Source organism: Paraburkholderia sp. NPDC080076 (assembly GCF_050281145.1).
Classification (GTDB): domain Bacteria; phylum Pseudomonadota; class Gammaproteobacteria; order Burkholderiales; family Burkholderiaceae; genus Paraburkholderia.
In genome coordinates, this window is the sequence record NZ_JBNNWQ010000015.1 from 1 (window position 1) to 180,178 (window position 180,178).

Sequence of the window (180,178 nt, forward strand, 5' to 3'; positions counted from 1 at the left end):
CGCGCGGTGAAGCGCGCGGCGTTCAACGGGTTCTCGACGATTTCCTCGCACGCGAACGCGACGCCAGGCGAGTACGCCAGCGCGAGGTCGCGCTGGTTGATCATCTGCTTGGTCGGGGCGATCGCGATCTTCCCCGGGGTGGGGAACTCGTGGTAATCGAGGGCGGCTTCGCGGAGTTTGCTATTGACGGGAGTCGACATAAGGCGGGCTTCGAAGGGCGGATTAGAATAGACGTTCGACGGCATTGTAGCCCCAATTGGCGGCCCAATTCCTTCAATACGGGTACAACTGCCGCGACAGAAACATAGCGAAAGGCTGACGTGGCATGCTGTGGCCGCAACGCGACCCGAATCGGAGTTGCCGGGCGATCGAATGTTTACCCGATGACCACTCCATACAATGCGCGCCGTTAGCCGCAATTCGCAACAATTAATCGTTCACCCTTCGCCACCATGCTCTCCGAGTTTTCGCTGATCGATCGTTTCTTTGCCCGCCGCGCCGCTGCCCGGCCCGCCGACGCCGCGAGCGGCACGCTCGGCATCGGCGACGACTGCGCGCTGCTCGCCCCGCGCGCGGGCGAAATGCTGGCGATATCGACGGACATGCTGGTGGAAGGCCGCCACTTTTTCGCCGATGTCGATCCCGAGGCGCTGGGTCACAAAGCCCTCGCCGTGAACTTGTCGGACCTCGCCGCGATGGGCGCGCAACCGCAGGCGTTCACGCTGGCGTTCTCCTTGCCGAAGGCCGAAGAAGCCTGGCTTGCCGCGTTCAGCGAAGGGCTTTTCGCGCTGGCCGAACGCTACGGGTGCGAGCTGATCGGCGGCGACACGACCGGCGGTCCGCTGAATCTGTGCATCACGGTATTCGGCAGCGTACCGCCGCGCGCGGCGCTGCGCCGCGACGCCGCGCAACCGGGCGATGACATCTGGATTTCCGGCACGCTCGGCGACGCGCGCGCCGGCCTCGGCGTGCGGCGCGGCGAATGGTCTGCCGATGCCAGCGACACTGCGACGTTTAGTCGCGCCCTCGACCGCCCGGAGCCGCGCGTCGCGCTCGGGCTCGCGCTGCGCGGCATCGCCCACGCGGCGCTCGACCTCTCGGACGGTCTCGCGGGCGATCTGCTGCACATTCTGGAACGCTCGAACTTGCGAGCCACGGTCGACGTCGACGCCGTGCCCCGTTCCGCCGCGCTGCGCCGCCTCGCGCCGGAGATCCAGCGACGCTGCACGCTCGCCGGCGGCGACGACTACGAGCTGTGCTTCACCGCGCCGCCCGCGGCGCGTGCCGCCGTCGAAAAGGCCGGCCAGGAGGTGGGCATTCAGCTCACCCGCATCGGTACAATAAGCGCTCTCGAATCGGCGGCCGACCGCCCGGCGATCGGCTGGCGCGATGCCGCCGGCGCGCCGCTTACTCTGACGTTGCAAGGCTTCGACCACTTTCATGCAGACTGATCCCCCGCTCGGCCCGGCCGACAAACTCATCAGCGTCGAGCCGCCGCAGGCGCCGCGCGCGCCCGATCCGCGCCCGCCCGGCCGTCAGCCGCGCCGCGCCACCGCGCGCTTCATGCTGTCGCATCCGCTGCACATTCTGTCGCTGGGGTTCGGCAGTGGCCTGTCGCCGGTCGCGCCGGGCACGATCGGCACGCTGTTCGCGTGGGCGTCGTTCGCCGTTCTGAGCCGTTATCTGACCGTAATCGAGTGGGGCCTGCTGATCGTCGCCGGCTTCTTCGGCGGCATTGCGATTTGCGGATTCACCGCGAAGAAGCTCGGCATCGACGATCCTTCGCCGGTCGTGTGGGACGAAATCATCGCGTTCTGGCTGGTGCTGCTAATGGTCACACCGGTCACGCTGACCGGGCAGTTGTGGGCGTTCCTCGTGTTCCGCTTCTTCGACATGGTGAAGCCGCCACCCATCGGCTATTTCGATCGTCGTCTGAAAGGTGGCTTTGGCATCATGTTCGATGACCTGGTCGCCGCGTTTTTCACGCTGCTCGTGATTGCACTCTGGCGCATGTCCGTTTGACTGCTGCCCGGCGGCTGCCGCGCCGCCGGGCATTCACCGCCAGCCCCCGTTTTTCCGGATTGACGCCATGCCTACCGATTCCGTCGTTCACCAGCTCGCCATTCGCGTGAGCAACCGTCTGCGCGACGAGCGCCTCATGCTCGTCACGGCCGAGTCCTGCACGGGCGGCATGGTAGCGACCGCGATCACCGACATTTCCGGCAGCAGCGGCTGGTTCGAGCGCGGCTTCGTCACGTATTCGAATCAGGCGAAGAGCGAGATGATCGGCGTGCCCGCCGAGCTGATCGACAAGCACGGCGCGGTCAGCGAGCAGGTGGCACGCGCCATGGCCGAAGGCGCGCTGCGCAATAGCCGCGCGCAGGTCTCGCTGTCGATTACCGGCGTCGCCGGACCGGGCGGCGGCACCGAAACCAAACCGGTCGGCATGGTCTCGTTCGGTTGGAGCAACCGGCTGCATACGTCGGTGGAAACGAAGATCTTCAAAGGCGACCGCGAGAAGATCCGCGTGCAGGCTGCCGCGCATGCATTGCGCGGCGTCCTCGCCTTGCTCGACGAACGCGAGCACTAACCTTTGTTCGAAGCGGAGAGCCGATGCCTGATTCGCACGCAGTCAAAGACGAACTGATCCGCCGCCTCGATCTCAAGCCGCATCCCGAAGGCGGATTTTTCAGCGAGACGTACCGCTCGGCGGAGCGCGTGATCCGCGACAGCGACCACAGCGCAGCGGAAACGCGCTCTGCGTCCACGGCGATCTATTACCTGCTCTGCGACGGCGCGCATTCGGCGTGGCACCGGATCAAGTCCGACGAGGTTTGGCATTTCTATGCGGGCGAACCATTGACCGTCCATGTGCTCGACGAGACGGGCGCATTGGTGACACATAAGCTCGGCGACGCGCTGACGCACGCGGATGCCGTGTTTCAGGCCGTGGTGCCTGCAGGTCTGTGGTTCGCGGCGGAATGCGCCGATCCGGCGACCTCCGCGCTGGTGGGTTGCACGGTGGCGCCGGGTTTTGAATTCAGCGAATTCGAACTGGCGAATGTCGGCACGTTGAAAGCGCGGCATCCGCAGCATGCGGCGTTGATCGAGCGGCTGGGGCCAAACTGAACTCTACGCGCGCCGAACAACGACAGCCTGCGATTACCGGAAGGCGTTGATCCGGTCCCGCATTTCCATCGCGGCCTTCGCCGCGGCTTCGGCGAAATCGTCGCCCTTGCCCGCGTAGATGATCGCCCGCGACGAGTTGATCAGCATGCCCGTGCCGTTCGCGGTGCGGCCGGCGTTGACCGTCGCTTCCACATCGCCGCCTTGCGCGCCGATGCCCGGAATCAGCAGCGGCATATCGCCGACGATCCCCCGCACCACTTCAATCTCTTTCGGGAAAGTCGCGCCGACCACCAGACTCAGCTGGCCGCTCGCATTCCATTTCTCCGCCGCCAGTTTTGCGACAACCTGATACAGCGGACGGCCGCCCGTCTCCAGGAATTGCAGGTCGGAGCCGCCCGGGTTCGACGTGCGGCACAGCACGATCACGCCTTTGCCTGCATGCTCCAGATACGGCTGGATCGAGTCGAAACCCATGTAGGGATTCACCGTCACGGCGTCCGCCTGATAACGCTCGAACGCCTCGCGCGCATATTGCTCGGCGGTGCTGCCGATGTCGCCGCGCTTCGCGTCCAGAATCACCGGCAGGCCCGGATGGTTCGCATGAATGTGGGCGATCAGCTGCTCAAGCTGGTTTTCCGCGCGATGCGCCGCGAAGTAGGCAATCTGCGGTTTGAAAGACGACGCATACGGCGCGGTTGCGTCGACGATCGTGCGGCAGAAGTCGAAGATCGCCTCGGGACGGCCCGCGAGCGCGCCCGGGAATTTGCTCGGCTCGGGATCGAGGCCGACGCACAGCAGCGAGTTGGTGCGCCGCCAGGCGTCGTTGAGTGTCTGGATGAAATTGGACATGGTGGGTCTCGCGGCGAGCTGGGAACGAAAGAGGCGCGTATTTTACCCGTCCTGCGCGGCGGGCCGCGCCACCTTCGCCCGCTACTGCCGCCGCTTCGAGCCGCGCGCGCCCGGCATTGACCGCAAACCCGTGCGTTCGACCGTGAAGCGGAACGTGCGTGTCAGTCGCTCGCCGCGTCCTAGCAAGGTCATGCCGTTTTCACTCGCGCCGCCGGCCAGGTTCATCGCGTTGATCGGATGATCCACCGGTTCGAAGCAGAAAAAGTCTTCGCCGGGCGGCGTGTACAGCACGTAGTAGTCGGTATCGGCGGCAATGTTCAGCGACAGGCGGCGCTTCGGCCACACTACCGCCGCTTGCCCACTCCAGCCGGTAAAGGCGTGATTGACGATGGTTTCCGGCAGCGGATACGCCACGCCGAATTGCCAGGCAGGCGGCGCCTGCACATGCCGCACCGGCAACCAGTCGTCGCCGGAGAGCCACAGGCCGCCGGCCGCGGCGGACAACTCGGTGTCCGCGTCGCGCACGAAGAAGGGATGCACGCCCAGCCCGAAAGGCAGCGCCTCGCGGCCGGTATTTTCGATTTCGAGCGTGACGACCAGCGTCGGGCCGTCCAGCGTATAGGTTTGCGTCGCGCGGTACGTGTACGGCTTGCCGTCGCGGCGATCGAGCGTGAGGCGGACATTTTCGCGATCCGACTCCGCGACCTGCCAGGCCGATTGCCAACCGTCGCCGTGAATCGGCAAGGGTTCGTCGGCGCGATTGCGCGGCACCTCGACGCGCCGTCCCGCCACATTGAATTCCCCGCCGCCGATGCGATTTGAATACGGCAGGAGCGGATAACAGGACAACTGGTTCGGTTGCGTATCGGCGCCGACGTGGCGGCAGCGGCGGAAGATCGGCGTGAGCGCGCCGTCGTTGCGCCAGTCGAAACGGGTGACGCCGCCGCCGAGCGTCGGCGCGACGTCGAGACGCAAATGCGCGTTGGCGAGCGTGATGCACGCGACATCGCCGGCGCTGGCTTCGCCGACGGCCACCGCCGACGTGCTGGGACCCGGCAACACCGGATTGGCCGCCGCGGCGAGTCGCGAGCGTCGACTCTGTGAGGTCTGAGGGGAGGAAGAAACAAGATTCGCAACAGTCATATCTGGCTCCATCGAGAGGCTTGGGACGTTGCCGTCATTGCTGACGGATGCTGTTGGGCGATTTTCTTAAACTGGTCGCCTCTGGGTCCGAACTGCATGCTGCCGATTTGCTGCCACTGGGATTGCACCATCAACTTGCGATTCACTTTCAGATTCACTGCCCGACCGCGCTTTATCGTTTCATTATTCATTGCTGCCTCGAGAACGAGGCAGCGTCATTCTGCGCTAAGCTGGCGCGCCTTGGAACACCGGCTCCGGCAAACCTTGCCGTCCGGGCGTGGCGACGAACACGCCGCCGGCGTGCGTATCGTCCGCAAGCGCCGCTGCATCGAGGTCACAGCGTGCGCTCGTGACATACAGCGTGCCGAGTTGCGCGCCGCCCAGCGCGACGCAGCTGGGCTGCGCGGTCGGCACGTCGACACGCTCCGTTTCCACGCCGTCCGGGCCGTAGCGCACCACTCGTCGGCCGCCCCATTGCGCGTTCCACAAGCCGCCGTCGCGGTCGACGGTCGAGCCGTCGGGTTCGCCGGTGGCGTCGGTGAGCTGGGTGAACAGGCGGTCGTTGGCGATGCCGCCGTCAGCGCGGTAGTCGCACGCGCGGATTTCGCGCGTGGGCGAATCGCAGTAGTACATCGTCGTGCCGTCGGGACTGAACGCGATGCTGTTCGAGATCGCGGGCGCGGGCAACGGCAAACGCTCGAGCGAAAGATCGTGATCGAGCCGGTAGAAGCCGCCGATTGCCTGCAGCGGCGCGCCTTCATCTTTGGTGCCGAACACGAAGCGCCCCTGACGGTCGCAGCGGCCGTCGTTCACGCGCGTATTCAAGCCGGGTTCGACGTCGATGATCCGCCGCGTCTCGCCGGTGGCCAGCTCGAAAAAGGCGAGATGCGTGGCCAGGCCGAGCAGCAGGTAACGCGGATCCGCGCACAGCGCGAACGTGGCGAGGCGCTCGGGCATACGCCAGGACATGGTGCTACCGTCCCTCGGGTCATAGCGCCACAGGCGCGCGCCTTCGATATCCGTCCAGTAGAAACGGCCGCTTTGCGCGCACCATGTCGCGCCTTCGCCGAGCGTGCATTTCGTATCGAGCAGCAGCGCGGCCGTGCCGGATGAACCGCTCGCACTCACGCCCAGCCTCCGTCGACGATGATGTCCTGCGCGGTGATCATCCGGCTGTCGTCGGCGGCGAGGAAGAGCGCCATGCGCGCGAGGTCGGCCGGTTCCAGTTCGGCGTCGATGCACTGCCCTTCCTTGATCGAACGACGGCCCGCGTCGTCGAGCCACAAGCGCTTCTGCTTCTCGGTCATCACCCAGCCCGGCGCCAGCGTATTGACGCGGATATTGAAGTGGCCGAGATCGCGCGCAAGACCGCGCGTCAAACCCTGCACCGCGGATTTCGACATCACATAGACCGGATAGCCGCCGTTCTTCAGCATCCAGCTGATCGAACCGAGATTGATGATCGAGCCGCTGTTGGCGGCTTTCATGTCCTCCATCACCGCTTGCGCAGCAAAGAACTGGTGCCGAATGTTCACCGCGATGCCCGCGTCGAACGACTCGCGCGTGACTTCGCCGATTGTGTGGCGCTTGTCGTTCGCGGCGTTGTTCACCAGCACCTGGATCGGGCCGAGCGCGGTCTTCACGTCGGCGATCGCTTTTTGCAGCGCGTCGATGTCGGTCAGATCGCACGGCAGGAACAGCGGTTTGTGCTTCGAATCGCCGAGCTCGTCGGCGAGCGCTTCGCCGGCGCTCACGTCGATGTCGAAGAACGCGACGCGAGCGCCTTGCGCCGCGAAGTGCTCGACGAAGGATGCGCCGATGCCGGTCGCGCCACCCGTGATCAACACCGTGCGGTCGACGAGGCTCGGATAGCGCGCGAAGACGTTGTCCGCGAGACGGACGTTTGCATTGGCCGGAGACGACATCGTTCGATTCCTTTTAGAGCAAGTGGGTTAGTCCCGCGATCCGCGGTTCTTCAACTGGTCGAGCAGCACGGCGGCGAGCAGGATCGCGCCACGCACAAGGTACTGGTAGAACGCGTCGATGTTCATCAGGTTCATCACGTTCTCGACCGTGCCCATGATCAGCACGCCGATCACGACGCCGGAAATCGTCGCGCGGCCGCCGAGCAGCGAGACGCCGCCCAACACGCACGCCGAGATCACGTTCAGTTCGAAGCCTTCCGCGGCATTCGGCTGACCGGACGTGATACGCGAGGCCAGAATCACACCGGCCAGCGCGGTCACCGCGCCCTGAATCAGGAAGATGTAGACGCGCGTGCGTTCCACATTGATACCGGCCAGACGCGAGGCTTCCGGATTGCCGCCGATCGCGAGCGTATTGCGGCCGTACACGGTCTGGTTGAGCATCACGCCGAACACGATGAAGCACAGCAGCGTGACCCAGATCGGCAGCGATACGCCGAAGAAGCTCAAACCGCCGAGCGCGATAAACGTATCCGACGACACGCCCACCGCCTGACCGTGCGAGACGATAAAGCCGAGGCCGCGGACGATTTCCATCGTGGCGAGCGTCGTGATCAGCGCGTTGATGCGCAGATACGCGATCACAGCGCCGTTGACGAAGCCGATCACGCCGCCCGCCGCCACCGCCGCGATGATCGCGATGAAGGTATTACCGGTGGCGTTGAGCACCATCGCGCACAAGACGCCCGCGAACGCGACGGTCGAACCGACCGACAAGTCGAAGTCGCGCGAGGCGAGACAGAACATCATCGTGCACGAGACCATGCCGATCTGCGAGATCGACAGCGCGAGGCCGAGCATGTTCTCGATCGAGAAGAAGTGATCGACGGTCAGCGACATCGTGACGAACATCACGATGAAGATCACGATCAGGCTGTACTCGGTGATCTGTTGCCACCATTTCGCCTTGTCGTTGGACTGCGGAATCAGCGCTTCGGCGGCGCTCTTGGCGGCCTGTTGCGCGAGGTTTTCTCTGGCTTGCATGTTGAAGACTCCTCCCGTTCCCCACGGGTTGCCGGACTTTCGTCCGAATGATGTTCAGGCTGCCTGTTGGGCAGCCGATGCGGTTCCGGTGCCGGTTCCAGGTAAGGCGGTCGAGCTTTGCGGCAAGGCGAGGCTCAAGACCGATTGTTCCGTTGCATCCTGGCGCGCCAGCTCGCCGGAAATCCGGCCCTGACGCATCACGACGATCCGGTCGGACACGCCGAGCACTTCCGGCAGTTCGGACGAAATCATCACGATCGCGCAGCCGCGTTCGGCAAGCTGATAGATCACGTTGTAGATTTCGTGCTTCGCGCCGACGTCGATACCGCGAGTCGGCTCGTCGAGAATCACGACTTTCAGATCGGGCTCAGCCAACCAGCGCGACAGAATCGCCTTCTGCTGATTGCCGCCCGACAGGAAACGAATCTTCTGGCGGCGGCTCGGCGTCTTGATCTTGAGCAGCTTGATGAAACGGTCCGCGGTTTCCGCTTCCTTCTTGCGATCGAGGAACATCCCCGCGCGCAGGTAGTGACGGCGGCAACTAATATTGATGTTCTCCGACACCGTCGCCATCGCGACGATGCCCTCTTCCTTGCGGTCTTCCGGGCACAGCACGATGCCGTGCCTGATCGCTTCACCCGCGCTGCGCACCTTGATCGGCTTGCCGTCGAGCATCAACTCGCCGCCCTTCTTGTGATCGGCGCCGTACACCAGATGCATCAGTTCGCTACGGCCCGCGCCCACCAGCCCGAAAAAGCCGACGATCTCGCCGCGCCGCACTTCGAAGCTGGCCGGTTGCGCGAGCGCGTGGCCCTCGATCGCTTTTGCCGCGAAGCGCACTTCGCCGAGCGGCCGCGCCGAGTAGTTATAGATGTCCGAAATTTCCCGCCCCACCATTTCGCTGACGATGGTGTCGCGCGATACGCCTTCGAGCGTCGGATGCGAGGCGATCTTGCGGCCGTCGCGGAAGATCGTGCAGGCGTCGCACAGTTCGTAGATCTCGTCCATGCGGTGCGAGATGTAGATCATCGCGCGGTTGTCGGCACGCAGATCGCGCACCAGCTTGAACAGCACCTCGGTCTCACGATGCGACAGCGAGCTGGTCGGCTCATCCAATGCGATCACGCGCGCGTTACGCAGCAGCGCCTTGCAGATTTCCACCATCTGGCGCTGCGCGATCGAGAGCTTGCGCAGCTTCGCGTTCGGGTCGAGCGCCACGCCCATCGCTTCGAGGCGTTCGCGCACGAAGCGTTTGGCTTCGCGCTTGTTGACCCATCCGAGCGAGTTCGGCAACTGGCCGAGCAGCAGGTTTTCCGCGACCGTCAGATCGGGCACGTATTGCAGTTCCTGGTGAATCACCGCGATGCCCGCCGCGATCGACGACGCCGCGCTGGAGAAGCGCACCTCGTTGCCGTCGATCATCACACGGCCCGAGTCGGGCTGATATTCACCGCCGAGAATCTTCAGCAGGGTCGATTTCCCTGCGCCGTTTTCGCCCATCAGGCCGTGCACCTGGCCGACGTTGACGTCGAAGGACACACCGTCGAGCGCGCGCACGCCTGGAAAGACTTTGCCGATATTGTCAAAACGTAGCGTCGCTGACACTTCGCCTCCTAATGCTTCGTGTGAACCTTTGCTTTGTGGCGCCTGCGTGATTACGTCATGGGCAGGTGCAAAGCAGAGCATGTCTCAACTACTCATCTTGTATTGCTGCTGCCGGCGCGTGCCCTCTTTCGCGAAAGAGAAACACGCGCCGGCAGTTCACTTCATGTCACCACTTGCTGAATCAAACCGCTCAATTTGCCGCGAGGCCCATCTTCTGGCGCACATCGGCGACGTTGTCACGCGTGGCCAGCATCCCGGTCGTCAGGGTCAGCGCCGGCGGTGCCTTGCCTTGCGTGATCCAGTCGTACATCAGCGTCGAGGTTTCTTCGCCGTGGCGCTTCGGGCTGATGATGACCGTGCCGTAGAAGCCGGTCGGCGACGGCTTCTTGAACTCGTTGAGTGCCGAGTCCGATCCGCCGATGCCGATACCGATCATGTTGTCCGCCTTGAAGCCGCGGCCTTCCGCTGCACGCACGGCGCCGAGCACGGCTTCGTCGTTCAGGCCGTAAGCGACCCAGTGCTTGAAGTTCGGATTCTTCGTCAGCGCGATGTTGGCGGCGTTGAACGCGTTTTCCGTGTCGGTCTTCGCTTGCGGCGCGGCGATGATGTTCGCCTTCGGGAAGCCGGCGGCGATCAGTGCATCGGTTGCGCCGCTGGTGCGGTCATGCGCGGTCGGCAGTTGTTCGTAGGTCACGTCGATCGCGCCCACGTCCTTCATGTCCCAGCCGCGTTTCTTGATTTCCGCGGCCAGACCGTCGCCGACCTGCTTGCCGATGTTGTACGCCGAGATGCCCATATGCGGCACCGATGCGATCGGCTTGCCCGAGCCGTCGACCAGACGATCGTCCACCGTCATCATCTTCAGGCCGTCGGCCTTCGCCTTCGCGACGATGCCCGGTCCGAGCTTGACGTCAGGCGTGCAGATCACGAAGCCTTGCGCCTTTTGCGCCGACAGGTTGTCGATTGCGCTCATCACCTTCTCGCCCGACGGCGCGCCGATCTTCACCAGCGTGAAGCCCTTTTCCTTGGCGGCGATTTCGGCGAACTTCCACTCGTCCTGGAACCACGGTTCTTCCGGCTGCTTCACGAGGAAGCCGATCTTCACCGGATCGGCAGCTTGCGCGACCGGTGCGTTGAAGAGCACACCCGTCGCCGCTGCTGCCAGCGTGAGGAAAATTCTACGTTTCATGATGCGTGTCTCCTGACTAATTGATAACGAGAAGGTATCGGCCGCGTCTTCTTGTACCGGTTGTGACACACGCGGCCAGCGCGTCGTCCGGTGTACTCCATGCGCCCCTGCGCAATTCGGGTCCTGCAAAAATCAGTCGTGATACAGCGCCGAGCGGCCACCATCCACGGTGATGCAGGTGGCGTTGATGAACGGCGCTTCGTCCGAGGCGAGAAACACCGCGGTCATCGCCACTTCTTCCGGGCGGCCAATGCGTTTCATCGGCTGCAGAGCGAGCGTCGCCTGCTGCGCGGCGGCCGGATCGGCCTGCTCGTTCCACCAGTCATGCGTCAATTGCGTTTCGATGTAACCCGGCGCGATCGCGTTGACCCGCACATTGCGCGGCGCGTATTCGATGCCGAGCGCGCGCGTCAGGCCGATCACACCGTGCTTCGCCACCGGGTACGGAAAGCAGCCCGGAATGATCTTGAACGAATGCGTCGAGGCGATATTCACGATGCTGCCCGCGCCGCGTTCGACCATGCCCGGCAACGCCGCGCGGCAACCGTTCCACACGCCGTCGAGATCGACCGCGAAGCAGCGGCGCCAGTCGTCGTCTGTCATGGTGAGCGGGTCGCAGAACACGTTGATGCCGGCGTTGTTCACCAGCACGTCGAGCGCGCCGAATGCGCGTTCGGCTTCGCTCACCGCGTGCTGAACCGACGCGGATTGCGTCACGTCCGTATGCACCGCGAGCACGCGCGCGCCGGTCTGCGCCTTGATGTGCTCCGCCGTCTGCTGCGCGGTGTCGATATCCAGTTCGGCCAGCACGACCGCCGCGCCCTCGCGTGCGAACGCGTGCGCGATCGCCGCGCCGATGCCGCGACCGGCGCCGGTGACGAGAGCGACTTTACCGGCGAGCCGTTTCATTTCTTCGCACCCGCACGGGCGATGCGCAAACCGTTGATGAACGCCTTCGCGTGCGATGCCGTCACGGCCGCGCTCTGACCCGGCTTGTACAGCGCCGAGCCGAGACCGAAGCCGTTCGCGCCCGCGCTGAGGAACGGGCCCATGTTGTCAGGCGTGATGCCGCCGACCGGGACCAGCGGCACTTCCGCCGCGATCACCGCGCGCCATGCTTTCACGACCTGACAGCCGAGCTGTTCGGCGGGGAACATCTTCAGCACGTCCGCGCCGTTCTTCAGCGCGATGAACGCTTCGTTCGGTGTCGCGACGCCTGGCGCGCAGGCCATGCCTTGCGCCTTCGCGGCACTGACGACTTCCGGATCGCTATGCGGCATGACGATCAGTTCGCCGCCCGCCGACTTCACGTCGTTGACGAAACTCGGATGCAGCACCGTGCCCGCGCCGACGATCGCGTCGGCCGGCAACACCTTGCGGATCGCGGCGATGCTGTCGAACGGTTGCGGCGAATTCAGCGGCACTTCGACGATCCGGAAGCCGGCTTCATACAGCGCCTGACCGTGCTCGGCGGCATCGGCGGGCGTCACGCCGCGCATGATCGCGATCAGCGGACACGCCTCGAACGCTGCGATCAAACCCGCGTGCGGCATGTACGGAGCGGGCAGATTGATGTGAGATTGCATGTCGATTCCTTGTTTCGTGGGCGGCGGCGCTGCCGGTCAGGCGCGCGCCGTCTTGGCGGCCGGTTGGACGAGCCCCGCCTGCGACGCGACGCGCCACAGGCCGCGCTCGGTAGCGTGCTTGACCAGTTCCGCCTGGGTACAGCCGAATTGCGCCAGCGCGAGCCGATAGCGCTCGCACAGCGCTTCGTTGCCGATCAGGCGCAGGCTCTGCCCGGCAAGCGCGCTTTGTTGTTGCGCGAGCACGGCATCGAGGCCGGCCAGTTCATGCCCGATCAGCAATCCCGACAGATAGTCGGGTTGCTGTTCGCGCGAAAGTTGTCCGGTGAGGCCGAGCGTGCGCGAACTGAATACGGTCGCGAGCACACCCGCCTGGCCTTTTTCCCGGGCGATGTTCACGCCATGCAGGAACGCGCCGGTGTCCGGAAGATCCGGCGTGAGCATCGTGCGGCCGAGAATCGTGTGTTCGCGCAATGCCGCGAACACTTCGCCGGTCATGAAAGTGTGAAAACGTTCGATGCGGTCCGCCTGCACCACCGCCCATTTCGCGTGCGTGCCGGGCAGGCCGATCAGGGCACGCTTGCCGCTGTCGGCGGTGTTCGTTTCCTCGCCGAGTGCGCCGAAGATTTGCGTTTCTTCGCCGCGCATCACGTTGGGCAGTTCGCCGCGTTGCAGGACGCCCGGCACGATGTGCAGCGTCACGCCGCACGCCGCCTTGACGCGGACGATGCCGGCCACCAGCGCATCGGCGCTCGCCGGCGTGTCCACATACGGCGCTTCCAGCCAGCCTTGCGCGCTGCCGACCATGCCGGCCGCGATCACCGGCGGGGCGGGCGCGTGTTCCAGCCAGGCGCCGCAGGCGTCGTCGAAGGCCGCGTCGAAGCCGCCCTGCTCGGCGCTGCGCGGCAGATTCATGATCCCCGCCGTCGATGCGCGCGTCGCCAGCACGTTGCCGGACGCGTCGTACAGGTAGGCGCGCAGCGAGGTCGTGCCCCAGTCGAGCGCGATCAGCGCGGCATCCGCGTGGCTGGCGTCCACCGCAACTGCTGCGGCGTGGCTGACTGCCTGGGTGGGAGAACCCGCTCGCTTCATCGCTTGATCCTGCGGGTTGCCGGTTGCGGGGCGCGCCAGCCGAGTTCTTCCGAGATCGCGCGCGCTTCGCGCTGCACGACCGGAATCAGTTCGTCCATGCGTTCGAGCGACATGTACGGGATCGTGCTCGCCACGGAAAGAGCCGCCACCACCGCGCCCGACGCGTCGCGCACCGGAGCCGCGACGCAACGGATCGACGCTTCGTTTTCTTCGAGGTCGAAGGTGTAGCCGCCGGCCGCGTAGTTGGTCATGCGCTGCATGAAGGTCTGCGCATCAGGGCGGTTATCGGGCTTGAAGCTGACGCCGGCGAGCGCGCGGCGCGATGCGTCGAACAGCGATTGCCAGACGTCGGGCGTGAGGTCGAGCATCATGGCTTTGCCGATCCCCGTCGACGCCAGCGGCATGCGATGGCCGACGCGTGAGCGCATTTCGAGGCCACGGGTGCCGGGGATTTTGTCGATGTACAGGACGTCGTCGCCGTCGCGCACGCCGAGGTGGATCGTGTCGAGGGTCTGTTCCGCGAGCGATTCCAGATGCTGGCGTGCGACCGCGGTGAGCGGCATCTGTTCGAGTGCGATGGTGCCGAGTTCGATCAGCTTTGGGCCGAGCAGGTAGCCGCCTTGCACCTGGCGCAGGTAGCGCGCTTGCACGAGGCTGCTCACCAGACGATGCGTGGTGCTGCGGGTCGTGCCGAGCGCGGCGCCGAAGGTGCGCAGGTCGCGGACGCCGGCTGCTGCCGCTTCGAGGATCGCCAGGCCGCGCAGGAGGGTTTGCGTGCCGGCTTGCTGCGGGGTGATGTCGAGCAGCGTGCTGGGCAGCGCGATTCCGTCTACCGGGGCTGGGTGGATGCTGGGGCGGGGCGGTTTCGTGGCCGTGGCCGCCGCCGGGCGCGGGATGGCGCTGGGCACGTGATCGGCTGATGGCGACAGATCGGCGTCGGACTCGCTCGCGGCGTGAGTAGGCATCGCTTTGTTCATGGCGATTCGCTTTTCGGTGGTTTTTTTGCGCTTACAGCGCGGGGCCGGAGATTTGGCCTGGGTTGCTCGCGGTGTCGCGGGCGTGGTGGTGCTGCCTTTGCGTTTTAGGCATGGTTGGGTTTTGTCTCCGGTTTTTTTGCTGTTGCTTTTGGCGCTGCGCAGGGTTGGCTTTGTTTGCCTTTCGCTGCGGCGCTTTGCGTGTTGGGTTGGATTGTAGGGCGGTTTTTGTGAAAGCTCCAATATGTGAGTGTTGGATTCAGATAATGGGATTTGGCGTTGTTAGGGTTTTTTGGTTGTGTTCTGTAGGGTGTTGGCCTTTCCTTGAATTCATGTCGGTCTGTTGGCGTCGCCCCTGTGCGGGGCGGCACCTACTTTCTTTGCCGCGGCAAAGAAAGTAGGCAAAGAAAGCCGCTTCACACCGCAAATTCTTAAGTGAGTTCCCCGGCTCGGAGGGGGTAGTGGTGCATCTGGAATCCGTCACCTCGCACATTCAGCGCTCGTGACACAGCAGTCATACTTCCCGCCTCGCGCTACGCGCTCGCCGGAAGGGGCTGCTTGAAACCGATGGGTTTCTCGTGCGCAGCGGGGGCCGTCGGCTTCGCCTCGGCGTGGCGCCGAAATGCGGGCGTTGAAATGGGCAGCGTCTAGAAAAATCTTGCTGCGGCATAACGCGGCCAATTCGGATGAAGTACCGCCGCGCTGTTCCTGAAGAAACTGCTCAGTGTCGTAGCGGCGAAATCCGAATGAGTCGCTGCGAATTTTCGAGAATGATGACGGCGCGCGCGGTTTGGCTTGGGCGGGAGACCACTTCTCGGTAGATAGGAGCCCGGCTGTGCGCGAGAAATCGGCGCGACAGCGATGTTGCAGAACAGACAGATCCGCTTCAGAACAGATGCGCGACCAACTGCAACGGCACATTGACAGGCTTCGCGGAACTTGGCCGACTCGCAGAAAGCGGCGGCGGTAAACCTACGACACGCTGAAAGAGGCTGCGGAAACTCAGTGACACACTGACTGACTGTGCTTTGCAGAACCGCGGCGACACACTGAAAGAGGCTTGCGATAACGCGTCGCAACCGCGTTAAAGGCGCAACCCGTGCGCCTTTGTTGCGAGGAGGGAAGTGCGGCACGACTCGACGCGCGGACCGCCTACGCCCCCGTGAGCGCCCTTTTGAACGCCACCGCTTTCCGCATTTCCGCACTAAGGCGCTCTAGAGACCAAAGGCCTGAGGGCACCTCGCCGAGGCGAAGCCGACGGCCCCCGCTGCGCACGAGAAACCCATCGTTTCAAGCAGCCCCTTCCGGCGAGCGCGTAGCGCGAGGCGGGAAGTATGACTGCTGTGTCACGAGCGCTGAATGTGCGAGGTGACAGATTCCAGATGCACCACTACCCCCTCCGAGCCGGGGGACTCACTTAAGAATTTGCGGTGTGAAGCGGCTTTCTTTGCCTACTTTCTTTGCCGCGGCAAAGAAAGTAGGTGCCGCCCCGCACAGGGGCGACGCTAATAAACCGACATGAACTCAAGGAAAGGCCAACGCCATAAAAAAAAACACAGACCCAGCGCCGAACACGCAAAGACCCCATTAATCAGGCAACTCAGCCGCCCCCATCCTCCTGGCAATAACCCGCGAGCGCTGAGCCAAATACTGCGACCCTCGATGCTCATCAAAATACTTAGGCTGCGGCAGCATAACGGCCAATCGAGCCGACTGCGCAGCAGTCAACTTACTCGCCGAAGTCTTGTAGTAGTAATGAGCCGCCGCCTCAGCCCCATAAACCCCATTCCCCCACTCAACGGAGTTGAGATAAATCTCAAAGATCCGCTCCTTATCCATCAAGGTCTCGAGCATCCAGGTAATGATGAGTTCCTGCCCCTTCCGGATATAGCTTTTCTCCCGAGACAAAAACAGATTCCGCGCCAACTGCTGAGTAATGGTCGACCCACCGCGAACAATCTTGCCCTTAGCCTTATTCCGCTCCCAGGCCTGCAAGATAGCGTCGGTCTCATACCCATTGTTGTTAACAAAATTCGCATCCTCAGAAGCAATAATCGCCCGCTTCAGATTGCGCGAAATCTGGTCATACGACACCCACGTATGCTGCACCGAAAGATCCGGCCGATCCTGTGACAACCGCCACGCGTCCGACCGCATAAACGCGGTACTGCGCGGATTTACGTAATTCCAAACCGCGATCTGCGCGAAGTAAAACGCCTGCGTCGCGAGCCACGCAATCGCCACCACGGCGCACAGATAGAACACCCATCGCGCCGGACCTGGCCGGCTCACGCGCCGCGTTGCTGTCATCGTGCTCTCAATCCTCGTGCGGGAAAGTGCCTTAACCTGATACGCCAGCGTTAAGCGTGCGACGGCGCCGTCAACAGCGCACGCAATTCGGCCAGCACCGGCGCACCGTCAGGCCGCACGCCGCGCCACACGAAAAACGATTCGGCCGCCTGCTCGACCAGCATCCCGAGACCATCCGCGCCGCGCGCGCCCAGCTTCCGCGCGTGCTCCATGAACACGGTCGGATGAGCGCCGTACATCATGTCGTAGGCGAGTGTGCCGCTGCCGAACGCGCGGTCGTCGCACTCGGGCAGTGACGCGTCGAGACTTCCCGCCGTCGCGTTGACGATCACGTCGTAAGCGCCCGCTTCGATCGCCCGCGCGCTGCCGCCGCTCAGATGACATGCCGCATCACGCGCGGCCTGCGCGAACTGGCCGACCAGCGCCTCGGCTTTCTCCGCCGTGCGATTGACGATGGTCACCGTATGCGGCGCGCGGTCCAGCATCGGCAGCACCACGCCGCGCGCGGCACCGCCCGCGCCCAGCAGCAGAATGCGCGCGCCCTTCAGCGACACGCCGAGATTCACCTCGATGTCGCGCACGAGACCGAAACCATCGGTGTTGTCGCCGTAGATACCATTCGCGTCGATACGCAACGTGTTCACCGCCCCCGCCGCCGCCGCACGCGGCGACAACGTGTCAGCGAACGCATGCGCGTCGAGTTTGAACGGCACGGTCACGTTCAACCCGCGCCCGCCTGCGTCGATGAAGGCCCGCACGTGCGGCACGAACGCATCCACCGGCGCGAGCAGGTGGCCATATTCCACAGGCTCGCCGGTCTGCGCGGCAAACCGTCCATGAATGAACGGCGACTTGCTATGACCGACCGGGTTGCCGATGACCGCATAGCGGTCGCGTGAATCCTGAGTGCTCATCGTCCCGGCTCCGCAATGTGCTGATGGGTAGCGGCACCGTCCGCGCGATCGCTGCTCTCGGCGTCGTCCTTCACAGCAGCCGCGTCGTTGCCGTTGAGTTCGGCTTCGGCCTGCGCCTCGGCTTCGCCTTCGGCGCTCTCGTCCGGGGCGTCGATGATTTCCTCTTCGCCCTCGTCCGCTTCTTCAGCCTCGCTACCGCTCGTCACGGTGGGCGCGTCGAGCACATGCAGAAGACGCACGGAGGCTTCCACGGTCAACTCATCGATCGACATCACTTCCATCTGCAAACGCGTGCCGCGCGCGTGCACGCCGAGGCCCGGCACATGCAGCAGCAGCGGAATCTCTTCGAGGCGAACCAGATCGCCCTTCACCACCGACGCCACCACCTGCTTCCTGTTCTCCTGCTTCAGCCAGCGCAGGCACCAGAAGTACTCCATGCGACGCTGATGATCGGCGTACGCGGTGTACGTGTCGTCGAAACCTTGCACGACGGCGAACAGATCGGCATCTTTCGGCTTGAACGGCGCGGCCAGTTTCGCGGTCACGCCATGCTGCACGCAGGCGATCAACTGCCACTGGTTCACCAGGTCGACGTAACGGCGCAGCGGCGATGTACTCCACGCGTACTGCGTGACACCGAGGCCTTCGTGCGGCGCGGCGTTGGTCTGCATGCGCGTGCGCTTGGGACCGGTCGGCGCGCCAAAAGCGCGCTGCGTGCGATAGATGCCCGGCACGCCGTGGTCGTGCAGGAACGCGCCCCACGACGAGTTCGCGAGAATCGCCAGTTCGGCGACGATCGTGTCGAGCGGCGAACCGCGCCGGCGCGGCGTGATCGTGATGTGCTCGCCTTCCACGTAGAAGTTGAAGTCGGTATTGCGCTGCACTTCGCGACGCAGACCGTAACCGGCGCGCGCGGCCTGGCGCTTTTCGAATAGCGCCTGCGCAAACGGCCACAGCACGGCGATGTCGTCCTTGTGCGGATAGTCGCCGGTGCCGGCGGCGAGCGCCTCTTCGGTGACGAGTTCGTCGAGCGTGTTGTGGCGCAGGTTGTTCTTCACGAACACGCGCTCGGCGCGCGTTTCGCTCGCGACGATCTCCTGCGTCTCGCGATTGACGATCACATACAGCGAAAGCGCCGGACGCAAGCCGCCTTCGGCCAGCGTGAACGCTTCGACGACGCTGTCGGGCAGCATGGTGATCTTGTCGCCGGGCATGTACACGGTCGACAAACGCGTGCGCGCGATCGCATCGACCTCGTCGCCACGCTGAATGCCGAGCGCCGGCGCGGCGATATGCACGCCGATCCGCACGCGGCCGTCCGCCAGGTGCTCGACGGAGAAGGCATCGTCGATTTCAGTGGTGGTGATGTCGTCGATCGAGAACGCCTGCACGTCCGCTTCCGGCAGATCTTCCGGCAAGGTGCCGACGGTAACCGGCGGAAAGCCGGTGCCATGCGGGAAGAACTCGGAGAGGAATTTCGCTTCGTGCAACGCGCGCGCCGACGGAATGGCGCCGTTTTCCAGCATCAGACGCGCCTGCGAAATACCGCGCGCCGCCGCGGCGCCTTCTAGCGCCTTGTACTCGATCGTGTTCTTGTCCGGCTTGGTCAACAGCCCCAGCGCCTTGCTGCCCGTGAAGGCTTCCGGCAGACGGCCGGCTTTCAGTTCATCTTCGTAGCCGGCCTGCACCAGCGCCTGCTGACGCTTGCGCTCGAGCCCGGCGAGCGCCATCTTCAGTTGCTCCTGCGGCGCGCGTTGGTACATGCCGCGGCCCTTGCGGCGGAAGTACACCGGCGAGCCATGCATGCGCAGCACCAGCGCGGCGCGCTCGATCGACCCGAAGCGGTCGCCGAAATACTCTGCGCCGAGCGTGGCGAACGGGAATTCGTCGTCAGGCGCGCATTCCCACAGGAAGTCCAGATCGATTTCCTGCGCTGTGGCGTCGGCTTGCTGCATCAGTTCGGCCGCACTCGGCTTTTCGAATTCGATCAGCACATCTTTCGCGCGCACCTTGGCGCGCCGGCCACCCGGCAACTCGACCTGAAAAGCATCGCCCTGGCGCGACAGCACGCTGCCCGCCTTGAAACTGCCCGATTCCTCGAAGAAAACGTTCACTCAATACTCTCGTTCTGTCTTGCATCTGCCGGCGCGCCCGATCCTGCTTTGCGATCGGTCACTGCGTGCGCGGCACGGCAACGTGTTCGTGGTAGTGGATCCGCGGCGCGATACGCGCGCGCCGGCGGCATGAATCATGATGCGCGGCAATCGCCCCGCTGCTGGAACGCCCGGCTTGACGCGACTTTACGCGGCTTCGCGCGGCGCCGGCGGCTCGACGTCTTCCGCGTCGCAGAAGGCCAGCACGTCGTCGACGTATTGCGCGAACTCGCTGATCGCGTGGTCACTCCCTTCGATCAGCGTAGTGCGTGCGCCGGGATAGTGCGCGAGCATTTCGCGGTAGTCGAGCACTTCGTCGCCGGTGGCGGCCATCAAATAATAGCGTTCGGGCCGCGTGATCGACGCGACGCCGAGCGCGCGCAACTCATCCAGATGATGCGGCTCGACGACGATGCTGCCGCCGCCGTGCCACAACGGCTGCTCGCCGAGGTAGGCGCTCAGATCGCGCTGCGGCACGACCGCCGGATTCAGCAGCACCGCCGGCCAGCCGTGCTTCTCCGCCAGATAGGTGGCGAAATAGCCGCCGAGCGAACTACCGATCAGCGTGACGGTTTGCGGCTGGGCGGCGGCCACCAGCGATTCAGCGAGCGCCACGGTCTCGAACGGCGAAACCGGCAACATTGGGCAGCACCATTCGTCACTACGGCCGAGTTCGACGAGCCGCGCCGCCAGCAGGCGCGCCTTGAACGAATTGGGCGACGAGCGGAAACCGTGCAGATAAAGGATCACGAAGCGCCTCGCGCGGAAAGGGCGTCGAGCAGTTTCTGATGCACGCCGCCGAAGCCGCCGTTGCTCATCACCAGAATCTGATCGCCGGGGCGCGCTGCGTGGACTACTGCTTTGACCAGCGCGTCGAGATTGTCGAAAGCCTGCGCTTTGCCGCCGAGCGGCGCGAGCGCCTCGCCGAGATTCCAGCCGAGCGCGTCGCGGCCGGTCGGCGCGCCGTAGCCGAACACCAGATCGGCGTCGGCGAGACTGGCCGGCAATTGCGCCTTCATCACGCCGAGCTTCATGGTGTTCGAGCGCGGTTCCAGCACGGCGAGAATCCGCGTGTTGTCACGGCCCACACGGGCGCGCAGCCCGGCCACGGTCGTGTCGATGGCGGTCGGATGATGCGCGAAGTCGTCGTAGACGGTCACGCCGTCGACGCTGCCGCGCACTTCCATGCGCCGCTTGACGTTGCGAAAGCCAGCCAGCGAGCGGGCGGCCTGCGCCGGCGGCACGCCGACATGGCGCGCGGCGGCGATCGCGGCCAGCGCGTTCATGCGGTTGTGCTCGCCTTGCACCTGCCACTCGACCACCCCGACACGCTCACTGTTGTGATAGACGGCGAAACGCTCGTCGACCGGCACGCCGTCTTCCGCCGGCAGGGTTTGCCAGCCGCCCTGCACGCCGAAACGCTCCACTTCGCTCCAGCAACCGCGCGTCAGCACGCGTTCGAGCGCGTCTTCGCGGCCGTTCGTGACCACGCGGCCGATGCCCGGCACGGTGCGGATCAAATGATGGAACTGCGTTTCGATCGCGGCCAGATCCGGGAAAATGTCGGCGTGATCGAATTCGAGGTTGTTCAGCACCGCGGTCTTGGGACGGTAATGGACGAATTTCGAACGCTTGTCGAAGAAGGCCGTGTCGTACTCGTCGGCTTCGATCACGAAGAAGCTGGAATCGGTCAGCCGGGCGGACACGCCGAAATTCAGCGGCACGCCGCCGATCAGGAAGCCCGGATTGAGGCCGGCGTCTTCGAGCAGCCAGGTCAGCATCGAGCTGGTGGTCGTTTTGCCGTGCGTGCCGGCCACCGCCAGCACCCATTTGCCGTTCAGCACATGCTCGCCGAGCCATTGCGGGCCGGAGGTATACGGCAGGCCGCGGTCGAGAATGGCTTCCATCAGCGGGTTGCCGCGCGAGACCACGTTGCCGATCACGAATAGATCCGCGTTCAGGCCGTTCAACTGGTCCGCGTCGTAACCTTCTATCAGGCCAATGCCTTGCGCCTCGAGCTGCGTGCTCATGGGGGGATAGACACCGGCGTCGCAACCCGTCACGGTGTGGCCCGCGCCGCGCGCGAGGACCGCGAGACCGCCCATGAACGTGCCGCAGATACCGAGGATGTGGATGTGCATAAGCCTGTCGTGCCGCGCGGGCGTTTTTCCTGGAAGGGCCCCCTAACCTGTCGCCTCGCGCCAGGCCCCCAGAGGGGGCAAGAAAACCGGGCGCGGCCCGGCGTTTTCCTGAGAGGGATGGGAGCGCAGAAGAGCGGCCGAAACGACCGCCTGCAAAGGACGCTATTGTAACCGACGCCTTTCGATCACCCTATGCGCGCTCGCCTGCGCCGCCTCGGCCGGCGCGCGGTGCGACCCGCCAGGAAAGGCCGTCGTCAATCTCTAGTATGATCGAGGGATGGTCCGCAAATCTCATTTCGATCCGCAGCGCGTGCGCGAGGAAATCGCCATCGCGGCTGCCCGCATGATCGCCGAAGACGGTCTGGATTACGCCACGGCGAAGCGCAAAGCCGCCCGGCAAGTGGTCGGCGAGAGCCGTGTTGCCGGCGAATGGCTGCCGGATAACGACCAGATTGAAGAAGAAATCCGCGAATATCAGTCGCTGTTCCAGGGCGACAGCCAGCCCGTGTTGCTGCGGCGGCTGCGCCGCATCGCGGTCGAATGGATGGAGCGGCTCGCGCCGTTCAATCCTTATCTGACCGGGGCGGTGCTCGGCGGCACCGCCGGCGAACACTCGGATATCCACCTTCAGGTGTTCTGCGACAACCCGAAGGAAGTCGCCATCTACTTTCTGAACGCCAACATTCAGTACGACGTCTCGGAAACGCGGCATTTCGCCGGCCGCGGCTATGTCGAAACGCTCAGCTTTCTGTGGCGCCCCACGAATGAAGGGCGCGAGGCTGAACCGGTCGGCCTGCACGTGGCGCTCTACGAAACCGACGATCTGCGTGGCGCAGTGCGCGCCGACGCGCGCGGGCGCACGGCACGCGCGAATTTGCAGGCCGTTCAGACGCTACTTGACGGCAGCGACGTCGCTCCTTCAACCAACTAGACTGACCAAGATGAATACGAGACGGATTCTGGCGGGCGTACTTGTCGCCGCTGTCGCCGCGGGCGGCGGCGTTCTGGCGAACCACTTGCTGAACGGCGGCGTCGAAGAAGTCGCGCATGCCGCGCAGCCGGCCTCTCCGCAAAACGCGGTCGCGCAGCTCTGGACCGCGCCGGTGACGACAGTCGACGGCAAGCCGCAAACGCTAAGTTTGCTTAAAGGCCACCCAATCGTCGTCAACTTCTGGGCCTCGTGGTGCGGCCCCTGCGTCGAAGAAATGCCCGCTTTGTCGCAACTTCAGCGCGATTACGCGAAAAAAGGCATACAGTTCGTCGGACTTGGCGTGGATTCGGAAAAAAACGTTCAGACGTTCCTGCAGAAAGTGAAAGTGGCGTACCCGGTCTACGTGACCGGCTTCGGCGGCGCAGACCTCGCGCGCGCCTTCGGCAATACTGCGGGCGCACTGCCGTTTACCGTCGTAATTGACGCAAAAGGCAACATTCGCTCGACAAAATTAGGACAAATCGACCCGCAGGCGCTGAAACAGACGCTCGACGCCCTTTAAATTTCACATTCTTTTGGCGCTCGATTACCCGCGGAAGGCGCGAAAATAGGCGCAAATCAGACGGATTTGAGGGAAGATGGGCGCCCGGCGCAGCGGCGAAATACCGCCGCCATCAATCCGTACGCGCGCGAAACTAGACAAGTTTCTCTAATCAGCGCTAAAGTGCGCCCAATTCCACGGAAAAAGAAGCGACCATGACGCGACTGCTGGTACTGCACGGACCCAACCTCAACCTTCTCGGCACCCGGGAACCCGAGGTCTACGGTCACGTGACCTTGCCGCAGATCGATCAGGCGCTGGCGGACCGCGCAGCGGACGCAGGCGTCGAACTCGCGTCGTTCCAGAGCAATCACGAAGGCGCTCTGGTGGACCGCATCCAATCCGCGCGGACTGAAAAAACCGATTTCATACTGATCAATCCCGCCGCGTACACGCACACCAGCGTGGCCATTCGGGACGCACTGGCGGGGGTCGGCATCCCGTTCGTCGAGATTCATCTGTCGAACGTGCATCGTCGCGAACCGTTCCGGCATCACTCGTATTTCTCCGACCAGGCTGAGGGCGTGATTTGCGGCCTCGGCTGGAAGGGATATCTGTACGCGCTCGAATTCGCGCTCGACCGGCTGTCCGCCGGCTCGTCGCGCGGCTGATTCCAAACACGTCTAATTTGCGCCGGCTGCGTACGCGCCGGCACTTTACGCATTAAAGGGGCTGCCTGATGGACCTACGTAAACTGAAAACACTGATCGACCTCGTCTCGGAGTCCGGTATTTCCGAACTCGAAGTGACCGAGGGCGAAGGCAAGGTCCGCATCGTCAAGAATGCGCCGCCGGTTTACGTGCAACCGTCCGCGTCGTACGCGCCGCAATACGCGCAGCCGGCACCGGCACTCGGTGGCGAAGCGCCGGCGGCGGCTGCAGCAGCCGCACCGGCTACGCCGGCGGCCGCCGCGCCGCAAGGCCATGTGGTGACCTCGCCGATGGTCGGCACCTTCTACCGCGCGCCGTCCCCGGGCGCCGATCCGTTCGTCCAGGTGGGCGACACGGTCAAGGAAGGCCAGACGATCTGCATCATCGAAGCGATGAAGCTGCTCAACGAAATCGAGTCGGACAAGTCCGGCGTGGTGAAGGAAATCCTCGTCGAAAACGGTCAGGCGGTCGAGTACGGCCAACCGCTGTTCGTGGTCGGCTGACGCGGCACGCTTTGCGCATGCCGCCCGCGCGCCGTTGCTCCCAGGCGCGCGACCGATCCTCTGAGGCAGCCGGTGTTGTGATCAACCCGGCGCCCATTGATGAGTCGAAAACCCGCTATGTTTGAAAAAATCCTCATTGCCAATCGCGGCGAGATCGCGCTTCGTATCCAGCGCGCCTGCCGCGAACTCGGCGTCAAGACGGTCGTCGTTTATTCCGAAGCCGACAAGGAAGCCAAATACGTGAAGCTCGCCGACGAGGCCGTCTGTATCGGCCCGGCGCCTTCGAATCTGAGCTACCTGAACATGCCCGCGCTGATCAGCGCGGCGGAAGTCACCGACGCCGAAGCGATTCACCCCGGCTATGGCTTCCTCTCGGAAAACGCCGACTTTGCCGAACGTGTCGAACAGTCCGGCTTCACCTTCATCGGCCCGCGCCCGGAAACGATCCGGATGATGGGCGACAAGGTCACGGCCAAGCAGACCATGATCAAGACCGGCGTGCCTTGCGTGCCGGGTTCGGAAGGCGCGTTGCCGGAAGATCCGAAAGAGATCGTGAAGATTGCCCGCCAGGTCGGCTATCCGGTCATCATCAAGGCCGCCGGCGGCGGCGGCGGCCGCGGCATGCGCGTGGTCCACACGGAAGCGGCGCTGGTCAACGCGGTCAACATGACGCGCGAAGAAGCCGGCCGTGCGTTCGGCAACCCGCAGGTCTACATGGAGAAATTCCTGGAGAACCCGCGGCACATCGAAATTCAGGTGCTGGCCGATTCGTTCAAGAACGCCGTCTGGCTGGGCGAGCGTGATTGCTCGATGCAGCGCCGTCACCAGAAAGTGATCGAGGAAGCGCCGGCGCCGGGTATCGCGCGCCGCCTGATCGACCGCATCGGCGATCGTTGCGCGGACGCCTGCAAGAAGATGGGCTATCTCGGCGCGGGCACCTTCGAGTTCCTCTACGAAAACGGCGAGTTCTACTTCATCGAAATGAACACGCGCGTACAGGTCGAGCATCCGGTGACGGAGCTGATCACGGGCGTCGACATCGTGCAGGAACAGATCCGCATTGCGGCCGGCGAAAAGCTCGCCTTCCGTCAGCGTGACATCGTGTTCAAGGGTCACGCGATCGAATGCCGGATCAACGCGGAAGATCCGTTCAAGTTCATTCCGTCGCCGGGACGCCTGACGTCGTGGCACATGCCGGGCGGCCCCGGCATCCGCGTCGACTCGCATGCCTACAATGGCTATTTCGTGCCGCCGAACTATGATTCGATGATCGGCAAGCTGATCGCTTACGGCGCGACGCGTGAACAGGCGATCAAGCGCATGCGCATTGCGTTGTCGGAGATGGTGGTGGAAGGCATTCAGACCAACATCCCGCTGCACCGCGAGCTGATGCTGGACGCGAAATTCGTCGAAGGCGGCACCAGCATTCACTACCTCGAAAACCGCCTGGCCGCGAAGCTGCAGGCCGCGCCGGAAGAAGCGTAACTCATGAGCTACCGGGAACTGATCGCCGAGCTGGCACGCGAGCACGCGGAGGAATTCTCCGACGCGCTGCTCGAGTTGGGCGCGTTGTCCGTGTCGGTCGAAGATGCGGACGCCGACACGCCCGACGAGCAGCCGCTGTTCGGCGAGCCCGGTCTCACGCCGGATCGCACGGCGTGGCAGCGTTCGCGCGTGATCGCGCTGCTCGCGCCGGAACACGAGCCGGCGGTGTTGCTCACCGCCGCAGCCAACGAAATCGGGTTGGCGGCGGCGCCGTCGTTCACCGTGCGTGAAGTCGAAGATCAGGATTGGGTGCGGCTCACGCAGTCGCAGTTCGATCCGATCAAGATCGGCGAGCGCATCTGGGTCGTGCCGTCGTGGCACGACGCGCCGGACCCCGAAGCACTGGTGCTGGAACTGGATCCGGGGCTCGCCTTCGGCACCGGCAGCCATCCCACTACGCGGCTTTGCATGGAATGGCTGGAGCAGTCGGTCGAACCCGAGCAATCGGTTCTCGACTACGGCTGCGGCTCCGGCATTCTCGCGATCCTCGCGAAAAAGTGCGGCGCCAATCCCGTGTACGGCATCGACATCGATCCGCAAGCGGTCGAGTCCGCGCGGCACAACAGCGAGCGCAATCGTGCGGAAGTCACGTACGGTTTGCCCGACGAATGCCCTACCGGCGAGTTCGATATCGTGGTCGCCAATATCCTGTCCAACCCGCTCAAGCTGATGGCCTCGATGCTCTCGTCGAAGGTCAAACCGGGCGGCAAGATCGCGCTGTCCGGCATTCTGGCGCGGCAAGCGGACGAGGTCGCACAGGTCTACTCACGGTGGATCGACATCAGCGTATGGCGCGAACACGAAGGTTGGGTATGTCTGGCGGGAACGCGTCGCGAAAGCCATTAGAATAAGGCGTATTGTCCAACCAACGGCCTTCCGGCTTATCGGCTCAATATGCTCCTGGCAACACGTTGCCCCTTCTGCGAAACCGTCTTCCGCCTGCAAACGGAACAACTTGCGCTGCGCCGCGGCCTGGTGCGCTGCGGGCATTGCCAGGAAGTATTCGACGCGTCGAGCAGCCTGTTCGACATCAGCGAAGGCGGTGACTTCTCGACCGCCAAACCGGTTGCCGCAGCCGCGGCGATCGAAGCGCTCTCGGGCGTGCGTCCCAAGGGTCCCGACTTCAGCGCCGAAGCATGGGATCCGTGGGCGCCGTCACCCGACGCCGCCATCGACAACCGTCTGCGTCACAACGCCAGCAATGTGCCGCTCTCACCGGTTTCCACCGGCGCAGGCGTCGCGGTCACACCGCGCCACGCTGCGGAACCCGAGCTCCCGCCCGGCGCATCCTCCGCACCGGTTCCGCCCGACGAGGAACCACTGATCGCGGACGCGCCGCTCGACCCCTTCGCTTATCACCTCGATCCACCCGAGGAAGCAGCGCCGCGCGTCTGGCACAAGACCGAGCGCGCTTCCGACGCACCGCTGGACGAGCCGCTCGAAGAGCCGGTTCTGGACGAGCCGGCTACCTTGTATGGCATTCCTGACAATGAGCCGCGTTTCGGTGCGACCGGCGTAGGTGCGGCCGGCGTAGGTGCGGCTGCGGGCGCAGGCGCAGCCGGCTTTGCTGCCGCCGGCCCGGCCGCCGCCACTGGCCCGGTCTCCCCCAGCGGTGAGCCCTTCTCCGTGCAGCCCGTCAACGACGGCGCCGATCCCTTCCCCGTGGTGCGCGAAACCCGCCCGGCTGAACCGCGGCGCATGGGCTGGATCATCGCCGGCTCGGTGGTGGCGGCGCTATTGATCATCGCGCTGCTCGCGCAGCTCGCCTGGTGGCAACGCGAAACGGTGATGGTGTATTTCCCGCGCTCGCAGACGCTCTACGCGAAGGCCTGCTTGACGCTCGGCTGCCAGGTCACGCCGCCGCACGACATTGACGGTTTGCAGGTCGAGCCGTCCGATCTGCGGCAAATCGACGGCCCGCACAAGCTCGAACTGAAGATGCCGCTGCGCAACCGCTTCAATATTGCGCTCGCGTATCCGGCCATCGAACTCACGCTGCTCGACGACCAGAACAACGTCGCAGTACGCCGCGTGCTGTGGCCGCAAGACTACGTCCCGCCCGGCACGCAGATCGCGGCCGGCCTGCCCGCGCATACGACTCAGACCATGATCGTGCATCTCGACACGGGCAATGCGGTCGCTTCCAATTTCCGCGTACAGATTTTTTATCCGTAACGCATCCTCGCGCGCCTGGCGCTGACCGGGCGCGTTCACCGTCAATCCTGACGATTTTTCGGAGCACGACAACATGAGTCAAGTCACGCTGGGTGGCAACCCGATCGAAGTAGCCGGCACGTTCCCGTCGGTAGGCCAGGCCGCTCCCGCTTTCTCGCTGGTCGGCAAGGATCTGAAGACGCTGTCGCTCGCCGATTTCGCCGGCAAGCGCAAAGTGCTGAACATTGTCCCGAGCCTCGACACGCCGACTTGCGCCACCTCGACCCGCAAGTTCAACGAAGCCGCGGCCAAGCTGACCAACACGGCTGTGATCGTCGTGTCGGGCGACCTGCCGTTCGCCGCGTCGCGCTTCTGCACGACCGAAGGCATCGAGAACGTCGTCACGGCGTCCACCTTCCGCGGCCATGAGTTCGCGCAAGCCTACGGTGTCGACGTGACGAGCGGCCCGCTGACCGGCCTGACGGCACGCGCCGTGGTGGTGGTCGACGAGAACGACAAGGTCGTTCACGCTGAACTGGTCGGCGAAATCAAGAACGAACCGAACTACGACGCAGCCCTCGCCGCGCTGAAGTAACACCTTCGCGCATGAACCCGGCGCCGCGCTTCATGCGCGGCGCTGTCACGTCGTCGCGCCCATTCTCTTTATCGTTTTTACAGGAACGCTCGCCTTGGCTACGCTGATTTGCGGCTCGCTCGCCTACGACAACATCATGACCTTCGAAGGCCGGTTCCGGGAGCACATCCTGCCGGAGCAGGTCCACATCCTGAACGTCAGCTTTCTCGTGCCGACCATGCGCCGCGAGTTCGGCGGCTGCGCGGGCAACATCGCCTACTCGCTGCATCTGCTGGGCGGCGACGCGCGCATCATGGGCACGCTCGGCTCGGTCGACGCGCAGCTCTATATGGACCGGTTCAGGCAGCTCGGCCTGTCGACGGAAAGCGTGCTGGTCGTGCCGGACGCCTATACGGCGCAGGCAATGATCACCACGGATCTGGAAAACAATCAGATCACCGCGTTCCACCCGGGCGCGATGATGCAGTCGCATCTGAATCGCGCCGACGAGGCCAAGGGCATCACGCTCGGCATCGTCGGGCCGGACGGTTACGACGGCATGATCCAGCACGCCGAGCATCTGGCGGCCGCGGGTGTGCCGTTCATCTTCGATCCGGGCCAGGGCTTGCCGCTCTTCGACGGCGCGTCGCTGCGGCGCATGATTGAACTCGCTACCTATGTAGCGGTCAATGATTACGAAGCCAAACTGGTGAGCAATAAAACGGGTTGGTCGATCGAAGAGATCGCCGGCAAGGTGGACGCGCTGATCGTCACGCTCGGCGAGCAAGGCGCGCAGATCCATCATGCGGGTGGCATCGAAGAGATTCCGGCGGTCAAGGCACAGCAAGTGCTCGATCCGACAGGTTGCGGCGACGCGTTCCGCGGCGGCTTGCTGTACGGCATCGAGAACAAGCTCGGCTGGGCCACCACCGGCCGTCTGGCGAGCCTGATGGGCGCGCTGAAGATCGAACATCAGGGCCCGCAAAACTATGCGCCCGGCCGGGCCGAGATCAACGAGCGGTTCAAGCAGGCGTTCGGGTACGACCTGCCGTAATACCGAGAGCTATTGGAGTTCAGGGAATGAGAACAACGAGTCGCCTGGTCGTGGCCGCCTTGATTGCCGGTTCGCTGGCCATGTCGGGGTGCGCGTACAACAGCAGTTCTGCGGACGTGTACACGGCGTCGCAGGCACAGCGTGAAGAAACGGTTCGCATGGGCACGGTCGACAGCGTGCGCGCAGTGAAGATCAGTTCGAACAACGGCCAGCCGAGCGGAATCGGCGCGATCGGCGGCGGCGCCTTGGGCGCGGTAGCCGGCAGCACGATTGGCGGTGGCACCGGCTCGATCATCACGGGCATCATCGGCGGTCTGGCGGGTGCGGTGGCCGGCAACTCGATCGAAAACGGCGTCGCCGTGCGCGACGGTCTCGAGGTCACCGTGCGGCTCGATAACGGCGACATGCGCGCCATCACGCAAAGCGCCACCGGCGAGATCTTCAGGGCCGGCGAGCGCGTGCGGCTACTCTCCAGCGGCGGCGTCACGCGCGTCACGCACTAAGTTTCCCCTCTCGCGCGGCGAGGCTTTCTGCCGCCGCGACGACCTCACACGCATGCCCTCCCCTGTGCATGCGTTTTTTTCGCCTGCAAGTTTCTCGCCGGGCAAAAAAAATCCCGTCGCCGGAAACTGGCAACGGGACCCTGACCGAGTAGCGCTCGCCACGCTACTCAAGCGCTACTCGATCATCAGACACATCATGCGACGTGCCGAAGTGCTTCTACCGCTTGTCGTCCAGCTTACGGACGGCTGCCCGTCGGGAACGGCCATGCCGCTGCCGGGTTCAGCGCGGTCTTCACCGTCGCCGCCGGTGCGCTCGAGACGGAAGTCGCTGCGGGTGCGGGAGCCGCCTTCTTGGCGACAGCCTTCTTCGCAGGGGCAGCCTTCTTGGCAGGAGCAGCGGCCTTCTTCGCGGCAGCCTTCTTGGCAGGCGCAGCCTTTTTAGCGGCAGCCTTCTTCGCGGGCGCAGCCTTTTTCGCAGCAGCCTTTTTCGCAGGCGCAGCCTTCTTGGCAGCAGCCTTCTTAGCCGGCGCAGCCTTCTTCGCTGCAGCCTTCTTGGCCGGTGCTGCCTTCTTTGCTGCAACCTTCTTCACAGCGGCTTTCTTAGCCGGTGCTGCCTTCTTCGCCGCAACCTTCTTCACTGCGACTTTCTTGGCTGCAACCTTCTTGGCCGGAGCAGCTTTCTTCGCTGCAGCCTTCTTGGCCGGTGCTGCCTTCTTGGCCGGTGCTGCCTTCTTCGCTGCAACCTTCTTCACTGCCACTTTCTTGGCAGCGACTTTCTTTGCCGGAGCAGCCTTCTTAGCCGGAGCAGCCTTCTTTGCTGCGACCTTCTTGGCTGCGGGTTTCTTAGCGGCGGCTTTTTTTGCAGTTGCCATCATTTTCTCCTTCAGGTTTTCAGATGAGAGTCAGTTCAAACTACACCCTTCGTCAAAACCCGCTTCCCGCGGACGCTTCTCAGGGCGCGCGCTACGAAGCGGGCTATTCATCGGCGTACGCAGGTGCTGCGCGCTTACGCTAATGAATGCGGTAAGGCGCGCCGTGCCAAAAGGCACCGCGCGCCAGATCTGTTCGGCGTGAAAATTCAACGCCGGCAATTGCTTGATCGAGCCGCCGGCAATGACGCCAGCGGCTTTTTCCGGGGGGAAGTTTGCCCATCCCACTGAAGGGTTCGCAAAGTGCCTGTCATAGTTGTGGGCCGCGAAGGCACGCGGCGCACCGGGCATGCTTTGCATCAGGCGATCCTGCTCCTAACCAAAATTGCCGCGGCCCAAGCCGACGGCATCCCCATCGATGAATGCATCTGCAGCACGAACCCGGATCACTCCCAGGTCAGCGCGCCGCCAGTCTGATATTCGATCACTCGCGTCTCGAAGAAGTTGCGTTCCTTCTTCAGGTCGATCATCTCGCTCATCCACGGGAACGGGTTTTCCTCGTTCGGGTACAGCGGATCGAGACCGATCTGCTGGCAACGGCGGTTGCAGATGAAGCGCAGATAGCTCTTGAACATCGACGCATTGAGGCCGAGCACCCCGCGCGGCATCGTGTCTTCTGCGTAACGATATTCAAGTTCGACCGCTTGCTGGAAGATCTCGCGGATTTCCGCGCGGAACTCAGCCGTCCAGAGCTGCGGGTTTTCGAGTTTGATCTGGTTGATCAGGTCGATGCCGAAGTTGCAGTGCATCGACTCGTCGCGCAGGATGTACTGGTACTGTTCCGCCGCGCCGGTCATCTTGTTCTGACGACCCAGCGCCAGGATTTGGGTAAAGCCGACGTAGAAGAACAGGCCTTCCATCACACAGGCGAACACGATCAGCGAGCGCAGCAGCGTCTGGTCTGCCTCGAGCGTGCCGGTCTTGAAGGCCGGGTCGGTCAGCGTGTGGATGAACGGAATCAGGAATTCGTCTTTCGCGCGGATCGAGGAAACCTCGTGATACGCGTTGAAGATTTCGCCTTCGTCGAGGCCCAGGGACTCGACGATGTACTGGTAGGCGTGCGTGTGGATCGCCTCTTCGAACGCCTGGCGCAGCAGGAACTGGCGGCATTCGGGCGCCGTGATGTGGCGGTAGGTGCCCAGCACGATATTGTTGGCGGCGAGGGAATCGGCCGTCACGAAGAAGCCCAGGTTGCGCTTGACGATGCGGCGCTCGTCTTCGGTCAGACCGTTCGGGTCTTTCCAGAGGGCGATGTCGCGCGACATGTTCACTTCTTGCGGCATCCAGTGGTTGGCACAACCAGCCAGATACTTTTCCCAGGCCCACTTGTATTTGAACGGCACCAACTGATTGACGTCGGTCTGGCCGTTGATGATGCGCTTGTCGGCGACGTTGACCCGCGCTTCCGAAACGGCAGCCGTTCCGGCAGCAGCGTTGGTCACATGAGCGACGGGAGCGACAGCAATGTCGTTCGCGAAGACGTCTTGAGCCGAGGGAGCATGAGGAGCGGAACGCGTTCCGACTTGCGAACCGACAGCCGATCCCGCAGCGTTGCGCAACACATTCTGTTGCGTAGCGCTCGAGGGAGTTACGGCAGTGATCTCGTCATCCCAGTTGAGCATAAATGTCACCATCAATTTAGAACGGTTTGTACCATCTTTTCACGAGCGATAAAAGAGTTCGCTGATGAAAAATCCTGTTTTCGATTCGCGTTGCTACGTTCATACAACACTTTGTTCAACAGAGTGTGTGCATCACCTCATGTGAAGCGTGTTGAACGTGTGTCGTCGAAGTGCTTCGCGAGCTCGAAGAGCAACGTGTCGATGCGACGTTTCGCTGCTCTATCTATCTGTATTGCGGAGCGTGCTTGTAGCGTCTTGCGACTGCTGACTGCTGCCTCGCGTTGCTCGTCGCGGTGGTCCGCGCTTGCTTCGCGCTTGCCCTGCGTTTGCCTCGCGTTTGCCTCGCGTTTGCCTGTTCGTCAGTGCTGGCGAGGTGAAGTTCAATGCAATGTCGAGCGATGCATCGGGCCGGCTGCGTTGATCGACCCATCGATCGAAGCGTTTGCTGCGCGCACTGTGTCGCGCGCTTCGTCTGGTGCTGCCGACTGCTGACTGCTGATTGACCGCGTCACGATGACCGCGTTACGGCTTCAGTGACCTGCCCTGCTTCGCTGCGTTGCGATGAACGGCGCTTCGTATTCCACTCGCCGCGCCGCTCACCGACTTCACTTCTACTTCACTTCCTTCGCTTCGCTGCTCGCTGCATGCGGGTCATTACCTACGACCCGTCAGCAAGCAGCGATCCTGCTGCCTGCCGCGCACTTGCCAACTACTTACTGGCAAGCCTCGCACTCGTCGAAGCCTGGATCGCCCGGACGCATCATGCACACCGGACCATCCGCTTCCGGCGCTGCTTCAACCGCGACTGCCGGAGCGGCCGCCGCTGCCTGAATGCCACCCGAAGCCGCGCCGCCGCTCACGCCGAAGCCACCCGCCGCGCCGCCGGCAGCACCGCCCGAACCTTCGCCGCCACCCGAGCTCACCGCGTTCAGCGCGCCGTGCGCCACCGTCGACTTCTCAACGTGGGTCGCCGCCATCGTGCGGAGGTAGTAGGTCGTCTTCAGGCCGCGCACCCATGCGAGCTTGTAGATCTCGTCGAGCTTCTTACCCGATGCGCCGCCCATGTAAATGTTCAGCGACTGCGCCTGGTCGATCCACTTCTGACGACGCGAGGCCGCTTCGACCAGCCACTTCGGATCGACTTCGAACGCGGTGGCGTAGATCGCGCGCAGGTCGGCCGGGATCCGGTCGATGCGCGAGAGCGTGCCGTCGAAGTACTTCAGGTCGGCGACCATCACTTCGTCCCACAGGCCGCGCGCCTTCAGGTCGCGCACCAGGTAGTCGTTGACCACCGTGAATTCGCCCGACAGATTCGACTTCACATACAGGTTCTGGAAGGTCGGTTCGATACAAGCCGACACGCCGATGATGTTCGAGATCGTCGCCGTCGGCGCGATCGCGACGCAGTTCGAGTTGCGCATGCCGTAAGTGGCGATGCGCGAACGCAGTTCGGTCCAGTCCATCGACTCGCTCGAATCGACTTCCACGTAACCGCCGCGCGCTTGCTCCAGCAGCTTCACCGAGTCTTGCGGCAGGATGCCGCGATCCCACAGCGAGCCGCGGTAGCTCGAGTAGCGGCCGCGTTCCTGCGCCAGTTCCGTCGACGCGTAGTAAGCGTAGTAGCAGACCGCTTCCATCGACGTGTCGGCGAACTTGACCGCTTCTTCCGACGCGTAGGGCGTGCGCAGCAGGTGCAGGCAGTCCTGGAAGCCCATGATGCCCATGCCGACCGGACGGTGCTTCAGGTTCGAGTTACGCGCCTTGGCGACCGCGTAGTAGTTGATGTCGATCACGTTGTCGAGCATGCGCATGGCCACGCTGACGGTGCGCTTCAACTTGTCGTGGTCGAGCACCAGGGTGCCGTCGGCCTGTTCCTTCAGGTGAGCGACGAGGTTCACGGAGCCCAGGTTGCAGACGGCGATTTCGGCGTCGCTGGTGTTCAGCGTGATTTCCGTGCACAGGTTCGACGAGTGGACGACGCCGACGTGCTGTTGCGGCGAGCGCACATTGCACGGATCCTTGAACGTGATCCACGGGTGGCCGGTTTCGAACAGCATGCCCAGCATCTTGCGCCACAGTTGCGCCGCCGGGATCTTCTTGAACAGCTTGATCTCGCCGCGCGCGACCTTGTCTTCGTAAGCCGTGTAAGCCGTTTCGAACTCGGCGCCGAACTTGTCGTGCAGGTCCGGGCAGGTGGACGGGGAGAACAGCGTCCAGTCGCCGCCTTCCATCACGCGCTTCATGAACAGGTCGGGAATCCAGTTCGCCGTGTTCATGTCGTGGGTACGGCGGCGGTCGTCGCCGGTGTTCTTGCGCAGTTCGAGGAATTCCTCGATGTCCAGGTGCCACGATTCCAGGTAAGCGCACACCGCGCCCTTGCGCTTGCCGCCCTGGTTCACCGCGACCGCCGTGTCGTTGACGACCTTCAGGAACGGCACGACGCCTTGCGACTTGCCATTGGTGCCCTTGATGTGCGAACCGAGCGCACGCACGCGCGTCCAGTCGTTGCCGAGGCCACCGGCGAACTTCGACAGCAGCGCGTTTTCCTTCAGCGCTTCGTAGATGCCGTCGAGGTCGTCGTCCACCGTCGTCAGGTAGCACGACGACAGTTGCGAACGGCGCGTGCCCGAGTTGAACAAAGTGGGCGTGGACGACATGAAGTCGAAGCTCGACAGCACGTTGTAAAACTCGATCGCGCGCGCTTCACGGTCGATCTCGTTCAGCGACAGACCCATCGCGACACGCATAAAGAATGCCTGCGGCATTTCGATGCGCACACCGTCGTGATGCAGGAAGTAGCGGTCGTACAGCGTCTGCAGACCGAGGTAGCCGAATTGCAGGTCGCGGTTGTTGTCGAGCGCGGCGCCGAGGCGCTTCAGGTCGAACTGCAGCAGCTTGTCGTCGAGCAGCTCGGCTTGCACGCCGCGCTTGATGAACTGCGGGAAGTACTCGGCGTAGCGCTCGCCCATTTCCGTTTGCGTGACTTCCTCTTCGAGGATTTCGCGGCGGATCGTGTGCAGCAGAATGCGAGCGGTGACCTGGCTGTACGCCGGGTCCTTTTCGATCATCGTGCGGGCAGCCAGGATGGCCGAGTCGTAGACCTGGCTCATCGGCACCCCGTCGTACAGATTCTTGACCGTCTCCGCGATGATCGGATCAGCGCTCACGGCGTCGCCGAGATTCGAGCAAGCGAGTTCGATGATGCCGCGCAGAGCAGCCATATCCAGCGGACGCGTGACGCCGTTGTCGGTCACGTTCAGACCCGGCGTGTTCGCCACGATCTGGTCGTCATGACCGCGGGCTTGCGTGCGCTTCTCGCGATACAGCACGTACGCACGTGCGACGTTGTGCTCGCCGCCGCGCATCAGCGCGAGTTCGACTTGATCCTGAATGTCTTCGATATGGAACGTGCCGCCGTTCGGGCGGCTGCGCACGAGGGCGCGCACCACGTTCTGCGTGAGTTGCTCGACCAGTTCGCGCACCCGCGCCGAGGCGGCGCCTTGACCACCGTTCACGGCCAGAAATGCCTTCGTCACGGCGATGGCGATTTTCGACGGTTCGAACGACACGACGCTGCCATTACGGCGGATCACCTTGTAGTCGGCGAAGGTCGCTTGCGGCGCGAGCGCTTGTGCGCCTTGTGCCTGGCCAAAGGCCTGGCCAGTCGGTGAGCCCTCGTACCGGGTCGTCACGTTGTCGGTGGTTTGCATGTGCAAAGCTCCTGGTCCTGGAAATGTTGCGGGAAAATCCGCGGATTAAAACGAACGCTGCGCCGCCGCGTGCGCAAGCGATGGGGTGCAGGAAGGGGACCGGCTGAGCCGGTTGGCGGGCTGCGACTGCGATGAAGCCTGGTTCGAATTGGTAACGGTCTTCATCGTGTGTGTCGCGATCACTTGCCAAGCCCCTTTCCTGAATGCATCTGAATGCCGCCGGTGGTCTCTCCGGCCGCGCCACAGGAATTTTTTTTTCGCTGCCTGAAATGCTTGCGGCGCCATGCTCGGAGAGCGGACGCCGCTGACTTGTTCACCCAGTTGTGCACTTGGTTATTCACATGGTTATGCACAGCACAACACAAGATATAGTGCAAAACTGGATTTGTGGCACCAAGTATAGTGGAGAATCGAGACAGGTCAAATCGTTTTATTTGCTTTCGAAGTCTTGACTTTTGCTTGGCGCGGCGCGCAGCCGACTCCCCGGAGAACAAGGCGGCGCCTTGTTCTCCTCGCATCACGCGAAGTTGCGTGAAGGGTCGTTACGGCGTTTTGGAAAACTTGAGATAGGGGAAATACTGAGCGTCGAGCGACGTGTCGTGCTGCAGACGCGACCACTCGAAATGCGGCCCTGGATCGGTCTTGCGACCAGGGGCGATGTCCGAGTGACCGGCCAGCGCCGCGACCGGATAGCGGGCCTTGAGCGCGCTCACGAGGGCGCCGAGCGTGCGGTATTGAGCTGCTTCGAAAGGCGTAGTGTCGCTCCCCTCCAGCTCGATGCCGATCGAGAAATCATTGCAGCGCTCGCGACCAAAAAAATTCGACGGCCCGGCGTGCCACGCGCGTTCGTTGCACGACACGAACTGCTCGAGCGCGCCGTCGCGATGAATCACGAAATGCGCCGACACCCGCACCCCGCGCAGGTGCGAATCGTAGTACGGGTGAGCGTCGCAATCGAGCGTGTTGAGGAACAAGTCGGCGATCGCGGTGCCGCCGAATTCGTTGGGCGGCAGGCTGATGTTGTGAACCACGATCAGGGTCGGCACGGCCCCGTCGGGCCGCGCTTCGAAATTCGGCGATGGCAGTTTGCGTGCGGCGGCGACCCAACCGTCGGTATCGACGGTGAACTCGACGCTCATCGAGCGTCGCGGCCCGTGGGTCGCGCGCCATGACGCTGCGCGTGCGCGGCGCTGCAGAACGGCTGCCCCGCCACGACCACGGAATCGCTCTTCGGCGCGTGCACGCCGCATTCGACGCAACGGATCATCGGCTCGGCGAGTTGTGCCGGCGCGGCAGCACGCGCGCCGCCGTTTGGCGCATTCGCGCCATTCGCACCTTTGGCGCCCCCGGCACTGGTGCCGCTACGTTGGGACGCCTGCGCGTCATGACGACGCAGCGCCTTCACCAGCCACTGGCCGACGATGAACAACAGGATCAGCAGAAATATTTGTCGCATGGGACACGCTCACACTACAGCTCGGTGCAACAGCACCTCGAAAACAAAACGGCTGCCGACGTACGCCAGCAACAACGCGACGAACGACGCCAGCACCCAGCGCAATGCCGCACGGCCGCGCCAGCCGGAAACCTTGCGCGCGGTCAGCAGCGCACCGAACATCACCCAGGAAAGAATCGCGAACACGGTTTTGTGATCGAGCCGCAACGCGCGGTCGACCAATTGCTCGCTGAACAGAATGCCCGACACCAGCGTCAACGTCAGCAGGACAAAACCCGCGCCGATCAGACGGAACAGCAGCTTCTCCAGCGTGAGGAGCGGCGGCAGCGTATCGAGCCAGCTCGACAGCCAGCCGTTGCCCGCCGCAGCCGCGTGCCGCTGCGCCATGCCGCCGCGCATGGCATGCAGACGCCGCTCGACCAGCAGCATCAGAATGGCGTGCAGCGCCGCGATCGCAAACAGACCATAGGCGATGTTGGCGATCAGGAAGTGCAGCTTGAACATCGGCGCGGCCGAATACGGCAGCACGCGCACGCCGTTGAACGCAAGCGGCAACAGCGAGGCGACGCAGGCGAGCGGCAGGACCAGCAGACGCAAGCCGTCGAGCGGAAAGAAAAAGCTCTCGATCCAGTAGATGCCGGCGCCGAGCCAGAACATGGCCGACAGCGCGAACGCGAAACCGAACACCATCGCGTTCTGCGGGAAGATGGTGGTATGCAGCAGCACGCCGTGGGCGAGCAGCGCCACGAACAGCAGCGCGCGGCCCGACGCGCTCATACCCGAAGCGGCCGATGGGGCCGACACGGGCGCCGCTGCGGCGGGCACCGGCGGCACGCTTTCGAGCATGGGACGCATGGCGGCGTGCCGGTGCGAGCGCCAGCCGGCAACGGCTAAACCGCCGTAGAGGAGCGCAGTGAGGGCATACAGTACAATATCCATATTCGAAGTTTACACTAGGCCCCTACTCCGCGACGTCTTCCGCTTCGCGCGCTGCCCGGGCCGCACTGTTCATCGCTCCCCATGCTCGACAATCTGACTCAACGGATGGCGCGCGTCGTCAAGACGCTGCGCGGCGAAGCCCGGCTCACCGAGGCGAACACCCAGGAAATGCTGCGCGAGGTGCGCCTTGCGCTGCTCGAGGCCGACGTGGCGCTGCCCGTCGTGCGCGAGTTCATCGCCAAGGTGAAGGAAAAGGCGCTCGGCGAGGAAGTCATCAGCAGCCTCTCGCCGGGTCAGGCGCTGGTCGGCGTGGTGCAGCGCGAGCTGACCGCGATCATCGGCGGCGACTACGAAGGCAAGGCGGTCGAACTGAACCTCGCGGTCACGCCGCCGGCCGTCATCCTGATGGCGGGTCTGCAGGGCGCGGGTAAGACGACCACCGTCGGTAAGCTCGCCAAACTGCTGCGCGAGAAGTACAAGAAGAAAGTACTGACCGTCTCGTGCGACGTCTACCGCCCCGCCGCTATCGCGCAGTTGAAGACGGTGACCGAGCAGGTCGGCGCGGATTTCTTCCCGTCGGAGCCGGATCAGAAGCCGGTCGACATCGCGCGCGCCGCCGTGGATTGGGCCAAGCGCCACTATCACGACGTGCTGCTGGTCGACACCGCCGGCCGTCTCGGTATCGACGAAGCGATGATGCAGGAAATCACCGCGCTGCATAACACGCTGAAGCCGGCGGAAACGCTGTTCGTCGTCGACGCGATGCTCGGCCAGGACGCGGTCAACACCGCCAAGGCCTTTAGCGACGCGCTGCCGCTCACCGGCGTGGTCCTCACCAAGCTCGACGGCGACTCGCGCGGTGGCGCGGCGCTCTCCGTGCGCCATGTCACGGGCAAGCCGATCAAGTTCGTCGGCGTCGCGGAAAAGCTCGACGGCCTCGAAGTCTTCTACCCGGATCGCATGGCGAACCGGATTCTCGGCATGGGCGACATTCTCGCCCTCGTCGAAGAAGCGCAACGCGGCGTGGACGTGCAGGCCGCTCAGAAGCTCGCCGACAAGGTCAAGAAAGGCGGCGACTTCGATCTGAACGATTTCCGCGCACAGTTGACGCAAATGAAGGGCATGGGCGGCCTGTCGTCGCTGATGGACAAACTGCCCGCGCAATTCCAGCAGGCCGCCGCCGGCGCTGACATGAGCCAGGCCGAAAAGCAGATGCGCCGCATGGAAGGCATCATCAATTCCATGACGCCGCTGGAGCGTGCCAAGCCCGACCTCATCAAGGCCACGCGCAAGCGCCGCATTGCCGCGGGCGCGGGCGTGCAGGTGCAGGAAGTCAACCGCATGCTGAATCAGTACGACCAGATGCGCACCATGATGAAAAAGCTCAAGGGCGGCAATCTGCAAAAGATGATGCGCGGCATGAAGGGTATGTTGCCCGGCATGCGCTAAGCTTTAGCAAGACGGCGGCGCGCGCGTTCCGACCTGGACCACGGAACGCGCGGCTGACTCCGGATTCGTGCGGGTTTATTCTGTACCGCGCGCCGCCGATCTCACCCACACTATGTATACAGTTACCGCCCGTCAGACGTCATGAACCGCGAAGAAGCTCTCCACATTTTTAGCCACTCCGAAGAAATCGTTTCGGCCGACGACGTCAACGCGTCGATCAGCGGCATGGCGGCCGCCATCCGCGACGAGATGAGCGAGGACTTCCCGCTCGTGCTGTCGGTCATGGGCGGCGCGGCGGTGTTCACCGGCATGCTGTTGCCGCACCTCGATTTCCCGCTCGAGTTCGACTACATCCACCTGACCCGCTATCGCAACACCACCAAGGGCGGCAACGAGATGCAGTGGCGCGTGGCGCCGGCGGAGTCGGTGAAGGATCGCGTCGTGCTGGTGCTCGACGACATTCTCGACGAAGGCGAGACGATGGCCGCGATCCGCGACCGCATTCTCGCGATGGGCGCGAAGCGCTTCCTGAGCGCGGTGCTGTGCGAGAAGATCATTCCGAAGGCGAAGCCGCTGCGTCCGGATTATTGCGGCTTCGAAGTGCCGGACCGCTATGTGTTCGGTTGCGGCATGGATGCAAAGGGTTACTGGCGCAACCTGCCCACGATTCGCGCGCTGACTGAAGGCGCCTGATCTTCTTAGAGGCGGCCGCCAGCGGGCGGTGAATCGATATAGAAAAAGCGGCCCACGGGGGCCGCTTTTTTTGCGCTGTGCTGTGCGAGGCTGAGCGCTCCGGCGGCTCCTGCATCACAGTTGATGCACGAACGACCGGATACCGCCAAGCATCATCTCCACCGAAATCGCCACCAGCACGAGGCCCATCAGCCGTTCGAAGGCCATCATGGCGCGCTCGCCGAGCCACGCCTGGATGCGCTCCGCCAGCATCAGCACGATCGCGCAGACGATCATCGTGACGGTCAGCGCGCCGATCCACTCGAACATCTTGCCGGGCGCCTGCGACGTCAGCAGCATCACGGTGGCCAACGCCGACGGACCCGCCAGTGCCGGTATGGCGAGCGGCACGATCAGCGGTTCGCCGCCGCGCGTGTCGCCGCCCAACGGGCCGTCCGGATGCGGAAACACCATTCTGAGCGCGATGAGGAACAGCACGATCCCGCCGCCGATACGCAACGACTGGTCGGTCAGACTCATCATGCGCAGAAAACCGTCGCCGACCACCATGAAGGTCAGCAGGATCATGAAGGCGATCGCCACCTCACGGAGAATGACGATCGTGCGCCGCTTCGGCGACACACCGCGCAGACAACTGACGAAGAGCGGAATGTTGCCGAGCGGATCGGTGATCAGAATCAGCAGGATGGTCGCGGAGGCGAAGGTGTACTCCACCGTGCGCTCCGCCTAGCGCGCCAACGCTGCGCGAACTTTCCCGATCACCGTTTGCGCGGCGTCTTCGACCGGCAGCAGCGTCGCTTCAGCGTCGCGGCGGCCCTGGTATTCGAGCTTGCCTTCCTTGAGGCCACGGTCGCCGATCACCAAGCGATGCGGCACGCCGATCAGCTCCCAATCTGCGAACATCACGCCCGGGCGCTCGCCACGGTCGTCGAGGATCACGTCGATGCCCGCTTCGACCAATGTCGCGTACAGCTTGTCGGCTTCTGCGCGAACGGCTTCGCTGCGGTCATAGCCCATCGGGCACAGCACGACTTCGAACGGCGCAATCGATTCCGGCCAGATGATGCCCTTGTCGTCGAAATTCTGTTCGATCGCGGCGCCCAGGATACGCGTCACGCCGATACCGTAGCAGCCCATTTCCATCGGCCGCGGCTTGCCGGTTTCGTCGAGGCAGGTCGCGTTCATCGCTTCGGAATACTTGGTGCCGAGCTGGAACACGTGACCCACCTCAATACCGCGGCAGATGTCGATCACGCCCTTGCCGTCTGGCGACGGATCGCCCTTCTTCACATTGCGAATGTCGGCGACGACCGGTTCCGGCAGATCGCGGCCCCAGTTCACACCGGTGGTGTGGTAGTCCACCTCGTTCGAGCCCACAACGAAGTCGCTCATGTTCGCGACCGTGCGATCCGCGACGACCTTGATCGGCTTCTTCGTGTCGATCGGGCCGAGGTAACCCGGCGGCGTACCGAAGGTTTCGATGATTTCCGCCTCGGTCGCCATGCGGAAGTCGGCCAGACCCGGCAGCTTGCTCGCCTTGATCTCGTTCAGATCGTGGTCGCCGCGCAGCATCAGCAGCCAGATGGTCGGCTCGGCGCCTTCGTTTTCGGTCGCAAGGATGATCGACTTGATCGTGCGCTCGAGCGGAATGTTCAACAGCTCGGCCACCGCTTCGCACTTCGCCTTGCCCGGCGTGGGCGTCTTCTTCATCTCTTCGGCCGGCGCCGCGCGTTCCGCGTAAAGCGGCAGCGCTTCGGCGGCTTCGACGTTCGCGGCGAACTCGGAGGTCGGGCAATAGGCGATCGCGTCTTCACCCGTCTCGGCGATCACGTGGAATTCGTGCGAACCGCTGCCGCCGATCGAACCGTTGTCCGCCGCCACCGCGCGGAAGTCCAGACCGAGGCGCGTGAAGATGCGCACGTACGCGTCGTACATCTTGCGATACGACTCGCGCAGGCCGTCCATGTCCTTGTCGAACGAGTACGCGTCTTTCATGATGAACTCGCGGCCGCGCATCACGCCGAAACGCGGACGGATCTCGTCGCGGAACTTGGTCTGAATCTGGTAGAAGTTCACCGGCAACTGGCGATAGCTCTTGATCTGATTGCGCGCGATGTCCGTCACCACTTCTTCGTGGGTCGGTCCGATCACGAAATCGGACTGCTTGCGATCCTTGAAGCGCAGCAGTTCGGGGCCGTACTTCTCCCAGCGGCCCGACTCCTGCCACAGCTCGGCCGGCTGCACCGCAGGCATCAACAGCTCGATCGCGCCTGCCCGGTTCATTTCTTCGCGCACGATCGCTTCCACCTTGCGGATCGAACGCAGGCCGACCGGCAGGTAGTTATAGATACCGCCGGCAACACGCCGGATCATGCCGGCGCGCACCATGAGCTTGTGGCTGACGATCTCTGCGTCGGCGGGAGCTTCTTTGAGGGTACCGATAAAGAAACGGGAAGCTTTCATTCAGATTATCCAAAAGCGGCGGCTCCGGAGGGACCGCCCGAAAGGTGAAAACGGTGGGGAAATCGACACAGATCCGGCTCTGAGCCGGCACGGCTCACCTGCCAATGCCACTGACACCGGCACATCGCAGCCGGCCGCGGCGCCGAAGCCGCCGCGCAAAGCCTTTGCACAAGGGATAAGGCACGGAAAGACTGACAGGCTACCGCAAACGCGGGCCTTTGGCGGCGAATCGTTCCAATCTGGTGCGAATCGGTGCGTCAGGCCCGTTATCTGTTTATAATCAAAGCAATTTTAAAGGATTCGAAGGTGGTTGTATGCTGGATCGTGAAGGCTTTCGCCCGAACGTCGGCATCATCCTCTTGAACGCGCACAACGAGGTGTTTTGGGGCAAACGGCTCCGTGAACATTCCTGGCAGTTTCCGCAAGGGGGCATCAAGTACGGAGAGACCCCCGTGCAAGCGATGTATCGGGAGTTACACGAAGAAACCGGGCTGCTTCCTGAGCACGTCAAGGTGATTGGTCGCACGCGCGACTGGTTGCGTTACGAGGTGCCTGACAAGTTCATCAAGCGCGAAGTACGCGGTCATTACCGCGGCCAGAAACAAATCTGGTTTTTGCTCCGGATGGTTGGACGCGACTGCGACATCTGCTTGCGCGCCACCGACCACCCTGAGTTCGATGCGTGGCGCTGGAACGAGTACTGGGTGCCGCTCGACTGTGTGATCGAGTTCAAGCGGGATGTATATCAGTTGGCGCTGACGGAGCTATCCCGTTTCATGCGCCGGGCTGCGCCGCGTGCGGAAAAACCTGGCGGGCACCATGGGCCGCGTTATCCCCGGATAGCGTCGTCAATGGAAAGTCCGCCGGATTCCACGGTAATGACGGTGACTTCTGTGACCACCGTCAGCATCGAAACATCGGTTCACGCAACGATCGTGTCCGATTGCGGTCCGGGCTCCGGGTCAACGGCAGAAGTAGGTGCCGCGCCGGAGCACGAAGACGAATCGGAACGCGAAACGGCCGGCTCGCTGTTCCGCCCGGGCGTGCGCAATTAACAACTCTGTGCGGCTGTCCACGCCGCCTCTCTCTGACGCGGCTCGTCGAGCCGCGTCAGTGTTTCGAGGAAATCATATTGAAAGCACTTGCTCTCGTCGTGGCGTGCGTCGCCACCGGCGCCCTGCTGGCTGGCTGTTCGAGCGCCAGCAAACCTACCAATAAAGACGACAGCGCGTTTACGTACCTGCTGGACCGGCAGAGCAATTGGGTGGAGAACAAGGTGGACGCTTTGCCGCCGCTGCCGCAAGACTCGAATCTCCTGCCTTTCGAAGTCTCCGGCAATACGCCGCTGCAGTTCGCGGTCGACCGGAATTCGCTAACCGTCGGTACGGACGGAGTGGTTCGCTTTACGGTCGTCGTGGCAAGCCCGAGCGGCGCTCGTAACGTAATCTACGAAGGGATTCGCTGCGACACGTATGAATGGCGCCAGTATGCGGGCCTGAATTCTGATCACGACGGCTGGGACACGACGGTCGCGAACAACTTCACGCGCATCGAGAACGGCGCCCTGAACGCCTATCAGGCGGCGCTGTATCAGGATTATCTGTGCGCGAACAAGATGCCCATGGGCAACGCGGCTTCGATTCTGGAGAATATTCGGTACAAACGCACCGCGAGTTCGTTGATCCACTGAGGCGCTTTGGTGGGCGCGTTTTGAATGGGGGCGCGTTGCGTTGCAGACTTGAAAAAGCCGGTCCAGCTTTCGCTGGAACGGCTTTTTTTGTATGCCCGCACCGTGCCCGTGCGCCAGCGCCGGTCAGTGACTCAGATCAGCACCAGGTTGTCGCGGTGAATCAACTCCGGCTCCAGCATATAGCCGAGCACCGATTCGATTTCACCGCTCGGGCGCCGCTGGATCAGCTTGGTTTCGGCGCTGCTGTAGTTCGTGAGGCCGCGCGCCACTTCGCGCCCCGCGGCGCTAAGACAAGCAATCACTTCACCGCGCGCAAATGCGCCCTGCACGCCGACAATACCGATAGGCAGCAAGCTCTTGCCGCCATCGGTCAGCTTTTCGACTGCGCCGTCGTCGATCACCACGTGGCCACGCACTTGCAGATGATCCGCCATCCATTGCTTGCGCGCCGCCATCCGCGCCGTGCGCGCGATCAACTGCGTGCCGATCGCCTCGCCCGACGCCAGCCGCGACAACACATCCGCTTCGCGCCCGCTTGCGATCACCGTATTCGCGCCGCTGTGCGCCGCGCGCTTGGCGGCGAGAATCTTGGTCAACATGCCGCCGCGACCCAGACTCGAACCGGCGCCGCCCGCCATGGCTTCGAGCTCCGGCGCGCCGGCATCGGCCTGCTGGACCAGCGTGGCAGCCGGATCCTTGCGCGGGTCAGCGGTAAAAAGCCCTTGCTGATCGGTGAGAATGACGAGCGCATCGCCTTCGATCAGGTTTGCGACGAGCGCGCCCAGCGTGTCGTTGTCGCCGAATTTGATTTCGTCGGTGACGACCGTGTCGTTCTCGTTGATGATCGGCACCACGCCCAGGCGCAGAAGCGTGAGCAGCGTGGAGCGCGCGTTCAGATAGCGTTCGCGGTCCGCCAGGTCGGCGTGGGTCAGCAGAATCTGCGCGGTCTGGATGGAATGCTCGGCAAAGCGGCTTTCGTAGACCTGCGCGAGACCCATCTGGCCGACGGCCGCGGCCGCTTGCAGTTCGTCGATCTCACGTGGCCGTTTGGTCCAGCCGAGCCGTTGCATTCCCTCGGCAATGGCGCCCGAACTGACGAGCACCACTTCCTTGCCTTGCGCGCGCAAGGCGGCAATCTGCGCGGCCCAGCGGCCGATAGCAGCATGATCGAGGCCGCGCCCGTCATTCGTGACGAGGCTCGAACCGACTTTCACTACCAATCGCCGTGAATCTGCGATGACGGAACGCATTGTGCGCAATCTCCAAGATGACGCGTGATGCATGCCGGCAGCCCGTTTGGGCGCCGGCGCTCGAGCTTTTTATGCCTGCGGGTCGATGCCGGCGTCGTCCGCGGCGGCCGGAGCTTCCGGCTTTTCGCGGAAACGCACGTCCGCAGCGAGATCTTCAGCCTCGGCCGCGCGCTGCGCGTCCGAATGCGCGGCGATGTGGTCGAACACAGCGTAGCAAAGGTTTTCACAGCCCTGACCGGTCAGCGCCGAGATTTCGAACACCGGACCGTCCCAGCCGAAGCCTTCGAGGAATGCCGAGACGCGCGCTTCGCGCTCGTCTTCGGGCACCATGTCCAGCTTGTTCAGCACGAGCCAGCGTGGCTTTTCATACAGCAACTCGTCGTACTTGCGCAATTCGTTGACGATCGCCTTGGCTTCCGCGACCGGATCGACCGCGTCGTCGAACGGTGCGAGGTCGACGATATGCAGCAACAAGCCCGTGCGCTGCAAATGCCGCAGGAACTGATGGCCAAGGCCCGCGCCTTCCGCCGCGCCTTCGATCAGGCCCGGAATGTCCGCGATCACGAAGCTGCGGCTCGGCCCGACGCGCACCACGCCGAGATTCGGCGCGAGCGTCGTGAACGGATAGTCGGCGATCTTCGGCTTCGCGTTCGACACCGACGCGATGAAGGTCGACTTGCCGGCGTTCGGCATGCCGAGCAGACCGACGTCCGCCAGCACCTTCAGTTCGAGGCGCACCATGCGGCGCTCGCCCGGCTTGCCGTCGGTCTTCTGACGCGGCGCGCGGTTCGTACTGGACTTGAAATGCAGGTTACCGAGACCGCCCGCGCCGCCCTGAGCGATCTGCACGCTCTGGTTGTGCTCGGTCAGATCGGCGATCAACTCGCCGGTCTCCATGTCGGTGATGGTGGTGCCGACCGGCATGCGCAACGTGATATCGTCGCCGCCCTTGCCGTAGCAGTCGGCGCCGCGGCCGTTTTCGCCGTTGCGCGCCAGGTGTTTCTTCGCGTAGCGGTAGTCGATCAGCGTGTTGATGTTGCGGTCCGCGACCGCGATCACGCTGCCGCCCCGACCGCCGTCGCCGCCATCCGGGCCGCCGAACGGAACGAATTTCTCGCGGCGCATCGACGCGCTGCCATCCCCTCCGTCGCCGGCGATGACTTCAATCCTCGCTTCGTCAATGAACTTCATGCGTAACTCCGTCCCGTGGTGTACTGCCAGATGGTGCTGCTAGATTTGATGCTACCGGATGATGCTATTTTGCCGCGCCCGCCGCGCGCTGATCAATCGACTGAACGGCATAGGCGTGCCGGCGTGAGCGGAACATTCACGCCCATTCGTCCGGCGAAAACCGCCGGAATAAAAAAAGCCCCGCTAACTTCGCGGGGCCTTTTTCCGGTCCTGAAGCCCGTGCCTGAGTAAACTCAGACTGCTGCCGGGACGACGTTGACCATGTGCTTCTTCGCTGCGCCCTTCGTCGAGAAATTGACGTGGCCGTCCGTCAGCGCGAACAAGGTGTGATCCTTGCCGATACCGACGTTTTCGCCCGGGTGCATACGCGTGCCGCGTTGGCGAACGATGATGCCGCCAGCGTTGATAGCCTGGCCGCCATAAACCTTCACGCCGAGGCGCTTCGATTCAGAGTCGCGGCCGTTGCGGGATGATCCGCCTGCCTTTTTGTGTGCCATTTGATTTGCTCCTTAACCGGCGCGCTTACGCGTTGATCGCGTCGATGCGCAATTCGGTATAGTTCTGGCGGTGGCCGCCATGCTTCTGGTAGTGCTTCCGGCGACGCATCTTGAAGATGGTCACTTTTGCGTGACGACCTTGCGACACGACGGTAGCCTTGACGGAAGCCCCACTGACCAGCGGCGTACCGAACTTAATCGATTCGCCTTCGCCCACTGCGAGAACCTGGTCGAGCGTGATTTCAGCGTCAATGTCTGCCGGTATCTGTTCTACTTTAAGTTTTTCGCCGACGGCAACTTTATACTGCTTGCCACCGGTTTTTATGACCGCGTACATTGAGAACCTCACTCTGTGTTCATTTTTCCTACGCACCGCGCGCGGAAACCCGTGATTATACATAGAGTTAGCTGCTCGGTCAAAACTCATTGAGAGGTGCCGCGCGCAGCGCCCGGCGCCTTGCCACACAGCCCCGGCGCGCGGTTCTGCCGCCGCCCGGAACGCGCCGCGCCGCAGCCTGCGACCCGGAACTGTCGCGATTCGCCTTATAATTCGCGGCACTACCCAAATCAGCCATCATGTCGTCGACTGCCACCCCCTCCTCCAACGCCGCCAGCCTGCTTGCTCCGATCGCCGAAGACATGCAGCAGGTCAATCGCGTCATACGGCACCGTCTCGCGTCCGACGTGATGCTGATCAACCAGATTTCCGAGTACATCATCAGCGCTGGCGGCAAACGGCTGCGGCCCGCGCTGCTGCTGCTGGTGGCCGGCGCGCTGGGCGAAACCACGGGGCACCGGCATGAACTGGCCGCGGTCGTCGAATTCATCCATACGGCCACGCTGCTGCACGACGACGTGGTCGACGAATCCGATCTGCGGCGCGGCCGGCAGACCGCCAACGCGCTGTTCGGCAACGCCGCGAGCGTGCTGGTGGGCGATTTCCTGTACTCGCGCTCGTTTCAGATGATGGTCGGCGTGGGCAAGATGCGCGTGATGGAGATTTTGTCGGAGGCGACCAACATCATCTCTGAAGGCGAAGTGCTGCAACTCCTCAACATGCACGACGCCGACGTGGACGAAGCCCGCTACATGCGGGTGATCCGCTACAAGACCGCCAAGCTGTTCGAGGCCGCGGCCCAGCTGGGCGCGGTGCTGGCCGGCTCGGACGCGAAAACCGAAGCCGCCGCGGCGGAGTTCGGCCGGCGCATCGGCACTGCGTTCCAGATCATGGACGACTGGCTCGACTACACGGGCACGGCCGAATCCATGGGCAAGAACGCCGGCGACGATCTTCGCGAAGGCAAACCCACGCTCCCGCTGATCTATCTGATCGAACGCGGCACGCCTGAGCAGGCGACGCTCGCACGGGAAGCAATCGAACAAGGCGGCACAGACCGTTTCGACACCATTTTCGAGGCGATCACGCGGTCCGGCGCGCTGGATCACACGCTCGAATGCGCGAAACAGGAAGCACAGGCCGCTGCAGCCGCAATTTCTTCATTTCCCGATTCCATTTTTAAAGAGAGCCTGCTAGAATTATGTTCTTACTCGACGGCAAGACAGTCTTGAACGGGACTGAAACGCTGGCTTAGTCTGAATCGAGTCTGCAGTACAAATCGGGGTGTAGCTTAGCCTGGTAGAGCGCTACGTTCGGGACGTAGAGGCCGGAGGTTCGAATCCTCTCACCCCGACCAGATTTTTCCTTGTTAAATCAAGGCAGAAGCCGTCCATCGACATGGACGGCTTTTTTGTTTTACGGCCGTTCTGCGCCAAATCTGCGCCACCCGCTCCCGGCACACCGGGCGGGGGATGGCTAAAACCCGTCGCAACACGTGGTTTCTCGTTGACTTCGGAGACCACATGGCCAGCATCGACAACCGCTCTCAATTCACTGTCAGCGTCCAGAACCGCAAGGACCTCGACCGCCGCTTCTCCTACAGCCAGACGAAAAAGGTCGAACAGTACGTTGGCGACCTCAGACGCCAGGGGTTCAAGCCCCGCGTCGAGCGGGCGAACGACACCTACTTCGTCCGCATCCGCCAGAAAGGCTACCCGGTGCTGCAACGCACGGTCGCCTCTCTCGAAGACGCCGAAGCGCTCGTCAACCGAATTACGGTCCAACGCAACGACGGCCTGGTCATCGACTATGCGACAGCCCACCAGACGACCTTCGCCGACTGCATCGTGCGCTACATGCGTGAAGAATGCGTGCGACACAAAGGTTTCGAGATGGAGACCTACAAGCTGAACGGCATGCTCGAGGATGCGGGCTGCGCCCGCGTGGACCTGCGCCCCATCATTGACGCGAACCTCGCCGCCTACCCGCACCTCGGCAACGTCACACCTCGCACGCCGACAGGCATCAAGGTCCGCAAGGGTTACGGCGCGCTGGCGTGGATTAACCTGCCGTTCGCGCGGGTCAAGACGACCGACATCGAAAGCTTCATCCGCGACCGCCTCGAAGAGGTCAAGCCGGCGACGGTCGACCGTGAAATCGACCTTCTCTCGGCCATCTGCCGCGTGGCCATCAAGACATGGGACCTGCATGTCGCCAAGAACCCGATGGACGGCGTGCGCCGTCCCCGCTATTTCAACGAGCGCGACCGGCGCCTGAAGGCCGACGAGGAGGCCCGCCTCCTGGATGCCACCCGCGAGGAAGACCGCCTGCGCTCGATTGAGCGACGCGTCGAGGACCTGATGACCGGCGCGCGGGACACCGCCGCGCGGCTACCCACCGTCTACCAGAAGAAGGCCCACCTCAAGGCCGCACTGGCGGCCTGCCGGGCCCAGGCCGAAACGGACTACACCCATGTCCCCGAACTGGAGACCTTCGTGCAATTCCAGTTGATGACCGCCGCACGGCGCGGCGAGACATTGAATTCCACCTGGTCCAATGTCGACCTCGAAGCACAGACTGCCTTCCTGCCGGAAACGAAGAATGGCCGCCCGCGCACGCTGTCGCTGCGCGCGGACCTTATCGATTTGCTGAATGCACTGCCGCGTGACAGCGACTACGTCTTCAACCTGACCGTGGATGACCTGGAAAACAGCTGGGCACGCATCTGCGCCCGTGCGGGCATTGAGGACCTCCACATCCACGACCTGCGGCATGACGCGATTTCGCGCGTCGCGGAAACCGGCCAGTTCACGCTCATTGACCTGCAGGCGTTCAGCGGCCACCGCGACGTGCGCATGCTGCTGCGCTATGCCCACCTGTGCGCGAGCCGGCTCGCTGCGAAGCTCGACGATGCGTTTCGCGATGCGCCGGAGCATAAGGGGCGGCGGCGACTTGTCGCGGGGAAGATTTCCCTGGGTGAACTGGCAGCGACGCGCCCCGACTCAGCCCCGGCGGCCGGCCCCGTGGAGTTCAAACCTGCGACGAGCGAAGCCGGTGCACCGGCACCCGTCAGCAATGTCATTCCTCTGCGACGGCGCCGCGCCGCCTGAGCGGGCTGCTCGGAACGGTCGTGCCGTGTCACGCACGAACGGATGAGTCTCCTGCGCAAGACACGTCGCCCGCCCGCCTTCGCGGCGGCGCTCCTGATCTTCCACCGAGCGCCCCGCCGGCCGCCAACGTCCGACGTGATCCCCAGCAGGCCCTGCCGCGCAGGATCGGCACTCCGGCAAACTTGATCAATTTCACGTCACGCCCGGTGTACGCCGCCTGAAACCTTCGCACCTCAGGCACATTGACCGACGTTGGCAGTTACAGGTGCCAGGGAGGCCTGCACATCACATCCGTATTATTTTCGTCGGCACTCTTGCTGCAATGGAATCCCTCTCGCGAGGTTCCTCGCTGTCATGCAAACTGCCGTCGTGACATTCTCAAGCGGGATCCGCGCGCCTGGTGCCGGCGCGAACCCTGCCTCCCAAGTTCAGCCCTCAAAGTTCGCTGGCGGCAAACCAGTTTCCGCGCCAAACCTTGTGTCACCGTCTTCCGTTCCGGTAAGGTTCGCGCCACAGTTCCCGCTGCGCCTGGCGCCCAACCCAGTTCAGTTCAGGGCACCAACCGCGCAATTCCAAAAAAAACGTGAGTGTGAGTGCTCGCCCCACGCTGGCAAAGGCGCGCCGCTTTCTGCGGCCACAAGATGCGACGGCACCTCTCCGACGGGGGAGCTTCATTGTTGTCTTCCACGGAACGTGGCACACTTCCCCGAAAATCTTCCTAGTACGACATATAACTTCTAACATGCCGAAACTTGATGCCGGGGAACGCTTTGCTTTCGAGTGCCATATACGAGACTATTTTGCGGCGAACCTTCAGCGATTCCGTCCGAATGAGCTCGTGTCCAAATGTGAGGTTGCCTATCGAACCAGCCGAATAAGAGCGGACCTGCGCACCATTAATCAGGCGGACGTTATTTTCGAATGGGAATTCAAGATTGAAGCCGACTACAGCGCCATCGGACAGGTAATGGCGTATTCAGCTTATGCGAAAATAGAATTCGATTTTAAACGGACTGTTCGGCCGGTAATCGCCGCGTTCAGATTTCCAGAAGAGATCAGGAAAGCCATAGAAGTCAACAATCTCGGCATCGAAATCGTTCAGCTTCCCGCCTCACTAAGAGCCGCCGGCGCACTCCCACACTCCCAGGTCATGCCGTCCAGAATTGAAATTCCACGGATGGATTGAGGCGTTCAACAAAAGACAACCATGCTTAAAATTCCACAAACCAAATCAAGCCTAATCGCGAACGACGAAATCGCCGCTGATCCTGCTTTTCATGGACTAAAAATCGTTCGGGCACAAACTGATAAAAGCGCGGGCACAGCATATTACGAAAATCACTATGAATTTCAGCACCAACCCGGAGAATACACCGTACTCAGAGCAACCCTATGCAGAAAGGGTTATATCGGCCACGCAAGCACAGAAAAACAGCGCATTACGGTGATGCTTCACCCATCACTCAAAGTATTTACTGAAATCGTAAGATACGATCCGTCGAATCCGCCGGCGGAAAACTATATGGCGCTGGAAATGCAGCAAGCACACAGCGTGACGCAGAGCGATTTCAAAGGACAAAAATCTGCGAACAAAGAGATGTTTAAGACTTATATTCTTGAGGGGATTAGCGGAATAAGGTCAATCTTTCTTCCGATCATAAGCGGATGGCAGTCGAAGGCAGTATTTTCGAAGACGATTTTTGTTGCGTTTGACGAAGAGGATCCGAATGCAATGTATGGCACCCTGTATTTGCCGAAGTCGCCGGTCATGCAATCCGACGGGCAGACACAAACAGCGGCGCTCTTTGCAGTCGCTAATACGGCAGATGCAATCGAAAGTAACGCATTAGACCAGCTTTGCGTGACGCTTGAAGTAGAGCTTAACGTTGACGAGAGAAAGGCTGGGCAAAGTTTCGCTGACAGGAATGGTCGCGGCTCAAAAAAGAACCGCAACCTGGTCATAGCATTGAATACAGCTGAGCCCATAAGCGAGTTAAGAATACGCGCCGCGAAGGATACCGCTTTTGAACATCGTGTTGCCGATGGACGGACAACGGGCACCTCCGAGACACAAGCCGCCAACATAGTAGATCTAAGCGGGATGGAGCAAATGCTGCTGGCCGCATTGACAAACGGACGATTTAAACCTGAGCAACTGAAACATTTTCATGTCGAGACGTTATTACCGTATGCGAAAGAATTTCTCCACATGCTTGACGAGTTGTTTGCTTCCGACTGGCCATCGATCGCACCCCCGAAGCAGGACACGTTTCGGAAACTGTACGTTCACGGATGGCCTTTTGCCCTCAAGGCAATAGCACTGGCATATTTCGAATGTCGGATCGATAAACTCGGACCGGTCGTCTCTGCAATGAATGCCCGCAATCCGCTCAAGCCGCAAGAAGCCGTGTTCCAAGATGCCTTGCAACAGGAAACTGAGGCTTGGATTAAGGTGCCAGTCGTGCCGTTCAGTGACCTGAAAAACAGACTTTCATCGATCGACTGGTTGCGATATCGGAAACATTGGATCGACCTTACTGGTTCCGCCGTCGATAAAAACGGCAACAAGAAGACATTCACGCTGAAAAGCACGGGCGAAAAGAAAGTAGTCGGTTTGGCGTCTAACACTGCCGCCAATATCGCAGCAGTCAAAAACAAAATACTGTCCGACAAATGGACCGACCTGACTCAAACAACTGACGCTGAACCCTCGCCAAAAAATCGGAAGTGATGGGTCTCTGCTTTGCGGCGAAGACGGAAAGCGAAAACTCCGGAAGAATATTGAGCAACACGTTATAAGTTGGGAGGCGGCACCACGTTACTCGTCGGGCGCGACCAGTGCGGGATGCCGCTACCCGCTTAAATGTCACGGCCAACCTGCTAATCCACCGGTCCCGACAATATTATTAACGTGCGGGAAATGCGGCTCCCAGATCTACGCGCGCACCGTGGCCCAATTCCACAGCGGCCCCACCGGCGGTCGCGGGATGACAGTGAAAATGCGGCGGCGTCCAACCCGAATCGCGCCACACGCGACGTCGGGATCGTGCGATACCGTCGTGCTGGCGTGGATGCCGCTTCCATTTAGTGCGTGCTGTGGATAACAAAAATCTCCGAAAAGCGACACGCGGCGGACGGCCCGTGCCCCACGGCAGAAGCCTTGTCCCTCGGCTCGCAGACACAGCCGACCAAATCCGCAGGCCGTTACTTGTTGCAATGAAGCACCCGCGAGTTTGTCCGCCATAATTTCCACGCTGAAATTTCGCTGCCGCCCTCCAGCCAGTCCTGGCAACAATTGTCGCGCACAAAGTGCGAAAGCTCGGCGTCGCCGGCGCCGCAATTCGCCGGGTTTGCGAGACTCGTCTCTCAACTGCGTCGGCAACGGCGCCCGCGCTTCGGCGAAGGTGGACAGAGCTAAGTCGTCCTCTCATCGACATTCCAGCCCGGCAGGATGCCTTGACGACATATAAGCCGAAGCAGTTTCCCAGCCGTTTCCGGGGGAAATGCCGCACATAACTGCATCAAACAATAGGCACTTATGCTGCAGTTTCCATACCTTCCCGTCTTCTATACAATGCAGTTATGCGCGCGAAACCCATCGTCTTGACTAATTGTACCGGTCGAAAACGTGCCGGCGGCACGGCAATATCGTTGCCTGCTGTCGCGTCTGAAGATACGCTCGCTGGCGTCGCCCGGATGTGGTTCGAAACGGTAGGACTGGCCACTCATAACCACAGGGCCGATGAGTTATACGTCGGTCGATCGTTCGCGGAAGCAAGGCGCGTGTCTGGAGTCTTGGACGCGGGCCTGCGAGTAGTTTCCGCCGGACTTGGCATCGTATCGGCCGACGAACTCGTCCCTAATTACGATCTCACGATCGCAAATGGACGCAATTCGCTCGCGCCCGTCCTATCCAGTCTCAACGCGAGTGCGAGCGATTGGTGGACAGCGCTCACTCTGCAATTTGGCACGCGCCGAACGTTGCTCTCGATGTTCTGCGACACGGACGACTCACTAGTGATGCTTGCCCTTCCCGGCAGCTACCTGAACCTGATCGGAAAAGAACTCGCCGCGTTGTCCCCTCAGCAGATAACACGACTGCGAATATTCACGTCTTCCCGTGGAAGAACGATCCTGCCGCCCGCAATTCAGCACGCCGCGATGCCATACGACGAACGGCTTGAGACTTCTCGTCTGCCCGGAACGCGGACCGATTTTGCACAACGGGCGTTGAGGCACTTCGTTGAAGACTTATCAGGCCATCAACTTGAAATTGGCGTTGCTGCCAAGGTCGTCGCTGAGTCCATGCATCGATTGAGCAAACGAACGGTACCTCTTCGGAACAGGATGAGCGACGACGAAATCGCCGCAATCCTGCGCGAGAACTGGATCCGATTTCAGGGGGCGTCGACGCTGCTTCTCCGGTACCTTCGGGACGAGGCTAAGGTCGCTTGCGAGCAACGTCGTTTCCAGGGCATCTGGTCTCAGGTGAAGAATGACCTTCCCGGTGGGCGTCAGTAATGGCAACAACTAAACATGAAATCGTTGTTCGGGCTCTGAAGACGACACAGGGCGACGGTCTGGATGTGTTCGCATTTTTCATCAAGGGCACAGACGTCGTCCGTGTCGCCGATATTTCGCGTATCGAGCGAGATGAGACCGATGCGTTGCGAGGATTTCAGCGGCCAGAGATTCGCAGCCACGTAAAAGGTATCGTCGACTACCTCAATCAAGGAAACGTGCTATTTCCTAACGCCATCATCTTGGCGATGTCGCCCGAGGTTCATTTCTCAGCGGCTCGCGGCACAAAGCCGACTGGCGATGACGGAGTCGCCCAGGCAGGCACACTTTCCATTCCTGTTTATGACGAAGGTCACCGCGTCGCCTGGATCGTTGACGGGCAGCAGCGCTCCCTGGCTTTGGCACAAGTTGAAAAGTTGGAAATTTCGGTTCCCGTTGTCGGCTTTGTGTCTGACAACCTTGAGGTGCAGCGAGAGCAGTTCATCCTAGTGAACAAAGCAAAGCCTCTTCCTACGAGACTGATTAACGAGTTGCTCCCGGAAACTCGTGGAGTCCTGCTGCCACGAGAACTGAGCACACGCAAAGTACCATCTGAAATCTGCAATCTGCTAAATCGCGACAATGACTCGCCCTTTTACAAGCTCATCAAACGCGCGTCTGATAAAGGCGGTGGTAGCGCAGTAATCACCGACACCGCGATCATCACAATGATTCGAAACAGCATGAACAATCCTCTAGGGGCTCTCTCCCCGTACAAGTCAACTGGCCGTGAAGGCGCAGATGTAGAAAGCATGTACCGCATTTTGTTAACCTTTTGGACTGCAGTGAAGGACGTCTTCCCAGAAGCCTGGGGAGCAGATCCACGAAACAGCCGCCTGATGCATTCAGCGGGAATTGAGGCGATGGGCGTTCTGATGGACCGCATCTACGCGAGAATCGCCGGCCACGGAGAGGACTACAAGACAGTTCGAAAAGAAGTCGAGAAGGTAGCGCCTGCCTGTCGCTGGACAGAGGGCGTCTGGGACACGCTCGGAGTGCCATGGAATGAGATCCAGAATACACCGAGAGATATAAAAAGATTGCAGGACGCGTTAGTTAAAGCCTACACCAGCGTACGGCCATGAAATTCCTCTATTCAGACACTCAGGACTATGTGGATCCTGAATACGATTTCCTGGCAGACCGCAATGCCCCTGGGCGTCGCCGGTATTGGGATGACGCTTACGCGCATGAGTTGTTGCGACCGGCACCGTATGACGGATTGTTGGTGTCGATGAGCGCCGTCCGGCAGGCAGACGGCGTCGCAAAATCGAAGGTTCGCTATTCCACGGCCGAAGAGCAGCGGATGTTGCGCGACGGCGTGCGCAAGTTCCTTCGGTACGGCGGTCCTGACCACAAAGATGCCATGCTGCTGGGTGACTGCGGCGCTTTCGCATATGTCGAGCACGAGAAGCCAGCTTATTCTCCGCAGGAGGTGGTTGACTTTTATGCTGATGCAGAATTTACGCATGGTGTCTCACCAGACCATATCATCTTCGACTGCGACACAACGAATCCGCCTGCGGAGGCTATGTCCGACGCGGTGCGTCAACGTTTCGAAATCACGTTGTCGAATGCAGAGGAATTCCTGAAGATCGCCCGTCAGGAAGGCGAGCCGTTCGAGCCGGTCGGCGCGGTTCAAGGCTGGTCGCCAGCGAGCATCGCGGAAGCGGCGGTCACGCTTGAACGCATGGGTTATCGATATCTTGCAATCGGGGGGCTCGTTCCCCTGAAAGTCGATATGATCCATCAGGTCCTGCGAGCCCTTCGTAAGGCTATAAAACCTGAAACGAACATCCATCTGCTTGGATTTGCAAAGGCGGAAGCCATACACGAGTTCACCGGTTACAACATCACGAGTTTCGATTCGACGTCGCCTTTGATCCGCGCTTTCAAGGATGCTAAATCGAATTACTACATGCCGTCGAACTCGACAGGTCTTGCCTACTATGCAGCGGTCCGCATTCCGCAGGCGATCGAAAATCCCAGGCTAATGCAAGGGATCAAGCGTGGCATTTTCAGCGCCGAGGATCTCCAGCGGCGCGAACAGAAGGCCTTGTCGGCTCTGCGTGCTCTTGACGCCAAAGGCGGAAAGGTCAAGTCCGCACTCGACGCGGTTATGGATTATCAGCGCTTCCTCACGCTGGGTGATGGCAGTCCACCCGAGAAGCATGAGCGAGACTTGATGCGCACTCGCACGCTGGTGGAGCGCACTCTCGAAGACGCGCCGTGGAAGCACTGTCGTTGCGAGATCTGCAAATCAGTTGGCGTCGAAGTGATCATCTTCAGATCAAGTAACAGGAACAAGCGACGCGGATTTCACAACCTGCGCGTATATCACCAACATTTACAGAAGACCTTGGGGAATCTGTCGTGAAAACCTACAAGTTCAAGGCCATTCGTGCTTCGCAAGCCCCGGAGCACGACGTCTTTTCATTCGCGGCGACCCCGGAACAGATCCTCGCGTTTTCAGAGATCGAACGCGTCGGGCGAGAGGAGGATGGCCAGCTGCGCGGCTTTCAGCGGCATCAGATCGCGTCACACATCAAGGAAATTCGCGACTACCTGGGTCGCACCGACGCACTGCTTCCCAACGCGGTTATCGTTGCCTTTATCGGCGGGGTCAAGTTGCGTGAACTCTCCGACGGAATTGTCGAGGTCGAAATCAAGACAAAGGACGGAAAGCCAGGCTTCGTTGTGGATGGCCAGCAGCGACTTTCCGCACTTTCGGGCCTACAAAAGCCAGGATTTCAGGTGTTCGTCTCCGCACTTATCTGCAAAGACTATAACGAATTGCGTCAGCAATTCGTGCTTATTAACAACACGCGGCCGTTACCTAAAACGCTCATATACGAACTTCTGCCTTCCGTTGAAGGCTTGCCCGCGCGTTTCACCGCCCGGAAGTTCGCAGCACGTATCGTCGATCGTCTGAATTTTTCCCGTCATTCAGCTTTACGCGGAGAAATCCGGCAACACACCAATCCCAAGGGCGTCATCAGCGATACCGCCATGCAGAAGCTTGTCATGAACTCTACTTCTGACGGCGCCATTCGGGAATTCATAAAGGATGGAGACTACGAGGACCGTGCCTTTAATTTCATCAATGAGTTCTTTGAAGCCGTAACAGCGGTCTTCGGAAGTGAATGGGTAGGCATGAGCCCCAAGACTTCCCGGCTTCGCCATGGAGCAGGCTTGGTCGCACTGGGCTTTGTCATGGAATTGTTGTATTCGAGCGAGGGTGCTGAGACACGCGATCAGTTCGCGGCGGGCCTCACCCTCTTAAAGCCGTATACGGCGTGGACGAGTGGTCATTGGCGTCTTGCAGTCGGCGACGAACGGCCATGGAACGGAATACAGAATACCCCGAGTGACATCGACCTGCTCACCAATTTCCTGGTTAGAACTCTGAAGAAGGAACTGCGCCGCCCACGGCGGGTAGCGAACGCCTAATATCCGGAGGCAATGATGAAGACACGTGCACTTGTTCTATTCTCGGGCGGCCAAGACTCGACGACCTGTCTCGCTTGGGCGCTCAACCGGTACACATACGTTGAAACGGTGGGATTTGACTACGGACAGCGACACGCAGTCGAGCTCGACTGTCGCCCCGCTGTGCTTGAGCGCCTGAGACAGATTTTTCCGTCGTGGGGCGAAAAGCTGGGTCGCGATCACGTGCTAGATCTTTCCGTCCTCGGTTCCATAAGCGACACTGCGCTTACGCAAGGGAAAGCAATTGCGATGGAGCAAAGCGGGTTGCCTAATACGTTCGTTCCGGGACGGAATCTGCTGTTTTTTACTCTGGCAGCCGCTATCGCATATCGCCGTGACCTTCATTCGCTGGTTGGAGGTATGTGCGAGACGGATTATTCCGGCTATCCCGACTGCCGCGACAATACGCTCAAATCGCTCGAGGTCACGCTTGCGTTGGGAATGGACTCGCCATTAATTATCGAAACTCCGTTGATGTGGATCGATAAGGCTGACACATGGCAAATGGCAGCAGATCTGGGCGGCGACGCACTGGTTGATATTATTCGTAAAGAGACGCACACGTGCTATCTCGGCGACCGCACGCACATTCATGATTGGGGCTACGGATGCGGTCAGTGCCCCGCCTGTGAGCTTAGAGCCAAGGGACATCGTGCCTTCGCAACGAGAACCGCATAACGATGCCCAAGGTCACGGCGATGCTCCGCGACCAACTGCAGGTCGCACGCGCGACAACTGCATTACGGCGCGAAGCAGGTTGCCTGCAGCGTCCACGCGCTAAAATTAGAACGTTTTAACCATCCAATGATCTTCGAGCTAAGCCAACGCTTCTTCTTTGATGCCGCTCATACCCTGCATCGTGAGATCGATCAGGAAGGAAGTCGTCGCATCCACGGCCACACATATCATGCTCACGTCTTCGTGCGCGGGAATCCCAACCCTGAGACTGGCATGATTGTCGACCTGGGCCTGTTGAATCAGGCCATCGAGCGAGTTCGCAACCAACTGGATCATCGTTTCCTGGATGACATCCCGGAACTCGGACCGGCCACCCTTGAGAGCCTTTGCGCTTTCATTCTCCAAAAGATCAGGGATTCCTTTCCAGAAGTCACACGAATACGCGTTGAACGCACGGCAGGCGGTGACGCATGTGACCTCTATGTCCGCGAATAGAGGCCTCCCGGCGCATGAGAATAAGGCAAAACACACTGGAGTAATTTCGTCGAAACTGCGGCCATGCTTCAGGGAGTTATCGCTGAAAAAGACGTTATGCGTCTACTCGATAGCGGTGTCGAGGTATTTTGGTCCATGATTTCCCACACTTCAATCAGTGGCTATCCCAAGTTCGTTGGATAGCGCTCCAGCGTAAGCGCTTGTCAGGGGCGACGAGCAAAATACTTGGGCGGCGATATCCAGAAATGCCGAATAAAATCAAAGTCAGCCGTTTTTTTAGCCCTAGGCAACGCGATCGTCGATCCGTGCTCCGAGCGGTAGCCCGTACCCGATTTTTAGCTTAAATGTAAAAACCGGCCTAACGGCCGGTTTTGAGAATTTCGTGGTGGAGGAGAGGAGGATCGAACTCCCGACCTTCGCATTGCGAACGCGACGCTCTCCCAGCTGAGCTACTCCCCCAATGACCAAATGATTCTAGCACAAGGTTTTTACTACGGAATGGAGCACTACCCATCATCCGGAACTGCCTGCCCTGACAGCGTGACCAGCCTATCACTCTTCCGGGTCGCTTTTGCCAGCACCGGTTGCATCACCGGCCGGAGTGGCCAGTGTGAGCGGGTCAAGCTCGTTGGCAAACTCATTCGCCCAATTGGCCCATGCCTCGCGATCACCATCAAACGCGCGTCCCGCCACTGCATTCGGTGAAGACAGGACGGCGGCCACATACGCACGGATCTGGTGCGCCTGCTGCCGGGCGTTGACCAAACCGAGCAGCCGGACCACGCGATCACGATCGGCCTGTACACGCTGTGCGCGCTCGCGCTGCTCAGCATCTTCCCGGGCCTTGCGCGCCTTTTCGATCGCTTCGTCAAAGCTGCGCCGGTTTAAGTTGTACGAAAATTCCCGCGATTTCCGGTACTGCCGCTCACCGGTTAGCACGATCGCGACACCAATTTCCTGCAGCCGGTCTTCCAGCTTGCCGTCTTCACCGTCACTCCAGAACAGTCGCTCTTCGCGCTCACCATGCTGCCAGCGGGCGACCTCGACCTCGATCGCCATCGGTTCACTTTTCGCGCTGGTCGGGCGTGTGCGGGGCCGCAGGGTGACCAAAGTTTCTACCTTGAATTTGACGTACTGATCGCCGACATGGACGCTAAGCTCGCGGCCTTCGCGCCCCCGCACCGAGCCCTGCGCCTCGAGCCGGCCCAGCAACGTGAACAGGTTGCTCAGGAACACGAGCCGCCGCTGCTCAAAGCGGCCGTCGAAGCGCGGCTTGTCGAACGCATAGCGGCTTTTTGTCATCGCTTCGCGGCGCTCGTCGTCCTCGCGTAGCAGCCGCGTGATCTGCGGATGGGCACTGTCGAGCGCGCGCACGAAGCGGAATTTCGCGGGCAGCGCATGACGGATTCGCGCTTCGAGGGCTTCCAGCGTTTCGTCATAAACCGGGGGAGCAGGTGGAAGCTCGTCCTGCTTCACGCTGTCGTCATTGGCCTCGTTGCGATGGTTGCTCCCGTCCCCCTCTGCTCGGAATACCTGCGGTCGCCCGGTGCCCATCGCGACACGGTCCGACGCACCAGGCCCGCGCCGTGGTAACGGCGTGCGCGCGATACGCTGGCCGGCGTTCACTCTTGCCCAATAGCCGCGCGGCGGGACTGGAATATCGCCACGCCGGCACGCTTTTGCGAGTCCGACGCCGGAAATGGCCAGCGACTTCGCCAGCGTCGTCATCGGTTCAGACCAGACTAGGTCATAGAGTTGCTGCCGCGTGAACAGATATCCCATGACTGGCTCCCCTAATGGGCAGTCCGCCCGGACCACCCCGGCAAACTGGTGAGCATTATGTGGGGCACTCGGGTCGGCAGAGTAACGCACGAAAAAAAGCCCGCCTTAGTGGACGGGCTTAATCCATATCTGAGAAGACACGGAGGAGACAACATGAGTATAAACCCTAATCGAAAGAAGAGAGCGTATCGCGTCACGCATCTGTGTTCTGGACACAGATGCCATCAGTAAAAGGAAACGGGATACCTTCGGTGCCGCTAGACTGCCACTTCGCTCAAGACCTTCAAGATGCTCGCAGATCCCTTCCCTTCGGGTAACAGCAGGTTTGGCCTGCTGCCACGCGCATCCTTGATCGCAAAATAGGCCTGATGCTTACTACTACGCCACGCGAACACGAAAACATCGCTGTTTGCTGCCAACTGTTTCAGGCGAGTAGTCGCAACATAATCGGAGTTCAACTCAAGACGGCACAGGGGGACCAACGACTTCAGGATCTGTATGGCACGCTGCCCGGCTGATTCAGTCAGCGTATAAATGGCTACCGACTTGTTCGCCAGGTGTGCGAAATCGCCCTCACCACGCTCGCCTTCCTCACCTTGTTCAGCCAGTAACTCACGGACTGCGGGAAGCTGGTCGAAATCCTGTGCCAGAAGTTCCAGTCCGCGCCACTGATCCACTCTCAGACGGTGACGGTACTGGCTAGCGATCTGTTGCAGAGCGAAAAACAGCCTTAGCGGCGCTTCCTTGTCAGGACGTGGGAACAGAGCAAACAACTCTACAATGTCGAACACCCAATTCATGTAGCGTGGAGAGCCAACCCGCGCAAGTAACTCCTGCATATCATCGACCAGGCCACGGTAGTCGGCAGCCGGGATACCCGACTCGAGCAGCGTTGCTGTTATTCGTTGTACCGAATCGAGTTCTTCCAACCCGTCATTGCCTTCCAGCAGAATGAGCGTAAGCAGCGTCTGGTAAAGGCGCTGGACTTCAGGCACACCGGTGCCCTCACGAAAGAAGTCCAGAATGGCCGGTATCGACCTGACGTAGGTGCGTAAGACCGTTTCTTCGTAGTCTTCGACTTCCGCCATGAAGGCTGCGACAGCCTCGGGGTTAGAACTGTAGTCGGAAAGCCGCCACTCTTCCGCTTTCTGCGTCGCCAGACGTGATGCATCGAGGCTTGGCAGTCCGGCCTTCACGGCGCGTGCCCAACCACTCCAGTCAGCGATTGCTCCCTCGTCCACGGCAGACTGTGCAGAGTCCAATGATTTGTGAAGATGCGCGATCTTCTTCGTATAACGCGGTCCTAAAGCGTCCTGCATCGCGGCGGGATAACGGCCCAACGCATCAAGCGCTTCGCGTGCTGCTTCCACGGTCGCTATTTCGGCGGCGCACTCCAGGATGCGCTGCAGCACTTCCTGACTGACCGGCGCGCGCTTGAAAAAAGTCATCGCGCGTTCGTATTCAGCATCCTCGAACGCGGTGTTAGCTTCATACAGACTGTCGGAAGTCTTGACGCCCGCTTGCAGATTGGGAAACCACTGCGGCAACGAGGACTCGTCAGAATGCTCGAGTTCGGCCCGCAACGTTGTGAGCAACCCCTGATCGGGTCTTTCCCGTGAAAGTTCATTCAGCGCAAACGCCTTCAATACTGCCGGGCGCGTGATGCTCTTCCTCGCTCTGAACAGCCACGCGAATCGCGGCCGGACGTACTCATTAAACGTCGCCGTCGCAGCGGCGAGATCGGCGTCATTCTCGTGTCGCGCCAGAAAGTGGACATACAACGCTTCGACCGCCTCGCCCAGGGTCTGCCGGGGAAGATTGAGATCACGAAGAGCTAGCAGCTTTGTCTCCCCCGCAACCATCGGCGACCAGCGTCCAAGTCCTGCAAGCAGATGAATTTCGAGAAACCGCTCGTTCTGCGCATTAAGGCGACCGGTGCCTTTCAATTCCTCAAGTAGTCGATAGGCCTGCCGCTCGTCTCCCGCAGCGATCGCTCTCTCAAAACGTAACTTGATTGAACCAAACGTTTGAGGCGCAGGACGATACCGCTCCGGTCGGCTCTCTAGCGAAGTTCGATAGATACCCAGCATCGACCAGACCGGTTCATTCTCACGACCGCCGCGTCCTTCAAACCTGTAGACCCACTTGAACCGGTCGACAGCAATCTGCGTCAGCGCATCATGCGGGATGGCAACCCGGCCCACCGGCGTGAAATCGGTATACGCGAGGCCAACATGCGCGGTCAACTCCTCGCACATTTCGTTCGCCAGCAGATGACTGTCAGCGCAGGCGAGCCATGCGGTTGTCCCGTCATGGTCGAAAGACAGGGGCAAAACCAGAGGACGGGTGGCCGGGGCCTTCGCCCAGAATTTCAGCCATGCGCAAGTCTCCGACCCGGCGAGGCGAACGCCTTCAACATTCTGATCAAGCACCGCGTTACCGGACCCGTCGAGTTGTGCAATGTAAGCTCCGAGCCAGCTACTTTCGCCGGACATCACCGCTCCCAAGTCCATCGAAGGCATAAAGTTTTGGAGATCTGCCACGTTCTGTCCTAGCCGGTTCTATACCTGTCAAAATTAAGCCTTGCTTCCGCAATCTGCTGCAGGTCGACATCAAACGAGATCACCTCGTCGTTCAATTCGAACCCACCGTAGGTGAAATTCATGGAGCCTGAGAGCAACGCCCGGTCGGTCAGCAGCCCTTTTGTATGCAAGGCGTCCGCGCCGTCGTTAATCCACAGCTTTGAATTGACACCTGAATTCCTGGCTTTTTCGCGCATCGTCGAGAGAAAGCGCTTGTTATGATCGAGACTTCGGGTCGCGATACTGACCGGTTGCCCGCGTCGCATGAGCGACAGCAGCATTTCCGATATGGTTATCTCGCGGCTTCCCCAGTCAGGCTCGACGAGATTGAAAGCGCCCGATCGGTTGTCAAGTATCGGCACGTCGCTGATCCATGGGCTGACAAGCCACGTGGCACTCCCGGGATTGAGAAGTTCACCGAGAAAGACAAACTGAAAGAGTTCGCGCACTTCATGCTGGCTGGCTGTCACGGACTTGAATATTCGTCGCGATTGCATCAATTCACCTCCACTTCAGGAAGCCGGATATCGGCCTCGATGGCCGATATGCTTTGCCGCATTGCGACCAGCGCCGGATAGACATGAAGGCTTCCGGCGTCGACCGGGTTTAGCATCAGAGCGTGAAACGCAGCCTGTAATTGTTCCTCCTTTCCCTTCGCACAGGTCAAGGTAGCAAATCCGCGCTCGGCGAGAACTGACTCGCAGTGCTGCTGCCATTCGGGTTGTGCGACATCTATGCGAACGTCCCACTCGGGAATAGAGTCGGCTACGAGCAAACGTTCAGTTCCCGGCAGGCGGCAAAACGGGTTATAAATCGACAGGCGCTGCTGTCTTACGAGGCTTCCACGAGGCCACAGAAGTCCGTAGATCATTCCCGTCTTCCAGCCACCGGACATGCCCGCCTCGCCGAGCATGTCCTGAAGTTCGTCCGGAAGGTCATTCCTCGCGGCAAATGCTGCCATGAGTCGCGCGTCGATCTCGATCCCCAGGCGCTGCTCGGATACCTGCCAGTCAGTCAGCAGGTCGTGCAGGAAGGTGTCAGAGACCCGCGAACTCCCGGGCCTCAGGATGCGGGCGTTAAGCGAGGCCAGAAAGGCGTGGCTCGGCAGGAGTTGATGCCTGACGAGCATGGATCTCAAACTGTCAAAGGCGGCACGGCTACTCTCCAGTCCGACTGCGTCGCGACACTCCGCCGCTGCCCTCGTTAATTCAGCGTCAGCAGATTCGACCGCGAGCAGATTGACCACGCGACCGAGTTGCTGGTCCACCAGTTCAAACTCGCCGGCCTGCAGCGCAGATTCAATGAGAGCATAGAACCGCCCCGGATCCTCTCCGTAACGCACCAGCAGATTTTCGATGAGTCCGCCTCCTCCTACCATCGTTTCAGTCACCCAGATAACAGCACCCGGAGTTTCCGTAACAGGTGACTCTGACACCACGTCGACCAGAAGAGAGTCCGTGTCAATTTCCGGACATAGAGACTGAATGGCATCCTGTACAGCTGCGCCCAAGGTCGTCAGGTAGCGCAATTTCAGCCACTGCTGCCATGAACTGTCGATCGGTTGCCAGAGGACCGCCGAAAGAGTTTTCAACTCTTCCAGCACGCTCACGTCGCTCAGGAACGCAATCAGATCATGCCTGAGTCGCTCTGGTCCCCGGGCATCGCCGTACGATGCCTCTTCCTCATCAATCTGCGTCGATTGGAATACGGTCTCCAGTACCGCGATGAGCCCCATTTCCGCCCGCCCTTCGCTCAGCATGACACTCGCTTGCTCAAGTGTGCAGTTCATCGCCAACGCGTTGCACACCAGTGCGCCAAGATAGACACGTGCCAGCCAATCCCTCGAAAACGGACTCTCGACATTCGACAGAATTTCGCCGGACCACGCCTTATCGAAGTAGCGCGCGGTCCGCAAGGCGCGCCATTTTTCTGACGAATCCGCGTTCGTGTCGCAGTAGAGTCCGTCCGGAACGTTGATGTCCAGTTTCAGGCCGTCGACACTCAGCGTGAAGCCGATCGCGATATCTGCATCGTCCAGCGCAAACGAAAAGGTACGCTCCTCCGTTCGACCATCGGTGAACCGTAAACTGGCCCGCGAGCCGCTCGCAAATCTCCGAACTTCAATCGGGGACTGCTCTCGATGGGTATGGAACACGGCCGACCTGACGATTCCTGCAAGTCGCGACGAGCGCGGCGCAGGAAACATGGACGGAAGCCCCCCTGGAACAAGCTGCGTCTGCCATTCCAGAAACGCATTAGACGTGGTGCCAAGGTCTCGCGGCGGTGCCGAGACATTCAGACGCATTACCCGAAATACCGGTGTACTCTTCGTCTCTCCCCCATCGAGATACTGAAAATTACCAAGCAGATATCCTTCCATACATGACAGGATATCGAAGCGTTGATTCAGTTCAGTCGACAGATGTTCGGGCCCGCACCAATGGTTCTCAGTACCGTACCTGTACCCAAATCTCTTCGAAACCCGCCCTGGCGCAAATTCGCGCATCGCCTGCAGGACAGGCATTGTTTCAGGGTCTTCCTGACTACCAGGCAGGTGAATCGCCACTTCGGGCAAGTTAAGATCGGCGAACAAAGACTCAGGGATAAATTCCGGCAGTGGACCTGCCCCTGCCGACGGGTCTTCCTTTGGTCTACCCATGCGTGCCCACTGCGACTGGAGGCGTCGCAGCGCGGTGGGCAGCACCGCCGTTATCAAAGGACGCGGGAAGTCCCACAGCAGCGCCTCGACGGAATCGCGATCCAGCTTCATCGCGCGAGAAAGATGTCGAGCTAACGCTTCTTGCGCCCCCTCATTCTCGAGGATTTCCGTGATCAGATGGGCAATCCGTGTCTGAAGGTCAATGTCCGTCTGATGTTCTCCAGGTCTATCCAGCAGTGTCCACACGTGATAGTGCAAACGGGACTGTTCCAACTGGACGCCAAGATAGTCAATAAGCGTGAAGACCGCCTGCATCTTCTGTACGTATCGATTGGCGAGCGGAAGTACCCGTCTTGGCAACTCTGGATCAAACAGTTGCTCGTAAGCCTGGTATGCCAGCCGGTCGCGACCGTAGTCGGAAAGCACAACCACCGTCCATGGCCGCGTGCTACGCAGCCGCCCTGCGCGACCTCGTCGTTGCAAAAAGGCCGCGACTTCCCGAGGTGCCTTATGCTGGATGACAACGCCGACAGCCGGATCGTTATATCCAACCTCAAGCGACGCTGTCGCGACGACGATATCAGCGTCGCGGTCGACACCGGCATCCTGCGAACTCGTACGATCAACCTGCAATGAGACGGACAGGTCATGGCCAATCGACTCGCTTATCCTCCAGTCCTGCCCGTTCTCGAATTGGGACGTTGATAAACTGGAACGCCGAAGATGGGCAAGTGGTCCGTTCGGATGTCGGCGCCGATCAAGCTCGCGACGGGAGTTCTGCGTTCTGCCCTCCGCATCCAGCATACTGAAGAACAACCGGTTATTGACATCAAGGTCATCTGTGAAAGCAAAGACCCTGGTGCCGTACGCACCTTCGCTTACCGACTGGCCCCGCCGGTCCTGGGTCCTCGCCATGAGCATTGCAGTCTGAATGGTCGCCGAAAGCAGTGCGGTTCTCGAGACAGGATCGCCACGCAACGCGAGCGTATATTCAGCGCCCTCCTTCTTCATGTCACCAGGAGACGGCGAAACCTCGGACACCTGCTCCGGCTTCAGACCAGTCAGTTGACAGAAGAACTCCGGCGCTTCGCGCAACGTCGCCGACAGGCCGACGAAATGAATTCCCGAGCGAAGTGCGCCACGCCATCGACGCATGAGATATGCGACGTGTGCACCGTGGAACCCGGCGTAGGTGTGGACTTCGTCCATTAACATCAGGTCGGGCGCCCGATGCGCCTTCGGACCCAGTCCGAACAGATGGCGAATACGGGAGTCCGACATACGACGGTTCAGCATCTCCGTCGTCGTAAAGAGAATATCCGGGGGCTGTTCAGCAAGGCGCCTGCGGGTAAGAATCAATTCATCCTCGGCCACGCAGTGGCCACAGGTATCGCAGTACAACCTCTCGATGTCGCGCGAGCGATCCGCTTCGCGCCAGAGCATCGAACCGGTACACCCCGGACGTGGGCACGAAAAGTATGGGCAGATAGCATCGGCACCGACCATACGCCATCGTTTCGGAAGGTACCGCGCCGATGTCGGCGTATCGCCAAAGAGCGCCCCCAGGACCAGCTTCCGGCCTGTAGCAGCAAGGGTCGTGTCGAGACGTCGCGCCTGGGAATAGACCTCACTGAACTGGTCCTTGAGCAGTTCGTTTCTCGGATACAGGGCTATCGCCTTCACCCATCGCTTCGAGGAACGGTCCTGGAGAATTTGCGCAATATGGGACAAGGCAGGCAGGTAGAACGCCATGGTTTTCCCGCTTCCGGTGCCCGCGCAGACGATGGTCCCCGCAGCACTCCCGGAACGCAGAGACCTCAGGATTCGGGAAGTTGCGTCTACCTGGAACTGCGCGAGCCTGATCGGACCCGCATCCGCCTGCAGCAAAGCGCGAATTATAGACACCGTAAAAGACGGGACATCGCCGATCTCCGGCAGAAGTTCCTCCAGCGTAAGCCTGCGGTCCGGATATTCCCGCCTTCTCCATCGAAACCGATAGTCGGCAACAAGCGCGGGAGCATTAACCCATCCGCCGTCGGTGCCATGCTTCGGAAACCACTGTCTAAGTTTGCTGGCGAGTCTGATCGTTTCCGCCATGCGTGACCGGTACCGGGGCTCGCTGTCATCGACGCATACAATAAGCGCCCGCCGAACCAGATCTTCGATCACCCCATCCGCGTCGAAATACGCGTCCATCTCACTCCGAATGGCGTCGGAGAGAAGTGGATCCACCAGTTCAACCAACTCATCGTGGGTTATGGCTGCGTCGACGACGCCCCATGACAGAAGAGGCAATTCGCGTTGCTCGAGGGCGTCCAGGCAGGCGATCAGGAGAGTCGTAACCTTATCCATACATTAATTGACGCGTGCCCTGACCGAATACAAGCCATCCTCTTGCCGACATTTCAGCCAATCCAAGACCTCTTCCGTGAGCAGAGACAGCGGCGCGCCCGTGGCGCTGTTAGCCCCATCCAGAAAAAGTCTCACGGCCTCGGGAACATCGAAATCAATTTTTCCGTATGCAGCAGACAACGAAAGGGAAAGCGGTTCGACCTCGCTGATGGCAGCGACATCACCTGGCAGGCTCTGACTGGTCTGCTGCAGTCGGGAGTAAATCACCTCATACTCCCGGATCCGTTGCCTGTTTTCGGTTGTATCGGCCGTACGACTTTTTATCGTCCCCGGTGGGTCACTGGTGATCTTTTCCACGACGTACGCTTTCCATCCCGATTTCGCAGAAGCTTCCAGCGTCTTGTTAAGCGTCCGCATCTTCTCCAGCAGAGTGGACCACTCCTTGCCGGACTTCAAAGTTTGGGGACCCGGCTTTTTCTCCATCTTCCTGCGTACATCAGCCGCTAGTTTGACGACCTCCCCGACCAAACTCTCGGGAAGCTCGACCTGAACATTTCCAGAACGGAGTCGGAGAACGCTCTGCCTGCTAAGATTCAACGGTTCGGTCAGCGCGCGAAGAGTCCGCTTTTGCTCGTGGAGTTCACGGACCTCCTCTCCGTTATCGCTTACCGTCTCCAGGTATCCCAATCCCTCTTTGAGGGTTCTCGCCTGTTCGAGCAAGGTCATGAGTGGACTCCTTGAGGTGCGGTCTCTGCGTCGACCGCATGCAGCACTGCCATGTCCGTTGCAATCACATCCAGTTCCTGTAGCAATTCTTCGATAACGGGCTTCTTGTCCAGTCCCATGAGGGCCTTGCGCCTTGTCTCGACAAGGCCGTTCATGCTGGAGACAAATCGGGATATGGTCGACATGACCGTTGCCGTGTCTTGCAGTTCCTTGGGGTTCACACGTCCGAGTACTGCCATACGAGCCGCCTCCGTCTGGGCTCTTTCCGCGTCGACATACAGGCTCCGGATCTCCGCCAGGGGACACGCATTGAACTGTTTCAGGATTTCTTTAATGCTGCTCTGATCGACATTCTCTGGCCATACACCAATTCTGATCGCGTCGGAGTAAACGGCTCGGAGTTCCGCGTACAACTCCACCTTGTTCGTGTCCTCGCCAAGCAATTCCGTCATCTCCGCGCCCCATTTGCAAAGCTCAGCGTAAAACTGGCCGGAAAGCGGCCTCAGACTGGAACCAAGTTGCTTGATGTGCGAAACAAGCTCCTTGTCCAGTCCCTTTTCCCGATCGAGATCCTTCGCGTGCACTCCGATCGCGTATACGTCCTGTTCACGCATCAACTTCCAGATTCGAGTCACGTCGAGCGCCAGCGGGGTCTTTCCGGTGTCACCCTGAAAATACATCGCCCGACGGAAAAACTGCTCCATCAGGCCCTTGCGATAAGTGAAGCAATCCCTGCGCAGCAATGCCCAGCCAGTCCCCAACAACGTAATTGGCGCCTCGACCGCCGGTGTCAGTATCTGTGCGAGCAGCGTTTCGACGTTTTCAGTCCCGGTAGAGTCTTTCTTCACCGTAGTCAGACCAAGGGCATGCGCCTGCATCGTCAGAGCCGGCAATACGGTTGTCAGAGCCGAGTCTGCAATTGCCCTCGATTGCGACAGGTACTCGGAAACAAGTCTCTGCCCTAACTGGAATGCATATACGGAATCCTCGTCCGCTTCGGGGTAGTTCCACTGGTTGCCCTTTAGGTCCCACCGAACGATAGCGAGCAGGCTCTTGAAGAGAAACCCATCGGGGTCCTCGCTCGTATCAGCGATCTTGACGACGATCGGATGTTCCTGATTTCCTCGTGCGCTCGGAATCTGGAAGGCTTTTGGCGACAGATTTTTGACGTCAGACCCAGACAGCGAACTCAGGGTCCAGTTTGACATGGCGTCCACCAGTTTCACGCAGGCATTCCTGATGGACCGCGCGCTTGGCATGTCGAGCTCGACGCCCTCCCGCCATGCCTGAAGCCGTTTCTTCCACTCCGCAACCTTGGGGTCTTCCTGTGGGGCATCGATGTCTCTATCTTGGTCTCCACCCGTTACATCCTTATCCCCCTCTTCCTGCACTGAATCGCCCGGTTCACGTAGAACAGCTTCGAGCGGCGGCAGTTTGAATGCGGTGAGCACGGATGGATTGAGCACGTGCAGCCCTTCATCGTCCTCCGGATTTCCACCCCAGTTCGCGAGAAGACTCCTGTACTGCAAGCGCTGCTGGCTATTTAGTAGACGTTGTTTCGAGACAAACTCCGCTATGGCGGCACTTGGCGTCGCTACGGCAATCGTCTCCGGAAAGGAGCCATCGTCGAAAGAAGCGCGATGATCAAGAAGCAGCGGCCTCAATATGTAGTTGATGACCGCGCGCGGGTTAAATGAAAGCCGCCCCCCGACTTTCAGATAACGATCGCAGAACGCCGCTACGGCTTCCCTGTTATAAGGAAACAGTGCGTAGTTTCTCGAGCTATAGCCGAACCCGGAAATGATCGACGTCTGATCATCTTCGTCACTGAATGCCGTCAGCCAGTCGCCCGAATCGACACTTTCATCGTCGACGGTACTGAACATACGCCGAAGTTGATCAATTCCGTGACGGCTCGCGTTCAGGTAGTTGCCGACGAGATCGACAGCGCGCGATACAACGACTCCGTCGCGTTCATCCGTAGGTCGAATGGCCCACTCATACTTCGCCCGCGTGCGAATGGTTTCCCATTTGTCAAGATAACCGTCCGTGACCGCGATCGCCGTGCGCATGAAGCACAACTCCTGCTTGCCATCCCGTATGGCCTCCTGGATGCAGATGTTGAAGAGCACCTCCTGAATGCCCGTAAGTGCCGCAAAGTCCTCCACCAGAAGGATCAGTTCCTTTCCGTCCTTGAAAAGCTGCTTGCGGATGTCCAGGATGACGTCCTGAAGGGAGTACCCGCCCTTTGCGCTGAGATTGAAACTGTTGCCCACAGCCGTATCGACAGCTTCGTTCAGTATCTTCACGGCGCGGGCCCGCCCTTCTGCGTTAGCGCCGTCGATGGTGGTCAAATAGTATCCTTTGACCTTTGCGGAAGCCTGGCTGACGAGGCCGATCGGCATATCAAGATCGCCTGGTTCGAACTGTGGCACAGAGTCATCCACCGAACTATCTGCGGTCTTCGCCCCGGTCGCGCGCCGCACGAGTCGGATTAGGGGAGCGAGGTCCGAAGCTTCCCCCTCCTGCCCGAGCAATCGATCCGTAAAAACAGCGTCTCCAAGGAGGCCAGGAAGGTTCTTAAGGTGATGCAGGTCGGTTAGCTGTTTCTGACCATCAGCACTATCCGGCGAATACTGCAACCGCAGTTGCCGGAACCGCTCTTCAAGTACGTTCTGCAGTTCAGCGCGCAAACGGTTGGCGGCCGCACGTGGCTGAAAATCCGGAATCGCCTGGTTAAAGGCCTTATATATTTCCGGAGACTGTTCCGGATCCAGCGCATCCACGATCTGCTTGACTACGGTACGCAGGCTGGCACTCTTCGGCACGCGAATGATGTGAGCGTGCTGCGCCTCAGGACGACGCCTGAGTTGCGCGTGAAGCCATCGAATCAGATGTGACTTGCCGTATCCGGAGGGCCCGCTCAGCGGCAGAATGAGCGTACCCGTAGGCAGGTCGTCAGTCAGGAAGTAGCTGAGCAGATCCTGTTCGGTGGCGGCCTCTTCCGCCCGCTCCAGAGTTGCCTTTTTCGTCAGATCCATCGCTTGATGAACGGCAAGCAGCAGGCACTCCTCTGCGGATTCCGCCTCAGGTTTGATGCAGTCGTTAATCGCTGCGCTCGAGGGCCACCAGTTTGCAAGTGTCATCATGCTTCTCCGTGATACGTGACGTGCGTGAATCGGTCCCACGGCCTGCCCGCAAATCCCGTAAAACTGTATCCCTGCTTCGCATCCGCCCGGATCTCGAATCCAACTACCCCACCAATTTCGAGACGCTTCAAGGCGCGAGACAGTGACGTCGACAGCGCATCCCCTGCACGCGACGCGAGTTCGGCATTTTTGATTTCCGACTCCACCAACTGGCGGTAGCCACCAAAGTCGAGCACCGGAAGTATCGTTGCGAGCGCCTCGATAAAATCGACAGCGGTCAGCGTACTCCGGTCCTTGAATATGCCGGACAACGAATCGCGAACCGCAACCGTGGGGTCGACAATCAGTGGACTGTCGCCGGAGGCGAAGCCCATAAACACCGACCAGTGCTTGAAGCCATTCCAGCGCGTGTCGTTTTGCAGCACCCTTCTCGCCTCATTCCCGACCTGCACGCTTTCCAGAACCTGGACCTGCTCAGCGGAAGAAGGAAGTGTGTAGATATCCTGCGCGAGAATCCAAGCAGCTGCCCGCGTAAAATCCGCGCTCAGATTAGATTCTGCATCCCAGAAGTTTCTGTTGTTTGTTTCGCTGAGTGCAACCTCGCGCACAACTGACGGCATCCGGCGGATCGCCTCATCGTGCTCCAGATTAGACAACCAGTTGTACTCCGACGCAACACGCATCTTGCCGTCATTCTCAACAAACAGGCCTAGTTGGGTCCATCTCGTCACGGCGGAGCGGAAACGTTTCGGGTCGACAGCGGGTTCCGGTGCGCATATGCTAACCAACCTGTCTCTTGTCATTGGACCAAGCGCAACCAGTGCCTTTAGCGCGATGAAGACCTGCCCTGGCATCCCATCGCTTTCCATATTCAATATTGCCATTTCCGACTCTTCTCTGTCCGTTAGCAGTTAGTCGAACGTCTCGGTGCGTTCGATATGGGCTGCGCAAATCTTCCACGCAGCACAGTGTCCGCCTTAGGTCGTCAATTTTTTGACAAACTGATCGAGACCCATGCGGTTTGGCCAGACATCAGCCATCCGTCTGCCTGGCACAAACGGGTCGTTGAAGCTCTCTGAGACGAACAGCAGATGCAACGGTTTGCGAACAGCGAGAATCTCAAGAGGCATCTCTTCCGCCGGAGATGTCAGGATGGAAACAGCCGGAAAGCGCTGATTGACAAGGTACGCGTCTCCCGCGTCTATGTCATTCTCGATCACAAACCTATATCGGGATCGTCGTGCGAGTTCGCTATAGCCCTTGACGCCTCTCCAGAACTCCCGGTTTGTCAAGTTAACCTCGGCGACGTCAAAAACTGAAATGACTGCCGACATTGCCTTGACCACCTGGGCTGCGGCAGACTGTGTCAACAGGTCAGGCATTACTACAAGAAACTTCTCTGGTGAGCGTCCACTAAAATACTTGCTCCACTTTGCTGTATCGAATCTGCGCGTCATGGCGAGAGATCCAGTTGGCGTGGATGTCGGCAATCTTCTCTGGCTACTTCTTCGACACACCGGACAACCCGCGCACCCTCCTCCGACGGGGATGCGCCACCGATCACTGTCAACCTCATACAGTTGGGTCAGCGCGTCTGACACCTCAACCTCGCCTTTCAGTACTGAAAGCAGGAGCTTGAAATTCCGCTCCGTACTCTGCGCACCGCGGCGTCTCGCCGCCTGAATCTCGTTCGTCCAGACACCCTTTTCTCGATGGTGCGGATTGAGAATGCGAATTGTCGCCCTGTTGAAATATTGAATCGCGGCCTCTTCCTGGCGGACTTCGTAGGTGTCATCGGTCTCTCCAGGCAGTTGCACGGGCCGTTCGGGAAAATCGGAATCCAGTTCGATGACTCGGGCCCGAGCCATCAATATCAAAGTTCGAACGTTCCAAGCCTTGTTATAGTCGCTCTGCTGCATGCCATGACTTGGAACGACCGAAATGTCGATGGACCACCGATCCTCGCCACGGGCTTCGTAGGATCTGAGCATAGCCTCCCAGCGGGCCTGACCCAGTTCGTCGCCAATGACTCGAGTTCGCCCAAGGCTTCGTCCCGTGTCAATATCTGCACCGTCGTAGATCGAAAGTGATACGCACGGGCGGCCGTCACGTCCGCCCCGGCCGACTTCCTGATAAAAGCGGTCGAGCGTTTCCGGGACGCAGGCGTGGATCACGCAACGTACGTCAGTCTTGTCGATTCCTACGCCGAAAGCAGATGTCGCGACGATGGCATCCAGTCTGTTAGTGCTCCACTCATCAATGATCGACTTCCTGTTTGCGGCAGTGGTTTCACCGTGAAAATGCGCAACGCGCGTCAAGCCAAGCGAATACCGCAGCGAGCGCGCTATTCCCACCGCGTCGGACCGTTCGCTCACATAGACAATAAACGGTCGCGGCGCATGCCGGGCTGCCTCGAGAAGTTTCGCCAGCTTTTCGTCCCGTGATTGAGCCCGATGAAACCAGTATTCAGGCTCTTGTCGAAGTTGCGCGGCAGAAATAACTTGAACCTGTGAGACGGGCCCAAAAAGAGTAGCCAGCGTCTCCAGCGTTTCCGCTGCAAGCGTCGCGCTCAGCAACAGCGTGTTGAAGGGTTCACATGTGTCCGGTATGACCCGAAGCAGTCCGTTCCGCAAGCCTGCAAGCATCTGGAATGACGGGCGGAATTCATCACCCCACTGGGCGACAAGATGCGCCTCATCGATGACCAGGCGACGAACAAAACCAGAACGGGCGGCATCGTAGAGTGCAAAGACGAGGCCACCACACACAGACTCGGGAGCCGCGAAGAGAATTTGTTGTCGCCCTCGGCGGATTCGTTCCTTGAACTGTTGTTTTTGCTCAGGCGAAAGGTCGGCATGCCACGCGAAAAGTTCACCCCTGCCCGGATGAACTGCCAGGCGCTCCTGCATTTGCCGTTCCTGGTCGATTGCCAATGCCACCGTTGGCACGACCACAACCGTCATGTTTCCCTCGCGACCATCGAGAAGAACATCAATCTGCGCGGCCAGGCTCTTTCCGCTTCCAGTCGGCAGATTGACAATCAGAGTACTTCCCGGCGGAGCAAAAAAAGACGCTCGCACAGCTTCGCGTTGTCCGCGCGACCTGTAATGTCGCAATCCCGTCGCGAGGCCCACACATGGGTCTGTGTCGCACTCCTGGGTGACCGCCGGGCTATCCGTCGAAAACGCCCTGTCGAAAATGCCTGACGAAGAGGCTTCGAGCCATTCAGGTTGCCAGCGCTCGGCGGAAAGGACAAATCCGTCCGGCGTTTGCATCACGAATACGCCCCACTCGGTCCACTCGCCGAACGACGGCCACGCCGGATGGTGTGGCACCAGGATCTGGCTCAGGCTGCTGGATTGCGACTGTTGCAGCAGGATCTGGCGAATCAGCGGCATCAGGTCATTCTTGGCAAGAACACCACTCGACGATTGCGACAGGATCTGGCTGATCCGCTCGTAGGTGCCCTGCACCTTAAACTCGGAAAACGGAAATTCCGTCGGCCACTGCAACAGCGCCGCCTGCAACTCAGAAAAGCCGAACTCTCTCATGCCGCTTCTCGCGCAAGGTCATCGAGCGACCTGTTCGAAACAAAAACGGCCTGTATGGCATCTACCCGGATCGCAGGCCTGGCAACGCCTGCGTACAATGCGTTGTCCAGTTGCGCTTCGAACTGCGCGGCTTCGCGGGCCACCTCCAATTCCTTGGCCTCCATGAAAGCCAGTCGTGCCTGTCTCTGGACGTCGTGAAGTCGATGTCGTGCTTGGCTCGCATTGGCTGCATCTTGAACCTTGTTCCGGAAATCATCATGCTCGCGCAACCCATTCTCGGCGCGACGCCGTGAGTGCAGGACATGCACGGACCAGTCCGCGATTGCCGGAATTGCCTGGTTTCGGACCACATCCCATCGCTCAGCGCTCAGATTAAAGTCCCGGCCCTCCCCTGCCCTCGGCACCTTCAGATACGGAGCATTCAAACGCTCAAGGACCGCCTCGTCAGTGACTTCGTTGTACTCGGCATTGAGCCACACGGTTACCACCATCGGTTCGAACGCCGCGTCAGCACGCCGCCGCAATGCGAAATAACTGCCCTCACCGTACCCCCTGTCCTTGGACAGAGTGAAAGCTTCTGCTACGTCAGTTTCGATGGCAAAGTCGAACCGCACAAATACATCCGCGACATCGATGCTGCTCCATTCGGGCACAAATCTCCACATGGCCGATGACCGGCCACGTTCATCGAGCAGTGAAAACTGTTCCAGGCCCCGCCAGAACGCGGATCCGTACCTCAGAACATGCGCGTTACGGGCGAGTGCGCTAGGTCGTCTGAACGCATAAGCGAACGTACGCGGGGTCTGCTGTCTCGCACCGGGCTGCTCTGTATCGATCGCCTCGATAAACCCCGGATATTCAAGAAACCGCGTCAACGGCAGCAGCGTACCAACTGCCTTCTCGTCTCCGTTGTACTGGTAGCGGACGACCTGCTCCAGGTCAGACGATCCGGACTTGATCTGCTGAAATTGCAGGGTTCTGACTGCCCATTCGTCCATGTCCTCGCGGATACCCTTCCAGTCAGCGTCTGACTCCTCCACAAAATCAAAATCTTCAGAGTCCCCCTGCTCGATGGCATCGAGGGCGTCCATTTTGTCGAGGCGATCAATTTCATGCTGAACCGCCTTGCCTTCGACCAGGGTCTTTTCGAGGTCGCGAAGTGCCTCAGGACCATCCTGTAACAGCCGGGCTCTTACACCCGCCATTTGCTCATCAATCAGATATTGCAAACTGGCTACCGAACGATCGAACACTTCAAATCCATTGGTAACGCAATTGAACCATGCTCTGTCCCACTCGCTTTCTCCGCAAAATCCGACGTACGAAAGCACAGGTCTTCCTGAACCAAAGCGATCCACTCGACCTATACGTTGCTCGATGTTATTTGGCGACAGCGGCAGGTCGGCGTGGAGAACGATCTTGTTGCCTCCCTGCAAGTTTAATCCGGCCTCTGCGGCCCGGTCGCAGACGAGAACAAAACATCCCGGATCAGTGACGAATCGTTTCCACTCGGTTTCATCTGCATCATCAAAATCATCCCAGTCTATCGCCGTACCATCTCGTGCACGTACCCGATGACGTGCAACCTGAGTTCTCAGGTGTTTGCCCAACTCGCCGTACAGTTGGTCTGCATAGGCAACGGATGAAGTGAAAACGACCACTTTCTGCCCACGCTGGCCAGCGAGGTCCAAAACCAGCCGAGAGATTTCTGCCGTCCCGACGTGCTGAACCGCGGGTCCAATCGCCGCAAGCAGTTTTTGCAGAGATTCATCCTCGCCGGGGAAGAAGGCAGCCGTGCATTGCGACTCACTGTGAGAGCACCCGTCGATCTCAAGCAGGCGGGCAGATACAAGATCACGTAGGTTGGCTGTGTCGGAGAAGAATGCCTCAATAAAGCGCAAGAAGATGGACTGGAACGATAAAGCACCTTCCTCGCCGCGCAAGTTGGCATCCGTTATCGCGTTGATCCGCCAGTCTTCCAGTCTTCGCTCGATCTCGACACGTGCAACCGACGCGTATCTTAAGGGTTTCACCCCGCTTCGATTCGGCGTAAGAAAGGAAAGTGACGCACGCCGATTCCGCAGCACTCGCCTGCTCAGTCGATATGTCTCGCTAACGTGTGCTCGGAGAACGTGCAGCGCCTCGCCGAGTTCGGGATCGTCTTCGTCGGGCAGCGTGTCGACGATTGCCTGAAGATGATCACAAAGGTCCGCGAGCAGACTGTCCTGCGGAAAAAGCACTCGTAGTTGCTTGATCGACGTCCCCAACAGGAACACGTTATCCGGAACGAGCGTCGCAACGAGTTCGGCGAGTCGCGCCCGGTGCCGAACCTTGTCGCGGAAGGTCTCCTCGTCTTCAAGTTTGTACAGGCTGGCATCGAGAAGATGAAGCATGGCAAGGAAGGTACGCTCGTTGCCAAGCGCTGGCGTCGCCGAGAGCAAAAGGAGTCGCCTCACGCGCGCAGCGGCGGACGCGATATTGCGGAACAAAGAACTCTTGCTTGCGTCGTCTGATCCGTAGCCGGTCGTCACCTGGTGCGCCTCGTCGATGATCAGCATGCCTGCCTTGGGCAAAACGGCGACCATAGCCTCGGGGTTGTCGAATCCAATAACGAAAATTGAATCGTCAAGAAAGTCGGATAGGTGAAACGTCCTGCTTAACTCATCGCGCCACTGCTGAACGAGGGGCGGGGGAACCAGGATGGCGGCGAAATGATTTGTCGGGTAGTCGAGGACGTATTGCCTGAGAATAACCCCCGCTTCGATGGTCTTGCCGAGCCCCACCTCGTCCGCAAGCAGGTAGCGTTGACATGGGTCCGACAAGACGCGGCGAACAACTTCGTATTGGTGTTGTAGCAATTCGATCCGCGACGACGCATATGCTGACAAGCCCTGAAACCCCCCGCGTAGGCTCAGCGTCCGGCGCATGAACGGCCCCCGCCCCGATGCATAACCCGGCGTCTCTGTGATGAAGTTCGCCAGATAACTACTGGGGTCGCGGATCGGACGGTCCCACCGCACAAAAACCTCCTCGACATTTCGTACCTGCGATAAGCCGTTCGGGAGTTTCAATTGCAGCGTTTGCCCGTCTGCCACTACCACTCGTGCGATTCGCCAGCATTTCCGTGCATGGTCAAACAAATAGACCCGCGTCTGCCTGTGCAACCGCGCCCGAGAAACAGTTGCGGAGGGAACGGTCCTGACGATCCTCTCTGAGTATGGATCGTCGAAGTACTCAATCACGGAATCATGGCTGCCCTGTTGTAGCAACTTTGCGATTCCATCCCCCGGGAACAACGTGCACCTGACGAACATATTGGTCTTCTTGTGACAAGAGATTCGTCGCGCGGCCCTCTGCGGTCACAAAGACCCGCATCTCTCACTGGAACACACGACGTTCACAGCAGTTATTAGTCCCACATCGATTAGCAACGGGACGCTGCATCATTGAATCCCGCCGCCCCCGACATGCACAGAAAGATTGGCTAACGTCACCTTCGTGGTTTCTTATTTTCATAAATTAATCGAACAATCTTACCAAATCGGCGCAGAGAGGCAAGCTATGCGCACGGGTCCGGGAAGAGTATTTCCGTGCGAGGCAGCGTCGAAGCCAACTTCCAATGAATCGCATGCGCGAGGTCACACCACGGGGAGCGGTGGCAAACGAGTCGGTTTTTCTGGATCCTGGATACGCACCGGTTTTTTGGACGAGGTCCTTGATGCGCTCTATGCCACCGAGGAGCCCTCGACCGCGCAGTTGCCGCCCGGTCTGCGCGGGCAGTCGACGAGCGAAGCGCGCGCGCTCACACAGGTGCAACGGCTGAGCACCGGCAGCGATGCACAGCATGGAAGCGGCCATACCTGCAATGTCCAGGCACGCTTCGGATGCGCACCCCACTCCCCCCCGCTGCGGCTCCGATACAGGAATGCGGATATATTGTGAACGTCGATTTCCGCAACCACCGGTTCGCCGCGTAACAACACGACGCAATGGCGACATCCTGCACGCCGTCCCGCGACAACGTGGGCCGTGCTTCCTGTCGATAGCTTCGAATCTCTTTGGTCAACGCGGTCTTGCCGGCTGGTTATGCGTGGCATTGACCCGTAGAAGCAGTCTGTGTGGAGTTTGGACTATATTGCCCACACAGCCTTGGGAGCACGGAGCAGATATGAAATCACTTCACGGCGAACCGGCTGGCATGACGTTGCGGGATGCCCAGCCGCGTGCGCAGAAGGAGCAGCGCGAGGCGCTCGTGCAGATTCTGGAGACAGGGCAAAAAGATATCGATGCCGGCAACTCTCACGACCTTGCCGAGTTTCCAGACCAACTGGATGGCGCGGGTCCTGACCAGAGCGTGCTGGCATGTGGGTCGACGGGTCGCAGCACCATTGGAGCGCGCACCGCGCAGATGATCCGCCATTTCGGGCCCGCCACGGGGTTACGTGTATGTCGGGCAGAGCGGTAGCGACCCCTTCCCCGAGGCGGGGCAAAGGCGCCGGTTTTATCCGTCGCGCACGCCGCCGGTCGCAGCCCTTGTTCCGCCGGGGCAGCCGGCAGGATGCACGGTACGACATCGATGCATCAGAGCGGATTGCCCGATCCGTTGCAAAGCCAACCGGCGGGATGCGATGGTCGCAGATGGACCGGAAGGTCGGAACCATCTTCCGCCCCGCTCCGCCGGTCGCCTGCACGGCGCCCAATCAGCGCCTCGTGCCGGGATCAGCTCCTGCTACGCCCGCTTGCCGACGTATGCGGTCGGCTGCGCCGCCGCGAATTCGGCGACCCTCGGCGTGGCGACGATGCAGACAGACTGGTGAGTCAGGTCCCGATTTTTCGCCTTCAGCTGTCGCGCCATCCGCCGCTCGAGGCGCTGCCGGTGCAGCGCGTGCCACGAGGCATGGAGAAAACAGGCGGTCAGTTCGTGACCGCACAGGTCACGCAATTCCGGAAACATCCGGCCAGGGTGCACCTTGTCCGGGAGTTGCAGTCCCAATGCCACGGTATGTTCCTCACCATCGTGACTCGCCAGCACCTGGCAGCCTCGCTGTTCATCCCACGCGTCCATCGCCCGCCACGTCACCGGGTCCGTCCCATCAAGGAGCCAGTGAACGGCTGTCTTTCGCTGCAGCACGGCGGTCGCGACAATGACGGGCGCGGGCCGACCTTCAAGCGCCATGCATTCAATGCCTGAGAAATGGAGTTGCACCTGGTCCGAGTCCATCGGCAACGGCACATCGTGGGACAGACAGGCATGGAGCGCCGGGCCCGATGCCAGGCCGCCCCATGGACCGCTTTCGAACGGGTTGAGCAGCCGGCTCAGGGGAACATGCTTGCCAGAGTTAGGATTCCATATCTGCATGATTGGTTTTCTCGACTATAAGATTAGGCGCCCCGTGGGGCGCGGGGTCATCGCTCAGGAACCGCGCTTCCTCGCTCGGCCGCGACGGGGACGCTCCGGCAGCGGCCCAGGAGTCGTTACGGGTGCACGCTCGATTGCACTCGCCATCCGCAGCACAAGTGTCACGGCGCGCTCGCCCACGCATGCCATGAGGTGCACCCACTGGGTTTCACCTCGTCGCAGACAGTCGTCGTTGAGCCACCGCCAGGTGGCCGTCTGGCCCTCGGGGCGCGCTTCACCGGGGGTATCGAGCAGGCGTTCGGCACAGCGCTCAAGGAACTGCAGCATGAAGACACCTGTTTCCATCTGCCAGGCAAACTCCGCGTAGCCACCGTGCGCGGCGCGCTCCCGCGCCTCCCGGAGCTCCGGCGCATAGCAGTCGATGGCCTCCAGTACCGTGTTCGCCTCAAGGGCACGCCAGAATCCGCGACGCGGCTCATAAAATGCTCTCAGCACCCTGAATACCGCCGCCTCGTCCAGCTCATCAGGAGCTGCCGCATCTGAGTGAATCATCAGGCGCAGGAATGCAGCCTGCTGTGTGGGTTCGACCGGCGGCAGGTCGAACAGCGGCCCCCGGTCGCTGCGACGCGATATAGCGCTCGTACCTGTTCCTGCACGCACGGAGCCGTGCTGAGGATGTTGCTTGTCCAGCTTCATTTCAAAATTCTCCTGATGTCGGAGCGTGCGGGAACCTACCCAAGGGGTCTGGCGCGGATCCTTCGTCAGCACCACCCGGTCTTGCAGCGGAAATCACTCCGCGCCGATGGCGTCATCCCCACACGCGATTAGATAGCACTACGAATCGAATGAATGTCCAGTCTGGCAATAATTCAACCGTGCCGGGTCGTCAATGAATGCTGGTTGGGCTAGAATTTCCAGTCGTCACAGGCAGAATCGCCATCGGCAGGCCGGACAACGGCTCAAGCGTCAAGTATTGACTCAGCCTCTCCGTCATCAGGACGTTCACCTCGACATGGGAAAGCGCGATACCCTCGATGTCAGTCGTCGCTTGCTCTTCGAGCAGACCGCTTGCAGCCAGCTTTGCCGCAAACGCCAGAAAGCTGGCTGAACTGTCCGTGCCGCATGCGTGCCGCAGGTCATCGATACCGCTCTTGCTTCTTCCGGGTATCCAGTCAATCGGATGAGCGGAATACATCGACAAGTCGTTCTCAACCATCGCGACGGGTGCGTAACCGTTGCTCCGCCAGGAATCGATAGCAGACCACACCTGCGCGTCACTCGCGTCGGCCAGCCAGTAAGTCTGCACCGAACCAATCTGGCTTCGGATGCTTATAACAGGCACCCCTGGTGCGCCGATGCGGCCGAATCCAAAGCACGCCTGTCCGCCGGCAACGGCTCGAAGACGCGTCAGGTTGCAGTGGGCGGCCAGCACCGGGCTACGTGGGCGACCCGAGCGTGGCGTCCCAAAGCAGTCGACGTACGTTTTTGCTGGCAGCAGCATGCCAAACCGGCAGCGTGGTAACGACACACCTTCAATGGTCGGGGAAAGGAAATTCGTTTCATTGACTTTCGTGTTCATATACATCTCCTTGTATGGGGGAAAATCAGACAGGTTGCGCACCGTTCGCGGCTCCCGATGCGGGATCGCTGAACGATTGGCTCGCCACGACTGTCGAACCGGCCTCAGCACCGGCATCATCGAGCCGGTGCATGAATCCGAGAATCGCGCGTGTCGCCTTGCAGTCGGAATCGAGGTATTCCGCGTATTCGTCCTCGCCCCTTGTCGCGAAATCCGCCATCAACCAGTCGTAGACCTGCTCCTGCTCCGAAGGACGCCCGTCCGCCGGCAACGCAAGGAGCCGCATGGCGCAGCGCTCGTCGAACTGCCGCACGTACAGATGGTTTTCGACCACCGCCCTGAAGGTCCCCCAGTGCTTCAATATCGCGTCCGGGTTGAGCACCGGAACGTGGAACTGGAACACGCGGATGATGGTGTCCGGCTCCAACTCCTGCCAGAAGTTGAGGCGAGGCTCGTAGACGTCCTCGAGCATGCCGCCTACACGGGCTACGGCCTCGGCCGACTTGGCGGGCGGGTTGTGCTTCAGGTAGCCAACCATCCGGTCGAAATACGGCTGCTGGCGTGCGTGGATAGATTTCGTCATAACGGTTTCCTATGCAAGTATCAATGGGGCTGGCCATCCTGTGCCTGTCCTGGGCACATGTTCGAGGTCGGTGAGGGGGCGTCGCATGGTTCCTGTGCCGGAGCTCCCTCGAGATACGCCATCACATTCGGCGCGGCGAGAATCCAAGAGCTCTGCCTGCTCAGTTCGGGGCGTGACAGCAGAAATGGCAGTTCAATCGCACCGTCACGGCACATGGCGTCGGCGACCGCGAAGAACCGGGAGGCCTGGTCCTGTCCGCAAAAGCGGCGCGCTGAGAAAACTGCTTTTGCATTTCGATTGACCTCAGAAAAGTTGGTGGTGTGGCATCCCATGCGGGATCCCGTTACCTGTGACATGCAACCGCAACAGCCAGCCGCCGCGCGGAGATCTCACTCCCCTGGCTGCTGCAAGCGCCCGTCGTTCAGGGAGTAGCAAGACCGAATATCCCGGCAAAATCCTCGATGGTGAGCGTCAGCGGCTCTACTGTCCTGCTCGCGGAGGAGAGCTCCAGGGTCAGCATGTTCACGATTTCAGTCAGTGTTGCCTCACCGAGCGAAAGAAAGTCGGTCTCAAGCGGGAACCCTTCTGAATCAACCCGACCGGGACCCGTCGGGTGCGCGTCGCAGAACAGATATCCGCCGGCTGCCCGTATCAGCATTCCGAGGTATGTACGCGGGGCGTGAGCAGCCTCCACGTGAACCTCGACGCGAAACCCGAGTACCTGTGCGTCTTCGGGTTGCGTTTCAGGGAGGTAGGTAGTGGTCAGGGAAAATTTGCTTGCAGTAGTTTCAGTCATCGTTTGGTCCTTTTGACGGTGCGAGCGAGGTCAGCGAGGCACCTGGTTCGCAAACAAAATTGATGGAAAGGGGGTAATAGGACTGAGCCGGAAACGTGAGGCGCGCGCCCCGGTCAGGCGGCATCGCATGGCAGCAGCCGGCCAGGCCGGGTGCAGGTAGCGCACGTGACGGGCCACATCGGAAGGTCAGGTAATGCGGCAGGGCGGTAGTCGCCGCCGGACGGAATCACATCGGGCAGAGAGAGGTGCATTTGTTGGCTCCCAGGTGTCGAAACAGGGTTTCGCGCCGGGCTCCCGGGTCCACGGACAACTTGCCGCTGGATCCCGGGAATATCCCGAACACTTGGGGCACAGCGTAAAATCCCTCGCCCGAATTACAAACTCCGGCTATTTGATTTCTAGGATTGGTGCGGGTTTGCAGGCGACGGGCGGGGATTTCAGCGGAGATTTGGAGATTTCCACTTCGCTTTGGCCTCTTTCCATCTTTCTTGCCACAGCGACATCTCGGGCCGACTGAACAGAATATCGAGGGTCAGCCAGCCGACATCGCCCTTCCGACGTGACCGGAGCCCCAACGCGATGGCGACCGGATCAAACGTTGCAGCTTCCCCGCCTCGCCGCCCACCCGTGAGACGGGCGGCGAATAGCCATGGAATGCCCTTGGCTTTGCCCAGCCTTTCAATCCATTGTTCTTTCGACCATCTGATGTTCTCAAATGCTGCCGCAATCTCGTGCTTTGACAGGCCAGTCACCTGGCCGTTGGCTTTGCCCGCCTCGGCCTTGTTATCCGAGAGGGCGTCTTGCCGGGAGTTGTCAAAGCGGAAAGTGATTTCCGTCGCTTCGAGAAACCTGACCACCTCGGTGTGAAAAAAACCGATCCGGAATGTGCGCGCGTATTCCTTCTTCGACCAGGGATCATTTGCGTTGGCGTGGGAACCGCCAAGGAACATCATTGGTCCCTTTTGTTTCATGGCGTGCATCCAACACTCCAACCACTCTTCTTCCGCAGTTGCGATAGCGGCTTTCCGCAGCAAGCGCTGGCCTTGAACTGCAACTGCTTCGCTGGCCATATACCGGCCGATCTGCGAATCCATTTCCACCCACCGGGGACGACCAGCCGTTTCATTGGTCAAAACCTGCAGCAGATTTCTCGCAGCCTCGCGTATCTGCCATCGCTGCGGAAACGGTTCGTCACTGAAAATGACCTTGGGATTGACACTTCTAGAGACCGCCATCAATACAGCATGCAAGGAGATGAATTCCATCAGCATCCTTTATCGTCGTGCAGACCGACGACCCGGGGGTCCTCAAAGTACGTCCAGACGACCGGCAGGGACGTCAATTCATTGCACGCGAAACTGGCATCGTCGAAATCAATCACCCCTCCGATACCGTCACCGCTCGGTCTTAAGAGGTGCACTGCCGTCTTGTACAGCAACATCGTCATGAAAGGTCCCCGTCTTCCCAAATCCCTGGATAACGGCGGCCGGCGTCAGAGCTTTAGGCACACGCTCTCTTCCACTTCAGCCATGCGCTGCGTAACTGGTCAAGCCGGCGGTAAAGCATTGATCTGCGAAAGGACTATGGACGTGTGATGTGATCGGACAACTCAGGCACGGGGCTGCTCGTTGTTGCGATGCGTCGACTTCGGCAACGGTTGCAGTTCGCCAATCTGCCGCCGAAAATCCGCAGCCTTCGCCTAGGAACAGCCGAGATGACGCCGGATGTCGGCAACCGTTGCCCGCACTCGCCCCGCAGCTATGTCACGACAGAGCCGCAGGACCTTACCCTCATGACCGGCATCCGCGACCTGGGGCGAATTCATCGCCGGCGAGTCTGGAATCGCGTGACTAGCCATAGAAGAAGCATGACTCGCCGGGAGCGCGGCGATGACTGCGGGCGTGACGGACGAAGTCACCGCTCGGTCGGCGAGCGTCGCACCCGGTCTGCGGGGCTGAAGCACGATGTACCAGCACAGGCACGCCACACCTTCCAGTTCGGCGGCATAGGCAAGTGCCAGCAACAGGTTGACCTTCCCGGCAGTCGTGCCCACCCAGACGGCAAGTCGCGCCGTGACCGGGTCGTCGCGAGCGGAGTCACGCAGGGTGGTCACGAGATTTTCCTGAGCGATCTCCCGGTCTTCGGCCCTCTCCCACCGCTTCGCTTCATCCGCTTCGACGTTGAGCGCATCGAGCTTCGCGGACAATGCGATCCGGTTCGCGCAGCTCCGCGCACAGCGCTGTGCGCGAATGGCTCCCAGCGCTGCCTTGAACGTCGCCTGCTCAGCGGCTATCGCTGTAAGACTGCGACCTGAAGGAGCAACCCGTGCGACCGGCGCGGCAACCACTGCTATTGCGTCCGCTCGACGCTCACCCGCATGTTGCTGCGACAGCAGAAAAAAAGTTGCATGGCCGCATGAAACTGCAAGCATGCATGCGACCCACAATCCGCTGGCGATCCAGCGAACCGCAGTCGAAACGTTCCGGCAAATCGCCGGCACGAAATGCGCGCACAAGACAAGCACAACGCTAATCGCACACCAGACAAGCCGTTCCGACGACCAACCACCCCGCTGCCAGCCAGCACCGACATGAAGATTGCCGTTCCCGTTGTCGCGATGGCAAGCATAAATAGCCCCGGCACGCGAATATCGCGAGACCGTTCACTCTTCGTGTCTTTCACTGCGCTATCGATAATTGTTTGCATGCGTCCCCTCATACATCAAATACCAAATGTAGCTACCGCATTTGGCAGGCGTGACTGGCATCGTGGTTATACCGTCATCGAGAACCAATGAGCTGCCGGGAGACCTATTTCAAATGTTTGAAAGGCCGACCTTTAGAATTCGGTGGGATTGACGACCTGTGTGGTGAGAGAGTCGCGAGGAACGAGCCGTGAGTCACGACGGGCAAATAGCGTCAGAGCCGGCGCCCAGTGGAAGCTACCGCCGGCTCGAGTTTGGAACGCACAACAGAAGAGTCGCGGAATGCAGCAGAGGAACGCGTTGCTGTTGGTCGATGCGATAAGTGAGTCCGAAGACGCACCGGCCTGCTGGCTACTACCCGAAAACAAGTTCGGCAAAAGATAGGAGCAGCCGGTCATCTGAGTACGACATGCCGACATCAGGCCCGTGATTAGCCCTTGAATGGCAGGCGAAATTTTCCGAGCTCCTTTCCAATCAAAACCGCCTTGATCCGCTCGACCTTCACGTTTGAATACAGCGGGTCTCGTCCCTCCGGGGAGCCGGGATAGAAAACTTCGCACGGACGCTCGCAATACAAACCAGCTTCATGGTTCGCCAGACGCTCGAGCAATTCGTAGACTTCCATGAAAAGTTACCCCAAAACCACGCCGACTGAGTCATTATCTGGCCGGCCACAGCAAACGTGTGAATACGTCAAGGATACCGTTGGACTGTTCAATCCAGACCGGCTCAAGATCAATGCGCGGCTGATTCCTCATAAGCAGGCTTCCATGGGCGTACCCTCGTTCTTGCGTGATATCAAGACGGGCAATCGCGTTCCTAGTCTTTCCGTCGAGAGACTCTAGCCTTTCGACGGACACCGTCATGTGGCGACTCACGGGCGCAAAGGGCCGCAGCGGATATTGAATCTCCTGATGGGCATGCAGGGCAGTCACGACGGCAAGAAGCTGGCGCTGGGCATCGCGCCCCCCTATCGGCTCGCTCTGCTCCAGAGTCATCTCGCCACCAACCTCGACTATGAGAGGCAGGTGGGCGCCGTGCTCGAGATACTCTCCCTCATATGCCCTTACTCGCCATGTGAAGGGGCAGATTTTCCTTGTCTTTCGCCGCATAGCGCACCCGTGTTTCGGCTTCTGGTCACTGCCCGAAAGATGCAAACAGGGTTGCCACGCATCCAGTCGATTACTGGCCATGCCTCTCCGTGCAGAAGCGGGGTTACCATTTTTCGTCGGGATCGCCCCAAACGGAGGGCAAGACCTTCGCCGACCAGGCGAAATGCATCTTGTCGGGGAAATGCCGTAACAGGCTTAGCGCGCTATCTCGCAGTTCACCCATGTCCCGGACGTCACTCGTTGATGCAAGCATTTGCAGTAATTCCCGCGTGCGCAGCACGGATCGCGTACGCTCATGCGGCATCGTCATTGGCATCCTCCGTAAAGTCGGTGCTCCAAACACCACGACGGTCGGAGCCGGCCATATCCAGTACAGCCGACGCACCGCGCCAGACACCAGTCGACTCAACCTCGCCACGCTGTCCAACTGGCGACGGTCGTCGCCAGTCGGGAACGAGCTCGGCGGTAACGTCGCTCCACTTCTCAATGCGCCATTGCCTCACTGCCCACTGCCAGACGTATTCGGCATCTTTGTCGAATCCTGCACGCCCGACTAAAACGTATCGGCGGCCGCTGGCAGTGACGCCCGTACGTGTCGTCGAGTCAAACGAAATGATCGTCGTGCTGACACGTCCGTCGCGCTCGGCAAGGTTGAATCCGACAAAATGCCGTGCGCCAGTATTCGATTCGCGAATAGACCAGGACTCCAGCGAAACGACCGGGTCATCGTCGACCGACGAGCTTGCGTGGATGGACATAGCTTTCCCCGTTCAAAGCGTTTTCATCAGTCCCGGGGTGCATATGACGACGCCTCAAGGAGCCTCGCGTCAATACCCCTGCTTTCTGATACCGATATGCTGCAGCATACCCAGATGCCGAGTAGCTCGCGATGACCGTTTCTTCATGTTCGGGTCCCCCATCGGTATAAATTGTGTACAGCTACGCTGGCAGTCGATTCTTCCCCAAAAATCGCTGGATCGCGTGAGAGAACTCTTACAGTCGCTGTGACGTGGATATCGTCAATTACGATGTCCGGTCGGTTGCGCGACAACTACGTTGACACGAGCGAACTTCCCCAGTGTCGCTTACTGTGTTGGGGGGATATCTCGGTCGCTCAGATGTCGAACAATTTCTGAGAGCGATGGTGATGGCTTCGAACACCGCTCCCCTATAAGAAGCTGTCGATAAGGCCGAACAGCGTTCGCCAACCGACTCGGCTCACGACCTTGCAGGAAAAGCCAAACGCCACTCCATCGGCGCCGGCCCTCGATGCTCGCTTGCGGCGATAACGGGTGTTATCGCGCCCTGCCCGTTTCTCGGAGGGTGGCGGTGCCGGACATCTGTATCTGGCCCAGGCATCTCAAAAATTCGCTTTAACTATGTCACCCATTGAAAGGCCGGAGTAAAGGGGTATATCTGTCCCCTCAAGGCTCAGGCCTTGCAGCGTTGCAGAACCGTTCTAGCCATCCTGGTGATGCGAAGCTTGATGACGCGTCCGGCTTCTCGTCGTCTGGCTACGGAACTGATCCGCACCAGTCACCCATCGGGATCAAGGCGAGTGCCGGTGTTCTGGCCGTCGCCCCTGGCTCATTCGAGCTCCAGAAAATCGTCGGTGGCAGGCCAATGTCCAAAGGAGTACACGTCAATTCCATGGTTGCCCGCGTGCGGGCACCAGACTGTTGTCGGCTCATGGCCTGGGCGTCTCAGTGTTCGCTGCATCGGGATGGCCGGGGGTCGGGCGCAATCAACTCAATGGTTTGACGCCAACAAATTTACCGGGCTCTCGGCCCCCCGCCAAACTTAGCTAAAGCATCGTTTAACCTCGAAGGGTCTGCCGTCACGCATCATGTAATAGGCCGCACGCGCCAGTTTGTGCGCGAGTGCCTTCATCGCGACAACCGGCAAGCGCTTTGCCTTCTTGCGTTCATAAAAGCGTCTTGCCTGCGGGCAGCAACGCAGCGCTACTGCGGCGGCTTCGATGAACGCCCAGGCGAGATACTTGTTGCCGTTCTTGACGTTGCCTTCACCTTTTTTCTTGCCGTTCGAGATCCGCTTGCTGTCAACACATCGGCAATAGGAACTGAAGTGGCCGACGTCGGCAAACCGCGTGATGGTACCGGTCTCAAGCATGATCGTGGCAGCGAGTACGTTGCCGATTCCAGGCGTGGTCTTCAGAGTCTCGAACTCGGGGCGTAGCTGTGCCTCCTGATGCAGGATCGTCTCAAGCGCAGTAATTTCGCTGCGCAACGTGCGCAGCACCGCCATGTTGGCCATCATCGCGCGCTCGACATGCGGCGGTAGCGCAAGTGCGCGTACCGCTGCATCGTCCATTCGCTGGATGTGTTCGCCGTTCATCCGCAGATTGATCTGTCTGGCCAGCAGGCTCTCAATACTCGGGATGTGCAGCGTTCGTTGCTGCACAAGTTGCAGCCGCTTGCGGGCGAGATCGCGTAACGCGCGTTCCTGTGGTGGGTAGATATAGCCTTCAGGCAGCAGTCCAAGACGGAAGATGTGAGCCAGGAACACCGCGTCACGTTCGTCCCCGGCATACTTCAGGCCTTCGTACTGCTTGATCGCGGCCGTATTTGCGAGATGCACGGCGAAGCCGGCAGCCACCAGTCCGTCAACGAGCCAGTACCAATTGAACGTCGCCTCCACCACCACTCCCTCCAGCTCAGCCTGATAAGGCGCGAGCGCTGCCAGAATCAGTCCGAGATCATTGGTCAGCCGCTTGCAATACAGCACCCGGTCCTGGTCGTCGATTACGGCGACCACGGCGTTATTCGAGTGCAGATCAATGCCGCTATACTTCATTTCAGCCTCCTGAACGGGTCAGTTGATCGTTTGCCTCTCAACTGTAGACCCTGGCCGCCCCTTCCCTGGGCGGCCAGGAGGCCTTTCAATGATTATCAACTTGCAACGACGGCGCACCACGCGCTGTCCGTTGCCGTCAGACCGATGACGGGTTGCAGTTAGTCGGCAATTTTCGGCGCAATTGGACTGAAATAGCCACTTCGTCGATACGTGTCCCAAGACGGCTTGATTTCCGTGCCGGATGCCCATGGGGCGGCTGTCGTAAGCCAGCGTGGTAGAAAAGGGGGCGCAGAGATGCGCTGCGCCATCCGCCAGTCGAGTCGGCGCTCGGAGCGCGAGACTCAACGCAATATCGTGCTCATGTGGCTCTCGGGCCGCCTTTCACCGGATTTCAAGACCATGGCCGTGACTACCGCTTTGCCTTAAGATCGGCTATCGCGGCCGCTTTTTCTGCATCGCTTAACCGCGGGTCGCTGCGGATCATTTCAATTTTGCCCTCAATAAATTCCCGCGTCCTCGCCGCGTCGTCAGGCGTCGGCGGGGTTGTACGGGTGAACTTATCTCGCATATCCTCAATCCCGCCAGCAGACCGATGAGCCGCCGGAACGTTCTGTGTGACGTTCGGAGGCGGCGGCGGACTTTCGATCGGCATCATGCATCTCCTCTCGACCCGCCGACACCGGCGAATCAACTCGCGACAATGAAGTCGTAATTTGGATGGAGTAGTCGCAGCTGGAATCCCAAGCTATCGTTTCGAATAGACGAATTCGACGACCCGAGAAGGGACCAGCTACCCCAATGGCTGTTATTGTCGGCGCTTATCAACTGTGTTACAAGCGCACCCATGGGATTGGTATGGCTATAAGTGGACTGGAACGTCTCCACGATGGGACCCCAAGAACCGATCCAGCCCGTTTTCTGTTGCGCATCGGTTGCGGCGTAATCGTGCTGGTAGACGAGGTCCCACCCCCCTCGCACGTGGTTGTAGAGCAGCACCTGGTTTCGATACGTCGTGTTGTTGAGTTTCCAGCTACTGTTCCATATTGGCAGTACAGGATACGGATGGCCGTCAGCTGAGACCGTTGTTAGATAATTCGATAACTGGCTGAACGGTGTGTCCGTTTGCCAATGGTCCGACCTTGACCAGTCGAAAACGCGAAAATGGGTATCATTCTGCCCGTTGTATGAGACAAAGGCCTCCACACCGAGCCCGGAACGATTCGTCGCGGTGAGATAAAGAAACGTGCTGACGTTCCCACCTGGCGGTTGGGGGCAAACAGCGTCGAACGCCATAGAGGTTCCGTTGCCCCATCCGCTTTTGAAGGCGGCCGTGTAAAACATACCATAACCCACCCCTCCAGGAACTGGTTGCGTGCGCAGTTCATTCGACTCGGGGCCAATCCTGTCGATGACCTCCTGCACCGCTCGATCACGAGACGCGAGGTCAGCGGCGGGATGCGTATGCGCGAGCCGGATCCTGCTTTTCATAAAGGCGGCGCGAAAGGCCTCGTCCACCGGCGTTTTGGCCGTTATAGCGGCAAAATGTGCCTGTGCATCATCAATGCCGGCATGAGGCCGTCCGGACGGTGGGACTGGAGCTGCATGCTCATGGGAGGTAGTCATCGTCAATACTCCTAGCAACGTCAATTAAGTACGATTTTCGCGACTTACCAACGACTTATGCCCCTGCAGACACGGGTGGCGAGAAAAATGGGTTTTGTCGCGATACGGGTCGAAGGGCGGGCGAGATCGATATGCGAAGTACTGCTTATATTGTGAGGTTGCAGACTTGATCAGCTGCGGACAGATGGAATCCCTGAACAACCTTAACCGGTCCTTTCAAGATCATATGCATTAGCTCGATGCCAGTCGGAAGGATCCGGGCACAGCAAAAATTCTTGAATCCCAGCATGTGACTTGTCCATCGCTTGATCGACCGATGGTCTTGCTCGACCAGATTGTAGAGAACAATCCCACGATCGGATCCTCCGTCGGTTGCGGCCGACTTGACATTCACGGCGACACGCCATGGTTCGCCATCGACGACAACCGTAATCTGATAATGATGCGACTTCGGGTCACGACGCTCTTCAGCGGTAGCCACAACGCGGCCTCGCAGTACACCGTACTTGCGGTTACTCATGATGCCCTCGCTCTCTCTTTGAATTCTATTTTTGACAGGTACGACGAATTTCCTAGCTGCTATGGGGTGACAATGACGCCCAGCCCACAGTCCAAATTCTGCTGTCCGTTTCCTTGACAACGATAGGAAATCCCGACACAACGTTAAATAGATGGATGACCGGATATGTGGTCCAGAGCACATAAACCATCGGAGCAGTAGTTGCCCGATACCCGCTGTCTAGCGCTTGGCATGGCGAGGTGGAGCAAAGTGATCGCCTTTGACGAGTTATTGGATCCGCACAGCCTAAGAGTTAGATCGTCTCCCCAATGGCACGAGTGAATCGTGAGCCCAACGGCTCACGGCGTAGACTTCCATATCCGGATCAGCTTTCAAGACATGCTGAGTTGGGTGGGCGCGTTTCAGTGGAACTCCCCTCCTTCGACGAGTCTCGTCAGTTCTCTTGTCGCGATCTGGGCGGTGTCATAAGGCGAAGTCGTACGGCGAGTACTGTTTCGTGTGCGGAAATCCTTTCCCCTGGCGAAGACCAAAATGAAACTGTGACCGTTGCGGACGTATTGTGTCACCCACTGAAGGGCATTCGCGAATCCGACGAGCCACGCTGGGCGAGACTACGGGCGATGTAACCTGCTCCCCCCGGTTAGTCCGATAACGGTGTAGAGTCAACCTTAATTGCGCCGGGCCGCCGGACACCGCCCATTACTACAAAGAAGGAACAGTTACTTCACGACCTGGACGCACTGGAGACAGCAGATCGCACGCAGCCGGCTGAGGGAAAAGCGAAAATCGGGCGTTTGCGGGATAAGATTGAGATGCTGCGCGATCCAGATCGCGCATCAGAGGTGCTGAACGATCTACCGGAAAAGCAGGTCTCGCTAACCGATCCGGACTCGGGCTCGATGATCTCGCAAGCCAAGGGCACAGGGGTCGTTGGCTACAACGTTCAGGTAGCTGTTGATACATAACATCACCTTATCGGGGTGTTCGTGCATTTCCTGGCGCGGTTTGCACGAGAAATCGCTTTCAGTTCAACGAGTTGAAGATCCGTCCAATTGCGAAAGCCTGTGAGGCCGCTCAGGCTTGCTACAAGCGGCTTCCTACGCCGTTACCGCCGGAATATGCACGGAAAGTTCGAATACCTCTACTTCTGTGATGCATCGCTGTCCGCCGCCGCCTGCTGCTAGCACGCTCAGCGCCCGTCGCACAACGCGCTCTTTGGGTTGCCGCAAACAATTGAGTCGATCACCGATTTATTCGTGTCGTAATCGAGGTGGGCATAATCGGGGCGCTCGATTGCGCCAAAGTAGGTGGGGCTGTTCGAGGTGACGACGTCCACGACCTCGTAATTCATGCTTTGGCGGTTCATGCTGGGAACAAGGACATAGGAAAGCAGGTCATTGGGATCTGTGAAAGCGACGACGTTAGGCCTCTCGTTCGCTACTGCCTTGTTTGCGCCGAAGAGGGCGCCAAGCGGGTCGGACGGGTAGTGAGTCGGCTCGCTCTCACCTTGTTGCGCCATGAGACTCTGCCGCGCCTGCGGGGTGCTTTTTGCGGTCAGCTTTTGCGGTATCTGCACATCGGCGAGAGCAAGAATGGGTAGCTGGTTGGCGCGCATAAAGATCTGCGTAATGCGTTGCAGCGTAGCGCGCGTGGCTTTTGCGGTCACGGTGTCGTTACTTAGCTTCCATAACGCGTCAAACGCAATCTTGCTACCCAGGCTGTCGGTGATCACGACCAGATCCGGCAACCCCTCATGCTCAAGTTGACTGGCCAATGATTTTACGTCTCCCCGTTCAATCTCATTGCCTCCCGAAGTCGCGAGCGCCTGAAGAATGGCCTTCTGCATCTGCGCGCTCATTTCGTCTCTCGAACGTCCTTCGTAGATGACCGCATCGGCGAGGCAATCGTCGAGGATCGAATCTTTTAGTATGCGATTGAGCGCGGCATCGCGTCTGTATGGATAGGGCGCAGTGAGATCGGGCGATACGCAGTATGCGTTTGCATTTTGTTGCGTCGTCAGCCTAGCTGTCTGGTCAAAGCACAATTGAGCTTTCAGTGGCGTCGTCATTCTGGACCATACGATGGCATTTAATTTTAGCGTTCCGAATTTCGTATCGAATGTTCGCTGGTAGAGTTGTACATCGGTGTCGTTCACGGTCGATTGCGTCAGCGGGACGTCATCGGGCGCGCCGCCGAGCGCCTGATACAGCGCATTGGCGGCCTTGTTGGCCCATGCGCCATCGTGTGTGCACATTCCGTGCACGAGCAGTACATCCAGCGCCTTATGCTCGCTCAACTTCGAAATGATGCCCGGAAATGCGATCGCCTCGGGATAGTTAGTCAGGCTGCTGTCGTAGACCGGGCTTTTGTAGGGTGTCGTGCACGCGCCGATGCACAGGGTGATCCCGAGCGCCGCGAGACTGGGTGCCCGGAGTGCGCAAGTGAAGCGATGTCTCATGGCGGTTTCCTCCGATCGGGATGCGGGGCATTTTCGTCAAGCGCAGCGGTTTTACTGGATTTTGGAAACAGGTTCGCGCAACTGTGTGGCAGGCTCTACGTGAATCTGGCGCTTCCGAAATGATTCGAGTGTGCGATATCGAACAATATGAATGTAATCAATAGCCGGCCCTGAACAATTCGCTTCATCGGCGGCTCAAGTCATGTTGTTGGGACGGCGGCAACGTTATTGTTGAGCAAAGCGGTGAGGACGAGGGCGTAATAAAGCCTCAGCTTCCTGGGGATCATCCGAAGGTTGTGGCCGGCGCCGCGCAGCACCGCCTGCATCGCGTCACCGAGCGCGCCTTTGAGCCAGTTGCGATCGAGTTTTCCGTCCGTTTTCATGTGACCAATGGCAGGCTCGATTGAATTTCGCCGCTTGATCATCGCGCGTGGTCCGCACGCCGCAAACCCGAGTGGTAGATCTTAACGCCGTCGATGGCGACGCGCCTGTAGCCGCGACCACGACGGCGACTTCCGGCCTCACCTCGCTCAGAATCGCCACCTGCTCCAACGCTTCGGACAGCGTGTGACAATCGTACGGATTGCCCGGCATCGACCGCATGCCAACTACCAGTCCTTCCTTGTGCGTCGTCGTGATCGACACTTTCACGCCGAACTCATAGGGCGTGCGCGCCTTGCCTTTGGCCAAACATTCAACTTCCGGAGCCTTGAGGAACACTGTTGAGGAAGCGGGATTGAGAATGCGCGAAAAGCGAAGGGTTGCCTGTAACGGGTGACATAGGGGTTCAAGATTTGCCCCGACCTGAAAGGGTGCTGACGTGCGCGTGGTGTGGCTGTCATTGACCTGCATCAGGGGTTCGCCAAAGGGAAGCTTGAGAGAGACCGGTAGGGCTACGGTTCAGCGCCCTTGTCCCGCCTGCGGGACGAATTGACGATGCGACATCAGCGAAGGTTTGTGTTCATACAGACACAACCAGCATCAGTGAGATGCTTCGTGCCGTGCTCGAGCCGTATGCGGGGAAACTCGCACGTACGGTTCTTCGGGGGCCGCGTTTCCGAGAGGGAACGCGGCTACCCTATGGCCAAACCGATACTCGATGATGAGTTGTGGGCACTCATTGAACCATTGTTGCCTCCACCCAAACCCCGCCGTTCGCGGTATCCGGGACGCAAACCGCTGGATGACCGGGCCGTGTTCACGGGCATCCTGTTCATCCTGCAGACGGGCCTGCGCTGGGACCTGCTGCCACGCGAGATGGGCTGCTGCAGCGGCATGAGCTGCTGGCGCCGTCTACGAGATTGGCAGGCCGCTGGCGTCTGGGACCGGCTGCACGAAGTCCTGCTTGCGAAGCTTCGCGAGGCCGACCGGATTGACTGGTCCCGTGTCGTTGTCGATTCCTCCTCCATCCGCGCGGTGGGTGCAGGTCAAAAACGGGACCGAATCCCACCGACCGCGCGCGACCTGGTTCAAAGCACCACCTCATTACCGAAGCGCAGGGCATCCCGCTCGCAGTAATCCTCACTGGCGCCAGTCGACACGATGTCACCCAGCTTCACGCGCTGGTTGACGCCATCCCGCCCATTGCTGGCAAGCGAGGCCGGCCACTGTCGAAGCCCCGCATCGCTCAGGGCGACCGGGGCTACGATCACGACAAATACCGCCGTCCGCTACACGCTGCTGGTATCGCCACTGAAATCGCCCGACGTGGTGAGCCTCACGGTAGCGGGCTGGGCAAAACACGCTGGGTCGTCGAGCGAACCATCTGCTGGCTTCACAACTTCCGACGACTACGCGTCCGCTTCGAACGCCCTGCATTTATCCACGAAGCCTTCATGAAAATCGCCTGCTGCATCATCTGTTGGCGAAAACTGAAGAACTCATTCTGTTAACGCCTGTAAAAAGCCTTGCTGTAGAACACTCTGCAGATTGTTCAGGTCCGACTCAATAAAGTCTGGGTGTGCAGAATCGAAATGATCAGGCGCTGCGTTGCGTTCCATGCAGCCCGGTAACCTCCAGCGGGTTTGAGCCGATCAGATCTGGCGGGCAGAACCATCGAAGTTGCCCGGACGCGATTATCTGATGCTCTGTAGCGTAGTTGTGTGCGTTGTCGAACGTAAATGCGCTGAACTTACCGTTCTGCCTCAAAGCGGTGATCCTATGATTGTTTGAACAACCGGGTCGCTCGTGTCGCACGTTCTTTTGTGGAACGGGTATGGATCACGATGGTGACAAGGCTAGGTGTCTTAAGGAAATGCTTCCGTCAATTCCCGCTTTCAACAACAACGTTACCTTGCCGCCAGAGGGAAAAATGAAGTCGATACTGTTTTCGCTCGCAGGTTGTTTGGTGCTCGCTGCATGTTCAGCCGGCAACGTCGAGCAGGCCGCGGGAAATTTCCATAACGGCTACACAGACGCGACGAAGACAATTGCGAATCGCACGGCGGCGTTGATAAGCGCCGAACGAACGAAATCGACATTTAATCGCTACGGAAACGCCAATTCGGTGCAGCCTGGTTCCCAAGCGCTTAATGATTTCGCAGGGTATGTTTGCATGTCTGTTCCTCATGGCCTGGACTCGATGAAAGCCGGCCTTTCTGAGCTGCATCAGGCAAGCCTGGTGGTGGATCCAGACAACATAAAGGCGGATAAATCATTGCCAGGCAAGATCAAGGGAATTCTGGACGCAGCGAAGGACTTCGAGCCATTGAAAGCGTCGGGTCAACCCACTCAAGCGGACGATAAGAGCTATTGCGAAGCGGTCGTGGCTGTTTATATGAGTCTTTCACCGAAGGATCTTCCGTCCATGAGCGGTAACGAAGCTGAGCCGGTAGGCGCGTTCGCGTTCACACCAGCGCTGGCGATCGTAACTGCCGCCTGGAAAGCCATGGACGCGACATTGGGCATACTTGAAGAGCAGGCGCGCGCTGAGAAGTTAAAGCGCTACATCCGTGACCAGAGAACGCAGGACAATGTACGCAACGCATTCGAAGAAACCTATCTGGCGGACGTAGCGGCGCGCGATTTTTGCGAGAACAGAAAATACGCAATCCTCTGTGCAGCAAGTGTTTCCAAGGCGCCGCCGCCGTCCCATCCAGAAAAAGGCGGAACGGGTCAGGATGCGAGCAAGGCGGATACGTCCCGGCGTGCATGCTTTGCAGAAATCGATCAGACGTTGTTCACGGTTCCCGATCAAAAAACGATCCTGGATTCCATTACGATCGAGGAGAGATGGTCGAATCTCCGGCTAGCCTGGTACAACTTCTACGCACTTGATCAGAAAGCCGGTGGGGTGAACGGAACACAGCAACGCCAGGCGCTTGATCAGGCCGTGAGCGACTATCTGACGGTGCCTGCGACTGCCGATGTTGCAGGTTCAATCGTGCAGGCGTGGGCAAAGCTCACGTACATGGCCAATGGATGTCTGACCGATGCCGAGGCGTTTGGGGAGCTGAAGGTTTTCGCGGAAAACGCGAATGCGGTCTACAACTCGGCCAAAAGCGTGTCGGATGCGAAAGACAAATATGATACGGCGAGCGCTGCGGCAAAAAACGGAAAATAACGTGCAGGAGGTTCAGTCATGAAGCGTCGGATTGCGGCGAGCATTCCGGTCATAGCCGGGCTGATCGCCTCCATTGTGCTGTTGGGCGCCGTCGAACTACCTGGTTCCGACTCATTTGTGTCCAACACGGGTGATTTGTCGCTGGCGCCCGTGCGAGACGCGCCTGCCGTGCAGCTCGGTCCGCAACTTGCCGGCAATTCGCGGCCAGCGGACACTTCAAAATGGCCCGCGTCCTATTATGGCGCGCAAGGCGGGATGATCTGCTCGGCGACCGTAATCGGTCCGCGCACGGTTCTTACTGCGTTGCATTGCGTGGGCAACAATAAGCGGATCACACTGAGCGCGAAGGCCGGTGCGCCAATCACAGGCATTTGTCACCATCCGGATGCATACGAGAAGGACCACGATCTGAGCGCGGAGTACGCATTGTGCCGTATGGACGAGGTCGTCCAGATTCCTCGTTACGAGAGCGTGTCTCTCGATGCGGGGCGCCTTGTCAAAGGCGCACTGCTTTTGACGACGGGGTACGGGTGCCTCATTCAGGGCGGCCCGACGCGGTCGAATCAGATGGCGATTGGTTCGATGTGGGTGGGCAAACCGGCTGGATTTGACGCCTCCTTTCCTAATCTGTTGACGACCGACGGCGCGCTTGCAAACACGGCTTTTCTCTGCCAAGGCGACAGCGGAGGGGGGGCATACGTTGGCGAGGAGAATGGCGCCCGGGTCGTGGTGGCCGTCAACGCCTGGGTCAAACCGTCGGTCAAGGTCTCCTATCTCGCGTCCCTCAGTACGCCTGTGGCGGTCGATTTTTTGAGCAAATGGGCGGAACACGACGGACAGGAAATCTGCGGAATCTCGAAGGGCCTCACCCATTGCGTGGTGCAGCCATGATATCGACAGAAGCGAGCGTCTCTGGAATTTGCACGAGGTGCACTCTGGTCTTGCTCATTTGCTTGGTCGTTGCTTCGGGCGCAGGTGCGCAGTCGGTGCAGCCCAAGGGATCGCAAGGGGATAGCGGCGCCGCGTCTTACCTGCCGGACAATACCATTGTCGTAAGAATCGGACAGGCGCCGAGCATCGAGCATATCGCGGCGCTCGCCAAAATTGGGGCGATCCAGACGATCAGCATTCCTCATAATACCCGGCCTGAGTCCGTATTACGTCGGTTTTGTGGTGGGTCGTTCACGGGCGCTTATCTTAAGCAGGTGCTTAGCGCTAACCCTGCGTTTCGCCTGGACGCCGAGCCTTGGGAGCGCAAGGTTCAGGTCACACCGTGCCCCCGCTTCAAGGCGCGACCCAGCGAGCGTATTGCCGACGGCGACACGCTCAATACGATCCTCGTCAGGGCCATGGGCGTAGACCGCGATCAGCCGATCAACAACTGCGCCGCCACGAGTGGCGCATCAGCTTGCCTGGTTGAGGCGGGCGTCGCCACCGCCATGCTCAACGGTGGAAGCAGGCTTTTGCTCGCAGGCGAGTTGCCGGCTGGCCGTACGGTGACGACACCTGCACGTACGGAATGGATGACCGTGCCGTTAAAGCCGGGAATCACGCCGGTTCAGGCTCAATTGTTCTTGCAGAGTGCGTCGATTAAGGGCGCGCCCTTCACAACAGCGTTCACGCCGGACCTGAAACTGATCAGGCCGCTCAGTCGGTCCGATCCTGCACTGAAGGGTTCGTCGTGCGACTCCGCAGCCAGGCTGACGAAGCCGTGGCCATTTGATCAGGCCGCTCTCCAGCACGCGCTTGAGCGTGCTATCTCGATCGCACAGCGGCGGCGTGTGCTCACGAGATCAGTGGTTCGCATCGCCGACACTGGCGCAACCGGGCTCGAAACATTTTTCCCTAGCGAGGCGCTAATGGTGCACCCGGACGTTGAGGCCGGAAGCGTGGACGAGCAGGGAATGGGGCACTACGGCTATGCGGTTGATGGGGGCACCACGGTCGAGCCACTCAACGATGACCCGAACCGCTTGCATGGCACCGAAGTCGCGGATCTGGCGTTGGGCGGGTACGAGTTTCGACAGAACTACAAGGATGTTTACAAGGTGATCGGCATCGATTTTGTCAACGTATTCAGGCCGGTGCCGAGTCACCTTGTCGAGGCTGACACGACGGCTCTCGTCAGCAGTTTCTTCATGGTTCCGCCCCGTGCGGAGATTATCAATGTCAGCCTGGGCGGTACGCGCTCGAATCCGGTGTTTGAGACTATGCTCGCCAGCTACGCCAATAGTAATGTCCTGACAGTGGTTGCCGCAGGCAACGACAACGTTGATCTCAACGAGCATCGGCTTTACCCGGCATGGAATGGTGGCGCGGGGCAGTTCGAGAACAAGATGATCGTGGTTGGAGCAGCGCAGCCCGATGGAACGCGTGCGCCATTTTCCAACTACGGCGAAGGTCGGGTCGACATCCTCGCGCCCGGCTGCCGTCTTCAGTTAAATACACCAGAAGGGCGATTTGATGATGTCGGCACGTCGTTTGCGGCGCCCGCGGTTACGTTTGCCATCGGTATGACGCATGGTCTGGGCGTGGAGAGCCTGCTGGACGCGAAAAAGCACGTCATCGCTTCGGCCGACTACTCGCCGGCCATCGAAGGTAAGGACACGATACTCGGTGCGCGCCTGAATATCGTCCGCGCGGTCGAAAGCATCTACGACGATGTCATCACGGACAAGGATGGAAACGATCTGCCAGGCAAATGGCAGCGCGTGGACAGCATACGCTTCTGCAGGGGGCAGGAGAAGATGAACACACGCACCATTCTCAGGGTTGATGCGCTTAACGGTCCTGATAGCAAGGTCATGTTGCGAGTGCTTCGGGACGACGGCGAACATGGTATTGGTAAACCGATCATTTGCGAGCAGGGCGAAGGCATTACGGTTCAGTTGCTCGATCCAGGGACGGGCAGACTCGGCGAGCCCAAGACATTCTCCTGGAACACGATAGGCGCCTTCGTACCGGCAAGGTTTGTGGTGCAATGAGCGCATGATGTGACAATGGCATCGTGCGACCACACCGTGAGCATTCTTTCGGGTACGCCCGAGATCCGGATCCCGTCAGCACATAGCGTTTAGCAGCACGGTTTATCGAACGCAATGCACTGTGCGCTGGCTAACGCTAGTCAACCGTTCTGACAGGAAACATTTGTGTATGTGTCTATGCTTAAGAACCGAGCATCAATAGACGAAATGACCGGGAGCCTGCGTCATGTACCAATTATCCGAACTGTTTCCTTCCCCTTCAATCGACACCTTGTCTGAAAAGGCGCAAACGGCGGCTGTGAAAACCGTCACCGTCATGGTGTCAAATCGCGAAGGCGGCGATGTTGCTGAAGGCACCACGAAGCGCAACGTGCAGGTGGTGCTCCTGTACGGGAATCAACGGCTCGGCCCCATTTCGGTGGCCAGTTCCGTGGATCCGGGCAAACACGCTACGCTGCAGTGGAGTGTTCCGGATGACACAGCCGACTCTGTGCGCTTTTACTGGGAAGAAAAGATCGGAATCCAGAACGTGCATCGCACAGCCTGGTTCGAGCGCGCCCCGAAAAACCTGGGCAAGCCCTGGAACGCGCTGTATCTCGGGTTCACGACAGACGCCCTGAACAACAAGCCGTATGAGGTCGCCCGCGGTGGAATCGGGTTCATGTCCAGTTAAGCGTCGCCCTCGGGGCGTAAGCGTTACAGAACTCAACCGCCCATCGTTGAACAGCATAGCTGTGCTCAGTGCAAGAGTGCACGTCCAGTCAAGCGGCGTGCTTCCAGCACGCATCCAGCCCGTGTGTGCGCCTGGTGCCGAAGCCGGTCCGTGCGGCGGGGCAGTCAAGAAAGAGTCACAAATTCTCCGACGTGCACAAGGAACACGTGTGCTCGCACGCGGGATCACCGCGCGTGCTTACTCCTGCTGATAGTAGAGATTCTGGGGATGCTGCGCTTGCGCGAAGAAGAACCAGCGTTCCGCAACGAGGCCCGCGTACTCGACCACGGAACCCATGCACAGCAGCGCAAACGACAGGCCAAGCGGGCGCACACTGCCAATGCTGGACCATTATTGTGATTCGTGCTTCTATGTAAACGGAAAAGATGTACTAAACGCAGCAATGGAAGATCGCTGTGGACGGTCCGTTGGGCAAAGATTGTCTTGATGGCCGGTGCGTCTGGAGGGAGTCGGTGACTTCACTTCCTCCTTGCAATCAACTAACGATAAACTATCATCCATTCAACGCCACTCAATGTAGTTCGATCATTAAATAGTTTAGTGACCCGTCAACACTGTTGGCGCTCGAAAGACTGACGTCCTTATCCAGACAAGATTGGCAATCGAAAGTTCATCTGGAATATCTGTTAAGGGCAATTCCTGCTGGACGCAACAAACGGGCGCCGTCGGCGGCGAGGCGCTTTTTAACATCTGGAATAACGCGGTCCTGTGTGCATCGTTGTTTCGTATCTATCGCATGCACTTCCGGGCCACCCATGACAGCACCGTTCGGACGCATGCTTGCAGCATGATCTGAATTTGCATTATTGAGTTCAGCGAGATCACGTGCAGACCGCAAGGTTATCGCAGACCAAAAGGTCGCGAGGGAGGAGCTATGGCGAACGGGCCACGCAATCTTGTTGAGGATGCGTTTTACGCCGACGAATGGCCATTAGCGCCGGTCTTGACGGCGAATCCGCGCGGCGTGCAATTCAGTCGCTTCACAGCGGTTATTCCAGGCTTTCCGCCGGCAATAGAGCCGATGAGCAAATTCACTCAGATGCCGAACCCGCTCAATCCCACGGTCACGGCCGGACTTGCACAGCCGGAAGTGATCCCGGCAGAGTTTCAGAACGATCTGGAGGCTTTCTGCATATTCGTGCCACCGCTTCTCGCCGCCACGCTGATCGTCAATCCCCAAGCCGTAGCCAAGGTCACGCTGCTCTTTTGCGTCGGCACCGAGTTCAACCGGCACGGGCTCAGGACATTCTTCGTCCCCAAGGCCGATCGCGTGCTGATCACGATATCCGGAAGGGAGGCCGGAAGCGTCAAGGCCTGGGGTGTCGGCATTTCGGACCAGCAGATCCGCCAGCTCTTCGTTGAGGCCGGATTTCCGTCGGCAACGATCGTCGCCGATACGTTTGCCGGTTATAGCACCGGCTATCGCGGCGTGAACGGCACTATCAACAACCGGCTCGTCGGGCTCGATCAGCTAAAGCGCATCGTATTTCTGGATGCTCTCTATCGTGGCGACGATCCGCCGCCCGGCGGCAACACGTCGAGGATGATCCGGGCAGCTCGTGCCGTCAATCCGAATGCCGACCTTGTGGTCTATGAAGTCACGGATGGAGGAACACCGCGGGACGCCGCAGGCAGTACCGCCGTTTTACTGCCACCCACTGCTCGCTCTATTAACCTGAAGCCCCGGCTTGACGCGCTCAAGGGGTTTATCCTGGCGCGCGTAAGTGAGAACGGTGTCAACGACGGCTATCTAGTGCCGAATTCAATCCCGGCCGCCATCCGGCAACTCAGCGTCGATCTGCCGCCGCGCGGAACGCTGGCTTCCTCGCCCTTGACGGAGGCCCGCGCCTCCAACGGCACGCTTGCAGCATGGGCTGCTGGCCGTCATGCGAGCATCGCAGCTGGCGTTGCACAATCCAGACCGCTGATGGAGCTCATTCAGCAAAACATTCTGACCGGCTGGGCCTTTCCGGATCTTGGCTCGATGTGTCATGACGGTTTCATGCCAGAATTCGGCTGGGAATTCCTGGCCGGATAGCTCCTGCGTGATTCGAAATGGAGGTTCGCATTCGTTGGAGGTATAGAGTCCATGATCGCACGAACTTTTCTCGATTTCCCTTGCGACGGCGGTGTCAACGCAGCGATGGACGCCAAATTAACGATTGCAGACAATCTGCTTCGGGCAACCTATGCCGCCCAGTTCGCTGCGCGGCGTTTCACCGGGAGCTTCACCGAATGGGCACAGATCCGACAGTCGCACGGCGTAACCCATCCAGGCGGGCACGCGCCTGGTGACGCCATGGACGTCAATTACGACACGAATTCCTATATCGCCACACGCACGCCGAAGGGAGCGGGCGGCGTCGTCTATGGCGGCGAAGCCCCTGAGCCGCCTGGAATCCGCATGGCACGACTGCTCGCCACGACAGTCTACGATCGAGCCATGGCATTTTTCTCCGTCTCCAGCAATGTCGCAAATGTCAGCGCGCGAGCGAGCGTCGAAACGACCACCAATGTCTTCCTGCGGTTTAAGGCAGCGTCGGACTCACTGCGTGACTATTTCGGATTGGTGTTTCTGCCCACGCTGCCATCCGCTATCACTAACCCGCCACTGCCCGGCGGCAACAACCCGTCGCACCTTCAACGACGACCGGTGGCCAATGCACAGCGGGCCACGTTACACGATCTCCTCGCCGCGATTCCCAAGCTGAGCGTCTTTCCGATGTCGACGCACGCGCCAGGATCCAGGCGCTCGTGTCCAATGTCGGATTTCCGGTCGACCACCCCGGCTGGGATTTCACAGTCGACTTTTGGTATCGCCAAATTCTGCGGGACTTTGAGACCGTTCGCGTACCGATGCAGTTCGGCGCGCCGTCGCTTTCACCGGCTAGCACGCGAAACCCGGCCAATGGTTTTCTGACGTTGCGGGAGGAAGTAGTCACCACGCTGGCGGGCGACCCTTCGGTAGTCCTTCTAAACCCATTGATGCGCTGGGGCGTTTGCGATTTTGGCCAAAGCGCCAGCGGCGATGTGCAGCATTTTGATCTCCGACCACGCATCCCATCGGGCGTAGTCGGAAGCGAGCCGCCCGAAGTTAGAATTCAGCTCGGAACCGTTTCGGGCGTTCAACAGGGACTCGGCGCGCTCGGGTTCGACGCGGGCGACGTAACGGGCGTCGCTGGACCCTCTACAACTGCAGCGATCACGGCGTTTCGTGCAGCGCGCGGCCTACCGCCAGGCGGAATAGACGTCATCCTTAGGGCCACTTTGGACCTCGCACTTCGCCAGGCTGCCGTACCGTTTTAGCTACATCGCGATCACGCGAAGTCTGCATTATTCAATAGAACCATGTACTGCTTTTTTAAAAAAATAGTTTTGTGAAAGAACAAAATTCCGACTAAGTGAGATGAGCAAAACGTTGCGTGATACATCGGTGTGTCGAACAGTTCTTCCGCCGGCAAGGCAATCGGCAACGCACTCACCAGCAGCTTTTGGGAAATGTGGAACCTGGCACGACGGTCGGGTTCGGCCAAATCTTGCTAGACGCTGCTACTCGAATGGACCGCGGGCTATCACAAACGCTTCACATCCGAAATTAGCAATATAGGCGTAAGGGATCGTTCCATACCCGTTAGGCAACGCTACTCGATCACCCCAAATATTCAAGAGGCCCCAGTTTGCCCCCCAGCTATTGCGAACGATGAAGCGGCCACCTCCAATTTCCGGGGACTCTGGTTGGTCCATGTATCCGACGACGCACATCGCATGCGCCTCCACCGACTTCTCATCGGGAATGGGCATCGTGATCTGTCCAAGGAAGTTTGACCAGGCGTTCTGACTCCATGATTTGAATACAGGCACCCAGAATGTCACCGCACGCTCATTGTCTATTGCCGCACGAAAGTCGGCGATGGACTTGCCATTCAACGCACGGCCTTCCCTGATCCGGGTCTGAGATCCGATTCCCGAAAGCGCGAGCTCAGGCAGAACAGGAAGCGGGGTACCAGGATCGTTGGGGGCCGCCGGCGATTCATACGGCCAATCCAGTTCGGGCACCGTACCGTCTTTTTGCAAAGAGCGATAAGCGTTCGAAACAAGGGTTCCAGGCTTGTTGTTCTCATCCGCCTTTTTGCACCGATAGTAAAGCCACTGCTCCGAGCAGTCTTCGAGGTCAATCAAAAATCCAAACGGGCCCGGATGCTTGCGGACATTGTGCTCAAGAGCCGCGAGACTTGAGAAAGCAACACACGTTGGACGATTGCCCTGGTACCGGATCGGCGACATGTCGGGCACGAGTGACTTCGTAGAGGGATGAAGAGGCGGAGGAGGAAGGCCAGCACCGGGAGCATAGGAGGCCGTCAACGGCGCAACAGGGACCCCAAATGCATATACAGCAGCGTCGATGATCGCCTTGATCGCCGGAGGAATGACGTCTAGCGGCGGCAACGGAAGTGTCGCGAGATTGATTCCACCAAGAAAGGTCTGCAGCAGCGGACCTGAAATCTGTGCTGCCCCCAGAACCTGTTCGACGGACGTGAACGCAAGACGGGATAGATCAGATACCAGGTTCGGAGCAAAAGGCTGGAGAACCGAAATAGGTGTCGGCATTTTCATTCCTGTCTGGTTGGAGAGCGGGACTTGTCACATGCTCAATTTATATGTCATCGATCTGGCGCAAGCAAATTTAATCAAGGAATGAAAAGTCAATCGCATCGTGTCTTTGGTAAGTAACCGTTCCCCGTTTTCGACGTGCAATCTGTTGTGTTGGCAACCGCACAGTTTCATCAAGAAATCAGAAAATCAAATGGATACTTCTTACAGGCTTCTACCCTCTCCATTGCATGCGTGACATACTCTGCAAAAAACTTTGACAAGATGCTAAAAGTAGATAAATTCTGGTGTTGTAACGTAGTTATCTGCCGCTTCCGGTTGTAGTCGGTCTTTGACACCTATGTCTCTTAGGATCGCATGCGATTCCAAAAGAAATTCGCCCAGCTCCCATCCGCTTCCCTAACATGAAAAGCATGTCGCCTAGCAGAAAGGAGGCAACGTGTCCAAACCGGACCAAGCGTTTAAGCAAGTTTATGACTGGTTCCGTACGACCATCACGCATGCGCTAAGCGCCCTACCCGACCCGCAGCGCGTCGATGCCGAGAGGCTCGTGTGGCAGATGCTTGGTGTACTAGATGCCGATGCTCCGCCCATCGATCCGGATCTTTCTGATTTCGCGCCCAATGGCGCCCACGCCGAATCGCTGTCCTTCGCGGTCGGGGTCATCGGCGAAGCGCTCACTGCGTTGAATTGCATGCGTCAGGCGGTCGACGCAATGGAAGGCGGAAATCCCACGGCGGCACTGGCAATGCTTGATCCAGTCCTGCAGCAGATGGAAGGATTCGCAACGCAGCCGAAACTAGGCTACCCGAGCGCGTTTAGTCTGGGAAAGATCCTCTTGATGCTAAGCGGGGACACCGAAGCGTCTCCAGTTGCCGGTCAGGAAGCGGCCCGGCTGGCCGACCTCACCGGTGCAACCACTGCGCCACAGATCAGGGACACCCAGGCGGCGCTCGGCCTCCTCGTGGTCGTTGCGGGCAGTCTGCTCGATTGCTCCTTCACCGCACCCAGCACGGGTGATGCCGCCCTCGGTTTCGCTGGCGGCCTGCCAGCTCTACCGCCGTTGCCAGTAAAGATCGATTTCGCCACGCTCGATCTACCGCCGCAAATCGGTGGCGTGATCGAGATTTGCACATCCGCGCCGATCGGCGTGAAGGCTGGCCTCAATCTTAGTCTGAAGAACATCAAGTCGAACGACATCGCCGGCTTCGCAATCGAGCTCACCACCACGCCAGGCGTCGACGTCTTCGTTCCCGTCGCGCCTCGCGGCCAAGTGCAGGTGAGCAGCGACTTCAATCTGGACATGAGCTTCGTGCGCAGCAAGGACGACGGCACGCTGGTGATCGGCCCGTTCGGCGGTGTGGAGTTGCGCATTGGCGAGCTGGGTGTCGGTCTTAGCCTGATCAACAGTGCGCCCAAGCTCAGTTTCTTCGCGCGCGAGAGCAAGGCTCGCTTCATTCCAGATGACAGCTTTCTGCCACAGGTGCTTGGGAAGGACGTGAGGCTCGACTTCGCACTCGAAGCTAATGCTGATCATCTGGGCAGGCTGCGCCTGAAAAACGGCACGGGCCTCACGGCCAGCCTGCCGATACCCACACTCCCTGCCGGGCCGTTCAAGCTCGAGCTTATCAATCTGGGTTTCGCGCCCGTCGACGGCAGCTTCCTGCATCTCCAAACCGAGTTCTCGGCTAGTTTCGGCGTCGAGCTTGGGCCATTCGAAGCCGTTGTGGATCGCATGGGCATGCTCGTCGATCTCCAGGTTGGCGGCAAGCCTCCCCCTCACTTTTCATTCAAGCGGCCCAACGGGATCGGTCTAAGTCTGGACGCAGGCGTCGTCAAAGGTGGCGGCTATCTGGCCGTTGACGCGACGGGATATGCCGGCACGCTTGAGCTCAAGCTATTAGCGATCGACGTCAAGGCGATCTGCGTCCTCAGCACGACGGAAACAGGCTATTCCCTCCTGCTCTTGATCTACGGTGAATTTCCACCCGTCCAGTTGTCCTTCGGTTTCACGCTCACCGGAATTGGCGGCCTGATTGGGGTGCAGCATACGACAAACATAACCGCACTGTCCCAAGGCATCTCCAACGGCGCGCTCGACGCGGTCCTCTTTCCCACCAATCCGGTGGGCGATGCACCCAAGATCATTTCCACGCTTCGCACGCTTTTCCCCGTGAAGCCAGGCGGTTTCGTGATCGGACCGATGCTTGAGCTCGGCTGGGGTACACCCAGTCTGCTCACCGTGCGCCTGGGCCTGCTCGTTGAAGCCAACCAGTTTGTGCTGCTTGGCCAAGGCATCGTGCAATTGCCTCCACTCGTTAGCGCAGACCTCTCACTGCTTTACCTCCGCCTAGACTTCGTGGGCTCGGTTACGTTCGAGCCGCTGCGCATCGGCTTCGATGCCAAGCTGGTGAACTCGCACGTCGCCTTCATTTCCATCACCGGTCAGTTCGCGTTCCGCGCTGCGTTCGGCGACCATCCGACCTTTCTGATCAGCGCAGGCGGCTTCCATCCCAAATTCAAAGAAGTACCTTCCGACATCCCCTCGCCGTTCGATCGGGTTGGCGCAAGCTACGACATTGGTATTATCGGTGTGTCCTTCAAGGGCTATTTCGCGATCACTTCGGCGACAGTGCAAGCGGGTTCCGATCTGCGCGTCTGGGCAGACATCGGGATCGCGAGCATCGAGGGCGGCTTTGGCTTTGACGCAATCTGCTACCTCGAGCCCAGGTTCTACTTCGAGTTCGATCTGCATGCATATCTGGCGATCCACGTGTTCGGCCAGGACTTCTCCTCAATCAATCTGGACGGATTGCTTGCGGGCCCGGGGCGCTGGCACATCGTGGGGCGGGCGGAAGTTCATACCCCGTGGCCGCTGCCCGACTTCAGCTTGCATATCGACGAAGCGTGGGGTACTGACCGCGACACGCCTGTGGTCGCTGTCAGGATCGCCGACAAGCTGGCGCTGGAAATCGCAAAACAAGGCAACTGGAGCGCACAATTGCCGCAAGGCGGTGATGGATTCCTGACCTTGGCGCGGGTCGATCCGGGCACGGCCCTGCTCGCGCATCCGCTTGGCGGCCTCGAGTTCCGCCAGAAACTCGTGCCACTCAATTTACGGCTTCAGAAGGCAAGCGGCAGCAAGATCGACGGTCCGAATGAGTTTGGCGCAGGCTCGCTGCAGCTCGCCCGGGGAGACAACGCAGGACCACCATCCAGGCTCCCGGAGGCGCTGCCCGACACTTTTGCCGCTGCGCAATTTCTCGAACTCTCGCAGGACGACAAACTCGCAAAGCCCTCTTTCGAGTCCTACACAGCGGGTTATGCCCTTCGCGATGACGACTTCGTACTGGGGGAGATCGTCGAAGAGACTCTGGACTACGAGGAAGTCGACCTCGGCGCCAAGCGCGGGCCACGCAAGCTGCGGCGCATAGGAAGCATGGCCTTCTCGGATCAATTCCATGGCGTGCTGATGCGATTCGGTGCGGCCGGACTCTCGCCATTGCGCGACAAGGCGTTCGTTCAACCTCCGCAGATCGCGCCCGTACGTGTCGATCCCGCGCCGATGGCGGTGACGTCGAAGGTGACGTTGGAGCTCACTGCCGCCAAGACCTACAGCAGCGTGTGGCAGGCCGATCAGGCATACCGCTTCGACATGGCACTCGACCCCCGCCAGCACCAGGCGGTAGAGATGGCCGAAATCGCGGAGGCTGCATGAGCATCCCGTATCGTTTTGCGCCCTGGGCACGACGCGGGCTCGCTCGCAGCCACCAGAACGAGGATGACGGCAATGCGCTTGCTGTGCGTGCCCAGGTCACAGTCGGCCTTACGCTGCAAGCGAAGCAGGACGGTGCAGGCGTGGCCGTGGTGTCAGGCAATCTGGATCTCGCACTGTATGGACCGGCCGACATCATCGGTATTGATCCGCGCCTCATCGTGCGCACTGATCCCAAACCGAACGTCACCAATTTCGAACCGAACTACCTCGCGATCGTCGACTTCGATCCGCCCGACTTTCCGTGGCTGCTTACACCCGCAGCGCCCAACGTAGACCAGCGTCTGCGTCCGTGGCTCGTGCTGGTCGTGATCGATCGCGCAGTCGCTCCGGCGCTCCCGCAGGTGCGTGCCGGCCAACCATTGCCCTCGATCGAACTCGCTGGCGGGCAGATCGCAAGCGAACTTCCGGATCTGGGCGAATCCTGGCTGTGGGCGCATACACAGGCTGTTCCCGTGAGCAACAACGATGCAGCACTCGCCGCCGAACTCAAGCAATACCCAGAACGCAACATCTCGCGCCTGGTGTGCCCGCGGCGCCTTGAGCCATACCACGATTACCTTGCTTGCGTGGTGCCGGCCTTCGATCAGGGACGGGCGCGAGGGTTGGGTGAAGCGCCCAAGGGTGACACGCTGAGCCCCGCCTGGGATCGCGCGCCCCGCGACAGCCTCGTTCTGCCGGTGTACTACCACTGGACCTTCTCGACAGGCCCGGAAGGCGATATTGAGTCGCTCGCACGACGCTTGCGCACGCCTTCAGCCTACGCTGGCGAAACTGAATTCCTCAGGAAGCTCGCGGCCATCGGCATCCGCAAGGTAGCGGTCGATGCTGACCGTCTTCTTTGTGACGTCCCGACTCCTGATCAAACGGTCTTCGAAGGCGCGATGATCTCGCTGGACTACACGCCCGAAGAGACCGACAAGCATCCTCTTTTCGCACAAAACCTGGAGGCGATTCTGAACAGCGGCCAGGCGCTCGCAAACAGCGGCACACCGAAAGACGATCGGGTGCCGACGCTCTCGCCGCCTTTGTACGGTGAATTTCCGGCGAAGCGCCTTACGGTGGACTCCACGCGGATCGGACAGCACTGGCTGGAGGACCTCAACCTGCAGCCGCGGTATCGCCTTGCCGCGGGCTGGGGCGCTGAAGTGGTCCGTCGCAACCAGGACGGGTTCATGCAGGCGGCGTGGCAACAGGTGGGCGATGTGCTCGCTGCGGAACGTGCTTTTTCGCTGTCGCGGCTCGCGCACGACGTGTTAAAGGCAGTCGAAGCGCGCCATCTCACGAAACTGTCCGACGTGCGTCTGCTGGCACTGCTGGCGCCGGCGCGGGCACGCGTGAAGATTGCGCCAGATCTGAGCCTGTACGGGCGTCTTGCTGGTGTCACGCTACCCGACGAACTCTTCGACGGCGCGATGCGCCGCCTCACCAGTGCGCGCCGTCCGATCTTGCGTATGGCGCAGTGGCGCGAGCGAAATCTCGGGCTCACGCCACTCCCGGCGCAAATGACTGCGTTGATGAACAGGTTCGCCAACGCCACCCAACAGATCACCGCGATCGACCCCAACCGATTCGTGCCCGACGGAATTATGGGAAGCCGCTCTTTCGATGCGATTCCGCTGCCGGCCGACCCCGACGCACTCGTGGATCTCGCCCCCTTCATCGGAATGCCGGGGAGCAGGGCGGCGGGCGCGATCGCCAAGCTCCAGCGTGCTGCCGCGAGCGCGCGCCGCCAAGCGTCCAGAACAGAGCGTACGCCGCCGCAAATGGGCGATATCTGGCATCAAGGCATTCTCACCGATACGCATCTGCTGCGCATCGCCCAGCTACGGCGAGTCGCGGGGCAACCTCTGCTCGGAGACGTCCGCGAACTGGTGACACAGGCGAGCCGCGGTGGCGCGCAAGGAGTGCTGTTGACAGTTCAGCAAGGCGGTCAGCCGCACGCCCAGGCGCTCAAGATCGACCGGGCGAGCGGGACGCTCAAGACGATGGGTAGCAAGTTCACACCGGGGGCGCGCAAGGCGATCCGCACGCTACGTTCCTCCCATGGGCATCTGGGCAGCGTACACGCCCACGCGCTACATCTCTATGGAAAGCAGGCGGTGTTCACCAGCTTGCCGCCGGGCGCCTTGGGCGGCGCGGCGCCAGTCCAAATTCGGCTTCGAGGCCCCGGGCAGTTTTCACCCACGGTACCACCCGCTGAGGCGGTGCCCTCCATTACCCTGCCGCCCGCGATCAAGTCGCGCGAGGTGCTGCTTCGCTACTCGCAGGCGTTCAAGGATTTCCAGAACCTGTGGACCGATCCACAACAAGCCGAAAAGATGGTAATCGCGCCCGTCGACTTTCCGCTCCCATCCTCGATCACCGCCCTGCGTGCACGGATCGACCCGGCGCGTACAGTGCCATTGCGGCTTGCCACGACGTTGACCTTGGGCGGCCACGCGGTCGGCTGGACAAGCGATGTGGGGCTCACCAACGACTTCATCGCGACCCGGATGGATCTCGCCCTCCTGGAGCGTCTGCGCTACGTTATCCCGGTGCACTTCGATCGGGTAATGGCGTATCCGCAACTCATGCTGCCGCTCTCGAAGAAACTGGAAACACTCGCGCCGGACGTGTTCCTGCCTGGCGTCGGCGTGTTGCCGGACGACTTCATCATGGCGGTGAAGACCAACCCTCGTTTTGTCGAGTCGCTGATGCTTGGTGCCAACCACGAGATGTGTCGCAAGCTATTGTGGCAGGGCTTTCCCACTGACCAGCGCGGCACGCCGATGTTGAACTTCTGGCAGCGTCTCGACGGCAAAGGCGACATTGAGCCGATTCACAAGTGGCTCGAACGGCCGCTCGGTGCACAACCAGCGAGCAACGAAATGACCGTGCTCCTGATCCGCGGGCAATTGCTTGAGCGCTTTCCGACGCTCTCCGTCTACGCATATCCCAAGGGCGATCACGACACCCGCCCAGGCGAGAGCGAGCCGCACGAGGCCGGACAGCAAGCCGAGATGCTCGCCGCCAACGCCAAGCTGCCGATACTCAAAGGACATCTCGGCAAGGACATCAGCTATCTGGGCTTCGAAATACGACCCGACGACATGGTGAATTACTTCTTCATCCTCGAAGAACAGATGACCGAGCCGCGTTTCGGCTTCGACGAACCCGATCAGGAAGGCGGCGACGGGCAGGGCTGGCTGAACGTGGACTGGAAGGAAGTGGGAGTCAACGGTGGCGTGTACTTCGGCAGTGCGCAACTCGCGCACGCGCCGCCCGCCAAGGGTCCGAGGTGGGACAAACCGCATGCCGCCACGATCGCCGACGCGCTGATGCAGCGTCCATTTCGCGGCTACTACTCGGGCGAAATGCTGAAGATGCCCCGCAATTGAAGACTGACGGCAATTGCAATGAGGACCACGCCATGCCGCGCCTTGATTTGAATCTGAAGGACCTCGCCAAACAGCGCGAACTCCTGCACGACCTGCAGGCGCAGCAGCGAGCGCTGGACAGCAGTCTCGCCGCACAGCGGCGCGCGCTCGAAGCCGCGCAGCAATCAGGCGCCGCAGCCCGTGTCACGGCAAAGCTTAGCAAGGCGATTGACGCTGTGCGCGCCACACGTCAGTCACTCGTGGACCAGATTCGCAAGGGGAACAGCGTGCTCGATCGATTCGCCGACGACCTGATCGGCGAACGCGATCCCGCCGCGATGGCCGCGGCGCTGGACGGCGGTGTCCCGATTGCGCTGCTTCCGATGCGTCTGGAGACGCGCTATGCACCCGACCCGAACACATTGCGCATCCGCGTCTATCCCGACGATCTCAACATTGTCGAGCATACACCGGCACTTACCGACAAGGAGAAGCAGTCAGGCACAGATTACTGGCGCGCACGCTTCTCCGGCAAGCCTGACGAGACAGCCCGTATTGTTCGTGACCTTTCGTCAGGCGTGGGGCGCAATCGGTGCGCCTGGGTGCTGCGTGTGCTCACGCCGGAGAACGCCGCAAGCGAAGGCCAGCAAGGTGTCGAACCGCAATTCCCTGATGCGCCCGTCATAGATGCCAAGGCAAAGCAGACGCGCGCGCTGCTGTTGCCCGACCGCTGGTGCGCAATCGGATACGCCGCCGGGCGGCGCGAAGTGTTCCGCGTCTGGGGAAACCGGATTCCCGACGAGCTGATTCTCTCGCCGGACTGGCTCGACCAAGACGCGCCTGAGGCGCTACTCGGCGGCGAGCGCGCGTGGCTTGTGGACTTCGATGCCGCGCTCGCAAAAGGGATGGCATTGCAAGTCACCCAGGAAATGGTGACGGCCTTCATCAAACAGCGAAAGGCTGCGCCATTCAAGCTGGCGGTCGATACCCTCGAGCGCCTCGTCGTGATTGGCCTGGAGTGGACGAGGGAAGCACCGGACACGGCCGCTGGGCTGGGGGAAATGCTGGCGGCACAGGCTGACTCCGAAGGGCTGGCCTTCATGCCGCTCGACACCCCGACCAACAACACCGAAGCCGCGCCATCCGGCTACAGCCCCGCTCAGGAAAGTACGCCTCCACCTTCAGAGGAGGAACTCGCGCAACTCCCGCAGCAAAAGGACGCGCTGGAACTTCTCACCGACGCGCTCGGGCTGCCCGGGCCGGCTTTGCCCGCCCAGTCTATCGATAACGCACACCTGGCCGAGCAGCGCACCGCGATGCACATGATGAACGCATTGTGGCGCGCTACGTTCGGCCATTACCTGATGGAGTTGTGGAATCCGCCAGGCGACGAGCAGAACTTGTTGCTAAAAACGCCAACCCTCTATGCACTTCGTAGCTATGTGGTGTCCTATCTGCGCCCGGCTGGTCCGCTGCCGTTGCTGCGTGTCGGAAAGCAGCCCTATGGCGTTCTACCGGTAACCGGCAAGCGCTTCGTATCAGAGGCAACTGACGGCATACCCGCGATATCCGGCGTGAGCGACGCGCAGATCGAGCAAGGGCTGTCCAAGATCTTGCCGGTGCTGCGGCCATTGTGGGAGCTCGCATGCAACGCCGTGCCGTTGCTCACCGACGGTGACGTCGACCGCGCGAAGGACATTCTGCAAACCTCTGCGTGGTCTCAGACGGCTGCGTACCGCAACGCCGATAACGTCTGCCTGAAGCCGGTGGTTTTCGATGTCTCCGGAGTGCAGGGGCCATCGAGGCAGATGCTGGTGAATGCTTTGCTGAACGCGCTCGGTGTGGACCAGACTGGCGTTGACCTGCTGCCGATCCTCACGTGCGCCGCGTTTCCACCCGATCCCCCCTATTCGGCCGCCAGTCTCGCGGGCGTACCCTGGGTGCTCGCAGATGCGCAGCAACCGACAGTTGAAGCGCCTCCTGACAACCCGATGCCGGAAGGGCAAAACTACCTGAGCAGGATCGCGGACGCTCTGAATCAGCCGCCCGACCAGTCCGACGCACAATTGAGCGCCTACCAAGCCGGGCCCGCTCTGTTGCAGGCGCTCGCTGCCTGCTCTGTGCAGTTCGAACGCCACGATGCCGTGCAAAACTTCGCGATCGGAAGTGCCGCCGTCAGGCGGGTGGAATCGCTCACAATGTCCCACCTGATGAATGTCGAACCGCGTACCCAGAACGAGGCCGAATTTTCCGTTAATAGTCCGAAGGAGCTCGCAGCTGTTGTGATTCCCGCTGTAAGCGGACGCGCAACATTGGGCGAGCATGTCGCGAAGAGTCTTGCAACGCAACCCCTGCAGCTCGGCGAAGGGCACGCAAGTACGATGGGCGCCAAGTTCCGGGACGCAATCGGCAAATTCACTCCTCCACTGCGCAACGCCGCAGGCGTTCAGGTGAGCCTGGCGTATCTCGCCAACCGTCCCGTCGGTGAACTCAACGTCGCCCTGCGCACTACGCTGGATGCGTTTTCCTACCGGCTCGATGCGTGGTATACGGCACGCGCCAGCCGGCGTCTTCAGAAGATGCGCGCGACCCGCCCGACAGGCGTGCATGTCGGAGGCTATGCGTGGGTCGAAAATCTGAAGTGTGATCCACGCCCCGACAGCGACGGCTACCTGCTCGCCCCTTCGCTCGGGCAAGCCGCAAGTGCGGCGATTCTGCGCAGCGGCTTTCTTGCTAACCACGAGCAAGGCGCCTTCAACATCAACCTCGATTCGCGGCGCACCAATCGCGCCCTCGGGATCCTTCAGGGACTCACGCGCGATCAGCCTCTTGCTGCGCTTTACGGGTACCGCATCGAGCGTGGCTTGCGTGACGCGCTCCTCGGCAAGCTCATCTGGCCACTGCGTCTCGCCTATCCGTGGCGGCCTGCGGGCGAGAATCCGACCGATGAGCCCCAAGAGGCTGTTGGTGCGCGCAACGTCGTTGATGGCGTCGCGCTGTTGGCCGCCTGGCAGGCATCGCCCGCAGATGTGAAGAGCCGGGTACAAGGCGTCGAGACCAACGGCATTCATCCGTTCGTTGGTTTGCAGCCGAAGGAGCAGGCAGCGTTCGAAGCCGTGCTTGCCGATGCAACAGACCTCGCCGACGCTGTGAGCGACCTGCTGATGGCCGAAGGCATGCACCAGATCGTCCAGGGCAACTTCGAGCGGGCGAGCGCGGCGATGGCGGTCGCCGACAAGCAGGCATTACCGATTGAACCCAGGTTTGCGTGGACCCCGCGCGGCGGCGCGAGCTACACCCAGCGCTTTGCCCTGCTGTGCCCGCCCGACGCTGGTCACGCCTGGCCAGACGACAGACGCGCACGGGCCGAACCGTCGCTCAACGCCTGGCTCGCGTTTATGCTGGGCGAGCCAAAGCGCTATGTGTTCTCCGCGCAGGTTCATCGGGGCGAGTCGGAAGAAGGCCACCCAGCTATCGACGCGAACCGCGTTAACATCACGCTCGCCGAGCTCGGCTATTCGCCGCTGTCGGCCATGCTCGAGAGCACCATAGCCACGCACGACATGACGACAGGGCCGGCCGATACAGGCTTGCGCGGTCAGGTCGTGAAAAAGCTGATAGATAAGCTCGACGACCGCGCCAACGTCACTGGCCTCGACATCATGTCAGATGGCGACGGCACAAGCCTCGGCCTCGCACACTTCGAGGCATTCGCGACCGTGTTACGCGCGCTCGTCGATCGTGCGCGTCCTGCCACACGTAAAGACTTCGTCGTGCCAAACGACGAAATTGAAAAAACGCTGCCTGCACAAGGCGAATATCCTGGCGTGGATCTCGGCGAACTCCGTGCCCGCGCGGGCACCCTGATTGACGATTTTGAGGCATTCGGCACCTCGCTCGCGGACGCCGAAACGGCAGACGAACTGCGCGCGGCGCTGGAAGCGCACGCAGAGTTTCTTCCACCCGCCGCATGGCCGCCGCAGGTGCTCGCAGTCTTTGCGCCCAACGCGGATGGCGCGGCGCTCAACGACGACATGGGCAAGGCACGATCGGCGCTAGCCGCGCAGCTTGGAGCCAAGCTCAAAACGCTGAAGCAGCCGCCCCCATTGCTCGCCGACCATACCGAGCTCACGCACGCCCAGCGTGTGCAGCAGGCCATCGACCAGATCAAGCTGCTGCTTGGCCATGATTTCCCCGTTCTGCCCCGCTTTGCGCTCGGCCCTTATGCTGACGGCTTCAGCGCTGCGCTCGGTGATCAGAGCGCGCTCACAGCGAACGACCCTTGGCGCGTGACCGGCTGGATGACGACGCTGGCGCGCGTGCGCGAGGGGCTCGACCGCTACTCCGCAGCACTCACCGCACACGAGACGCTCGTCGAACTCAGCGCTGCAGACGACTTCCGGGTAGTGCAATTTCCTCACGTAGCAGGCGAGATCTGGGCGGCGTTACCGGAAGCGTGGCAAGAGCCGGAGGGGGTTGCCTTCGATCCGAATCAGGTGCCCGAGGAGTTGCGTGCTTACATCGAGCAACAGGGCGAAACGCCCTACAAGGACATCAACCGGGTGGTTCCGAAACTCGCGCTCGCCTTGCACACGCCAGGCGGGCTCAAGCCATCAGACACCTCAACGACTCTTGCTGGACTCGTGTGCGACGACTGGCCAGAATTCATTCCCGATCGATATCAGACGGCAGCCATCGCCTTCCACTACGACGCGCCCGGCGCACGCCCACCGCAGAGCATTCTTCTTGCGGTGCCCCCGCAGCCCAATCAGGAAAACTGGGATTTCGATGATGTTCTCGATGCGCTCCACGAGGCCTTCGATCTCGCACGCCTGCGCGCGGTTCGCCCGCGCGACCTCGGGAGTGGCTTGGGCCTGCTGCTTCCTGGCAACTACCTTCCGCACGACTACACCGGCGATCTTCCAGGCGTGCGCGCGCTCGAGCTCGCGCGCGAGGCGATGGCAAACATCAGGCTCGTAGCTGGCCATCCGGATGCGGTTGTTCCGCTGGGCAAAGTATAGGCACTGTCATGAAGATTGAATTTTCCAGAGTTCTTGCATCGAGTACGCAAGTCGACCTCGTAAAGAAACGCCCCATCTATCTGGGCTATACGCGCCTTGAAACCCAGCCCACCACGGTGGGCATGAGAAAGGGTCTGCAGGCACCGTTGGCCGATCCTCTGTGGCTACTTGCTCGCCAGTGGCAATTCAACGAGTTTCAGGGTGAAGACGCGGGGTCACCGGTCAAACTCGCGTTCTCCGTCGACGGTAGCAAGATCGACCGCTTCCACGCCGGCCGCGACATACGGCAGCCGTGGCAGCAGCTGGACAGAGTTCCCGTCGAGACTCGGGTCGAAGCAGAGCCGGTATGGGGTCGTCACGCACGTCTTGCGGGCGAGGCGGGACTTCAGCTTTTGCGCATGGCATCAAGTACGTCGATCCGTGCCGCGCTGCTTGCAGCCTACGCGACCACGATCGCCTCGCCTGCAGACCCCGGGTCCGACCGTGCGGGCCTCCTCTGGTCGACAGTGATGACAGGACGCACCGTGGACGCAAGTAGGCTTCGCGCAGACCTGCTTCCGTTATTGACTGACGACGGACTCTCGGGTCTGCCTGCAGGCCTCAAGGTCACGGCAACTGAAAAGGACGCGGCCCTGGCCTTGCTTGAGCGGTGGCTTACCTGGCTTGACGGTGCAGTCTACGAGGGCAACCCGGAGAATCCTGCATGGCAGTCAAATCGCATGGAATACGCTTTCGCGCTATCCGATGGTGAGGTTGAACTCCGGGCAGACGAATACACCGATGGCCATGTGGACTGGGAGGAATTTGTGGGCATGCCGCTATCCCAAGAAGGGCATGCCGCCACTCGCTGCGAGTTTGCGGTCGCGCAGCGTCATCCGTCACCCGTGCGCTACGCCGGCATGCCAGCCGAGCGTTACTGGGAGTTCGAGGATGGGCAGGTGAATTTCGCCCGCGCGGAAGCCGGCGTCACCGATCTGCTGCGCATGGCAGTCACCGAGTTGGCGCTTACCTTCGGCAACGACTGGTTCATTGCCCCATTGCGACTCCCCGTCGGGGGGTTGTACCACGTCACGCTTTTCCAGATCACCGATACCTTCGGCGTCCTGGCTGAGTCCCGTCCATTCGCTCCACTCGGCGGAGTGCCCTGGACGCTCTTTGAACTCACGCCTGACGCATCGCTGCGCGAGCAGCTTGGACACACGCTCTTTCTGCCTGACAGCCTCGATGGCGTGCAGGAAGGCGCTGTGCTCGAACACACCCTGCTCGCGCGAGACGAAATGGCCAATCTGGCGTGGGCGATCGAGAAAACGGTTCAGGGTGTGTCCGGCGAGCCGCTGGATCGCGATCTCGAAGCAAAGTCGCTCGCCTTCCAGCAAAAGATCCATTTCGACGCCTCGCCCGACAGCCCACAGCTGGTCTATCGACTTGCTACGCCGGTACCGTCCAACTGGACGCCGTTGCTGCCGGTGCGCAATCCCGCGCTTGATATCGCCGATCCATTAGAGATTCGTCTTGCGCGCGCGGGAATGAAGCGCTTCTATCCGGGACACACCGTCGCAGCGCCCGACATCGACGATGCCGCGTACACGGCGTTTCTCGATATCCTCGATGCACAGCCCGAGTTCATCGAGAGTCTGAACATTGACCCGACGTTACGAGCCTACGTGTTCTGGCCGCGCGGCTGGCTGCTGCGCCGCAATCCCACGGAGCCGATGGCAGCTGACGATCAGCTGATCATCGAGGAGGAGGAAGTACTGAGCATCGGTGCAAGCCTCAAGCGCAAGTTCCAGTACGCGCGTTCAAGCGATGGCCGAATCTGGATGTGGATTGGCCGCAGCAAGCTCGCGGGCCGTGGCGAGGCAGAAAGCCAGTTGCAGTTCGATTGCGCGGCGAAAACCACAACGCTGCGCTGAGCCACCGCCTCATCCGGTACGAACTGGAGAAGAATTACGTTGACAGGCGATTGTTGGATGACTGCACAGCGCGGTCGTTCCCGGCACGCGACAATGGGATTTCCGCGTTGCCAACAATCCGCCCCCACGCGGGAGGAGACATGGTTGCCACCGTAGATAAAGTCATCGTCACCAATCTTGGAGCGCTCAGGAAAAAATACGGCGCAAAAGGACTCGATACCTTGAAAAAGGCGATCGACGGATTGATATTGGCCGACAGGAAAAGAGGACTGGCGACCGTTCTCGTGCCTCTCGACGATCGCCGTGCAATGGCGGCGCTATCCGCAACCCGGGTGAAGAAGGCAAGCGATCCCGTCCAGAACAAGCAGGCAATCGATGAAGTCTATCGGGCCATGAAACCGGACTATATCGTACTGCTGGGATCAGTTGATGTGGTGCCTCATCAGGACGTCAAGAACCCAATACATGATCCTGATGGTGAAGATCCCGATCAATTCGCGTATGGGGACCTACCGTACGCCTGTGAGTCACCACATAGCCAGGATATCAAGAACTTCGTCGGTCCGTCGCGCGTGATCGGAAGGATTCCAGACATCACGGCGGGAAGAGATCCCCGTTATCTGGCAAGCCTTCTTATGGTGGCGGCCGGATACAAACAGGTATCCGCACAGACGCTTCAGGACAGTTTCTGCGTAACAGCAGAAATATGGAGCCGGTCTACCGCGCAATCCATTACGAATACCTTCGGCGCGTCGCGCAATCTTCAAAGCGTTCCTCCGAAAAATTACAGATGGCCGGTTACTCGGATGAACAAGCCGATACACTTCTTCAATTGCCATGGTGCGCCAGGAAGTTCCCAGTTCTATGGTCAACCTAAAAGCGGTAAGCAGGTCTTTCCACCTGCTCTCGACGCGGCATTTATCAATGGGCATATAAAGGAAGGGACGATCGCTGCCGCCGAGTGCTGCTACGGTGCAGAGTTGTATCCGCCATCTGCCACTCAAAAGCAGACCGGCATCTGCAACGTCTACCTCGAGAACAAAGCGTACGGCTTCTTTGGCAGCACAACAATCGCCTATGGCCCGGAGACAGGGAATGGCCAAGCAGACCTGATCTGTCAATATTTCCTGCAAAGCGTCATGCGTGGAGCGTCGCTAGGACGCGCGGCGCTGGAGGCACGGCAAAATTTCGTGCGCAGCTCCTCACCTGTTGACCCGTCAGATCTAAAGACGCTCGCGCAGTTTAATCTCCTCGGTGATCCTTCGCTTACCCCCGTAGCAACACCTAAAGCGTACTCAAGCATCACGAAAGATACCCACGCATTGGCCGAACGATCCGAAAGAAAGGACCGTCGCGCGGTGTTATACAGGAGCGGCCATGAGATATCAGCGAGCGAGCCAGTACCACTACGATCTGTGAAAAAAACACCAAAGGCGATCGTCCAGCAACTCGAGGCCAGTGCCCGCGCAGACGGACATGCGCCAGCCAAATCTTTGTCGTTCGTGATACGGCATCAAAGCGCATCAAAAGCCGTGCGCACGACAGCACGCACGAAATCCGCGTCCGCCGGGTATCACATACTATTTGCGAGGCCCGTGCCAGGGCCGCGAGAAGCAGGCGTCGTAGATATTACGGCGTTTATAGGCAAAGAGGTCAGTGGAGAACTAGTCTCCATCTGGAAGATTCGGAGTCGATGAACGATGCAGCAATTTGCAGGAAAAGTGATCAAGCGGCGCCTGGCGAGCGGCTCCAAAAGCGAACGTGACGCGATTCAACTCGAAACCGACAAGGGCTCATACGTACTCAGAAGGGAGGGTTGTAATCCACTATTCGATCCAGAACTTGATAACCTTGTCGGAAAGTTCATCAAGTGCACAGGTGAGCTCTCTGGCTACACACTGACCATCTCTGCCTGGAGTGAACGACCTTGAGGAGCAACGCGCCCGGGCGAACTGATCGATGCGACGGCGGGCGCATCGAGACGAACGGCTGCCCGGCGCGCACTGGCTGCAGATGACGGGAAAAGGCGGCAAGATTGCACGGATAGCGCTGCCGCGGTAACTGGCCGGACGCGGCCCGCCCCTTGCTGCGGCATGCGGACGTGTCGACGACTTCGAACTACCTACACAGCGACGACGTCAATCCGGCGCTGGCCGCCCCTCCGAAAACACACGACAAGTGCAACAATATTGAGAGCGTGCAAAACTTGGGGAGGTCGATTCGTCAGGACTCGCTACTCACGGTGTGTTTGCACGGTCTGCGCTGTCCGTTGGTCAGAGCACCTCCCCTTCTGGAATCTCAAGCTTGACGTGCGCAATACTCGCCTCCAGCCGCTCGCCTATCCCATACTCACGGAACCAGCTCTCATCGAGGATTACGAGAAACGGCATTCCCACTGCATGGTTGTCCGGCGAGGGCGAAGATTGCAGTACTTGCATCAGCGGCAACACAGCCAGAACTTTTGGCGGCTTGATGCGCAAACGGTCACCGCGAAATGAAACCGCAATACGCCGCGTCTTCGACAGCTCCGTCTGCGGCTTTTCAAGCACGGCGGCATAACGTGACCGGAAGCCAACCGTGTAGCGCAGGTAGTCCGCGTGTGTATGCTGGTCTCGCCCGTCCCTTCCGTCGCGCAGGGCCCCGCAGTAGAACAACCCGAACGACGACGCCTACCCCCGGTCTGTTTCCGGTGGCATTGCCACCGGGCGATTGCTGCGATAACCCGCGCCATCAACGCAATTAGACACGATGGCGCTGCATGTCGAACTGTTTTCTCCCCTTTTACGAAGCCCCACAAAACGCGGGAATGAAGGAACCGTTGAAGACGCGGTGTTAGCAGGAAGACCGAGCCCAAACTGATGCCCATGCCCCCTGATGAGGATATCGGGTGGCGTCAGGGCCATCCGTCGGTAGCGCGTCGCCGACAAAAGTAGACTTGCCGAAAAGAAGCGGGGCGTGAAAAGCCCCGCACAATCAATCGTTTTCCTCTCCTCTGCGACCCTCCACGAACACCCGCCAGGGTGCTGGCCGCGTCGGACCGGTCTCGACCCGGACGACATACTTGACTTCGTCCTCAACTACCGGCGTCGTCCCGGAGAGGTTCGCGACGACTGCCCCTTCGCAGGTCGTAACGGTCCATACCGACACGAACTTCTGGGGACGGTCACTAAGAACAATTTTTGGGAATACCCTGGAGAGAATCGCCCTCACCTGTTCAATCACCGGGTCTGGTCCAAATAACGCAGGAATGATGTCGAGCGGGTCCACAACCAACTGGCGCTCCAGATTTCCGACATCAAGTGAGGCAGCATAGACCCGGAGTCCTTCCAGTTCCTCTGCCAACCTCTTCTTCTCGTCCCGCTGCTCGCGATACGCCCGCTCAAGGAAATCATCTCCGTCCGCCTCCAGTCTTCGCATGCGCTGCGCCAGACTCTCAAGCTGCCTGTCAGCGCGTGCCACCTCCAGTTTCAACTCAGTAATGCGAGCCTCGTGACCTCCATCCAGTCGTGCTTTCAGACGATTGCGGAATTCCCTGATCCGCTCATCGTCAAACATGCATCGCAGAAGATGTTTCAGCGCATGTTCGAGTGCCCTCACCGAAACATAGTCCACCCGCTCCGGAGCACTTTCAACAGCAACCCGACGTCTCTGTGCACATGCTGCGCAGTAAAGTTGCGGCGCAGAACCTCCCCCCGCGATGCTCATCCTCCCCAGACAGACGCCGCAGGTCACCAGTCCGGTGAAAGGCCGTCGCCCACCGCCCCGAAATGGCTGTGAAGACGAGCTCTCGTTGCAGACGTACCAGACGTGGTCGTCCACGAGCCGCAACTCCGGACGGGCATACTCAATCTCCTTAACGTCCTGCTTCTCCTTTTTTGCCTTTGCCTTCGTAAAGCTGCTGCCTCCATATACGAAAACGCCGCGATAAATGGTGTTGGCAAGAATCTGCTTTACCGTCGCCGGCCGCCAGTACCCCGCGCCGCCATCTTTCGACGGACGGGGGCAGGCAACGCTTTCACGGTTCAGGTGTTCTGCGATGGCATTGAGCGAGCTACCCTTGTACCGCATGGCGAACATCTGCCTCACCCGGTCTGCCGCCGGCTCGTCAATTTCCCAGACTGTTCCTCCTTCGTTTTCGCGCTCCCCGTGCCTGACTGCCCGATATCCGTATGCCGCTTTCGCAATCATGAATCCGCGTATCAATTGCCCCTGCATGCCGCGCTTGACTCGGTGGCTGGTCTCACGCACAAAATGGGCCGCGATCAGCCCCGAGATTCCAAACTGCAACTGCCACCCAGGTATCGAACTGTCGGTGCCGTCGCAACTGACGACACGCACCCGAGTCCGTTCGATACGCTGCTCGAGATGAGCAAACTCTAGCGTCGAGCGTGCGAGCCGTGATATCTCATCGACCACGATGGCCTCGAACTCCCCGGCCTCCCACGCACTGATAAATCGCGCGTAAGCAACGCGCTTCGCCAAGCCTTTCTGTTGTCCGGTCACCGCCGCATCGACAAAAACGTGCTCGTCGCTGACGGTCAATCCTAACTGCGCCGCTGTTTGTCGCGCCCTTCTAACCTGGTCGTCGATTGACGTCGACCGGCTTTCATCGTCCGAATATCTTGCATAGATTCCTGCTCGCCGCATACGTCTCCCTTTTGCTGGTAGGTTGCTGCGGCGAGTTCGACCAACAGGTCGAGTAGTTCTGAAACTGGTCCTGGTATTGCCATATAAGTGTCCTCGCTATGCCTCAGCAAAACGTATAGCGAATGCGTGAGCGGGACTGATCCGAACAGTTGCTATACGTAGTGAGCGACCCGCTCACGGCCGGACCCGGCCGAAACGTTCGAGGACAACAAGAATGGAAATGACACACGAAGAAGGGCGTACCGGGCGCAGTGCGCGCCGGAAAAAACTGGCACTCGACACCGAGCAGTTGCAAAGGCCTGGTTCAAGACTGCTTGCGGCGTTGTTCCAGCAAGCGAACTATCGGGACCATTCACTGGCTGCACTGGCAAATGAACTTGGATGTACACCAGGCTATCTCTCGCAGTTGAGAAACGACACACGATGCGCGACCAACGTATCGCAGAAGTTTGTCGATGCCGCTGCCCGGTACCTCGGGGTCCTGCCCGTCATCGTCAAAATCTTGGCAGAGCAGGTCCGGGCGGAGGATTTCGTCATGCCGTCCAGTTCTCTCGAGAGCCGGCTTGACCAGGTGATGCAGTTCATCCGGGATGACGGGGCTTTCGGCGCCTCAGTGCCGGGCGATATCCTCTCCGCCAGTCGTGAGATGAAAATCTTCGTTATCGAGTGTTATCGCGAGGCAACAGGTCTTGACCTGACACCAGGCATTTCGCTTACCCGCCGGCTCCGCGACACGATGGAAGCCGCGCTAGTTTTCGACAACGAAGTCAAGCCACACCAACGAGCCGCCCAGCAGCCCTCGGCAACGGGAATCGCTCCCACAGTACTGGAGGTTCAATGAACTCGGCCCTGCTCAGGGAGCATGGACTGCACCCGGGCTACATCATTCCTTCGGCTCACTGGTCCTCAATCGAGCGTATATGCGGGGAAGAACCGTCTGAAAGAAGCGCGCTCCTAGTCGAGGTTCCTGAGGAAATGCAGCGCGCATTCGAGGCCACCCACGCATTAGGACAGTCAAGACTGAGTACGCTGCGTTCCGGCGGTGGAATGTTTCTTCTGGCTGTCACCCTGCAGATTGAAACCTGCCAGACCAGAGTGGTGTTGAACCTGTCGGAACCGCACGTAAGGCAATACCTTCAGGAAGCGACCGCGAGTGGCGAATTGCTGGTGGGATTACATACGCGGGATGACAACTGGGTACACTCGACCCTGCTCGCTATCGAACCCGACGCATGCAGCCGGCTACTGGAAACGTCTGCCGGAGCTGTCATGTTCTCCACTGAGGATGCCTGGAACGAAAAGGCGTCGGCCTGCTCCAGGTTATTGCAGGACACGAAGTTTTTCGTGTTCGACGACAAGCCCGCGAGCTGCGTAAGCGTGGTTTTTGTCAAGGACACTTCGCAGTTTCTGAAGCCTGGCGATTTCGAGGACACTCTGTGATTCACGGCGCGAGCGATGCTCGCGCCTTTTCTTTTTACAGAGCCTACAGATGGCCGATCCCGGAGAGGACTGACGGTTACACATCCCGCGTCCGTCGCGCGAGATCGTGGACCGCGCACATGGTCTTCGCGCAATTGCCCCACCCGGGGCAGACAGTCAGCCGTCCTCCCTGATGGCCACTTAAGGCGCAGCCTTGGCCAACGAAAGGGCGGAACTTCAGAAAAACTTTTCCTCTGGGGAAGTCTCCGCCTGGTTAATGGTTAAAAGGTCATAGGTTACGTATAACTTTTCGCGTCCGAACGTCCGTCAGGCGGGCTTCCGTTCGTCTTACCGGTGGGCTGATCGCGCGATTCGGGTGGGACAATTACGCGATTCCGGTGGGGCAATTGCGCGGTTCGGGTGGGGCGATTGCGCGGCGACAACTGACCGTTCCGTCTTCAATCGAGAATGACTCCAGGAACTTCACGTCGACGAGCTGTTGCAGCGCAAGGGTAGCTTTGCGTCGGAACTCCTTGCGTGCTGTCACGTCGCCGCACAGGCTCTGCAATCTGTCTAACGGGAATGCAATGGGTTCGCGATGCGACGCGTAAAACCCCAGCAGCCAGGACGCGAGATATGAACGTCGGGTCAGTTGGTCCTCGTACATGCTCAGTATGCGGGTGTAATGCTGGTCACTGAACAGTTCCGCAATCTCCCGGTCAAAATGCACCCGGATTTCCTTCGAGCCCCGCACGAACTCCACACGAGCAATCAGGGATACAGCCGCCCCTTGGCGTGCAATGCGCGGAACGAACATGAGTAGACATGTCGCCTTGAGCCGTGTGAGCGTATCGATGAGTTTTTCATAGGCCGCGTTGGATGTGCCCCACCCGATATCCTTACAGAATCGCCGTGGCCTGAAGGTCGCGGTACCTGGTATATCTCCTTCCAAGTAGAGGGCATGCATGAACACCCTCCGGTCGTCCTGGCGCAACTCTTCACCCGAGTATTCGATATACCCGTTCCGCGCAGCCTGAACTGGTAGCCGGTGCCGGGAAAACCACCGGCGTGGCGACACCGGATCGGCGACGCGAAACAGCGCACAGCGCACAAGTTCGTTTGGAATAACTGACGCGTTTTCTGGATGGTATGGCACAAGCGGGTACGGTAGCTGCCAGAGCTGCGGTACTGGTGCTGCCGGCTTTCCACTGTCGCGGTCACGTTCGGCGACCAGCGCGTCAAGGAGAAGGTCGCTCATTGCCCCTCCCCACCAGCGACAACATCGTCGAGCGGCAGCATCGCGAGTTCGAGGCCGCGTTCAAGTGCGCGACCCAGAAAGTCGAATCCCTCGAACCCCGAGAATTTTCTGGCCTTCGACGGGTCCAGCGTCCAGGGCGAGCCGTCCGGACCTGGCTCGGCCAGCAGGTAACGCACCGGCTGTGTCGCATCGGCCTCGACGATTGCGTAAATCTTCCTGCGTCCTGCGTTGCGGTAGCCCCTCATCGGCCACCTCCGCTCGCCATGCTGGAGTCGCTCGCACGGACAGGCGCACGCGGCACGCGCGCTGGTACATGTTCGCGTCTCGCGCAGGAAAGTGGTACGCCGGCAAGCGGGTTAGCTATTTGCATCTGCTGCTCCTTGGGTTGGAATAACAGATACAGCTACACGGTTTATCGGGCCTAAGGGGATCGAGCCAGAGGGGCGCCATCCGACATCAGGCGTGCCGTTCTGCCATGGCCCCTCGCAGTATTCCACACGGCTAAAACGAAGGGCTACAGGTTGGTGGTACGCCGCGCATTCGCGGCACAACCTGGAGACCAAATGAACGAATCTAAAAACCCTTCCGGCACGCCCGCCGCCCCGTTACATCGCTCGATAACCGAACCCACGCAGGCTAGGGCCGCCGTGCAGGTTACCCGAACGCACCGCCGGATTTCGAATGCCGAACAGGGAGACACCTTATGCAGATAAATGAATTGCACCCATCAGTCGCAACCAGGATCCTGGCCGACGACGACCTCGACGCCGACCTGGTGGCGTGTTTTCGGGAATGGACGCCCGTGGTTGCCAGGTACAGCTCGTACAACGTCGAGGCCGCCGCGCTGCTGCGGAACTCACCGTCTGATGGCGAGCGATGCGTGGTCATCATCTTGCCCGGCTTGCGCTCCGTGGATTTCCCGCCTGGTGCTGCGGAACCCCAGGCCGCAGTGGTCAACCCGCCGCCGCCCTATGAACGGATGGCCTGTCTGCTACTAAGGGACGGCGCGATTGCGCTTCCATGCCACGGTTACGATCACTTCGATGCAAGTAGCCGGGGGCGTCTGCAGGTAGTCTATATGTTCGACGATGCATCGATTCTCGAGATAGTTCCGTATCCGGAATCGCTTGAGGAGGACCTGTCGGTTTGCTGCATGTGCGCCCAGTCCCCCAACCATCCCACGTTTGCGGAGATGGTACTGGAACGCGAGGCTGATACGGTGCCGCCCCTCGAGTCCGAGGAAAGGCAGGTTACAGTTCTGGTGACACGTCGAATCTCGCCAGGCAATGCTCTCCCGGGCCCAGATATGACATCAATCCAGGCTCCCGGCCGCCAAATTGGGCGGGATGACTCGTCACCGCTTCTCGACTCAGTCCGGCGACTGTTTGACCACCATCGCGATGTTGGCGTTATCGTTGACCGCGATGCCCTGCCCACACATCTGCGTCTCGCATCGTCTGGACGGTATGTGCTGGTAGTGGATGGCTCGGGACACGATCTGCGCCCCTTCGGACAGCAGTTCGACGTACGGGACTGGTTCAGGGAGACTCGCCTGTTCCGGACCTCCAGTCGTGGAACCAGCCAGCGCGATTTTCTTTCACTGGAAAACGGCACAGTACTGCTTGACTGGGGACGGTTAATACAATTCGTGTACAAGCTGCGCGAGACACTTCCCATCCTGTATCTGCAGGCGGAGCGCGACCTCCTCGTGAAATATCCCGTCCCACTCCTTGAACTGAAAAGGCAACTGGATACCATCCCGCCGGACCCGAACTGGTACGAGTCCGAGATGGCCCGGCTGGACCAGCTCCACCAACTCCGGGAAGAAGTGAGTGGCCTGACGCTGCGGGAAGCAGGAAAAGTCGTCCCCATTCTCAACCTGAGGTTCGTTGACCTGGGCCACACGGCGAGTGCGTTCACGCTGGCGCAACTGGATATCCGGGCACCGGCCCCGTTCCATGGTATCGAGGAGTCGTGCTCCGAAAACATGCTGGACGTTTCGCTACGTGAACCGTTCGCGCAGTTGCCGCCGTCGAAAGTGTGTTCATAAATCTGACGTCGGCGACCATCGGCGTAACCGGCGCCAGCCCCCGGTCGAATGCCACCGGCAAAGCCGGTGGCTTGAGACGGCGAGCGCCCCAACGGCGCCGATAAAACCGTGAGCCGCCTATGGCAGCCTATTCCATAACCAGCTTCGCATTGCTAATCGGTCAGGAACCTGATCTGGTCATCTTTCCGCCACAGACCGGCTAACGAAAAAATCCGCTGGCCGGATAAAACAGGGGCCTACACGAGACTCACCCACTCTGGAGTCCGTGAAAATGACCCACTCGCAATACACCGCCAACGCCCTTCAATCGTCGCTGTCCAACATCGACGACGATGCCGGAGCGTCCACCCGTTCACTCGAATGCGTTGAGCTCTTTGCCGGATGCGGCTCGATGGCCCTGGGCCTGCAACAGGCAGGCATCATTCACCCGGTGATGGTCGACATCGACACATACGCATGCCGGACGCTATCCGCAAACCGGACCGCGTTCGGCAAATCGGACCGTCTGTTAATTACGCAGGTCGATGTGCGTCACGTCGACTGGCACGCGTACGCCGGCATCGACCTCATCGCGGGCGGCCCTCCCTCCCAGTCGTTTTCCGGTGGTGGCCTGGGCGCCGGTCAGCATGACGAGCGGGACCTGTGGCCGGAGGCTGTTCGCGCCGTGTCGGAGGCGCTGCCGCGAGCGTTTCTTTTCGAGAGCACACCGGGCCTGCTGCGCCCCGCGTTCGGCCATTACCTTAACGGCCTGGTCACACGCTTGGAGCGACCGTGTAGCGACGGAGAGGATGCGCGGTACGCCGTCACCGTCGTGCCGCTGAACGCGGCAGACTACGGCGTCTCCCAGAACCTCCGGCGCGTACTCATCGCCGGCGTACGGCAAGATTGCGGCAGCCTACTGGAATTTCCGGCCGCAACGCACAGTCACGAACGACTGGTGTGGGACAGGTGGGTTTCCGGCGAGTACTGGAAACGGCATGGCTTACTGCGACCTGATGCCTCGCTGGTACCCAAAGAGGAGAGGTCTATCCTCAAGCGGCTCCTCACGGGAAAGACTTACCCTGGCGAAGCGGCCTGGCGCACCTGCCGCGACGCCTTGGCTGGCAACGGGACGGCGGCACTGACTGACCACCTTGAGGATTCCGCAGGTCGCCGGACCGCGCGTCAGTATCCGGGTCATACGGGCAGCCAACTGGATTTGCCATCGAAGGCCCTCAAAGCTGGCGTCCACGGCGTTCCCGGCGGCGAGAACATGTTCGTTGATGACAATGGCGCTTGCTGGCAATTCACCGTGCGGGACGCTGCGCGACTACAAGGCCTACCGGACAATTTCGTCGTGGAAGGTTCGTGGTCGCAGGGAATGCGCCAACTCGGTAACGCATTGCCTGTGCCCATCGCCAAGGTGGCGGGACGCTGGCTCACCGATTGCCTCCATCACACACGCTAGAAAATGAAGATGGTCCGCGCAGGCGGACCATCTTAATCAACGTTGCTGGACGCACTGCGCGCCCCGTGCCGCAAGCGCAGGTGCAACTGCCCTGGAGTTAGTGGAGCGTCCCTTCGTCACGGAAACTCGTCTCAACGCGCTCGAGCATATGTGTCGGCAGCATTACCGACACGCTCAGGTCCCTGACGGGTGGTTGCCCGAGCAGCGCCGGCACCGTGGCAATAGCGCACACTTTGGTGATAATGCCCGACACACCCAGGATGACCTCCTCGCGGTCAACGTCGGAGACGGACTGAACCAGCTTCTCGACCGGTGCAATCATCTCCCACGGGAGGTGTGCGGCAGAAACGGCCGCCGTCTCCTCTCCCGCGTCGCCCATCGCCACCTGCATGGGCGCCATGCGCAAAGAGGCGAGGAACTCAGGAACCGGTGGTTCGAACAGCGGAAGCAGAAACCGGTGCTGGAACATGCCCAGCTGCTGGGTGAACACCACGTAGTTGCCGGCCTTATCGCCCGTAAAAGCAGCCACGTTAAGGTCCCGCGCAGCTGACTCTTTGAGCATGGCGGCAAACATGGGCGCGGAAACGTCTCCGCACAAAAACCATCCTTCCAGCCCCGCACCCTTCCGCTGCCGCCCAGCCATAGCTTCCGTAACGTCCTTCGGCCGCATCACGCGCGCGGGTGTCAGCAGCGCATCACCACATCTTGTCGGTTTCTCAATCATTGTTCGTGTCCTATGTAGACGCGCCGGAATGGCGCATTACGTATAGGCACCGCAATAACAGAATCCGATTCGCACGCGCGCAACCGTCAACGACGGACGACCCACGCGCGCAAGCTTCCGACCGAGGTCAGTGCAAGGTGCGGATCGCGCGCTCCGCATCACCGTATGAGGCAGACACTTCCGTTTTGCGTGCATGGAAGAAAGTTATCCCCGACTTGCTCGAAGGGTATGCAATCTCGTAGCCCAGTTGCTTCAGCGCGCGGTCAACCCTGCGCGTATGGAGCACGCATGAATTCCTGTGAGCCGCCGGCGGTGCGTATGGATGGTCGTAACCGTCGAGCATTCCCTGCTTGCAGACCTCAATCGCCTGCGTCACGAACATATCTGTCGCGGGCTGATTGTTCAGGCGCCGGAGCTGGTTGACGGGACCACCGAGCTTTTCCAGAAGCGGAATGACGAACGTGTGTGTGTCCTCGCGACTCAGCGCCACCGGCACGGCCCCCTGGCGGTTCCAGGTGTCAATCGCCTGCCACACCTCGGGCTCCGTTGGGTCCGCCAGCCAGTTCAGCAACGCATCCTCAATGCAGAGCGCAAACAGAAGCATCGGCATCTGCGGACCGCCAATGACGAACGCATCGAACACCGCGCGACGGGCATTCGCATATTGGCTTGGGTCGAATTCGACCATCTGTTCAAGGACGGGTCCCTTGAGTCGCGGGCTGGTCCCGCTATATTCGCTCGCGGAGGCGATAAGACCCAACCGGATAGAAGAGTCCTGAGCCGGTTGATAAATATTTGCGCCGTTTTCCATATTAAAAAATCTCCTTTTTGATTAACCCCATACTGGGGACAAAAAGAAGATTAATGCTGAATATCGTATAAATCAACGTATAAATTGAATATCTCAACTTCTTTTTTATACGTTTAAATGTTTATCCGAATTTAAAAATAACATCAACCCAGATAACCACGCATCGGCACTCCTCCCGGCGGCCCCGTGCCGCAATCACGAATACCTCACGGACACCTGACCTGAACCTCATGGACGTATCGCATCTCCATTAATCCAAAGCACGGCGACGACATCTCTAATCTAAATAATTAAATCTCAAGAAAATCCTCAAAACCGGATAAAACGCGTTTCTCCACTTGTTTCCTGCAACCACCAATGGAAACAAAATGGAGCAACAAAACAGCACCCTCAACGTCATCGAACTTTTCGCGGGCGTAGGCGGATTCCGTCTCGGCCTCGAATCCGTCGCCGGACAGCCTTTCCGCGTCACCCTCAGTAACCAGTTCGAACCGTCAAAGAAGATTCAGCACGCCAGTCTTATCTACCAGGCACACTGGCCGCACGGCGTACATCTGAACCAGGACATCAACGAGGTGTTGGCCACACCTGCCGGTCAACAGGCGATACGCGACGCTGTACCTGATGTGGTTGTAGCCGGCTTTCCTTGCCAGGACTACTCGGTCGCCAAGCCAATATCGCAATCAAAAGGCATCGAGGGAAAGAAAGGCGTCTTGTGGTGGTCGATAGTGGAGCTCTTGCAGCAGCGCATTACGGACCGCGCGCCGGTTAAATACGTTGTCCTCGAAAACGTAGACCGCTTGCTGTCGTCTCCAGCATCGGCTAAAGGCAGAGACTTCGCTATCGTACTGTCTACGTTAAATCGGTTGGGATACGCCGTTGAGTGGCGCGTGATCAACGCCGCCGACTATGGATTTCCTCAGAAACGAAAGCGCGCATTCATCGTTGCGTATCACGAAAGGACGGGGCTTTATAGCGGCAATGTCGTGAATCAGTATATGGTTCCCGATGGCTGGGTCTCAGGAAGCATTCTGGGACAAGCTTTTCCTGCAACACCTCGAGACCGTGCAGAAGCAGAAAGAGAGTGCTTCAATATACCGATAGATCCGTTCATGGCGCAGTCAACGTTTCGGCCGTTACCGAATGGCAAATCACCATTCGCAAATGCGGGCTTCATGTTCGACGGCCGTGTCTACAGCGCTCCTGTGGATGCCTGCATATGCGGCGACTACAGGCCCTTCACCGGCACGGCCCACGCCCTGACGCTTGGAGATATCGTCAACCGGACGACAGATGTACACGACAGGTTCTATATCGGCAGCGACGCCGAACAAGCCTGGCAAGTGGCCAAGGGCGCGAAGTGCCTTCCCCGACTGAAAGACGGATTCAGATACAACTACACGGAAGGAGCGATGGCCTTTCCTGACCCGCTCAGCAAACCAGCGCGCACTATCATTACGTCGGAAGGCGGAATGTCAGCGTCCCGGACCCGACATGCTATCCGTACCCCGGATGGACGACTGCGTCGATTGGTTCCTGAAGAACTCGAAGAGCTAAATGGATTTCCTCGTGGATTCACCCAGCATCCCAAGGTCTCGGACTCAAAACGAGCGTTCCTGATGGGCAACGCACTGGTCACCGGCCTAGTCACGCGCATCGCTACGGCACTTCACGATGCCCACCAACAGGAGATGCGGTCGTCGCTGCATCGCATGGAATTCCACGACTATCATGCGTTCATTGGCGAATACAGCTAGGAGACCAGATTCCGGCGGTCGACCGTTTCTACAGGATACGAAGATGCCGGATACGCCCGACGTTCGGCGACCGCTCCCGAATCAGGTTCGCGAAGTACTCCGGCAGCAGAGCACGCGGGATCGACGCAGGCACGTCAACCACCATCTGCGATGGAACGTGAACAATGTACTCGTCAGGTGCGGATTTGAGGCTGTGTTCGTAACTGACGCGGTATTCCACGGATCGCCTTGTATGCGGGTACGAAAGGATGGACTGCGATTTTACCCTTCGGGCACCGATGCTACGCTGCCGCCCTTTTGCCGGACGGCACCCGATACAGCCTCTTGGGGACTGGATCGACAAGCGTCGGGGGCGGTTTGGCGGCAGGTCGCCAACACCCTCCACCGACGATGGCAGCTATCCGGGAGCCGCCATTTCCCGAACGGGCGGAACCCGCCACCCTGCTAGCCATTTGCACCGCACCATCGACCGTACGCATTGGCTTGCGTTGGCCGTAGCCCGCAAAACACTACAAACCGCAGTAGCTATCGATTGGCGGACAATTGCCAGCGGACCATCCCGCAAGCGACTACCTAGATTGAATGGGCGCGCCCGTTCCTCAGCTTGAAGGTGAGGCAACTCTAAGGCCCATCCGTCCGCATTATTCAAACGCTGATAAGCCGACCACCGCTTCATTCGCCACCGGCGCCATCCGAGAGTCGGGCCAGCAGTGCCGCGTCCCGCGCTCGCACTGCTGTCGCCGGAGATGACCGATTGGCGGACACTTTTTTGTCCTTGCCCTGCCGTACGAGGGGGCGCCTTTTTGCGGCAGGTTGCAAAGTTTCCGACGCAGCGATCCCGCCCACAGACGGGGAAACTGATATGGGGCCAGTCTGTCCGCATTCGGTCATGTTGTCTACGGGTTCCCTGAGTGCCTGATCCAACCAGGCGAAGAACAAGTCCGGGTGCCAGTAGGCCCGCCGGCCAAGGTGGATTGGGGCGGGCATGCGGCCATCGCGCACATAGTAGTCAATGGTGCGGACGGAAACCGCGAGAATCTGCGCAGCTTGCTCCTTCGTGATGGGAGAGAACGGGGTCGTCAACATGGTGGCTCGCGATAAACGTAATCTACCGTATGGCGACCGGTTTTATCCCCTCTCCGCACGACCGGCAGGCGGCCCCCGATCGCCCCCGGCCACACATGGCCTCACATCAACACTACCTGCGTCGCTCAACGCCCGGTTCAGGCCCGGACGCGACAATTTCTGCGCCAATTCTGCGCCACTGAAACCGTAGATGACCCTGCGCATCGTTGCGCGCAGTTGCGCGAAATATTCGCTAACCCATTGATTTAAAAACACTCATGATGTAAGCTCCTGCGACCACGTGTAGCGCTGGACGGCGTTCGGGACGTAGAGGCCGGAGGTTCGAATCCTCTCACCCCGACCAAATTTGCCTTGTTAGTGCAAGGCTCGAAAAACCGCCCAGCTTGCTCGGCGGTTTTTTGTTTTTGGGTCACGTACGGCGTGTTCGACGAATGTAGTTCCCCATACGCGCCCTGCGCCGCTGCTCCCACTCAGCCTGTCTTTTGCCGCCAGGCCGAACGGCGCGCGCAAGCCCCTCTGCTATATTCTCTTCATCCTTTCCCCTATCCTTCACGACGCGTGGAACAACTTCCCTTATGGGCGCAGATTGGCGCCGTCTTTCTGCTGCTTGTCTGCTCGAGCTTTTTTTCGATTTCCGAAACGGCGATGATGGCGATCAACCGCCATCGCCTGAAACATCTTGCCAACCAGAACGCGCTCGGCGCGAAGACCACGCAGGGTCTGCTGGCGCATACCGATCAACTGCTGAGCGTCGTGCTGATCGGCAACAACCTGTTCAACACGATCATTCCGGTGCTCACCACCTCGATCGCGCTGCACACGTTCGGACGTAACAACCTGGTGCTGTCAATCGCGACCGGTATCGTCGCGTTTCTGATCATCGTATTCGCGGAAATCACGCCGAAGATCGTCGGCGCGACGTTCCCGGAAAAGATCGCGCTGCCCGCCAGCCTGCTGATCGCGCCCATGATGCGCGTCGCCAAACCGCTCGTCTGGTTCGTCAATCTGTTCGCGAACGGCATCTTGCGCGTGCTGCACATCAATACGAAAGGCGCGCACGATCAGCGCCTCTCGACCGAAGAACTGCGCACCATCGTGCTCGAGTCCGGCAGCTTCATGCCGACCAAACACCGCAGCATTCTGCTGAACCTGTTCGACCTCGAAAACATTTCCGTCGACGACGTGATGATCCCGCGCCGCCGCATCGAGGCGCTCGACTTCGACGCGCCGTTCGAACAGATCCTGCATCAACTCGAAACCTGCTATCACAACAAGCTGATCGTCTATCAAGGCGACATCGACCGGGTGCTCGGCGTGCTCCACGTACGCAAGACGCTGGCCGCGCTGCACAACCAGGAACTCGAACGCGAGACGCTGCGCGAGTTGCTGGCCGAGCCGTATTTCGTGCCGAGCGGCACGCCCGTGTTCCAGCAACTGCAATTCTTCCAGGAGAGCCGTCACCGCACGGCGCTGGTCGTCAACGAATACGGCGAGTTGCAGGGGCTCGTCACGCCGGAAGACATCATCGAGGAACTGATCGGCGAATTCACCACGTCGATTCCGCGTGGCGCCAATTCGCGCGGCGGCTGGAACGAAAACGGCGAATGCATCGTGGCCGGCAGCATGCCGCTGCGCGAACTGAACCGCTGGCTGCATCTCACGCTCCCCACCGATGGGCCGAAAACGCTTAACGGCCTGATCCTCGAAATTCTCGAAGACATTCCCGACGGCGACGTGTGCGTGCAGATCGGCGAAGTCAAACTCGAAGTGATGCGCAGCGACGACCAGGCAATTCGCACCGTCAAGCTGTTCCGACCGCCGACGCGCGCGAAAGCCAGCAAGGTATTGCGCGGCTAGGCTAGTCGACGCAACTGCGCGACGCGGCCGAACACCACAGTCAGGCACGACACGCAGCAGCATCGCACACAGGCGCAGCGCGCGCCATTAGCCGAATGGCTGAATAGCGGCGCCCGCCGCCGTACCGGAAGATGAAGCCGTCGTGTTCTACAGGCGGCTCATCACCGGTCCCTCATGCAAGCTTCTTTTCAACCCGCGGCAGCGTCGCCGCGTCCCATCGCAAACGCCCACGAAAGCGCAGTCAAAGCGAAGCCGAAGGCATTCGCCCGCGACGTCACCGCAGCAAGTCTCACCGATCCCGACAACGCTCCCGCCGTGCGTCTGCTGACCGATACATTGCAGGAAGCGACCCGCCGCAACGCGTCGGACCTTCACATCGAGCCGGCGGAACACGGCTGGCGTGTGCGCTTGCGAATCGACGGCGTACTGCACGAAATCCCACAGCCGCCCGCGCATCTGCGGGACGCATTCATCACTCGCGTGAAGGTGCTCGCTCGCATGGATATCGCCGAGCGTCGCGTGCCGCAAGACGGTCGGCTGCGCATTTCCAGTTCGCCCGGCCGAGTCGAGGACTACCGCGTCAACTCGCTGCCTACGTTATTCGGCGAAAAGCTCGTGCTGCGCAGACTCGACGCGCTGCCCGCCGATCTCTCACTCGACTCGCTCGGCCTCGATCCGCATCAACGCGAAACCGTGGATGCCGCGATTCGCGCGCCGCACGGCCTCGTGCTCGTCACCGGCCCCACCGGGAGCGGCAAGACGCTATCGCTGTACTGTTTCCTGAATCTCCTCAACGGCGAGGCGCGCAATCTCTGTTCGGTGGAAGACCCCGCGGAGATCCAGTTGGCGGGCATCAATCAGGTCAGCGTGCGCGAGAAAGCCGGACTCACCTTCGCGGTCGCGTTGCGCGCATTTCTTCGTCAGGACCCCGACGTGATCATGGTCGGCGAAATCCGTGACGAAGAAACCGCCGACGTCGCCGTGAAAGCCGCGCAAACCGGCCACCTCGTCCTGTCGACCCTGCATACGAACGACGCGCCGGCAGCCGTCGCGCGCCTGATCGATATTGGCGTCGAGCCGTATAACCTGGCGGCCGCGTTGCGGATGGTGACCGCACAACGGCTGGTGCGGCGGCTGTGCGTCGCGTGCCGCGTGCCGGCGCCGCAGTCGGTCGCGGCGCTTCGAGCGGCGGGATTCAGCGAGCATCAGCTCGACGGCTGGCAGCCTTACGCCGCGGCCGGATGCGCAGCGTGTCATGGCATCGGTTACCGGGGCCGCGTCGGCGTTCACCAGGTAATGCCCGTGTCCGACGCGATGCGCGAGTTGATCGTCGCGAGCGCCGGCACGCATGAACTCGCGCGGCTCGCGCAAACGGAGCAGGTGGGCACCTTGCGCGACGCGGCTTTGAGTCGCGTGCGCGACGGCACCACCAGTCTCGCCGAAGCACTCGCCGCCACCGAGGTCGCATGAACACGGCCACGACCCAACGACCTCTGGCCTCCGACATGCGTTTCAAATGGCGCGGCGTCGATGCCGACGGTGTGCGAAAAAACGGCGCGCTCATCGCACCGGATGCGGCCATCGCACGCTCACAGCTCAAGCGCGACAATCTGTTCATCATCGAACTCACAGCGCACGGACCGGCACCGCGTCCGACCGCACGCGCCGCGGACATCACGTTATTCACCCGGCAACTCGCCAGCCTGCTGCGAGCCGGCCTGCCGCTCGCGCCCGCGCTGGACCTGCTCGCGCAAGCGCAGGCTTCACGCCGCCAGGGTATGCCGCGGATCGTTGGCGCTCTCGCGCGCGACATCACCGGCGGCCTGCGTTTTTCCGCGGCATTGCAGCGGCATCCCGCGCAATTCAACGCACTTTACTGCCAGCTTGTCGAAGTCGGCGAGGCGGCCGGCGCACTCTCGGCCGTCCTCGCCCGCATCGCCGATGACCGCGAACGCGCCGCCGCGCAGCGCGCCAAAGTGCGCGCGGCACTGACCTATCCCGTCGCGATCCTCGTGCTGGCGATGGCGATCACCGCGGCATTGCTCGTGTGGGTCGTGCCGACCTTCAAACAGATCTTCGACGGCTTCGGCGCCAGGCTGCCCGCACCGACTCAATTCGTGCTGGCGTTGTCGTCCGGTGTGGCGCGATGGAGCATACCGACATTCGCCATGATCTTCGCAGCGGGTTCGGCAGCGACGTTTCTACTGCGACGTTCCGAAGCCGCGCGTATCCGCTTTGCGCGCATATCGCTGACAATACCGGTCGCCGGTCCGCTGCTGCGCACGTTGTGTGCGGCACGCTGGAGTCGTGCGCTCGGCACCTTGTTATCAGCCGGCACGCCGCTCGCTGACGCGTTCGATTCGCTGACTCACGCCACCGGTAACGCCTTCTTCGACCGCGCCACCGCGGAAATCGCCGCGCGGCTGCGGCGGGGCGAGCGGCTCGCCGCCGCGATGCGCGCGGCACACTGCTTTCCGCCCGAGGTCGTGCAGCCGATCGCGGTTGCCGAGGAGTCCGGAGCACTCGACACCATGCTGATCGACGTGGCATCGCTCGCTGATCGTCAGGTAGACGAAAAGATCGGCACGCTGTCGAGCCTGTGCGAGCCGCTCGTCATCATCGTGCTTGGCGCACTGGTCGGCGGCCTCGTGATCGCGATGTATCTTCCCATTATTCAACTCGGCAACGTGGTGTAGGATCGCAGCCGAATCCATCCTTAATCTATGCGGGCTACTCTTCCATTCGTGCCAGACACTTCTTCCAGCCTGCTGTCGGGCTTGCTGCCCGGCCATTTCGCGACCGGTCTCGGCCAGGCGTTCGGCAGCTTGCCCGCCGCCCTGCAGATGACGTTCGCCATTGTGTTCGGCCTCGTGATCGGCAGCTTCCTGAACGTGGTCGTGCATCGGCTGCCGATCATGCTCGAGCGCGCATGGCGCGCGGAGGTGAGCGAGACCACCGACGAACCGCTGGAAGAAGACGGCCTGCCAGCGCGCTACAACCTGTGGGTGCCGCGCAGCGCGTGTCCTCACTGCGGCCATACGTTGAGCGCATGGGAAAATCTCCCGGTGCTGAGCTACGTGCTACTGCGCGGCCGCTGCTCCGCATGCAAGGCGCCTGTGAGCCTGCGCTATCCGCTGCTCGAAATCGCCAGCGCGGCGTTCGCGGCCGGTTCGCTCGCCTTGTTCGGCCCGACTCTCACGGCGCTCGCCGCCTTCGGCCTATGCGCCGCGCTGCTCGCCATGAGCGCGATCGACATCGACACGCATCTGTTGCCTGACTCGATGACGCTGCCGCTGCTGTGGGCGGGCATCATCGTCAACTTCAACGGCATGTTCACGAACCTGCACGACGCGGTGCTCGGCGCGATCTTCGGCTATCTGGTGCTGTGGGTCGTGCATTGGGTATTTCTCCTCGTACGCGGCGTCGAAGGCATGGGTTATGGTGATTTCAAACTGCTGGCGGCGCTCGGCGCGTGGCTCGGCTGGGCGGCGCTGCCGCAGATCGTGCTGATCGCGGCGGTGGCCGGCGCGGTCGTCGGCCTGCTGGCAACATGGCGTGGCCGAATGCGCTTCGAAGAGCCGCTGCCCTTCGGGCCGTTTCTCGCGGCAGGCGGTGCATTGACGCTGTTTCTCGGCACACCGCTTTATCTGGCTCTGGGAGGCTGAAGCATGTTTGCTGTGGGATTGACCGGCGGCATCGGCAGCGGCAAATCGACTGTCGCCGACCTGTTTGCGGCGCACGGCGTGCCGCTCGTCGACACCGACCTGATCGCGCACCGCATCACCGCGCCGCACGGCATCGCCATGCCGCAGATCGCTGCGGAGTTCGGCGAGGCGTTCGTCGCCCCTGACGGCTCACTCGACCGCGCGCGCATGCGCTCGCTCGTATTCAGCGAGGACAGCGCGCGCAAACGCCTCGAAGGCATCACGCATCCCTTGATTCGCGCGGAAACCGAACGCGAGCAACGCGAGGCTCAGGGGCCTTACGTAATCGTGGTGGTGCCGCTGCTAGTTGAATCCGGCAAGTGGAAGACCCGTGTGAATCGCGTACTGACGGTGGACTGCAGCGTTGAAACGCAGATCTCGCGCGTGATGAGCCGCAACAATTTCAGCCGCGAACAGGTGCTGGCGATCATCGCCCGTCAGGCCACGCGCGAAGCGCGCCTTGCCGCGGCCGACGACGTGATCGACAACGACAACGCGCCGCTCGACGCGCTAAAAGCCCAAGTCGACGCGCAGCATCGCGTGTATCTGGCGCTCGCCGGCGCATGACGCCGACGTGACACTTCGGGAAATCCCGGTTGAACTTCGCGGCGATGCGCATGCCAAAAGTGCGTTGAAAACCGCCCGAAACACGTGAAAAAAGTTGCGAATGCGTGCTGAAAAAGTGCGTGATTGCTAGGGTAGTCTCACGGCATTAGAATGTTCTGCATTCCCGTCACCGACCACGCCCGAGGCGAGCCCGCTTGATCCTTTACGAGTATCCCTTCAACGAGCGAATCCGGACGCTATTGCGCCTCGAAGATCTGTTCGAGCGCTTCACGTTCTTTCTGACTCAGGAAGACGCCAGGGAACATCACGTCGCACTGACAACGTTGTTCGAAATCTCAGAGGTTGCGGGCCGCGCGGATCTGAAGTCGGATCTGATGAAAGAACTCGAGCGTCAACGGCAAACGCTGGCGCCGTTTCGCGGCAATCCGGGAATCGAACAGAATGCGCTCGAGGCCGTACTCGGCGAGATCGAGCAAACTCTCGCGGGCCTTTCGCAGATGCAGGGCAAGACCGGCCAGCATCTTGCAGACAACGAGTGGCTCGCCAGCATCCGCAGCCGCGCGATCATTCCAGGCGGCACCTGCAAGTTCGATTTGCCGTCCTACTATGCCTGGCAGCAGATTCATCCCGATCAGCGCCGTCAGGACATCGCCAAATGGGTGACGCCGCTGCTGCCGCTGCGCGATGCGGCCATCATCGTCCTGCGGCTCGCGCGCGAATCCGGCCAGGCATCGAAGGTCATGGCCATGCAGGGCAGCTATCAGCAAATGCTGTCCGGCCGGTCGTATCAATTGATGCAAGTACGGGTGGCACCGGAATTGCGCGTGATCCCCGAAGCCAGTGCGAACAAGTACATGCTGTGGGTGCGCTTCACGGTGCAGGACGGCGATCTGCGTCCGCGTGCGGTCGATGTCGACGTCCCGTTCCAGCTCACGCTTTGCAGCCTGTAAATCACGCTCGCGAGCTTGTCACGTTCACCTGGTAAATCCGAACCGAAGGGGCACGCCTTTAAAGTGGCGAGAAATGCCCCTATATTCGTTACTTATTCCGTTTGCGATTGACTGCCTGACCGTATGCCTACTGTCGTCAAATGCCCCACTTGCGGAAAGGACGTCCGCTGGACACCTGAAAACCGCTTCCGCCCCTTCTGCTCCGATCGCTGCAAGCAGACCGACCTCGGCGCCTGGGCCGCTGAGAAGTACAAGATCGGCGGGAGCGAGCAGGAAGCGTCGTCGGACGAGACGCCCAGCGGGGACTACACGCCGCATTGAGCGCGGCCCGTTGTACGGGTCACGCGGACCGGCGCTGCTTGCACAGCGCCCGCTACCGCGCGCCCTAATCCTTTGCTATCAGGCCTTCTCGGCTGCGAGCCATTCCAGCACGGGAATGGTCGCCGGCAACAGCGGCTCGACGTCCGCAGGCAGGGTCTGCCAGACAAAAGCCTGGCCTTCGCGGCCGTGCGGCTCGCCGGACCACTGAGTCACCTTGCAGAAAAAGAGCCGCACGTAGGCGTGCGGGTAGTCGTGTTCGAGCGTATGCCAGAGATGGCTTGCCTCGACGTCGATGCCCAGTTCCTCGTGCAACTCACGGGCGAGCGCGGCTTCGACAGACTCGCCCGCTTCCAGCTTGCCGCCCGGAAACTCCCAATACCCCTCGTACGGCTTGCCTGCCGGGCGCTGCGCCAGCAGATAGCGGCCATCGGGCTGAACCAGCACGCCGACGGCAACTTCCGTCACCTTGCGCCCGGCGGCATTCTTCTGGGCGTCGTTCATGCCGCGGCTCACACTGAGGTTTTGCGGCCGGACCAGTCGCGCGCGAACTGCCACGCAACACGTCCCGAACGCGAGCCGCGCTCCAACGCCCACACCAGCGCATCGCCGCGCGCCGCTTCGACTTCGGCGTCGTCGCAGCCGAAATGCCGCAGCCAGTGGCCGATGATCGACAGGTAGTCATCCTGCTTGAACGGATAGAAGCTGACCCACAGCCCGAAACGCTCGGACAGCGAGATCTTTTCTTCGACCAGCTCGCCGGGATGAATCTCGCCATCGGACGTGTGCTTGTACGTCTCGTTGTCGCTCATGTATTCGGGCAACAGATGGCGGCGGTTCGACGTCGCGTAGATCAGCACGTTGTCCGATTGCGCGGCGATCGAGCCGTCGAGCGCGACCTTCAGCGCCTTGTAGCCCGATTCGCCGTCTTCGAACGACAGGTCGTCGCAGAACACCACGAAGCGCTCCGGCCGCTGCGCGATCAGGTCGACGATATCGCCCAGGTCATGCAGATCGTCCTTATCCACTTCGATCAGACGCAGGCCGTCTTTTGCGTACGCGTTCAGGCATGCCTTGATCAGCGACGACTTGCCGGTGCCGCGCGCGCCCGTCAGCAGCACGTTGTTGGCCGGCTGCTTGTGCACGAATTGACGCGTGTTCTGCTCAATCAGACCTTTCTGGCGTTCGATGTTTTGCAGATCGTCGAGCGTGATCGTCGAGATGGCCGGCACCGGCTGCAGATAGCCGCGCCCCTGGCGCTTGCGCCAGCGGAAGGCGACCGCCGCCGACCAGTCGATATTTGGCGTGGCGGGCGGAAGCATCGCTTCGAGGCGGACGAGCACGGCTTCGGCCCGGGTCAGAAACTGTTCGAGTTTGTCCATGGCTGGTGAGTAAGCGGCCCGCAGGCCGCTTTAAAACCCCTATGAGAAACCTGGTTACGAACGATAGTCGGCGTTGATGCTCACGTAGTCGTGCGACAGATCGCAAGTCCAGATCGTGGCTTGCGCATCGCCGCGGCCGAGTACGACGCGAATGCCGATCTCGCTCTTTTTCATGACGCGCTGGCCGTCTTCTTCACGGTAGGCCGGATTGCGGCCGCCGGCAGTCGCAACCAGCACGTCGTCCAGATACAGATCGATCTTGCCGACGTCGAGATCGTCCACGCCGGCATAGCCGATGGCCGCCAGAATGCGGCCGAGATTCGGGTCCGATGCATAGAAGGCCGTCTTCACGAGCGGCGAGTGGCCGATCGCATAGGCGATCTGGCGGCATTCGCCGACGCTAGAGCCGCCTTCCACCTGCACGGTCATGAATTTGGTCGCGCCTTCGCCGTCGCGCACGATCAACTGCGCGAGGGTCTGCGCGACTTCGGTCACCGCGTCGCGCAGCGCTGCATAAGCGGGCGAGTCGGTGGACGTGATCGCCGGCAGGCTCGATTTGCCCGACGCGATCAGGATGAATGAATCGTTGGTCGACGTATCGCCATCGATCGTGATGCAGTTGAACGAGCGGTCCGCCACGTGCTTGACCAGCGCGTCGAGCACCGGCTGGGCGACGGCGGCATCGAACGCGAGGAAGCCGAGCATGGTCGCCATGTTCGGCTTGATCATGCCCGCGCCCTTACTGATGCCGGTCAGCGTGACCGTATGGCCGTCGATGGTGACCTGACGCGACGTGGCCTTGGGCAGCGTGTCCGTGGTCATGATCGCCTGCGCGGCGTCGTACCAGTTCGCTTCCTTGCGGTTCGCCAGCGCGGCCGGCAAACCCGCCTTCAGGCGATCGACCGGTAGCGGTTCGAGAATCACGCCCGTCGAAAACGGCAGCACCTGCTCCGGCGTGATATCCGCGAGACGCGCGAGTTCGGCACAGGTTTCACGCGCCGCCACGAGGCCCGGCTCGCCCGTGCCCGCGTTCGCGTTGCCGGTGTTGATCACCAGCGCGCGAATCGGCTTGCCGCCGGCGCGCACACGCTCCAGATTCTCACGGCACACCGTGACGGGCGCCGCGCAAAAACGGTTCTGCGTGAACACGCCGCCCACCGTGGCGCCTTCGCCCACGGAAATGACGAGCACGTCCTTGCGGTTCGGCTTGCGGATATTCGCCTCCGCCCAGCCGAGCGAAACGCCGGCGACGGGGTGGAGTTGAGCGGGATCGATCGAGGGGAAATTGACAGCCATGGTCGCGACCTGTCGAAGAAAATGCCGGCAGGCGCCGGCATCGAGGGAAACGGAAACTGATGGCCCGGGCGTGCTGCCGGATCACCGCGAAATCAAGGCAAAGTACCGCGTAAAACGACGCGGCGCGCCTCGCAGCGCGCCGCCTTCGGCATTACACGATCTTGCCGTGGCACTGCTTGTACTTCTTGCCGCTGCCGCACGGGCACGGGTCGTTACGGCCGACCTTCGGCACATTGTCCGCGCTCATGTTCGCTGCAGCCGTATGCGACGAGCCGTGGCTCATTGCATCGCCGATCATGGCGGCGGTGGCCGCTTCCGCGGCAACAGGCGCCGCGGCTGCGGCTTCGGCGAATTCGGCGTGGCGGAACTCGACGTTTTCGAGGTGGCCACCCTGCTCTTCGAGCTGTTCGGCGGCCTGTTCCAGCTGTTCCGGCGACTGGATCTGCACGTTCATCACCACGCGGGTGACTTCGAGCTTCACAGCGTCGAGCATGGCGGCGAACAGTTCGAACGCCTCGCGCTTGTATTCCTGCTTCGGATTCTTCTGCGCATAGCCGCGCAGATGGATGCCCTGGCGCAGGTGATCGAGCGCGGCCAGATGTTCACGCCAGCTACGATCCAGCGTTTGCAGCATGATCGAGCGTTCGAACGCGCTGAACGATTCGCGGCCGACCAGTTCGACCTTCGCCTCGTAGGCTTCGTCCGCGGCGGCTTCGACCGCTTCGAGGATCTCGTCCGCGCTGATCGAGTTCGACTCGTTGATCATTTCCTGGATCGCGAGGTCGAGCTGCCATTCGTTGCGCAGCACTTCTTCCAACTCAGGCACGTCCCACTGCTCTTCAATGCTGCCAGCCGGCACGAACTGGTGAACGATGTCGGCAATCACGCTCTGGCGCATCGCGCCGATGGTTTCCGTGATGTCGTTCGCTTCGAGCAATTCATTGCGCTGCTGGTAGATCACCTTGCGCTGATCGTTCGACACATCGTCGTATTCAAGCAATTGCTTGCGAACGTCGAAGTTGCGCGCTTCCACCTTGCGCTGCGCCGATTCGATCGAGCGCGAGACGATGCCCGCCTCGATCGCTTCGCCTTCCGGCATCTTCAGGCGGTCCATGATTGCGCGCACGCGATCGCCGGCGAAAATGCGCAGCAGCGGATCTTCCAGCGACAAATAGAAGCGCGACGAACCCGGGTCGCCCTGACGACCGGCACGGCCGCGCAACTGGTTGTCGATCCGGCGCGATTCGTGGCGCTCGGTGCCGATGATGTGCAGACCACCCGCGGCCTTCACCTGATCGTGCAGCGCTTGCCATTCGTCGTGCAGCTTCTGGATGCGGCGCTGCTTGTCGTCGTCGGCGAGCGTTTCGTCCAAATCGATGAACGACGCCTGCTTTTCCGCGTTGCCGCCGAGCACGATGTCGGTACCGCGACCGGCCATGTTGGTGGCGATCGTGATGCGCTTCGGACGGCCGGCTTCTGCGACGATCTCGGCTTCACGCGCGTGCTGCTTGGCGTTCAGCACTTCGTGCGGCAAACCGGTTTGCTTCAGCAGATGCGATAGCAACTCGGAGTTTTCGATCGACGTCGTACCGACCAGCACCGGCTGACCGCGCTCGTAGCAATCGCGGATGTCGCGGATCACCGCGTCGTAGCGTTCCTTGGCGGTCTTGTAGATCTGATCCTGCTTGTCGATCCGCTTGGGCGGACGGTTGGTAGGGATCACGACCGTTTCGAGACCGTAGATCTCGTTGAATTCGTACGCTTCCGTATCCGCCGTGCCGGTCATGCCGGACAGCTTCGCGTACATGCGGAAATAGTTCTGGAACGTGATCGACGCGAGCGTCTGATTCTCGCTCTGGATCTTGACGTGTTCCTTCGCCTCGACGGCCTGGTGCAGGCCGTCCGACCAGCGGCGCCCCGCCATCAGGCGGCCGGTGAATTCGTCGACGATCACCACTTCGCCGTTCTGCACCACGTAATGCTGGTCCTTGAAGAACAGCGTGTGCGCGCGCAGCGCGGCGTACACGTGGTGCATGAGCGTGATGTTCTGCGGCGCGTACAGGCTTTCGCCCTCGCCGATCAGGCCCCACTCGGCGAGCAGACGCTCGGCCTTTTCGTGGCCCGATTCCGTTAGGAACACCTGGCGGCCTTTCTCGTCCAGCGTGTAGTCGCCCGGCTTTTCGACGCCGGTGCCGTCCGCTTTCTCTTCGCCGATCTGGCGCTCGAGCAGCGGCGGCAGCGCATTCATGCGCACGTAGAGTTCGGTATGGTCTTCGGCCTGGCCGGAGATGATCAGCGGCGTGCGGGCTTCGTCGATCAGGATCGAGTCGACCTCGTCGACCACCGCGAAATTCAAGGCTCGCTGCACGCGTGCGTCGGTCTCGTAGACCATGTTGTCGCGCAGGTAGTCGAAGCCGAATTCGTTGTTGGTGCCGTACGTGATGTCAGCCGCGTAGGCTTCCTGCTTCGCGCCGTGATCCATCTGCGACAGGTTGATGCCGACCGACAGACCGAGGAAGTTGTACAGCCGCGCCATCCATTCGGCGTCGCGCTGGGCGAGGTAGTCGTTGACCGTGACCACGTGCACGCCGCGCCCCGACAGCGCGTTCAGGTACACCGGCAGCGTGGCGACGAGCGTCTTGCCCTCGCCAGTGCGCATTTCGCCGATCTTGCCGTAGTGCAGAACCATGCCGCCGATCAGCTGCACGTCGAAGTGGCGCATTTTCAGCACCCGCTTGCTGGCCTCGCGGCATACCGCGAAGGCTTCCGGCAGGAGCTTGTCGAGCGACTCGCCGCTCGCGACGCGCTGGCGGAATTCACCCGTTTTGGCGCGCAGTTGATCGTCCGTCAATTGCTCGATCTGCGGCTCGAGCGCATTGATCGCCGTGACGGTCTTTTGATATTGCTTGACTAACCGCTGGTTGCGGCTGCCAAAAATCTTCTGTAGAAAACCGGTGGTCATCGGATCGGTGTCTGCGTCGCGGCTTCGGCTGGGTCGCGGCGTGCAGTTCGTGCACGTGCGCTCCGGGGTCGGAAGGGCCTCGGCGGCTTAGTCCAAGAGTGAATTCGAATCGCGCATTTTAGCACGCGCCCCCGCCCACGCTGATGTCGGCAACAAGACGGCTGCGGGGCATCCGAAGCCCGCCGCAGCGAGCTCTGACAGTCCGCATTGAGGCAGGTCCGCGTGCATCCCGCGCGGTACAATCGCGGCGTGAACGCGCATAGGGTGCGGACACGCCGTTACCATCGAACATGAGCCGTATTCCTTCCTTTTCAAGGCCGCCGCCCCAGCAGTTCAAGGCGCGCCGCCCGCAGCCGGTCGCCGAGGTGCTCAACCGCACGGACGCGTTCGCGGCCCTGCGCGCGGGCGTCGAGCAGATTGCGGCGTTGGAGAAGGATCTGCGGGCGCTGCTGCCGGACTATCTGGCGACGAGCGTCGAGCCCAGCTTCATCAAGGAAGGCGTGTTGGCCCTGTTCGCCGGCCATAACGCGCTGGCGGCACGGCTGCGGCATCTGGAACCGCGGCTGCTGTCGGATCTGCAACAGCGCGGCTGGCCGGTCAATGCGCTGCGGATTCGCGTGCGGCCGCAGGCTGTCAAGGAACCGCCGCCGGTCAAACAGGCGCGCATGACGCCGGCCGGCGCCGACGCGCTCCACGCGCTGAGCGAATCGCTGGCGCCGTCGCCCTTACAGGAAGCGCTGGCGAAAATGGCGGCCCGGCATCGGAGAAATCGCTAGGCAAAAGAAAAGCGGCCCGACTGGGCCGCTTACTTTTCGTACGATTACTTCGGAAAATTCACCCGAAGGCGTCAGGCAAAAGCCGTCTGGGTCTCGTAGGCGAAACCGCGCGGTGCCTTCTGCGTGTCGTCGAAGGTGACGATTTCGTACGAATCTTCGTGCGCCAGCAGTTCACGCAGCAGCGCGTTGTTCAGGCCGTGGCCCGACTTGTACGCGTTGTACGACGCCAGCAACGGATGGCCGATCACATACAGGTCGCCGATCGCGTCGAGCATCTTGTGCTTCACGAACTCGTCGTCGTAGCGCAGGCCGTCGTTATTCAGGATGCGGTACTCGTCGAGCACGATCGCGTTGTCCATGCTGCCGCCGCGCGCCAGGCCCAGTTCACGCATCATTTCCACTTCATGCGCAAAACCGAAGGTGCGGGCACGCGCGATTTCGCGCACGTACGACGTATTGGCAAAATCCACTTCCAACGCCTGACCGGTTTTATCCACGGCCGGGTGACGGAAATCGATCGTAAATTTGAGCTTGAAACCGAAATACGGGTCGAGACGCGCGAATTTATCGCCGTCACGAATTTCGACCGGCTTGGTGACCTTGATGAATTTCTTCGCCGCGTTCTGCTCTTCGATACCTGCCGATTGAATCAGAAACACGAACGAACCCGCGCTGCCGTCCATGATCGGGATTTCTTCGGCGGTGACGTCGACGTACAGGTTGTCGATGCCGAGACCGGCGCAGGCGGACATCAGATGCTCGATGGTCGAGACGCGCGCGCCGTCCTTCTGCAACACGGAAGCCAGACGCGTATCGCCAATCGCCATCGCCGACGCAGGAATGTCCACCGGCGTGGCCAGATCCACGCGCGAAAACACGATGCCCGTGTCCGGCCCCGCCGGACGGAGGGTCAGTTCGACTTTACGGCCGGAGTGCAGGCCAATGCCGACTGTCTTGACGATTTGCTTGATAGTGCGCTGCTTCAACATGGTGATCTTCTATTCGATTGAAAATCCCAATCGGGACTTTTTATTCCATAGCACGAATTATACTCCAATACCCTAAGGAGCGTCTTTTCGCGGAACGTATCAATCTGTTTCGCTGCATTACCCCTGGGCGCCCGTCAGGAAAGCGTGACGGGCCGATGCCCCGGAACGGAGGCGTTTCCGGTCATCGGCCCGCGTAACGGCCTGTCACAAAAGCGTCTTATCGACCGTTGCCCCGGCACAACGCGCCAACCGCGCGTGCCTGTGGCGAAGGCCACGACGCCCACGTGCCTAGCTCAACGTAGCGAGAATACTCCCTGCATCGCTGACTTCGAATTTGCCGGCAGCCTCGACGTTCAACGTCTTGACCACGCCGTCGTCGACCACCATCGCGTAGCGCTGGGAACGGATTCCCATGCCGCGCGCCGACAAATCCTGCTCGAGACCGAGCGCTCGCGTGAAAGCCGCACTGCCGTCCGCCATCATGCGCACCTTGCCCGAGGCGTGCTGATCGCGTCCCCACGCGCCCATTACGAACGCGTCGTTGACGGACACGCACCAGATCTCGTCGATGCCAAGAGCGCGCAACTGCTCGGCGTGTTCGACATAACCCGGTACATGTTTGGCCGAACAGGTGGGCGTGAACGCGCCCGGCAATCCGAAGATCACCACACGCTTGCCCGCCGTCTGTTCGCGCACGTCGAAGCTGTTAGGCCCGATCGTGCAGCCCGCCCGCTCGTCTTCGATCAACTCGAAGAGCGTTGCGTCGGGCAGCTTGTCACCTGCTTGAATCATGCTCAAGTCCTTTGCATCGATGCGAAGCACGCTCGCACGTCGTCGTGTCGCAGTGAAAAATCCGGCGTGAGCCTCACACTATGCTCCGCCGCCCGGCGACAGTCGCCCACTCCGCTTCGCGAATCCGAAGAGGGCAGTCGTCCTTGCCGCGGATCTGACGATACGCGACTTGTTTGCCGTTCACCCGCCACGCTCGTGCATTCGTCCGCCAGCGCTGCACTACTGTCCAACTCGCAGCGCCGCAACGAAAGCCTGCTCGTGCGCTCAGTCCGCCTGCTTGCGCAGGAATGCCGGAATGTCGTATGTGTCGACGCCCTTTTCCTGCAGCGCCTGCACATGCGAAGCGGCCGTATCGCGCGACGTGCGCCACACTGCCGGCGTGTCCAGCGCGCCGTAGTCGGCGGTGCTGGCGTGCGACGACTGCGGTGTGTAGGCAGCGTGTGCATTGATCGGCTGGTTGTCGGTGCCAGTGCGCAGCAGCGTCATCGGTGCCGATTGCTGCTTCTTCGCCGCACGGCCCAGGCCCGTTGCCACGACCGTCACGCGCAGCGCGTCGCCCATCGCATCGTCGTACACCGCGCCGAAAATCACGGTCGCGTCTTCCGCAGCATAGCTCTTGATGGTGTTCATCACTTCGCGCGTTTCCGACAGACGCAGCGAACGGCTCGACGTGATGTTGACCAGCACGCCACGTGCACCCGACAGATCCACGCCTTCCAGCAGCGGGCTGGCGACAGCCTGCTCAGCAGCGAGGCGTGCGCGATCGACGCCGGCAACCGTCGCCGTGCCCATCATCGCCTTGCCTTGCTCGCCCATCACCGTCTTCACGTCTTCGAAGTCGACGTTCACCAGACCGTCGACGTTGATGATTTCCGCGATGCCGGCAACTGCGTTGTTCAGAACGTCGTCTGCGCACTGGAAGCACTTGTCCATCTCGGCGTCATCGCCCATCACCTCGAACAGCTTGTCGTTCAGGACGACGATCAGCGAGTCGACGTGATCCTCCAGTTGCTGCGAACCGGCTTCCGCGACGCGCATGCGCTTGCCGCCTTCGAATTCGAACGGCTTGCTGACGACGCCAACGGTCAAGATACCCATTTCCTTGGCGATCTGCGCGACCACGGGTGCTGCGCCCGTGCCCGTGCCGCCGCCCATGCCGGCCGTGATGAAGACCATGTGCGCGCCGCGCAGTGCGTCGGCGATGCGCTCACGGGCTTCTTCCGCTGCGGCGCGGCCCATTTCCGGCTTGGCGCCCGCGCCCAGACCCGTGTTGCCGAGCTGGATCACCGCGGTGGCGCGCGAACGCGACAAAGCCTGCGCGTCCGTGTTCATCACGATGAAGTCGACGCCTTGCACGCCTTTGTTGATCATGTGCTGGACAGCATTGCCGCCAGCGCCACCTACTCCGACCACCTTGATGATGGTGCCGTTCGTTTCGGTTTCCAGCATTTGGAAATCCATGATGCCTCCGTCAAGATAAAAAATTTACAGCCACTCGGCCGTTATTCGGCAGGAGATCGGGCAACCTCCTGTCGCGCGCCGGCCGCCGGCACCGGCGCGTATTTCTAAAAACCGTTCTGTGCAGCGAATGCGTTAGAAGTTGCCGAGGAACCAGTCCTTCATGCGCGTGAACACCTGTCCCATCGACCCCGACTGCACCGCGACCTTGCGGCCGCGCATGCGCTGCGAGCGTCCTTCGACGAGCAGGCCCATCGCCGTCGAGTAGCGCGGATTGCGCACCACGTCAGCGAGACCGCCCGCGTATTCCGGCACGCCGATGCGCACCGGCTTCAGGAAGATGTCCTCACCCAGTTCGACCATGCCGAGCATCATCGACGCGCCGCCGGTCAGCACCACGCCGGAGCTCAGCAGTTCCTCGTAACCCGACTCGCGCACCACCTGCTGCACGAGCGAAAACAGTTCTTCGACACGCGGCTCGACCACTGCCGCCAGCGCCTGGCGCGACAGCGTGCGCGGACCGCGCTCGCCGAGACCCGGCACTTCGATCATCTCGTCCGGATCGGCGAGCGCCTGCTTGGCGATGCCGTAATCCACCTTGATGTCTTCCGCATCCGGCGTCGGCGTACGCAGCGCCATCGCGATGTCGCTCGTGATCTGGTCGCCGGCGATAGGAATCACCGCCGTATGACGGATCGCGCCTTCGCTGAAAATCGCAATGTCCGTCGTGCCGCCGCCGATGTCGACCAGCACCACGCCGAGTTCTTTTTCGTCTTCCGTCAGCACCGCCAGCGACGACGCCAGCGGCTGCAAGATCAGATCGTTCACTTCGAGCCCGCAGCGGCGCACGCACTTGACGATGTTCTGCGCCGCGCTCACCGCGCCGGTGACGATATGCACCTTCACTTCGAGACGAATGCCGCTCATGCCGATCGGCTCGCGCACATCTTCCTGACCGTCGATGATGAATTCCTGCGTCAGGATGTGCAGCACCTGCTGATCGGTCGGGATGTTGATCGCCTTCGCCGTTTCGATCACACGAGCCACATCCGTCTGCGTGACTTCCTTCTCCTTGATCGCCACCATGCCGCTCGAGTTGAAGCTGCGGATATGGCTGCCGGCAATTCCGGTAAATACGTTTGTGATCTTGCAGTCGGCCATCAGTTCGGCTTCTTCGAGCGCGCGCTGAATGGACTGCACGGTGGCCTCGATATTCACCACCACGCCTTTCTTGAGCCCCTTCGATTCGCTCTGGCCGAGGCCGATCACCTCGTAGTGACCTTCGCCCTTCAACTCGGCGACGATGGCCACGACCTTCGACGTCCCAATGTCGAGGGCGACCAGCAGATCTTTATAGTCTTTACTCATAGCGTGCTCATTGCGTGTGATGTCCGTTTACTTCTTGCCCTTGTCGGGTTCGGTGATAAAGCGCATCCCTGCCGCGCGAATCGCGAAACCGTTCGGATAGCGCAAGTCCGCATACTCGATATCCTTTCCCCAACGTTGCGTCACCGCGTTCCACGCCGCGCTCAGACGCTTACTCCGGTCGAGCAGCGTGTCCTGATTGCGTTCGCGCCCAAGTTCCACCTGCGTGCCGTTCGAGAGCTTCACCGTCCACGCGTAGCGTGGCGACAGCGTCACTTCTTCAGGCGTCGCGCCCAACGGCGCAAACCATTTCTGGAAGTCGTGATAACGCGCGACCACCTCTTTTGCCGTACCGTCCGGACCGTCGAACGCGGGCAAGTCTTCTTCGAGCTCGCCCTGGTTCGCGGTGAACAGCTCGCCGTCGACGCTCACCAACTGATCGCTGCCCCACGTTCCCAGCGGTTTGTACTCTTCCAGCGTGACAGCCAGTGCATTCGGCCAGACGCGCCGCACGCTCGCATGACGCACCCACGGCATCTGCTCGAACGCCTGACGCGCCACGTCGAGATCCACCGTGAAAAAGTTGCCCTTCAAGCGCCCCACGACACCCGCGCGCACCGTCGGCGAATTGATGTGCTCGGTATCGCCGTCGATCTGGATTTCGCGCAACGCGAAATTCGGGCGCTGGATCAGCCAGTAACCGCCCGCCGCCAGCAGCACGAGCACCAGCAACGCATGCAATGCGTTGGCGGCGAAATTGAGCTGGCGAACGTTGTTCCACATGGTGTTGCTTTCGGGTCGCCCCGGTTAGTCCTGCAGCGTCAGCGCCAATACGCCGACAACCAGTTCCTGATAGCTGATGCCCACCGCGCGCGCCGCTTTCGGCGGCAGCGAGTGATCGGTCATGCCAGGCGCCGTGTTCACTTCGAGGAAATACGGGTTGCCGTCGGCGTCGAGCATGAAATCCGCGCGGCCCCAGTCGGTGCAACCGAGCACGTCGAAGGCACGGCGCGCCAGCACTTTCAGGCGCGCTTCCTCGTCCGCCGCCAGACCGCACGGGATCAGGTACTGCGTGTCGTTCGCGATGTACTTCGCGTGATAGTCGTAAAACTCGCCGGCCGGCACGATGCGAATCACCGGCAAGTCGAGATTGCCGGCGATGCACGCGGTGTATTCGCCGCCGCCTTCAATGCTCTTTTCGACCACCACGATCTTGTCGTACTTGACCGCTTCGATCAGCGCGGCAGGCAGTGCGTCGGCGCTCTTGACCTTGATCACCGCGACGCTCGAACCCTCGCTCGCCGGCTTCACGAAGAGCGGCAAGCCGAGCTTCGCGACGATATCTTTCGAACGCGCTGCGTAGTCGTCGCCGCGCAGCACCGCTTCGAACGGCGGCGTCGGAATGCCGAGTTGCTGCCACACGAGCTTGGTGCGGAACTTGTCCAGACCGAGCGCCGAGCCGAGCACGCCGCTACCCGTGTACTTGATGCCGTAAAAGTCGAGCGCGCCCTGGATCTGGCCGTTCTCGCCATAGCCGCCATGCAGCGCGTTGAACGCGCGCACAAAGCCTTCTTCCTTCAATGCGGCGAGCGGACGCTCGGTCGGATCGAACGGATGCGCGTCCACGCCGGCGTCGCGCAGACCTTGCAGCACCAGGCGGCCGGAGTTGAGCGATACCTCGCGCTCGGCGGAGTTCCCACCGAGTAGCACTGCCACTTTGCCGAATTGTTTCGGGTCGATACTGCTCATTTCGCTCACACCTTCGTTTCCTGCGCGAGGCGACCCGGCACACCGCCGATCGAACCCGCGCCCATCGTGATCACCACATCGCCGTCGCGCACCACTGCTGAGAGCGCGTCCGGCACTTCATCCACCGTATCGACAAACACCGGCTCGACCTTGCCCGCCACACGCAGCGCACGCGCCAAGGCGCGGCCGTCCGCGGCGACGATCGGCGCTTCACCGGCCGAATAGACTTCGGTCAGCACGAGCGCGTCGACGGTCGACAGCACTTTCACAAAATCCTCGAAGCAATCACGCGTACGCGTGAAGCGGTGCGGCTGGAACGCCAGCACCAGACGCCGGCCCGGAAATGCGCCGCGCGCCGCCGCCACCGTGGCCGCCATTTCGACCGGGTGATGACCGTAGTCGTCGACCAGCGTGTAGGCGCCGCTCGCTTTGCCTTCGCTTACGACAGGCACTTCGCCGTAGCGCTGGAAGCGTCGGCCCACGCCGTTGAAATCCGCCAGCGCTCGCTGGATATCGGCATCTTTCACTTCAAGTTCAGTCGCAATTGCAATTGCGGCCAAAGCGTTCTGCACGTTGTGCTCGCCCGGCAGGTTCAAAACGATGTCGATCGGCGCCGCGTCTTCGCGCATGGCGGTGAAATGCATCTTGCCGTCGCGCGCCTGTACGTTGACCGCGCGCACCTGCGCATCCGGCGCGAAGCCGTAGCGGATGATCGGCTTCGACACGAACGGCAGAATTTCCTTCACGTTCGGATCGTCGACGCACAGCACCGCGATACCGTAAAACGGCAGACGGTGCGTGAATTCGATGAACGCCTGCTTGAGCCGCGCGAAGTCATGGCCGTAGGTGTCCATGTGATCGGCGTCGATGTTCGTGATGACTTCGATCACCGGGAACAGATTCAGGAACGACGCATCCGACTCGTCGGCTTCCGCGACGATGAAGTCGCCTGTGCCGAGCCGCGCATTCGCGCCCGCGCTGATCAGCCGGCCGCCGATCACGAAGGTCGGATCGAGACCGCCCGCCGCGAGCACGCTCGCCACCAGCGAAGTGGTCGTGGTCTTGCCGTGCGTGCCGGCAATTGCGATGCCCTGCTTCAGGCGCATCAGTTCCGCGAGCATCACCGCGCGCGGCACGATCGGAATGCGGCGATGACGCGCGGCCAGCACTTCCGGATTGTCGCTGCGCACCGCCGTGGAGACGACCACCGCGTTCGCGCCTTCGATGTTCTCCGCCGCGTGACCGATCGCGATCCGCGCACCGAGTGCGGCGAGGCGATCCGTGATCGCGTTGCTCGTGAGATCCGAGCCGCTCACCTGATAGCCGAGGTTGACCAGCACCTCCGCGATGCCGCTCATGCCGACACCACCGATGCCGACAAAGTGAATATGTTTGACGATGTGTTTCATTGCTTTCCTTCTGGGCTCGCGCCCGAAATCGAACCCGCCACGGTCGCGCAAATCTGCGCGACCTGTTCCGTGGCGTCGGGTTTCGCGAGCGAGCGCGAACGCTCCGCCATCTCCGCGAGGGTTTCTCGCGTCTGGCTGCGCAACCAGTCAGCGAGGGTTTCCGCCGACAGATCGCGTTGCTGCACGACCAGCGCCGCGCCGTTGTCGGCGAGGAACGCTGCATTAGTGGTTTGGTGATCGTCTACTGCATACGGGAACGGCACGAAGAACGCCGCCACGCCTACTGCTGAAATCTCGGACACCGTCATCGCGCCGGACCGGCAAATCACCAGGTCCGCGTTCGCGTAGGCGCTCGTCATGTCGTCGATGAACGGTACGAGTTCGACGCCGGCGCCCGCTTGCAAACCGGCTGCCGCGTAGTTCTCGCGCAGCGCCTCGATGTGCTTCGCGCCCGCCTGATGCACGATGCGCGGCCGTTCGTTCGGCGCGAGCAACGCCACCGCGCGCGGCACAACTTCATTCAATGCCGTCGCGCCCAGACTGCCGCCCACGACCAGCACATTCAACGGACCGCTGCGTTGCGCGTAGCGTGTTTTGGGTGCAATTGCGCGCGCAAGTTCCTCACGAATCGGATTTCCCGTCCATTCGCCGTGCGGCAATGCATTCGGGAACGCAACCAGCACACGCTTGGCAACTTTCGCGAGCACCTTGTTCGCGAGACCGGCAATCGAATTCTGTTCATGCAGCACCAGCGGACGGCCGCTCAATGCGGTCATCAAGCCGGCCGGAAACGTGATGTAGCCGCCCATGCCGAGCACGACGTCCGGCTTCACGCGACGCAGCACGGAGAGGCTTTGCGTGCAGGCACGCAGCAGATTCAGCGGCAGCATCAGCTTGGTTTTCATGCCCTTGCCGCGCAGTCCGCCGAAGCGCACGTATTCCATTGGGATGCCGTGCTTCGGCACCAGCGTCGCTTCCATGCCCGCGGGATTGCCGAGCCATACGACCTTCCAGCCCCACGCCTGCATCAGATGAGCGACCGCGAGCCCAGGGAACACGTGTCCCCCGGTGCCTCCGGCCATCACCATCAGCGTGCGTTGCGGCAGAGCGGTCATACTTTCCCTCCGCGCATCAACACCCGGTTCTCGTAATCGACGCGCATCAACACCGCAACCGCGACGCAGTTCAGCACAATGCCCGAGCCGCCATAACTGACGAGCGGCAACGTGAGACCCTTGGTCGGCAGCAAGCCGAGGTTCACGCCCATGTTGATGAAGGTCTGCGCGCCGAACCAGATGCCGACGCCCTTCGCGACCAGGCCCGCGAACGTGCGATCGAGTGCGAGCGCCTGACGGCCGATCTCGAACGAGCGGCGCACGATCCAGTAGAACATCAGGATCACCACCAGCACGCCGATAAAACCCAGTTCCTCGCCGATCACCGCGAGGATGAAGTCGGTATGCGCTTCCGGCAGATAGTTGAGCTTCTCGACGCTGCCGCCGAGGCCCACGCCGAACCACTCGCCGCGGCCGAACGCGATCAGCGAGTGCGTCAATTGATAAGCCTTGCCCTGCGCGTAACGGTCGTCCCACGGATCGAGATACGCGAAAATCCGTTCACGACGCCACGGCGACGCCCACACCAGCAAACTGAATGTGCCGACCGCGGTTGCCACCAGGCCGCCGAACAGCTTGCCGTTCACGCCGCCGAGAAACAGCACGCCCATCGCGATCGCCGCGATCACCATGAACGCGCCCATGTCCGGTTCGAGCAGCAGCAACGCGCCGACGAGACCCACCGCCACCGCCATCGGCAAAAAGCCTTTGGCGAAGCTGTGCATGTATTCCTGCTTGCGCACCGTGTAGTTCGCCGCGTAAATCGTCACGGCGAGCTTCATGATTTCCGACGGCTGCATGTTCGTGATGCCGAGCGGAATCCAGCGGCGCGCGCCGTTCACGCCCTTGCCGACGTGCGGAATCAGCACGATCACCAGCGCGACCAGCGAAATCAGAAACAGCTTCGGCGCGTACTTGTCCCACGTCGCGATCGGAATGCGGAACGACACGACGCCGATCACCGAGCCCATCACCACGAAGATGATCTGGCGCACGAGAAACGCGTAGTCGCGATAGGACGCGTACTTCGGCGAATCGGGCATGGCGATCGACGCCGAATACACCATCACGACGCCGAGACCGAGCAGCGCGACGACCACCCACAGCAGCGAGTGATCGTAGTCGAGCATGCGCGAGCGCAACGGACGCACGCCGTTGACGGCGCTTGCGAGCCCACTGCCGCCCGTGCGGCCGACGCGAGCCGCACCGCCCGAACCACCCGCGTCGCCGGCGGCGGCTTGACGCGAACCGAAACGTTCCGACCAGCTCATATCATCGTCCCCCGTTCGGCCGCGATGTCTTCCACCGTGCTGCGGAATACCGCGGCGCGGTGCGCGTAACCCTTGAACATGTCGAAGCTCGCGCAAGCCGGCGACAACAACACGGCGTCGCCCGGCTCCGCGAGCGCGGTTGCGGCGCGCGTGGCTTCTTCGAGCGTGGCGTGATCCGTCATGGCGATGCCGGTGTCTTCCAGCGCGGCGCGGATCTGCGGCGCGTCGCGGCCGATCAGCATCACCGCGCGGCACCAGCGCATGACCGGCGCGGCGAGCGGTTCGAAATCCTGGCCCTTGCCGTCGCCGCCGGCGATCAGCACGATGCGCTGCGCAAGGCCGTCGAGCGCGGCCACCGTCGCGCCGACATTGGTGCCCTTGCTGTCGTCCACATAGTCGATACCGTCGATCGACGCGATTAATTCCACGCGATGCGGCTCGCCGTGATATTCGCGCAGGCCGTGCAGAAGCGGCGCGCCCGGCAGGCCGATCGCGCGCGCGAGTGCATAAGCGGCGAGCGCATTGGCGGCGTTGTGCAGACCGCGAATACGCAAGGCGTCCGCGGGCATCAGGCGTTTTAGCGCGATGTTCGGCGGCGTCACCACTTCGTTCTTGCGACGGCGCTTCGGCACCGGTTCGTCGCTCGCGTCGCGATCGTGCGCCTCTACGAGCCAGATCATGCCGTTGTCGCGCAGCAGACCGTAGTCGCCGTCGTTCTTCGGCTCGGTGACGCCGAATGTGACCATCTCGGCTTCGCTGTCTTCCGAAGGCGCGAGCTTCATGACGCGCGAGTCATCGCGATTCAGCACGCGCACGGTCTGTGCACCAAAGATGCGGCCCTTCGCGGTGGCATACGCGTCGAGACCGCCGTGCCAGTCCAGGTGATCCTGGGTGATGTTCAGCACGACTGCCGCATCCGGCGTAAACGTATGCGCGGTTTCCAACTGGAAGCTCGACAGCTCCAGCACCCACACGTCGGGCAATGCGGTGTTGTCGATCGCTTCCGAGAGTTTGTCGAGCAGCGCCGGGCTGATGTTGCCGGCCACCGCGACCTTCTTGCCGGCGCGTTCGCACAGCAGGCCGGTCAGGCTCGTGGTCGTGGTCTTGCCGTTGGTGCCGGTAATCGCGATCACCTTCGGCGCGTAGCCGCTTTCGCCGAGCGTCTTCAACGCCTGCGAGAAGAGTTCGAGTTCGCCCCACACGGGGATGCCCTGTTCGCGCGCAGCCGAGATCAGCGGCAACAGGTCAGCAGCCAGCGGCGACAAACCGGGGCTGATGGCGACGAGTTCTACGCCTTCGAGCAGCGCCGTCGAAAACGGGCCACCAACGAATGCGGCGTCGATGCCGTGCGCTTCCAGCGCGGGCAGGTTCGGCGGCACTTCACGCGTATCGGCCACACGCAGTCGACAGCCGTGCCGCGCGCACCAGCGCGCCATGGCGAGACCGGATTCACCCAGTCCCAGCACGAGCACCATCGGCTTTTGCCGATCCCGAAACTTCTCGCCGAACATCGCCTGCTTCCCCTAAAACCTGCTTAACGCAACTTGAGCGTGGACAAACCAAAGAGACACAACATCAACGTGATGATCCAGAAGCGCACGACCACCTGCGTTTCCTTCCACCCCGACAATTCGAAATGGTGATGCAGCGGCGCCATCTTGAAGAGACGCCGCCCTTCGCCGAAACGGCGCTTGGTGAATTTGAACCACGTCACTTGCAACATCACGGAGAGCGTCTCCGCGACGAAAATGCCGCCCATGATGAAGAGCACGATTTCCTGGCGCACGATCACCGCCACCGTGCCGAGCGCGCCGCCGAGCGCGAGCGCGCCGACGTCGCCCATGAACATCTGCGCCGGATGCGTGTTGAACCAGAGGAACGCGAGCCCTGCCCCGCCCATCGCCGAACAGAAGATCAGCAGTTCGCCCGCGCCGGCGATATGCGGAAACAACAGATACTTCGAGTAGACCGAGCTGCCCATCACATACGCGAACACACCGAGCGACGCGCCGACCAGCACGACCGGCATGATCACGAGACCGTCGAGGCCGTCGGTGAGGTTGACCGCGTTGCTCGCGCCGACGATCACCAGATACGTCAGCACGATGAAGCCCCACACGCCGAGCGGATAGCTGATCGATTTGACGAACGGCAGCATCAGGTCGGCGCGCGCCGGCAGGCCCATCGAGAGGCCGCTGCGCACCCACGCCATGAACAGGTCGAACACGCGCACATTGCTCGCTTCGGACACACTGAACGCGAGATACACGGCTGCGAACAGACCGATCACCGACTGCCAGAAATACTTTTCGCGCGACGACATGCCGCGCGGATCCTTGTAGACCACCTTGCGGTAATCGTCGACCCAGCCGATCACACCGAAACCGAACGTGACGAGCATTACGATCCAGATGAAGCGATTGGTCAGATCGGCCCACAACAGCGTGGCCACGGCAATGCCGAGCAGAATCAGCACGCCGCCCATGGTCGGCGTGCCGGATTTGACGAGGTGAGTTTGCGGACCGTCTTTACGAACGGCCTGACCGACCTTCATGGCGGTCAGCTTGCGAATCACCGCCGGGCCGCAGACGAGCCCGATCAGCAGCGCGGTGATGGTCGCCATCACCGCACGGAAAGTCAGATAACTGAACACGCGCAAGAAGCTTGCGTCATTCTGCAGCCATTGCGCCAGCGCCAGTAGCATGCTTCGGTCCTTCTATTTCAATGTGCTGCGGGCGTACTGCCCGCAGCGTTGGGTTGTGGACTCGTTACGGCGTCCACCACGCGCTCCATCTGCATGAAGCGCGAGCCTTTCACGAGAAGCGTTGCGGCAGGACCGAAACCGGCCTGCTGCAATTGCGCGACCAGCGTGCCGATATCGGCGACGTGATGCGCGTTGGCGCCGTACGCGGTGCAAGCGTCGCGCGAGGCGTCGCCCATGGCGTACAGCGCGTCGATACCGCGTTCCTTGGCGTAAGCTCCGATTTCGCGGTGAAACGCCGGACCGTTGTCGCCGACTTCGCCCATGTCGCCCATCACCAGCACGCGCGGCGCGGCGCGTGAGGCGAGCACGTCGATCGCGGCGCGCATCGAATCGGGGTTGGCGTTGTAGGTGTCGTCGATCACGGTGGCGCCGGCGAGCGTGCCGAGCACGGCCTGCTTCACCTGCAAGCGGCCTTTCACGGCGCCGAACGATTCGAGACCGCGCTTGATCGCGTCGAGCGAAACGCCCGCGGCCAAAGCGGCCGATGTTGCGGCCAGCGCGTTGTGCGCATTGTGCTCGCCGAGCACTTTCAGCGTGACTTCGACTTGCCCTTCAGGCGTGGCGATGCTCAAGACGTTGCCGTCAAACGTGCCTTTTACCGCGGCTTCAGTCGTGCGCTCGGCGGAGTTCAGCGCGAAGTCCATGATGCGGCTGCCGGTGGCGGCCACGCGCCAGATGCTCGCGTAGGCGTCGTCGGCGGGGAATACGGCCACGCCTTCCGGCGACAGCGCGTGAATCACGCTGGCGTGTTCGAGCGCGACGGCTTCGACCGTCGCCATGAATTCCTGATGCTCGCGCTGCGCGTTGTTCACCACCGCGACCGTCGGCTCGGCGATTTTCGCGAGCTCCGAGGTTTCGCCCGGATGGTTCATGCCGAGTTCGACTACCGCCAGTTGGTGCGCGGCGTGCAAACGGAACAAGGTGAGCGGCAAGCCGATGTCGTTGTTGAAGTTGCCCGCGGTGGCCAGACGCGCGTCGGCGCCGACCGCGGCGGCGAAGATCGACGCGATCATTTCCTTGACCGTGGTCTTGCCGTTGCTGCCCGTCACGGCGACGAGCGGCATGCTGAACTTGCGACGCCAACCGCGTGCGAGCGCGCCCAGACCCACGCGCGTGTCGGTGACTTTCAGCGCGGGAACATTCCAGTCTAGCGGCATGCGCGAGACCAGCACGGCGCTCACGTTGCGCGCGGCGACGTCCGGCAGGAAGTCGTGCGCGTCGAACCGGTCGCCCTTGATCGCGACAAACAGATCGCCCGGTCCGGCGCTGCGGCTGTCGGTGGAAACGCGATCGAACGTGACGCCGTCGTCACCCAGCACGCTTGCGCCCGTGATCAAAGCGGCGGCTTCACGCAGCGAGAACATGCTCATTCGCCACCTCCGCGTGCTTGCGTCGCGCGCGCGGCCAGCGCGAGGCGAGCGTGGTCCTGATCGGAGAAAGCGCGTTTCTTGCCCATGATTTCCTGTGTTGCTTCGTGCCCCTTGCCGGCCAGCACGATGACGTCTTCGCGCGCGGCGCTGCGGATCGCTTGCAGGATCGCGCTCGCGCGGTCCTCGATACGGCGCGCCTTCGAGGCGTCTTTCATGCCCGCCGCGATCTGCTCGATGATCGATTGCGGATCTTCGCTGCGCGGGTTGTCGCTGGTCACCACGACGCCGTCGGCGATCTTCTCGGCGATCGCGCCCATCAGCGGACGCTTGGTCGCGTCGCGGTCGCCGCCGCAGCCGAACATGCAGATCAGTTCGCCGCCGCGCGCGGTTGCCATCGGGCGCAGCGCTTCGAGCGTCTTTTCCAGTGCGTCCGGCGTGTGCGCGTAATCGATCACGACGAGCGGCTCGTCGTTCTGCAAGCGGCCGCCCAGACGCTGCATGCGGCCGTTCACCGACTCGAGCTTCGCCAGTTCGGCCAGCGCGGCGTCGAACGGCACGTCGGCGGCGAGCAATGCGCCCAGCACGCCGAGCAGATTGCTCACGTTGAACGCGCCGAGCGTTTGCACTTCGACGTCGGCATAGCCCCAGTCGGAAGTGCTCAAATGGAATGCGGTGCCCGTTGCCGTTGCGCGCACATTCGAGGCGAGCAGCAACGCGTCGGCTTGCGGCGCGTCTTGCAGCGTGTCGTCTAGCCCATAAGCGATCGTGCGTGCACGGCCTTGCGTGCTGGCGAGCAAACGACGGCCCGCCGCATCGTCGCGGTTGATCACGGCCGCGCGTAGTTCCGGCCAGGCGAACAGACGCGCCTTGGCGGCTTCGTAGGCTTCGAACGTGTGGTGATAGTCGAGATGGTCCTGCGTGAGATTCGTGAACACGGCGATGTCGAACGCCGTGCCGTTCACGCGCCCCTGATGCAGCGCGTGCGACGACACTTCCATCGCCACCGCCTGCGCGCCCGCATCGCGCAAGTGCGCGAGACTGCGTTGCAGTTGCGGTGCGTCGGGCGTGGTGAAGCCGGTGTGCACGAGGTGGCCCGGCAAACCGGTGCCGAGCGTGCCGATGATCGCGCAGCGCGTGCCGAGCGCAGTCAGCGCCGCCGAGATCCACTGGCTGCACGAGGTCTTGCCGTTCGTGCCGGTGATACCGACCGTCAGCATGCCGTCGCTCGGATCGTTGTACCAGCCGCTCGCGATCGAACCCGCGAGTTCGTTCAACGCCGGCACTGCCAGCGTGTTCGACGGATCGATCGCGCCGCTGAAGCCTTCAGGCTGAACCAGCACGGCGGCGGCGCCGCGTTCGATCGCGCCGTCAATGAACGGGCGGTTGTCAGCGCCGTCCACCGCATAGGCGAAAAACGCGTCGCCGGCCGCGAGCGAGCGCGTGTCGGCGTGCAGATGCGCGTTTGGTTGCACCCGGGCGTGCAACCAGGCGAGGGCGTCGGCGATCTGCCGCTGCGCGGGATGCTTCTGCCGCAACATGCTCATCGCACGACTCCCGGATGGCTTTTCGCGTTCGCGGAAATCGTCATCTTCTTCGCGCCGGCGCTGGTGGAGAGCTTCTTGACCGTGGCAGGCGTAGCGGGCGCGGTCGGTGCGGCCGGGGCCGAATCGTCGGACACCACCATTTGCTTGACCGGCATGTCCGGCGGCACATTCAACGAGCGCAGCGTATCGCCGACGATGCTCGAAAACACCGGGCCCGACACCTGACCGCCGAAGTGGCTGCCCGCCGTCGGTTCGTCGACCGAGACGGCCACGACGATGCGCGGGTTCGGCATCGGCGCCATGCCCACGAACGAAGCGCGATATTTGGAGTGGTCGTAGCCGTGCGCGCCGTGCTTGTATGCCGTACCGCTCTTGCCGCCGACGCGATAGCCGGGCACTGCCGCATCCGGCGACGTGCCGCCCGGCGCCGTGACGGTTTCGAGCATGGCGCGCACCTGGCGAGCGGTGGTCGGCGCGAAGATCTGCGGACCGGTGGCCGGCTGATCGCCAGGCGTGCGGAAAATCGACACCGGCATGATCTCGCCGTCATGCGCGATCGCGGTGTAAGCGCGGCCCAACTGGAACAGCGACACCGACAGGCCATAGCCATACGACATGGTCGCCTGTTCGATGCGGCGCCAGCTCTTCCACGGACGCAAACGGCCCGCCGCCGCGCCCGGGAAACCGACCTTCGGCGCCTGGCCGAGACCGATGCTGGTGTACATGTTCCACATCTCTTCGGGCTTGAGCTGCATGGCGATCTTCGTCGCGCCGATGTTGCTCGACTTCTGGATCACGCCGCCCACCGTCAGCACGCCGAACGCGCTGTCGTCGGTAATCGGCGCACCGTCAAGCACGAAGCGGCCGCCGCCTGTATCAACCAGTGTAGTCGGCGTGACGCGGTGCAGATCGAGCGCGAGCGAGACCGTGAACGGCTTCATGATCGAGCCGGGCTCGAACGTGTCGGTCAGGATGCGGTTGCGCAACTGGTCGCCGGTCAGGTGTGAACGGTCGTTCGGGTTGTACGTCGGGTAATTGACGAGCGCCAGCACTTCACCGGTGCGCACGTCGATTACCATCGCCGCGCCGGCCTTCGCCTTGAATTTCTCGACTGCCGCCTTCAGGTTCGTATAGGCGATGTACTGAATCTTGCTGTCGATCGAGAGATCCACGTCCTGGCCGTTGTGTGGCACGACCTGCTCGTCCACGTCCTCGATGATGTGGCCCATACGGTCCTTGATCACGCGGCGGCTGCCCGACATGCCGGCGAGCAGCTTCTGGTCGCCGAGTTCGACGCCTTCCTGGCCTTCGTCTTCCACATTGGTGAAGCCGATCAGGTGAGCCGTGATCTCGCCTTCCGGATAGAAGCGCTTGTACTCGTCGCGCGCGTAGATGCCGGGGATGTCCAGCGCGGTGACTCTCGCGGCCACGTCCACCGGCACCTGGCGCTTCACGTAGACGAAGTTCTTGTCTTCCGAGAGCTTGGCGCGCAGTTCCTTGTTGGTCATGCCGAGCAGCTTGCCGAGCGAAGTCAGCTTGTCCGCGCCGAGGTCGTCCGGCACCGATTCGGGAATCGCCCAGATCGCGCGCACCGGCAGACTCGTGGCGAGCACGAGACCGTTGCGGTCGAGAATCTTGCCGCGCGTGGCCGGCAGTTCGAGCCGGCGCTGATAGCGGATTTCACCCTGCTTCTGATAGAACGCGTTGCCCGGGCCCTGGATCCAGAACGCGCGCGCGGTGAGCGCGACGAACGCCATGAACAGCAGGAACACGACGAGTTTCGAACGCCACATCGGCAGGCGCACCGACAGGATCGGATTGGCCGAGAAAGCTACGCTCTTGCGAGCCGATGATTTTTTCATCGCACGCCTCCGCGACGGGTCGCCGCCGGCGCCGATGCCGGGCCGGAAGTCGGAATCGGTGCGTCTTCGGCCTTCACCGCGCCCGGATCGAGCGTGAGGTACTGGGTGCGGCCGGTGGTGACCGATTGCATCTTCAGGGAATCAGTGGCGATATTCTCGATGCGCGACGTTTTCGACAGCGCACTCTGCTGATATTGAAGTTGCGAATAATCCTGCTGCAGCTGACGCTCCTGCGATTGAGCGCGCTGCAACTGGATGAAGATCTGACGCTGCTGATTGGTAGCGTTGACGACAGACAAGGCGCAGCCCATCACGATGATCAGCAGGAAGATATTGAGGCGGTTCATGGTGCGATCCGCTCCGCCACACGCATCACGGCAGAACGGGCGCGCGGGTTCGCGGCGACTTCAGCGTCGCTCGCGAACACACGGCCGATGATTTTGAGTGGAGGGCTCGGCAGATCGACTGCGCGAATCGGCAGACGGCGATCCACCGCAGGCGTACTCGCGTGCGCCTGCATGAATCGCTTGACGATCCGGTCCTCGAGCGAATGAAAGCTGATGACCACCAGCCGCCCCCCTTGCTCCAACAGCGACAACGCTGCTTCTAAAACGACTTGCAGCTCCGCAAGCTCTTGATTGATGTGAATCCGTATAGCTTGAAAGGTGCGGGTTGCCGGATCCTTGCCCTTCTCACGGGTTTTGACGACGTTAGCCACGATTTGGGCAAGCTCGCCCGTGCTGACGAGAGGCCCAAGACGGTCGGACTCTGCCCGGCGAGCAACAAGCGCCTTTGCAATCTGAAAAGCAAACCGTTCTTCCCCATAATCTCGTATCACCTCCGTCAATTCCTGCACCGTGGCCCGCGCCAGCCAGTCAGCCGCGGATTCGCCGCGCGTCGGGTCCATCCGCATGTCGAGCGGGCCGTCGGCGCGGAAGCTGAAGCCCCGCTCCGGATCGTCGACTTGCGGCGACGACACGCCCAGATCCAGCAAAACACCCGACACCCGTCCTACGCCGCGCTCCGCAATCGCGGTGCGCAGTGAAGCAAAACTCTCGTGCACGATGCCAAAGCGCGGATCGGCAATCTGCTGCGCCGTGGCGATGGCGAGCGGGTCTTTGTCGAAAGCGATCAGACGCCCCGACTCAGCCAGCTTCTCCAGCACCAGGCGGCTATGACCGCCGCGCCCGAACGTGCCGTCCACATACACGCCGTCCGCGCGTGTGACCAGCGCTTGAACCGCTTCTTCCAACAGCACCGTGCGATGCTGCAATTCGTTTCCCATCGCAGGTGCCATATATGTAAACCGCGATCAGAACGTGAAATCTTTTAACGCGTCGGGCATGCCCTCGGCCATTGCCGCCTGTTCCTTCGCGGCGTATGTTTGTGCATCCCACAACTCGAAGTGACGACCCATGCCGAGCAAGGTCACTTCTTTTTCCAGCCCACCAGCCGTGCGCAATTCCGGCGACACGAGCACGCGCCCTGCGCCGTCCATTTCAACGTCCATTGCGTTGCCGAGAAAAATGCGCTTCCACCAGGTCGCGTTCATAGGCAGCTTGTCGACCTTGTCGCGAAAGATCTCCCACTCCGGGCGCGGAAAGAGCAACAGGCAGCCGTCCGGGTGCTTGGTGATCGTCACCCGGCCCTCTGCCTGTGTCTGCAGCGCATCCCGATATCGAGAGGGAATAGACATCCGCCCTTTCGCATCGAGCGTCAGCGCCGACGCCCCTTGGAACACTTCGCTCTCCCCTGCGGCGCTTTTGCGCCGGCTACCCGATCCGTGAAAATCTACCCGAAACCGTTTGTGAGATCACACAAAAATACACTTTCTCACACTGTCTCCCACTTTAGAGGAACGCTAAACAGGGGTCAAGGGAGATGCGTGCTTTTCCGGCGAATTTTGTTTGTTAGAACAAGGACTTAGCGCGACTCCTTCACGTCAGGCATAAAACGGAAAACCGTTATAAATGAATGAGCTAGTGCAACTTGTGAAGGTGTTACGTGAAAAGTGCGGGGGAAAGGCGTGGAATGAAAGAGATCGTTAAGCGGGATCGGCAGGTGTGGGATGGCGTTTCCGGGTACTTCGGGCGGACGGCGCGCGAGGCACCGTCCCACTTTCGAGAGGTGCGTGAACGGCGGACTTTGACTTATATGTAATAGGCGGTGCGCGTCATGACTTTCGACACGGCGCGCATCAATGCGCGCGCGGGAAACGGCAGTTCGAGCCCGCCGGCCTCCATCGCCGCCTTGCCATGTTCTGCTTCGTCCACGCGCATCTGTTCGACGATCGCACGCGACTCGTGGTCGGCGGCCGGCAACTCGTCCAGATGACTGTCGAGATGCTGCTCCACCTGGCGCTCGGTTTCGGCCATAAAGCCGAGGCTGACGCGGTCGCCCATACGCCCTGCCGCGAGGCCGATTGCGAGCGCGCCGGTGTACCAGAGCGGATTCAACAGACTGGGACGCGAGTCGAGCGCTTCGAGACGTTTGGAAGTCCACGCGAGATGATCTTCTTCCTCGATCGCGGCGCGATTGAACACAGCCCGCAAGGAAGGCGATTTGGTTGCGAGTTTCTGAGCCTGATAGAGCGCCTGGGCGCAAACCTCGCCGACGTGGTTCACGCGCATCAATCCAGCCGCGTGCGCACGCTCCGCCGGTGAGAGTTCGGGCGCCGGTTCCGTCACCGTAGATTCTTGCGGAACCGGCAACGGACGACTCATCCGCGACACGCCGGTCATTGAGCGTAAACCCCGATCAAACTCGCTAATCAACTCGTCCAGAAACATTCAGCACTCCCTCATTCGACAGCCGCCTCACCGATCCGCCAAGGCCGCTCAACAAGGCTTTGCGGCGCAAATCCGGCTTCACGGAAACCTTCAAACCGCATGACTCGAGCGGCCAATCTCCGATTCTAGACCATGTTGCGTAAACGAAACAGGAGCGTTCCCGCCCCGCTCCTTTTTCTTTGTGCCATGTATGCCTTTTGTTACATTACGTGCAACTTCTCGCGAAGTTGGACAAGCAAGGCCTCAACGCTAGATAAATATTCCGCCTTGTACAAAAGATTCGTAATCCTTGGAGATCATTCGATGAAAAAGTCGCTTCTCGCTCTCGCAGCACTGGGCGCATTCGCAGGCGTCGCACATGCTCAGAGCAGCGTGACCCTGTACGGTATCATTGACGAAGGCTTCAACATCAACACCAACTCGGGTGGCAAGCACCTGTACAACCTGTCCAGCGGCGTTCTGCAAGGTTCGCGTTTCGGCCTGCGCGGCACGGAAGATCTGGGCGGCGGTCTGAAGGCAATCTTCGTGTTGGAAAACGGCTTTGACGTGAACAACGGCAAGCTGGGTCAAGGCGGCCTGATGTTCGGTCGTCAAGCTTACGTCGGCCTGTCGAGCCAGTTCGGTACGGTCACGCTGGGTCGTCAGTACGACTCCGTCGTCGACTACGTCGGTCCGCTGGAAGCAGGCGACCAGTGGGGCGGCTACATCGCTGCTCACCCGGGCGACATCGACAACTTCAACAACGCGTACCGCACCAACAACACGGTCAAGTACACGAGCGCAAACTACGGCGGCCTGACGTTCGGCGGCACGTACAGCTTCGGCGGCATCGCCGGCAACGTCACGTCGAACCAGATCTGGTCGTTGGGCGCTGGCTACAACAACGGTCCCCTCGTCTTGGGCGTTGGTTACTTGAACGCACGCAGCCCGGCAGCTTCGGGTGGCCTGTTCAACAACGGCGGCACGGCTGCAGCACCGGCTGCTGCTGTGACGTCGCCGGTCTACGCTGGCTTCTCGTCGGCTAACACGTACCAGGTGATCGGTGCAGGCGGCGCATACACGTTCGGCGCAGCAACGGTTGGCCTGACGTACTCGAACATCCGCTTCGGCAACCTCGGCGCTTCGTTCGCATCGCCGTTCAAGGGCCAGTCGGCTACGTTCAACAACGCGGAAGTCAACTTCAAGTATCAGTTGACCCCGGCGTTGCTGGTCGGCGCAGCGTATGACTACACGCGCGGCGCAGAAATCAACGGCAATTCGCGCGCTCAGTACCACCAAGGCGCGATTGGCGTGGACTACTTCCTGTCCAAGCGTACCGACGTATACGTGACGGGTGTGTACCAACACGCTCTGGGCGACACGGTCACCGCTGGTGGCGCTGTGGTCGACGCAACGGCAGGCATCAACGGCCTGACCGGTTCGTCGAACCAGAACCAGTTCACGGCTCGCGTCGGTATCCGTCACAAGTTCTAATAAGTCGTAAAAAAGCAGTTTGCCTCAAAGGCGCCTTCGGGCGCCTTTTTTTATGGCGCGCGCTGTCGGCGGGTTTTCGCGGTGGCCGAAAAGAAAAGGCCCGGCAGACTTTCGTCTGCTGGGCCTTTTTCGCTTACTCGCTACTTCGTGACGGCTTCGTCCGTGATCAGCGTGTGATCCGCCTATGCCCGCCCGTCGCGCAACTCGCGGCGCAGAATCTTGCCGACGTTGCTCTTCGGCAGTTCAGTGCGGAATTCGACGATTTTCGGCCGCTTGTACCCGGTCAGCTGCTGCTTGCAGTACGCGAAGATGTCGGCATCGGTGAGCGCCTGGTCCTTCTTCACGACGAACAGCTTTACGGCTTCGCCCGAATGCTGGTCCGGCACGCCCACCGCCGCGACTTCGAACACGCCCGGGAGCTTGGCGACCACGTCTTCGATTTCATTCGGATAGACGTTGAAACCGGACACCAGAATCATGTCCTTCTTACGGTCGACGATCTTGACGAAACCGCCGTCGTTCATGAAGCCGACATCGCCTGATTTGAAGAAGCCGTCCGGCGTCATCACTTTCGCGGTTTCGTCGGGACGGTTCCAGTAGCCCGCCATCACCTGCGGGCCGCGGATGCAAATTTCGCCCGGCTGGCCGAGCGGCACTTCGTTGCCTTCGTCGTCACGAATCGAGATTTCTGTCGACGGCAACGGCAAGCCGATCGTCCCGCTGTATTCGGTGACGGTGACCGGATTACAGGTCACGCACGGCGACGTTTCCGACAACCCGTATCCTTCGATGATCGGCGTATGCGTCTGCTCGTACCAGCGCTTGGCGACGGCTTCCTGCACCGCCATACCGCCGCCGTTCGCGGCGATCAGCTTCGAAAAATCGAGCTTGTGGAAATCCGGGCTATTCAACAACGCGTTGTACAGCGTGTTGACGGCGGGAATCGTCGTGATCGGATAGCCTTCCAGCGCTTTGATCATGCCGGGAATGTCACGCGGATTCGGAATGAGCACGCCGAGGCCGCCGGTACGGATTGTCAGCAGTCCGCACACGGTCAGCGCGAACACGTGATACAGCGGCAACGCGACGACGGTGACGAACTGATCGAGATCCGTGCGATTTGCGCGAACCGGATCGAGCCAAATCTCCGACTGCAGCACATTGGCGATCAGGTTCCGATGCAGCAGCGTCGCGCCCTTGGCCACGCCCGTCGTTCCACCGGTGTACTGCAAAAAAGCGACGTCTTCAGGTCCTTGCTGGACCGGCTTGAAATTCTGGCGCGCGCCTTCCGCGATCGCGGTGTTGAATTTGACGTGCCCCGGCAGACTCCAGGCCGGCACCATCTTCTTCACCTTGCGCACGACGAAATTCACCAGCGTGCCCTTGATCCCCATCAGGTCGCCCATTGCGGCCACGACGACATGCTTGATCGAGGTGTTGCGTACGATCGCCTGCAGCGTGACCGCAAAGTTCTCGAGCAGAATGATCGCTTCGGCGCCGCTGTCCTTGAGCTGATGCTCGAGCTCGCGCGGGGTATAAAGCGGGTTCACGTTCACGACCACATAGCCCGCGCGCAAAATGGCTGCAATCGCCACCGGATACTGCAGCACGTTCGGCATCATGATCGCGATGCGCGCGCCGCGAACAAGGCCCTTGGACTGAAACCACGCAGCGAGCTTGCGCGAAAGCGCGTCGAGCTCGCCGTAGCTGATCTCCTTGCCCATGCAGACGAATGCCGGTTTGGCGCGGTGGTCGCGGAAGGCTTCTTCGAGCAGTTCTCCCACCGACGAATAGCGGCTCGGGTCGATCTCTGCGGGAACGCCGGGCGGATAAGATTTCAGCCAGATTTTGTCCATGCAGCGTCTCCTCCTTTATTTTCGAATGGTCGTGCTAAAAACGCATCGTAGCATGGGCACCCCGTTGCTATTCGCGAAAAGCGGCTTGGTTAGACTGCAGCCTCGAACCCGTGAAAGACGAGCGTTGCGGGATGCTTGAGCGGGTTTCAGACGCGCTCGACTTCGACCAGGCAGTCGTAGAAAGTTGCCGATCCGCCCAGGTCGGTGAGCGCCTGGCTGGTGAGTTGATTGGCGTTGCGGCCGTCGGGCGCGAGCTTCTTCCACCAGATCGACAGGCCGACGACGAGCCCTTCGCGTGCTTTATCGGTGACGCGTACGCGCGCCTGCATCGAACCGCGGTCGTTGAAGATGCGCACCTGATCGCCGTCGACGATGTCGCGTACTTGTGCGTCGGCCGGATGCATGTCGAGATGCGGCTCCCCTTCCGTCGAACGCAGACTTTCGATGTTCACGAAGGTGCTGTTCAGGAAGTTGCGGGCCGGCGGCGAGATCATGGCAAGCGGGTAGCGGGCGGCGAGTTCCGGTGCGCCGTCGGCGGATTCGTAAGGCGGCAGATAGTCCGGGAGCGGGTCGAGTCCCTGCTGCGCGAGGCGCACGCTGTAGAACTCGCATTTGCCGGACGGCGTTCGGAAACCGCCTTCGGCGAAAGGCGCGTCGGGCAGATTCAGCGGGGCCCAGCCACTTTGCTTCAACGTCTGCCAGTCCACACCTTCGAGCGTCTTGTCTTCCCAGCGGAACGCGGCCTGCGCGACGGTCTCGTCGCTCTCGAACAGCGCCGGTTCGTCGAGTCCCATATGGCGCGCAAATCCGCGAAAAATCTCTGTGTTCGGGAGTGCGTCGCCGACGGGTGCGATTGCCGGCAGGTTGACCATCACGTGCGTATGACCGTACGACTTGTGGACGTCGAGGTGTTCCAGTTGGGTCGTCGCAGGCAGGAGCAGATCGGCGTAGTCGGCGGTGTCGGTCTGGAAATGCTCTAGCACGATGGTGAACAGATCTTCACGCGCGAAACCCGCGGCGACTCGCTCGGAATCCGGTGCGACCGCCACGGGATTCGAGTTATAAACGACGATCGCTTCGACTTTAGGGCCGAACGTGGCGTCGCCCTGGTGCAGCAACGCGTCGCCGATCGCATTCATATTGATGACACGGCTTACTTTCGACGGCCACCCGGGCATCAGGTCCGGACGCTGCAACGCATGCGAGTCGACCGGGGCCCAACTGCCCGAAGACAGCAGCACGCCACCCGCTCTCTCGCGCCATGCACCCGTCAACGACGGCAGGCAAGCGATGGCACGCACGGCATTGCCGCCGCCACGCACCCGTTGCAGGCCGTAGTTCATGCGGATCGCAGCCTTTTTCGTGCCACCGTAAAGTCGCGCAAGATCGACGATAACGTGCTCATCAACGCCGCAAATTTCGGCGACACGCGACGGCGGATAGCTGAGCGCGCGGGCCTTCAGCTTTTCAAAACCTAGTGTATGGGCCTCGATGTACGCGTGATCGAGCAGATTTTCCGTGATCAACACATTCATCATGCCGAGCGCCAAGGCGCCGTCGGTGCCGGGTTTCAGAGCAATATGCTGATGGCATTTTTCGGCGGTCAGCGAGCGGTACGGATCGATCGCGATCAGCCGTGCGCCGCGGCGTTTGGCGTGTTGGGCACGCGTCCAGAAATGCAGGTTCGACGCGATGGGATTGGAGCCCCAGATGAGGATGACTTCGCTCTCGTCGAAAAACTCGGTGAGCATGCCAATGTTCGCGCCATAGGTGTACTTCAACCCGGCGGCGCCCGCGGCCGCGCAGATCGTACGGTCCAGTTGCGATGCGCCAAGCTTGTGAAAAAATCGCTGCGCAATGCTGTCGCCCTGAATCAAGCCCATCGTGCCGGCATAGCTGTAGGGGACGATCGCTTCCGGCGCGCGGCGCGCAATCTCCGAAAGCCGCCGGGCAGCGAGCTGGAACGCCTCGTCCCAGCTGATCGGCTCAAAGCGGCCCTCGCCTTTACGGCCGACGCGCTTCATCGGCATCGTCAATCTTTGTGGATGATGCACACGCTCCGCATAGCGGCTGACCTTCGTGCACAGCGCGCCTTGCGTCGGCGGATGCTCGGGATCAGCGACGACCTTGATCGCGCGCCCGGCCTCGACCGTCACATGCATCGCACAGGTGTCGGGGCAGTCATGCGGGCATACGGCGCGGGCGAGTTCAGTCGGAGCATTCATCGGCGATCCGTTCAATGGGGCGGTGAGCGGTGGAGCAATGCGGGATTCTATTACGGCAATTGCTGCTTGGCCTGCGTGGTGCCGCCAAAAAGGCCTTCGGCGTAGAATCGGTTATTACCGTGCCCGGGCCAATGGGGCCCCGAGCGATTCCACGCAAGCCAAAGCACAGACGCGTCACCACTACATCATGAAACTGATCCCCGAAATTCAAGCCGCTCACGGCGAAATTCAGACCCTTCGACGAACCATCCACGCCCACCCAGAACTGCGTTACGAAGAAACGGCGACGGCCGATCTGGTGGCACGAACCCTCGAGTCCTGGGGTATCGAAACTCATCGTGGGTTGGGCAAAACCGGCGTCGTCGGCGTATTGAAACGCGGCAATGGTTCGCGCTCCATTGGCCTACGGGCCGACATGGATGCGCTGCCGATACAGGAGATGAACAGCTTCGACCATCGGTCGAAAAACGACGGCAAGATGCACGCGTGCGGCCATGACGGACATACGGCGATGCTTCTCGGTGCCGCGCGGCACCTGGTCAAACACGGCGAATTTGATGGCACGATCGTGTTCATTTTCCAGCCCGCCGAAGAAGGGGGCGCTGGTGCGCAGGCCATGATCGACGACGGCTTGTTCGTGAAATTTCCGGTCGATGCGGTGTTCGGCATCCATAACTGGCCGGGCATGCCGGCGGGACAGTTCGGCGTGACCGAAGGTCCGATCATGGCGTCGAGCAACGAATTTCACATTGAAATCAAGGGCGTGGGTTCGCACGCCGCGCTACCGCACAACGGCCGCGATCCCGTCTTCACTGCGGTGCAGATTGCGAACGGACTGCAGAGCATCATCACGCGGAACAAGAAGCCGCTCGACACAGCAGTGTTGTCGATCACCCAGATTCACGCCGGCGACGCAGTCAATGTCGTTCCGAACAACGCGTGGATCGCCGGCACGGTGCGGACGTTTACGACCGATACGCTTGATCTGATCGAAGCGCGCATGCGCAAAATCGCGGAGAGCACGGCCGAAGCCTACGATTGCTCGGTCGATATTCAGTTCCACCGAAACTACCCGCCGACGATCAACAGCAGCGAAGAAGCACGCTTTGCGGCGACAGTGATGAAGGAAATCGTCGGTGCGGAAAATGTCGACGACGCCGTTGAACCGACGATGGGTGCAGAGGACTTCTCTTTCATGTTGCTTGCCAAACCAGGCTGCTACGCGTTTTTGGGTAATGGCGACGGCGGGCACCGTGATTCAGGCCATGGCGCAGGTCCGTGCATGCTGCATAACGCGAGCTATGACTTCAACGACGAACTGCTGCCGATCGGCTCGACGTACTGGGTACGGCTGGCTCAGCGGTTTCTCGCGCAAGACAAATAGAATTCGCCCGAGGAGGCTGGCGGCGGTGATTGGTTCGTCGCCCCTGTTGTTTCGTCGCGCTGGGAATGAGTGATGTTTCTTGGCGCTTGCACGCTCGCTCGAGCGCGAACGCGCTGCGGATGGGGAGGGATTGAGGGCGGTTTTCCCGTTCGTTCTTTGGGCGTTTTTCCGTCGTCGTAAACGCAGAAACCCCACCTTTTTGGGGTGGGGTTTCTGTTTGCTGCAAGGGAGCCTGACGATTACCTACTTTCACACGGGTAATCCGCACTATCATCGGCGTGGAGTCGTTTCACGGTCCTGTTCGGGATGGGAAGGGGTGGG

147 protein-coding genes, 2 tRNA genes, 1 rRNA gene and 3 pseudogenes are annotated in these 180,178 nt (G+C 60.8%); 60 read left to right on the plus strand and 93 right to left on the minus strand.

Annotated features, from left to right (window positions below):
• Positions 1–245, minus strand: a pseudogene (locus ACQKRQ_RS37895) (NADP-dependent malic enzyme); the annotation flags it as partial.
• 207 nt (positions 246–452) lie between these two features.
• Here ACQKRQ_RS37895 and thiL point away from each other — a divergent pair.
• The 4 genes from thiL to ACQKRQ_RS37915 all read left to right on the plus strand — a co-directional run bounded on the left by thiL (position 453) and on the right by ACQKRQ_RS37915 (position 3,129).
• Positions 453–1,451, plus strand: a complete 999-nt coding sequence (thiL, locus tag ACQKRQ_RS37900) for a thiamine-phosphate kinase (protein ID WP_427482786.1) — start codon at positions 453–455, stop codon at positions 1,449–1,451.
• Positions 1,441–2,022 (plus strand): phosphatidylglycerophosphatase A family protein, encoded by a 582-nt coding sequence (locus ACQKRQ_RS37905; protein WP_207915607.1) that lies wholly within the window; start codon positions 1,441–1,443, stop codon positions 2,020–2,022. Before thiL ends, ACQKRQ_RS37905 begins: the two co-directional genes overlap by 11 nt.
• A gap of 67 nt (positions 2,023–2,089) precedes the next feature.
• Positions 2,090–2,590 carry a CinA family protein gene (locus ACQKRQ_RS37910; RefSeq protein WP_106285221.1) on the plus strand — a complete coding sequence of 167 codons (501 nt, stop codon included), beginning with the start codon at positions 2,090–2,092 and terminating at the stop codon, positions 2,588–2,590.
• 23 nt (positions 2,591–2,613) lie between these two features.
• The gene (locus tag ACQKRQ_RS37915; RefSeq protein WP_427482788.1) at positions 2,614–3,129 is read left to right on the plus strand and encodes a cupin domain-containing protein; all 516 of its coding nucleotides are present in this window, start codon (positions 2,614–2,616) and stop codon (positions 3,127–3,129) included.
• A 33-nt stretch (positions 3,130–3,162) separates the two neighbouring features.
• On the opposite strand, the gene pyrF is transcribed toward ACQKRQ_RS37915, so the two are convergent.
• From pyrF to mpl, 16 genes are all read right to left on the minus strand, one after another.
• Positions 3,163–3,978 (minus strand): orotidine-5'-phosphate decarboxylase, encoded by an 816-nt coding sequence (gene pyrF / locus ACQKRQ_RS37920; RefSeq protein WP_427482790.1) that lies wholly within the window; start codon positions 3,976–3,978, stop codon positions 3,163–3,165.
• A gap of 81 nt (positions 3,979–4,059) precedes the next feature.
• Positions 4,060–5,121 carry an aldose 1-epimerase gene (locus ACQKRQ_RS37925; RefSeq protein ID WP_132373039.1) on the minus strand — a complete coding sequence of 354 codons (1,062 nt, stop codon included), beginning with the start codon at positions 5,119–5,121 and terminating at the stop codon, positions 4,060–4,062.
• Between the two features lie 225 nt (positions 5,122–5,346).
• The gene (locus tag ACQKRQ_RS37930) at positions 5,347–6,249 is read right to left on the minus strand and encodes an SMP-30/gluconolactonase/LRE family protein (RefSeq protein ID WP_427482792.1); all 903 of its coding nucleotides are present in this window, start codon (positions 6,247–6,249) and stop codon (positions 5,347–5,349) included.
• Positions 6,246–7,046 carry an SDR family NAD(P)-dependent oxidoreductase gene (locus tag ACQKRQ_RS37935; RefSeq protein WP_132373035.1) on the minus strand — a complete coding sequence of 267 codons (801 nt, stop codon included), beginning with the start codon at positions 7,044–7,046 and terminating at the stop codon, positions 6,246–6,248. Before ACQKRQ_RS37935 ends, ACQKRQ_RS37930 begins: the two co-directional genes overlap by 4 nt.
• Positions 7,047–7,073: 27 nt before the next feature.
• On the minus strand, positions 7,074–8,090 hold the full coding sequence (gene araH, locus ACQKRQ_RS37940; RefSeq protein WP_132373033.1) for an L-arabinose ABC transporter permease AraH: 1,017 nt from the start codon (positions 8,088–8,090) through the stop codon (positions 7,074–7,076).
• A gap of 54 nt (positions 8,091–8,144) precedes the next feature.
• Positions 8,145–9,695 (minus strand): L-arabinose ABC transporter ATP-binding protein AraG, encoded by a 1,551-nt coding sequence (gene araG / locus ACQKRQ_RS37945; RefSeq protein WP_408183412.1) that lies wholly within the window; start codon positions 9,693–9,695, stop codon positions 8,145–8,147.
• Between the two features lie 190 nt (positions 9,696–9,885).
• Complete coding sequence (locus ACQKRQ_RS37950; protein ID WP_132373029.1) at positions 9,886–10,884, minus strand: arabinose ABC transporter substrate-binding protein; 999 nt, start codon at positions 10,882–10,884, stop codon at positions 9,886–9,888.
• A 132-nt stretch (positions 10,885–11,016) separates the two neighbouring features.
• Complete coding sequence (locus tag ACQKRQ_RS37955) at positions 11,017–11,793, minus strand: SDR family oxidoreductase (protein WP_427482796.1); 777 nt, start codon at positions 11,791–11,793, stop codon at positions 11,017–11,019.
• A complete protein-coding gene (locus tag ACQKRQ_RS37960) occupies positions 11,790–12,470 on the minus strand; it encodes a 2-dehydro-3-deoxy-6-phosphogalactonate aldolase (RefSeq protein WP_427482798.1) in 681 nt (226 codons plus the stop codon). Before ACQKRQ_RS37960 ends, ACQKRQ_RS37955 begins: the two co-directional genes overlap by 4 nt.
• A 36-nt stretch (positions 12,471–12,506) precedes the next feature.
• Positions 12,507–13,559 (minus strand): 2-dehydro-3-deoxygalactonokinase, encoded by a 1,053-nt coding sequence (locus tag ACQKRQ_RS37965; RefSeq protein WP_427482800.1) that lies wholly within the window; start codon positions 13,557–13,559, stop codon positions 12,507–12,509.
• Entirely contained in the window at positions 13,556–14,536 is a 981-nt protein-coding gene (locus ACQKRQ_RS37970; RefSeq protein WP_132373021.1) for an IclR family transcriptional regulator, read from the minus strand. Before ACQKRQ_RS37970 ends, ACQKRQ_RS37965 begins: the two co-directional genes overlap by 4 nt.
• Positions 14,537–16,120: 1,584 nt before the next feature.
• Positions 16,121–16,843, minus strand: coding sequence for a monofunctional biosynthetic peptidoglycan transglycosylase (gene mtgA, locus ACQKRQ_RS37975; RefSeq protein WP_427482802.1), 723 nt, complete (start codon positions 16,841–16,843; stop codon positions 16,121–16,123).
• 50 nt (positions 16,844–16,893) lie between these two features.
• A complete protein-coding gene (aroE, locus tag ACQKRQ_RS37980; protein WP_408180877.1) occupies positions 16,894–17,757 on the minus strand; it encodes a shikimate dehydrogenase in 864 nt (287 codons plus the stop codon).
• Positions 17,754–19,871, minus strand: coding sequence for a ribonuclease catalytic domain-containing protein (locus ACQKRQ_RS37985; RefSeq protein WP_427482804.1), 2,118 nt, complete (start codon positions 19,869–19,871; stop codon positions 17,754–17,756). The genes aroE and ACQKRQ_RS37985 overlap by 4 nt, the downstream gene beginning before the upstream one ends.
• 186 nt (positions 19,872–20,057) lie before the next feature.
• Positions 20,058–20,660, minus strand: a complete 603-nt coding sequence (locus ACQKRQ_RS37990; protein ID WP_408434929.1) for a YqiA/YcfP family alpha/beta fold hydrolase — start codon at positions 20,658–20,660, stop codon at positions 20,058–20,060.
• Positions 20,657–22,051, minus strand: a complete 1,395-nt coding sequence (mpl, locus tag ACQKRQ_RS37995) for a UDP-N-acetylmuramate:L-alanyl-gamma-D-glutamyl-meso-diaminopimelate ligase (protein ID WP_427482806.1) — start codon at positions 22,049–22,051, stop codon at positions 20,657–20,659. The genes ACQKRQ_RS37990 and mpl overlap by 4 nt, the downstream gene beginning before the upstream one ends.
• A 277-nt stretch (positions 22,052–22,328) precedes the next feature.
• Between mpl and ACQKRQ_RS38000 the strand changes: the two genes are divergently transcribed.
• The 10 genes from ACQKRQ_RS38000 (at position 22,329) to ACQKRQ_RS38045 (ending at position 30,566) form a co-directional block, all read left to right on the plus strand.
• On the plus strand, positions 22,329–22,982 hold the full coding sequence (locus ACQKRQ_RS38000; protein WP_132373008.1) for a UDP-N-acetylmuramate--alanine ligase: 654 nt from the start codon (positions 22,329–22,331) through the stop codon (positions 22,980–22,982).
• Between the two features lie 10 nt (positions 22,983–22,992).
• Complete coding sequence (locus tag ACQKRQ_RS38005; RefSeq protein ID WP_132373006.1) at positions 22,993–23,544, plus strand: TlpA family protein disulfide reductase; 552 nt, start codon at positions 22,993–22,995, stop codon at positions 23,542–23,544.
• A gap of 194 nt (positions 23,545–23,738) precedes the next feature.
• On the plus strand, positions 23,739–24,194 hold the full coding sequence (gene aroQ, locus ACQKRQ_RS38010; RefSeq protein ID WP_132373004.1) for a type II 3-dehydroquinate dehydratase: 456 nt from the start codon (positions 23,739–23,741) through the stop codon (positions 24,192–24,194).
• Positions 24,195–24,262: 68 nt separating this feature from the next.
• Positions 24,263–24,736 (plus strand): acetyl-CoA carboxylase biotin carboxyl carrier protein, encoded by a 474-nt coding sequence (gene accB / locus ACQKRQ_RS38015; RefSeq protein ID WP_132373002.1) that lies wholly within the window; start codon positions 24,263–24,265, stop codon positions 24,734–24,736.
• Positions 24,737–24,853: 117 nt separating this feature from the next.
• On the plus strand, positions 24,854–26,221 hold the full coding sequence (gene accC, locus ACQKRQ_RS38020) for an acetyl-CoA carboxylase biotin carboxylase subunit (protein ID WP_012434380.1): 1,368 nt from the start codon (positions 24,854–24,856) through the stop codon (positions 26,219–26,221).
• Positions 26,222–26,224: 3 nt separating this feature from the next.
• On the plus strand, positions 26,225–27,127 hold the full coding sequence (gene prmA / locus ACQKRQ_RS38025; protein ID WP_408434933.1) for a 50S ribosomal protein L11 methyltransferase: 903 nt from the start codon (positions 26,225–26,227) through the stop codon (positions 27,125–27,127).
• 48 nt (positions 27,128–27,175) lie between these two features.
• Complete coding sequence (locus tag ACQKRQ_RS38030) at positions 27,176–28,456, plus strand: zinc-ribbon and DUF3426 domain-containing protein (protein WP_427482810.1); 1,281 nt, start codon at positions 27,176–27,178, stop codon at positions 28,454–28,456.
• 73 nt (positions 28,457–28,529) lie between these two features.
• Positions 28,530–29,030 (plus strand): thiol peroxidase, encoded by a 501-nt coding sequence (gene tpx, locus ACQKRQ_RS38035; RefSeq protein ID WP_408180869.1) that lies wholly within the window; start codon positions 28,530–28,532, stop codon positions 29,028–29,030.
• Positions 29,031–29,124: 94 nt separating this feature from the next.
• The gene (locus tag ACQKRQ_RS38040; protein ID WP_427482812.1) at positions 29,125–30,063 is read left to right on the plus strand and encodes a carbohydrate kinase family protein; all 939 of its coding nucleotides are present in this window, start codon (positions 29,125–29,127) and stop codon (positions 30,061–30,063) included.
• A 26-nt stretch (positions 30,064–30,089) separates the two neighbouring features.
• Entirely contained in the window at positions 30,090–30,566 is a 477-nt protein-coding gene (locus tag ACQKRQ_RS38045) for a glycine zipper 2TM domain-containing protein (RefSeq protein ID WP_408180868.1), read from the plus strand.
• Positions 30,567–30,802: 236 nt separating this feature from the next.
• Here the strand turns inward: ACQKRQ_RS38045 and ACQKRQ_RS38050 are convergent, their stop codons facing one another.
• From ACQKRQ_RS38050 to ACQKRQ_RS38080, 7 genes are all read right to left on the minus strand, one after another.
• Positions 30,803–31,438 carry a histone H1-like DNA-binding protein gene (locus ACQKRQ_RS38050; protein ID WP_427482955.1) on the minus strand — a complete coding sequence of 212 codons (636 nt, stop codon included), beginning with the start codon at positions 31,436–31,438 and terminating at the stop codon, positions 30,803–30,805.
• 30 nt (positions 31,439–31,468) lie between these two features.
• Positions 31,469–31,795: a hypothetical protein gene (locus ACQKRQ_RS38055; protein ID WP_427482815.1), complete on the minus strand. Its 327-nt coding sequence runs from the start codon at positions 31,793–31,795 to the stop codon at positions 31,469–31,471.
• Between the two features lie 86 nt (positions 31,796–31,881).
• Positions 31,882–33,117 carry a ribonucleotide-diphosphate reductase subunit beta gene (locus tag ACQKRQ_RS38060; protein ID WP_132372984.1) on the minus strand — a complete coding sequence of 412 codons (1,236 nt, stop codon included), beginning with the start codon at positions 33,115–33,117 and terminating at the stop codon, positions 31,882–31,884.
• Positions 33,118–33,830: 713 nt separating this feature from the next.
• Positions 33,831–36,827 (minus strand): ribonucleoside-diphosphate reductase subunit alpha, encoded by a 2,997-nt coding sequence (locus ACQKRQ_RS38065; protein WP_408180867.1) that lies wholly within the window; start codon positions 36,825–36,827, stop codon positions 33,831–33,833.
• A gap of 542 nt (positions 36,828–37,369) precedes the next feature.
• A complete protein-coding gene (gene ampD, locus ACQKRQ_RS38070) occupies positions 37,370–37,966 on the minus strand; it encodes a 1,6-anhydro-N-acetylmuramyl-L-alanine amidase AmpD (protein WP_408180866.1) in 597 nt (198 codons plus the stop codon).
• Entirely contained in the window at positions 37,963–38,283 is a 321-nt protein-coding gene (locus ACQKRQ_RS38075) for a PP0621 family protein (protein ID WP_427482817.1), read from the minus strand. The genes ampD and ACQKRQ_RS38075 overlap by 4 nt, the downstream gene beginning before the upstream one ends.
• Positions 38,284–38,292: 9 nt before the next feature.
• On the minus strand, positions 38,293–39,222 hold the full coding sequence (locus tag ACQKRQ_RS38080; RefSeq protein ID WP_132372976.1) for a cytochrome C assembly family protein: 930 nt from the start codon (positions 39,220–39,222) through the stop codon (positions 38,293–38,295).
• Between the two features lie 81 nt (positions 39,223–39,303).
• Between ACQKRQ_RS38080 and ffh the strand changes: the two genes are divergently transcribed.
• Both ffh and ACQKRQ_RS38090 read left to right on the plus strand, forming a co-directional pair.
• The gene (ffh, locus tag ACQKRQ_RS38085) at positions 39,304–40,671 is read left to right on the plus strand and encodes a signal recognition particle protein (RefSeq protein WP_132372974.1); all 1,368 of its coding nucleotides are present in this window, start codon (positions 39,304–39,306) and stop codon (positions 40,669–40,671) included.
• Between the two features lie 141 nt (positions 40,672–40,812).
• Positions 40,813–41,364, plus strand: coding sequence for a hypoxanthine-guanine phosphoribosyltransferase (locus tag ACQKRQ_RS38090; protein WP_007180337.1), 552 nt, complete (start codon positions 40,813–40,815; stop codon positions 41,362–41,364).
• A gap of 114 nt (positions 41,365–41,478) precedes the next feature.
• Here the strand turns inward: ACQKRQ_RS38090 and ACQKRQ_RS38095 are convergent, their stop codons facing one another.
• Together ACQKRQ_RS38095 and ACQKRQ_RS38100 are read right to left on the minus strand one after the other, a co-directional pair.
• Positions 41,479–42,078 (minus strand): MarC family protein, encoded by a 600-nt coding sequence (locus tag ACQKRQ_RS38095; protein WP_132372972.1) that lies wholly within the window; start codon positions 42,076–42,078, stop codon positions 41,479–41,481.
• A gap of 12 nt (positions 42,079–42,090) precedes the next feature.
• Positions 42,091–43,827, minus strand: coding sequence for a proline--tRNA ligase (locus ACQKRQ_RS38100; RefSeq protein WP_408256500.1), 1,737 nt, complete (start codon positions 43,825–43,827; stop codon positions 42,091–42,093).
• A 314-nt stretch (positions 43,828–44,141) separates the two neighbouring features.
• On the opposite strand from ACQKRQ_RS38100, the gene ACQKRQ_RS38105 reads away from it, so the two are divergent.
• Together ACQKRQ_RS38105 and ACQKRQ_RS38110 are read left to right on the plus strand one after the other, a co-directional pair.
• Positions 44,142–44,882, plus strand: coding sequence for an RNA pyrophosphohydrolase (locus tag ACQKRQ_RS38105; RefSeq protein ID WP_132372968.1), 741 nt, complete (start codon positions 44,142–44,144; stop codon positions 44,880–44,882).
• A gap of 77 nt (positions 44,883–44,959) precedes the next feature.
• Complete coding sequence (locus ACQKRQ_RS38110) at positions 44,960–45,517, plus strand: CNP1-like family protein (protein ID WP_132372966.1); 558 nt, start codon at positions 44,960–44,962, stop codon at positions 45,515–45,517.
• Positions 45,518–45,648: 131 nt separating this feature from the next.
• Here the strand turns inward: ACQKRQ_RS38110 and proB are convergent, their stop codons facing one another.
• The 4 genes from proB to rplU form a co-directional block, all read right to left on the minus strand.
• Complete coding sequence (gene proB, locus ACQKRQ_RS38115) at positions 45,649–46,767, minus strand: glutamate 5-kinase (RefSeq protein ID WP_132372964.1); 1,119 nt, start codon at positions 46,765–46,767, stop codon at positions 45,649–45,651.
• Between the two features lie 69 nt (positions 46,768–46,836).
• The gene (gene cgtA, locus ACQKRQ_RS38120; protein WP_132372962.1) at positions 46,837–47,958 is read right to left on the minus strand and encodes an Obg family GTPase CgtA; all 1,122 of its coding nucleotides are present in this window, start codon (positions 47,956–47,958) and stop codon (positions 46,837–46,839) included.
• A 233-nt stretch (positions 47,959–48,191) separates the two neighbouring features.
• Positions 48,192–48,455, minus strand: coding sequence for a 50S ribosomal protein L27 (gene rpmA / locus ACQKRQ_RS38125; RefSeq protein ID WP_007180330.1), 264 nt, complete (start codon positions 48,453–48,455; stop codon positions 48,192–48,194).
• A gap of 25 nt (positions 48,456–48,480) precedes the next feature.
• Entirely contained in the window at positions 48,481–48,792 is a 312-nt protein-coding gene (rplU, locus tag ACQKRQ_RS38130; protein WP_007180329.1) for a 50S ribosomal protein L21, read from the minus strand.
• Positions 48,793–49,031: 239 nt separating this feature from the next.
• On the opposite strand from rplU, the gene ACQKRQ_RS38135 reads away from it, so the two are divergent.
• The 11 genes from ACQKRQ_RS38135 to ACQKRQ_RS38185 all read left to right on the plus strand — a co-directional run bounded on the left by ACQKRQ_RS38135 (position 49,032) and on the right by ACQKRQ_RS38185 (position 61,124).
• Positions 49,032–50,024, plus strand: coding sequence for a polyprenyl synthetase family protein (locus tag ACQKRQ_RS38135; RefSeq protein ID WP_132372958.1), 993 nt, complete (start codon positions 49,032–49,034; stop codon positions 50,022–50,024).
• A 48-nt stretch (positions 50,025–50,072) separates the two neighbouring features.
• Positions 50,073–50,149: transfer RNA gene (locus ACQKRQ_RS38140), tRNA-Pro, on the plus strand.
• A gap of 166 nt (positions 50,150–50,315) precedes the next feature.
• Entirely contained in the window at positions 50,316–51,902 is a 1,587-nt protein-coding gene (locus ACQKRQ_RS38145; RefSeq protein WP_427482824.1) for a tyrosine-type recombinase/integrase, read from the plus strand.
• A 742-nt stretch (positions 51,903–52,644) separates the two neighbouring features.
• Positions 52,645–53,088: a hypothetical protein gene (locus ACQKRQ_RS38150; RefSeq protein ID WP_427482826.1), complete on the plus strand. Its 444-nt coding sequence runs from the start codon at positions 52,645–52,647 to the stop codon at positions 53,086–53,088.
• A gap of 21 nt (positions 53,089–53,109) precedes the next feature.
• Positions 53,110–54,633 (plus strand): hypothetical protein, encoded by a 1,524-nt coding sequence (locus tag ACQKRQ_RS38155; protein ID WP_427482828.1) that lies wholly within the window; start codon positions 53,110–53,112, stop codon positions 54,631–54,633.
• Positions 54,634–55,697: 1,064 nt separating this feature from the next.
• On the plus strand, positions 55,698–56,423 hold the full coding sequence (locus tag ACQKRQ_RS38160) for a hypothetical protein (RefSeq protein WP_427482830.1): 726 nt from the start codon (positions 55,698–55,700) through the stop codon (positions 56,421–56,423).
• A complete protein-coding gene (dbpB, locus tag ACQKRQ_RS38165; protein ID WP_427482832.1) occupies positions 56,423–57,547 on the plus strand; it encodes a DGQHR domain-containing protein DpdB in 1,125 nt (374 codons plus the stop codon). The genes ACQKRQ_RS38160 and dbpB (ACQKRQ_RS38165) overlap by 1 nt, the downstream gene beginning before the upstream one ends.
• Complete coding sequence (gene dpdA / locus ACQKRQ_RS38170) at positions 57,544–58,839, plus strand: tRNA-guanine transglycosylase DpdA (protein WP_427482834.1); 1,296 nt, start codon at positions 57,544–57,546, stop codon at positions 58,837–58,839. Before dbpB (ACQKRQ_RS38165) ends, dpdA begins: the two co-directional genes overlap by 4 nt.
• Positions 58,836–59,912, plus strand: coding sequence for a DGQHR domain-containing protein DpdB (dbpB, locus tag ACQKRQ_RS38175; RefSeq protein ID WP_427482836.1), 1,077 nt, complete (start codon positions 58,836–58,838; stop codon positions 59,910–59,912). The genes dpdA and dbpB (ACQKRQ_RS38175) overlap by 4 nt, the downstream gene beginning before the upstream one ends.
• Before the next feature lie 15 nt (positions 59,913–59,927).
• Complete coding sequence (gene queC / locus ACQKRQ_RS38180; RefSeq protein WP_427482957.1) at positions 59,928–60,629, plus strand: 7-cyano-7-deazaguanine synthase QueC; 702 nt, start codon at positions 59,928–59,930, stop codon at positions 60,627–60,629.
• Between the two features lie 126 nt (positions 60,630–60,755).
• Positions 60,756–61,124, plus strand: a complete 369-nt coding sequence (locus ACQKRQ_RS38185; protein WP_427482838.1) for a 6-carboxytetrahydropterin synthase — start codon at positions 60,756–60,758, stop codon at positions 61,122–61,124.
• 383 nt (positions 61,125–61,507) lie between these two features.
• On the opposite strand, the gene ACQKRQ_RS38190 is transcribed toward ACQKRQ_RS38185, so the two are convergent.
• The 10 genes from ACQKRQ_RS38190 to dpdE form a co-directional block, all read right to left on the minus strand.
• Positions 61,508–61,583 (minus strand) — tRNA-Ala (locus ACQKRQ_RS38190).
• A 93-nt stretch (positions 61,584–61,676) separates the two neighbouring features.
• On the minus strand, positions 61,677–62,906 hold the full coding sequence (locus tag ACQKRQ_RS38195) for a hypothetical protein (protein ID WP_427482839.1): 1,230 nt from the start codon (positions 62,904–62,906) through the stop codon (positions 61,677–61,679).
• Positions 62,907–63,163: 257 nt separating this feature from the next.
• A complete protein-coding gene (gene dpdD, locus ACQKRQ_RS38200) occupies positions 63,164–65,449 on the minus strand; it encodes a protein DpdD (protein ID WP_427482840.1) in 2,286 nt (761 codons plus the stop codon).
• 8 nt (positions 65,450–65,457) lie between these two features.
• A complete protein-coding gene (gene dpdK / locus ACQKRQ_RS38205; protein WP_427482842.1) occupies positions 65,458–65,985 on the minus strand; it encodes a phospholipase D-like domain-containing protein DpdK in 528 nt (175 codons plus the stop codon).
• Positions 65,985–70,499: a protein DpdJ gene (gene dpdJ / locus ACQKRQ_RS38210; RefSeq protein WP_427482843.1), complete on the minus strand. Its 4,515-nt coding sequence runs from the start codon at positions 70,497–70,499 to the stop codon at positions 65,985–65,987. Before dpdJ ends, dpdK begins: the two co-directional genes overlap by 1 nt.
• A gap of 3 nt (positions 70,500–70,502) precedes the next feature.
• Entirely contained in the window at positions 70,503–71,225 is a 723-nt protein-coding gene (locus ACQKRQ_RS38215; protein ID WP_427482845.1) for a hypothetical protein, read from the minus strand.
• Positions 71,222–74,374: a protein DpdH gene (gene dpdH, locus ACQKRQ_RS38220; protein ID WP_427482847.1), complete on the minus strand. Its 3,153-nt coding sequence runs from the start codon at positions 74,372–74,374 to the stop codon at positions 71,222–71,224. Before dpdH ends, ACQKRQ_RS38215 begins: the two co-directional genes overlap by 4 nt.
• Entirely contained in the window at positions 74,371–75,258 is an 888-nt protein-coding gene (gene dpdG, locus ACQKRQ_RS38225) for a protein DpdG (RefSeq protein WP_427482849.1), read from the minus strand. Before dpdG ends, dpdH begins: the two co-directional genes overlap by 4 nt.
• Before the next feature lie 93 nt (positions 75,259–75,351).
• The gene (gene dpdF, locus ACQKRQ_RS38230) at positions 75,352–77,925 is read right to left on the minus strand and encodes a protein DpdF (protein WP_427482850.1); all 2,574 of its coding nucleotides are present in this window, start codon (positions 77,923–77,925) and stop codon (positions 75,352–75,354) included.
• Positions 77,922–81,239: a protein DpdE gene (dpdE, locus tag ACQKRQ_RS38235; protein WP_427482852.1), complete on the minus strand. Its 3,318-nt coding sequence runs from the start codon at positions 81,237–81,239 to the stop codon at positions 77,922–77,924. The genes dpdF and dpdE overlap by 4 nt, the downstream gene beginning before the upstream one ends.
• Positions 81,240–82,093: 854 nt before the next feature.
• On the opposite strand from dpdE, the gene ACQKRQ_RS38240 reads away from it, so the two are divergent.
• A complete protein-coding gene (locus ACQKRQ_RS38240; protein ID WP_427482854.1) occupies positions 82,094–82,390 on the plus strand; it encodes a hypothetical protein in 297 nt (98 codons plus the stop codon).
• Positions 82,391–82,654: 264 nt separating this feature from the next.
• Here ACQKRQ_RS38240 and ACQKRQ_RS38245 read toward each other — a convergent pair whose 3' ends face one another.
• The 16 genes from ACQKRQ_RS38245 to ACQKRQ_RS38320 all read right to left on the minus strand — a co-directional run bounded on the left by ACQKRQ_RS38245 (position 82,655) and on the right by ACQKRQ_RS38320 (position 95,198).
• Positions 82,655–83,284 (minus strand): hypothetical protein, encoded by a 630-nt coding sequence (locus ACQKRQ_RS38245; RefSeq protein ID WP_427482856.1) that lies wholly within the window; start codon positions 83,282–83,284, stop codon positions 82,655–82,657.
• A gap of 54 nt (positions 83,285–83,338) precedes the next feature.
• Complete coding sequence (locus ACQKRQ_RS38250; protein WP_427482858.1) at positions 83,339–83,980, minus strand: hypothetical protein; 642 nt, start codon at positions 83,978–83,980, stop codon at positions 83,339–83,341.
• 190 nt (positions 83,981–84,170) lie between these two features.
• On the minus strand, positions 84,171–84,863 hold the full coding sequence (locus ACQKRQ_RS38255) for a hypothetical protein (RefSeq protein WP_427482859.1): 693 nt from the start codon (positions 84,861–84,863) through the stop codon (positions 84,171–84,173).
• A 25-nt stretch (positions 84,864–84,888) separates the two neighbouring features.
• Positions 84,889–85,446 (minus strand): hypothetical protein, encoded by a 558-nt coding sequence (locus tag ACQKRQ_RS38260; protein ID WP_427482861.1) that lies wholly within the window; start codon positions 85,444–85,446, stop codon positions 84,889–84,891.
• Positions 85,447–85,867: 421 nt separating this feature from the next.
• Positions 85,868–86,242 carry a hypothetical protein gene (locus ACQKRQ_RS38265; RefSeq protein WP_427482863.1) on the minus strand — a complete coding sequence of 125 codons (375 nt, stop codon included), beginning with the start codon at positions 86,240–86,242 and terminating at the stop codon, positions 85,868–85,870.
• A gap of 437 nt (positions 86,243–86,679) precedes the next feature.
• Positions 86,680–87,513, minus strand: coding sequence for a hypothetical protein (locus tag ACQKRQ_RS38270; RefSeq protein WP_427482865.1), 834 nt, complete (start codon positions 87,511–87,513; stop codon positions 86,680–86,682).
• Entirely contained in the window at positions 87,507–87,689 is a 183-nt protein-coding gene (locus ACQKRQ_RS38275) for a hypothetical protein (RefSeq protein WP_427482866.1), read from the minus strand. Before ACQKRQ_RS38275 ends, ACQKRQ_RS38270 begins: the two co-directional genes overlap by 7 nt.
• 252 nt (positions 87,690–87,941) lie before the next feature.
• Complete coding sequence (locus ACQKRQ_RS38280) at positions 87,942–88,448, minus strand: hypothetical protein (RefSeq protein WP_427482867.1); 507 nt, start codon at positions 88,446–88,448, stop codon at positions 87,942–87,944.
• Positions 88,449–89,376: 928 nt separating this feature from the next.
• Positions 89,377–89,571 (minus strand): hypothetical protein, encoded by a 195-nt coding sequence (locus ACQKRQ_RS38285; RefSeq protein ID WP_427482868.1) that lies wholly within the window; start codon positions 89,569–89,571, stop codon positions 89,377–89,379.
• Between the two features lie 34 nt (positions 89,572–89,605).
• Positions 89,606–89,944, minus strand: coding sequence for a hypothetical protein (locus ACQKRQ_RS38290; protein WP_427482870.1), 339 nt, complete (start codon positions 89,942–89,944; stop codon positions 89,606–89,608).
• Between the two features lie 217 nt (positions 89,945–90,161).
• On the minus strand, positions 90,162–90,374 hold the full coding sequence (locus ACQKRQ_RS38295) for a BPSL0761 family protein (RefSeq protein ID WP_427482871.1): 213 nt from the start codon (positions 90,372–90,374) through the stop codon (positions 90,162–90,164).
• Positions 90,352–90,816 carry a hypothetical protein gene (locus ACQKRQ_RS38300; protein WP_427482873.1) on the minus strand — a complete coding sequence of 155 codons (465 nt, stop codon included), beginning with the start codon at positions 90,814–90,816 and terminating at the stop codon, positions 90,352–90,354. The genes ACQKRQ_RS38295 and ACQKRQ_RS38300 overlap by 23 nt, the downstream gene beginning before the upstream one ends.
• A gap of 1,042 nt (positions 90,817–91,858) precedes the next feature.
• On the minus strand, positions 91,859–92,872 hold the full coding sequence (locus tag ACQKRQ_RS38305; protein ID WP_427482875.1) for an IS110 family transposase: 1,014 nt from the start codon (positions 92,870–92,872) through the stop codon (positions 91,859–91,861).
• A gap of 409 nt (positions 92,873–93,281) precedes the next feature.
• Complete coding sequence (locus ACQKRQ_RS38310; protein ID WP_427482877.1) at positions 93,282–93,527, minus strand: hypothetical protein; 246 nt, start codon at positions 93,525–93,527, stop codon at positions 93,282–93,284.
• Between the two features lie 32 nt (positions 93,528–93,559).
• On the minus strand, positions 93,560–94,495 hold the full coding sequence (locus tag ACQKRQ_RS38315; RefSeq protein WP_427482879.1) for a hypothetical protein: 936 nt from the start codon (positions 94,493–94,495) through the stop codon (positions 93,560–93,562).
• Between the two features lie 145 nt (positions 94,496–94,640).
• The gene (locus tag ACQKRQ_RS38320; RefSeq protein WP_427482880.1) at positions 94,641–95,198 is read right to left on the minus strand and encodes a DUF2278 family protein; all 558 of its coding nucleotides are present in this window, start codon (positions 95,196–95,198) and stop codon (positions 94,641–94,643) included.
• A 629-nt stretch (positions 95,199–95,827) separates the two neighbouring features.
• Between ACQKRQ_RS38320 and ACQKRQ_RS38325 the strand changes: the two genes are divergently transcribed.
• Complete coding sequence (locus ACQKRQ_RS38325) at positions 95,828–95,980, plus strand: hypothetical protein (protein WP_427482960.1); 153 nt, start codon at positions 95,828–95,830, stop codon at positions 95,978–95,980.
• Positions 95,981–96,204: 224 nt separating this feature from the next.
• Here the strand turns inward: ACQKRQ_RS38325 and ACQKRQ_RS38330 are convergent, their stop codons facing one another.
• Positions 96,205–97,473, minus strand: a complete 1,269-nt coding sequence (locus ACQKRQ_RS38330) for a hypothetical protein (protein WP_427482881.1) — start codon at positions 97,471–97,473, stop codon at positions 96,205–96,207.
• A gap of 200 nt (positions 97,474–97,673) precedes the next feature.
• Positions 97,674–98,187 (minus strand): annotated as a pseudogene (locus ACQKRQ_RS38335) (IS5/IS1182 family transposase); the annotation flags it as partial.
• A gap of 366 nt (positions 98,188–98,553) precedes the next feature.
• Here ACQKRQ_RS38335 and ACQKRQ_RS38340 point away from each other — a divergent pair.
• The 5 genes from ACQKRQ_RS38340 (at position 98,554) to ACQKRQ_RS38360 (ending at position 104,692) form a co-directional block, all read left to right on the plus strand.
• A protein-coding gene (locus ACQKRQ_RS38340) for an IS5 family transposase (RefSeq protein WP_427482883.1) occupies positions 98,554–99,365 on the plus strand; the annotation gives its coding sequence in 2 pieces (ribosomal slippage) (positions 98,554–98,902 and positions 98,902–99,365; 813 coding nt in all).
• A 323-nt stretch (positions 99,366–99,688) separates the two neighbouring features.
• Positions 99,689–101,035 (plus strand): hypothetical protein, encoded by a 1,347-nt coding sequence (locus tag ACQKRQ_RS38345; protein WP_427482884.1) that lies wholly within the window; start codon positions 99,689–99,691, stop codon positions 101,033–101,035.
• 18 nt (positions 101,036–101,053) lie between these two features.
• On the plus strand, positions 101,054–101,926 hold the full coding sequence (locus tag ACQKRQ_RS38350; RefSeq protein ID WP_427482886.1) for a trypsin-like serine protease: 873 nt from the start codon (positions 101,054–101,056) through the stop codon (positions 101,924–101,926).
• Between the two features lie 95 nt (positions 101,927–102,021).
• Entirely contained in the window at positions 102,022–104,019 is a 1,998-nt protein-coding gene (locus tag ACQKRQ_RS38355; RefSeq protein ID WP_427482888.1) for a S8 family serine peptidase, read from the plus strand.
• 226 nt (positions 104,020–104,245) lie between these two features.
• Complete coding sequence (locus ACQKRQ_RS38360; protein WP_427482889.1) at positions 104,246–104,692, plus strand: hypothetical protein; 447 nt, start codon at positions 104,246–104,248, stop codon at positions 104,690–104,692.
• A 237-nt stretch (positions 104,693–104,929) separates the two neighbouring features.
• Here the strand turns inward: ACQKRQ_RS38360 and ACQKRQ_RS38365 are convergent.
• Positions 104,930–105,070 (minus strand): annotated as a pseudogene (locus ACQKRQ_RS38365) (DMSO reductase); the annotation flags it as partial.
• Between the two features lie 556 nt (positions 105,071–105,626).
• On the opposite strand from ACQKRQ_RS38365, the gene ACQKRQ_RS38370 reads away from it, so the two are divergent.
• The 3 genes from ACQKRQ_RS38370 (at position 105,627) to ACQKRQ_RS38380 (ending at position 108,058) form a co-directional block, all read left to right on the plus strand.
• Positions 105,627–106,790, plus strand: coding sequence for a hypothetical protein (locus ACQKRQ_RS38370; RefSeq protein ID WP_427482891.1), 1,164 nt, complete (start codon positions 105,627–105,629; stop codon positions 106,788–106,790).
• A gap of 51 nt (positions 106,791–106,841) precedes the next feature.
• On the plus strand, positions 106,842–107,672 hold the full coding sequence (locus tag ACQKRQ_RS38375) for a hypothetical protein (protein ID WP_427482893.1): 831 nt from the start codon (positions 106,842–106,844) through the stop codon (positions 107,670–107,672).
• A 65-nt stretch (positions 107,673–107,737) separates the two neighbouring features.
• A complete protein-coding gene (locus tag ACQKRQ_RS38380) occupies positions 107,738–108,058 on the plus strand; it encodes a peptidoglycan-binding domain-containing protein (RefSeq protein ID WP_427482958.1) in 321 nt (106 codons plus the stop codon).
• Between the two features lie 243 nt (positions 108,059–108,301).
• Here the strand turns inward: ACQKRQ_RS38380 and ACQKRQ_RS38385 are convergent, their stop codons facing one another.
• Positions 108,302–109,366 (minus strand): C1 family peptidase, encoded by a 1,065-nt coding sequence (locus tag ACQKRQ_RS38385; protein ID WP_427482895.1) that lies wholly within the window; start codon positions 109,364–109,366, stop codon positions 108,302–108,304.
• A gap of 436 nt (positions 109,367–109,802) precedes the next feature.
• Between ACQKRQ_RS38385 and ACQKRQ_RS38390 the strand changes: the two genes are divergently transcribed.
• From ACQKRQ_RS38390 to ACQKRQ_RS38415, 6 genes are all read left to right on the plus strand, one after another.
• A complete protein-coding gene (locus ACQKRQ_RS38390; RefSeq protein ID WP_427482896.1) occupies positions 109,803–113,081 on the plus strand; it encodes a DUF6603 domain-containing protein in 3,279 nt (1,092 codons plus the stop codon).
• 419 nt (positions 113,082–113,500) lie between these two features.
• On the plus strand, positions 113,501–116,518 hold the full coding sequence (locus ACQKRQ_RS38395; RefSeq protein WP_427482898.1) for a hypothetical protein: 3,018 nt from the start codon (positions 113,501–113,503) through the stop codon (positions 116,516–116,518).
• 32 nt (positions 116,519–116,550) lie between these two features.
• The gene (locus ACQKRQ_RS38400; protein ID WP_427482900.1) at positions 116,551–121,518 is read left to right on the plus strand and encodes a hypothetical protein; all 4,968 of its coding nucleotides are present in this window, start codon (positions 116,551–116,553) and stop codon (positions 121,516–121,518) included.
• Positions 121,519–121,526: 8 nt separating this feature from the next.
• The gene (locus ACQKRQ_RS38405) at positions 121,527–123,431 is read left to right on the plus strand and encodes a hypothetical protein (RefSeq protein ID WP_427482902.1); all 1,905 of its coding nucleotides are present in this window, start codon (positions 121,527–121,529) and stop codon (positions 123,429–123,431) included.
• A 140-nt stretch (positions 123,432–123,571) separates the two neighbouring features.
• The gene (locus ACQKRQ_RS38410; protein WP_427482904.1) at positions 123,572–125,128 is read left to right on the plus strand and encodes a hypothetical protein; all 1,557 of its coding nucleotides are present in this window, start codon (positions 123,572–123,574) and stop codon (positions 125,126–125,128) included.
• A 3-nt stretch (positions 125,129–125,131) separates the two neighbouring features.
• The gene (locus tag ACQKRQ_RS38415; RefSeq protein WP_427482906.1) at positions 125,132–125,362 is read left to right on the plus strand and encodes a hypothetical protein; all 231 of its coding nucleotides are present in this window, start codon (positions 125,132–125,134) and stop codon (positions 125,360–125,362) included.
• Positions 125,363–125,704: 342 nt separating this feature from the next.
• On the opposite strand, the gene ACQKRQ_RS38420 is transcribed toward ACQKRQ_RS38415, so the two are convergent.
• Together ACQKRQ_RS38420 and ACQKRQ_RS38425 are read right to left on the minus strand one after the other, a co-directional pair.
• Positions 125,705–125,980, minus strand: coding sequence for a hypothetical protein (locus tag ACQKRQ_RS38420; protein WP_427482908.1), 276 nt, complete (start codon positions 125,978–125,980; stop codon positions 125,705–125,707).
• Positions 125,981–126,404: 424 nt separating this feature from the next.
• Positions 126,405–128,078, minus strand: coding sequence for a recombinase family protein (locus ACQKRQ_RS38425; protein ID WP_427482910.1), 1,674 nt, complete (start codon positions 128,076–128,078; stop codon positions 126,405–126,407).
• 214 nt (positions 128,079–128,292) lie between these two features.
• Between ACQKRQ_RS38425 and ACQKRQ_RS38430 the strand changes: the two genes are divergently transcribed.
• Positions 128,293–128,919, plus strand: a complete 627-nt coding sequence (locus ACQKRQ_RS38430) for a helix-turn-helix domain-containing protein (protein ID WP_427482911.1) — start codon at positions 128,293–128,295, stop codon at positions 128,917–128,919.
• Positions 128,916–129,518: a hypothetical protein gene (locus ACQKRQ_RS38435; protein ID WP_427482912.1), complete on the plus strand. Its 603-nt coding sequence runs from the start codon at positions 128,916–128,918 to the stop codon at positions 129,516–129,518. The genes ACQKRQ_RS38430 and ACQKRQ_RS38435 overlap by 4 nt, the downstream gene beginning before the upstream one ends.
• A 364-nt stretch (positions 129,519–129,882) precedes the next feature.
• On the opposite strand, the gene trfA is transcribed toward ACQKRQ_RS38435, so the two are convergent.
• Both trfA and ACQKRQ_RS38445 read right to left on the minus strand, forming a co-directional pair.
• Positions 129,883–130,755, minus strand: a complete 873-nt coding sequence (gene trfA, locus ACQKRQ_RS38440; protein WP_427482914.1) for a plasmid replication initiator TrfA — start codon at positions 130,753–130,755, stop codon at positions 129,883–129,885.
• Complete coding sequence (locus tag ACQKRQ_RS38445) at positions 130,752–131,000, minus strand: hypothetical protein (RefSeq protein ID WP_427482915.1); 249 nt, start codon at positions 130,998–131,000, stop codon at positions 130,752–130,754. Before ACQKRQ_RS38445 ends, trfA begins: the two co-directional genes overlap by 4 nt.
• Before the next feature lie 458 nt (positions 131,001–131,458).
• On the opposite strand from ACQKRQ_RS38445, the gene ACQKRQ_RS38450 reads away from it, so the two are divergent.
• Positions 131,459–132,805 (plus strand): hypothetical protein, encoded by a 1,347-nt coding sequence (locus ACQKRQ_RS38450; protein WP_427482917.1) that lies wholly within the window; start codon positions 131,459–131,461, stop codon positions 132,803–132,805.
• Positions 132,806–133,076: 271 nt separating this feature from the next.
• Positions 133,077–134,252 (plus strand): DNA cytosine methyltransferase, encoded by a 1,176-nt coding sequence (locus tag ACQKRQ_RS38455; RefSeq protein WP_427482918.1) that lies wholly within the window; start codon positions 133,077–133,079, stop codon positions 134,250–134,252.
• A gap of 97 nt (positions 134,253–134,349) precedes the next feature.
• Here the strand turns inward: ACQKRQ_RS38455 and ACQKRQ_RS38460 are convergent, their stop codons facing one another.
• Both ACQKRQ_RS38460 and ACQKRQ_RS38465 read right to left on the minus strand, forming a co-directional pair.
• Positions 134,350–134,976 carry a hypothetical protein gene (locus ACQKRQ_RS38460; protein ID WP_427482920.1) on the minus strand — a complete coding sequence of 209 codons (627 nt, stop codon included), beginning with the start codon at positions 134,974–134,976 and terminating at the stop codon, positions 134,350–134,352.
• A gap of 127 nt (positions 134,977–135,103) precedes the next feature.
• Positions 135,104–135,787, minus strand: coding sequence for a hypothetical protein (locus ACQKRQ_RS38465; RefSeq protein ID WP_427482921.1), 684 nt, complete (start codon positions 135,785–135,787; stop codon positions 135,104–135,106).
• A 368-nt stretch (positions 135,788–136,155) separates the two neighbouring features.
• On the opposite strand from ACQKRQ_RS38465, the gene dcm reads away from it, so the two are divergent.
• Entirely contained in the window at positions 136,156–137,544 is a 1,389-nt protein-coding gene (gene dcm, locus ACQKRQ_RS38470) for a DNA (cytosine-5-)-methyltransferase (RefSeq protein ID WP_427482923.1), read from the plus strand.
• A 28-nt stretch (positions 137,545–137,572) separates the two neighbouring features.
• On the opposite strand, the gene ACQKRQ_RS38475 is transcribed toward dcm, so the two are convergent.
• Together ACQKRQ_RS38475 and ACQKRQ_RS38480 are read right to left on the minus strand one after the other, a co-directional pair.
• Positions 137,573–137,764, minus strand: coding sequence for a hypothetical protein (locus ACQKRQ_RS38475; RefSeq protein ID WP_427482924.1), 192 nt, complete (start codon positions 137,762–137,764; stop codon positions 137,573–137,575).
• A 452-nt stretch (positions 137,765–138,216) separates the two neighbouring features.
• Positions 138,217–138,630, minus strand: coding sequence for a helix-turn-helix transcriptional regulator (locus ACQKRQ_RS38480; RefSeq protein WP_427482926.1), 414 nt, complete (start codon positions 138,628–138,630; stop codon positions 138,217–138,219).
• A gap of 558 nt (positions 138,631–139,188) precedes the next feature.
• On the opposite strand from ACQKRQ_RS38480, the gene ACQKRQ_RS38485 reads away from it, so the two are divergent.
• The 7 genes from ACQKRQ_RS38485 to ACQKRQ_RS38515 all read left to right on the plus strand — a co-directional run bounded on the left by ACQKRQ_RS38485 (position 139,189) and on the right by ACQKRQ_RS38515 (position 146,029).
• Positions 139,189–140,487 (plus strand): HlyC/CorC family transporter, encoded by a 1,299-nt coding sequence (locus ACQKRQ_RS38485; RefSeq protein ID WP_408180860.1) that lies wholly within the window; start codon positions 139,189–139,191, stop codon positions 140,485–140,487.
• A 174-nt stretch (positions 140,488–140,661) separates the two neighbouring features.
• Positions 140,662–141,957, plus strand: a complete 1,296-nt coding sequence (locus ACQKRQ_RS38490) for a GspE/PulE family protein (RefSeq protein WP_427482928.1) — start codon at positions 140,662–140,664, stop codon at positions 141,955–141,957.
• A complete protein-coding gene (locus ACQKRQ_RS38495; protein WP_427482929.1) occupies positions 141,954–143,183 on the plus strand; it encodes a type II secretion system F family protein in 1,230 nt (409 codons plus the stop codon). The genes ACQKRQ_RS38490 and ACQKRQ_RS38495 overlap by 4 nt, the downstream gene beginning before the upstream one ends.
• Positions 143,184–143,210: 27 nt before the next feature.
• Positions 143,211–144,152: a prepilin peptidase gene (locus ACQKRQ_RS38500; RefSeq protein WP_427482931.1), complete on the plus strand. Its 942-nt coding sequence runs from the start codon at positions 143,211–143,213 to the stop codon at positions 144,150–144,152.
• Between the two features lie 3 nt (positions 144,153–144,155).
• On the plus strand, positions 144,156–144,758 hold the full coding sequence (gene coaE, locus ACQKRQ_RS38505; protein ID WP_427482933.1) for a dephospho-CoA kinase: 603 nt from the start codon (positions 144,156–144,158) through the stop codon (positions 144,756–144,758).
• 194 nt (positions 144,759–144,952) lie between these two features.
• Complete coding sequence (gene zapD, locus ACQKRQ_RS38510) at positions 144,953–145,708, plus strand: cell division protein ZapD (protein ID WP_106285174.1); 756 nt, start codon at positions 144,953–144,955, stop codon at positions 145,706–145,708.
• Between the two features lie 123 nt (positions 145,709–145,831).
• Positions 145,832–146,029, plus strand: coding sequence for a DNA gyrase inhibitor YacG (locus ACQKRQ_RS38515; protein ID WP_408180855.1), 198 nt, complete (start codon positions 145,832–145,834; stop codon positions 146,027–146,029).
• 78 nt (positions 146,030–146,107) lie between these two features.
• Here the strand turns inward: ACQKRQ_RS38515 and ACQKRQ_RS38520 are convergent, their stop codons facing one another.
• The 4 genes from ACQKRQ_RS38520 to secA all read right to left on the minus strand — a co-directional run bounded on the left by ACQKRQ_RS38520 (position 146,108) and on the right by secA (position 151,666).
• Entirely contained in the window at positions 146,108–146,530 is a 423-nt protein-coding gene (locus ACQKRQ_RS38520; RefSeq protein ID WP_132372946.1) for an NUDIX domain-containing protein, read from the minus strand.
• An 8-nt stretch (positions 146,531–146,538) separates the two neighbouring features.
• The gene (locus ACQKRQ_RS38525) at positions 146,539–147,408 is read right to left on the minus strand and encodes an ATP-binding protein (RefSeq protein WP_427482936.1); all 870 of its coding nucleotides are present in this window, start codon (positions 147,406–147,408) and stop codon (positions 146,539–146,541) included.
• A gap of 54 nt (positions 147,409–147,462) precedes the next feature.
• Positions 147,463–148,704, minus strand: a complete 1,242-nt coding sequence (gene argJ, locus ACQKRQ_RS38530; RefSeq protein WP_427482938.1) for a bifunctional glutamate N-acetyltransferase/amino-acid acetyltransferase ArgJ — start codon at positions 148,702–148,704, stop codon at positions 147,463–147,465.
• A gap of 151 nt (positions 148,705–148,855) precedes the next feature.
• Positions 148,856–151,666, minus strand: a complete 2,811-nt coding sequence (gene secA / locus ACQKRQ_RS38535) for a preprotein translocase subunit SecA (protein ID WP_132372940.1) — start codon at positions 151,664–151,666, stop codon at positions 148,856–148,858.
• A gap of 290 nt (positions 151,667–151,956) precedes the next feature.
• Here secA and ACQKRQ_RS38540 point away from each other — a divergent pair, with 290 nt between their 5' ends.
• Positions 151,957–152,442, plus strand: a complete 486-nt coding sequence (locus tag ACQKRQ_RS38540) for a DciA family protein (RefSeq protein WP_132372936.1) — start codon at positions 151,957–151,959, stop codon at positions 152,440–152,442.
• Between the two features lie 71 nt (positions 152,443–152,513).
• Here ACQKRQ_RS38540 and lpxC read toward each other — a convergent pair whose 3' ends face one another.
• The 18 genes from lpxC to coq7 form a co-directional block, all read right to left on the minus strand.
• On the minus strand, positions 152,514–153,431 hold the full coding sequence (gene lpxC, locus ACQKRQ_RS38545; RefSeq protein WP_132372934.1) for a UDP-3-O-acyl-N-acetylglucosamine deacetylase: 918 nt from the start codon (positions 153,429–153,431) through the stop codon (positions 152,514–152,516).
• A gap of 288 nt (positions 153,432–153,719) precedes the next feature.
• Positions 153,720–154,223 carry a peroxiredoxin gene (locus tag ACQKRQ_RS38550; protein WP_012434415.1) on the minus strand — a complete coding sequence of 168 codons (504 nt, stop codon included), beginning with the start codon at positions 154,221–154,223 and terminating at the stop codon, positions 153,720–153,722.
• A 264-nt stretch (positions 154,224–154,487) separates the two neighbouring features.
• Positions 154,488–155,684, minus strand: a complete 1,197-nt coding sequence (ftsZ, locus tag ACQKRQ_RS38555; RefSeq protein WP_132372932.1) for a cell division protein FtsZ — start codon at positions 155,682–155,684, stop codon at positions 154,488–154,490.
• A 132-nt stretch (positions 155,685–155,816) separates the two neighbouring features.
• Positions 155,817–157,049 carry a cell division protein FtsA gene (gene ftsA / locus ACQKRQ_RS38560; protein WP_007180311.1) on the minus strand — a complete coding sequence of 411 codons (1,233 nt, stop codon included), beginning with the start codon at positions 157,047–157,049 and terminating at the stop codon, positions 155,817–155,819.
• A gap of 27 nt (positions 157,050–157,076) precedes the next feature.
• The gene (locus tag ACQKRQ_RS38565; protein WP_132372930.1) at positions 157,077–157,829 is read right to left on the minus strand and encodes a cell division protein FtsQ/DivIB; all 753 of its coding nucleotides are present in this window, start codon (positions 157,827–157,829) and stop codon (positions 157,077–157,079) included.
• Between the two features lie 24 nt (positions 157,830–157,853).
• Positions 157,854–158,795, minus strand: a complete 942-nt coding sequence (locus ACQKRQ_RS38570) for a D-alanine--D-alanine ligase (RefSeq protein ID WP_427482942.1) — start codon at positions 158,793–158,795, stop codon at positions 157,854–157,856.
• Between the two features lie 5 nt (positions 158,796–158,800).
• A complete protein-coding gene (gene murC / locus ACQKRQ_RS38575; protein WP_408318529.1) occupies positions 158,801–160,204 on the minus strand; it encodes a UDP-N-acetylmuramate--L-alanine ligase in 1,404 nt (467 codons plus the stop codon).
• Positions 160,201–161,319, minus strand: coding sequence for an undecaprenyldiphospho-muramoylpentapeptide beta-N-acetylglucosaminyltransferase (gene murG / locus ACQKRQ_RS38580; protein ID WP_408318527.1), 1,119 nt, complete (start codon positions 161,317–161,319; stop codon positions 160,201–160,203). The genes murC and murG overlap by 4 nt, the downstream gene beginning before the upstream one ends.
• The gene (gene ftsW, locus ACQKRQ_RS38585) at positions 161,316–162,590 is read right to left on the minus strand and encodes a putative lipid II flippase FtsW (protein WP_132372922.1); all 1,275 of its coding nucleotides are present in this window, start codon (positions 162,588–162,590) and stop codon (positions 161,316–161,318) included. Before ftsW ends, murG begins: the two co-directional genes overlap by 4 nt.
• Positions 162,587–164,101, minus strand: a complete 1,515-nt coding sequence (gene murD, locus ACQKRQ_RS38590) for a UDP-N-acetylmuramoyl-L-alanine--D-glutamate ligase (protein WP_342960637.1) — start codon at positions 164,099–164,101, stop codon at positions 162,587–162,589. The genes ftsW and murD overlap by 4 nt, the downstream gene beginning before the upstream one ends.
• A 23-nt stretch (positions 164,102–164,124) precedes the next feature.
• The gene (mraY, locus tag ACQKRQ_RS38595; RefSeq protein WP_095418165.1) at positions 164,125–165,294 is read right to left on the minus strand and encodes a phospho-N-acetylmuramoyl-pentapeptide-transferase; all 1,170 of its coding nucleotides are present in this window, start codon (positions 165,292–165,294) and stop codon (positions 164,125–164,127) included.
• Between the two features lie 17 nt (positions 165,295–165,311).
• Positions 165,312–166,724, minus strand: a complete 1,413-nt coding sequence (locus ACQKRQ_RS38600; protein WP_427482945.1) for a UDP-N-acetylmuramoyl-tripeptide--D-alanyl-D-alanine ligase — start codon at positions 166,722–166,724, stop codon at positions 165,312–165,314.
• Entirely contained in the window at positions 166,721–168,268 is a 1,548-nt protein-coding gene (locus tag ACQKRQ_RS38605; protein WP_427482947.1) for a UDP-N-acetylmuramoyl-L-alanyl-D-glutamate--2,6-diaminopimelate ligase, read from the minus strand. Before ACQKRQ_RS38605 ends, ACQKRQ_RS38600 begins: the two co-directional genes overlap by 4 nt.
• On the minus strand, positions 168,265–170,130 hold the full coding sequence (locus tag ACQKRQ_RS38610) for a peptidoglycan D,D-transpeptidase FtsI family protein (protein WP_427482948.1): 1,866 nt from the start codon (positions 170,128–170,130) through the stop codon (positions 168,265–168,267). Before ACQKRQ_RS38610 ends, ACQKRQ_RS38605 begins: the two co-directional genes overlap by 4 nt.
• Entirely contained in the window at positions 170,127–170,477 is a 351-nt protein-coding gene (gene ftsL, locus ACQKRQ_RS38615; protein WP_132372912.1) for a cell division protein FtsL, read from the minus strand. The genes ACQKRQ_RS38610 and ftsL overlap by 4 nt, the downstream gene beginning before the upstream one ends.
• Positions 170,474–171,427 carry a 16S rRNA (cytosine(1402)-N(4))-methyltransferase RsmH gene (gene rsmH, locus ACQKRQ_RS38620; RefSeq protein WP_132372910.1) on the minus strand — a complete coding sequence of 318 codons (954 nt, stop codon included), beginning with the start codon at positions 171,425–171,427 and terminating at the stop codon, positions 170,474–170,476. Before rsmH ends, ftsL begins: the two co-directional genes overlap by 4 nt.
• 15 nt (positions 171,428–171,442) lie before the next feature.
• Positions 171,443–171,871, minus strand: a complete 429-nt coding sequence (gene mraZ, locus ACQKRQ_RS38625) for a division/cell wall cluster transcriptional repressor MraZ (RefSeq protein WP_012434430.1) — start codon at positions 171,869–171,871, stop codon at positions 171,443–171,445.
• Between the two features lie 409 nt (positions 171,872–172,280).
• Positions 172,281–172,919 (minus strand): 2-polyprenyl-3-methyl-6-methoxy-1,4-benzoquinone monooxygenase, encoded by a 639-nt coding sequence (gene coq7, locus ACQKRQ_RS38630; RefSeq protein ID WP_132372908.1) that lies wholly within the window; start codon positions 172,917–172,919, stop codon positions 172,281–172,283.
• 303 nt (positions 172,920–173,222) lie between these two features.
• On the opposite strand from coq7, the gene ACQKRQ_RS38635 reads away from it, so the two are divergent.
• Positions 173,223–174,392 carry a porin gene (locus ACQKRQ_RS38635; RefSeq protein WP_132372906.1) on the plus strand — a complete coding sequence of 390 codons (1,170 nt, stop codon included), beginning with the start codon at positions 173,223–173,225 and terminating at the stop codon, positions 174,390–174,392.
• Positions 174,393–174,574: 182 nt separating this feature from the next.
• On the opposite strand, the gene ACQKRQ_RS38640 is transcribed toward ACQKRQ_RS38635, so the two are convergent.
• Complete coding sequence (locus ACQKRQ_RS38640; protein ID WP_408180843.1) at positions 174,575–176,248, minus strand: long-chain fatty acid--CoA ligase; 1,674 nt, start codon at positions 176,246–176,248, stop codon at positions 174,575–174,577.
• Between the two features lie 146 nt (positions 176,249–176,394).
• Complete coding sequence (locus ACQKRQ_RS38645) at positions 176,395–178,473, minus strand: molybdopterin-containing oxidoreductase family protein (protein ID WP_427482953.1); 2,079 nt, start codon at positions 178,471–178,473, stop codon at positions 176,395–176,397.
• Positions 178,474–178,660: 187 nt separating this feature from the next.
• Between ACQKRQ_RS38645 and ACQKRQ_RS38650 the strand changes: the two genes are divergently transcribed.
• Complete coding sequence (locus ACQKRQ_RS38650; protein WP_132372902.1) at positions 178,661–179,857, plus strand: M20 aminoacylase family protein; 1,197 nt, start codon at positions 178,661–178,663, stop codon at positions 179,855–179,857.
• A 230-nt stretch (positions 179,858–180,087) separates the two neighbouring features.
• On the opposite strand, the gene rrf is transcribed toward ACQKRQ_RS38650, so the two are convergent.
• Positions 180,088–180,178, minus strand: a 5S ribosomal RNA gene (rrf, locus tag ACQKRQ_RS38655); the annotation flags it as partial.

Excerpts from the sequence above, each read along its gene's own strand:
- ACQKRQ_RS38150 (WP_427482826.1), top strand. The coding sequence starts at position 52,645 with ATGCCGAAACTTGATGCCGGGGAACGCTTTGCTTTCGAGTGCCATATA.
- ACQKRQ_RS38315 (WP_427482879.1), bottom strand. The coding sequence starts at position 94,495 with ATGACTACCTCCCATGAGCATGCAGCTCCAGTCCCACCGTCCGGACGG.
- ACQKRQ_RS38550 (WP_012434415.1), bottom strand. The coding sequence starts at position 154,223 with ATGATTCAAGCAGGTGACAAGCTGCCCGACGCAACGCTCTTCGAGTTG.
- secA (WP_132372940.1), bottom strand. The coding sequence starts at position 151,666 with ATGACCACCGGTTTTCTACAGAAGATTTTTGGCAGCCGCAACCAGCGG.
- ftsW (WP_132372922.1), bottom strand. The coding sequence starts at position 162,590 with ATGAGCTGGTCGGAACGTTTCGGTTCGCGTCAAGCCGCCGCCGGCGAC.
- ACQKRQ_RS37970 (WP_132373021.1), bottom strand. The coding sequence starts at position 14,536 with ATGAACAAAGCGATGCCTACTCACGCCGCGAGCGAGTCCGACGCCGAT.
- ffh (WP_132372974.1), top strand. The coding sequence starts at position 39,304 with ATGCTCGACAATCTGACTCAACGGATGGCGCGCGTCGTCAAGACGCTG.
- ACQKRQ_RS38145 (WP_427482824.1), top strand. The coding sequence starts at position 50,316 with ATGGCCAGCATCGACAACCGCTCTCAATTCACTGTCAGCGTCCAGAAC.
- ACQKRQ_RS38640 (WP_408180843.1), bottom strand. The coding sequence starts at position 176,248 with ATGGACAAAATCTGGCTGAAATCTTATCCGCCCGGCGTTCCCGCAGAG.
- ACQKRQ_RS38075 (WP_427482817.1), bottom strand. The coding sequence starts at position 38,283 with ATGCGACAAATATTTCTGCTGATCCTGTTGTTCATCGTCGGCCAGTGG.
- dpdK (WP_427482842.1), bottom strand. The coding sequence starts at position 65,985 with ATGCAATCGCGACGAATATTCAAGTCCGTGACAGCCAGCCAGCATGAA.
- ACQKRQ_RS38370 (WP_427482891.1), top strand. The coding sequence starts at position 105,627 with ATGGCGAACGGGCCACGCAATCTTGTTGAGGATGCGTTTTACGCCGAC.
- ACQKRQ_RS38645 (WP_427482953.1), bottom strand. The coding sequence starts at position 178,473 with ATGAATGCTCCGACTGAACTCGCCCGCGCCGTATGCCCGCATGACTGC.
- ACQKRQ_RS38290 (WP_427482870.1), bottom strand. The coding sequence starts at position 89,944 with ATGACTCTGGAGCAGAGCGAGCCGATAGGGGGGCGCGATGCCCAGCGC.
- dbpB (WP_427482832.1), top strand. The coding sequence starts at position 56,423 with ATGGCAACAACTAAACATGAAATCGTTGTTCGGGCTCTGAAGACGACA.
- rplU (WP_007180329.1), bottom strand. The coding sequence starts at position 48,792 with ATGTACGCGGTCATAAAAACCGGTGGCAAGCAGTATAAAGTTGCCGTC.
- ACQKRQ_RS38400 (WP_427482900.1), top strand. The coding sequence starts at position 116,551 with ATGCCGCGCCTTGATTTGAATCTGAAGGACCTCGCCAAACAGCGCGAA.
- ACQKRQ_RS38000 (WP_132373008.1), top strand. The coding sequence starts at position 22,329 with ATGGTCCGCAAATCTCATTTCGATCCGCAGCGCGTGCGCGAGGAAATC.
- ACQKRQ_RS38525 (WP_427482936.1), bottom strand. The coding sequence starts at position 147,408 with ATGGACAAACTCGAACAGTTTCTGACCCGGGCCGAAGCCGTGCTCGTC.
- ACQKRQ_RS38300 (WP_427482873.1), bottom strand. The coding sequence starts at position 90,816 with ATGTCCATCCACGCAAGCTCGTCGGTCGACGATGACCCGGTCGTTTCG.
- araH (WP_132373033.1), bottom strand. The coding sequence starts at position 8,090 with ATGCAAGCCAGAGAAAACCTCGCGCAACAGGCCGCCAAGAGCGCCGCC.
- ACQKRQ_RS38195 (WP_427482839.1), bottom strand. The coding sequence starts at position 62,906 with ATGGGATATCTGTTCACGCGGCAGCAACTCTATGACCTAGTCTGGTCT.
- argJ (WP_427482938.1), bottom strand. The coding sequence starts at position 148,704 with ATGGCTGTCAATTTCCCCTCGATCGATCCCGCTCAACTCCACCCCGTC.
- ACQKRQ_RS38065 (WP_408180867.1), bottom strand. The coding sequence starts at position 36,827 with ATGCAAACCACCGACAACGTGACGACCCGGTACGAGGGCTCACCGACT.
- dcm (WP_427482923.1), top strand. The coding sequence starts at position 136,156 with ATGGAGCAACAAAACAGCACCCTCAACGTCATCGAACTTTTCGCGGGC.
- ACQKRQ_RS38570 (WP_427482942.1), bottom strand. The coding sequence starts at position 158,795 with ATGAGCAGTATCGACCCGAAACAATTCGGCAAAGTGGCAGTGCTACTC.
- dpdH (WP_427482847.1), bottom strand. The coding sequence starts at position 74,374 with ATGATGACACTTGCAAACTGGTGGCCCTCGAGCGCAGCGATTAACGAC.
- murC (WP_408318529.1), bottom strand. The coding sequence starts at position 160,204 with ATGAAACACATCGTCAAACATATTCACTTTGTCGGCATCGGTGGTGTC.
- ACQKRQ_RS38320 (WP_427482880.1), bottom strand. The coding sequence starts at position 95,198 with ATGTGCTCTGGACCACATATCCGGTCATCCATCTATTTAACGTTGTGT.
- ACQKRQ_RS38270 (WP_427482865.1), bottom strand. The coding sequence starts at position 87,513 with ATGCTGATGGAATTCATCTCCTTGCATGCTGTATTGATGGCGGTCTCT.
- ACQKRQ_RS38050 (WP_427482955.1), bottom strand. The coding sequence starts at position 31,438 with ATGGCAACTGCAAAAAAAGCCGCCGCTAAGAAACCCGCAGCCAAGAAG.
- rpmA (WP_007180330.1), bottom strand. The coding sequence starts at position 48,455 with ATGGCACACAAAAAGGCAGGCGGATCATCCCGCAACGGCCGCGACTCT.
- queC (WP_427482957.1), top strand. The coding sequence starts at position 59,928 with ATGAAGACACGTGCACTTGTTCTATTCTCGGGCGGCCAAGACTCGACG.
- aroQ (WP_132373004.1), top strand. The coding sequence starts at position 23,739 with ATGACGCGACTGCTGGTACTGCACGGACCCAACCTCAACCTTCTCGGC.
- ACQKRQ_RS38495 (WP_427482929.1), top strand. The coding sequence starts at position 141,954 with ATGAACACGGCCACGACCCAACGACCTCTGGCCTCCGACATGCGTTTC.
- dpdA (WP_427482834.1), top strand. The coding sequence starts at position 57,544 with ATGAAATTCCTCTATTCAGACACTCAGGACTATGTGGATCCTGAATAC.
- ACQKRQ_RS38330 (WP_427482881.1), bottom strand. The coding sequence starts at position 97,473 with ATGAGACATCGCTTCACTTGCGCACTCCGGGCACCCAGTCTCGCGGCG.
- thiL (WP_427482786.1), top strand. The coding sequence starts at position 453 with ATGCTCTCCGAGTTTTCGCTGATCGATCGTTTCTTTGCCCGCCGCGCC.
- lpxC (WP_132372934.1), bottom strand. The coding sequence starts at position 153,431 with ATGTTGAAGCAGCGCACTATCAAGCAAATCGTCAAGACAGTCGGCATT.
- ACQKRQ_RS38360 (WP_427482889.1), top strand. The coding sequence starts at position 104,246 with ATGTACCAATTATCCGAACTGTTTCCTTCCCCTTCAATCGACACCTTG.
- ACQKRQ_RS38385 (WP_427482895.1), bottom strand. The coding sequence starts at position 109,366 with ATGAAAATGCCGACACCTATTTCGGTTCTCCAGCCTTTTGCTCCGAAC.
- ACQKRQ_RS38430 (WP_427482911.1), top strand. The coding sequence starts at position 128,293 with ATGGAAATGACACACGAAGAAGGGCGTACCGGGCGCAGTGCGCGCCGG.
- ACQKRQ_RS38080 (WP_132372976.1), bottom strand. The coding sequence starts at position 39,222 with ATGGATATTGTACTGTATGCCCTCACTGCGCTCCTCTACGGCGGTTTA.
- ACQKRQ_RS37905 (WP_207915607.1), top strand. The coding sequence starts at position 1,441 with ATGCAGACTGATCCCCCGCTCGGCCCGGCCGACAAACTCATCAGCGTC.
- coaE (WP_427482933.1), top strand. The coding sequence starts at position 144,156 with ATGTTTGCTGTGGGATTGACCGGCGGCATCGGCAGCGGCAAATCGACT.
- dpdJ (WP_427482843.1), bottom strand. The coding sequence starts at position 70,499 with ATGGATAAGGTTACGACTCTCCTGATCGCCTGCCTGGACGCCCTCGAG.
- ACQKRQ_RS37960 (WP_427482798.1), bottom strand. The coding sequence starts at position 12,470 with ATGCAATCTCACATCAATCTGCCCGCTCCGTACATGCCGCACGCGGGT.
- ACQKRQ_RS38310 (WP_427482877.1), bottom strand. The coding sequence starts at position 93,527 with ATGATGCCGATCGAAAGTCCGCCGCCGCCTCCGAACGTCACACAGAAC.
- ACQKRQ_RS38260 (WP_427482861.1), bottom strand. The coding sequence starts at position 85,446 with ATGACGAAATCTATCCACGCACGCCAGCAGCCGTATTTCGACCGGATG.
- ACQKRQ_RS38540 (WP_132372936.1), top strand. The coding sequence starts at position 151,957 with ATGAGCCGTATTCCTTCCTTTTCAAGGCCGCCGCCCCAGCAGTTCAAG.
- dpdG (WP_427482849.1), bottom strand. The coding sequence starts at position 75,258 with ATGGCAATATTGAATATGGAAAGCGATGGGATGCCAGGGCAGGTCTTC.
- mtgA (WP_427482802.1), bottom strand. The coding sequence starts at position 16,843 with ATGACAGCAACGCGGCGCGTGAGCCGGCCAGGTCCGGCGCGATGGGTG.
- ACQKRQ_RS38425 (WP_427482910.1), bottom strand. The coding sequence starts at position 128,078 with ATGCGGCGAGCAGGAATCTATGCAAGATATTCGGACGATGAAAGCCGG.
- ACQKRQ_RS38465 (WP_427482921.1), bottom strand. The coding sequence starts at position 135,787 with ATGGAAAACGGCGCAAATATTTATCAACCGGCTCAGGACTCTTCTATC.
- ACQKRQ_RS38460 (WP_427482920.1), bottom strand. The coding sequence starts at position 134,976 with ATGATTGAGAAACCGACAAGATGTGGTGATGCGCTGCTGACACCCGCG.
- ACQKRQ_RS38350 (WP_427482886.1), top strand. The coding sequence starts at position 101,054 with ATGAAGCGTCGGATTGCGGCGAGCATTCCGGTCATAGCCGGGCTGATC.
- coq7 (WP_132372908.1), bottom strand. The coding sequence starts at position 172,919 with ATGTTTCTGGACGAGTTGATTAGCGAGTTTGATCGGGGTTTACGCTCA.
- murG (WP_408318527.1), bottom strand. The coding sequence starts at position 161,319 with ATGACCGCTCTGCCGCAACGCACGCTGATGGTGATGGCCGGAGGCACC.
- murD (WP_342960637.1), bottom strand. The coding sequence starts at position 164,101 with ATGTTCGGCGAGAAGTTTCGGGATCGGCAAAAGCCGATGGTGCTCGTG.
- ACQKRQ_RS38240 (WP_427482854.1), top strand. The coding sequence starts at position 82,094 with ATGAAATCACTTCACGGCGAACCGGCTGGCATGACGTTGCGGGATGCC.
- ampD (WP_408180866.1), bottom strand. The coding sequence starts at position 37,966 with ATGAGCGTCGAGTTCACCGTCGATACCGACGGTTGGGTCGCCGCCGCA.
- ACQKRQ_RS37915 (WP_427482788.1), top strand. The coding sequence starts at position 2,614 with ATGCCTGATTCGCACGCAGTCAAAGACGAACTGATCCGCCGCCTCGAT.
- ACQKRQ_RS38500 (WP_427482931.1), top strand. The coding sequence starts at position 143,211 with ATGCGGGCTACTCTTCCATTCGTGCCAGACACTTCTTCCAGCCTGCTG.
- ACQKRQ_RS38265 (WP_427482863.1), bottom strand. The coding sequence starts at position 86,242 with ATGACTGAAACTACTGCAAGCAAATTTTCCCTGACCACTACCTACCTC.
- ACQKRQ_RS37950 (WP_132373029.1), bottom strand. The coding sequence starts at position 10,884 with ATGAAACGTAGAATTTTCCTCACGCTGGCAGCAGCGGCGACGGGTGTG.
- tpx (WP_408180869.1), top strand. The coding sequence starts at position 28,530 with ATGAGTCAAGTCACGCTGGGTGGCAACCCGATCGAAGTAGCCGGCACG.
- ACQKRQ_RS37965 (WP_427482800.1), bottom strand. The coding sequence starts at position 13,559 with ATGAAGCGAGCGGGTTCTCCCACCCAGGCAGTCAGCCACGCCGCAGCA.
- ACQKRQ_RS38255 (WP_427482859.1), bottom strand. The coding sequence starts at position 84,863 with ATGAACACGAAAGTCAATGAAACGAATTTCCTTTCCCCGACCATTGAA.
- ACQKRQ_RS38295 (WP_427482871.1), bottom strand. The coding sequence starts at position 90,374 with ATGCCAATGACGATGCCGCATGAGCGTACGCGATCCGTGCTGCGCACG.
- ACQKRQ_RS38100 (WP_408256500.1), bottom strand. The coding sequence starts at position 43,827 with ATGAAAGCTTCCCGTTTCTTTATCGGTACCCTCAAAGAAGCTCCCGCC.
- ACQKRQ_RS38380 (WP_427482958.1), top strand. The coding sequence starts at position 107,738 with ATGCGCTGGGGCGTTTGCGATTTTGGCCAAAGCGCCAGCGGCGATGTG.
- ACQKRQ_RS38305 (WP_427482875.1), bottom strand. The coding sequence starts at position 92,872 with ATGAAGTATAGCGGCATTGATCTGCACTCGAATAACGCCGTGGTCGCC.
- ftsL (WP_132372912.1), bottom strand. The coding sequence starts at position 170,477 with ATGAACCGCCTCAATATCTTCCTGCTGATCATCGTGATGGGCTGCGCC.
- ACQKRQ_RS38515 (WP_408180855.1), top strand. The coding sequence starts at position 145,832 with ATGCCTACTGTCGTCAAATGCCCCACTTGCGGAAAGGACGTCCGCTGG.
- ACQKRQ_RS38325 (WP_427482960.1), top strand. The coding sequence starts at position 95,828 with ATGCTGCGCGATCCAGATCGCGCATCAGAGGTGCTGAACGATCTACCG.
- ACQKRQ_RS37925 (WP_132373039.1), bottom strand. The coding sequence starts at position 5,121 with ATGACTGTTGCGAATCTTGTTTCTTCCTCCCCTCAGACCTCACAGAGT.
- ACQKRQ_RS38375 (WP_427482893.1), top strand. The coding sequence starts at position 106,842 with ATGATCGCACGAACTTTTCTCGATTTCCCTTGCGACGGCGGTGTCAAC.
- ACQKRQ_RS38155 (WP_427482828.1), top strand. The coding sequence starts at position 53,110 with ATGCTTAAAATTCCACAAACCAAATCAAGCCTAATCGCGAACGACGAA.
- ACQKRQ_RS37955 (WP_427482796.1), bottom strand. The coding sequence starts at position 11,793 with ATGAAACGGCTCGCCGGTAAAGTCGCTCTCGTCACCGGCGCCGGTCGC.
- ACQKRQ_RS38635 (WP_132372906.1), top strand. The coding sequence starts at position 173,223 with ATGAAAAAGTCGCTTCTCGCTCTCGCAGCACTGGGCGCATTCGCAGGC.
- ACQKRQ_RS38185 (WP_427482838.1), top strand. The coding sequence starts at position 60,756 with ATGATCTTCGAGCTAAGCCAACGCTTCTTCTTTGATGCCGCTCATACC.
- ftsA (WP_007180311.1), bottom strand. The coding sequence starts at position 157,049 with ATGAGTAAAGACTATAAAGATCTGCTGGTCGCCCTCGACATTGGGACG.
- ACQKRQ_RS38605 (WP_427482947.1), bottom strand. The coding sequence starts at position 168,268 with ATGAGCATGTTGCGGCAGAAGCATCCCGCGCAGCGGCAGATCGCCGAC.
- ftsZ (WP_132372932.1), bottom strand. The coding sequence starts at position 155,684 with ATGGATTTCCAAATGCTGGAAACCGAAACGAACGGCACCATCATCAAG.
- ACQKRQ_RS38245 (WP_427482856.1), bottom strand. The coding sequence starts at position 83,284 with ATGCAGATATGGAATCCTAACTCTGGCAAGCATGTTCCCCTGAGCCGG.
- ACQKRQ_RS38450 (WP_427482917.1), top strand. The coding sequence starts at position 131,459 with ATGCAGATAAATGAATTGCACCCATCAGTCGCAACCAGGATCCTGGCC.
- ACQKRQ_RS38405 (WP_427482902.1), top strand. The coding sequence starts at position 121,527 with ATGAAGATTGAATTTTCCAGAGTTCTTGCATCGAGTACGCAAGTCGAC.
- dpdF (WP_427482850.1), bottom strand. The coding sequence starts at position 77,925 with ATGAGAGAGTTCGGCTTTTCTGAGTTGCAGGCGGCGCTGTTGCAGTGG.
- mraY (WP_095418165.1), bottom strand. The coding sequence starts at position 165,294 with ATGCTACTGGCGCTGGCGCAATGGCTGCAGAATGACGCAAGCTTCTTG.
- ACQKRQ_RS38410 (WP_427482904.1), top strand. The coding sequence starts at position 123,572 with ATGGTTGCCACCGTAGATAAAGTCATCGTCACCAATCTTGGAGCGCTC.
- ACQKRQ_RS38250 (WP_427482858.1), bottom strand. The coding sequence starts at position 83,980 with ATGAAGCTGGACAAGCAACATCCTCAGCACGGCTCCGTGCGTGCAGGA.
- accC (WP_012434380.1), top strand. The coding sequence starts at position 24,854 with ATGTTTGAAAAAATCCTCATTGCCAATCGCGGCGAGATCGCGCTTCGT.
- ACQKRQ_RS38005 (WP_132373006.1), top strand. The coding sequence starts at position 22,993 with ATGAATACGAGACGGATTCTGGCGGGCGTACTTGTCGCCGCTGTCGCC.
- ACQKRQ_RS37935 (WP_132373035.1), bottom strand. The coding sequence starts at position 7,046 with ATGTCGTCTCCGGCCAATGCAAACGTCCGTCTCGCGGACAACGTCTTC.
- ACQKRQ_RS38565 (WP_132372930.1), bottom strand. The coding sequence starts at position 157,829 with ATGTGGAACAACGTTCGCCAGCTCAATTTCGCCGCCAACGCATTGCAT.
- ACQKRQ_RS38600 (WP_427482945.1), bottom strand. The coding sequence starts at position 166,724 with ATGAGCATGTTCTCGCTGCGTGAAGCCGCCGCTTTGATCACGGGCGCA.
- ACQKRQ_RS38030 (WP_427482810.1), top strand. The coding sequence starts at position 27,176 with ATGCTCCTGGCAACACGTTGCCCCTTCTGCGAAACCGTCTTCCGCCTG.
- ACQKRQ_RS38490 (WP_427482928.1), top strand. The coding sequence starts at position 140,662 with ATGCAAGCTTCTTTTCAACCCGCGGCAGCGTCGCCGCGTCCCATCGCA.
- ACQKRQ_RS38060 (WP_132372984.1), bottom strand. The coding sequence starts at position 33,117 with ATGCTCAACTGGGATGACGAGATCACTGCCGTAACTCCCTCGAGCGCT.
- ACQKRQ_RS38105 (WP_132372968.1), top strand. The coding sequence starts at position 44,142 with ATGCTGGATCGTGAAGGCTTTCGCCCGAACGTCGGCATCATCCTCTTG.
- ACQKRQ_RS38650 (WP_132372902.1), top strand. The coding sequence starts at position 178,661 with ATGAAACTGATCCCCGAAATTCAAGCCGCTCACGGCGAAATTCAGACC.
- ACQKRQ_RS38445 (WP_427482915.1), bottom strand. The coding sequence starts at position 131,000 with ATGAGGGGCTACCGCAACGCAGGACGCAGGAAGATTTACGCAATCGTC.
- mpl (WP_427482806.1), bottom strand. The coding sequence starts at position 22,051 with ATGCACATCCACATCCTCGGTATCTGCGGCACGTTCATGGGCGGTCTC.
- rsmH (WP_132372910.1), bottom strand. The coding sequence starts at position 171,427 with ATGGCACCTGCGATGGGAAACGAATTGCAGCATCGCACGGTGCTGTTG.
- ACQKRQ_RS38520 (WP_132372946.1), bottom strand. The coding sequence starts at position 146,530 with ATGAACGACGCCCAGAAGAATGCCGCCGGGCGCAAGGTGACGGAAGTT.
- trfA (WP_427482914.1), bottom strand. The coding sequence starts at position 130,755 with ATGAGCGACCTTCTCCTTGACGCGCTGGTCGCCGAACGTGACCGCGAC.
- proB (WP_132372964.1), bottom strand. The coding sequence starts at position 46,767 with ATGCGTTCCGTCATCGCAGATTCACGGCGATTGGTAGTGAAAGTCGGT.
- ACQKRQ_RS38215 (WP_427482845.1), bottom strand. The coding sequence starts at position 71,225 with ATGACCTTGCTCGAACAGGCGAGAACCCTCAAAGAGGGATTGGGATAC.
- ACQKRQ_RS38345 (WP_427482884.1), top strand. The coding sequence starts at position 99,689 with ATGGATCACGATGGTGACAAGGCTAGGTGTCTTAAGGAAATGCTTCCG.
- prmA (WP_408434933.1), top strand. The coding sequence starts at position 26,225 with ATGAGCTACCGGGAACTGATCGCCGAGCTGGCACGCGAGCACGCGGAG.
- ACQKRQ_RS37910 (WP_106285221.1), top strand. The coding sequence starts at position 2,090 with ATGCCTACCGATTCCGTCGTTCACCAGCTCGCCATTCGCGTGAGCAAC.
- cgtA (WP_132372962.1), bottom strand. The coding sequence starts at position 47,958 with ATGAAGTTCATTGACGAAGCGAGGATTGAAGTCATCGCCGGCGACGGA.
- ACQKRQ_RS38055 (WP_427482815.1), bottom strand. The coding sequence starts at position 31,795 with ATGCAAAGCATGCCCGGTGCGCCGCGTGCCTTCGCGGCCCACAACTAT.
- accB (WP_132373002.1), top strand. The coding sequence starts at position 24,263 with ATGGACCTACGTAAACTGAAAACACTGATCGACCTCGTCTCGGAGTCC.
- ACQKRQ_RS38455 (WP_427482918.1), top strand. The coding sequence starts at position 133,077 with ATGACCCACTCGCAATACACCGCCAACGCCCTTCAATCGTCGCTGTCC.
- ACQKRQ_RS38090 (WP_007180337.1), top strand. The coding sequence starts at position 40,813 with ATGAACCGCGAAGAAGCTCTCCACATTTTTAGCCACTCCGAAGAAATC.
- dpdE (WP_427482852.1), bottom strand. The coding sequence starts at position 81,239 with ATGTTCGTCAGGTGCACGTTGTTCCCGGGGGATGGAATCGCAAAGTTG.
- ACQKRQ_RS38275 (WP_427482866.1), bottom strand. The coding sequence starts at position 87,689 with ATGACGATGTTGCTGTACAAGACGGCAGTGCACCTCTTAAGACCGAGC.
- ACQKRQ_RS38285 (WP_427482868.1), bottom strand. The coding sequence starts at position 89,571 with ATGGAAGTCTACGAATTGCTCGAGCGTCTGGCGAACCATGAAGCTGGT.
- ACQKRQ_RS38045 (WP_408180868.1), top strand. The coding sequence starts at position 30,090 with ATGAGAACAACGAGTCGCCTGGTCGTGGCCGCCTTGATTGCCGGTTCG.
- ACQKRQ_RS38480 (WP_427482926.1), bottom strand. The coding sequence starts at position 138,630 with ATGTTGACGACCCCGTTCTCTCCCATCACGAAGGAGCAAGCTGCGCAG.
- pyrF (WP_427482790.1), bottom strand. The coding sequence starts at position 3,978 with ATGTCCAATTTCATCCAGACACTCAACGACGCCTGGCGGCGCACCAAC.
- aroE (WP_408180877.1), bottom strand. The coding sequence starts at position 17,757 with ATGAGCACTCAGGATTCACGCGACCGCTATGCGGTCATCGGCAACCCG.
- ACQKRQ_RS38435 (WP_427482912.1), top strand. The coding sequence starts at position 128,916 with ATGAACTCGGCCCTGCTCAGGGAGCATGGACTGCACCCGGGCTACATC.
- ACQKRQ_RS38610 (WP_427482948.1), bottom strand. The coding sequence starts at position 170,130 with ATGAAAAAATCATCGGCTCGCAAGAGCGTAGCTTTCTCGGCCAATCCG.
- ACQKRQ_RS38135 (WP_132372958.1), top strand. The coding sequence starts at position 49,032 with ATGTCGTCGACTGCCACCCCCTCCTCCAACGCCGCCAGCCTGCTTGCT.
- ACQKRQ_RS38415 (WP_427482906.1), top strand. The coding sequence starts at position 125,132 with ATGCAGCAATTTGCAGGAAAAGTGATCAAGCGGCGCCTGGCGAGCGGC.